226 protein-coding genes, 7 tRNA genes and 6 pseudogenes (2 of these 239 only partly in view) are annotated in these 229,278 nt (G+C 63.0%); 97 read left to right on the top strand and 142 right to left on the bottom strand.

The features are described from left to right. Window positions 1-326, top strand: partial view of an AMP-binding protein gene (locus tag VM621_RS11150; protein ID WP_325469022.1) — the final stretch only. It extends 1,372 nt beyond the left edge of the window; 326 of the gene's 1,698 nt are visible here — the last part of the coding sequence; the start codon falls outside the window, past its left edge; it ends in the stop codon at window positions 324-326. Window positions 327-652: 326 nt separating this feature from the next. Here the strand turns inward: VM621_RS11150 and VM621_RS11145 are convergent, their stop codons facing one another. Both VM621_RS11145 and dinB read right to left on the bottom strand, forming a co-directional pair. After that, entirely contained in the window at window positions 653-1,012 is a 360-nt protein-coding gene (locus tag VM621_RS11145) for a PilZ domain-containing protein (protein ID WP_325469021.1), read from the bottom strand. Between the two features lie 132 nt (window positions 1,013-1,144). After that, on the bottom strand, window positions 1,145-2,332 hold the full coding sequence (gene dinB, locus VM621_RS11140) for a DNA polymerase IV (RefSeq protein WP_325469020.1): 1,188 nt from the start codon (window positions 2,330-2,332) through the stop codon (window positions 1,145-1,147). 392 nt (window positions 2,333-2,724) lie between these two features. On the opposite strand from dinB, the gene VM621_RS11135 reads away from it, so the two are divergent. The 3 genes from VM621_RS11135 to VM621_RS11125 are packed head-to-tail and all read left to right on the top strand — an operon-like array spanning window position 2,725 to window position 6,019. Then, the gene (locus VM621_RS11135) at window positions 2,725-3,528 is read left to right on the top strand and encodes a ScpA family protein (protein WP_325469157.1); all 804 of its coding nucleotides are present in this window, start codon (window positions 2,725-2,727) and stop codon (window positions 3,526-3,528) included. Between the two features lie 41 nt (window positions 3,529-3,569). Continuing rightward, window positions 3,570-4,388 (top strand): SMC-Scp complex subunit ScpB, encoded by an 819-nt coding sequence (gene scpB, locus VM621_RS11130; protein ID WP_325469019.1) that lies wholly within the window; start codon window positions 3,570-3,572, stop codon window positions 4,386-4,388. Beyond that, entirely contained in the window at window positions 4,385-6,019 is a 1,635-nt protein-coding gene (locus VM621_RS11125) for a pseudouridine synthase (RefSeq protein ID WP_325469018.1), read from the top strand. The genes scpB and VM621_RS11125 overlap by 4 nt, the downstream gene beginning before the upstream one ends. 218 nt (window positions 6,020-6,237) lie before the next feature. On the opposite strand, the gene hisIE is transcribed toward VM621_RS11125, so the two are convergent. From hisIE to VM621_RS11080, 9 genes are read right to left on the bottom strand one after another with little or no spacing between them, the layout of a single operon-like run. Beyond that, window positions 6,238-6,843, bottom strand: coding sequence for a bifunctional phosphoribosyl-AMP cyclohydrolase/phosphoribosyl-ATP diphosphatase HisIE (gene hisIE / locus VM621_RS11120; protein WP_325469017.1), 606 nt, complete (start codon window positions 6,841-6,843; stop codon window positions 6,238-6,240). Continuing rightward, window positions 6,840-7,610 (bottom strand): imidazole glycerol phosphate synthase subunit HisF, encoded by a 771-nt coding sequence (gene hisF / locus VM621_RS11115; protein WP_325469016.1) that lies wholly within the window; start codon window positions 7,608-7,610, stop codon window positions 6,840-6,842. The genes hisIE and hisF overlap by 4 nt, the downstream gene beginning before the upstream one ends. Then, on the bottom strand, window positions 7,604-8,356 hold the full coding sequence (gene hisA, locus VM621_RS11110; RefSeq protein ID WP_325469015.1) for a 1-(5-phosphoribosyl)-5-[(5-phosphoribosylamino)methylideneamino]imidazole-4-carboxamide isomerase: 753 nt from the start codon (window positions 8,354-8,356) through the stop codon (window positions 7,604-7,606). Before hisA ends, hisF begins: the two co-directional genes overlap by 7 nt. Beyond that, the gene (gene hisH, locus VM621_RS11105) at window positions 8,353-8,943 is read right to left on the bottom strand and encodes an imidazole glycerol phosphate synthase subunit HisH (RefSeq protein ID WP_325469014.1); all 591 of its coding nucleotides are present in this window, start codon (window positions 8,941-8,943) and stop codon (window positions 8,353-8,355) included. Before hisH ends, hisA begins: the two co-directional genes overlap by 4 nt. Beyond that, window positions 8,943-10,007, bottom strand: coding sequence for a bifunctional histidinol-phosphatase/imidazoleglycerol-phosphate dehydratase HisB (hisB, locus tag VM621_RS11100; RefSeq protein WP_325469013.1), 1,065 nt, complete (start codon window positions 10,005-10,007; stop codon window positions 8,943-8,945). The genes hisH and hisB overlap by 1 nt, the downstream gene beginning before the upstream one ends. Continuing rightward, the gene (gene hisC, locus VM621_RS11095; RefSeq protein ID WP_325469012.1) at window positions 10,004-11,068 is read right to left on the bottom strand and encodes a histidinol-phosphate transaminase; all 1,065 of its coding nucleotides are present in this window, start codon (window positions 11,066-11,068) and stop codon (window positions 10,004-10,006) included. Before hisC ends, hisB begins: the two co-directional genes overlap by 4 nt. Continuing rightward, window positions 11,065-12,372, bottom strand: a complete 1,308-nt coding sequence (hisD, locus tag VM621_RS11090; protein ID WP_325469011.1) for a histidinol dehydrogenase — start codon at window positions 12,370-12,372, stop codon at window positions 11,065-11,067. Before hisD ends, hisC begins: the two co-directional genes overlap by 4 nt. Then, the gene (gene hisG, locus VM621_RS11085; protein ID WP_325469010.1) at window positions 12,369-13,262 is read right to left on the bottom strand and encodes an ATP phosphoribosyltransferase; all 894 of its coding nucleotides are present in this window, start codon (window positions 13,260-13,262) and stop codon (window positions 12,369-12,371) included. Before hisG ends, hisD begins: the two co-directional genes overlap by 4 nt. After that, a complete protein-coding gene (locus VM621_RS11080; protein WP_325469009.1) occupies window positions 13,259-13,576 on the bottom strand; it encodes a YerC/YecD family TrpR-related protein in 318 nt (105 codons plus the stop codon). Before VM621_RS11080 ends, hisG begins: the two co-directional genes overlap by 4 nt. A 149-nt stretch (window positions 13,577-13,725) precedes the next feature. Here VM621_RS11080 and VM621_RS11075 point away from each other — a divergent pair, with 149 nt between their 5' ends. Continuing rightward, the gene (locus VM621_RS11075; protein WP_325469008.1) at window positions 13,726-14,424 is read left to right on the top strand and encodes a response regulator; all 699 of its coding nucleotides are present in this window, start codon (window positions 13,726-13,728) and stop codon (window positions 14,422-14,424) included. 7 nt (window positions 14,425-14,431) lie between these two features. On the opposite strand, the gene VM621_RS11070 is transcribed toward VM621_RS11075, so the two are convergent. Together VM621_RS11070 and hisS are read right to left on the bottom strand one after the other, a co-directional pair. Then, a complete protein-coding gene (locus tag VM621_RS11070) occupies window positions 14,432-16,321 on the bottom strand; it encodes an HAL/PAL/TAL family ammonia-lyase (protein WP_325469007.1) in 1,890 nt (629 codons plus the stop codon). 43 nt (window positions 16,322-16,364) lie between these two features. Continuing rightward, on the bottom strand, window positions 16,365-17,750 hold the full coding sequence (hisS, locus tag VM621_RS11065) for a histidine--tRNA ligase (protein WP_325469006.1): 1,386 nt from the start codon (window positions 17,748-17,750) through the stop codon (window positions 16,365-16,367). 191 nt (window positions 17,751-17,941) lie between these two features. Between hisS and VM621_RS11060 the strand changes: the two genes are divergently transcribed. Beyond that, window positions 17,942-18,018 (top strand) — tRNA-Pro (locus VM621_RS11060). A gap of 304 nt (window positions 18,019-18,322) precedes the next feature. Here the strand turns inward: VM621_RS11060 and VM621_RS11055 are convergent. From VM621_RS11055 to VM621_RS11030, 6 genes are all read right to left on the bottom strand, one after another. Beyond that, window positions 18,323-18,415, bottom strand: a tRNA-Ser gene (locus tag VM621_RS11055). A 76-nt stretch (window positions 18,416-18,491) separates the two neighbouring features. Next, entirely contained in the window at window positions 18,492-18,695 is a 204-nt protein-coding gene (gene csrA, locus VM621_RS11050; protein WP_046966111.1) for a carbon storage regulator CsrA, read from the bottom strand. Between the two features lie 301 nt (window positions 18,696-18,996). Continuing rightward, on the bottom strand, window positions 18,997-21,630 hold the full coding sequence (gene alaS / locus VM621_RS11045; protein WP_325469005.1) for an alanine--tRNA ligase: 2,634 nt from the start codon (window positions 21,628-21,630) through the stop codon (window positions 18,997-18,999). A gap of 71 nt (window positions 21,631-21,701) precedes the next feature. Beyond that, window positions 21,702-22,208, bottom strand: coding sequence for a regulatory protein RecX (locus VM621_RS11040; protein ID WP_325469004.1), 507 nt, complete (start codon window positions 22,206-22,208; stop codon window positions 21,702-21,704). Further along, window positions 22,195-23,235 carry a recombinase RecA gene (recA, locus tag VM621_RS11035; protein WP_325469003.1) on the bottom strand — a complete coding sequence of 347 codons (1,041 nt, stop codon included), beginning with the start codon at window positions 23,233-23,235 and terminating at the stop codon, window positions 22,195-22,197. The genes VM621_RS11040 and recA overlap by 14 nt, the downstream gene beginning before the upstream one ends. 99 nt (window positions 23,236-23,334) lie before the next feature. After that, window positions 23,335-23,844, bottom strand: a complete 510-nt coding sequence (locus VM621_RS11030) for a CinA family protein (RefSeq protein WP_325469002.1) — start codon at window positions 23,842-23,844, stop codon at window positions 23,335-23,337. A gap of 1,088 nt (window positions 23,845-24,932) precedes the next feature. Here VM621_RS11030 and VM621_RS11025 point away from each other — a divergent pair. The 23 genes and pseudogenes from VM621_RS11025 to mutS form a co-directional block, all read left to right on the top strand. Beyond that, a pseudogene (locus VM621_RS11025) lies at window positions 24,933-25,286 on the top strand (hypothetical protein); the annotation flags it as partial. A gap of 172 nt (window positions 25,287-25,458) precedes the next feature. Further along, window positions 25,459-26,550, top strand: a complete 1,092-nt coding sequence (locus VM621_RS11020; RefSeq protein ID WP_325469001.1) for a type IV secretion system protein — start codon at window positions 25,459-25,461, stop codon at window positions 26,548-26,550. Further along, on the top strand, window positions 26,551-27,366 hold the full coding sequence (locus VM621_RS11015) for a TrbG/VirB9 family P-type conjugative transfer protein (RefSeq protein ID WP_325469000.1): 816 nt from the start codon (window positions 26,551-26,553) through the stop codon (window positions 27,364-27,366). It abuts the gene before it with no gap. Next, the gene (locus tag VM621_RS11010) at window positions 27,363-28,658 is read left to right on the top strand and encodes a TrbI/VirB10 family protein (RefSeq protein WP_325468999.1); all 1,296 of its coding nucleotides are present in this window, start codon (window positions 27,363-27,365) and stop codon (window positions 28,656-28,658) included. Before VM621_RS11015 ends, VM621_RS11010 begins: the two co-directional genes overlap by 4 nt. A 7-nt stretch (window positions 28,659-28,665) precedes the next feature. Next, a complete protein-coding gene (gene virB11 / locus VM621_RS11005; protein WP_325468998.1) occupies window positions 28,666-29,706 on the top strand; it encodes a P-type DNA transfer ATPase VirB11 in 1,041 nt (346 codons plus the stop codon). A gap of 40 nt (window positions 29,707-29,746) precedes the next feature. Continuing rightward, a pseudogene (locus VM621_RS11000) lies at window positions 29,747-30,161 on the top strand (lytic transglycosylase domain-containing protein); the annotation flags it as partial. Window positions 30,162-30,959: 798 nt separating this feature from the next. Beyond that, window positions 30,960-31,403, top strand: a complete 444-nt coding sequence (locus VM621_RS10995; RefSeq protein ID WP_325468997.1) for a TrbC/VirB2 family protein — start codon at window positions 30,960-30,962, stop codon at window positions 31,401-31,403. Then, complete coding sequence (locus tag VM621_RS10990) at window positions 31,396-31,710, top strand: VirB3 family type IV secretion system protein (RefSeq protein WP_325468996.1); 315 nt, start codon at window positions 31,396-31,398, stop codon at window positions 31,708-31,710. The genes VM621_RS10995 and VM621_RS10990 overlap by 8 nt, the downstream gene beginning before the upstream one ends. 58 nt (window positions 31,711-31,768) lie before the next feature. Then, on the top strand, window positions 31,769-34,228 hold the full coding sequence (locus VM621_RS10985; RefSeq protein WP_325468995.1) for a VirB4 family type IV secretion/conjugal transfer ATPase: 2,460 nt from the start codon (window positions 31,769-31,771) through the stop codon (window positions 34,226-34,228). 27 nt (window positions 34,229-34,255) lie between these two features. Beyond that, complete coding sequence (locus VM621_RS10980) at window positions 34,256-35,035, top strand: hypothetical protein (protein WP_325468994.1); 780 nt, start codon at window positions 34,256-34,258, stop codon at window positions 35,033-35,035. An 89-nt stretch (window positions 35,036-35,124) separates the two neighbouring features. Then, on the top strand, window positions 35,125-36,180 hold the full coding sequence (locus VM621_RS10975) for a type IV secretion system protein (protein WP_325468993.1): 1,056 nt from the start codon (window positions 35,125-35,127) through the stop codon (window positions 36,178-36,180). A 9-nt stretch (window positions 36,181-36,189) separates the two neighbouring features. Continuing rightward, window positions 36,190-36,681 (top strand): DUF4189 domain-containing protein, encoded by a 492-nt coding sequence (locus VM621_RS19620; protein WP_414674525.1) that lies wholly within the window; start codon window positions 36,190-36,192, stop codon window positions 36,679-36,681. A gap of 402 nt (window positions 36,682-37,083) precedes the next feature. Beyond that, on the top strand, window positions 37,084-37,473 hold the full coding sequence (locus tag VM621_RS10970; RefSeq protein WP_325468992.1) for a hypothetical protein: 390 nt from the start codon (window positions 37,084-37,086) through the stop codon (window positions 37,471-37,473). Window positions 37,474-37,660: 187 nt separating this feature from the next. After that, entirely contained in the window at window positions 37,661-38,170 is a 510-nt protein-coding gene (locus VM621_RS10965; RefSeq protein WP_325468991.1) for a hypothetical protein, read from the top strand. An 84-nt stretch (window positions 38,171-38,254) separates the two neighbouring features. Next, window positions 38,255-38,923 (top strand): hypothetical protein, encoded by a 669-nt coding sequence (locus VM621_RS10960; RefSeq protein ID WP_325468990.1) that lies wholly within the window; start codon window positions 38,255-38,257, stop codon window positions 38,921-38,923. Window positions 38,924-38,940: 17 nt separating this feature from the next. Continuing rightward, on the top strand, window positions 38,941-40,146 hold the full coding sequence (locus VM621_RS10955) for an XVIPCD domain-containing protein (RefSeq protein WP_325468989.1): 1,206 nt from the start codon (window positions 38,941-38,943) through the stop codon (window positions 40,144-40,146). An 86-nt stretch (window positions 40,147-40,232) separates the two neighbouring features. Further along, the gene (locus tag VM621_RS10950; protein WP_325468988.1) at window positions 40,233-41,546 is read left to right on the top strand and encodes an XVIPCD domain-containing protein; all 1,314 of its coding nucleotides are present in this window, start codon (window positions 40,233-40,235) and stop codon (window positions 41,544-41,546) included. A 66-nt stretch (window positions 41,547-41,612) separates the two neighbouring features. Beyond that, entirely contained in the window at window positions 41,613-42,878 is a 1,266-nt protein-coding gene (locus VM621_RS10945) for an XVIPCD domain-containing protein (RefSeq protein WP_325468987.1), read from the top strand. A gap of 32 nt (window positions 42,879-42,910) precedes the next feature. Beyond that, window positions 42,911-43,522, top strand: coding sequence for a hypothetical protein (locus VM621_RS10940; protein WP_325468986.1), 612 nt, complete (start codon window positions 42,911-42,913; stop codon window positions 43,520-43,522). Between the two features lie 188 nt (window positions 43,523-43,710). Beyond that, window positions 43,711-44,232, top strand: coding sequence for a hypothetical protein (locus tag VM621_RS10935; RefSeq protein WP_325468985.1), 522 nt, complete (start codon window positions 43,711-43,713; stop codon window positions 44,230-44,232). Beyond that, on the top strand, window positions 44,229-45,647 hold the full coding sequence (locus tag VM621_RS10930; protein ID WP_325468984.1) for an XVIPCD domain-containing protein: 1,419 nt from the start codon (window positions 44,229-44,231) through the stop codon (window positions 45,645-45,647). Before VM621_RS10935 ends, VM621_RS10930 begins: the two co-directional genes overlap by 4 nt. 30 nt (window positions 45,648-45,677) lie before the next feature. Beyond that, window positions 45,678-47,360 carry a type IV secretory system conjugative DNA transfer family protein gene (locus VM621_RS10925; RefSeq protein WP_325468983.1) on the top strand — a complete coding sequence of 561 codons (1,683 nt, stop codon included), beginning with the start codon at window positions 45,678-45,680 and terminating at the stop codon, window positions 47,358-47,360. 394 nt (window positions 47,361-47,754) lie between these two features. Next, window positions 47,755-50,340: a DNA mismatch repair protein MutS gene (mutS, locus tag VM621_RS10920; protein ID WP_325468982.1), complete on the top strand. Its 2,586-nt coding sequence runs from the start codon at window positions 47,755-47,757 to the stop codon at window positions 50,338-50,340. Between the two features lie 109 nt (window positions 50,341-50,449). Here the strand turns inward: mutS and VM621_RS10915 are convergent, their stop codons facing one another. The 5 genes from VM621_RS10915 to htpX form a co-directional block, all read right to left on the bottom strand. Beyond that, window positions 50,450-51,118, bottom strand: coding sequence for a hypothetical protein (locus VM621_RS10915; RefSeq protein WP_325468981.1), 669 nt, complete (start codon window positions 51,116-51,118; stop codon window positions 50,450-50,452). Between the two features lie 125 nt (window positions 51,119-51,243). Beyond that, window positions 51,244-51,642, bottom strand: a complete 399-nt coding sequence (locus tag VM621_RS10910; RefSeq protein ID WP_325468980.1) for an RNA-binding S4 domain-containing protein — start codon at window positions 51,640-51,642, stop codon at window positions 51,244-51,246. 8 nt (window positions 51,643-51,650) lie between these two features. After that, entirely contained in the window at window positions 51,651-52,556 is a 906-nt protein-coding gene (locus VM621_RS10905) for an AEC family transporter (RefSeq protein ID WP_325468979.1), read from the bottom strand. A 233-nt stretch (window positions 52,557-52,789) separates the two neighbouring features. Continuing rightward, entirely contained in the window at window positions 52,790-54,655 is a 1,866-nt protein-coding gene (gene htpG / locus VM621_RS10900; protein ID WP_325468978.1) for a molecular chaperone HtpG, read from the bottom strand. Window positions 54,656-54,848: 193 nt separating this feature from the next. After that, entirely contained in the window at window positions 54,849-55,739 is an 891-nt protein-coding gene (htpX, locus tag VM621_RS10895) for a protease HtpX (protein ID WP_325468977.1), read from the bottom strand. A gap of 206 nt (window positions 55,740-55,945) precedes the next feature. Here htpX and gluQRS point away from each other — a divergent pair, with 206 nt between their 5' ends. Continuing rightward, the gene (gene gluQRS, locus VM621_RS10890) at window positions 55,946-56,818 is read left to right on the top strand and encodes a tRNA glutamyl-Q(34) synthetase GluQRS (protein WP_325468976.1); all 873 of its coding nucleotides are present in this window, start codon (window positions 55,946-55,948) and stop codon (window positions 56,816-56,818) included. Window positions 56,819-56,878: 60 nt separating this feature from the next. Further along, on the top strand, window positions 56,879-57,619 hold the full coding sequence (gene phbB, locus VM621_RS10885) for an acetoacetyl-CoA reductase (protein ID WP_325469156.1): 741 nt from the start codon (window positions 56,879-56,881) through the stop codon (window positions 57,617-57,619). A gap of 7 nt (window positions 57,620-57,626) precedes the next feature. On the opposite strand, the gene VM621_RS10880 is transcribed toward phbB, so the two are convergent. The 20 genes from VM621_RS10880 to VM621_RS10785 all read right to left on the bottom strand — a co-directional run bounded on the left by VM621_RS10880 (window position 57,627) and on the right by VM621_RS10785 (window position 81,031). Further along, window positions 57,627-58,763, bottom strand: coding sequence for a catalase family protein (locus VM621_RS10880; RefSeq protein ID WP_325468975.1), 1,137 nt, complete (start codon window positions 58,761-58,763; stop codon window positions 57,627-57,629). A gap of 51 nt (window positions 58,764-58,814) precedes the next feature. Next, the gene (locus VM621_RS10875; protein ID WP_325468974.1) at window positions 58,815-60,482 is read right to left on the bottom strand and encodes a ShlB/FhaC/HecB family hemolysin secretion/activation protein; all 1,668 of its coding nucleotides are present in this window, start codon (window positions 60,480-60,482) and stop codon (window positions 58,815-58,817) included. Between the two features lie 80 nt (window positions 60,483-60,562). Next, entirely contained in the window at window positions 60,563-62,074 is a 1,512-nt protein-coding gene (locus VM621_RS10870; protein ID WP_325468973.1) for a collagen-like triple helix repeat-containing protein, read from the bottom strand. A 513-nt stretch (window positions 62,075-62,587) separates the two neighbouring features. After that, window positions 62,588-62,893, bottom strand: coding sequence for an STAS domain-containing protein (locus VM621_RS10865; protein ID WP_325468972.1), 306 nt, complete (start codon window positions 62,891-62,893; stop codon window positions 62,588-62,590). 11 nt (window positions 62,894-62,904) lie between these two features. Next, a complete protein-coding gene (locus tag VM621_RS10860; protein WP_325468971.1) occupies window positions 62,905-64,083 on the bottom strand; it encodes a methyl-accepting chemotaxis protein in 1,179 nt (392 codons plus the stop codon). A gap of 15 nt (window positions 64,084-64,098) precedes the next feature. Next, window positions 64,099-65,199 (bottom strand): chemotaxis response regulator protein-glutamate methylesterase, encoded by a 1,101-nt coding sequence (locus VM621_RS10855; protein ID WP_325468970.1) that lies wholly within the window; start codon window positions 65,197-65,199, stop codon window positions 64,099-64,101. Between the two features lie 58 nt (window positions 65,200-65,257). Further along, window positions 65,258-65,917, bottom strand: coding sequence for a chemoreceptor glutamine deamidase CheD (cheD, locus tag VM621_RS10850; protein WP_046968485.1), 660 nt, complete (start codon window positions 65,915-65,917; stop codon window positions 65,258-65,260). Beyond that, complete coding sequence (locus tag VM621_RS10845) at window positions 65,914-66,789, bottom strand: protein-glutamate O-methyltransferase (RefSeq protein WP_325468969.1); 876 nt, start codon at window positions 66,787-66,789, stop codon at window positions 65,914-65,916. Before VM621_RS10845 ends, cheD begins: the two co-directional genes overlap by 4 nt. A 3-nt stretch (window positions 66,790-66,792) precedes the next feature. Beyond that, on the bottom strand, window positions 66,793-68,508 hold the full coding sequence (locus VM621_RS10840; protein WP_325468968.1) for a methyl-accepting chemotaxis protein: 1,716 nt from the start codon (window positions 68,506-68,508) through the stop codon (window positions 66,793-66,795). 48 nt (window positions 68,509-68,556) lie between these two features. Further along, entirely contained in the window at window positions 68,557-69,072 is a 516-nt protein-coding gene (locus tag VM621_RS10835; RefSeq protein ID WP_325468967.1) for a chemotaxis protein CheW, read from the bottom strand. Window positions 69,073-69,311: 239 nt separating this feature from the next. Continuing rightward, a complete protein-coding gene (locus VM621_RS10830) occupies window positions 69,312-71,297 on the bottom strand; it encodes a chemotaxis protein CheA (protein WP_325468966.1) in 1,986 nt (661 codons plus the stop codon). Window positions 71,298-71,350: 53 nt separating this feature from the next. Further along, on the bottom strand, window positions 71,351-71,713 hold the full coding sequence (locus VM621_RS10825) for a response regulator (RefSeq protein ID WP_046968490.1): 363 nt from the start codon (window positions 71,711-71,713) through the stop codon (window positions 71,351-71,353). Between the two features lie 10 nt (window positions 71,714-71,723). Further along, window positions 71,724-72,041 carry an STAS domain-containing protein gene (locus tag VM621_RS10820; protein WP_325468965.1) on the bottom strand — a complete coding sequence of 106 codons (318 nt, stop codon included), beginning with the start codon at window positions 72,039-72,041 and terminating at the stop codon, window positions 71,724-71,726. A 582-nt stretch (window positions 72,042-72,623) separates the two neighbouring features. After that, window positions 72,624-73,658 carry a tRNA preQ1(34) S-adenosylmethionine ribosyltransferase-isomerase QueA gene (gene queA, locus VM621_RS10815; protein ID WP_325468964.1) on the bottom strand — a complete coding sequence of 345 codons (1,035 nt, stop codon included), beginning with the start codon at window positions 73,656-73,658 and terminating at the stop codon, window positions 72,624-72,626. Window positions 73,659-73,914: 256 nt separating this feature from the next. After that, window positions 73,915-76,233, bottom strand: coding sequence for a hypothetical protein (locus VM621_RS10810; protein ID WP_325468963.1), 2,319 nt, complete (start codon window positions 76,231-76,233; stop codon window positions 73,915-73,917). Further along, window positions 76,230-77,450: a DUF3142 domain-containing protein gene (locus VM621_RS10805; RefSeq protein WP_325468962.1), complete on the bottom strand. Its 1,221-nt coding sequence runs from the start codon at window positions 77,448-77,450 to the stop codon at window positions 76,230-76,232. The genes VM621_RS10810 and VM621_RS10805 overlap by 4 nt, the downstream gene beginning before the upstream one ends. A 55-nt stretch (window positions 77,451-77,505) precedes the next feature. Beyond that, window positions 77,506-78,108 carry a response regulator transcription factor gene (locus VM621_RS10800; RefSeq protein ID WP_325468961.1) on the bottom strand — a complete coding sequence of 201 codons (603 nt, stop codon included), beginning with the start codon at window positions 78,106-78,108 and terminating at the stop codon, window positions 77,506-77,508. Further along, on the bottom strand, window positions 78,105-79,298 hold the full coding sequence (locus tag VM621_RS10795) for a sensor histidine kinase (protein WP_325468960.1): 1,194 nt from the start codon (window positions 79,296-79,298) through the stop codon (window positions 78,105-78,107). Before VM621_RS10795 ends, VM621_RS10800 begins: the two co-directional genes overlap by 4 nt. A gap of 36 nt (window positions 79,299-79,334) precedes the next feature. After that, on the bottom strand, window positions 79,335-80,114 hold the full coding sequence (locus tag VM621_RS10790) for an ABC transporter permease (protein WP_325468959.1): 780 nt from the start codon (window positions 80,112-80,114) through the stop codon (window positions 79,335-79,337). Further along, a complete protein-coding gene (locus tag VM621_RS10785) occupies window positions 80,111-81,031 on the bottom strand; it encodes an ABC transporter ATP-binding protein (protein ID WP_325468958.1) in 921 nt (306 codons plus the stop codon). The genes VM621_RS10790 and VM621_RS10785 overlap by 4 nt, the downstream gene beginning before the upstream one ends. A 215-nt stretch (window positions 81,032-81,246) precedes the next feature. On the opposite strand from VM621_RS10785, the gene VM621_RS10780 reads away from it, so the two are divergent. The 4 genes from VM621_RS10780 to VM621_RS10765 all read left to right on the top strand — a co-directional run bounded on the left by VM621_RS10780 (window position 81,247) and on the right by VM621_RS10765 (window position 86,828). Beyond that, the gene (locus VM621_RS10780; protein WP_325468957.1) at window positions 81,247-82,746 is read left to right on the top strand and encodes an aminotransferase class III-fold pyridoxal phosphate-dependent enzyme; all 1,500 of its coding nucleotides are present in this window, start codon (window positions 81,247-81,249) and stop codon (window positions 82,744-82,746) included. 160 nt (window positions 82,747-82,906) lie between these two features. Further along, window positions 82,907-83,221 carry a PsiF family protein gene (locus VM621_RS10775; RefSeq protein WP_325468956.1) on the top strand — a complete coding sequence of 105 codons (315 nt, stop codon included), beginning with the start codon at window positions 82,907-82,909 and terminating at the stop codon, window positions 83,219-83,221. Window positions 83,222-83,316: 95 nt separating this feature from the next. After that, complete coding sequence (gene upp, locus VM621_RS10770) at window positions 83,317-83,955, top strand: uracil phosphoribosyltransferase (protein WP_325469155.1); 639 nt, start codon at window positions 83,317-83,319, stop codon at window positions 83,953-83,955. Between the two features lie 137 nt (window positions 83,956-84,092). Continuing rightward, the gene (locus VM621_RS10765; RefSeq protein WP_325468955.1) at window positions 84,093-86,828 is read left to right on the top strand and encodes a lamin tail domain-containing protein; all 2,736 of its coding nucleotides are present in this window, start codon (window positions 84,093-84,095) and stop codon (window positions 86,826-86,828) included. Window positions 86,829-87,008: 180 nt separating this feature from the next. Here the strand turns inward: VM621_RS10765 and pip are convergent, their stop codons facing one another. After that, entirely contained in the window at window positions 87,009-87,965 is a 957-nt protein-coding gene (gene pip / locus VM621_RS10760) for a prolyl aminopeptidase (protein ID WP_325468954.1), read from the bottom strand. A 110-nt stretch (window positions 87,966-88,075) separates the two neighbouring features. Continuing rightward, window positions 88,076-89,458, bottom strand: a complete 1,383-nt coding sequence (locus VM621_RS10755; protein WP_325468953.1) for an FAD-binding oxidoreductase — start codon at window positions 89,456-89,458, stop codon at window positions 88,076-88,078. Window positions 89,459-89,581: 123 nt separating this feature from the next. On the opposite strand from VM621_RS10755, the gene serA reads away from it, so the two are divergent. Next, the gene (serA, locus tag VM621_RS10750) at window positions 89,582-90,817 is read left to right on the top strand and encodes a phosphoglycerate dehydrogenase (protein WP_325468952.1); all 1,236 of its coding nucleotides are present in this window, start codon (window positions 89,582-89,584) and stop codon (window positions 90,815-90,817) included. On the opposite strand, the gene VM621_RS10745 is transcribed toward serA, so the two are convergent. The 3 genes from VM621_RS10745 to VM621_RS10735 form a co-directional block, all read right to left on the bottom strand. Then, complete coding sequence (locus VM621_RS10745) at window positions 90,811-91,224, bottom strand: VOC family protein (protein WP_325468951.1); 414 nt, start codon at window positions 91,222-91,224, stop codon at window positions 90,811-90,813. The two genes, serA and VM621_RS10745, sit on opposite strands and share 7 nt — an antisense overlap. Continuing rightward, window positions 91,221-91,649: a helix-turn-helix transcriptional regulator gene (locus VM621_RS10740; RefSeq protein ID WP_325468950.1), complete on the bottom strand. Its 429-nt coding sequence runs from the start codon at window positions 91,647-91,649 to the stop codon at window positions 91,221-91,223. Before VM621_RS10740 ends, VM621_RS10745 begins: the two co-directional genes overlap by 4 nt. A 172-nt stretch (window positions 91,650-91,821) precedes the next feature. Then, the gene (locus VM621_RS10735) at window positions 91,822-92,769 is read right to left on the bottom strand and encodes a sensor domain-containing diguanylate cyclase (RefSeq protein WP_325468949.1); all 948 of its coding nucleotides are present in this window, start codon (window positions 92,767-92,769) and stop codon (window positions 91,822-91,824) included. A 383-nt stretch (window positions 92,770-93,152) separates the two neighbouring features. On the opposite strand from VM621_RS10735, the gene VM621_RS10730 reads away from it, so the two are divergent. Both VM621_RS10730 and VM621_RS10725 read left to right on the top strand, forming a co-directional pair. After that, complete coding sequence (locus VM621_RS10730) at window positions 93,153-96,203, top strand: TonB-dependent receptor (RefSeq protein WP_325469154.1); 3,051 nt, start codon at window positions 93,153-93,155, stop codon at window positions 96,201-96,203. A gap of 380 nt (window positions 96,204-96,583) precedes the next feature. Further along, a complete protein-coding gene (locus tag VM621_RS10725; protein ID WP_325468948.1) occupies window positions 96,584-97,261 on the top strand; it encodes a hypothetical protein in 678 nt (225 codons plus the stop codon). 268 nt (window positions 97,262-97,529) lie between these two features. Here VM621_RS10725 and VM621_RS10720 read toward each other — a convergent pair whose 3' ends face one another. Then, a complete protein-coding gene (locus tag VM621_RS10720) occupies window positions 97,530-97,904 on the bottom strand; it encodes a DoxX family protein (protein ID WP_325468947.1) in 375 nt (124 codons plus the stop codon). An 89-nt stretch (window positions 97,905-97,993) separates the two neighbouring features. Then, window positions 97,994-98,872, bottom strand: a complete 879-nt coding sequence (locus VM621_RS10715) for an NmrA family NAD(P)-binding protein (RefSeq protein ID WP_325468946.1) — start codon at window positions 98,870-98,872, stop codon at window positions 97,994-97,996. A gap of 80 nt (window positions 98,873-98,952) precedes the next feature. Between VM621_RS10715 and VM621_RS10710 the strand changes: the two genes are divergently transcribed. Then, window positions 98,953-99,912, top strand: coding sequence for a LysR family transcriptional regulator (locus VM621_RS10710; RefSeq protein WP_325469153.1), 960 nt, complete (start codon window positions 98,953-98,955; stop codon window positions 99,910-99,912). Between the two features lie 234 nt (window positions 99,913-100,146). On the opposite strand, the gene VM621_RS10705 is transcribed toward VM621_RS10710, so the two are convergent. The 9 genes from VM621_RS10705 to thrS all read right to left on the bottom strand — a co-directional run bounded on the left by VM621_RS10705 (window position 100,147) and on the right by thrS (window position 107,882). Continuing rightward, window positions 100,147-100,223 (bottom strand) — tRNA-Pro (locus tag VM621_RS10705). 46 nt (window positions 100,224-100,269) lie between these two features. Beyond that, window positions 100,270-100,626, bottom strand: a complete 357-nt coding sequence (locus tag VM621_RS10700) for a MerR family transcriptional regulator (protein ID WP_036114913.1) — start codon at window positions 100,624-100,626, stop codon at window positions 100,270-100,272. Beyond that, window positions 100,607-100,906, bottom strand: coding sequence for an integration host factor subunit alpha (gene ihfA / locus VM621_RS10695; protein ID WP_036114917.1), 300 nt, complete (start codon window positions 100,904-100,906; stop codon window positions 100,607-100,609). Before ihfA ends, VM621_RS10700 begins: the two co-directional genes overlap by 20 nt. Window position 100,907: 1 nt before the next feature. Further along, window positions 100,908-103,289 (bottom strand): phenylalanine--tRNA ligase subunit beta, encoded by a 2,382-nt coding sequence (gene pheT / locus VM621_RS10690; RefSeq protein WP_325468945.1) that lies wholly within the window; start codon window positions 103,287-103,289, stop codon window positions 100,908-100,910. A 33-nt stretch (window positions 103,290-103,322) separates the two neighbouring features. After that, complete coding sequence (gene pheS, locus VM621_RS10685) at window positions 103,323-104,315, bottom strand: phenylalanine--tRNA ligase subunit alpha (protein ID WP_325468944.1); 993 nt, start codon at window positions 104,313-104,315, stop codon at window positions 103,323-103,325. 108 nt (window positions 104,316-104,423) lie between these two features. Then, window positions 104,424-104,783: a 50S ribosomal protein L20 gene (gene rplT, locus VM621_RS10680; protein WP_063571988.1), complete on the bottom strand. Its 360-nt coding sequence runs from the start codon at window positions 104,781-104,783 to the stop codon at window positions 104,424-104,426. Window positions 104,784-104,797: 14 nt separating this feature from the next. After that, window positions 104,798-104,995, bottom strand: coding sequence for a 50S ribosomal protein L35 (gene rpmI / locus VM621_RS10675; RefSeq protein ID WP_046966439.1), 198 nt, complete (start codon window positions 104,993-104,995; stop codon window positions 104,798-104,800). 412 nt (window positions 104,996-105,407) lie between these two features. Then, window positions 105,408-105,935, bottom strand: coding sequence for a translation initiation factor IF-3 (gene infC / locus VM621_RS10670; protein WP_414674529.1), 528 nt, complete (start codon window positions 105,933-105,935; stop codon window positions 105,408-105,410). Between the two features lie 45 nt (window positions 105,936-105,980). Then, window positions 105,981-107,882 (bottom strand): threonine--tRNA ligase, encoded by a 1,902-nt coding sequence (thrS, locus tag VM621_RS10665; protein WP_325468943.1) that lies wholly within the window; start codon window positions 107,880-107,882, stop codon window positions 105,981-105,983. 231 nt (window positions 107,883-108,113) lie between these two features. Here thrS and VM621_RS10660 point away from each other — a divergent pair, with 231 nt between their 5' ends. Further along, window positions 108,114-109,124: an NAD-dependent epimerase gene (locus VM621_RS10660; RefSeq protein WP_325468942.1), complete on the top strand. Its 1,011-nt coding sequence runs from the start codon at window positions 108,114-108,116 to the stop codon at window positions 109,122-109,124. 281 nt (window positions 109,125-109,405) lie between these two features. Here VM621_RS10660 and recD read toward each other — a convergent pair whose 3' ends face one another. The 4 genes from recD to VM621_RS10640 all read right to left on the bottom strand — a co-directional run bounded on the left by recD (window position 109,406) and on the right by VM621_RS10640 (window position 118,837). Beyond that, window positions 109,406-111,283: an exodeoxyribonuclease V subunit alpha gene (gene recD / locus VM621_RS10655; protein WP_325468941.1), complete on the bottom strand. Its 1,878-nt coding sequence runs from the start codon at window positions 111,281-111,283 to the stop codon at window positions 109,406-109,408. Next, window positions 111,280-114,927 carry an exodeoxyribonuclease V subunit beta gene (gene recB / locus VM621_RS10650; protein ID WP_325468940.1) on the bottom strand — a complete coding sequence of 1,216 codons (3,648 nt, stop codon included), beginning with the start codon at window positions 114,925-114,927 and terminating at the stop codon, window positions 111,280-111,282. Before recB ends, recD begins: the two co-directional genes overlap by 4 nt. Next, window positions 114,924-118,349, bottom strand: a complete 3,426-nt coding sequence (recC, locus tag VM621_RS10645; RefSeq protein ID WP_325468939.1) for an exodeoxyribonuclease V subunit gamma — start codon at window positions 118,347-118,349, stop codon at window positions 114,924-114,926. The genes recB and recC overlap by 4 nt, the downstream gene beginning before the upstream one ends. 68 nt (window positions 118,350-118,417) lie before the next feature. Continuing rightward, window positions 118,418-118,837 carry a CopD family protein gene (locus VM621_RS10640; RefSeq protein ID WP_325468938.1) on the bottom strand — a complete coding sequence of 140 codons (420 nt, stop codon included), beginning with the start codon at window positions 118,835-118,837 and terminating at the stop codon, window positions 118,418-118,420. Between the two features lie 404 nt (window positions 118,838-119,241). Here VM621_RS10640 and VM621_RS10635 point away from each other — a divergent pair, with 404 nt between their 5' ends. After that, window positions 119,242-119,616, top strand: a complete 375-nt coding sequence (locus VM621_RS10635) for a hypothetical protein (RefSeq protein WP_325468937.1) — start codon at window positions 119,242-119,244, stop codon at window positions 119,614-119,616. A 76-nt stretch (window positions 119,617-119,692) separates the two neighbouring features. On the opposite strand, the gene VM621_RS10630 is transcribed toward VM621_RS10635, so the two are convergent. The 3 genes from VM621_RS10630 to VM621_RS19610 form a co-directional block, all read right to left on the bottom strand. Continuing rightward, window positions 119,693-119,977 carry a hypothetical protein gene (locus VM621_RS10630; protein WP_325468936.1) on the bottom strand — a complete coding sequence of 95 codons (285 nt, stop codon included), beginning with the start codon at window positions 119,975-119,977 and terminating at the stop codon, window positions 119,693-119,695. A gap of 9 nt (window positions 119,978-119,986) precedes the next feature. Next, on the bottom strand, window positions 119,987-120,280 hold the full coding sequence (locus VM621_RS19615; RefSeq protein WP_414674528.1) for a PKD domain-containing protein: 294 nt from the start codon (window positions 120,278-120,280) through the stop codon (window positions 119,987-119,989). A gap of 188 nt (window positions 120,281-120,468) precedes the next feature. Then, a complete protein-coding gene (locus tag VM621_RS19610) occupies window positions 120,469-120,732 on the bottom strand; it encodes a tail fiber domain-containing protein (protein WP_414674527.1) in 264 nt (87 codons plus the stop codon). A gap of 291 nt (window positions 120,733-121,023) precedes the next feature. Between VM621_RS19610 and VM621_RS10625 the strand changes: the two genes are divergently transcribed. Beyond that, window positions 121,024-121,221: a hypothetical protein gene (locus VM621_RS10625; protein WP_325468935.1), complete on the top strand. Its 198-nt coding sequence runs from the start codon at window positions 121,024-121,026 to the stop codon at window positions 121,219-121,221. A gap of 583 nt (window positions 121,222-121,804) precedes the next feature. Here VM621_RS10625 and VM621_RS10620 read toward each other — a convergent pair. From VM621_RS10620 to VM621_RS10435, 41 genes and pseudogenes are all read right to left on the bottom strand, one after another. Beyond that, window positions 121,805-122,152, bottom strand: coding sequence for a hypothetical protein (locus VM621_RS10620; RefSeq protein ID WP_325468934.1), 348 nt, complete (start codon window positions 122,150-122,152; stop codon window positions 121,805-121,807). 231 nt (window positions 122,153-122,383) lie between these two features. Further along, window positions 122,384-123,082 carry a hypothetical protein gene (locus VM621_RS10615; protein WP_325468933.1) on the bottom strand — a complete coding sequence of 233 codons (699 nt, stop codon included), beginning with the start codon at window positions 123,080-123,082 and terminating at the stop codon, window positions 122,384-122,386. 381 nt (window positions 123,083-123,463) lie between these two features. Continuing rightward, window positions 123,464-123,727, bottom strand: coding sequence for a hypothetical protein (locus tag VM621_RS10610; protein ID WP_325468932.1), 264 nt, complete (start codon window positions 123,725-123,727; stop codon window positions 123,464-123,466). After that, window positions 123,724-124,893, bottom strand: a complete 1,170-nt coding sequence (locus VM621_RS10605; protein ID WP_325468931.1) for a hypothetical protein — start codon at window positions 124,891-124,893, stop codon at window positions 123,724-123,726. Before VM621_RS10605 ends, VM621_RS10610 begins: the two co-directional genes overlap by 4 nt. 647 nt (window positions 124,894-125,540) lie before the next feature. Further along, the gene (locus VM621_RS10600; RefSeq protein ID WP_325468930.1) at window positions 125,541-126,089 is read right to left on the bottom strand and encodes a hypothetical protein; all 549 of its coding nucleotides are present in this window, start codon (window positions 126,087-126,089) and stop codon (window positions 125,541-125,543) included. A 418-nt stretch (window positions 126,090-126,507) separates the two neighbouring features. Further along, a complete protein-coding gene (locus tag VM621_RS10595; RefSeq protein ID WP_325468929.1) occupies window positions 126,508-126,750 on the bottom strand; it encodes a hypothetical protein in 243 nt (80 codons plus the stop codon). A gap of 496 nt (window positions 126,751-127,246) precedes the next feature. After that, window positions 127,247-128,068, bottom strand: coding sequence for a hypothetical protein (locus tag VM621_RS10590; protein WP_325468928.1), 822 nt, complete (start codon window positions 128,066-128,068; stop codon window positions 127,247-127,249). Window positions 128,069-128,700: 632 nt separating this feature from the next. Beyond that, entirely contained in the window at window positions 128,701-128,973 is a 273-nt protein-coding gene (locus tag VM621_RS19690) for a phage adaptor protein (protein ID WP_422655586.1), read from the bottom strand. A gap of 159 nt (window positions 128,974-129,132) precedes the next feature. Beyond that, window positions 129,133-129,303 (bottom strand): phage adaptor protein, encoded by a 171-nt coding sequence (locus VM621_RS19685; RefSeq protein ID WP_422655583.1) that lies wholly within the window; start codon window positions 129,301-129,303, stop codon window positions 129,133-129,135. 355 nt (window positions 129,304-129,658) lie between these two features. Further along, window positions 129,659-130,657 (bottom strand): annotated as a pseudogene (locus VM621_RS10585) (SU10 major capsid protein). A 17-nt stretch (window positions 130,658-130,674) separates the two neighbouring features. Further along, entirely contained in the window at window positions 130,675-131,517 is an 843-nt protein-coding gene (locus tag VM621_RS10580) for a hypothetical protein (RefSeq protein ID WP_325468927.1), read from the bottom strand. A gap of 347 nt (window positions 131,518-131,864) precedes the next feature. Continuing rightward, entirely contained in the window at window positions 131,865-132,137 is a 273-nt protein-coding gene (locus VM621_RS10575) for a hypothetical protein (protein WP_325468926.1), read from the bottom strand. Further along, a pseudogene (locus VM621_RS10570) lies at window positions 132,127-134,223 on the bottom strand (portal protein); the annotation flags it as partial. The gene VM621_RS10575 and the pseudogene VM621_RS10570, both read right to left, overlap by 11 nt. Before the next feature lie 15 nt (window positions 134,224-134,238). Continuing rightward, the gene (locus VM621_RS10560) at window positions 134,239-134,376 is read right to left on the bottom strand and encodes a hypothetical protein (protein WP_325468923.1); all 138 of its coding nucleotides are present in this window, start codon (window positions 134,374-134,376) and stop codon (window positions 134,239-134,241) included. Further along, window positions 134,373-134,657, bottom strand: coding sequence for a hypothetical protein (locus tag VM621_RS10555; protein ID WP_325468922.1), 285 nt, complete (start codon window positions 134,655-134,657; stop codon window positions 134,373-134,375). The genes VM621_RS10560 and VM621_RS10555 overlap by 4 nt, the downstream gene beginning before the upstream one ends. A 189-nt stretch (window positions 134,658-134,846) precedes the next feature. Then, a pseudogene (locus tag VM621_RS10550) lies at window positions 134,847-135,629 on the bottom strand (PBSX family phage terminase large subunit). Beyond that, window positions 135,613-135,882, bottom strand: a complete 270-nt coding sequence (locus VM621_RS10545) for a hypothetical protein (protein ID WP_325468921.1) — start codon at window positions 135,880-135,882, stop codon at window positions 135,613-135,615. The pseudogene VM621_RS10550 and the gene VM621_RS10545 overlap by 17 nt, the downstream one beginning before the upstream one ends. A gap of 281 nt (window positions 135,883-136,163) precedes the next feature. After that, a complete protein-coding gene (locus tag VM621_RS10540) occupies window positions 136,164-136,331 on the bottom strand; it encodes a hypothetical protein (protein ID WP_325468920.1) in 168 nt (55 codons plus the stop codon). Then, the gene (locus tag VM621_RS10535) at window positions 136,331-136,570 is read right to left on the bottom strand and encodes a hypothetical protein (protein WP_325468919.1); all 240 of its coding nucleotides are present in this window, start codon (window positions 136,568-136,570) and stop codon (window positions 136,331-136,333) included. The genes VM621_RS10540 and VM621_RS10535 overlap by 1 nt, the downstream gene beginning before the upstream one ends. Further along, window positions 136,567-136,803: a hypothetical protein gene (locus VM621_RS10530; protein WP_325468918.1), complete on the bottom strand. Its 237-nt coding sequence runs from the start codon at window positions 136,801-136,803 to the stop codon at window positions 136,567-136,569. The genes VM621_RS10535 and VM621_RS10530 overlap by 4 nt, the downstream gene beginning before the upstream one ends. 251 nt (window positions 136,804-137,054) lie before the next feature. Further along, entirely contained in the window at window positions 137,055-137,396 is a 342-nt protein-coding gene (locus VM621_RS10525) for a trypsin-like peptidase domain-containing protein (protein ID WP_325468917.1), read from the bottom strand. Window positions 137,397-137,929: 533 nt separating this feature from the next. After that, window positions 137,930-138,346 (bottom strand): annotated as a pseudogene (locus tag VM621_RS19605) (glycoside hydrolase family protein). A gap of 202 nt (window positions 138,347-138,548) precedes the next feature. Further along, on the bottom strand, window positions 138,549-139,055 hold the full coding sequence (locus VM621_RS10520; RefSeq protein ID WP_325468916.1) for a hypothetical protein: 507 nt from the start codon (window positions 139,053-139,055) through the stop codon (window positions 138,549-138,551). A 56-nt stretch (window positions 139,056-139,111) separates the two neighbouring features. Beyond that, window positions 139,112-139,936 carry a metallophosphoesterase gene (locus VM621_RS10515; protein ID WP_325468915.1) on the bottom strand — a complete coding sequence of 275 codons (825 nt, stop codon included), beginning with the start codon at window positions 139,934-139,936 and terminating at the stop codon, window positions 139,112-139,114. Continuing rightward, window positions 139,936-140,373, bottom strand: a complete 438-nt coding sequence (locus tag VM621_RS10510; RefSeq protein WP_325468914.1) for a hypothetical protein — start codon at window positions 140,371-140,373, stop codon at window positions 139,936-139,938. The genes VM621_RS10515 and VM621_RS10510 overlap by 1 nt, the downstream gene beginning before the upstream one ends. Window positions 140,374-140,470: 97 nt before the next feature. Continuing rightward, window positions 140,471-140,812, bottom strand: coding sequence for an HNH endonuclease (locus VM621_RS19600; RefSeq protein WP_414674526.1), 342 nt, complete (start codon window positions 140,810-140,812; stop codon window positions 140,471-140,473). A gap of 58 nt (window positions 140,813-140,870) precedes the next feature. Further along, window positions 140,871-140,954: transfer RNA gene (locus tag VM621_RS10505), tRNA-Ser, on the bottom strand. A gap of 49 nt (window positions 140,955-141,003) precedes the next feature. Beyond that, window positions 141,004-141,082: transfer RNA gene (locus VM621_RS10500), tRNA-Gly, on the bottom strand. Between the two features lie 337 nt (window positions 141,083-141,419). Beyond that, the gene (locus VM621_RS10495; protein WP_325468913.1) at window positions 141,420-141,692 is read right to left on the bottom strand and encodes a hypothetical protein; all 273 of its coding nucleotides are present in this window, start codon (window positions 141,690-141,692) and stop codon (window positions 141,420-141,422) included. Further along, entirely contained in the window at window positions 141,689-142,180 is a 492-nt protein-coding gene (locus VM621_RS10490; RefSeq protein WP_325468912.1) for a hypothetical protein, read from the bottom strand. The genes VM621_RS10495 and VM621_RS10490 overlap by 4 nt, the downstream gene beginning before the upstream one ends. Beyond that, window positions 142,177-142,545: a hypothetical protein gene (locus tag VM621_RS10485; RefSeq protein WP_325468911.1), complete on the bottom strand. Its 369-nt coding sequence runs from the start codon at window positions 142,543-142,545 to the stop codon at window positions 142,177-142,179. Before VM621_RS10485 ends, VM621_RS10490 begins: the two co-directional genes overlap by 4 nt. Continuing rightward, a complete protein-coding gene (locus VM621_RS10480) occupies window positions 142,542-142,940 on the bottom strand; it encodes a hypothetical protein (protein WP_325468910.1) in 399 nt (132 codons plus the stop codon). Before VM621_RS10480 ends, VM621_RS10485 begins: the two co-directional genes overlap by 4 nt. 331 nt (window positions 142,941-143,271) lie before the next feature. Next, window positions 143,272-143,526 carry a hypothetical protein gene (locus tag VM621_RS10475; protein ID WP_325468909.1) on the bottom strand — a complete coding sequence of 85 codons (255 nt, stop codon included), beginning with the start codon at window positions 143,524-143,526 and terminating at the stop codon, window positions 143,272-143,274. After that, window positions 143,520-143,810 carry a DUF1364 domain-containing protein gene (locus tag VM621_RS10470; RefSeq protein ID WP_325468908.1) on the bottom strand — a complete coding sequence of 97 codons (291 nt, stop codon included), beginning with the start codon at window positions 143,808-143,810 and terminating at the stop codon, window positions 143,520-143,522. Before VM621_RS10470 ends, VM621_RS10475 begins: the two co-directional genes overlap by 7 nt. Then, window positions 143,803-144,234, bottom strand: a complete 432-nt coding sequence (locus tag VM621_RS10465; RefSeq protein WP_325468907.1) for a hypothetical protein — start codon at window positions 144,232-144,234, stop codon at window positions 143,803-143,805. Before VM621_RS10465 ends, VM621_RS10470 begins: the two co-directional genes overlap by 8 nt. A gap of 3 nt (window positions 144,235-144,237) precedes the next feature. Next, entirely contained in the window at window positions 144,238-144,444 is a 207-nt protein-coding gene (locus VM621_RS10460; RefSeq protein ID WP_325468906.1) for a hypothetical protein, read from the bottom strand. Next, window positions 144,441-144,710, bottom strand: coding sequence for a hypothetical protein (locus tag VM621_RS10455; RefSeq protein WP_325468905.1), 270 nt, complete (start codon window positions 144,708-144,710; stop codon window positions 144,441-144,443). The genes VM621_RS10460 and VM621_RS10455 overlap by 4 nt, the downstream gene beginning before the upstream one ends. Beyond that, window positions 144,697-146,019, bottom strand: a complete 1,323-nt coding sequence (locus VM621_RS10450) for a replicative DNA helicase (protein WP_325468904.1) — start codon at window positions 146,017-146,019, stop codon at window positions 144,697-144,699. The genes VM621_RS10455 and VM621_RS10450 overlap by 14 nt, the downstream gene beginning before the upstream one ends. Then, window positions 146,016-146,564, bottom strand: a complete 549-nt coding sequence (locus tag VM621_RS10445) for a hypothetical protein (RefSeq protein WP_325468903.1) — start codon at window positions 146,562-146,564, stop codon at window positions 146,016-146,018. Before VM621_RS10445 ends, VM621_RS10450 begins: the two co-directional genes overlap by 4 nt. A 575-nt stretch (window positions 146,565-147,139) precedes the next feature. Next, a complete protein-coding gene (locus tag VM621_RS10440) occupies window positions 147,140-147,325 on the bottom strand; it encodes a hypothetical protein (RefSeq protein WP_325468902.1) in 186 nt (61 codons plus the stop codon). Between the two features lie 42 nt (window positions 147,326-147,367). Beyond that, window positions 147,368-147,568, bottom strand: coding sequence for a hypothetical protein (locus VM621_RS10435; protein WP_325468901.1), 201 nt, complete (start codon window positions 147,566-147,568; stop codon window positions 147,368-147,370). On the opposite strand from VM621_RS10435, the gene VM621_RS10430 reads away from it, so the two are divergent. The 23 genes from VM621_RS10430 (at window position 147,567) to VM621_RS10320 (ending at window position 158,355) form a co-directional block, all read left to right on the top strand. Then, window positions 147,567-148,355, top strand: a complete 789-nt coding sequence (locus VM621_RS10430) for a S24 family peptidase (RefSeq protein ID WP_325468900.1) — start codon at window positions 147,567-147,569, stop codon at window positions 148,353-148,355. The genes VM621_RS10435 and VM621_RS10430 overlap by 2 nt on opposite strands. A gap of 13 nt (window positions 148,356-148,368) precedes the next feature. Continuing rightward, on the top strand, window positions 148,369-148,833 hold the full coding sequence (locus VM621_RS10425) for a CC0125/CC1285 family lipoprotein (protein ID WP_325468899.1): 465 nt from the start codon (window positions 148,369-148,371) through the stop codon (window positions 148,831-148,833). A gap of 406 nt (window positions 148,834-149,239) precedes the next feature. Next, the gene (locus VM621_RS10420; RefSeq protein WP_325468898.1) at window positions 149,240-149,389 is read left to right on the top strand and encodes a hypothetical protein; all 150 of its coding nucleotides are present in this window, start codon (window positions 149,240-149,242) and stop codon (window positions 149,387-149,389) included. A 3-nt stretch (window positions 149,390-149,392) separates the two neighbouring features. After that, on the top strand, window positions 149,393-149,653 hold the full coding sequence (locus VM621_RS10415; protein WP_325468897.1) for a hypothetical protein: 261 nt from the start codon (window positions 149,393-149,395) through the stop codon (window positions 149,651-149,653). Next, window positions 149,650-149,904: a hypothetical protein gene (locus VM621_RS10410; protein ID WP_325468896.1), complete on the top strand. Its 255-nt coding sequence runs from the start codon at window positions 149,650-149,652 to the stop codon at window positions 149,902-149,904. The genes VM621_RS10415 and VM621_RS10410 overlap by 4 nt, the downstream gene beginning before the upstream one ends. Next, the gene (locus tag VM621_RS10405) at window positions 149,901-150,146 is read left to right on the top strand and encodes a hypothetical protein (protein WP_325468895.1); all 246 of its coding nucleotides are present in this window, start codon (window positions 149,901-149,903) and stop codon (window positions 150,144-150,146) included. The genes VM621_RS10410 and VM621_RS10405 overlap by 4 nt, the downstream gene beginning before the upstream one ends. Next, window positions 150,143-150,394, top strand: a complete 252-nt coding sequence (locus VM621_RS10400) for a hypothetical protein (protein ID WP_325468894.1) — start codon at window positions 150,143-150,145, stop codon at window positions 150,392-150,394. The genes VM621_RS10405 and VM621_RS10400 overlap by 4 nt, the downstream gene beginning before the upstream one ends. Before the next feature lie 64 nt (window positions 150,395-150,458). Next, complete coding sequence (locus VM621_RS10395) at window positions 150,459-150,767, top strand: hypothetical protein (protein WP_325468893.1); 309 nt, start codon at window positions 150,459-150,461, stop codon at window positions 150,765-150,767. Then, a complete protein-coding gene (locus VM621_RS10390) occupies window positions 150,764-151,012 on the top strand; it encodes a hypothetical protein (RefSeq protein ID WP_325468892.1) in 249 nt (82 codons plus the stop codon). The genes VM621_RS10395 and VM621_RS10390 overlap by 4 nt, the downstream gene beginning before the upstream one ends. Window positions 151,013-151,026: 14 nt before the next feature. After that, window positions 151,027-151,167, top strand: coding sequence for a hypothetical protein (locus tag VM621_RS10385; RefSeq protein ID WP_325468891.1), 141 nt, complete (start codon window positions 151,027-151,029; stop codon window positions 151,165-151,167). Next, complete coding sequence (locus VM621_RS10380) at window positions 151,164-151,310, top strand: hypothetical protein (protein WP_325468890.1); 147 nt, start codon at window positions 151,164-151,166, stop codon at window positions 151,308-151,310. The genes VM621_RS10385 and VM621_RS10380 overlap by 4 nt, the downstream gene beginning before the upstream one ends. 42 nt (window positions 151,311-151,352) lie before the next feature. Continuing rightward, entirely contained in the window at window positions 151,353-152,213 is an 861-nt protein-coding gene (locus VM621_RS10375) for a DUF7666 domain-containing protein (protein WP_325468889.1), read from the top strand. 277 nt (window positions 152,214-152,490) lie between these two features. Continuing rightward, on the top strand, window positions 152,491-153,339 hold the full coding sequence (locus tag VM621_RS19595) for a recombinase RecT (RefSeq protein ID WP_414674524.1): 849 nt from the start codon (window positions 152,491-152,493) through the stop codon (window positions 153,337-153,339). Further along, on the top strand, window positions 153,336-153,779 hold the full coding sequence (gene ssb, locus VM621_RS10365) for a single-stranded DNA-binding protein (protein WP_325468888.1): 444 nt from the start codon (window positions 153,336-153,338) through the stop codon (window positions 153,777-153,779). The genes VM621_RS19595 and ssb overlap by 4 nt, the downstream gene beginning before the upstream one ends. Before the next feature lie 10 nt (window positions 153,780-153,789). Further along, window positions 153,790-154,062, top strand: a complete 273-nt coding sequence (locus VM621_RS10360) for a hypothetical protein (RefSeq protein ID WP_325468887.1) — start codon at window positions 153,790-153,792, stop codon at window positions 154,060-154,062. A 219-nt stretch (window positions 154,063-154,281) separates the two neighbouring features. Further along, window positions 154,282-154,593 (top strand): hypothetical protein, encoded by a 312-nt coding sequence (locus VM621_RS10355; RefSeq protein WP_325468886.1) that lies wholly within the window; start codon window positions 154,282-154,284, stop codon window positions 154,591-154,593. After that, the gene (locus VM621_RS10350; RefSeq protein WP_325468885.1) at window positions 154,594-154,818 is read left to right on the top strand and encodes a hypothetical protein; all 225 of its coding nucleotides are present in this window, start codon (window positions 154,594-154,596) and stop codon (window positions 154,816-154,818) included. Next, window positions 154,818-155,234, top strand: coding sequence for a hypothetical protein (locus VM621_RS10345; RefSeq protein WP_325468884.1), 417 nt, complete (start codon window positions 154,818-154,820; stop codon window positions 155,232-155,234). Before VM621_RS10350 ends, VM621_RS10345 begins: the two co-directional genes overlap by 1 nt. Further along, window positions 155,231-155,755, top strand: coding sequence for a hypothetical protein (locus VM621_RS10340; RefSeq protein WP_325468883.1), 525 nt, complete (start codon window positions 155,231-155,233; stop codon window positions 155,753-155,755). Before VM621_RS10345 ends, VM621_RS10340 begins: the two co-directional genes overlap by 4 nt. A gap of 124 nt (window positions 155,756-155,879) precedes the next feature. After that, entirely contained in the window at window positions 155,880-156,323 is a 444-nt protein-coding gene (locus tag VM621_RS10335; protein WP_325468882.1) for a hypothetical protein, read from the top strand. 175 nt (window positions 156,324-156,498) lie between these two features. Next, on the top strand, window positions 156,499-156,810 hold the full coding sequence (locus tag VM621_RS10330) for a hypothetical protein (protein WP_325468881.1): 312 nt from the start codon (window positions 156,499-156,501) through the stop codon (window positions 156,808-156,810). Between the two features lie 235 nt (window positions 156,811-157,045). Next, window positions 157,046-157,384, top strand: a complete 339-nt coding sequence (locus tag VM621_RS10325; protein WP_325468880.1) for a helix-turn-helix domain-containing protein — start codon at window positions 157,046-157,048, stop codon at window positions 157,382-157,384. A gap of 149 nt (window positions 157,385-157,533) precedes the next feature. After that, entirely contained in the window at window positions 157,534-158,355 is an 822-nt protein-coding gene (locus VM621_RS10320; RefSeq protein ID WP_325469151.1) for a tyrosine-type recombinase/integrase, read from the top strand. Here the strand turns inward: VM621_RS10320 and VM621_RS10315 are convergent. Both VM621_RS10315 and uvrB read right to left on the bottom strand, forming a co-directional pair. Further along, window positions 158,306-158,380, bottom strand: a tRNA-Val gene (locus VM621_RS10315). The genes VM621_RS10320 and VM621_RS10315 overlap by 50 nt on opposite strands. Window positions 158,381-158,463: 83 nt before the next feature. After that, window positions 158,464-160,485 carry an excinuclease ABC subunit UvrB gene (uvrB, locus tag VM621_RS10310; RefSeq protein ID WP_325468879.1) on the bottom strand — a complete coding sequence of 674 codons (2,022 nt, stop codon included), beginning with the start codon at window positions 160,483-160,485 and terminating at the stop codon, window positions 158,464-158,466. A gap of 128 nt (window positions 160,486-160,613) precedes the next feature. Between uvrB and VM621_RS10305 the strand changes: the two genes are divergently transcribed. After that, complete coding sequence (locus tag VM621_RS10305; RefSeq protein ID WP_325468878.1) at window positions 160,614-161,153, top strand: pilus assembly FimT family protein; 540 nt, start codon at window positions 160,614-160,616, stop codon at window positions 161,151-161,153. A 48-nt stretch (window positions 161,154-161,201) separates the two neighbouring features. After that, window positions 161,202-161,278 (top strand) — tRNA-Asn (locus tag VM621_RS10300). A 59-nt stretch (window positions 161,279-161,337) separates the two neighbouring features. Here VM621_RS10300 and VM621_RS10295 read toward each other — a convergent pair. Both VM621_RS10295 and VM621_RS10290 read right to left on the bottom strand, forming a co-directional pair. Beyond that, window positions 161,338-161,562, bottom strand: a complete 225-nt coding sequence (locus tag VM621_RS10295) for a hypothetical protein (protein WP_159894960.1) — start codon at window positions 161,560-161,562, stop codon at window positions 161,338-161,340. Continuing rightward, window positions 161,562-161,744, bottom strand: a complete 183-nt coding sequence (locus VM621_RS10290) for a DUF3606 domain-containing protein (RefSeq protein WP_325468877.1) — start codon at window positions 161,742-161,744, stop codon at window positions 161,562-161,564. The genes VM621_RS10295 and VM621_RS10290 overlap by 1 nt, the downstream gene beginning before the upstream one ends. Window positions 161,745-161,940: 196 nt before the next feature. Between VM621_RS10290 and VM621_RS10285 the strand changes: the two genes are divergently transcribed. Continuing rightward, entirely contained in the window at window positions 161,941-162,102 is a 162-nt protein-coding gene (locus VM621_RS10285) for a hypothetical protein (protein ID WP_325468876.1), read from the top strand. A gap of 64 nt (window positions 162,103-162,166) precedes the next feature. On the opposite strand, the gene VM621_RS10280 is transcribed toward VM621_RS10285, so the two are convergent. From VM621_RS10280 to grxD, 10 genes are all read right to left on the bottom strand, one after another. Continuing rightward, window positions 162,167-162,439: a DUF2845 domain-containing protein gene (locus VM621_RS10280; RefSeq protein ID WP_325468875.1), complete on the bottom strand. Its 273-nt coding sequence runs from the start codon at window positions 162,437-162,439 to the stop codon at window positions 162,167-162,169. Between the two features lie 86 nt (window positions 162,440-162,525). Beyond that, window positions 162,526-163,131, bottom strand: a complete 606-nt coding sequence (locus tag VM621_RS10275) for a DNA-3-methyladenine glycosylase (RefSeq protein WP_325468874.1) — start codon at window positions 163,129-163,131, stop codon at window positions 162,526-162,528. Then, window positions 163,131-163,265, bottom strand: coding sequence for a hypothetical protein (locus tag VM621_RS10270; RefSeq protein WP_325468873.1), 135 nt, complete (start codon window positions 163,263-163,265; stop codon window positions 163,131-163,133). The genes VM621_RS10275 and VM621_RS10270 overlap by 1 nt, the downstream gene beginning before the upstream one ends. 47 nt (window positions 163,266-163,312) lie before the next feature. Further along, a complete protein-coding gene (locus VM621_RS10265; protein WP_325468872.1) occupies window positions 163,313-163,468 on the bottom strand; it encodes a DUF3309 family protein in 156 nt (51 codons plus the stop codon). 142 nt (window positions 163,469-163,610) lie between these two features. Beyond that, window positions 163,611-165,008, bottom strand: a complete 1,398-nt coding sequence (gene ppnN, locus VM621_RS10260) for a nucleotide 5'-monophosphate nucleosidase PpnN (protein WP_325468871.1) — start codon at window positions 165,006-165,008, stop codon at window positions 163,611-163,613. A gap of 244 nt (window positions 165,009-165,252) precedes the next feature. After that, the gene (locus VM621_RS10255; protein WP_325468870.1) at window positions 165,253-168,519 is read right to left on the bottom strand and encodes a TonB-dependent receptor; all 3,267 of its coding nucleotides are present in this window, start codon (window positions 168,517-168,519) and stop codon (window positions 165,253-165,255) included. A gap of 264 nt (window positions 168,520-168,783) precedes the next feature. Continuing rightward, the gene (locus tag VM621_RS10250; protein ID WP_325468869.1) at window positions 168,784-170,493 is read right to left on the bottom strand and encodes a lysophospholipid acyltransferase family protein; all 1,710 of its coding nucleotides are present in this window, start codon (window positions 170,491-170,493) and stop codon (window positions 168,784-168,786) included. A gap of 187 nt (window positions 170,494-170,680) precedes the next feature. Further along, complete coding sequence (locus tag VM621_RS10245) at window positions 170,681-171,277, bottom strand: YhgN family NAAT transporter (RefSeq protein WP_046966471.1); 597 nt, start codon at window positions 171,275-171,277, stop codon at window positions 170,681-170,683. 60 nt (window positions 171,278-171,337) lie between these two features. Next, on the bottom strand, window positions 171,338-172,111 hold the full coding sequence (locus VM621_RS10240; protein WP_325468868.1) for an SDR family NAD(P)-dependent oxidoreductase: 774 nt from the start codon (window positions 172,109-172,111) through the stop codon (window positions 171,338-171,340). Further along, window positions 172,108-172,431 carry a Grx4 family monothiol glutaredoxin gene (gene grxD, locus VM621_RS10235; RefSeq protein ID WP_325468867.1) on the bottom strand — a complete coding sequence of 108 codons (324 nt, stop codon included), beginning with the start codon at window positions 172,429-172,431 and terminating at the stop codon, window positions 172,108-172,110. The genes VM621_RS10240 and grxD overlap by 4 nt, the downstream gene beginning before the upstream one ends. Window positions 172,432-172,538: 107 nt before the next feature. Between grxD and VM621_RS10230 the strand changes: the two genes are divergently transcribed. Then, on the top strand, window positions 172,539-173,117 hold the full coding sequence (locus VM621_RS10230) for a superoxide dismutase (protein WP_159895232.1): 579 nt from the start codon (window positions 172,539-172,541) through the stop codon (window positions 173,115-173,117). A 370-nt stretch (window positions 173,118-173,487) separates the two neighbouring features. Here VM621_RS10230 and VM621_RS10225 read toward each other — a convergent pair whose 3' ends face one another. Both VM621_RS10225 and purE read right to left on the bottom strand, forming a co-directional pair. Further along, window positions 173,488-174,642 (bottom strand): 5-(carboxyamino)imidazole ribonucleotide synthase, encoded by a 1,155-nt coding sequence (locus VM621_RS10225; protein ID WP_325468866.1) that lies wholly within the window; start codon window positions 174,640-174,642, stop codon window positions 173,488-173,490. Continuing rightward, entirely contained in the window at window positions 174,639-175,154 is a 516-nt protein-coding gene (gene purE, locus VM621_RS10220) for a 5-(carboxyamino)imidazole ribonucleotide mutase (protein WP_325468865.1), read from the bottom strand. Before purE ends, VM621_RS10225 begins: the two co-directional genes overlap by 4 nt. A gap of 76 nt (window positions 175,155-175,230) precedes the next feature. Between purE and VM621_RS10215 the strand changes: the two genes are divergently transcribed. The 4 genes from VM621_RS10215 (at window position 175,231) to VM621_RS10200 (ending at window position 179,247) form a co-directional block, all read left to right on the top strand. Continuing rightward, window positions 175,231-175,521, top strand: coding sequence for a Trm112 family protein (locus VM621_RS10215; RefSeq protein WP_325468864.1), 291 nt, complete (start codon window positions 175,231-175,233; stop codon window positions 175,519-175,521). Between the two features lie 78 nt (window positions 175,522-175,599). Beyond that, window positions 175,600-177,879 carry a DUF1631 domain-containing protein gene (locus VM621_RS10210; protein ID WP_325468863.1) on the top strand — a complete coding sequence of 760 codons (2,280 nt, stop codon included), beginning with the start codon at window positions 175,600-175,602 and terminating at the stop codon, window positions 177,877-177,879. A 62-nt stretch (window positions 177,880-177,941) separates the two neighbouring features. After that, window positions 177,942-178,847, top strand: coding sequence for a carboxylating nicotinate-nucleotide diphosphorylase (gene nadC / locus VM621_RS10205; protein WP_325468862.1), 906 nt, complete (start codon window positions 177,942-177,944; stop codon window positions 178,845-178,847). Between the two features lie 4 nt (window positions 178,848-178,851). After that, a complete protein-coding gene (locus tag VM621_RS10200; RefSeq protein ID WP_325468861.1) occupies window positions 178,852-179,247 on the top strand; it encodes a DUF3301 domain-containing protein in 396 nt (131 codons plus the stop codon). Between the two features lie 323 nt (window positions 179,248-179,570). On the opposite strand, the gene VM621_RS10195 is transcribed toward VM621_RS10200, so the two are convergent. From VM621_RS10195 to petA, 5 genes are all read right to left on the bottom strand, one after another. Continuing rightward, on the bottom strand, window positions 179,571-179,996 hold the full coding sequence (locus tag VM621_RS10195) for a ClpXP protease specificity-enhancing factor (protein ID WP_325468860.1): 426 nt from the start codon (window positions 179,994-179,996) through the stop codon (window positions 179,571-179,573). Window positions 179,997-180,052: 56 nt separating this feature from the next. Further along, window positions 180,053-180,697, bottom strand: coding sequence for a glutathione S-transferase N-terminal domain-containing protein (locus tag VM621_RS10190; protein WP_325468859.1), 645 nt, complete (start codon window positions 180,695-180,697; stop codon window positions 180,053-180,055). Between the two features lie 69 nt (window positions 180,698-180,766). Then, window positions 180,767-181,522: a cytochrome c1 gene (locus VM621_RS10185; protein ID WP_325468858.1), complete on the bottom strand. Its 756-nt coding sequence runs from the start codon at window positions 181,520-181,522 to the stop codon at window positions 180,767-180,769. After that, window positions 181,515-182,804 (bottom strand): cytochrome bc complex cytochrome b subunit, encoded by a 1,290-nt coding sequence (locus VM621_RS10180; RefSeq protein ID WP_325468857.1) that lies wholly within the window; start codon window positions 182,802-182,804, stop codon window positions 181,515-181,517. The genes VM621_RS10185 and VM621_RS10180 overlap by 8 nt, the downstream gene beginning before the upstream one ends. Then, window positions 182,804-183,403: a ubiquinol-cytochrome c reductase iron-sulfur subunit gene (gene petA / locus VM621_RS10175; RefSeq protein ID WP_325468856.1), complete on the bottom strand. Its 600-nt coding sequence runs from the start codon at window positions 183,401-183,403 to the stop codon at window positions 182,804-182,806. The genes VM621_RS10180 and petA overlap by 1 nt, the downstream gene beginning before the upstream one ends. Window positions 183,404-183,598: 195 nt before the next feature. Here petA and VM621_RS10170 point away from each other — a divergent pair, with 195 nt between their 5' ends. Further along, window positions 183,599-184,783 (top strand): S1C family serine protease, encoded by a 1,185-nt coding sequence (locus VM621_RS10170; protein ID WP_325468855.1) that lies wholly within the window; start codon window positions 183,599-183,601, stop codon window positions 184,781-184,783. Between the two features lie 9 nt (window positions 184,784-184,792). Here the strand turns inward: VM621_RS10170 and VM621_RS10165 are convergent, their stop codons facing one another. Then, entirely contained in the window at window positions 184,793-185,974 is a 1,182-nt protein-coding gene (locus tag VM621_RS10165) for a lytic transglycosylase domain-containing protein (protein ID WP_325468854.1), read from the bottom strand. A 254-nt stretch (window positions 185,975-186,228) separates the two neighbouring features. Between VM621_RS10165 and miaB the strand changes: the two genes are divergently transcribed. The 7 genes from miaB to VM621_RS10130 all read left to right on the top strand — a co-directional run bounded on the left by miaB (window position 186,229) and on the right by VM621_RS10130 (window position 193,050). After that, window positions 186,229-187,578 carry a tRNA (N6-isopentenyl adenosine(37)-C2)-methylthiotransferase MiaB gene (gene miaB / locus VM621_RS10160; protein ID WP_325468853.1) on the top strand — a complete coding sequence of 450 codons (1,350 nt, stop codon included), beginning with the start codon at window positions 186,229-186,231 and terminating at the stop codon, window positions 187,576-187,578. Window positions 187,579-187,583: 5 nt separating this feature from the next. Continuing rightward, complete coding sequence (locus VM621_RS10155) at window positions 187,584-188,561, top strand: PhoH family protein (protein ID WP_325468852.1); 978 nt, start codon at window positions 187,584-187,586, stop codon at window positions 188,559-188,561. After that, complete coding sequence (gene ybeY / locus VM621_RS10150; protein WP_325468851.1) at window positions 188,558-189,019, top strand: rRNA maturation RNase YbeY; 462 nt, start codon at window positions 188,558-188,560, stop codon at window positions 189,017-189,019. The genes VM621_RS10155 and ybeY overlap by 4 nt, the downstream gene beginning before the upstream one ends. 219 nt (window positions 189,020-189,238) lie before the next feature. Continuing rightward, the gene (locus tag VM621_RS10145) at window positions 189,239-190,108 is read left to right on the top strand and encodes an HlyC/CorC family transporter (protein ID WP_325468850.1); all 870 of its coding nucleotides are present in this window, start codon (window positions 189,239-189,241) and stop codon (window positions 190,106-190,108) included. Window positions 190,109-190,154: 46 nt separating this feature from the next. Then, entirely contained in the window at window positions 190,155-191,363 is a 1,209-nt protein-coding gene (locus VM621_RS10140; protein WP_325468849.1) for a DUF4105 domain-containing protein, read from the top strand. A 134-nt stretch (window positions 191,364-191,497) separates the two neighbouring features. Beyond that, window positions 191,498-192,523, top strand: coding sequence for a magnesium and cobalt transport protein CorA (locus VM621_RS10135; protein WP_325468848.1), 1,026 nt, complete (start codon window positions 191,498-191,500; stop codon window positions 192,521-192,523). 83 nt (window positions 192,524-192,606) lie between these two features. After that, window positions 192,607-193,050, top strand: coding sequence for an AAA family ATPase (locus tag VM621_RS10130; protein ID WP_325468847.1), 444 nt, complete (start codon window positions 192,607-192,609; stop codon window positions 193,048-193,050). On the opposite strand, the gene VM621_RS10125 is transcribed toward VM621_RS10130, so the two are convergent. The 4 genes from VM621_RS10125 to VM621_RS10110 all read right to left on the bottom strand — a co-directional run bounded on the left by VM621_RS10125 (window position 193,028) and on the right by VM621_RS10110 (window position 202,380). Further along, window positions 193,028-193,582 (bottom strand): hypothetical protein, encoded by a 555-nt coding sequence (locus VM621_RS10125; protein WP_325468846.1) that lies wholly within the window; start codon window positions 193,580-193,582, stop codon window positions 193,028-193,030. The genes VM621_RS10130 and VM621_RS10125 overlap by 23 nt on opposite strands. A 956-nt stretch (window positions 193,583-194,538) precedes the next feature. Then, entirely contained in the window at window positions 194,539-195,162 is a 624-nt protein-coding gene (locus tag VM621_RS10120; protein ID WP_325468845.1) for a hypothetical protein, read from the bottom strand. Next, window positions 195,159-199,577 (bottom strand): RHS repeat-associated core domain-containing protein, encoded by a 4,419-nt coding sequence (locus VM621_RS10115; protein ID WP_325468844.1) that lies wholly within the window; start codon window positions 199,575-199,577, stop codon window positions 195,159-195,161. The genes VM621_RS10120 and VM621_RS10115 overlap by 4 nt, the downstream gene beginning before the upstream one ends. Window positions 199,578-199,632: 55 nt before the next feature. Beyond that, entirely contained in the window at window positions 199,633-202,380 is a 2,748-nt protein-coding gene (locus VM621_RS10110; protein ID WP_325468843.1) for an IPT/TIG domain-containing protein, read from the bottom strand. Between the two features lie 78 nt (window positions 202,381-202,458). Here VM621_RS10110 and VM621_RS19590 point away from each other — a divergent pair, with 78 nt between their 5' ends. Then, window positions 202,459-203,016: an SGNH hydrolase domain-containing protein gene (locus VM621_RS19590; RefSeq protein WP_414674522.1), complete on the top strand. Its 558-nt coding sequence runs from the start codon at window positions 202,459-202,461 to the stop codon at window positions 203,014-203,016. Between the two features lie 36 nt (window positions 203,017-203,052). Here VM621_RS19590 and VM621_RS10105 read toward each other — a convergent pair whose 3' ends face one another. Continuing rightward, window positions 203,053-205,140, bottom strand: coding sequence for a S9 family peptidase (locus tag VM621_RS10105; RefSeq protein ID WP_325468842.1), 2,088 nt, complete (start codon window positions 205,138-205,140; stop codon window positions 203,053-203,055). A gap of 465 nt (window positions 205,141-205,605) precedes the next feature. Here VM621_RS10105 and VM621_RS10100 point away from each other — a divergent pair, with 465 nt between their 5' ends. From VM621_RS10100 to VM621_RS10055, 10 genes are all read left to right on the top strand, one after another. Beyond that, window positions 205,606-206,049 carry a pilin gene (locus tag VM621_RS10100; RefSeq protein ID WP_325468841.1) on the top strand — a complete coding sequence of 148 codons (444 nt, stop codon included), beginning with the start codon at window positions 205,606-205,608 and terminating at the stop codon, window positions 206,047-206,049. Between the two features lie 302 nt (window positions 206,050-206,351). Next, complete coding sequence (locus tag VM621_RS10095) at window positions 206,352-206,807, top strand: pilin (RefSeq protein WP_325468840.1); 456 nt, start codon at window positions 206,352-206,354, stop codon at window positions 206,805-206,807. A gap of 290 nt (window positions 206,808-207,097) precedes the next feature. Then, window positions 207,098-208,834 carry a tetratricopeptide repeat protein gene (locus VM621_RS10090; RefSeq protein ID WP_325468839.1) on the top strand — a complete coding sequence of 579 codons (1,737 nt, stop codon included), beginning with the start codon at window positions 207,098-207,100 and terminating at the stop codon, window positions 208,832-208,834. Next, on the top strand, window positions 208,831-210,777 hold the full coding sequence (locus tag VM621_RS10085; protein ID WP_325468838.1) for a hypothetical protein: 1,947 nt from the start codon (window positions 208,831-208,833) through the stop codon (window positions 210,775-210,777). Before VM621_RS10090 ends, VM621_RS10085 begins: the two co-directional genes overlap by 4 nt. An 88-nt stretch (window positions 210,778-210,865) precedes the next feature. Further along, window positions 210,866-212,095 (top strand): oligosaccharide flippase family protein, encoded by a 1,230-nt coding sequence (locus VM621_RS10080; RefSeq protein WP_325468837.1) that lies wholly within the window; start codon window positions 210,866-210,868, stop codon window positions 212,093-212,095. Next, window positions 212,092-212,823, top strand: a complete 732-nt coding sequence (locus VM621_RS10075; protein ID WP_325468836.1) for a TylF/MycF/NovP-related O-methyltransferase — start codon at window positions 212,092-212,094, stop codon at window positions 212,821-212,823. The genes VM621_RS10080 and VM621_RS10075 overlap by 4 nt, the downstream gene beginning before the upstream one ends. Further along, on the top strand, window positions 212,820-213,848 hold the full coding sequence (locus tag VM621_RS10070) for a hypothetical protein (RefSeq protein ID WP_325468835.1): 1,029 nt from the start codon (window positions 212,820-212,822) through the stop codon (window positions 213,846-213,848). The genes VM621_RS10075 and VM621_RS10070 overlap by 4 nt, the downstream gene beginning before the upstream one ends. Beyond that, the gene (locus VM621_RS10065) at window positions 213,845-214,759 is read left to right on the top strand and encodes a glycosyltransferase family 2 protein (RefSeq protein WP_325468834.1); all 915 of its coding nucleotides are present in this window, start codon (window positions 213,845-213,847) and stop codon (window positions 214,757-214,759) included. Before VM621_RS10070 ends, VM621_RS10065 begins: the two co-directional genes overlap by 4 nt. Window positions 214,760-214,776: 17 nt before the next feature. Then, on the top strand, window positions 214,777-215,862 hold the full coding sequence (gene glf, locus VM621_RS10060; RefSeq protein WP_325468833.1) for a UDP-galactopyranose mutase: 1,086 nt from the start codon (window positions 214,777-214,779) through the stop codon (window positions 215,860-215,862). A gap of 3 nt (window positions 215,863-215,865) precedes the next feature. Then, entirely contained in the window at window positions 215,866-216,972 is a 1,107-nt protein-coding gene (locus tag VM621_RS10055; protein ID WP_325468832.1) for a glycosyltransferase family 4 protein, read from the top strand. Here the strand turns inward: VM621_RS10055 and VM621_RS10050 are convergent. Genes VM621_RS10050 through VM621_RS10035 form a run of 4 tightly spaced genes read right to left on the bottom strand, consistent with a single transcriptional unit; the run spans window position 216,969 to window position 220,768 of the window. Beyond that, a complete protein-coding gene (locus tag VM621_RS10050) occupies window positions 216,969-217,706 on the bottom strand; it encodes a class I SAM-dependent methyltransferase (RefSeq protein WP_325468831.1) in 738 nt (245 codons plus the stop codon). The genes VM621_RS10055 and VM621_RS10050 overlap by 4 nt on opposite strands. 9 nt (window positions 217,707-217,715) lie before the next feature. Beyond that, a complete protein-coding gene (galE, locus tag VM621_RS10045) occupies window positions 217,716-218,678 on the bottom strand; it encodes a UDP-glucose 4-epimerase GalE (protein WP_325469150.1) in 963 nt (320 codons plus the stop codon). A 5-nt stretch (window positions 218,679-218,683) separates the two neighbouring features. Then, window positions 218,684-219,910 carry a glycosyltransferase family 4 protein gene (locus tag VM621_RS10040; protein ID WP_325468830.1) on the bottom strand — a complete coding sequence of 409 codons (1,227 nt, stop codon included), beginning with the start codon at window positions 219,908-219,910 and terminating at the stop codon, window positions 218,684-218,686. Window positions 219,911-219,913: 3 nt separating this feature from the next. Continuing rightward, window positions 219,914-220,768 carry a glycosyltransferase family 2 protein gene (locus tag VM621_RS10035; protein ID WP_325468829.1) on the bottom strand — a complete coding sequence of 285 codons (855 nt, stop codon included), beginning with the start codon at window positions 220,766-220,768 and terminating at the stop codon, window positions 219,914-219,916. A 170-nt stretch (window positions 220,769-220,938) separates the two neighbouring features. Between VM621_RS10035 and pilB the strand changes: the two genes are divergently transcribed. The 4 genes from pilB to coaE all read left to right on the top strand — a co-directional run bounded on the left by pilB (window position 220,939) and on the right by coaE (window position 225,630). Then, complete coding sequence (gene pilB, locus VM621_RS10030; RefSeq protein WP_325468828.1) at window positions 220,939-222,666, top strand: type IV-A pilus assembly ATPase PilB; 1,728 nt, start codon at window positions 220,939-220,941, stop codon at window positions 222,664-222,666. 144 nt (window positions 222,667-222,810) lie between these two features. Continuing rightward, a complete protein-coding gene (locus VM621_RS10025) occupies window positions 222,811-224,076 on the top strand; it encodes a type II secretion system F family protein (RefSeq protein WP_325468827.1) in 1,266 nt (421 codons plus the stop codon). Window positions 224,077-224,158: 82 nt separating this feature from the next. Next, entirely contained in the window at window positions 224,159-225,028 is an 870-nt protein-coding gene (locus VM621_RS10020) for an A24 family peptidase (protein ID WP_325468826.1), read from the top strand. Then, window positions 225,025-225,630: a dephospho-CoA kinase gene (gene coaE, locus VM621_RS10015; protein WP_325468825.1), complete on the top strand. Its 606-nt coding sequence runs from the start codon at window positions 225,025-225,027 to the stop codon at window positions 225,628-225,630. Before VM621_RS10020 ends, coaE begins: the two co-directional genes overlap by 4 nt. Before the next feature lie 112 nt (window positions 225,631-225,742). Here the strand turns inward: coaE and VM621_RS10010 are convergent, their stop codons facing one another. Together VM621_RS10010 and VM621_RS10005 are read right to left on the bottom strand one after the other, a co-directional pair. Then, window positions 225,743-226,996, bottom strand: a complete 1,254-nt coding sequence (locus VM621_RS10010; RefSeq protein ID WP_325468824.1) for a GGDEF domain-containing phosphodiesterase — start codon at window positions 226,994-226,996, stop codon at window positions 225,743-225,745. Further along, window positions 226,993-228,225 (bottom strand): HD-GYP domain-containing protein, encoded by a 1,233-nt coding sequence (locus VM621_RS10005; protein ID WP_325468823.1) that lies wholly within the window; start codon window positions 228,223-228,225, stop codon window positions 226,993-226,995. The genes VM621_RS10010 and VM621_RS10005 overlap by 4 nt, the downstream gene beginning before the upstream one ends. 142 nt (window positions 228,226-228,367) lie before the next feature. Between VM621_RS10005 and msrA the strand changes: the two genes are divergently transcribed. Beyond that, complete coding sequence (gene msrA / locus VM621_RS10000; RefSeq protein WP_325468822.1) at window positions 228,368-229,042, top strand: peptide-methionine (S)-S-oxide reductase MsrA; 675 nt, start codon at window positions 228,368-228,370, stop codon at window positions 229,040-229,042. 207 nt (window positions 229,043-229,249) lie between these two features. On the opposite strand, the gene hutU is transcribed toward msrA, so the two are convergent. Beyond that, window positions 229,250-229,278, bottom strand: the end of a protein-coding gene (gene hutU / locus VM621_RS09995; protein WP_325468821.1) for a urocanate hydratase. The gene runs 1,645 nt beyond the window's last position; 29 of the gene's 1,674 nt are visible here — the last part of the coding sequence; its start codon lies off the right edge, out of view; it ends in the stop codon at window positions 229,250-229,252.

Here is a 229,278-nt window from a genome sequence, read left to right as displayed (position 1 = left end):
AGGACATGATCCTCGTGTCGGGCTTCAACGTGTACCCGAACGAGATCGAGGACATCGTCATGCGCCACCCCGGCGTGGCCGAAGTGGCCGCCGTCGGTGTCGACGACGAGCACTCGGGCGAGGTGGTGAAGATCTTCGTTGTCCGCAAGGATCCGTCGCTGACCGAAGAAGCCCTCCGCGAGTACTGCCGCGAAAACCTCACCGGCTACAAGCGTCCCAAGCAGATCGAGTTCCGCGACACGCTGCCGAAGACCAACGTGGGCAAGATCCTCCGTCGTGAACTGCGTGATGAGGATCGGGCGAAGCGTAAGGCTGCGCAGGCCTGATCCCGACAGAAAAACCCCGCCTTGAGCGGGGTTTTTCTTAGGCCCCCATCGCCGCTGAAGCGGCTCCCACAACCAGCAAATGCGCAGGTCTTGTGTAGGAGCGGCTCCCACAACCAGCAACCGCACAGGTCTTGTGTAGGAGCGGCTCCCCACAACCAGCAACCGCGCAGGTCTTGTGTGGGAGCCGCTTCAGCGGCGATGGGTGCTGGCGATCAGTCGTCCGTCCAGGCTTCCACCGTATCCGCGTATCCGCCAAGCAGCTCCCACGACCAGCAGTTGCGCAGGTCTTGTGTGGGAGCCGCTTCAGCGGCGATGGGTGTTGGCGATCAGTCGTCCGTCCAGGCTTCCAGCGTATCCGCGTATCCGCCAAGCAGCTCCCATAACGGCGCCTGCTTGTCCTCGGGGATCAAGGTATAGGCCATCCCGATCTGCCGCGCCGATACGCGCGCCACCATGGCTTCCATATGAATGTGCAGGTCGTGGCCGAAGACCATGTCGAGGATCCATGTCTGGCCGGGCTCGCCACGCCAGCCGAGTGGTCGGCGCAGCATGGCGCCGGTCGCCGAAATGTCGACCAGGTCGGTGGGGTGCGCTTCGCCGCCGCGGCTCATCAACACCGCGGTCTGCACCTTCATCCGCGCGTGGCGATAGCGCATGTTCGAACTCTCCTTGTCAGACATCTGCATTTCCGTCCATTTCGGTTCCTGCTGGATCTTATACGTCGAGTTCGGCATGACCGCACCCCCGCACGACTTACCTTACGTGTCACAAACGGACACATTAGCGCAGTCGTAGCGTTCGCTTGCCTGGGCCGGCGTTCACTCGCTACCGCGCGTCTTCAGCACGCCCGCGCGAACCAGGGCCCCGGCGCCGAAGCGCTGGTTGATCCGGTCCTGCACGCCATCGGAGCGTTTTTCCGAGACCGGCGCTGCGAACATGTCCTGCTGTTCATCGCCGTGCCGGGCATCGAACCCCGAAAGCGTCACGCCGAGCAGTCGCAGCCTCGGCCGTGGGTGCTGATTCCACCAGATTTGAAGCAAGCGACGTGCCACGGCGTAGATATCCGGCGTAGCGTTGCCGGGAACGGGCAATTGCGCTTGCCGGCTGTGGGTGAGGAAAGGCGGCTCACGCAGTTTCACCGACACCGTGCGGGCATCGACACCACGCGATCTCGCCCGCGCCCCTACCCGTTCGCACTGGCGTAACAGCCACGCTTCGGCGATCGGTAAGGCTTCGACGTCGATGTCGAAGGTCCATTCCGAACCGATCGACACCTCCGGCGCGTCCGTCACCACGGCTCGCCGATCCTCGCCACGGCACAGCAGGCGGAGCTGGGCGGCGTGGCGCTCGCCCACAGCCTTGTTCAGGCGCCAGGCATCGGCGCGGGTCAGATCGCCGATGGTACGGATGCCGACCTTGTGCAGGGCTTCCTCGGCCACCTTGCCCACCGTCCACATGCGGCCGATCGGCAGCGGATCGAGGTAACCCTGCACCTCGTCAGGGCGGATATGCAGGAAACCGTCCGGTTTGGACAGCTCGCTGGCCAGCTTGGCGAGCAGTTTGTTGTGCGCCATGCCGACCGAGGCGTTCAGGCCCGTACGTGCACGGATAGCGTCCTTGACCCGGCGGCCGATGGCCTCGATCGACTCGAACAGGCGCAGGCTCGCGGTGACGTCGAGAAAGGCTTCGTCCAGGGAGAGTCCCTCGATCATCGGGGTGACCTCGCCAAACACCGAAAAGACGATCTCCGAAATTTCCGCGTAGCGGGCGTGCCGCGGGAAGATATAGATACCGTCCGGGCAGCGACGGCGGGCCTCGGCGGTCGGCATGGCCGAACGAACCCCGTACTTGCGGGCTACGTAGTTGCAGGTGGAGACCACGCCGCGGCGGCCCAGGCCCGCCACGATCACGGGCTTGCCGACCAGGCTCGGGTCGTCCAGCTCTTCCACGAACGCATAGAAAGCGTCCATGTCGACGTGGATGATCGCGCGGGGAGCCTGCTGCATGCCGATATTGTGCCGCAACCACGGTGCGCCCGCCGGGCGCACCGCTGGACTTGGGAAGGCGCAGGCGATACCCTGTCGTCAATCGGGTGAACTTATTCGGGCGTCGCGCCCTCACCGGTCCGTATTCGAGGACCGGCAGTGGACCGCTCCCGACGATCTTTCACAGGCGGTGACCCTCCTGGGGTGTCCAGCGGTAGTGCCCTTCGCTCGTCGGCGACGATGCGTGGCACGCCGGGTGAGGTGGCGGTATAGCCGCCGGACGGCATCGATTGTTACGTTCCTGGTCGCACTCGCGACCCTTCTGACGTGTGCCGATGACTAACGAGACAACCGAAGTTCAGGTGGTCGAAAAAGCCCAGGGTGCCTTCGCAGGTGTCCCGCAGCAGCAGGAAATGCCCCTCGCGCTCGTGCGCGGGCAGCCCGTGCTGCAAATGCCGCAGGATCTCTACATCCCGCCGGACGCGCTGGAGGTCATCCTCGAATCGTTCGAAGGGCCGCTCGACCTGCTGCTTTACCTGATCCGCCGGCAGAACCTGGACATCCTCGACATCCCTGTCGCCGAAATCACCCGGCAGTACATGGACTACATCGACATGATGCGCGAGGTGATGCGACTGGAACTCGCGGCGGAATACCTGCTGATGGCCGCGATCCTTGCGGAGATCAAGTCCAGGTTGCTGCTGCCCCGGCCGCCGACCGAGGAAGGCATCGAGGACGACCCGCGCGCGGAGCTGGTTCGCCGCCTGCAGGAGTACGAACGCTTCAAGCGGGCCGCGGCCGATATCGAAGAAATGCCGCGCCTGGAACGCGATACCACCGTGGTGCATGCCTTCGTCGGCGAACACAACGTGGTGCGCGTGCCGCCCCCGCTGGATCTCAAGGAGATGCTGCTCGCACTCAAGGATGTGCTCGGCCGTGCCGACCTGTTCACGCACCATGCGATCCAGCGCGAACCGCTCAGCGTGCGCCAGCGCATGGGCGACCTGCTCGAATCCCTGGGTCGCGGCGGGTTCCACCGATTTGAAACGCTGTTCGATGTGACGGAAGGTCGACTCGGGGTCGTTGTCACCTTCCTCGCTATGCTCGAACTGGCCAAGGAAATGCTCGTCGAGATCGTCCAGGAGGAAGCCCTCGGGCCGATCTACCTGAAGACGAAGGTACTGCGTGATGCCGAGCCCGAAGAGGCGCTCGCCTGACGGCCCTCGAGGGCCCACGATCATCGAACCACCGAAGGCCTATGCAACCCGAACAACTGAAACCCATCGTGGAAGCGGCGCTGCTGGCGTCGACCCAGCCGATGACGATCGCGCAGTTGAAGGCGATCTTCGGCGACGAGGACGAGGTCACCACGGACGATATCGTGGTTGCCCTTGCCTCGCTGACGCACGACTGCGACGGTCGCGGCGTCGAACTGATCGAAGTCGCTTCGGGCTGGCGCTACCAGGTCCGGCGCGACGTCCATGGCTGGGTGTCGCGGATGTGGGCCGAGAAGCCCAGCCGCTACTCCCGCGCGCTGCTCGAGACACTGGCGCTGATTGCCTATCGCCAGCCGATTACCCGCCCGGAAATCGAACAGATCCGCGGCGTGGTGGTTTCCTCGAACATCATCAAGACGCTCGAGGAACGCGAATGGATCCGCGTCGTCGGCCACCGCGATGTTCCCGGCAAGCCGGCCCTGTTCGGCACCACCCGGGGGTTCCTCGACTACTTCAGCCTGAAGTCGCTTGACGCCCTGCCCCCGCTCTCCGAGATCCGCGATCTGGAAGAGATCAATCCGCAGATGCGGTTCGAAGGTGATGGCATCCCCGCGCACGCGCGCGTCGGCGCCACCCTGTCGGTCGACCCGGATAACGAGAGCCCCACGAATATCGAAGCATCCGAAACAACCGCCACCGAGACCCCGTCCGTAGAGGACGACACGGTCGAGGTCGCGAACCAGCTGCCTGCCGGCGACGATGTCGCCGCGGCTTCCGCCACTGCCGAAGAGGCAGAGAACCCCGAAGGCGACGTCGCCAAAGACGACGCCGAAGAAGATACCGAGGAGTCACGCGCATGAGTGCGCCGCAACGTTCCGTTCTATCCCTTAAGCGCGGCGAAAGCCGTCCCGACGATGGCACCGTGCTCGAAGAGCGCCTGCACAAGGTGCTGGCAAACGCCGGCCTCGGCTCGCGCCGCATGCTCGAACAGCGCATCCAGGCGGGCGAAGTCGAAGTCAACGGCACCGCCGCCACCATCGGCGCGAGCGTGCATGCCGGCGACCGCGTGGTCCTCGACGGCAAGCAGTTCGTCGTCGCCACCGACAACCGCAACGACGCCGAAGTCATCGTCTACCACAAGCCGGAAGGCGTGGTGACCACGCGCGAAGACACCGAGGGCCGCCCCACCGTGTTCGAACAGCTGCCGCGCCTGAAGGGTGCGCGCTGGGTCGCCGTGGGTCGCCTGGACATCAACACCACCGGCCTCCTCCTGCTCACCACGGATGGCGAACTCGCCAACGCGCTGATGCATCCCAAGAGCGGCCTGGAGCGTGAGTACCTTTGCCGCGTTCATGGCGAGGTGCCCGACGAGACCATCGAGCGTCTCAAGGCCGGCGTGGAGCTCGAAGACGGCCCCGCCCGCTTCGACGAGATCGCCACGATCAGCCGCGGCGGCAGCCACAGCTGGTTCCGCGTGACCATTCGCGAGGGCCGCAATCGCGAAGTCCGTCGCCTGTGGGATTCGCAGGGTTTCCTGGTCAGCCGCCTCAAGCGCATCCGCTACGGCAGCGTGGAACTTCCGCGCGCCCTGCGTCGCGGCGACAGCGACAACCTCGACGAAACCGCGATCAAGGAACTGCGCGAGCGCGCCGGTCTCGGTGCTCCCGCACCGGTACTCACCCTGAGCGCCGTGGTGCACCAGCGTCGCGCCCCGCGTCATGTCACCGAGTACAAGCCAGACGGCCGCCCCGCGGGCGCCTGGAGCTCGGGCCGTCATGACGAAGCACGTGAGCTGACCGCATTCGATCGCCTGCGCGACGACAACCCGCGTGGCGGCCGTGGTGGCGCCGGCGGTGGTCGTGGTCGTCCCGGTGGTGGCGGTGGCCAGGGCGCTCCGCGTCGCGAAGTGAACGGCAACGTCGCCCGTCCCGAGCGGGGCGGTGGTGGCGCAGGCGGTGGTCAGCGCTCGCGTCGCGTCGCGCCGGGTCAGGAACTGCCGTCCATCCGCACCTGGTTTGCCGGCGACAGCCGCACCGGTGGCGGCAATGCGGCTGGCAATACCGCTGGCAACCGCGGTCCGCGTCCGGGTGGCCGTCCTGGCGGTCCGGGTGCCGGCGGCGGCAATCGCGCCGCGGGTCCCGGCGGTCCGGGCCGTGCCGAAGGCAATCGCACCGGCGGCGGCGCACGCTTCGACGGCGGTGGCGGCGGTAATCGCGGCCCGCGTACGGGCGGCGCACCGGGCGGTGGCGGCAATCGCGCACCGGCCGGCGGTGGCGGCTTCGGCGGCAATCGCGCCGCCGGTGGCGGCGGTGGTGGCAATCGCGCCGGCGGCGGTGCCGCCAACGGCAACCGTGCAGGTGGCGGCGGTAACCGCGCCGGCGGCGGTGGCGCCGGCCCGCGTCCAGGCGGCAACCGTGGCGGTCGTCCCGGCGGCGGCGGCCAGGGTGGCAACCGCAGCGGCGGCGGCGGTAACCGCGGCGGCAACCGCTAAGAGCCATGACGTAACAGCCGGCCACGCCCGTAGAAGCCGGCTATGCCTGTGGGAGCCGGCTATGCCGGCGATTGTGGGAGCCGCTTCAGCGGCGATTGTGGGAGCCGCTTCAGCGGCGATCCCGCGGCAGCGGGCAACCTTGCCGCGAGCACCCAATCGCCGCTGAAGCGGCTCCCACACCAATCGCCGCTGGAGTGGCTCCCAGCGTAAGACCGAAGCTAGCCCGTATGACGCGAGGCTAGCTTTGCTGCCACGGCATCGAAACCGATACCGCGCGCGCGCAGCACCACCATCAAATGAAACACCAGGTCGGCGGCTTCGCCGATCAGGGCGTCGTTGCCTTCGGCAACCGCGGCGAGTGCCGTCTCGACACCCTCCTCTCCCACTTTCTGCGCCATGCGGCGAACACCGCCTTCGAACAGCTTCGTCGTGTAGCTGCCCTCCGGCCGTTCCGCGTGACGGGAGGCGACCAGGGCGTCCAGCTCGGCGAGGAAGCCTAGCGACGGCTTGACGTCGTCACCGAAGCAACTCGACGTGCCGGTGTGGCAGGTCGGCCCGGCGGGAATGGCACGGACGAGAAACGTGTCCGCGTCGCAGTCCAGGCGGATGTCAACCAGCGCCAGTGAATCGCCCGAGGTTTCGCCCTTCGTCCACAGGCGCTGCTTGCTGCGGCTGAAGAAGGTCACCAGGCCACATTCGCGTGTCTTCGCCAACGCCGCGGCGTCCATGTAGCCGAGCATCAGCACTTCGCCCGACTGCGCATGCTGCACGATCGCCGGCAGCAGGCCATCGCCTTTGGCGAAATCGGGAGTCGCGTCGCTCATAACCTCACCTCGATACCCTGCGTACGCAGTTCGCGCTTCAGCGCGGGAATGCCGATGTCGCCGGTGTGAAAGACGCTCGCGGCGAGCGCGGCATCCACATCGGCCTGCCTGAAAACGTCGGTAAAATGCGCGGGAAGGCCGGCGCCGCCCGAGGCGACGAGAGGCACGCGCGTGATCGCCCGCGCCGCCTGCAATTGTTCGATGTCGTAACCGTGACGCACGCCATCGGTGCCCATGCAGTTGAGGACGATCTCGCCGGCGCCCAGCGCCTGCACTTCCTCGATCCATTCGAGCGTGCCCTTGCGCAGCGCCCTCGTGCGCGAGGGATCGCCGGTGTACTGGCGCACACGCCACTGCCCATCCTCGTCACGCAGGCTGTCGACGCCGACGACCACGCACTGCACACCGAAGGCGTCGGCAATTTCGCCGATCAGCGCCGGACGCTCGAGCGCAGGCGAATTGATCGAGATCTTGTCCGCACCCGCGTGCAGCACCTCGCGTGCATCGTCCACGCTGCGAATGCCGCCGGCGACGCAGAACGGTATGTCGATCTCGCGCGCCACTCGCTCCACCCAATCGCGACCCACGCGCCGCCCTTCCGGACTGGCTGTGATGTCGTAGAAAACCAGTTCGTCGGCGCCCTCGTCACGATAACGCAAGGCCAGTTCGACGATCTCGCCGACGACGACGTGATCGCGGAAACGGACACCTTTGACCACCTGCCCATCGCGAACGTCCAGGCAAGGAACGATGCGACGGCTCAACATGTCGCGTTCGCCTTTTCGGCCGTGGCGATGGCCTCGGGCAAGGCGAAGGCGCCCTCGAGCAACGAGCGGCCAAGAATGATTCCCGCCACGCCCTGCACGGCCAGATCGGTCACGTCGTTGAGCGACTTCACGCCGCCCGACGCTTGCACGTCCAGGCCCGGCGCCAGCACGGCGAGGTGACGATAGAGCGCAAGGTTGGGGCCGCTCATGGTCCCATCGCGGTCGATGTCGGTGCACAGCAGGTGGCGCGCACCGGCGGCTTCGTACCAGGGCACCAGGTCGTCGAGCGTGTGCACCTCGTCCGCCGTCCAGCCTGCGCTGGGCAGTTTCCACAGGCCGTCGCGGAAGCGGGTATCCAGCGCGAGCACGATGCGTTCGGCGCCATAGCGGCCGATCCACGCGGCCACGGCTTCCGGATCGCGGATAGCGACGCTCCCGACGACAACGCGCTGCACGCCGGCGTCGAGCAGCCGGCGCACACCCTCCTCGTCGCGGATGCCACCCCCCGCCTGCACACGTAGCCGGCTGCTGGACGCGATACCGGCAAGGGTGGACAGGTTCTCGAACTGGCCGGAACGCGCACCGTCCAGGTCGACGACATGCAGCCATGTCGCGCCCTCGTCGGCGTAGCGTGCCGCCAGCGCCTCCGGCTCGAAAGCAAAGGTGGTCTGTTGTGCGTAGTCGCCCTTGAACAGGCGGACTACCTTGCCGTCGCGCAAGTCGATGGCGGGGATCGGTAAGGTCATAGCGAGAGAAAATTCCGCAGGAGCTGGGCGCCCACCCCGGCCGAACGCTCGGGGTGGAACTGCATGCCCATGAAGTTGCCGGAGGCGACGACGGCCGAGAACGGCGTGCCGTGCTCGCTGGCGGCCAGGGTGTAGTCGCCCGTGGGAACGGCGTAGCTGTGCACGAAGTACGCTGTGTCGCCCTCGCGCAGCCCCGCAGTCAGGCAATGCGGCGCGGTGACGTGCAATGTATTCCAACCCATGTGAGGGATGCGCAGAGCGGGCGCATCGGCGAAACGCTTGACCGTCGCCGGAATGACGCCGAGGCACTCCGTATCGCTCTCTTCCGAGCGCTCGCATAGCAGTTGCATGCCCAGGCATACGCCAAGCACCGGTTGCGTCAGCCCCCGCAACACCTCGACCAGCCCGGCTTCGCGCAGCATGCGCATGCCCGGCGCGGCGGCGCCGACGCCGGGCAGGATGACGTGACTGGCCGCACGGATGCGCGCCGCGTCCGAGGTGAGCTCGGCATCCGTGCCCAGGCGCTGCAGGGCGTAACGCACCGAACCGATATTGGTGCCGCCCGCATCGACGAGAACCACCTTCATCAGAGGCTTCCCTTGGTGCTCGGCAGCTCCGCGCCTTCGCGACGGATCGCCTGACGCAGCGTGCGCGCGACCACCTTGAAGCAACCTTCCACCATGTGGTGCGCATTCTCGCCATGCACGGTGAGGTGCAGGTTGGCACCGAGCGTCTCGCAGAGCGAGCGGAAGAAATGCGGGACCAGCTCGGTCGGAACGTCGCCCACGCGGTCACGCGGGAACGCTCCCTCGAAGACGAAACAGGCTCGGCCCGACAGATCCAGCTCGGCACGCGCCGCGCTTTCGTCCATCGGCAAGGCGAAGCCGTAACGACCGATGCCTCGTTTGTCGCCGAGCGCCTGGCGCAGGGCCTGGCCCAGAGCGAGCGCGGAGTCCTCGATGGTGTGGTGCTCGTCGATATGCGTATCGCCCTCGCAGGTGAGGTGCAACGCGAATCCGCCGTGTTTGCCGATCTGCTCCAGCATATGGTCGAAGAAGCCCAGGCCCGTGCGAATCTCGGGCTCGGCGACGCGGTCGAGGTCCACGTTCACGCGGATCGAGGTTTCCTTTGTCTTGCGCAGGACCTCGGCTGTACGTGGTGCATCGAGCAAGGCGTGAGCTACCTCGGCCCACGTCCGCCCCTCGGCACCCACGCGGAAGCCGCGCACACCGAGGTTGGCGGCGAAGGCCAGATCGGATTCGCGGTCGCCGACCATGGCCGACTGCGCACGGCTCCAGCCATCGTCGGCCAGCCAATGCCGCGCAAGCCCGGTGCCCGGCTTACGCGTGTCGAGGTTCTCGTGCGGAAAACTGCGGTCGATCAGTTGCTCGCGAAAGGTGATTCCCTGCGAGGCGAGGATGCCCAGCAACAAGGTGTGCGGCCCATCGAACGCCGCCTGCGGAAACGAAGGCGTGCCGAGACCATCCTGGTTGGTCACCATCACCAGTTCGTAACCCGCCGCGACGCAGCGCTGCAAGGCCGCGATGACGCCGGGTAGCAAGGCCAGCTTCTCGTAGCTGTCGATCTGCTTGTCGGCCGGCTCCTCGATCAGGCAGCCGTCGCGATCGACGAAGAGGATCTTGCGGCTCATGCGGGCACCCCTGCGCGAAGCACGGCCAACACGCGATCGTTCTCGTTACCGGTACCGATGGTGATGCGCAGGGCATCTTCCAGGCCGGTGTATTTCGACACGTCGCGCACCACGACACCGGCGGCAAGCAGGCGACGGTAGATACCTGCGGCATCGTCGAAGCGAACGGCGAGAAAATTGGCGTGCGAAGGCATGACTTCCCTCACGCCCGGCATCTGGCGCAGGGCGACGACCATGCGCGCACGCTCGTTGAGGATCTCGTGCAGATGGTGGCGCTGCAGCCGGCGACCTTCGTAGGAAAGCGCGCCCATGGCGGCATCCACGCACGGCGAGGGCAAGGGGTACGGCGGGATGATTCGCCGCAGCAGGCCAATGACTTCCGGTCGGGCGATGCAGGCGCCGACACGCGCGCCCGCCAGCGACCAGGCCTTGGACAGTGTGCGCAGGACGGCGACATTGTCGTGGGTGTCGATCAGCGAGGCCGCGCTGGCGAGGCCGCTGTACTCCGCGTAGGCCTCGTCGATGACCAGGAGGGCACGGTTTTCGAGCGCCTTCGCGATGCGTTGGAGGTCGGCGCGGTCGACCAGGTTACCGGTAGGATTGTTCGGCGTGCACACGAAGACGATGCGCGTGGCGGCCGTCACGGCAGCGAGTAGCGCATCGATGTCGAGCACGCCGTCGCGACTGAGCGGCGATTCGATCACCGCGGCGCCCTGGATGCGCGCACACACCGCGTACATGCCGAAGGTCGGCGGTGAAACGAGGACGGCATCTTCGCCCGCGCGGCAGAAGGCGCGCACCAGAAGGTCGATCGATTCGTCGCTGCCACGCGTGACGAGTACGCGGTCGGCCGAGCTGCCGTAGAGTTCGGCGAGCGTCTCCACCAGCCCTCGCGGTTGCGGATCGGGGTAGCGATTCAGCCCTTCCCCACCGGGGATATTCGGCGGCCGCGACGATTCGTTGGCGTTGAGCAATACCGTGCCGCCCTGCGCTTCCATGCGGGCACTGGAATACGGCGCGAGCGCACGGATATCGGCACGTGCGAGGTCGAGGATGCTCATGCGGCAGCGTCCATGGCAGCAAGTCGCAGGGTCACCGCGCGACGGTGGGCTTCGAGCTGTTCCGCTTCGGCGAGGATGGCCGCGCAGGGGCCGATGTTACGCAGGCCGTCGGCGGACAACTCCTGCACGGTCACCTGCTTCTGGAAACTCGCCACCGAAACACCGCTGTAGCTGCGTGCGTAGCCATAGGTAGGCAACACGTGGTTGCTGCCGCTGCAGTAATCGCCGACCGACTCCGGCGTCCACTCGCCGAGGAACACCGAGCCGGCCGATTCGATGGCCTCGAGCAGGCTCCGCGGGCTGGCGGTCTGGATGATGAGATGCTCCGGGGCGTACAGGTTGCTGACTTCGATCGCTTCGTCGAGATCGGCGACGAGGATGAGCCGACTCTCGGCCAGTGCGCTGGCCGCGACGTCGGCGCGCGGAAGTTCGCGGCGCTGCCGCTCCACCTCGGCGGCGACGGCATCGAGCTGCGCCGCCGACGGGCTGACCAGGAGTACCTGCGAGTCCGGACCATGCTCGGCCTGGGAGAGCAGGTCGGCGGCGACGAAGCTCGGATCGGCGTCGGCGTCGGCGATGACGAGGACCTCGGAGGGACCGGCCGGCATGTCGATGGCCGCGCCGGCGGGGTCGCCGGCCACCTGCAGCTTGGCTTCGGTGACCCACGCATTGCCCGGGCCGAAGAGTTTGTCGCAGCGAGGCACAGATTCGGTGCCGTAAGCCATGGCGGCGATGGCCTGCGCGCCACCGAGTTTGAACACCCGGTGCACGCCGGTCGCCTTCGCCGCGAACAGCACGGCGTCGTCGCAGCGGCCGTTGGCCTGCACCGGCGTGCAGAGCACCACCTCGCGACAACCGGCGATCGCCGCGGGCACGCCGAGCATGATCGCCGTCGACGGCAACGGCGCGCCGCCGGCCGGCACGTAAAGCCCGACGCGACGGATCGGCCGAAGCACGCGTTCGACCGTGACGCCCGGCGCCGTCTCCACACTCACCGCGGTGGGTGCGGCCGCGCGATGAAAGCGTTCGATACGCGCGGCCGCTTCGAGCACGGCCGCCTTCAACTCGCGCGGCAGGCGCGCCTCGGCCGCGGCGAATTCCGCCTCGGTGACGGCCAGGCCGTCCAGCGTGCTGCCGTCATACCGCGCGGTCAGCTCGATCAGCGCCGCGTCGCCGCGCCTGCGCACGTCCGCGACGATCGCCTCCACGCCTTCGCGCAGGCTACTCGCCCGCGATTGCATCGGGCGCGCGAGAGCCGCGTCGCGGCCGGCCCCGTCGAGGCCCTTCCAGTCGATTCGTTTCATGCCAGCATCTTCTCCACCGGCAGCACCAGCATGTCGCGGGCGCCGGCGCGTTTCATGTCTTCGAGTTGGCGCCAGCTCACCGAGCCGGCGCATAGGGCCTGCAGCACCACTTGGTCTGGCGAGCCGTCGACCGGCGTCAGCGTGGGGATCGGCAGGCCCGGTAGCAGGCGCGTGATCGCGGCCAGCGCGTCGCGCGGTGCCTGCATCAGGATCAGCCGCGAGTCGCGCACCTGGATGACGCCGTCGAGCCGACGCAGCAGCAGTTCGGCGATCTCGCCGCGTTCGTCCAGCGGCAGCTCGCGACGGCCGGCCAGCACGGCTTCGCTCTCCACCACGACTGCCGCTTCGCGCAACTGATTGGCGACCAGGGTCGCCCCGCTGGAAACCAGGTCGCAGATGGCGTCGGCCGTGCCGAGTCGCGGCGCGATCTCCACCGAGCCGGCGAGCATGACCACCTTCGCGTCGACACCGTTGCTGCGCAGCCACTCGCCGAGCAGGCCAGGGTACGACGTGGCAATGCGCTGGCCATGGAGCTGGGCCGGGCCGTCGTAGGCATCTTCCTGGGGCACGGCGATGGACAGGCGGCAGTGACCGAATCCGAGCGGCCGCAGCTCGTCCATGCCGGCGCCCGTCTCCGGATTGGACAACTGGAACTCGCGCAGCACATTGCGACCGACGATGCCCAGGTCGCAGACGCCTTCGGCGATCAGGCCCGGGATGTCGTCGTCGCGAACGAGCAGGAGGTCGACCGGTTCACCCTCGCCGAAGCAGAAGAGCTTGTCGCGGCTCTGACGGAACTTCAGCCCGCAGCGGGCGAGCAGTTCCTGGGCGGGCTCGGTCAGCCGACCGGACTTCTGCATGGCGATACGGAGGCGGTCGCGCGGCTTCATGCGACACCTGCGAGGTTGCGGCGCGCAGCGGCGGCCATATAGCCGCCGCTGCCCTGGTTGAGATAGCGCGCGACCCGACCGATGGTCGTGATGCTGACCGAGGTGCGCTCGTGGATTTCGCGGTACGACCGCCCTTCCAGAAGGAAAGGAACCACCCGCCAGCGGTCCACCATGACTTCGATCTCTGCCGGGGTGCAGAGATCATGGAGGAACGCCCGCATCTCATCGACGCTTGAGAGCCCAAGCAGGGCCTCGCACAGGCTGGTTTCGGCCGAGTTGGCCGGCATTTCGGGGTCGATCGAGCGACGCTTCATAGTGTACTAACGCGTTAATACGATAACTCATCGTATCGCGACAACTTCGGTGTGGCAAGCGCCAGCGCGCGATTGCGCTTTTCTTCCATATACCGCGCTCGGGCCGGTCGACAAGATGGCCGTATTTCCTCCCTCGCGAGCCCATGCCAATGACGAGCACCGTGATCATTGCCGACGATCATCCGGTCGTCGTCGCGGGTGTCGAGACCATCCTGAAATCGCACCGCTACCAAGTGGTCGCGCGTGCCCACGATACCGACGCCCTCTTCGATGCCCTCACCGACCACCCCTGCGACGTCGTGGTCACCGACTTCTCCATGCCCGAAGGCAGCCAGCCGGACGGCATGCCCATGTTGCGCCGCATCCGCGCACTACGGCCGGACACCGGCATCGTCGTGCTGACCATGCTGTCCAACCCGGCCATCCTGCGCACCCTGCTCGACATGGGCGTGTCGGCCATCTTCGACAAACGGACCAGTCTCCGCGACATCCCCGTCGCCGTGCACGCGGCCGACGTCCGCCGCACCTACCTCAGCCCGGCTATCCGGCGACTATTCCATGCCGCGGATTGCGCCGAAAGCGCCGACGAACTCGCCACACGGCTGTCGCCACGCGAGGTGGAAGTGCTACGTGCCTATGCCCAGGGATACGGGCTGATGGATATCGCCGCCTCGATGGGGCGCAGCCTGAAAACGATCAGCCGGCAGAAGCGCTCGGCCATGGCCAAGCTGGGCCTCATCAACGATGCCCAGCTCTACCAGTATCTGGCCGGCATCCGCGCCGGCACGCTCGACGACTGGTCGCCGGCCATCGAGGCGGCGGCCAGCCTGCGGTTCTTCGCGCTCTGACGCCTGCTCAGGCGACCAGGCGGCCGGAGGCCACCAGTTCGCACACTAGGCGCACGTCGCCATCCATCGCACGGTCACGCTGCATGAAAGCGATATGTTCGCGCAGCGTGGCCAGGGCGGCACGGACGGCAACGCCGCCGTGGAAATCCTCGGCGCGCGCCAGTGCATCCATCAGCGCGCGCACTTCGGTCTCGAAGCGGGCGTAATGCGGGGAGTCGCTGCGCGGCGCGCCGTTGATCTTGGCCGCCAGGGCCTCCCAGTCGCCGCGGTGGGCCAGCGTACGCGCGGCGTTGAGCATGTCCTGGCGGTATTCCAGGGCCTGGGCGGCCGTGTACAGCTCCATCGCCAGCACGTGGCCGAGGTCCTCGGTCATTTCGAGCACATGACGTGCCTCGTTGGCGCCCATGGACACGTGGTCCTCGGCATTGGCACTGGTCGGCACTGAGTAGACCGACGCCGGGTGCGCGCGCGTGGCGAGATCGTTGACCAGGGCGGCCGCGGTGTACTGCACGATCATGAAGCCGGAGTCCGTGGCGTCCTCGTTGCCGATGAGGAAGGCCGGCAGGCCGTCGTTATTGGCCGGGTCGACCAGCTTCGCCGTGCGACGTTCGGAGATCGAGGCGAGCACGGGAATCGCCGCCTTCACGTAGCTCATGGCCAGCGCCAGCGGCATGCCGTGGAAATGGCCAGCCGAGATCACCTGATCCTCGATCACCTGGGCGTTCTCCGCATCGGGGAAGACCAGCGGGTTGTCGGTGACCGCATTCAGTTCGATATCGAACACACGGCAGGCCTGCTCCCAGGCATCGCGAACGGCACCATGCACCTGTGGCGCGCAACGCAGGCAATAAGCATCCTGCGGCTGGTGCTTCTTGCCGCCCTTGAACGGGAGGAAGCGCGAGTAGAACGCTTCCTTGCCATGGCGCTGGGTGGCCGGGACCCAGTCCCAGCTGATGTCGAACCGGTAAGCCTGGTCGGATGGCTCGGACCAGGCGTCGGCCAGCCAGGGCTTGAAGCGCGGCACCATGTGGTAGGCGATATCCGCAAGCGTGGAGCCTTCGAGAAGGCGGCTGATCCGCTTCGCGGTCTCGACCTGCCCCGGGTGCGGACGAAGGGCATGCACCTGTTCGGCGTAGGCGCCCTTGCGACCGGCGAAGGCGTCCAGCGTCATGGCGGCGGCCAGGTCGGCCGTCCGGATCAGCATGTCCATCGTGTCGAGCGCGAGGACGCCCGTGGCGAGCATCTGCGTGGTGCCGTTGTTCAGCGCCAGGCCTTCCTTGAAAGAAAGGCGCACCGGCTCGAGACCGGCCTTCGCCAGCGCCTGAGCGCCAGGCATGCGCACGCCTTCGTAGAACGCTTCGCCACCACCGAGCAGCACGATCGCCAGGTGCGACAGCGGCGCGAGGTCGCCACTGGCACCGACCGACCCCTTCTCCGGGATCACCGGGATGACGTTGCGGTTGAGCAGCTCGGCCAGGGCGCGCAGGGTTTCGACGCGGATGCCCGAATGCCCTTTCATCAAGGTATTCACGCGGATGGCGAGCATCGCACGCACCACGTCCTCGCCAAACGGCTTACCCACGCAAACGGCGTGGGTGATGATCAGGTTGTGCTGCAGTTCTTCCAGCAAGGTACCTTCGCGCGGCTCGGGATTGCCGCCCGGCAATTCGTCACGCACGCGGTGCGCGCCGAGCAGCTTGTCAGCATTGCTGCCGAAGCCCGTGGTCACGCCATAGATCGGCTCGCCACCGCCGACCTTCTCGGCAAGGAAGTCGGCGGCGCGCTTGACCTTGACGAGCTGTGCCTCGTCCAGACGGATGGTGGCGCCCTGGCGAGCGATGGCGGCGACCTGGCCGCGTGTGAGGCTACGCCCGTCGAGAAGGATGCTGCTGGTCATGGTGACTTAGGCCGTGCAAAAAGGGAGGTGGGGAGGGAGCGGCTCAGCGACCGATATCGGCCTGGGCGAGTTCGACGCGCAGTGCCTTCACCAGTTCCGTGCGGGGCACTTCGAACTGGTCCTCGCGGCGAAGGTCCTTCACCGTGACGACACCCTTGGCGATCTCGTCTTCGCCAAGCACGATGACGAAACGGATGCCGGCGCGGTCGGCGTACTTGAACTGCTTGCCCAGCTTGCTGCCTTCGAGGACGACCTCGGTGGCGATGCCGGCGTTACGCAGCTCGGTGGCGAGGGTCAGATAGGCCGGCAACTGGGCGGCGTCCATCTGGGTGACCAGCACGTCGACCGTGCTCTGCGCGGTCGAGATCAGGCCGGCGTCGCGCAGCTGCCAATACAGGCGAGTCAGGCCGATCGAGATACCCACGCCCGGCAGGTGCGACTTGGTGTACTGACCGGCCAGGTTCTCGTAACGACCGCCCGAGCAGATCGAGCCGATACCGGGATGATCGTTGAGCGTCGTCTCGTAGACGGTGCCCGTGTAGTAGTCCAGGCCGCGCGCGATGGAGAGGTTCAGGGCGAAATGCGTCTCCGGAACGTCGAAATCGCGGATCATCGCCAGAACCTCTTTCAGCTCGGCGCGCCCCTGTTCGAAGGTGGCCGAACCGGCGCCCAGGGCGTCGAGCTTGGCGAAGGCGTCATCCACCGATGTGGAGCGCACCTGCACGAAGGCGAGGATCTTGTCCGCCACTTCCGCGGAGAGGCCAAAGGCGTCGCCGGTGAGCGTCTCCCGCACGTAATCGGCGCCGCGCTTGTCGAGCTTGTCGACTTCGCGGAGCACCAGCATCTGCTGCTCGGCATCGCTGACGCCCAGGTTCTCGAAATAGCCGCGCATGAGCTTGCGGTTGTTGAGCTGGATGGTGAACGCGCCGATGTCGAGCTCGCGGAAGACGCTATAGATGACCGCCGGGATCTCGGCGTCATAACGGACCGACAGCGAATCCTTGCCGATCACGTCGATGTCGCACTGGTAAAACTCGCGGAAGCGGCCGCGCTGCGCGCGCTCGCCACGGTACACGCGCTGCATCTGGTAGCGGCGGAACGGGAAGCTGAGATCGTGCTCGTGCTCGGCCACGTAACGGGCCAGCGGCACCGTCAGGTCGAAACGCAGGGCCAGCTCGGGCACCCCACCCTTCTCCGTCGCCGCGCCTAGCGCACCGGTCGACTGGACGAAATACACCTGGCGCTCCGTCTCGCCACCGCTCTTGGTCAGCAGCACGTCGCTGTACTCGATCACGGGCGTTTCGATCGGCAGGAAGCCGAAGCGCTCGTAGTTACGCCGAATGGTGTCCAGCATGCGCTGGAACGCGATCTGGTCGAGCGGAAGGAGCTCGAGGACACCGGGCATGGTGCGGGCCGGGGTGAGTGCCATGCAATTCCTCTTCGGACAGGCTATACGGAGGCCGCCACGCGGCAGCCGCATAGATTAGCAGATGGCCGAGGGCGCCCCGGTGCAGAAGTCGTTCCGCGGGCATGTCGAGGCCGCCCGGCGGCGATTTGTAAAAAAGATGCGACGACCTGTTGCGAATCGGCAGGGTCATGGCTAATATACGCGGCTCCCGTCGGGGTGTAGCTCAGCCTGGTAGAGCGCTACGTTCGGGACGTAGAAGTCGCAGGTTCGAATCCTGTCTCCCCGACCAACGAATTCTGTTCGTTACAAAAACGCCGGCCTAGCGCCGGCGTTTTTGTTTTTGCTTTCCGTGGTCGAAACAGCCGTGGTGTGGTCAAGAAACAAGCCGTGGTCGAAACAAGCTTCACGGGGTGACCGAACAAGCGTCCGTAGAAGCCGATCCATCGGCGATACCTCCCCTGTGGGAGCCGCTTCAGCGGCGATGCCTCACCCTGTGGGAGCCGCTTCAGCGGCGATAGCTCGCTCGCCTCGCCCACCCCGAAAACCCCAATCCCAAAAACGCAAAACGCCCCGAAAGGGGCGTCTTGCGTAACTGGCGGAGAGTGAGGGATTCGAACCCTCGATAAGGCTTTTGACCCTATACTCCCTTAGCAGGGGAGCCCCTTCGGCCACTCGGGCAACTCTCCGTGAACGTTCGTCGTTGAGGAACGTGCCTTAACGAGCGAGCAAGGATACTGGTCCTTGCTTCAGCCGTAAAGAGCTTTACTGGTCCTGGTCGTCCCCGGTGTGGCCGGCAGGATCGTTCTCGTTCTTGATGCGCTGGTAAATCTCTTCGCGGTGGACCGCGACGTTTTTCGGTGCATTGATACCGATGCGCACCTGGTTACCTTTGACACCCAGAACAGTGACGGTCACCTCGTCGCCGATCATCAGGGTTTCACCGACCCGGCGGGTCAGAATCAGCATGATTGATACTCCATAAAATCAGGTATTGGCTTCCCCACCAACGACAACTCACCCCGAGTGCTTGCCGTCAATGGATCGACGTTTCGACCATCGAAGGCCGAACTGCCTTCCCCGGCTCTAGTTGTGTGTGTCGCTGACCAGCTGTCCTGCCATTTCGATCCCGAGGATCGATGCCGAAGAATGCATTCGGCATTCGGATCATACTAGCCGAGCCAAACCAGCGCGCGCAACGCACGGTACCGTGAAAGCCCGAAGCGGAACGCCTTTACGGCATGCCGCCGTTCACGCTGGCCGGTTTCGTTCAGTGCAACCGGGCCTCGACCCAGGCCGGGATGTCCGCAAGGATCTGCGGAAGCGTCGGCGCGTCCACGCCGCCGCCCTGTGCCATGTCCGGGCGACCGCCGCCCTTGCCGTCGATCCGCGAAGCCACCTCGGCCACCAGGTCGCCCGCCTTGACACGCCCGAGCGCCGTGCCGCCGACGCCGGCGACCAGCGAAACCCGACCATCCAGCGCGCCCGCGAGGATGATGGCGCAATCGCCGAGCTGTTGCTTAAGGACGTCGACGCTGTCGCGCAGCGACTTGGCGTCGAGACCTTCAATACGCGCGGCCACGACTTTGATACCGCCGACGTCGACCGCGGCAGTCGCCAGATCCGCCGATGCGGAACTGGCCGCCTTCGCCTTGAACGATTCGATCTCGCGTTCGAGTTTCTTCTGCTTGTCGAACAGCTGGCGAAGCTTTTCGACCACCTCGTCGCCGTTCGCGGCGAGCAGGCCGGACACTTCACCCAGCACGCGCTCTTCCTCGGCGACGCGAGCCAGCGCACCGGCACCCGTCACCGCTTCGATACGACGCACGCCGGCGGCAACGCCGGACTCCGAAACGATCTTGAACAGGCCGATGTCACCGGTACGCGACACATGCGTACCGCCGCAGAGTTCGGTAGAGAAGTCACCCATCTTCAGCACGCGGACTTCGGCGCCGTACTTCTCGCCGAACAGTGCCATCGCACCGAATTCGATCGCCTCATCGTAGCCCATGTTGTGTACTTCGGCCTGGTCGTTATGACGGACTTCGTCGTTGACCATGCGCTCGATCAGGGCGAGTTCTTCGGCCGTGACCGCCTTGAAATGCGAGAAGTCGAAACGCAGGCGTTCCGGTGCAACGAGCGATCCCTTCTGCGAGACGTGGTCGCCCAATACCGTGCGCAACGCGGCATGCAGCAGATGCGTCGCGGAGTGATTGAGCACCGTGGCCTGACGCTGCGATGCATCGACCGCCGCACCGACCACATCGCCCTTGTTGAGCGGCGCCGAGCCCTGCCAGCTGCCGAAGTGAGCGAAGAACGCACCGCCGACCTTCTGCGTGTCCTGCACCGCAAGGGCGCCGGACGGATTGCGGATCATGCCGGTATCGCCGACCTGGCCGCCGGACTCCGCGTAGAACGGCGTGCGATCGAGCAGGAGGAAGGCTTCTTCGCCATCGGCAAGCCGCTCGACGGCCTTGCCGTCACGCACGATGGCGACGACCTTCGCGTCGGCCAGTTCGAGCGAGTCGTAACCGGTAAAGAGGGTCGGCGACACGGCACTGGCGACGTCGGCCGGGAGCTGGGCCTTGCTGCCGAAGTTGCTGGCGGCGCGCGCACGCGCACGCTGCTCGCCCATGGACTGCTCGAAGCCGTCCATGTCGACGCTCATGCCGCGCTCGCGGGCGATATCCGCCGTGAGGTCGACCGGGAAGCCGTAGGTGTCGTACAGACGGAAAGCGTCGGCACCGGGAATGACCTGGCCGGACTTCGCCGCGATATCGTCGAACAGGCGCATGCCGTGCTCGAGCGTCTCGCCGAAGCGGTCTTCCTCGGTCTTCAGCGCCTGCTCCACGAAGGACTGCTTCTTCGCGATCTCCGGGTAGGCCTCGCCCATCTCGGCAACCAGCGGCGCAACCATCTTCCAGAAGAAGTCGCCGCGCACGCCGAGCATCCAGCCGTGGCGAAGCGCGCGCCGGATGATGCGACGGAGCACGTAGCCACGACCCTCGTTCGACGGCAGGACGCCATCGACGATGAGGAACGAACAGGCGCGGATGTGATCGGCGATGACGCGCAGCGACTTGTTCGACAGGTCCGCCGTGTTGGTGAGGCGCGAAGCCTCGGCGATCAGATGGGCGAACAGGTCGATCTCGTAGTTGGAGTGCACGTGCTGCAGGACGGCCGCCAGACGCTCCAGGCCCATGCCCGTGTCGACGCAGGGCGCCGGAAGCGGCGACAGCGTACCGTCCGGCGCGCGGTCGAACTGCATGAAGACGAGGTTCCAGATCTCGATGTAACGGTCACCGTCCTCGTCGGGCGAACCCGGGGGCCCGCCGGCGACGTCGGGGCCATGGTCGAAGAAGATCTCCGTGCACGGACCGCAGGGGCCGGTGTCGGCCATCTGCCAGAAGTTGTCGGAGGCGAAGGGCGCGCCCTTGTTGTCGCCGATGCGGACGATACGGTCCGCCGGGACGCCGACTTCCTTGTTCCAGATGTCGTAGGCCTCGTCGTCCGTGTGGTACACGGTCACCCACAGGCGATCAGCCGGCAGTTTGTAAACGCCGGTGAGCAATTCCCACGCGTAGCGGATGGCATCGCGCTTGAAGTAATCGCCGAAAGACCAGTTGCCCAGCATCTCGAAGAAGGTGTGATGACGGGCCGTGTAGCCCACTGCATCGAGATCGTTGTGCTTGCCGCCGGCGCGCAGGCAGCGCTGGACGTCGGCCGCGCGAACGTAACCCGGCTTCTCGCTGCCCAGGAACACGTTCTTGAAAGGAACCATGCCCGAGTTGGTGAACAACAGGGTGGGGTCGTTCGACGGCACCAGCGATGCCGACGGCACGATGGTATGGTCCTTGGAACGGAAGAAGTCGAGGAAGGTCGAGCGAATTTCGGCGGTTTTCATGAGCGATCGTGGCTTGGGAGCTGCGAGACAGGTCGCGGAGACGCTCCGTCCAGAATCAAGGCTCACTGCCTTCAATCGTCGTCGGTGTCTTCCGCATCGGCGTGGGTTAGAACACGTACTGTGGCGGCGGCGAAGCCTCGACGCAAGAGGAATTGCGCCCTTCGCACCCGTTCCGCGGGATCGGCCGAGGGCCCGCCATAACGTCGACGCAGCTGACCGGCGGCCAGATCCTGCCAATCGACGTCGGCGGACTCGATCAGTTCGCGGATCACGGCGTCCGTGATGCCCTGGCTACGTAGTTCGGCACGGATGCGGGCTGGCCCGTAGCCCTGCCCTATCCGGCTCCGCATGAGCGACGCGGCGAAGCGGTCGTCATCCTGGTAACCCTGGTCGCCGAGGCGGGCGACGGCATCGGTGGCCTCTTCACGAGCAAAACCGCCGCGATCAAGCTTCTGCCTGAGTTCGCGGCGGGAGTGCTCGCGCCGGGCCAGCAGCCCGAGCGCCTTGTCGTACGCGGTGCGGTTCGGACGATCGGCGCTGCCGTCGCCCTTCCCCGCGCCTTTATCAGACTTCCTCAAGCTCGTCGGCTTCCGTCGAGGCTTCGGCCTTCGGACCGGCCTTCACGAGCAGGCGCGAACGCAGTTCGGTGTCCACTTCATTGGCGATGGCCGGGTTGTCACGCAGGAACTGGCGGACGTTTTCCTTGCCTTGGCCGATGCGATCGCCCTTGTAGCTGTACCAGGCGCCCGACTTGTCGATCAGGTTCTCGCGCACGCCCAACTCGATGATCTCGCCTTCGCGCGAGGTACCTTCGCCGTAGAGGATCTCGAACTCGGCCTGACGGAACGGCGGCGCCACCTTGTTCTTCACGACCTTGACGCGGGTCTCCGAACCGATGACTTCGTCGCCCTTCTTGACCGCGCCGATACGGCGGATGTCGAGGCGGACCGAGGCATAGAACTTCAGCGCATTACCACCTGTGGTGGTTTCCGGGCTGCCGAACATCACGCCGATCTTCATGCGGATCTGGTTGATGAAGATGACGAGGCAGTTGGTCTTCTTGATGTTGGCGGTGAGCTTGCGCAGCGCCTGGCTCATGAGGCGGGCGTGCAGGCCGACGTGGGAGTCACCCATTTCGCCTTCGATTTCCGCCTTGGGAGTGAGCGCGGCGACCGAGTCGACCACGACCATGTCCACGGCACCCGAGCGCACGAGCATGTCGGCGATCTCGAGGGCCTGCTCGCCCGTATCCGGCTGGCTGACCAGGAGGTCGGCCACGTTCACGCCGAGCTTTTCGGCGTAGCTCGGGTCCAGCGCGTGCTCGGCATCCACGAAGGCCGCGGTGCCGCCGGCGCGCTGGCAGGACGCGATGGCCTGCAGGGTCAGCGTGGTTTTACCCGAGGATTCCGGACCGTAGATTTCGACGACGCGACCGCGTGGCAGGCCGCCGATACCGAGGGCGATGTCCAGGCCGAGCGACCCCGTCGAGATGGTGTCGATCGCATCGTCGGCACGGTCGCCAAGACGCATGACGGCGCCCTTGCCGAACTGCTTTTCAATCTGGCCGAGGGCACTCGCCAGCGCCTTGCGCTTATTGTCGTCCATCGTGATATCCGGGTCTCTTGTGTAGGTAAGTATCTTGCCCGACCGTGGTCTCAGGGACTGCGATCCGCAATCGCCAAGTGTGCCACAGGGGAACGGGGCTCAGCCTCTGAGCTCGAAGGCCATTCCAGCAAGCGCCTTGGCCACCGTCTGTCGGCGGACGGCCTCGCGGTCGCCCGAAAAATGGAAGAGCTCCGCGCGCGCATACCCACCCCGGCGCTTCCAGCCGATCCATACCGTGCCGACCGGCTTGTCGGGGGTGCCACCGGACGGGCCCGCGATACCCGTGACCGCCACAGCCACCCCCGCCCCGTAGCGAGCCAGCGCACCCGAGACCATCTCCAGCACGGTTTCCTCGCTGACGGCACCGGTCCGCTCCAGGGTTCGCGGATTGACCCCAAGCAGGGATTCCTTGGCGCTATAGCTATATGTAACGACTCCCGCCTCGAACCATGCCGAGCTGCCGGCCAGATCGGTGAGGGTTTTGGCGATCCAGCCGCCGGTGCACGACTCGGCCGTCGCGACCATGACTCGCTTTTCCTGAGCGGCGGCAGCGACGTCCTGGGCCAGCGCCACGAGATCGGCGTCGGAGGGAATGGCGGGCGAATCCATGGGCGGGTCCTGTGGGGAAAGGGAGAGGTTCTACTCCCGGGGGCCGCCTCTGTCGATGCAATAGCAGCCGCACCGCAAGCAATTTGAGAAAAGTTCGATGGGAGCGCGGATTGTCGCGGCGCAAGCCGCCCGCTAACATGACAATCCAATAGTGCGATTGTTTTGCTACTCATGATTGCCATTAGCTGACGGTCGTCACTCCCAGACGCAACATCCGCACGATGGCGGGCACGCGAGCGAGTCCGCGTGGCCGACGAGGCGTGCACCTACCGAGTGTGTTTAGCGAGGGCCACTGATCCGCATGGACCCCGTTCAGTCACTATTTCTTCCAGCAAACCCATCACGCCGAGGAAACGCATCGATGGTCGTCCGCAACACGCTGAAAACAGCGAGGTGTCTCATCCCTGAAACGGAGGAATGACAACTTAAGAGCCGGGAGGTTGAGGCGGAACTGGTTTCAACCGCAACATTCACGAGCCTTACACATTTCCGGCATTTGAGTGCGCGAATGCACACTTGTGCAGTGATGCACGTCGCGCCGCAGCCCGTTTCACGCACGTTACATGCCAAAAATGTGTGACAAAGTCCTCAAAATCACGCACATGCACTACTAGTCAGAAAATTCGTGTTGCGTTATCTTTACGTCGCGGACAGGGATCCGCAAAAGGGGTGGGGAACACCAGCCGGTAAGACGCAACCATAAGTGGGCGACGCTTTTGTCGCTCCCGGTACGCGCGGCCATTCTTCGCTGGCACGTTATGCAAGGGCGCAACTGCGCTCGTACAGGATGTTGTATGGATGATTTGCATGTCGCTCGGGGCCAGTTGGCCCGCCGTTCCAGGAAGTTCCAGGGGTACCGCTCAAGCCGCGCGTCTCACGCGGTGGCGCGCCCACAGATCGCCAGCCGATTCGCTCCCCGGCTGGCGACCCTGCATATTTCGTAGCGCTACACCGCTCCGGCTTCGCCTTCCGGCGACGAGCCGCGGTGTTTGTTGCCTACGTTTTTCTCTTCGTTTTCGACGACTTACGAGCCAAGCGTGAATAGAACCCTGAACCCCCTCGCCCTCGGCCTTGTTTCGGCACTCGCCATGCTTCTTTCCGCCTGCGGCACACCCGCGGCCAAGGACTTCGGTGGCAGCTGGAAGCCGGTCAACAAGTACGACGACAAAGTGGTGGAGATTCCGCTGGCCCTGCCATACACCTACTACGCCGCACCGATGGACGGCACGTTGAAAACGATGCTGACCCGGTGGACGAAAGACACGGGACTGAAGCTCGCCTACCGCCTGCGCTCCGACTTCAGCCTCACGCGCGCCGCGTCGGGCATCCACACCACGGAGCTGCGCGACGCCACGGCCCAGTTGAGCGCGATCTACGGGGCACAAGGCGTCGCTGTCACCGTCAATGGTTCGGAGCTTGTCGTCGAGGAAGTCAGCGCCAGCATCGCGCCCGCACCTGCGCCGAAGCCATCCACGGCAGCGGTCGCTGCACCGGTCACACCCCGTGCCACGACCGCCGTCAGCCCCGAACCCATGCCTGCCTCCGCCCAAGCGACCGACGAACATGTCGCCGCGAACGCGGACGCCAAGTAAGCGACGATAGGACAGGCACCCCATGCTCAAGAAGAAAAGTTCGCCTAAGATCGACCAGGCCGTTGCAGAGAGCGTGAGCTTCGAAGTCACTGTGGCCGACCTGGCCAAGCGCAGCGAAAAACGCGCGTGGATCGTCGCCATCTGCTCGCTCGCCGTTTCGGTGATGCTCGGCGGCACCATCTACTACATGATGCCGATGAAGGAGAAGGTTCCGTACCTCATCCTTGCCGACGCGTACTCGGGAACGAGTTCCCTGTCCCGCCTCAGCGACGACGTGGTGAATCGCCAGATCACGTCGAGCGAGGCGGTCAACCGCAGCAATGTCGCGCACTTCGTGCTTGCTCGCGAAGCCTATGACCTTGCGCTGACCAATCTCCGCGACTGGCCGACCGTCCTGACGATGGCCGCGCCGGATGTCGCGCAGTCGTACATGAATCTGCATGCGGCCAATAACGAGCAGAGCCCTTACAAGATCTACGGGAAGTCTCGCGCGATCCGGGTGAAGATCCTCAGTATCTCGCTGATCGGTGGCGAGAACGGCCAGACGCCGAAGGGCGCGACGGTTCGTTTCCAGCGCAATGTTTTCGACAAGGTCAACGGGTCGACATATCCACTCGACAACAAGATCGCCACGATCTCGTTCACGTACAAGCCCAACCTGCGCATGGACGACCAGAACCGGATCGAGAATCCCTTGGGCTTTCAGGTGACGGGCTATCGCGTAGATAACGACTACGGCTCGCTCCCGCCGGCCGAATCGACCGATCCGAATGCTCCCGTGAACCCCGCCGCAGCCAATCCTGCCGTTGCCGTACCGGTCCAAGGCGCTGTCGGCGCGCCAGCCACGGGTACGCCGACACCCGGCGCACCCGTGCAGCAGACAGTGGCACCCGGTGGATACGCCCCGCAGGCACCGGCTGCCGCGCCAGGCCAGGCCCCGCAGGCCCAGGCCATCCCGCTCCAGCAGTCGGTCGGTATTCCGCCCTCGCCCATTCCGTCCGAAGGGGCGTACGCCACGCAACCACAGGTGGCGGCTCCGGCTGCTCCGTATCCACAGGCCGCTTCGCCCGCGGCCCGTCCCGTGACCCGCGCCGCCAATGGAGGGCGCCGTTAAATGAACCGTTCCAGCAAGCTGAACTTGGCCTGCAGCCTGGGTATCGCTCTTTCGGGGGTACTGACCGCAGCCTATGCGGAAACCGTCCCGACCACGATACCCGTGCCATCCCCCACGGGAACCTCGATCGCCGTGCAACCGTATGAGTACCAGCCCGACCGTATCTACACGGTACGGACGGGTCTCGGCATCACTACGCAGATCGAACTCAGTCCCAATGAAAAAATCCTCGACTACAGCACCGGCTTCAGCAGCGGGTGGGATTTGACCCGTCGCGACAACGTCTTCTACATCAAGCCGAAGAACGTCGACGTCGACACCAACATGATGATCCGCACGGCAACGCACTCCTACATCCTGGAGTTGAAAGTCGTTGCCACGGATTGGAAGACCCTGGACCAGGCCCGTCGCGCCGGCGTGCAATACAAGGTGACCTTCACCTACCCCGCCGACACGAGCTTCATGAGCGAGTCGAAGAAGGTCGAAGAAACGCCCGAGCTCGACACGGACCTGGTAAAGGGCCGTGACTACAACTTCGACTACGACTTCTCCAAGTCGCGCAAGGTGGCTCCCTGGCTGGTACCGATCAACGTCTATGACGATGGCCGCTTTACGTACATCAAGATGCCGGACCTCAAACAGTTTCCGACGGGTAACTTCCCGACGATCTACATGCGCGAAAAAGAACACGGAGAGGACTCGGTAGTGAACACCACCGTGGAAGGCAACACTATCGTTGTCCATGGCACGTACAACTACCTGGTTATTCGTCACGACGACAATGTCGTGGGCCTGCGAAGGAACACAAAGAAGTGAGCCCGAACAATCCCTATCAGCCGGACGACGAGTCGAACGGCGGCAACCATGTTCCGCCACCGGGCGACCATCACGCCGGTGAGCGCGACCCGCTGGCCAGCAATCCGTATTCGAACCAGCAGCGCCAGGCGCAACAGCCCGATCTGGATGGCGCCGCCCCGCAGCTGACGTCGAACGACATGCGGCGCATGAATCGCAGCGCGCTCGGCCTGCTCGCCGGTATCGTCGTGCTGCTCGTTGTCGTCGCGTTCTGGCTGTTCCACAGCTCCGGTTCGAACGATAAACCGACCAACAAGCCGCGCGAAGAAACCGTCTCGGTTCCGGATGCACCGACGAGCCCGTTCACGCCGTCGGTGACGACGCCGGAACCGCGCGCGATCACGCTCGCCCCGCAGCTCCCGCCGCAGACGCCGGAGGCGCCGCCGATCCCGGTCCAGCAAATGCCGGCCGGGCCGCATATTCCTACGCTGCTCGAGCGCCGCATTGCGGCGGCGAACGGCAATGGCGGCGGCCCGCAGAGTGCCACCGATGCCGCCATTCAAGCGGGCTTCTCTCCGGTGCCCAGTGCCGGGGGCCCGGGTGGTGCGGGTCCCGGAGGCGGATTCCCGGGCATGGGTGGTGGTGGCGGCCCGATGAATCCGCTCGCCAACTCCGCCTATTCCGCGAAGGACCTGCCGGAAGTCTCGAGTGCGACGCCCTTGCAGCACCCCGACACCCTCATGCTGCGCGGCACCTTCATCCGCTGCGTCCTCGAGACCCGCATCATCACGGACATTCCCGGTTTCACCTCGTGCGTCGTGACCGAGCCCGTCTACTCGTTCACCGGCAAGCGCCTTCTTCTGCCGAAGGGCTCAAAGGTGATGGGCAAGTACGAGATGGAGCCGAATGGTCCGCGCGTTGCTGTCATCTGGGACCGCATCGTCACGCCGACCGGTATCGATGTGAACATGGCCAGCCCGGGTATCGACACCCTGGGTGGCGCGGGTCACCCGGGCCATTACAACGCGCATTGGGGTAGCCGCATCGGCGCCGCGATGCTGATAAGCCTGCTCAGCGATGCCTTCAAGTACGAAGCAGCCGAGCACGGCCCGCGCCAGACGGAGATCAGCAACGGCGTGGTGACGCAGAGCCCGTTTGAAAGCAACACGGCGGACACCGTGCAGCAACTCGCAAACCAGGCCGTCCAGCGCCAGGCGAACCGCCCGGCAACCGTGACGATCAATCAGGGCACCGTGCTCGCGATCTACGTCGCCAAGGACGTCGATTTCACTGGCGTGGTAGCGAGGTACTGAGACGACTATGGATGACGGCGCACTGGCATCGATAGGCAATGATTTCCTGGACTACCAGTACGAAGTGCTGGGCGTGAAGGACTTTCTTGCCTCCTCGGATGTCACCGAAATCTGCATCAACCGTCCCGGCGAGCTCTATCTGGAGCGCCGGGGTGGCTGGCAGCGCGTCGAAGTGCCGTCGCTAACGTTCGAGCGTGCACGCCAGTTCTGTACCGCTGTCGTCAACGAGAGCAATACAGGCCAGCGCATCACCGATACCGATCCTGTCGTGTCGCTGACCTTTCCGACTGGGCAACGCGCGCAGTTCGTCATACCGCCAGCTTGCGAAGCGGGACGCGTGTCGATCACGATTCGCCTCCCGTCCAAGGAGACGCGCACCCTCGCCCAGTACAGCGAGGACGGGTTCTTCAATGAGATCCTCGAAGGCGCGAACACGATCAGTCAGGCCGACAAGGAACTGCTTGAACTGCGCTCCGAGCGCCGCTACGCGGACTTCTTCCGCCACGCGGTGCTCAACAAGAAGAACATCGTGGTTTCCGGCGCGACCGGCAGTGGCAAGACCACCTTCATGAAGTCGCTGGTGCACCATATTCCCGACAACGAGCGGCTGGTCACGATCGAGGATGCACGCGAACTGTTCATCGACCAGCCGAACGTCGTGCACCTGATCTACTCCAAGGGCGGCCAAAGCGCCGCCAATGTGACGGCAAAGAGCTGCATGGAAGCCTGCCTTCGCATGAAGCCCGACAGGATCATCCTGGCCGAGCTGCGCGGCGATGAGTCGTTCTACTTCATCCGAAATTGCGCATCGGGCCACCCCGGGTCGATCACAAGCTGCCACGCAGGCAGTGTCGAACAGACCTGGGACCAGTTGGCGCTCATGGTGAAGGCATCCACGGAAGGCGCTGGACTGGAGTTCGCGACGATCAAACGCCTGCTGATGTTGACGATCGACATCGTCGTTCACATCAAGGCGCACGCAGGCCGGCGATACATCACCGGCATCGATTTCAACCCGGCTCGCGCATTGGGTGCGGACGGGGGGTAACGCTTACACGTACATCGGTCATCAAACAGGAGCTTCAAAGGTGGTACCAGGAATGGAAATGATGGGCTGTCAGAACCTTGCCGTACCGGCCGAGGTGATGCAGCACGTCGTCAACGTGGAGTCGAGCCGGAACCCATACGCCATCGGCGTGGTGGGCGGCCAGCTCGTGCGCCAGCCGCAGAACCTTCCTGAAGCCGTCGCCACCGTTCGCATGCTCGAGAAGAATGGCTACAACTATTCGCTGGGTGTCGCCCAGGTGAATCGGGCCAATCTCGGTAAGTACGGCCTCGATAGTTATGAAAAGGCATTCGAGTACTGCCCCAACCTCAACGCCGGTGCGCAGATTCTCGCCCAGTGCTACGCCAGTGCCGGCAAGGATTGGGGCAAAGCCTTCAGCTGCTACTACTCCGGCAATTTCACCACCGGCTACCAGGATGGTTACGTCCAGCGCGTCTTCAATTCGATGGCGAAGAGCGGCACGTTCGCCGGTGCGCAGGCCATTCCACTCGAAGCAACGAAGATCCCCGTGCGGGTCGTGAGCGTTGGAAACGGTGTGACCGGCATTACTACGGATGGCCCTGCTTATCGTGTGGCGATGCGTCGCGTCGTCGACGCGGCTGCCGCCTCGGTGATAGGGCCGGCCGTGGCTTCGGCAACGGGCAAGGGCACGATGCTGGCGCAGGCGCAGAGCCTGCCCGTGCAGACGTTGCCAGCCGGTGTGGTCCCGGTCACCAACCCGGCACTCACGCCGACGCCCCAAGCACCGCTTGGGCCGATTCAGACCGATGCCGCCACCGCCGCTGCGATGTCCCAGGTGGGCGCCCGCCTCCCCCAGGTCGACCTGACCAACCAACCGGGACGGATTCGAACCGATCCCAGCACCGCGGCTGTCATGTCGCAGATAGGCGTGTCGGCCAATGCGACCGGCAGCGCTCCCGCGCAGGCCCCGCAACCGACTGGCGATCCCAACATTTTTGTACCCCAGGTACGCGGTCCTCGTGATGCCGCGCCTACCCAGGGCACGGCAACTCCCGTCGTCCAGCCTGGCCCGCGCCAGGATCCGGCCGACCTGCGCAACGGAGGCAGCGATGGCGCCTTCGTGTTCTGACCGCATGCCACCCCTACGCGTGACGGAGTCCCTGCCTCGTCACGTCGGCCTTCGGGCCATTGCAACCCGGGTCCGCGCCGCGGCCCCGGCCTTCGTCCGGCGGCATTTCGCCGTCAATATCCGCACTGTAAAGAGGAACCTCGTGATGGCCCTGCCCTCCCTGTCCAAGGCGTTTGCCACGTCCAAGAAGCCGCTGATGAACGCTATCGGCACGTTCGCCCTTGTGGCCGCCCTGATGATCCCGAGTCTCGCGCTCGCGCAGGTCGGCGAGACCGGTACCAAGGTGTGCGGCTTCTTCCAGGACATCAACTCACTGCTCAATGCCGCGTCCATCGTCGTCGTGACCATCGCTGTCATCTTCTCCGGTTACGGCATCGCCTTCGCGCACAAGCGCATCGCCGATGTGGCTCCGGCCCTGATCGGCGGCGTGATGATCGGCGCAGCGGCGCAGGTCGCCAAGATGGTCGTAGGCGGCAACGGTAGCGGCAGTGGCGCCACGGCCTGCACCCAGAGCAGCGGCGGCAGCGCGACCTCGTTCATGATCGACGCGATCAACGTCGCCATGCACCTCATGCATATCCATGCATAAGAACGCGCTGTTTCGCGGCTGCACCCGACCGCCCATGTTCATGGGCGTGCCCTATATCCCGTTCTTCATGGGTGCGGGCACGGGTCTGTTGTTGGCGATGTACTTCAACTTCTGGTTCCTGCTGCTCATTCCCGTCTCGATCTTCGTGATGCGCCAGATGGCGCGTCGCGACGAAATGATCTTCCGGCTGCTCGCCCTGCGGCTGAGATTCAAGACGCTGGTACGGAATGTGCCTGAGCACGACGGAATGTGGGTGTTCACGCCGAACAACTACCGCGACGCGTCCAAGGAAAAGAAACGCAAGTAAGGACTGCCGCCCTGGCACACCGTGCCAGGGCCTTCCCGTTCAACCGGTATCGACGACCATGTTCACTCCAGACGCTCCGATCTCAACGCACATCGCCCTATCCACCCACGTCTCGCCTTCGGTGGTGAAGACGAGGGGTGGCGACTTTCTGTTGACCTGGCGTCTCGGGGGGCTGCCCTTCGTTGGCCGCGAGGAATGGGAACTGGAGCACCGTCACAACAGTTTCAACCGGATGCTGCAGACGCTCCGCGCGCCCGACTACACCAATGTCGCATTTTGGGTACACGATATCCGTCGCCGCCGCGGCATCCGCAATAAGGCTAAGTTTGGCGAAGCATTCAACCAGACGCTGTCGGACGCGTACTACGAGGCGCTGTCCACGCAGAAACTGATGCAGAACGAGCTTTACCTCACGATGATTTACCGTCCGATCGTGCAAGGAAAGGCGTTTGCCGAGAAGAGCGCCGACGTGAGCCGACTCGAGGCCGAGCAGGCCCAGGCGATCACGCAGGTGCTCGAACTCGCGGGCAACATCGAGGCGGTACTGAAGGACTATGCGCCTACGCGCCTGGGCATGTACGAGGCCGAGAACGGCGTCGTCTTTTCCGAGGTACTCGAGCTCTTCGGTTTTATCCTCAATCGCATCGACGAACCCGTGCCCGTGCTCAAGGCACCGGTCTACGACTATCTTCCCGTCAGTCGCCAACGCTTTTCGGCAAAGACAGGCGACTTCGTGCTAACCACGCCCAACGGCGTCAACCATTTCGGCGCCATCCTCAACCTCAAGGAATACGTGGACGCCACGTATCCGGGCATTCTGAACGGCCTGAAGTTCCTCGATTTCGAGTATGTCGTCACTCATTCGTTCACCCCCATGGGGCGACAGGACGCGCTCAAGGCACTCGATCGCACCAAGGGCATGATGGTCTCCTCCGGCGACAAGGCGGTCAGCCAGATCATCGAACTCGATCACGCCATGGACCAGTTGGCCTCGGGCAACTTCGTTCTGGGCGAGTACCACTTCACCATCGCGATCTATGCGCCGACCCAGGACGCGTTGTCACAGCAAATCGCCACGACACGTGCGGAACTCTCGAATGCCGGTTTCGTCACGGTAAAAGAAGATCTCGCCGTTACCTCGGCTTTCTACGCCCAGTTCCCGGGCAACTGGAAATACCGCACGCGCCTGGCCAACGTCAGCTCGCTCAACTTCCTCGGCCTCTCGCCGCTGCACAACTTCGCAACCGGCAAGAAAGACCAGAACCCCTGGGGCGACTGCGTCACCACCCTGCAGACCACGAACGGTCAGCCGTACTACTTCAACTTCCACGCCACCCACCCTGCGGAGAACTCGCTGGGCGAGAAGGCGATCGCGAATACCATGGTCATCGGCAAGTCCGGTACCGGTAAGACCGCGCTGATCAACTTCCTGCTCAGCCAGGTGCAGAAGCTCAACCCGTCGCCCACCATCTTCTTCTTCGACAAAGATCGCGGCGCAGAGATCTTCGTTCGCGCCTGCGGCGGCAACTATCTCGCCCTGGAGAACGGCAAGCCGACCGGCTTCAACCCATTCCAGTGCGAGCGCACCGAAGAGAACGTGCAGTTCCTCGGCAACCTGATCAAGGTACTCGCCGGCAAGAGCGTCTACAGCTCACGCGAGGAAGAAGACATCTTCCGTGCCGTGGAGAGCATGCTCGATACGCCGATGCACCTGCGCAACATGACCAACTTTCAGAAGAGCCTGCCGAATCTCGGCGACGACGGTATCTTCATCCGCATGCGCAAGTGGACCGCAGGCAACGCGCTTGGCTGGGTATTCGACAATCCGCGTGACACCGTCGACCTCAGCAAGGCCAACATCATCGGCTTTGACTATACGGACATCATCGACAATCCCGAAGTCCGTGCTCCGGTCATCAACTACCTCCTGCACCGGCTGGAGGAACTGATCGACGGCCGCCGGCTGATCTACGTCATGGACGAATTCTGGAAGATCCTCGACGGCAAGGGTGGGCTGAAGGAGTTTGCCAAGAACAAGCAGAAGACCATCCGTAAGCAAAACGGTATGGGCATCTTCGCCACCCAGAGCCCGGAAGATGCGCTGGCCAGCGACATCGCTTCCGCACTGGTGGAGCAGACCGCCACGATGATCCTGCTGCCGAACCCCAACGCCAGTCGCGAAGACTACGTCGAGGGTCTGAAGCTGACCGACGCCGAGTACAACGTGGTCGTCAGCCTTGACGAGCGCTCGCGCTGCTTCCTGGTCAAGCAAGGCCATGGCTCTGCGGTCTGCCAGCTCAACCTGCGCGGCATGGACGATGCCCTGGCAGTCATCTCTGCCTCCACGGACAACATCGAGATCATGCACGAGGTGCTGCAGGCGCGCGCGGAGGCCGAAGGCGTCTCCACCGACGCGCTGCGGCCCGAGCAGTGGCTCGAAATGTTCTACGAACATCGCAAGGGCAGCGGCAAGGGGCCCTCGAACCCCACCCCGAACAAATCGAAGCGGGCCGCCTGACCCATGAACGTGCTTCCGGAGAACCACATGGATATCGACATTTCGAAGAAGCGGCCTTGGCTGCGGCGTGCATTCATTACCACGGTTGCCGTTGGTGCGACGTTGGCAGCGGGCAGCTTCACGACTCCGGTGCATGCGCAGTGGATCGTCAACGACCCACTGGTTGCTGGGAACGATCTCGTTGAATTTGGTAAGGACCTCGAACGCTGGGGTGAAACCTACTCCCATATTCAAGCTACCGTCGCCTTCTGGCAGCAACAGCTGGTTCAGATCCAGAGCCTGCAGTTCAAACTCTTTCAAATGAAGCAACAGTTCCCGAAACTCCCCGATGACTACGGCGTCGCCGCGAATTGCCCCGGAGCATCACTCTTCAGTGGTGACATCACCAGCGCACTGGCGAACTTCGCATCCAGCCAATTGACTGGCGGAGACGTGACGACGCAGCAGCGCGACGTTTGCGTGCTGCTGCAGATGACCAAGAACCAGAAGTACGAAGCGACGCGACTTTATCTGCAGCAACTTGACGCGCAGACGTCGTCACTGGCGCAACTAGCCCTCCTTCGTGTGACTCAGGTCAGTGAGTCGCCGGGCAAGCTGTCGTCATACGCCGCGGACACTGGCAAATACACCGCCGACATGATGCAGGCACGTGAGACATGGCAGTCCAACGAGCAACAGCTCGACGCACAGATCGGAATGCTTGAGCGGCGGCAGCAGGTCCTTTCCCGCCAGGCGATCAATGGCAGCAACGACATCCTGGGCAACCTGGTGAACATGGCTGCCCTCAAAGCGGCTTTCTCGCTGTGAAAATGCCGGCATCCTCCGCCCCGCGTGAGCGGAACGACGTTCACCTTGGTCATCGCATCTCTTCTGCGATGACATGGAACAAGTGACACATGTCTGATATCGCCAGTTACGTCTACTTCCAACTCGTCTACAAGTACCTGCAGACGAAGATCAATACGTTCGGCATGGACCTCATGCACCGGATGATGACCTGGGCTGCCACGATCGCCCTGACTCTCGTCACCCTATGGATCCTGATCCAGGGGTTTCGGATCATGACGGGCCGCTCGCAGGCACCGCTGATGGAAATGGTCATCAACATGGGCCGAATCGTCGTGATCGTGGCTGCCGCGACGACGATGGCGGTCACCAGCACCGACTTGAACGACTTCCTCACCACGCAGATGGACCAGGAAGTCCATTACCTGTTCACGGGTAACAAGAACGAAACGACCGCGAGCGCCATCGACCAGAACCTCGCCTATACCCAGCTCGCGCTCGCTTCCATCGACTCGGTACAAGTGATCGAAACTGACCCGGAAATGATCGCGAAGAAGGAGCGCACGTCGCTCATGGCCACGATCGGCACGGCAAGCCCGCCGATGGCCGCGGGTGCGATGCTGCTGCTCTACCAGTTCGCTATGGCACTGTTCATCGGTCTTGGGCCACTGTTTATCCTGTGCCTCATTTTTGACCAAACCAAAGATCTCTTTCGGCGCTGGCTTATGTACGGTATCGGCACGATTTTCTCCATGGCGCTTCTCAGCGCGGTCGCCAGCATGGTTCTCGACCTCACGCTTCGGATCAGTGGTGCGATGTGGGGCGCGAAGATCGTCAACAACCTGCTCAGCCCCGGCACCGAGGGCCTGAGCAGTACCGCCATTCAGCAAGGCGGCATCGGCTTGCTCTTGAGTCTGCTGATCGTGTCGGTACCGCCGATGGCCGCGATGTTCTTCCAGGGTACGTTGGGCAGTGCGATCACCTATTCCGTGTTCCAGGGTGCTGGTGGCAGACCTGGGCCACAGGGCCAGCCACCGGGGATGGCATATGCGCCGCAGCAGCGTGTCGGGCACGATGCTGGGAACCAAGTAGCGACCAACTACGGTTCGCGACTTTCCGGTCAACAGCAGCCGGTGCAGAACGAAGCCGTCAAGAAGTTGTCCTGAGGACCCATCGTGAAGTACTTCATAACGCTGTGCCTAATCCTTCTCTCGCTTACTGCCGGCCAGGCTCGCGCCGAGGGCGGATGTCCTCCGGGGCAGTACCCGCAGCAGGGGCAAGGGTGGCAGACCTGCGTCCCTATTCCTGGATACAACCAGGGCCAGGATCAAGTCACACCACCACCCCTCTGGCAGTCACGCTGGCAGGCAATATCTACCGACGTCGACAAAGCCGTACTCGGAAAGTCGATAGATACTGCTACACAGAAAGACGCAGAGAAACTTGCACTTCAAGACTGTCAAACGCAGGGTGGAACCAACTGCAAGATAGCAATATCGTACGGAAATGGGTGTGTCGCGCTCGCAGCCGGAGACGTCCTTGTCTCGACAGGATCAGGCGCGTCGAAACCCGAAGCAGAACAGAGAGCCATTGGAAAGTGCGCTACAGGGGCGAAGGACTGCCGCGTGTACTACTCGGCATGTAGCCCGCCAGTTCGCATCCAATAGCGATCTCAGGAGCAATCACATGCCGCTACAGTCATCGGAGGAAGCGACGATCAACGCTCAGAGCGATGAATCCAGGATCAAGCCCGAAAGTCGCTAGGGAGACCCTCGTATCGAACGGTGCTGGCGATACGAAGCTCGACGCGGAACGCGAGGCGTTGTTTTCTGCTTTGCCCCATTGCCACATATGCGGAAGGCGGCTGTCCTTCTGGCCAAGTCCCTCAGCTGGGGCAACGGTGGCAAACCCGCATGCCGATTCCGCGATATGCCCCAGGAGCGGCTTCACCGCACGATGCCGAGGATCCTGGTTCGATCTCCAGCCAGACCTGACTACCACCCCAACTCGACCGCGACGCCATTGGACCTACAACGCAACGAACTTGCGCCTTCACCAAAGGAACTACGATGAAGACTGCCTTTCTATTCGCCTTGCTTTTCGGCCTGAGCGCGGGAATTGCCGCGACCGAATTCATTCCGTACTACGGCAACAATCCGTTTCTGTTCTGCCAGTACGGCGTGCCCGAGGACTGCTGGGTGCCAAAGCACAAAGAAACCGGTGAATATCGAGTCACGAACCGCAAGTGTTTCAAGCGGCCGTCGGCAAATCTCTACTCGCGCGTTTGCAAGCAAGCCTTCCCGAACGGCGCGGTCGACCGTTCGGCACCCGGTGAGGCTAAGCCGGTGAACTCGGGCTCGACGAATCAGTACAGCACCACCGATCCGAACGCCACGGCGAATTTGCCACGTCCCGTCGTTCGCACGGTAGCGCGCGATCCGGCTGACGCGAGCCCCTAACTGGCGCGGCGAGCGAACCTTGGCACGAGACATCGGCAAATTCATGAAGATTGGTCATCCGCTACGCTTGCTCTTGCTCTTGCTCGCTGGCCTGGGCGTCGTTGGCGCCGCGAGCGCGCAAAGTGCCAACCCGTATGCAAGACACCAAACTGCCCCGATTGCCGTCGCGCCGGCCAAAGGAAACGCCATGGACGATCTGACCGCACTTACGACCGGCGGGGCAAAGGTTATCGAGTCGGTAAAAGGCGATCTGACCGGAGACGGCCGCGGCGGTGTGCTTCTGGTGCTCGATTCACCGCTGGCCGGTCAGGAGACGTTGGGCCAGGGCCGGCCTCGGAATGTCGTTCTCCTGGTACGCGACGGAACGGGAACGTTCCGTCGGGTCTCATCGAATGATCGCATCGTGCCTTGCTCCACCTGCGGGGGCTTGGCCGGTGATCCCTACGCCTACTCAAGAATCGGCAAGGGCCAGTTCACGGTCGTTGTCGGCGGCGGGAGCCGCGAGCGCTGGACGGATGAATACACCTTCACGTATCAAGATACCAAGCGCGACTGGTTCATCTCGTCGGTGATGCGCCGGGTTGTCGATACCGAAACGGATAAGGAAAAGCACGTCGACCTGTCTGCAAAGGAACTCGGCACAGTACCCTTCTCCGACTTCGATCCGAGCAAGCTTCCGGAAGTGACGTTGCCCTGATGCAGGGCGTGCAACACCCCCGCCCGGATGGCGGGTTCGGCCAGCAGGAGGCAAAGCCGCCCGATCATCAAACAGGAGTTACACATGACGATTGACCGTTCCAAGCCGGCGTTTGCCGGCATCGTGCCACCGCGCCCGTCGCCCCGGATCAGCGCGCTCGTGCTCGCGGGTGTCATGGCCATTCAGTTGGGCGCCCCTCCCCTTCGTGCGCATGCTTCCGAAGCCTCGCCTGCTGCGACCAGGCAGCCGGCCACTGCGAAGCTACCGAAGGGATTCACCGCATACGGCTCCGCCCCTATCGAGGGCGGCGAGTGCATCGCCGGAAACGTCACCGAGGAAGGTCTGGACGGACGCGCCTTCGTTTACGTCAAGGACGCCAGGACACAGCAACCGCGCTGGGTCGCGGCCATTCCGCTACGGTCGGACTGGTACCAGAATCGCGCCACGCATTGTTTCGCCATGGGCGGATCGCTATTCGTCCTGGTACAGAGCGATACCAGTCAGCGGTCGTCGATCTCGCAGACGCTGCTGAACGTGGTGGAGCTTTCTCCCGCGACCGGGAGGATCCTCGCCAACCAGGATGCGGACGTTCCAGGTGTTGACGCTGGCTACTCGTCGTGGGTCGACAAGGGCAACGAGGGTTTCCATGAGGACAAGGGCCAGATCAAGATATCCGGCCAGTACTTCCTCATGAACGACCCCAATAAGAGGATCCCGTTCACGGCGACCCTCCCCGCCCATGCGTCGAAGTAACCACAAGGACCGTAGCCATGACGACACCACAACAACGATTCATTGCCGACATCTATCCCTCCGTACGCAAGGTCGCCGACGAGACCGGCGTATCTGCGGAACTCCTTCTCGCGCAAGCCGCGGCGGAGACGGGCTGGGGCCAGAAGGTTCTGCACGGTACGAACAATCTCTACAACATCAAGGCCGACCCCAGCTGGCACGGCGAGTCGAAGACATTCGAAGTACCGGAATTCAGAAACCGGCATAAGGTGATGGAAGACGCCAAGTTCCGCGTCTACGACTCCTATGAGGATTCGATCAAGGACCGGATCAAGTTCGTCCAGGAAAACCCCACGTACGCGAAGCACGGGCTGCTCGATCCCGGCGTCAAAGGCAATCTCGTCAAGGAAGCCCAAGCCCTGCAGGCGGCTGGCTATGCCACCGACCCCGACTACGCCAAAAACCTCATCGATATCGCTAACGGACCGACCATGCGCAAAGGCATCGCCCTGGCCGAAGGTCGCGCGGAGCCCGAGCACGTCCAAGGACATGGCAAGCCGCATGCACAAGCTCACGGGCAGGCGCAGTCCCCGGGGGATCACCTCCGCAAGGGAGATGAAGGCGGCCGTATCGCCGAACTCCAGACCTCCCTGCAGAAGCTGGGTTACACCCATCCCAACGGCGCCGCTCTGGGCGCCGACGGCAAGTTCGGTGGCAACACCGAACTCGCACTGAAAGCCTTCCAGCGCGACCACCACCTCAACGAGGATGGCGTCGCCGGCCCGAAGACCTTGGAGGCCTTGCAGGCAGCCCAGCAGAAGGCAGGAGCGACGACGCTTGCCGATCCGAAACACCCAGCCCACGGTATGTACAAACAGGCGGAGGCCGGCGTGCACCGTATCGATCGCGAGCACGGCCGTGAGCCGACGCTGCAGAGCGGGCAGTTGGCGGGCTCGTTGACGGCGTCCGCGGTAATAGCCCAGATGAGCGGCATCGACCATGTGGTACTCAACGACGATGCCAGCAAGCTCTACGCGGTGCAGGGTGATCCGAACGCTCCGTTCAAGTCGTTCGCCGAGGTCGATGTGATGCGTGGTTTGAATACCCCATTGGCGCAGAGCACTCAGATTGCCGATGAGCAGCTCTCCCGTTCCGCGGCGCAGGATCAGGCGCAGCAGGTCGCACCGCTCACCCAGCAGCAGGCACGGCCTCAAGCGCCCCACGTCGCCGGACCGAGTCACTAATCCGTCATGGATGGCTTCCGCCACGGATGGTGGATCAGCCAAGCCAGAGCGCGTGTCATGGCAAGCGGGTCAACCAGGAGCTACACATGGCGATAGATCGCGAAACCCAGGTACTGACCGACGCCACCGCGGCGGGCATGACCAACCCGAGGGAGCTGGCCAACTTCATGGCCCAGGTCACTCATGAATCCAACGGACTCAACCGGCTCGAAGAAAGCTTTCGTTATACGCGGAATATCTCGCAGATCCCCGTGCAAGCCGCGTGGCGCGAAGGCCCCGAGGTTCTGGAGGCCGCGCGCAAGCAGGCCCTGATGGGCAAACCCGAGCAACTCGCGGAGCTGATGTATGGCGGCCGCAATGGCAACGATGAACCCGGTGACGGTTGGAAGTACCATGGCCGCGGCTACATCCAGCTCACCGGCAAGGACAATTATCGCGCTGCCGGGGAGGCGCTCGACCTCGATCTGGTAAAGCATCCCGAGCTCGCCGCGGATCCGCAGAACGCGTCGAAGATTGCGGTCTGGTACTGGGAAAACCGCGTGCCCGAGAATGCCAGGGACGATGTCCGCGCTGCGACCAGGGCCGTCAACGGCAAGTACAACGGGCTGGAAGACCGCGAGAACCGCTTCGCGGATTGGCAGCACCGCCTCACGCCCGACGTGATGCACCGCCTCGCCGAGGGTAACGTCGGGCGGCCACAGCGCGAGCATCCGACACTCGATGCCGGCAAGGCCCCCGCTCCCTTGAAGGAGGGCGCAAACGGGGAGGACGTACGCCTGCTCCAGGGCAACCTCGCCCGGCTCGGCTACACCGCCGGAAACCATGGTGAACTCCACACCGACGGCAAGTTCGGTCCGGGCACGCGCGCCGCAGTCCAAGCATTTCAGCGCGACCATCATCTTCCGGTCGACGGTGTCGCAGGGCCGCGCACGATGGAAGCCATCGCCCAGGCCGAACACCAGGATGCCACACGGCGCGCCGCGCAATCCGGCCGGCTGGATAGCTCCGCTCACCCCGACAACGCCCTCTACGAACAGGCACGCGACGCCGTGCACAACCTGGATGCGCAATACCGGCGCACGCCAGACAAGCAGAGCGACCAGCTTGCCGGCGCGGTGACGGTGGAGGCCAGACGGCAGGGACTGACCAGGATCGATCATGTCATCCTCAGCGACGACGGTAGTCGCGCTTTCGCGGTACAAGGCGACCTCAAGTCGCCGCTCAAACGCACGGCCGAAGTGGACACGGCGAAGGCCGTGAATACGCCGATCGAGCAGAGCGGTGCGGAGATCGCCGCGCTGGCGCCCGCCTCCCCCGCTCCCGTGGAAGAAGCCCGTCGACAGGCGCCGGAGACAGGACCACCGCCGCCCATGCCGGACGGACCCGTTCACGGGCGTTGAGCCCCGAAGACACAGGCCTTTTCGCCTCAAGCCGCGCCACTTGGCGCTCCTCGACGGAGATACCTCATGAGCCGCGACATCTACAACGAAGCCAACGAACACTTCCTCAAATCGGGTCGCCAGTACGAGTATGGCCGTCCCGACATGTCATTGCGCAACCGTGGCGGTGATGGCCACACCGACAGCAGCCGCACCGAGCAGGACAACGATCACGACGGCCGCCTCGGTGTCGATTGTTCATCGTTCGTCTGGCGTGGCATGCATGATGCCGGCTACGGTGTGCCCGCCACGCCGTTCGGTACCCACGACCTGTTCGAGGGCCATACGCCGACGCACTATGCACGCGAACACTTCGATGTCATCTCCGCTGCCGAAGCACACCAGAAGAACGGTTCGCTGCAGCCCGGCGACGTGCTGATGTTCCGCGACAAGCATGGCTCCGGCCAGCACGTCGCCATCTTCAAGGGATACGACGCCGAGGGACATATCCACTTCATCGGCTCGCAGGTCGGCTCGGGGCCGGCCGAAGTGAATGTCACGCCCGGGGGCTATTGGGACGGCAAGAACATGGAGATTGTCGGGGCGCTTCGTGCGAAGCCGGAGTTTCGTGTGCGCGACGCGTTGCACGGGCACGCGCCTGATGCACCTGGCGTCCCGGCTGCTTCGACACAGGCTGTTCCGCGTCACACGGTGACGCACGCCGCAGCCCCGACTCACGAAGCCGCACTCCGCCACGGCGATGAAGGCGCCCCGGTCCGCGACCTGCAGGCCACCCTGAACCGCCTCGGCTACAAGGATGAACACAATCGTGCGATCCAGCCGGATGGCGACTTCGGTGCACACACCAAGGCGGCGGTCGAACGTTTCCAGCGTGCGCACGGCCTTCCGGCGGACGGCGTCGTTGGTCCTGCAACCAGGGAAGCCTTGCACACGGCCACGCCACGACTCGACGCCGCCGGCCACCCCCACCATGCGCTATACCAACAGAGCCGTGATGCCGTGCACCGCCTCGACGCGCAACACCAGCGCACGCCCGACCTCCAGAGCGACCAGATCGCCGGTACCCTCACCACCAAGGCACTCGGCCAGGGCATGACCCGCGTCGATCACGCCGTCCTCAACGAGGATGCCAGCAAGGTCTACGCCGTGCAGGGGGAGCTCAACTCGCCGTTCAAGAAGGTCGCAGAGGCGACGACGCAGGAAGCGGCAAACACGCCTTTGGAAGAAAGCAGCCGTCAGGCGCTACAGGTGGCGGCGCAGCAGGCCCAACAACCGGCAGTGGGTATACCCGTCCAGACTCAGCCACCGCTTGTCCCCAGCCAGAGCGCCTGACGCCCTCGCCTTCCTCGCTTATGGATCTCCAGATGAACAACGCCGCGACCTACTTTCCGCACCACGCTTTCATTCCGCAGAGCCTGTGTGCCGCCATGCTGCTCTTCGCACTCCCGGCATTCGCAGCGAAACCGGATGCGGGCGCGCTGCAGTCCATGCTGAAAGCCTCGTCCAGCGGGTCCAACGTGGCTTGTGCCAAGGACACGTACGGCAACGTGGCCTGCACCGTGGATGGCACCGCGGTCGACGTCAACGATGACTGCACCTCGAACATGGCTTTCGGCGGCGTCACCAGCACCAAGGGTACGACGCTTGCAGACGGCTTCAACGTCGCCTCCGCAAAACCCGTCGCTCATGTGGGCGAGCACCAGTTGCTCTGCATCCAGGCGACACAGCGCAAGGAAGGGACGTTGCTCCGCGCACTGGTCAAGGCCGTGCCGACGAAAACCGTAAAAGGCTGCAAAGGCAACGACATCTGCAAAGGCGCCGATACGCCGATCCAATGGAAGCGTTCGCCCATCGGCACCGCCTGCACACTGAAGACAGATGGTCACTACACCGGCGATTGCGCTACCGGCTGGGTCGACGGCAAGGATATCGAGGAGTATTCGATGGGGTTGAATCCCGAAGACACGGGCGCCTGATGTCTCGGCACGTCAGTGAAGACACATACGCACGGCTTCCGCCTCTGGATCGTCACCCGATCGCAGGCGAGACCTGCGTCCGCATGAGTAGGAGAAGATAAGGCATGCGCACCACATCGAATCGTCCCGCCGCATTACTCACGCTCGTCTCGCTACTCCCTTTCACGTTCTCCGCTTACGGTGCCGCCATGAATAAGCCTGATATCAAGCTCAACCCCCAGCCGCGGATGCGCTATGAAATCACCATCAAGGTGGACAACGCACCCGGCCCGTTCGACCGCATCGAGGGCGTGGTCGACTATCGCGTGAGCAACGAGAACTGCGTGCCGCTCACGCCCGTCACGGGTGCCACGGTCGCCCCCGAGAAGCGGGTGCCTATCGTGCTCACCCATTCGGGCGGCAACATCTACAAAGGCGAGATTTACGCAGACCTCCTGCAGGACGAGGACTATTTCGGCAAGGGCGTCTGCCATTGGTCGGTCGTCGCTGCCAGCGCGAATCTATTCGTCAAGCAGGTGGACTTCAGCGCGCCGCTGTTCCATGACGACCTGCTGAAAGGCAAGCCAGTTACCCGCTACTACTCCAATCGCTCCTATGCGACCACACAGGTGGAGCGAGTGGACACCGGTGAGACCGATCGCGCGCAGTACCAGGATGAAGCAAACGCAACCTTCTCCGTTACCGTCCACGCCGAGGAGAAGCATCCGTGAGTATCTCCTCGACCGACTACGCTTTACTGGCGCAGGATGCCTATCAGGACCCAGTCCTGAATAAGCCCAAGGAACTTGGTGGGGTCACCTACGAGGCGATCGACGTGGAGAACAATCCGCGGACCGGCTTCCAGGCTACGGCGTACAAGCGCATGGACACGGGCGAGATCGTCATCGCCTATCGGGGCACCGAGTTCGATCGCGAACCGGTTCAGGATGGGGGTGTCGACGCGGGCATGGTCCTGGCAGGAGTGAATCTCCAGACGGCCAACTCCGAGGCCTTTACGGAACGTGTGCTCGAGAAGGCCCGGATCGATGCCGACCTCCATCATCGCCCCCTGCAGGTCACGGTGACCGGCCATTCACTCGGCGGGACGTTGGCGGAGATCAATGCCTCGAAATACGGCCTTAAAGGCGAGACCTTCAACGCCTACGGCGCCGCGGGTCTGCGCGAAGGCGTGCCCGAGGGTGGATCCCAGGTCATCGACCATGTGCGCGCCGGTGATGTCGTCAGTGCCGCGAGCCCGCATTTCGGCGAGGTTCGCGTCTACGCTGCACAGAAAGACATCGACACCTTGTCGCATGCCGGCTATCGCGACGACAGTGGCATCCTCAGCCCGCGCAATCCGGTCAAGGCGATCGATTTCGACGCCCACGCGATCGACAACTTCGTTCCGAACAGCAAGCTACTCGGCCAATCGATCATCAATCCCGAAAGCGAGGCGAGGTACAAGGCCCACGAAGGCATGATCGACCGCTACCGCAACGACGTGGCAGACATCCGCATGGGTCTGTCCGCCGCATGGGAAATTCCCAAGGCCATCGGTGAGCTGAAGGACGCCGTCGAACATCGCGCCGTGGAAGCCATCGGCGCAGGGGTTCTCGCCGTCGAGCATGGTATCCAGCAGGTCGGCCACCACATCGCCGACGGTGTCCACGCTGTAGAAGCGAAGGCCCAGAGCGCGTGGAATACCCTCACCCATCCCGGCGCATGGTTCGAGCACGACAAGCCCGGGGTATCGCTCGATCACACCGCGCACCCGGATCACCCGCTCTTCAAGCAGGCGCGCGAGGCAGTCCATGAACTCGACCAGGCCCATGGCCGCGCGCCGGACGGGGTGAGCGAGAATGTTGCCGGCAGCCTCGTCGTGAAGGCGCGGCAGAACGGGCTCGACCGCATCGACAAGGCCGTGCTCAGCGAAGACGCTTCACGTATCTACGCGGTGCAGGGTAACCCCGAATCACCGCTGAAACGGGTGGCCGAGATGCCGACCGAACAAGCCGCCAGCACGTCCCTCGCCGAAAGTAGCGTCCAGTGGCAGCAGGCCGCGCAGCAGGCACAACAACAGGCCCAACTGGCCAGCCAGCAAGCCCAGGTCCAACCGGAAAGAGCACAGCCGTCGCCCGGCCTGTGATCCCAAGCAAAGGAAAAAGGTACATAGCGCATGAGTAAAACAAGGGGATACTGGGCGATCGGACTCTTCGTCGTCGCCCTCGTCGTCGGTGAGTGGCTGTCGGGCTACCTCACGCTGTTGTTTCTCCGTCTCGGGCAGATCCCGGTACGGCTGGCAACCTACTACGAGTATGTGCACGCGCTGGGCCTGCCCCAGGTGCAACCGTTTGGCTGGAAGATCAAAACCGCCGGCGGCCTGGGATTCGGCCTCCCATTGATCGCCTGGTTCGTCGTGCTGTACTTCCTCATGAGGAAGAAGAAGCAGGCCATGCACGGCGACGCCCGCTTCGCCACGGCATCGGATCTTCGCAAGCAGAAAATGCTCACCCCATCCAACAACGGCATCCTCGTCGGCAAGTACAAGGGCGATCTCGTCCGCCTCCCCGGCCAACAGTTCGTGATCCTCGCCGCCCCGACCCGCTCGGGCAAGGGCGTGGGCGTGGTGATCCCGAACCTGCTCGACTACAAGGAGTCGGTGGTCGTCCTCGACATCAAGCAGGAAAACTTCGACCTGACCAGCGGCTGGCGCAAGTCGCAGGGTCAGGAAATCTACCTGTTCAACCCGTTCGCCGAGGACCGGCGCACACATCGTTGGAATCCGCTGAGCTACGTTTCGAAGGACCCCGCGTTCCGTGTGTCCGACCTGATGAGCATCGCCTCGATGCTCTACCCGGACGGCTCGGACGACCAGAAGTTCTGGGTCAGCCAGGCACGCAATGCGTTCATGGCCTTCTCGCTGTACCTCTGCGAGAAGTGGGAAGACGACGAGAAGAGGGGCCGGCCAATCGCCGTACGTAGCAAGCCGACGCTAGGCATGATCTATCGCCTTTCGTCCGGCGACGGCACCGACCTTCGCGAGCTCTATACCGCGCTGTCGAAGGAACCATGCCTCAGCGCGAACGCGCAGTCCGCTTTCGCGAATATGCTCTCGCAGGCCAACGAGACCTTCGCCTCGATCCTCGGCACCTTCAAGGAACCGCTCAACGCCTGGATCAACCCGGTGCTGGACGCCGCGACCAGCGAGGACGATTTCCTCCTGACCGATGTCCGCAAGAAACGCATGACGATCTACATCGGCATCCAGCCGAACAAGCTGGCCGAAAGCCGCCTGATCGTGAACCTGTTCTTCAGCCAGCTGATCAACCTCAACACCAAGGAGCTGCCGCAGAACAATCCGGAGCTCAAGCACCAGTGCCTGCTGCTGATGGACGAGTTCACGTCCATCGGCAAGGTCGAGATCATCGCCTCGGCGGTCTCGTACATGGCCGGCTACAACATCCGCCTGCTACCGATCATCCAGAGCATGGCCCAGCTGGATGCCACGTACGGCAAGGACGTATCGCGCACGGTCATCACCAACCACGCGCTACAGATCGTCTTCGCCCCGCGCGAACAACAGGATGCCAACGACTATTCGGACATGCTCGGCTATACCACGGTGCGCCGCGAGAACATCACCAAGAACAAGAACGGCGACGTTTCGAAGAGCCACTCGGAAGAGAAGCGCGCACTGATGCTCCCGCAGGAGCTCAAGGCGATGGGCACGGACAAGGAAGTGTTCCTCTACGAGGGCATTCCGCATCCGGTGATATGCGAGAAAATCCGGTATTACGAGGATAAGTACTTCACGTCGCGGTTGCTGAAGAAGGCCGATGTTGCGGCACTTTCGATCTGACAACAGAGCAACGTTTCTCACACCAGGCCCATCCGACAATGCACGACGCTGTTCAAGACAACCCCAAATTGTTTTGCCAGGGTCACATCGTTGCCCGCGTCATCGACAAAAACACGTCGCAGGCAACCATCGCTAAACGCGGTGAGAAGCGCGGGCCAAGGGTGCCTTATGAACACCCTGGCCCGCTGACCAAACCAATTTGGTGTTTGGCTGAGGGGCGTGCGGGGTTGCATGGGGTGGAGATGGTGAGATGAATCCCGATCGCCGATGAATCGGCTCCCACAGATGAATCGGCTCTCACAGGAGTACTCCCGGCCAGCCCAGCCCAAGGACGGTATCATTAGCGATCAGCGCGCCAGAGTGGCGCGCCTTCGGCATTGAACCTCGGAAAATCATGGCTTTAGCAGAAGATACCTCGGTGGGCGCCGGGCATACGCCCTTCATGCGCCAGTACCTGACGGCCAAGGCCGAGCATCCGGACATCCTGCTGTTTTTCCGGATGGGCGATTTCTACGAGCTCTTCTACGACGATGCCCGTAAGGCCGCCCGCCTGCTCGATATCACGCTGACGCAGCGCGGCCAGTCGGCTGGCGCGCCGATTCCCATGGCGGGCGTGCCGTACCACGCGGTCGAGAACTACCTGGCGCGGCTGGTGAAGCTGGGCGAGTCCGTGGCCTTGTGCGAGCAGATCGGCGATCCCGCCCTATCCAAGGGGCCGGTGAAGCGCGAGGTCGTGCGCATCGTCACCCCGGGCACGGTCACCGACGCCGCGTTGATGGAGGAGCGCCGCGACAACCTGCTGCTCTCCATCGCGGCGGGTCCGACGGGTTACGGCCTCGCCTGGGTGGACCTCTCCACCGGCCGCTTCCTGCTGACCGAAGTGGCTACCGCCGAAGGCCTCGCCGCCGAACTCGCGCGCCTGCAGCCAGCGGAGACCCTGGTAGGCGAAGACGTCGCCTGGCCGAAACTCGTCTCGACCCTGCCCGGCCTGCGCAAGCGCCAGCCCTGGCATTTCGACGGCGACGCCGCACGGCGCGAACTGTGCCGCTTCTTCAAGACCCGCGACCTGCTCGGCTTCGGCGTCGACGGCATGCCGCTGGCGGTAGCCGCCGCGGGTTGCCTGCTCGGTTATGTCGAGGAGACCCAGAAGGCCGCCCTCCCCCATCTCACCGGCATGGCCGTGGAGAACGCGGGCGAAACGATCGCGATGGATGCCGCCACCCGGCGCAACCTCGAGATCGACACGCACCAGAGCGGTCGCGTCGAGAACACCCTCCTCGGCGTGCTCGACGAGACGGTGACACCGATGGGTGCCCGCCTGCTGCGTCGCTGGCTCAACCGCCCGCTGCGCGATCGTCAGGTGCTGCGCGGCCGTCACCAGGCCATCGGCAGCCTGATCGACGCACGTCGCCATGCCACGCTGCGCGAGCGCCTGCGTGGCATCGGCGATCTGGAACGCATCCTCGCGCGTGTCGCATTGCGCTCGGCACGCCCGCGCGATCTGTCCACACTGCGCGATGGTCTCGCTGCGGCGCCCGCGCTTCGCGAAGATATCGACGGCCTCGACAGCCCGCTCCTGCACAGCCTCGTCGAACGCATCGGCGACCACGCCGAGACCGCCGCCCTGCTCGCCCGCGCCGTGATCGCCCAACCTCCCGTGTTGTTGCGCGACGGCGGCGTGCTGGCCGAAGGCTACGACGACGAGCTCGACGAACTGCGCCAGCTTTCGACCAACGCCGATCAGTTCCTGGTCGACATGGAGGAGCGCGAGAAGGCTGCCAGCGGTATTCCCTCGCTGAAGGTCGGCTACAACCGCGTACACGGCTACTACATCGAGATCACCAAGGCGCATTCCGAAAAGGCGCCGCAGCACTACACGCGTCGCCAGACCACGAAGAACGCCGAGCGCTACATCACCGAAGAGCTCAAGCAGTTCGAAGACAAGGTGCTCTCGGCGAAGGAGCGCTCGCTGATGCGAGAGCGTGCACTCTACGAGTTGCTGCTCGACAAGCTCACCGACCGCCTCGCCGAACTCAAGATCGCCGCCACGGCGATGGCCGAACTCGACGTTCTGGCGAATCTCGCCGAGCGTGCCGAAACCCTGGACTGGGCCGCGCCCGTGCTCACCGACGAACAAGGCATCCGCATCGAACGCGGTCGCCACCCCGTCGTCGAGAAAGTGCGCGACGAGCCGTTCGAGCCGAACGACCTCGTGCTTGAAAAGGGTAGACGCATGCTGGTCATCACCGGTCCGAACATGGGCGGTAAGTCCACCTATATGCGGCAGAACGCGCTGATCGTATTGCTGGCGCATGTCGGCAGCTACGTGCCGGCATCCGCCGCGACGATTGGCCCGATCGATCGCATCTTCACGCGTATCGGCGCCGGCGACGACCTTTCCCGGGGCCAGTCGACCTTCATGGTCGAGATGAGCGAGACGGCGAACATCCTGCACAACGCCACCGAATGCAGCCTCGTGCTGATGGACGAAGTCGGCCGCGGCACCAGCACCTACGACGGCCTCTCGCTCGCACGGGCGGCCGCAGTGCACCTGGCGGCGACGAGCTGCGCCTTCACGCTGTTCGCCACCCACTACTTCGAACTGACCGAGCTGGCGCAGGACTTCCCGACCATCGCCAACGTCCATCTGGACGCCGTCGAGTACGGCGACCAGTTGGTCTTCATGCACACGGTGAAGGATGGCCCGGCGAACCGGAGCTTCGGGCTGCAGGTAGCCGCACTGGCCGGCTTGCCAAAGACGGTGATCGCGGACGCGCGCCGCTATCTGGCCGCTCTGGAGCAAGGTCACGAGGTGACGGTCGCCGTCGCGATGCCGCCTGCCGCGACGCCGCAGATGGGCCTCTTCGCGCCGTCGCTGCCCTCGCCCGTCGAGGAGGCGCTTCGCGCCATGGATCCGGACGAACTCACGCCGCGCGACGCGCTGGACCGGCTCTACAAGCTGAAGAAAATGCTGCGCTGAACCATTGAGACACCCTATCGGCTCGATCTGAACAATCGAATTCCCCTCTGGGGGCCGACTTCCTATAGTGAACCTGCGGTCTGGGCCATCGGCTCACCCGCAACGGGGCTTACGACTCTCCATCTTCCCGCCCCGTCACGCCCCCCGCCTCATCCGCGTCAGCAGCCCGGGTGAGGACTTCCGGGGGGCGGTTTTTATGTGTGAGGCCGTACTGCTGCGCTTCGATCATGGTGCGCATCAGGACGACGAAAAGGTCGGCGCTGAACAGCGACAGCGTGTGCACGCTCCACAGCATGTGGCCATAGGCATCGAACAGCCGCAGCGAGCCGTCCGGACCACCTTCGTCGAGCTTGGCGATATCCGCGATGGCAATGCACTGCCCGTCGACATCGACACCGGTACGACTCAAGCGTAGTGCCGTGGTCCGGCCGAACGCGATGGCACCGGGCGCACGCGCGGCAAGGCGATCCGCGTCGGCGATGGAGTGAAACGTCAGCACCTCGCCGGCTTCGAGCGATCGCAATGCCAATGGGCCGCGCTCGCGCAGCTGACCGCCGATGATCTCGCCGCGCAGGTGGAACGCGTCGCCATGGTCATCGAGCACGTCGATCCACGCATCGTCCGGACTACAACGAAACGCGAGCGCGTCGGCCGGCCCGAACAGCCGGCTGCCCGAGCGATAGAGGTGGAGATCGGCCATCGCCATGAAGGGCACGAAGCTGCTCTTTGGTGGCGTAGCGCGACGCACGACAACGCCGTGTTGGTGCAGGTCGAGCACCGTGTTCGACCGGATCGAGATCCAGGGGAACAACATGTTGACAGCCTGCAGGAGCCGATGGATACGCGTCCGCCCGTGACGACTGAGCAGCCGCCCCGGCACGATATCGGTGGGAACGAGCATGATCAGAGCGTCTTCTTCAGGTCCTGGATCAGGCGACGTGCATGCTTGTCGGGCTTGCCTTCGGGCCGCAACAAGGCGCCGCCCGTCAGGCGACGATCTTCGCGCTGCCGCTCACGCTCCGCGACGCTTTCTTCCGTCTCGGTGTAGAGCTTGCGCGCTTCCGGCGCTGGCCCGCGCTTCTCGGACAGTGCCGCAACCACCGCGACGAAACGCTCCTCGCCGCGCGTGATCTTCAACCGATCGCCGACATGCACCGGCTTCGCCGGCTTGCACGCGGCATCGTTGAGCTCGATCTTTCCACCGACGATCGCTTCCTTGGCCAGCGCGCGCGTCTTGAAGAAGCGCGCGGCCCAAAGCCACACATCGGCGCGTACGCCAGGGGTCGTCAGGAGTTCGTTCATGGCACGCCTCAGCCTGCAGGGAGCAGCAGGTTACCCAGTGGCACGGTGACCAGGCAAAGGAGGATGCCTGCACCGAGGACCGTGTTAGCCAGGCGCGGCTCGAGGTCGTACTGGTCGGCGAGGATAGCCGCCGAAATCATCGGCGCCATCGCCGCCTGCAGGACGCCGACCGTGAGCGTGAGGCCGCCGATGCCGGCAGCGATGCCGATGCCGAACACCACCAGTGGCGCGAACAACAGCTTCCAACCCAGCCCGGTGACGAGCGCACCCAGCTGGTCGCGCTGGAGGTGCAGGCGGAACTGCAGGCCGACCGAGAACAGCGCCAGTGGCGTCAGCGTCGCGCCGATCTGCAGCATCACCTTCTCCACGGCTTCCGGCCAGCCGCCAAGCAGCCCGACGGCCACGCCAACCACCAGCGAGACGAACGCCGGGAAGGTCAGCACGCGACGCACGATCGCAGCCACGCTCGCTCCCCTTCCCGAGTACATGGAAGCGACCACGATGCCGCCCGCGGCGAGCATCGGGAAGCAACCGAGCTGGTCGGCGATGACAGCCACGGAAAGGCCGGCTTTGCCGTGCAAGGCCTCCATCATCGGATAGCCCATGAAGGACGTATTACCGAGGCCACAGACGAGGGTCAGGCAGCCGATGCGCGCCGCCGACCAGGCAAAGATACGTCCGAGGGTGGCGAAGAGCGCCCATGCACCGAAGAAGGTCACGTACATGCCGACCACGGGAAACCACAGGTGCACATCGATCGTCACGTGCGGCACGAGCGCCAGCACCAGCGACGGCAACGCGATGTTGAGCACCCACCAGTTGATCCCGGGGACGATGCCGTCGGGCAGTCTGGCGAAGCGTCGGCAAAGGATGCCGAGGGCCAGGCAGGCGAAGAGGATGAGCAGTGCGGACATGGGGGACGACGATAGCAGCGCGTCCAGCAAGTCGGTAGCGGCATTGCTACATGTGGGGCTCTATGCGGGGCCACATGTGGGGCTCCATGTGGGGCTCCATGTGGGAGCCGCTTCAGCGGCGAAACGCCAACGGAGCGGTGACGCTGCGCTGGCTATTCGCCGCTGAAGCGGCTCCCACACAGAGCCGGCTCAGGCCACACAGAGCCGGCCCGGAAACCGGGCCGGGTACTGTATTAGCCGAGCAACACGCGGTTCATGCGCTGGACGAAGGCTGCCGGGTCGGCCAACTGGGCGCCGGCGGTGATCTCGGCCTGTTCCAGGAGCAGGCCGGCGATGTCACCGGCCTTCGCGTCGTCGGATTCCGCAGCGAGGCGCTTGACCAGCGGGTGCTCGGGATTGAGTTCGAGCACGGCCTTCGATTCCGGTACGTCCTGACCGGCTTCGCGCAGCAGCCGGGCGAGATGCGGCGCGAGGTCGAAGTCGGCCAGTGCGAGGCATGACGGCGAATCGGTGAGGCGTGCAGAGACGCGTACGTCACCGACGCGATCGCCGAGCAGGGCCTTCGTGCGCTCGATCAGCGGAGCGGCTTCGGCACTGGCCGCTTCCTGCTTCGCCTTGTCGGCCTCGTCGAGCGGGAACTCGCCCTTGGCCACGTTGCGCAGGCGCTTGCCGTCGTACTCCGTGAGGTAACCAAGCATCCACTCGTCGACGCGATCGAACATCAACAGCACTTCGATACCCTTGGCCTTCAGCGCTTCCAGCTGCGGGCTGCCGGCGGCGGCCGCGTAGCTATCCGCCGTGACGTACCAGATCGTGTCCTGGCCTTCGCCCATGCGACCGATGTAATCGTCGAACGACACCGTCTTCGCCGGGCCGTCGCCTTTGGTCGAGGCGAAGCGCAGCAGCTTGGCGATGCGATCGCGGTTGGCCGTGTCTTCGACGATACCTTCCTTGAGCGTATTGCCGAAGCCGGCGAGGAAGGTGGCGAATTTCTCCGGCTCGTCGCGCGAGACCTTCTCGAGCAGGTCGAGCACGCGCTTGGTGCACGCGGTCTTGATGCGTTCGAGCTGCCGGTTCTGCTGGAGGATTTCGCGGCTGACATTGAGCGGCAGGTCATCGGCATCGACCACGCCGCGCACGAAGCGCAAATAGTTCGGCAGGAGCTCTTCGGCGGCGTCCATGATGAAGACGCGCTTGATGTAGAGCTTGAGGCCCTTGCGCTCTTCGCGGCCGCCCATCATCAGGTCGAACGGCGGCTGCTCCGGCACGTAGAGCAGCGTGGTGAAACTCTGGCTGCCTTCGACGCGGTTGTGCGTCCAGGCCAGGGCATCGTTGAAATCGTGGCCGAGCGCCTTGTAGAAGTTCTGGTATTCCTCGTCCGTGATCTCGCTCTTCGGACGGCTCCACAGGGCCGAGGCCGAGTTGATCGTCTGCCATTCGGTCGGGTCGGGCTTGCCGTCCTTCTCGACGGGCATGCGGATCGGGAAGGCGACATGATCGGAGTACTTGGTGACCAGCGAGCGCAGCTGCCAGAACTTCAGGAACTCGTCCTCGTCGGCCTTCAGGTGCAGGACGACGGTGGTGCCGCGCTCGGTGACATTCATGTCCTCGAGGGTGTACTCGCCCTTGCCGTCGCTTTCCCAGCGCACGCCAGCCTCGGTGGGCTCGCCTGCGCGACGGGTGATGACGGTGACCTTGTCGGCGACGACGAAGGCGGAATAGAAGCCCACGCCGAACTGACCGATCAGACGCGCGTCGGCCTTCTGCTCGCCCGAAAGGGCTTCGAGGTAGCGACGGGTGCCCGAGCTGGCGATCGTGCCGATATTGGCGACGACTTCGTCCTTGCTCATGCCGATGCCGTTGTCGCGCACGCTCACGGTGCGCGCTTCCGGATCCCAGGTGATCTGGATCCGGAGTTCCGGGTCATCGGATGTCAGGTCGGGGTTGCCCACGGCCTCGAAGCGCAGCTTGTCGCAGGCATCCGAGGCGTTGGAAATGAGCTCGCGAAGGAAGATTTCCTTGTGCGAGTAGAGGGAATGGGTGACCAGGTGCAGGACCTGGGCGACCTCGGCTTCGAACTTACGTGTTTCCTGGCTCACGGCGCCGTTCCTTCAGGGTTGGACAGCCTCGAATTATGGGGGCGGCTGGGCCCTGAAAAAAGGGCGTGCGCCCCTGGGTAGGGGGCGATGCATCGGCCATCCTGGGATAGCGGGTGGGGTTACGGCAAGCACCCTTTCGCCGCTGAAGCGGCTCCTACAGGGCTCCTACGGGCCTAGGGGGCGGGCGCTTGGGTTATCGGGCGGCCTGGAGGGCGGCGATGCGTTCTTCGATCGGCGGATGGCTCATGAACAGGCGTTTGAAGCCCGTGGCCAAGTGGCCGGATATGCCGAAGGCCTGGATGGTCTGGGGCAGGCTGGTGTCGCCGTGGTTGGCGGACAGGCGCTGCAGGGCCGAGATCATCGAAGCCCGGCCGGCCAGGTTGGCGCCCGCCGCGTCCGCACGGAACTCGCGCCAGCGGGAGAACCAGGACACGATGATCGAGGCGAACAGGCCGAAGACGATCTGCAGGACCATCACCACGACGAAGTAGCCGATGCCACCCTCGCCGTCGCGCTCGCGGCCGCCGCTCATCCAGCTGTCGACCACGCGCCCGACCACCCGGGCCAGCACGATCACCAAGGTATTGAGGACGCCCTGGATCAGGGTAAGAGTGACCATGTCGCCGTTGGCGACGTGACCGATTTCATGGCCGAGGACGGCCGACACCTGCTCCCGGTCCATCTGTTGGAGCAGGCCGGTGCTCACCGCCACGAGCGCGTTGTTACGCGTCATGCCGGTCGCGAAGGCGTTCATTTCCGGGGCGTCGTAAACAGCCACCTCGGGCATGCCGATGCCGGCCTTCTCCGCATGACGACGCACGGTCTCGACCAGCCAGCGTTCGGTTTCGTTGGCCGGCTGGGTGATCACCTTGGCGCCGGTGGTCATCTTGGCCATCCACTTGGAGATGGCCAGCGAGATGAAGGCGCCGCCCATGCCGAAGACGGAGGCGAAGACGATCAGCCCGGACAGGCCCATGCCGCGCTGTGCCGCCCATTGGTCGATACCCAGCACGCGACAGACGATGCTGAGGAGGAGGATGACCGCGAGGTTGGTCGCGATGAAAAGGCCGATACGTTTGAACATGTCTTTCTCTCTCAAGGCGGCTGGCGTATGGCGCCGCCGTATGCGGAGTTTTCGGGGCGAACGCCGAATGATTCAATCCCCGCAACCCGCGCCGTTCATGGGATGGCGGCCTGGCGCGCTTTCGCGAGCGACGGCATCGCCTACACTGTTGCCCTCGCGCCCATCGCGTTGTGAGAAACGTCTCAACTCGTGTTCGGTTACACCCTATGAGCTATCGCGGCCGGTTCGCCCCGTCGCCAACCGGCGCCCTCCACTTCGGTTCCTTGGTCGCCGCGGTGGGCAGCTGGCTGGTCGCTCGCCATGCAGGTGGCGAATGGGTGGTCCGCATCGAAGACATCGACCCACCGCGAGAGGTTCCCGGCGCGGCGGCTGCGATCCTCGCCACGCTCGACGCCTTTGGCCTGTCGCCGGACGGCCCGGTGCTGTATCAGTCCGCTCGCGGCGACGCCTACGCAGCGGCCTTCGAACGACTCAAGGCGGATGGCCATGTCTTCGCCTGCTGGTGCAGCCGGGCCGATCTGGCCGTCCACGGTGGCATGCATCGCCACGGCCAGTGCGTCGCCGCGCCGGACGCGGACCGGCCGCCGGCCTGGCGGCTCCGTTCGCCCGACGAAACCATCCACTGGCAGGACGACCTCCAGGGCCCGCAGTCCGAGAACCTGCTGGAGGTGGCCGGCGATTTCGTGCTTCGTCGGGTCGAAGGCCTCTGGGCCTACCAATTGGCTTGCGTGGTCGACGACGGCGAACAACGCATCACGCACGTGGTTCGCGGTGCCGACCTGCTCGAATCGACGGCCCGGCAGATCTACCTGCAACGCCTGCTCGACCTGCCCAGGCCCGGCTACCTGCATCTGCCACTGGTGCTGGATTCGAACGGCCGAAAGCTCTCCAAGTCGGCCGCTGCCCTGCCCGTGGACCCAGCCGATCCGCTGCCCGCCCTCCGGCTGGCGCTCGAGCGCCTCGGTCTGGGCACCCCAACGGGCGCCGACACCCCACGCGCCCTGCTGCGCGCCGCGCTGAACGAATTCAAGCCTGCGTCGCTCCGCCGCAGTAGTCTTGGGCCCGGTGGGGCGCTATAACAATCGTTTGCCCGCGGCGCAGCGGGCCTCTATGGGAAACGGGCGAGGATGAGTCAAGGCATTACGCAACGTACGGCACTGGTGACCGGCGGCACGGGCGGCATCGGTACGGCGATCGTGCGCTACCTTGCGCGCCAGGGTCATCGGGTCGCCACCAACTACCGCGACGAAGCCAAGGCGGCCGCCTGGCGCGAAGACATGATCCGCGACGGCATCGACGTCGTCATGGTCCCGGGCGACGTGGCCGATCCGGTCTCCGCCGCCACCATGGTGCGCAATATCGAGGATCTCGCCGGCCCCATCGAAATCCTGATCAACAACGCCGGCATCACGCGCGACACGACCTTCCACAAGATGGACTTCCAGCAGTGGACGGACGTGGTCAATACCAATCTCAATGCCGTCTTCAACGTCACCCGTCCGGTGATCGAAGGCATGCGCTCGCGCCAATGGGGCCGGATCGTGCAGATCAGCTCGATCAACGGCCAGAAGGGCCAGTACGGCCAGGCCAACTACGCGGCGGCGAAGGCCGGCATGCATGGCTTCACCATCTCGCTGGCCCAGGAAAACGCCCGCTTCGGCATCACCGTCAACACGGTGTCGCCGGGCTACGTCGGCACCGATCTGGTGATGGCGGTCCCCGACGACATCCGCCAGAAGATCATCGCGCAGATTCCGGTGGGACGGCTGGGTCGTCCCGAAGAGATCGCGCACGCCGTCGCTTTCCTGACCAGCGAGGACTCGAGCTGGATCACCGGCTCGAACCTCGCTATCAACGGCGGCCACTACATGGGCTGGTAAGGTCGCCTCAGAGCCGGAGGTCGTCGACCGACGCCGGCTCGTGGATCGCCACGTCGTTGTGATGGGCGCGGAACTTCGCCATCACCTTGTATGCCAGGCGCCGCGCACGCATCACCGAGCCCAGCGGCCGGTGTGCCATGACGCCATGCCACGGACTGAAGGCCAGGCCATCGTCGATGGCGGCGCGGCGCGCTTCGTTCCAGGCCGCCTGCGGCGGTATGACGATGCGCGCCACGTCGATGTAGGGACTCTTTTCTTCCGGCCAGGGTACCGACGCATCCTCGATCGGCATGGTTTCCAGGTCCGTGCAGAACTGCACGCGAAGGTCCCACTCGCCACCCTCGCTGGCGAAGTGTTCGATCATCGCGTCGCGCAGACCGTTCGGCTTGCCGTTGACGTTGAGCTCGGCGTCCGTGAGCGCCGTAAGGTTCGGCGAGCGCGGCGCGATCGATACCTTCACCACGTACTCGCCGAAACGCAGCGGTGCCTGGCTGTAGTAGCTGTCGCCGAGCGGATTCGTCTCCGGCTGACCGCCGAGCGCAAGCAAGGTCGAGCTCTTCCCGCCGAAGGCTTCGACGATGCGTTCGGTGCCACGTAGCACCGCCGACAAGGCCTTCTTCGCGCCTTCCGCGCGATCGGTGGTCGCAGCCACCAGCTTCAGCGTGCCGAGGAACTTCTTCGCGGTCGGCGCGGAGAAGGCCGGCCCGTTGACCAGCACGAAATCCTGCGTCGCCTCGCCTTCGCTGCCCGGCAAGCGATCGCCGTCGACACCGAAGATCTTCACGGCCATGCCGCGTGGCGTGGAAACGCTGTCGTCGAGAATGTCGCCAGGCACCGTCGACAGGCGCATGACCACACCGTAGCGCCCTGCCCTGGCGAAGATCCCCTGCGCGAGTTCGCGCGGGAGGTCGTCGGGGACGATCATCTCGCCGGTAAGCAGCGCATGGCTCTTCGCATGCACCGAACGATAGGCGTGCTTTTCGTGCTCGAGGGTGGTCTGGTTGATGCCGGTGAGGGTTTCGATCAGCTGCTCGGCCGTCTCGGCCTCATCGGGCTCGACGTGCTCGAGGGATTCGTCGAAGCGAATCGGCGGCGGGTTCAGGGAGAGGGGCATGGCGATCTCGGCGTCCGGATGACGCTTCATCGTGCGGCCGGGCTCGTGAAGGCGATGTCCGTCCCCGCTCCCGCCGGGGACTTACATCAGCTTGTAGCTGAACGTCAGGTTCCAGCGAACGCTCCGGTTATGGCTTTCCGGGGGCTTGTCGCCGGTGGGCTGGGCCAGCGCGAAATCCACGGTGTAGTGCTTGTTGTCCGAAAGGCGCACACCGATGGCCGCCGAGTCGAGCTTGTCGATCAGCGGGCGCCCGCCGTTGAGGTAGACGCGGGCGGTCTGATAAGCCACATAGGGAACGATCGACTTGATCCATCGCGTTCCCGAAACAAACCCCCGGTTGACCTCGAGCGACGCCGCCCAGCCACTGTCGCCGGCCGCGTCGCCCGGATCGTACGCATAGGCAAAGCTCGGACCGCCGAAGTTGATCTGCTCGGTCGACGGCAAGGCGTTGTCGCTGTACTGACCGGTCGCACGCACGACCGTGCCAATCTTGTGTGCCCACTGTTCCGACCAGGCAAGGTTCATGGTGTAACGGGTGAACGCCACATCCGGCATCGCGACCGCCAGCGGGCCGCCCAGGTTGGTCGTCGCGCGCGAACTGGCACCGAAGCCGTCGAAACCGTGCGCCACCGCGAAACTGAACTGCTCCGTGCGTTTCTCGGCGGATTTCAGCCAGGACAGTTCCGCATTGAGCACGCGCACGCTCGACCGCAGTGAAATCATCGCGCCCGTGGTCGTGTTGCGGTAACGGTCGTCCTGCGTCGACGCGTAGACGCCCATCGTCAGGTTCAGCCGCTTGCTGTTGGTTAGCACCAGGGGATAGATGGCCGTCAGCGCGAGACGCTCCTGCGAGAGGCGATGATCGAGATACGAAGGCAACTCGTTGTCGGTATCGGGACTACCCCAGTAATGGCTGCCATCGATGCGCCCTTGCCAGCCTCGCGACCCGATCGGTTCCACCCATGCCGCGGAGTAGAGACGCTGCCCGCCGCCATTGGGAAACAGCGTGGAGACGCTGAATTGTTCGCCCAGTGGGGTGGCGCCGTTTTCCAGCGCGGTGAAAACACCTTGCGCACCCGGGTGATTGAGGTCCATGCCGTAGCTGGCGTCGTAACGCTGCCGGGTGATCGTGAGATCGAGCGTCGTCGCGCCGTCCGTCGTCGTCGGTGGCGGCACATTCGCAGCAACCTTGGTACCCGGGAGTTGGCCCAGTAGCTGGGTGTAGCGCTCGAAGGTCGCCTGCCGCAACGGACGCTCGTCGACGATGTGCGCCGCCATGGCGCGAATGCGCCCTTCGAGATTGCCCGGATCGCCGTGCACGGTCAGACCGGAAACATAGCCCTCGACGACAGTGACCCGAACCACGCCATCGGCGAAGGTCTGGCTGGGAATGAAGGCGAACGACAGCGCATAACCCTTCTTCTTGTACATCGCAGTGACGCTGTCGGCGGCAGCGACGAGCTGGCGGACGCTCGTATCCTTGCCGCGCATCGGTGCGAACAAGGCGGCGACATCGGCGAACGGAAGGGAGCGCACGCCAACGACCTCGAAACGCGTCGGCGTAAGGTGACTGGCGAGAAGCGCCTCCAGTGCCTGGTTCGGCGCCTGTACGTTTACCGTGACCGAAGGCGCCTCTTTCGGCGTCTCCGTCCTCGGCAGGGTCTGGAGTGGATTGGCCGGCGCACGTACTTGCGCCTGGGTGGAACACACGACGGTCATGCCTAACAGGCAGCCGAGCCATCGATTCATCGATACCCCCTAAGAACGATGACTTATGTGACGAACAACGAAGCGCGGGCGGTGTCGGTCACCGCCCGCGCCGATCACGATTACAGGCCGTGATTGCCCTTACCGAGATCCTTCAGCCGACCGAGCAGGCTGCTCACCGGGTCCGCCCCGGCGCCAGTGCTGCTGCCCGTACCGGTGGTCGACGTGAGGCCCGTCGCCGTGGCGACGTTATTGACGACGGTGTTGAGCGTGGTCGTCACCGGCGCGATAGCCGGACTGCTGACGACATTGCCCACGCCGGCGCTCACGTTGGTCACCGTGGTCGCCACCGCATTGGTTACCGGGGAGAGACCACTGAGGCCACCGGTACCGACCGAGCCGACGACAGGCGCCACACTGGCCACCGTGTTGACAGCGCCGCCAAGCGTCGTCGTGATCGGCGTGGCACCGGGCGAACCGGCCTTGCCCAGGCCGGTGTCCAGCGTGGTGCTGAGCGCACCGAGCGTGGAACCGGTGTTCACCAGCGCGCTGCCCACAGGCTGCGAGAGCCCGCCAAGCGCGCCGGGTGCCTGCGTTGCGGCCACGCTGTTGCCCAGCGAGGTCACGCCTGCACCAAGGCCTCCGGTGACGCCGCCTGCGGCCACGCCCGTTGCGGCCACCAGGTTGCTCGACGCGACCGGCGAGGCACTGCTGCCGAGCGAGCTGGCCAATGGCGTCACGACGTTGCTGAGCGTCTGTGTCAGCACGTTCGCCTGTGGCGAACCCAGGGCGCCACCGAGCTGCGTGCCGAGTGTCTTCACCCCGCCGCCCGCCGTCTGAACCACGTCCGAGACCACCGCCGTGATCGGCGTGATCGGCGTATTCGCACCGACCGTGCCCAGGCCCGCACCGAGATCCTGTACGGCGCTACCGGTGTCGACGACGACGTTATCCAGACTGCCCGTGGTGACCCCTACCGGGTTGGCGATATTGCCGGTCTGGCCAAGGCCGTTGGTGACGCCGTTGCCGAGCGCCGAGACGGCGCTGCCGAGGTCGCCTACGGTACTGCCGAGGGAGTTGGTCAAGCCCGCGGTGCCGCCGAGCGCGGTGACCGAGGGAAGCTGGGCGCCGATACCGGAGACGGTTCCACCCAGGGAGGAAACGATATTGCCAGCGCCGGTCGCGATCGCGCCCACAGCGTTGCTTGCCGAAGCCGTGCCGGTGCCGCCGCCGGTTCCGCCACCACCGGTTCCACCACCGCCGGTTCCGCCACCGCCGGTTCCGCCACCGCCGGTTCCACCACCGCCGGTGCCGCCACCCGTTCCGCCGCCGGTGCCACCTGTGCCACCACCGCCCGTGCCGCCCGTGCCACCGCCATCGGTACCGCCCGTGCCACCGCCGGTGCCACCGCCATCGGTACCGCCGGTGCCGCCGGTGCCACCGCTATCGCTGCCGCCCGTGCCGGAACCGCCGCTGGCCCCGCCTGCGCCACCCGGATTGACCGTACCCGAGGAACCGCCCCCGGATCGGGTCGAACCGTGTCCGCTGCAGGCCGTGATCGACACGGACGCCGCCAGGATGCAGCTGACCAGAAGCGTACGGGTAAAGACTTTGCTGAACTTGAGTTCGCTCACGACTCACTCCTCGAACGCACCGCGTTCTGGGTAGTGCCCCCTGCCTGTGGGAGCGATACATCGAATGTGACCCGCGTCACAGCCGTGGATCCATCAAAACGCCGCGAACTTCGTATCGGTACGCAAAATTGGCCGTTAGGTAGGAATACGTAAAGCAAATTCGGCCATCTGTTAATGACGGCCGAGCGCTCACTCGCTTGGATCGAGCGAAGTGATAAAAACGTTCTACGGGAGCCGCTTCATCCTGTGGGGGCTGCTTCACCCTGTGGCCCCCTTCATCTTGTGGAACCCCCTTCACCCTGTGGGAGCCGCTTCAGCGGCGATAGCCAGGTTGAGGCACCCTCCCATCGCCGATGAATCGGCTCCCACAAATGAATCGGCTCCCACAGATGAATCGGCTCCCACAAATAAAGCGGCTCCCACACAAAGCGCAGGCGAAAAAAAACGCCCCGGGAATCCGGAGCGTTCTTAACAAGCATCGCAGCGCCTCTGCCCCCAGGGCCCGGCGAACAATCAGTGCACGGTAAACAGCTTGTCGAAGCCGGCGATGCGCAAGGTATTGCGCAGGTCGGCGCTGGCGTTGACGATGCGGATCTCGGCGCGGTCGCCGCCGGCGTGCTCGCGCAGGAGCATGAGCATGCCCAGGGCGGAGCTGTCCATGCCGGTGACCTGTTCCAGGTCGAGCACGTAGCTGCGCGCCGCGGCGACGTCGCCCAGGCAAGCGTCGTGGAAGGCGCGGTGGATGGAGAAGTCGAAGCGCTCGCCCAGGTGAAGGGTCAGGCAGCCGTGCTCGGTGTCGTTGTGGACGTTGATGGACATGGTGGCTTCCCTTAGAACAGGTCGATGTCGCCGGCAGCCATGGACTGCTGGAGGGCGGGGCCACGCGAACGCAGGCGGGCACGCTCACGCTGCTCGGCCAGGCGCGAACGGACACGCTGGGCGCGGGCACCGAGCTCGGCCGGATCGGCCGGAGCGCAGGCGAGTTCTTCGATGTCGCGCGTGCAGTCGGCCGTGATCTCCTGCAGCTCGACCAGGCGCGAACGCGTCTGGTGCAACAGCTGGCTGAGGATGTCTTCGAACTGCAGCGAGCGGATCGTGGTGGAGACGTCGTTGCCGAGACCACGGTTGATCGAGGCCGCTTCGTCGGCAGCGGCGCTGGTGCGCGCATTGGACTCGGTGATGGTGGACATCATGCGGTCGATGTCGCCCTTGGCCGAGAGCGCGACGTTCATATCCTGCGAGGCCATGTGGCCGACCAGCTCACGCAGTTGCTCCATCGCCGTGCGCGAACGCTCGACGTGGGTGCCGATCTTTTCGTTGAACTGGTTGCTGTGCTGCGCGAGGTTGCGAATTTCACCGGCCACCACGGCGAAGCCGCGGCCGGATTCGCCGGCGCGTGCGGCTTCGATCGCAGCGTTGAGGGCCAACAGGTTGGTCTCTTCGGCAATCGTGTTGACGTTCTTCAGCAGCGCGAAGACGGCATCCATTTCCTTCGCCATGCCGTCGATGCGGTAGACGATGCGCAGGCTCTCACGCGAAAGCTGCACGATGAGGCCGACGAAGTGCTCGAGCAGACCGGCGGTACGCGAAGCGAAGTCCTGTACCGAGATACCGTTGCCACCGCTCTCGATGATCTCGCTGAGCAGCTTCTGCTGCTTGCCGGTCTTGTGCGACAAGCCGTTGAAACCGCCGCCGAGTTCGGCAACGGCATCACGCAGCAGGTCGAGTGCCTGATGCAGTTCGCGGCTGGCATGGCCGAGTTCGTCGACGATGGCGCTGCGTACATCTTCCATCGCCTCGCGCACCGAGGTTTCGTCCGAGGACGGCGAATGCAACACCACCTCGACGTCCGGCAGCGCGGCCGGACGCAGGCTGATCGCGATCCAGGTCGCAGTCAGGAGTGCCACGACGACCGGGGCGACCCAGGCCGAGTGGAACACCAGCACGAGGACCAGGGCGATAGCACTGGCGGCAAAGCCGATGCTTCGTTCGTTCTTGGGAATGAGCATGATGACGTCTCGCTATCAGGTGCCGACGCGCGAGGCGACGGCGGAAACGGGTGTATGGGCGAGCGCGAGTAACCGCGCGGCGATCGCATCGAGCGGAAGCATTTCGTCGGCGGCGCCGGCTTTCCAGGCAGCGCCGGGCATGCCCCAGACCACCGAACTGGCTTCATCCTGGACCAGGGTAGGCGCACCGATTTCCTTCAGTTCGCCCAGGCCGCGGGCTCCGTCGTCGCCCATGCCGGTGAGCAGCACGCCGATGGCCGCGGCGCCGACACTGGCGACCATGGAACGGAACAGGACGTCGACAGCGGGCTTGTGGCGGTTCACCGGCGGCCCGTCGTGCAGACGGCAGACGTGCTTCGCGCCGTCCCACATCACCAGCAGGTGCTGGCTGCCAGGGGCGATATAGGCGTGTCCGGCCTGGATGGGCTGGCCGTCGCGGGCTTCCATGACACGCATGGCGGAACAGGAATCCATGCGCGCGGCGAACGGACCGCTGAAAGCCGCGGGAATGTGCTGGGTGATGACGATCGGCGGCGCGGTGGGCGGCATCGCCTCGAGCACCACGCGGATCGCCTCGGTGCCGCCGGTGGAGGCACCGATGGCGATGATGCGGGTGCCACCGCGCGTACCGGCTGTCTGGGCGCGCGGCAGCACGGCGTCGGCGGAGAGGCGCGGAGCGACGTCCAGTTTGCTCACCGAGGCGCGCTCGCGCGGCTTGGCGCCGGCGGCAAGGCGTACCTTCGCGCAGATCTCCGGCGCGTGGTCCATAAAGGTGTTGGCGAGATCGGCGGGCGGCTTGGTGAAGAAATCCACCGCGCCCAGCTCGAGTGCGCGCAGGGTCACGTCGGCGCCCCGCTCGGTCAGCGTCGAGACCATCACCACCGGCATCGGACGCAGGCGCATCAGGTTGTCGAGGAAGGTCAGGCCGTCCATGCGCGGCATCTCGACATCCAGCGTGAGGACATCGGGATTGAGCAGCTTGATCTTATCGCGGGCGATCAGCGGATCCGCGGCCGTGCCGACCACTTCGATGCCCGGATCGGACTCGAGCATGGTCGTCAGCACCTTTCGGACCAGGGCCGAATCGTCGACGATGAGGACGCGTACTTTCTGCATGGGCGCTTGCAACTCGGTTACAGCGAAATTGATGAGGCGGTACCGCTGACGACGGGCGTCAGAACAGTTCCACCTCTCCCTTTATCGGATCGTCGGCCAATCGCTTGAGGTATCGTTTCTCGCGATCGGCCAGATTGTTGTCGTGCGTGGCGCGCAACTGGCGCACGCGCACCTTGCCGCTGACCGGAAAGAACTGCACCTGGCGCGGGTAGATGTCACCCACGTCCGCCGCGCAGAGCTTCAGGTTCTCCGTGGCTATGTAGCGCTGGACGAAGGTGATGTTGCGCTGGCCGATGTCGGTCATCGTCGCCAGCACGCGCCCACCCCCGAAAATCTTCACTTCCAGATCGTCGCGACGGCCACCGGCCTTGAGGATCGCGTTGATCAGCTGTTCCATCGCATCGTTGCCATAGCGCGCCGCGCGGCCGACCGTCGAGGTCCAGCTGTCGCGCTCGCCCGCGGGCTCCGGCAGCATGAAATGGTTCATGCCACCGATGCGCCGGCGCGCGTCGCGCACACAAGCCGAAACGCAGGAACCGAGCACGGTCGAGATCATCTCTTCCTGGGTGCTCACGTAGTACTCGCCCGGAAGGATCTTGACCGTGACCACTTCCTGGGCGGGATCCCAGAAGCGGCGGACGTGCTCGAACCCGGGCAGCACGCTTTTCGGATCGAAGCCGATGAATGTCCTCGGCTGCGCGACGAACGTGTCGCTCATGTGCGTTTCCGGTAGACCGTTCGGCCGATCAGATCGAAGTCCTCGGACAGTCCGTACATGGACTCCGAGTGCCCCAGGAACAGGTAGCCGAGGCTTTCCAGCATGCCGGCGTAACGGGAGAACAGGCGCTGCTTGGTCGGCTTGTCGAAATAGATGACGACATTACGACAGAAGATCGCATCGAACTTGCCTTGCATCGGCCACTCGTGCAGCAGGTTCAACGGCTGGATGGCGACCAGTTCGCGCAGGCGCGGATGCACCTGGACATAGCCGTCGAAGGAGCCTTCGCCGCGCAGGAACCAGCGCTTGCGCCGCGCGTCGCTCACACCGCCCAGACGATCGACCGGATAGACCCCCTTGCGCGCCGCCTCGAGCGCCTGGGGCGAGAGGTCGGTGGCGAGGATCTTCGCGTCGATCTGGATACCGGTGCGCTCGATCGCCTCGGCCAGCACCATCGCGATCGCGTACGGTTCTTCGCCGGTGGAGCAGCCCGCCGACCAGATACGCAGCCGACCACCGCCGCGCTTCTCCGCCAGCCAGCGCGGCAGAAGCTCGTCGACGAGCATGTCGTAATGGTGCATCTCGCGGAAGAACGAGGTGACGTTGGTGCTGATGCAGCTGGCCAGCTCGCCCAGCTCCGCGTCGGGATCGCGGCGTAGCAGATCGCAGTACGCCTCGAAGCCCGGCAGGTTCAGCGCACGCAGGCGGCGTAGCAAGCGGCCCTGGACCAGCTGCCGCTTGTGGTCGCCCAGCGAGATGCCGCACTGCTGCAACACGAACTCACGCAGGAAGGCGAATTCCTTCTCGCCGAGATTCGGTCCGGTCGCGCTCGCCAGCCCGACGGGATCGGCGTTGTTGACGAGCGCATTCATCGATCAGAACTCCTTCCACACACCGGCGTCGGCCGAGGTCTCGACCGGACGCGGGGCGCGCGGTGTCGGGGTGCTGCGCACGGCGGCGAACACGGTTTCCATCTCTTCGCGGGCGGGATCCTTGCGCGGCGCCTTGGCGGCCGGTGCGCTGGACGCCTGGCCGGTGATCTGGAAGAACGAGACCTGGCGGCTGAGCTCGTTGGCCTGCTCGTGCATGGCCCGGGCGGCCGCGGCGGACTCCTCGACCAAGGCGGCGTTCTGCTGGGTCATCTCGTCCATCTGCAGCACGGCGTGGTTGACCTGGTCGATACCGGCCGACTGTTCGGAACTGGCGGCAGCGATCTCGGCGACGATATCGGTCACCTTCTTCACGCTGTCGACGATCTCGGCGAGAGCCTTGCCCGACTGGTCGACCAGCTCGGAACCGGCCTTGACCTTGCTCGCGCTGTCGTTGATCAGGCCCTTGATTTCCTTCGCCGCGCCGGCCGAACGCTGGGCCAGGTTGCGCACCTCGGTGGCGACCACGGCGAAGCCGCGACCCTGCTCACCGGCACGCGCCGCTTCCACTGCCGCGTTGAGCGCGAGCAGGTTGGTCTGGAAAGCGATTTCGTCGATGAGACTGACGATGTCGGAAATCTTCTTGCTGGAGCTGTTGATCTCGCGCATGGCGACGACCGTCTGTGCGACCACGTCGCCACCGCGCTCGGCCTGCTCGCGCGCACCGCGGGCCAGCTGGTTCGCGTGGCTGGCATTCTCGGCGTTCTGCTTCACGGTGGAGGTCATTTCCTCCATCGACGAGGCGGTTTCTTCCAGGCTGGACGCCTGTTCCTGCGTGCGCTGCGAGAGATCGTCGTTGCCGCGCGAGATCTGCTGCGCCGCCGTGCTGACCGAACCCGAACCGTGGCGCACTTCGCTGACGATGGCGCTGAGGCGCTCGTCCATGGCGCGGAACGCTTCCTGCAACTGGCCGAGTTCGTCCGAACGCGTGACCTGGATATCGTGGCCGAGCTTGCCCTCGGCAATCTGGTGCGCGACATATACGGTGTGCGAGAGCGTGCGGATGATCGAGCGGACGACCAGGACGCCGATCAGCAGGCAGATGAAGAGGCCGACAGCCAGCGAACCGATGCTGAGCGAGCGGATCAGCTGATACTGCGAGCTTTCCTTGGCGTAGATCGCCGCGGCTTCGTTACGCTTGGCTTCGATGAGCTTGCCGAGCTGGGTCTGGCGGTCCATCAGCAACGGGCGAACCTGCAGTTCGAGCACGTCGCTGGAGCCTTCGTCCCCCTGGTTGAGCGCGTCGACCATGTCCGACTTGGCCTGGTCGTAATCGGCGTTGGTCGACTGCCACTTGTCGTAAAGCTTCTTGACGTCGGCGGACATCGGCACCTTGACGAAGTCGGCCTTCAGCTTGTTCATCTCGTCCTGGTACTTCTGGAACTCGGCGACCTTCTGCTTCACCGCGTCCTTGTTGCTGACCTTGCTGGCCGCTTCACCGAGAACCACGAACGACATCAGCGAGTCGGTGTTCACGCGGCTCAGGGTCTCCGTGGGAGCGAGCTCCTCCTCGTAGATCTGGCGCATGCCTTCGTTCTGGAAGTGCATCGCACCCAGGCCGACGGCGGCGCCACCCAGAAGCATGAGGGTGAGCAGGCCGAGCACGCCGTAGAGGCGGCCGCGAACGGTCAGGGCGGGTACTTTGAACTTGAACTTCTTCATCACGGTTCCAATCGGCAAAGTGCGGCAAGGACTAACCAGGCGTTACGCTCAGGCGACGGCTTTGACATCCGTGGAGGCCAAGGCGGCTTCCAGCATCTGCGCGTCCTGCGGCTGAAGCAGGCGGTCGACGTCGAGCAGGAGAACCATGCGCTCGGCGACGGACGTGAGTCCCTTCAGGTATTCGGTATCGACGGTGGTACCCATGTCGGGTACCGGGCGGACCTCGCCCGGGGCGACTTCGACCACGTCGGAGACGGCATCGACCACGATGCCGAACTGGCGGCCGTTGACCATCACGATGACCGTGACGGTGGTGGCGGTGTATTCCTCGCGGGCCAGGCCGAAACGCAGGCGCAGGTCCAGCACCGGCACGATGGCGCCGCGCAGGTTGAGCACGCCGAGCACGTAGCCGGGGGCCTGCGGAATGCGGGTAACCGGCGTCCAGCCGCGGATCTCGCGGACGGCGAGGATATCGACACCGTATTCCTCGTTGCCGAGGTTCACGGTGAGGTACTGCGCGGCCTCTTCAGGCGTGGCGGTGGCGGAGCTGGCTTGCTGGTTCATGTCGTTCCCACGGCGGATCGGATCGGCGGTTCGGGACCCCTTCCCTTGGGGTATCGGCCGTCGCGGTGGGTTCTTGAGGGAAAATTGCGTACCCGGAGTGGGGATTTATCCCTGTGGGAGCCGCTTCCGCGGCGATAGGGTGCTTGCAGCAACCTCCCCAGTTCCTGGCCAGCGGGGAATCGCCGATGAATCGGCTCCCACATAGAGCGGGGACCCCCAGAACGGCGGGGCCGTCTGCGTCAGGCGGCCTTGCGGCGGGCCTGCAGGCGGACCAGGCCGGTCACATCGGCGATCAGCGCCACCGAGCCGTCGGCCAGGATGGTCGCGCCGGAGATGCCGGCGACCCGACGGTAGTTGGCTTCGAGCGACTTCACGACGGCCTGCTGCTGGCCGATCAGCTCGTCGACGAACAAGCCGATGCGCGTGCCCTCGCCTTCCACAACGATGACGATGCCCTCGTCCACCGCCCGGCGCTGCCCGGCACACCCGAAGACGTCGAACAGGCGGACGATCGGCAGCCAGTGGTCGCGGAAGCGGAACAGCTCACCGCCGCCGGCCACGCTGCGAACAGTGTCCGGCTTGACCTGCACCGACTCGATGATGGACACGAGCGGCACGATGTAGATTTCGTCGCCCACCGCGGCAGTGAGGCCGTCGATGATGGCCAGCGTCAGCGGCAAGGTGATGGTGAACGTGGTGCCGCTGCCCTGCACGCTGCGGATGGCGACCGTGCCGCCCAGGTCCATGACGTTGCGGCGGACCACGTCCATGCCCACGCCACGGCCGGAGAGATCCGTGGTGGCCGCGGCGGTGGAGAAGCCGGCCTCGAAGATCAGGTCGGCCACGGCCTCGTCGGACATACCCTCGCCCGTGGCGATGATGCCGCGCTGGATGGCCTTGGCCACGATGGCGTCGCGATTGAGGCCGGCGCCGTTGTCGGCCACTTCCACGACGATGCTGCCACCGCGATGGAAGGCTTCCAGGCGCAGCGTGCCGGTATCGCTCTTGCCTGCGGCGAGGCGCTTGTCCGGCATTTCCAGGCCGTGATCGATCGCATTGCGGACCAGATGGACCAGCGGATCGCCGATCTTCTCCAGCACCGTCTTGTCGAGCTCGGTGGTCTCGCCGCGCATGTCGAGCACGACCTTCTTGTCGAGCTTCTGCGCCAGGTCGCGGACCAGGCGCGGGAATCGGTTGAACACCGTGCTGATCGGCAGCATGCGGATGCTCATGACGCTTTCCTGCAGCTCGCGCGTGTGGCGGCCAAGCTGGGCCAGGCCATGGCGGAGCATTTCCAGCTGCGACGCATCCACACCGTCGTTGAACTGGCTGAGCATCGACTGGGTGATGACCAGCTCGCCGACCAGGTTGATCAGGGTGTCGATCTTCTCGATACCGACGCGGACCGAGCTCGACTCGCTGTTGGCGGCGGGATCGCGCACGGCGCGCGGACCGGCGGCGGCCACCGGAGCCGCCATAGCGACCTCGGCGACCGGCGCGGGCGCGGGCGCGGCGATGCGCGGCGTCACGGTCAGGTCGCAATCGCCGTCGACCCAGTCGAACACGCCTTCGACCGCCGCCCGCTTGGCGCCGGCGTCGAGACGGAGCGTCCAGCCGAGGTAGGACGATTCGGCGTCCATGTCGGCAAGCGCGGGAAGTTTGCTGGCATCGCAGCTGACCGCGAGCGGGCCGAGGGCTTCGAGTTCGCGGAACATGCGTGCCGGGTCGTTACCGGACTTCAAAAGATAGTCGAAGGGACGGAAGGCGATATCCCAGCCTTCGATCGCCTCGGCGGGCGCCGCGGCCTTGGCCGCCGCGACCGGCGCTGCCGTGCCGCCGGACACCATCGCCGACAGTTCGGCCAGCAGGGCCTGGCTTTCCGCGGTGGCCGCCGGCTGGCCGGTCATCGACAGGGAAAGCATGTCGCGCACGGTGTCGCCCGAGCGCAGCAGCAGCTCCACCACGGCCTTTTCCATGGGACGGCGGCCGCTACGGACCTCGTCCATCAGGTTCTCGGCGACGTGGGTGAAGGCGGCGACGTCGGTGAAACCGAAGGTGGCCGCACCGCCCTTGATCGAATGGGCGGCGCGGAACACCACGTTGATCAGTTCCGGATCCTCGGCACCCTCGTCCAGGGCGAGCAGGGCCTGCTCCATGGCGTCGAGGCCATCGAGGCTCTCCTCGTAGAACGCCTTGTGGAATTGCGCCAGATCGACTTTGGACATGGGGAGACCCTGGAATTACCGGAACACTGAGGTAGAAACAGACGCGGCTGGGATCAGCCGAGGACGCGGTTGACCGTAGCCAGCAGTTGGTCCGGATCGAACGGCTTGACCAGCCAGCCCGTCGCGCCGGCCGCCTTGCCTTCCATCTTCTTTTCCGGGTTCGACTCGGTGGTGAGCATGAGGATGGGGATGCCGCGGTAGTCCGCACGGGTGCGGATCTCGCGAACCATCGTGATGCCGTCCATCACCGGCATGTTCACGTCGGCCAGGATCAGGTCGAACTTGTGCACGGCCGCGGAATCGAGTGCCGCCTGGCCGTTGTCGGCCTCTTCGACATCGTGACCGGCGCCGCGAAGGGTGAAAGCCACCATGCTGCGCATGGAAGCCGAGTCGTCTACCGCAAGAATCTTAGCCATCGAAGCACCTTCAGTTCACGCCGGCGCGAGCCGGCAGTTCAATCAATGAGTTGAGGCCCAGCACGGCCACGCCGCGCTGAAGGCTGTCGCTGGCACCGGTCCAGGTCACGGGAAGCCCGGCCGCACGTGCATCGCGGGAAAACGCCGCGAGCAGCTGCAGGGCCGCCGTATCCACCTGGGCCACCGCGGCACCGTCGAGTTCGACGGGGTCGCCGGCGGCAAGCGCCTTGAGCAGGGTATCGCGCAAGGCCGGGGCCGCGGCGATACGCAGGTCCGGCTCGAGCGCCAGGGGCGCCCGCATTGCGTCTTTGGAGGATTTCTTCGCCATCGTCCGATACCGGTTCGGCCCTGGGCGCGTGTCGCCCGGGGGTTCGTTCGATGGTCTTATCGGCCTTGGGGGGGAAAGCTTTAGGGGGTAGCCTTGAGCCGGACAGAAGAATCGAGGCGGTCCGGTAGACGACTTATCGTCGAGACTTGCGCCACCCAGCACAGCCTACCGCCCGTTCAGTGCCGATGTCATGGTCAATCTGTGCCTATCGGCAGTCCATTGCATGATGCCCCGCGTTCCTTGCAAATCGCGCGTCAAGCATCCGCGATCTGCTGGAAACTAGATCCGAAACGGCATATCGGTTCAATTCGATCTATCGGCCGCGCGGACCGATGACGGCGCTCACAAGTACCCCCAACACGAACAAGGCACCAAGACCGCGCCATTCGCCCAACTCGCTACGACTGCTAATAAGCGCTGGAACAAATAGAGCGACGGCGGCAGAACCACCACAGAGAAGCAAGGCGATTGCCCTAGATCGAAAAGAAGACGTACCGATGCGCACTACCAAGTCTGACGCCGGCCACGCCTACTTCAATCGGGTTTACCTTCGAGACGTCGCGGAGACGGGTGGTGCGAGCCTCAGCCGGCCTTCGCGGGAACGATCAGCATCGCGTCGCCGTATGAGAAAAAACGGTAGCGCTGCAGTACCGCGTAACGATACGCCTCGAGGATCGCTTCCTTGCCGGCCAGCGCCGAGACCAGCATCAGCAGGGTCGACTGGGGAAGGTGGAAGTTGGTGATCAGGGCATCGACGCTGGTGATCTTGTAGCCGGGGAAGATGAAGATCTGGGTCTCCCCCGCGAAGGGGCGCAACACGCCCTCGACGGTCGCGCTCTCCAGCGCGCGGACGACGGTGGTGCCGACGGCGACGACGCGGCCGCCAGCGGCGCGCGTCTCGCGGATCTTCTCCACCAGGCCGGCGCCGACGTTGAGCCATTCGCGATGCATCACGTGATCGCGGACATCCTCGGCGCGCATCGGCTGAAACGTGCCGGCGCCGACATGCAGGGTGACGTAACCCATCTCGACACCGCGCGCCCGCAGCTTGGCCAGGAGTTCTTCATCGAAGTGGAGGCCCGCCGTCGGCGCGGCGACGGCGCCGGGCTCGCGCGCGAAGACGGTCTGGTAGCGCTCGTTGTCGGCTTCCTCGGCGCCACGCTCGATGTAAGGCGGCAGGGGCATTTCGCCCAGGCGCGACAGCAGACGCTCGAGCGGCTCCTGGCTTTCGAAACGCAGCACGAAGAACTCGCCTTCGCGACCGAGCACGGTGACCATGCTGCCGTCGGCAAGCTCGATCCGGCCGCCTTCCTTCGGCTTCTTGCTCACGCCCAACTGGGCACGTGCCTCGTGCGGGCCGGTAACCCGCTCGATCAGGATCTCGACCGCGCCACCGGACTCCTTGCGGCCATACAGGCGTGCGGGAAGCACCCGGGTATCGTTGAAGATCAGCAGGTCGCCGGGCTGGAGCATCTCGGGCAACTCGTAGAACTTCCGATCCTTCTTCGTGTGCGCGCCGACGTCCACGACGAGCAACCGACTCCCCGAACGCCGGGCCAGCGGCGCCTGGGCGATCAGGTCAGGGGGCAGATCGAAGTCGAAGTCGGCTTTCTTCACGAGAGGGGGGTTCAGGAGGCGGGTTGGGCATTATCGCCCATCCCGGCCCGAGGGGTGCTGAGAGCATCCGGCCGAGGGGTGCTGGCATCCATTCGGCTTTCTGTGGGAGCCGCTTCAGCGGCGATGCGTGCTAGCCCAAAGCGGCCCCGCTAACGCGGAATCGCCGGCATAGCCGGCTCCCACAGGTCTCCGATGCATCCGGCTCCCACAGGGTGCCGATGCATCCCGCTCTAACAGGTCGCCGGTGCGTCGGTTCCTACCCGGCAGCGGCTCGCCGGCGGCGGCGGACGACCAGGAACACGAGGCCGGCGATGGCCAGCACGAAGACCGCGATCTCGACGGGGAGGTATTTGCGGATGACATGCTTGACCGCCCTCACCTGCTGCGCGCGCTTCAGCTTGCGGGCGCTGGCGAAATCGGGTTCCTCGCAGTTCCAGCCGAAGCTGTCGGCCCATTCCACGTACGGCCCCTGCTTGACGTAGCGGGCGTAATACGCCTGGGCGCGGCGCTGGCGTTCGTTCAGCGGCTTGGTCGTGTCGCCATCGCTGGGCTCGTTGTAATCAGGCGGCCCCTGCAACATCCAGCTGGTCGCCATGCACAGGGAGGCGGCAAAGGCCTGCGAGCGAGGCGGCAGCAGGTCGGCCGCCGAAACGGCTCGATCGGCAGCGAGATAGCGGTAGTGGAAGCGGCGATCCGGCTGGGCCGCGCTGTCGTTGAAACGTTGCCGCTCGCCCGCCGTGACCAGATCGCCCTTGAGCGTCTCGATGCTCTGGCCGCTGCCGCCCTGGTAGCCACCGCCGTTGTCGCCAAAGTCCGGCCCCTGCTCGAAGCCGAGCAACTCCATACCGTTCTCACGCGCGATCTTCGCCGCCGCGTAGCGCGCTTCCGCCTTGCCGATGTCGGTCCAGGCGTGGTCGCCGTCGTGGATGTCCCGCGCATACTCCTTCGCCTTGGCACGCAGGTCCACATCGCCGAATCGGATATCGAGGCCGGGTGCGAAGTAGGCCTGGGCGTCGTCGAAGCGGCCGGCACGCATGAGGCGTCGGGCCAGCAGCCAGCGAAGACGATCGTTGAGCGGCAGAGGCTCGGCCGGGTGATCTTTATCGGGTGTTGCCGCCGGTGCCGCCGAAGCGGGTGCATGGGCGTCGATGAAGGCCTTCAGTTCGTCGACCGTCAACACGCGCTCGGCGATATAGTTCATGTCGTTACCGTAACCGGTACCCGACTCTTCCAGCTCGCCGTCGTAGACGTTGCCGTCGCCGCCCACGGCCGTGGACGCCTCGTACATGCGGGTCATCGCCTCGACATATTCGCCGCGCGCCAGCGCGAGCACCCCGCGCTCGCCCATCAGCCGATGCACGCTATCGGACTCCAGGGCGGCCTTGGGGTCGTCGGCACGGGGGAAGGCCTTGGCGGCCTCGGCATACGCGCGGGCGGCGCCTTCACGATCCCCCTTGCGCAGGGCCAGCTTCGCGCGCACCCAGCTGGCCAGCGGGCCGTCCGCCCTGGCGACGAGCTTCTCGGCATCGTCGTAACGACCGAGCTCATAGGCGAGCGAGGCAAGACGATCCGCCGCGCCGACTTTCTCGATGCCGTTCTTCTGGATCGCATCGACCAGCGCGGTAAGCACCGGCTGGGGCTTGCCGTCGGTGGTCTGCGGCGACACCCAGCTCAAGGCGTAGGTCACCAGGAGCCGCTGCGACACCGGGCCGTCGATCAGCGCATCGACCTGCGCCTGGTTAGACAGCACGGCGCTGGCGATCGACGCCAGCGATTGCACGGCGTTGCTCGAGCCATGGCCGGCCTGAGCGGCATACAGCGCAATGGCGTGTTTCAGGTCCGCCGGCGAGAGCGACGAAGCGCAGTCATCGCCGTTGTAGAGATCGACCCAGACGCATGGCCTCGCACCGGCGTACAGGCTCAGACGCGCTTCTTCGCCGAAGCTGGCCACCGCCAGTCCCTGTGCGTCGGAAGCACCGGCGAGTACACGCGCGCGCACTTGCTGGAAGGCCTTTGCCGCCGCGTCACGCTGTGCCGCGAAGGCCGGCGTGCCCGCCGCTTTCGCGGCCCGCAGCGCATGCACCTCGCCGAGCATGTAAGCCGCCCAGGCACCGCGGCGTGTCGACTGGTCCGGCGGCAGGGCCAGCACCTTCTCGAAACTCGCCTGCGCGCTATCCAGGGCGTCGGCATCGAACTCGGCACACGGCGGCTTGCTCAGCGTTTCGCCGTACTGACTGGCCGGCGCATCCGGGCAGTCCTGCGTGGCCTGGGTCCACTCCGCTGCGCCCGCCAAATAGGCGCTCACATCGGCGGGAGGATCCGCCACCTGCCCGCTGGTGAGATCGGGTTTTGCCTTGGGCTCTTCACCGAAACGCCCCGTCTCCACCGCTACCAACCCGTCGCTGGCCGGCAGCAGGTGTTGGGCCTCGAAGGCAAACGTATTCTGCGGAATGGCCTTCAGGGTGGCGGCACGATCGTCCAGCATCTGCGTCGGGAAGTCGGGGCCGCAGGCCCAGGCGACCGCACCGACCACGGCGATCGCGAACCCGATCGCAAGCGTCTTCTGCATCATCATGAAACGGGCATTCCTTGTACGGGTGTCGGTGAAAGGGTAAGCGGCGTGCCTGGCTTGCAGCGGGCCCAACCGATCGCACGGCGCGTGTGCGCGGGGATCGGGCGGGCACGTTCGGCGACCAGTTCGAGCTGGGCGTCGTGACGTTGCAGACGGTAGCCATCGATGCCGTCGGCCAGTTCGCAAGAGGCGGGCAGCGCGACGCGCGATGGTGGCGCGACATCGGTCGCACCGGCATTCTCGAGGATCACATCGGACGGCGCGTCCGCGGAGGGTCCGGGCTGCAACGTCATCACGAGGGGGCGCGTGTCGAGGTGGCCGGTCACGACGCCCCGCCAGGTGGCGAGACTCCACGCACGCGTATCGTCCACGGTCGGCAGGCGGAACCACACCACGCCGACGAGACCGCGCGGGCGATCTTTCGACAGCTGCGCCACGAACGCCATGAGGGCATCGGGCGCCGCATACAGTTCCGCCGAGGTCGCACCGGCCGCCAGGGCGGCTTGCTCGCTTTCCACGGCGAGCAGGCTGCCGTCCTCGTTCCAGCTCACGCGCGAGCCATACGTGGGCAGCGCCACGCGAAACGGCTTGCGGGTATGCGTGGCGAACTCATCCACCCAGCGATCGGCAACCGCGGGATCGAACAACCCCGCTTGCGGCGCCTGCACGGCATGCACCTGCAGCACGGATTCGTCCGGCTGGGCCAGCAACGGGTCGAGGTCGCGCGAGCCGAGCCATGTCGGCAAGGCGGTGATCGAGAGCGACAGCGTACCTAGCCTAGGACGCAGCGCGGCCAGGAAGGCCGTATACGCGGGCAAGCGCGAGGTGGGGCAGTCGTAGTCGATCTCGATACCCGCCAGCTGCGTGGAAGGCCAGCCGGCTGTGAGTGCGGCGATGCGGTCGGCCAGCACCTGGGCGTCGAAGCTCGCCAGTCGCCCGTCGATACGTACGACCAGCACGACGGGACGGCCGCTGCGAGCCAGCGCCTCCCGGTCCGGCGCGAAACGATGAAACACGCCATTGCGGTCGGCTTGGGCGACCAGCACCCGCCAGTCGCGAACCAGGTCGCTGGAGCTGGCGACGGCCTCGCGAAGCGCCGGCGTCCACTGCCGCTGCCAGACATAGGCGTCGTGCGTCAGCGGCACGGGCGCGCGACCGCAAGCGGTAACAAGCACCACCGCGATCGCGACGATCGCCAGACTCCGCAAGACGTGGCCCACTCCGATGGCTTCCCTGGCCGCGCCGAAGGGGCGCGTTACCGCCGCATTGTAGCGGTCAGAGCCAGCCTTTCTGGCGTGCCAGCCGGAAGGCCTCGATGCGGTTCGTCGCGCCCAGCTTGCCGATGGCTTCGGACAGGTAATTCCGGACCGTCCCGTGCGAGAGATTCAACTGCGTGCCGATATCGTTGGCCGATTGCCCTTCCCCCGCCAGGCGCAACACCTGCCGCTCGCGATCGTTCAGGGGGTCGGCCTCGGACCATGCCTCCAGCGCCAGCTGGGGGTCGATGGCGCGGCCACCGCGATGGACCATGCGCAGGGCCTCGGCGAGGTTCTCGGCCGGCGCGTCCTTCAGAAGGTAGCCGCTCACGCCGGCGTCGAGCGCGCGACGAAGAAATCCCGGCCGGGCGAAGGTCGTCACGATGATCACCTTCATCGGCAGTTCGTGACGGTGGATACGCTGGGCGATTTCCAACCCGGTCAGGCCGGGCATCTCGATGTCGGTCACCAGCACGTCAGGCTTCAGTCGCTGCAATTCGCGCCAGGCGCTTTCGCCGTCGGCGGCCGAGCCGAGCACTTCGATATCGGATTCCAGGTTGAGCAGGGCCGACAAGGCGCCGCGCACCATGGCCTGGTCTTCGGCAATCAGGACGCGGATCATGCCGGGCTCCCGTTATCCGTCATTCGCATCGGGAAATCCTGTGGAGTCGTAGTGGCGAGGCGGCGGTCCGCCGCGGTCAGGGGTACGGCGATGCGCACGCGGGTGCCCTTGCCACGCTGCGACTCGAAAGCCAGCGTGCCGCCGAGCGCGCGGACACGTTCGCGCATGCCGCAGATGCCGTTACCCTCGCTGTTCACCCCGCCGGTGCCGTTGTCGGCGATGCACAAGGTGAGTTCGTTCCCCTTGATCTCGACGCGAGCTTCGGCCGACGAGGCACGCGCATGGCGATGAATATTCGTCACCGCCTCGCGCAGGATGAGTGCAAGCCCTGCTTCCAGGCGCTCCGGGAGCTCGGGGAGGTTGCTCACGTAGTCGAACTGAACCATCGAGGCATTCAACAGCAACCGCGCGGAAGCCAGTTCGCCGGCGAGGCCGGTGGCGCGAATCCCCGTCACCGCCGAACGTACTTCGGCAAGCGCGTGGCGGGCCACGGCCTCGGCCTCTTCCATCTCGCGTCGGGCGGCGTCCGTATCGCGATCGATCAGGCGGCGCGACAGCTCCAGCTTGAGCGTGATCAGCGAAAGCGTATGCCCAAGGAGATCGTGAAGGTCTCGCCCGATGCGCTCACGCTCGGCCATCGCCGCCAGCCTGCGCACCTCGTCGTGCGACAGTTTGAGCTCCGCGTCACGCTGCGCATTGAAGCGATAGATGACGTTGATCGAACCCACGGACAGCGCGATGAAGCTGATCGTCGCGAGGATCGATGGCGGCCACGCGTAGATGAAGGTGCCGGCGAGGACAAACCCACCGATCACGGCGGCCATGCCGGTATAGCAACGCTTGGGCGATCCCTCGAAACCCATGATCGCGCACGCGTAGATCATGTAGCACCCGCCACCGCTCGCGTTGATGCCCATGATCGAATACGCCAGCAGGGCAACCGCCGCGGCGAACCACGGCGCCTGGCGAATGGGCCGGATGTAGCTGATCGCGTAAAGAGCCAGGAAGGCCGGAAACGTGGTGAGGGTGGCCAGCCACCAGTGCGGGTTGAGCTTCTCCGCGAAGACGAGGTCGCCGAAGACGTAAACCGTCCATACCAGGTTGAACAGGCTGGCCAGGCGCAACCGTGGCTTCTCGTGGAAGCGGTTCCACAGCGAATCCGGGGCGGGCTGGAACCACGAGCGAGCCATGCGCTTATCCGAGGAAAGACGAAGGTTCATGCTACTTCAACCGTAGCGACGCAGGCGACGCGCGGCGATCAGGAGGAAGGCCGCCGTGAAACCGACCAGCACGAGCACGTGCGGCAGGACACTGCCCGGGTTCAACCCCACGACCGACATGGCGAGCTGATCGAGGTGGTACGCCGGCCAGATCGGCGCGATCGACTGCACGAAGGAGGGCATGATCTGCAACGGGAACCACAGCCCGGACAGGAAGGCCATCGGCAGATAGACGAGGTTGACCACACCGGGCGCGCCCTGCCCCTTGACCAGCGTGCCGATCAGCAGGCCGAGCGCGCAGAACGGCAGGACACCGAGCACTTCGAGCAGGAAGAAGGCGACCAGCCGTGACGCCGGCAGGGTCACGCCCGCCAGGAACACCGCCATGCACAGCAGGATGATCGAAACGACCGCGGCGACCAGCATGGCCATGCACATCTTGCCGAGCAGATAGGCGCCAGGCGGCATTGGCATCGCGCGCTTGAGGGTGAGCAGACCGGTGTCGCGTTCCAGCGCCAGCGATACGCCGAAGCCGAACAGGCCCGGCGCCATCACGCCGAACGTGCCGTAGGACGCCAGCAGGTAACGCGGCGCGTCGGCGCTGTTCGAATGGGCGAGGAAGATGCCGAACATGAGGTAGAACACCGACGGAAACAGCAACGTCGGCAGCAGGAATCCCGGATTGCGCAGGTAGCGCAGGCATTCCGACTTCGCCTCCTGCACATACGCGTTGATCAGTCGGCCCGTGGTCATCACCGGCGTGGCGATGCTGTCGATGGTGTTCATGCGGCCTCCTGGGAAAGATCGGTCGTCTCGCTTTCACGGGTGATTTCGGTAAAGGCCTCGGCCAGACCGGCGCGCTGTACTTCAAGCTCGCTCAGCGCGGCATCGGCGTCGAGCAGGCGTCGGACAATGGTCTCGGCTTCCGCGGTGGCGATCGCGAGACGGCCCTGCACCAGCTCGGCGGAGATCACTTCCGGCCAGGCTGCGACGGTCGCCGCCGGCGTGGCGGTGATGCAACGGATGCGGCGCACCGCGACATGGGCACGCAGGGCATCCACCGTGCCTTCGGAGACCACGCGACCCTTGGCGATCACGCAGACACGATCGGCCAGGGCTTCCGCCTCTTCGAGGTAGTGGGTGGTGAGAACCACCGCGCACCCATCGGCGACCGCCTTGCGAATCGCCGCCCAGAGCGACTGGCGCGCGACGATGTCCATGCCGACCGTGGGTTCGTCCAGGAAGAGGATTTCCGGCCGTCCCGCCAAGGCCATGGCGAATTGCACGCGGCGCTGTTGGCCGCCGGAAAGGCTGGCGTACCGCCGGCCCAGGAGATCGTCGATACCGGCCAGCGCCGCACACTCGGCGACCGACCTCGGCGCGGGGTAATAGCTGGCGGTGAGAGCGATCAGCTCACCGGCCTTCAGCGTCGGCGGCAAGGCGGCCGACTGCAGCATCACGCCGATGCGCCGGCGCGCCTCGATGTCCTGCGGATCGCGCCCGAACAGGCTCACGCTGCCACTATCCGCGCGGTGCAGCCCGAGCAGCAGACCGATGCTGGTGCTCTTGCCGGCGCCGTTGGGGCCCAACAGCGCGAGCAACTCGCCGCGGTGGATTTCCAGGTTGATGCCGTCCAGTGCGACGATGGCGCCGTAGCGCTTGCCGACCTGGTCCAGACGCGCAATACAGGTGTCGTTGATCATGGTGTCCTCCCTTGCGTCGCAACATATTCCGTCGCAACCCCTTGGCGGCAGTCGCTTGCGTCATTGTGCGGATGTGACAAGCGTCACCCGGGGGTTACGCGGCCAAAATCCGCGTGATATGCTGAGGAAATAATCCCTTTACATATAGACACTTAGCGGCGTCTTAAGGGATCGATTCGAACAGTGCCGCGTCATTTGAAGTGAAGGAGTGGGTTATGGACGTCATCGGTCTTCTGCGCGAATTGCGCGACTTTGGCGGTACGCCGCGCACGCGAGGCCTGGCCGACGCCACCGTCGAGCGTTTCGCCGGCATCGACCCCTCCCTGGTCCAGGCCATCGAAGAAGCCGTCGCCTATCACCAGGCACTCCGCGCCGACATGGGCGACTTCCTGCGCATGGACGAAGCCGAGCAGATCAACCACCTGCAGTGCGGCCTGGTGAACTTCTACCCCGACGACGGCGTGAATCCGTACGTGCCGGCCGCCGCGCGCGGCCCGTGGGTGGTGACGCTGAAGGGCGCCGTGATCCACGACAACGGCGGCTACGGCATGCTGGGCTTCGGCCACAACCCACAGCACATCATCGATGCGATGGCGCGCCCGCAAGTCATGGCCAACGTCATGACCGCGAACGTCTCCCAGCTGCGTCTGTGCGACGCGCTCGACAAGGAGCTCGGTCGCCATCGCGGCGGCAGCCCCTACTCGCACTTCCTTTGCCTCAACTCGGGTTCGGAGTCGGTCACGCTGGCCGGCCGCATCGCCGACGTCAATGCGCGCGTGATGACCGATCCGGGTGCGCGGCACGCCGGCCGTACCATCAAGCGTCTCGCGGTAAAGGGCGCCTTCCACGGCCGCACGGAGCGTCCGGCGATCTACTCCGATTCGTCGCGCCGCAACTACCAGCAGCACCTGGCCAGCTTTCGCAACGAAGACACCTTGATCACGGTCGAGCCGTACAACGTGGCCGCGCTGAAAGCCGCGTTCGCCGAGGCCGATCGCCAGGGCTGGTTCATCGAGGCCATGTTCCTCGAGCCGGTGATGGGCGAAGGCGATCCGGGTCGCGCGTTGACGCCGGAGTTCTACGCCGCCGCGCGTGAACTCACGCGTGAACACGGCACCCTGCTCCTGGTCGATTCGATCCAGGCCGGCCTGCGTGCGCACGGCGTGCTGTCCATCATCGACTACCCGGGCTTCGAGTCCCTCGACGCGCCGGACATGGAGACCTTCTCCAAAGCGCTCAACGCCGGCCAGTACCCGCTATCCGTGCTTGCCGTCACCGACCGTGTCGCCGGCCTGTATCGCAAGGGCATCTACGGCAACACGATGACCGCGAATCCGCGTGCCCTCGACGTCGCCGTCGCCACGCTGGCCGAACTGACCGACGAGGTCCGCGCGAACATTCGTGAGAAGGGCCAGGAGTTCCTGCAGAAGCTGGAAGGCCTCAAGAGCGAACTCGGCGGCATGATCACCAAGGTCCAGGGCACCGGCCTGCTGTTCTCCTGCGAACTGGCCAGCGACTACAAGTGCTACGGCGAAGGCTCGACCGAGGAATACATGCGCGAACGCGGCGTCGGCGTGATCCACGGCGGCGCCAACTCCCTACGCTTCACCCCGCACTTCCGGGTGACCAGCGCCGAGGTGGACCTCATCGTCGAAGAAATCCGGCACGCGTTGAAGGAAGGCCCGCGTCGCTCGGCTTCCACCAAGGCGGCCTGACACCCGCTCCCTGTGGGAGCCGCTTCAGCGGCGATAGGCGCGCGAGGAAGCATCGCCGATGAATCGGCTCCCACACAGAACCCCCTTGGGTTTTGTAGGCGATGGCTCAGAGAGGTAAGCTCAGACGCCGGATTCGCCCGGCGTCACGTAGGGGTTTGCCATGTGTATGCAGCTTCGTGTCCTTGCCGTTGCTTCCCTGCTCGCCTTTTCCGCCAGTGCCATAGCCGCCCCGCAGGCGGCCAAGAAAGAACTGACGCCGCAGCAACAGCGCATGTCGACCTGCAATACCCAGGCGACCGGCAAGAAGGGTGACGATCGCAAGACCTTCATGAGCAGCTGCCTGAAGGGCGAGACCGCGGCGCCGGCCAAGCAGACCCAGCAGCAGAAGATGACCTCCTGCAACAAGGACGCCTCGGCGAAGAGTCTGAAGGGCGCCGAACGCAAGACCTTCATGAGCGGCTGCCTGAAGGGCTGAACGACGTTGGGAGCCGGCTCCCACACCCTCCGGCCTTCGGGCCGGAGGGGCCTCGCATGCGACAATCGGGCATCTCCGCCATCGACCGCATGCCCATGAAAATCGTCGAAGTCCGCCACCCCCTCATCCAGCACAAACTCGGCCTGATGCGCCGGGCCGGTATCAGCACGAAGGAGTTCCGCGAACTCGCCTCGGAAGTCGCCGCCCTGCTCACCTACGAAGCCACCGCCGACATGGAAACCGAGTGCAAGACGATCGAGGGCTGGGCGGGTCCGGTCGAGGTGACGCATATCAAGGGCAAGAAGGTCACGATCGTGCCGATTCTGCGTGCCGGCCTGGGCATGCTCAGTGGCGTGCTGGAGATGATTCCGGCGGCCAAGGTGAGCGTCGTCGGCCTGCAACGCGACGAGGAAACCCTCGAGCCGGTCGCCTATTACGAAAAGCTCAGCGGCGGCATGGATGAGCGCACGGCGATCATCGTCGACCCCATGCTGGCGACGGCCGGTACCCTGGTCGCCACCGTCGACATGCTCAAGGCGGCTGGAGCGAAGAAGATCAAGGGCCTGTTCCTTGTCGCGGCGCCCGAGGGGCTCAAGCGCATCGAAGCCGCTCACCCGGATATCGAGATCTACGTCGCTTCCATCGACGACCACCTGAACGAACTGGGCTACATCCTGCCCGGCCTGGGCGATGCCGGCGACAAGATCTTCGGGACCAAGCAAAAACCTTCCTGAGTCGTCGGGTGTGTCACATCCCCCTGTCATAAATTCGCGGCACACTCGGCCCGCGGACTCGACAGGGGGAACGCCACGCAGGGGATTGCGCGGTGCTTCGGGTCGCATACATTTCAACGACTCGAGGGGATATTCGAATGCGTTCGACCACGACACGGCGCGCCACCTGGGCGGCGCTGGCCGGCCTCATGGCCGTTCTACCGCTGCAGGCGGCGGACCTCACCATCACCCAGTTCCGCCTTCGCGGACCCGCCGGCGGCAACGACGAATTCGTCGAAGTGCAGAACACCGGCACCGCGGCACTGGACGTTTCCGGCTACAAGCTCAACGCCTCCAACTCGGCCGGCACGACCGGCACGCGTTTCACCTTTCCGGCGGGGACGTCGGTGGCGCCGGGTTGCTTCCTGCTGCTGGCGAACACGGCGGCTTCCGGTTACTCCGGCAGTGTCACGCCCGACCTGAAGTACTCGACGGGCGTGACGGACGATGGTGGCCTCGCCCTGCTCAACGCCTCGGGCACGGCGATCGACCAGGTCGGCCTGAGCAGCGGCTCGGCCTATAAGCTGGGCACGCCGCTCGCCACGCTCGGCAGCAGCAATACGGACCAGGGCTACGGCCGCAAGACGAACGCCGCCGGCTTCCCGCAGTCCAGCGGCGACAATTCGGCGGACTGGGTCAAGGTCGCGCCGACCGCCCCGCGCGCCAGCACCTCGCCCTGCGTCGCGCAGGGCCCGAGCCTTTCCATCGCCGACGCCACGGTCAGCCTGCGTAACGGCGACGACGTCACGATGCCGTTCACCGTCACGCTCAGCCAGCCGGTCGGCACCGACGTGACCGTGCATGCCACGACGGCGGACGACACGGCCACGGTCGCCGCGGGCGACTACGATGCCGTCGACACCACGCTGACCATCCCGGCCGGCGGCAACAGCAGCACCATCAACGTAACCGTGCACGGCGCGAAGGCGGCCGGCCCCGACAAGGCATTCCGCGTCAACCTGAGCGACGCCACGGGTAACGTCACTATCGCCAAGAGCGCGGCGGTCGGCGCGATCCTCAACGAGATCCCGGTCGCCGCCGAAATCTGGCAGGTCACCGGTACCGGCCAGGTGTCCCCGCTGGTCGGCAAGCGCGTTGCGACCCACGCGAACATCGTCACCGCCGTCGGCCCCGCCGGCTTCACCATGCAGACGCCGGATGACCGCGCCGATGCCGATCCGCTGACCTCGAACGGCATCTACGTGTTCACCAGTACGGCGCCGACGGTGAAGTCCGGCGACGTGGTCGATGTCGAGGCCACCGTGGACAACTACTTCAACCTGCCCGAGCTGAAGAACGCGACGATCACCACGAGCATGCACGGGGCCCACCTGCCGAAGGCCGTGGCCTTTGGCAACAGCATTCCGTCGACGGATCCGAATGCGCTTTCCTGCGGCACGACGAACTACCAGTGCTACGTGGGCATGCGCGTCACGATCGACAACGGCATGATCACCACGGGCAACCTGCGTTTCAGCAACGAGCCCTTCGCCGAGGTCTACATCACCGCGAATGGGACGCGCTCGCTGCGCAAGCCGGGCGTGCGTTACACGGTGCCCGTACCCGATGGCGTGAACCTGCCCAACTGGTCGGGCAACCCCGAAGTGTTCAAGATGAACACGGCCGACTTCGGCGCCGTGCCGGCTGACACGCCGTTCAACGCAGGCACGACCTTCAAGGCAGAAGGCGTCATGTCCTATGCGTTCGGCACGTACACTTTCATCCCGACGAAGATCACGATCAAGAAGGCGGCCACGCTTCCGCGCGCCGTGGATTCGCGTCCGTTCTACGCCGTGCGCGTGGGCGCCCTGAACACCGAGCGCTTCTGCGATTCCGACTTCAATACGACCTTCACCTGCAGTGGCGGCAGCAGCGAGCCGACCCCGGACCAGGTCAAGCTGAAGACACAGCGTCTGTCGGCCTATATCGGCAGTGTGCTGAAGCTGCCGGACATCCTCTCGGTCGAGGAAGTGAAGAGCCTTGCCGTGCTGCAGGGCCTGGCCAAGCAGCTGGGTGACGACTACCCGGCGCAGTACGAGGCGATTCTCCAGCCGGGTCACGATCCGAGCGGCATCAACGTCGGCTTCCTTGTCCGTACCGACCGGGTCCGTGTGCTCGACGTGCGCCAGCTGGGTGCGGACGAAACCTGGGACGACCAGGGCTCCGTCTCGTTCCTGCACGATCATCCACCGCTGCTGCTGACCGCCGAAGTGCCATCCATCCTCGGCCGGATGCGCGTCAACGTGATCTCCGTGCACCCGAAGGCCCGGCAGAACGTGGACAAGACCGGCAGCGCGGCAGATCGCGACCGCCAGAAGCGCTTCCTCCAGGCGAAGTCCCTCGCTACCCAGGTGCAGGCGTTGCAGACCGACCGGAAGAACCTGCTCACGCCGCTGCTCGTCGTCGGCGATTTCAACGCCTACCCGTTCACCGACGGCTTCGCCGACGTGGTCGGCCTGATCGCCGGTCGTTACGACGACAGCCAGAACCTGTTGAAGCTGGGCAAGAACCTGGTCAAGCCGACGCTGTGGAATGCCGTGGATTCGGTGCCCGAGCAGGACCGCTACTCGTTCCTGTTCACCGAGAACTTCGGCAACATCCAGGGACAGGCGCCGCGTCAGGTTCCGACCCATCAGGTGCTCGACAACGCCCTGCTGAACACTGTGGCGCGCGGTCTGTTCCTGAAGATGCAGTACGGCCGCGGCAACCTCGACGCCCCGGTGCAGACACTGGACGATGCGGCCACGGCCACCGATGCGAAGAAGGCGATCGGTTCGTCCGACCACGATGGTTTCGTGGTGGATCTGCTGACGCTGCCGTTGGGGTTGTTCTGATGTGAGAGCGGTTGCCCGGCTGAGGCCGGGCAACCTATCGCCGCTGAAGCGGCTCCCACAAAAAGCCGCATGCTTGCCGTGGATCGGCTTTTTGTGGGAGCCGCTTCAGCGGCGATACCCTGACCTCCCTGTAGAAGCCGCTTCTGGCCTCCCTGTGGGAGCCGCTTCAGCGGCGATACCTCACGAAGCGAAACGATCGGTCGCTTCGACCAGTTCCCGCACGATCCCCGGCTCGAATGCCGAATGCCCCGCGTCCTGCACGATCTTCAGATCGGCTTCCGGGAACGCGCGGTGCAGGTCCCACGCGCTGCGCACGGGGCAGACCACGTCATAGCGCCCCTGCACGATCACCGTCGGGATATGGCGAATCCTGTCGACGTCGCGCAGCAACTGGCCATCGACTTCGAAGAAACCCGCGTTGACGAAGTAATGGCATTCGATCCGCGCAAAGGCGAGCGCAAACTCGTCTTCGCCGCTGGAAGCGATATGGCCCGGGTCCTGGTAGAGGTAGCTCGTCGCACCTTCCCACACCGACCACGCACGCGCGGCGGCGACGCGAACCGCGGGATCGTTGCTGGTCAGCCGGCGGTGGTAAGCACTGATGAGATCGCCGTGTTCGGCCGGCGGAATGGCGGAGAGATAGGTCTCCCACGCATCCGGGTAGAGCATGTCGCAACCACCCTGGTAGAACCATTCCAGCTCGGAACGACGCAGCATGAAGATGCCGCGCAACACCAGCTCGCTCACGCGTGCCGGATGGGTTTCCGCATAGGCCAGGGCGAGGGTCGAACCCCAGGAGCCGCCGAATACCTGCCATGTGTCGATGCCGAGGTGCTCGCGCAGTGTCTCGATGTCGGCGACCAGGTCCCAGGTGGTGTTATCGGTCAGTTCGGCATGCGGCGTGGACTTGCCACAACCACGCTGGTCGAACAGCACGATGCGGTACTTCTTCGGGTCGAAGAAGCGGCGGCAGCGCGGGTTGGTGCCGCCACCGGGACCGCCATGGAGGAAGACCACCGGCTTGCCCTTCGGATTGCCGCTCTCCTCGAAATAGAGGGTGTGCAGCGAGGAAACCTTGAGCGTGCCGCAGTTGTAGGGCTCGATCGAGGGGTAGAGGTCGGGGGAGTCCTGGGCCATGGGGCGGGTCTTCGGTATCGGGGAGGTGACAAGGCTAATGGGGCGGCCGGTGGATTCCAACCGTTCGCCTCGCAAGGATCGCCGCATGCCACTCGGCGGGAGACGCCCGTTTAGAGGAGCTTTCCGGGGTTCATGATGCCGTTGGGATCCCACACCGCCTTGATCCCACGCATCAGGGCGATTTCCGCCTCGCTGCGCACGCTCCCCAGCCAGGGCTTCTTGACCAGGCCGATGCCGTGTTCGGCGGAGATGCTGCCGCCGTGACGTTGCAGGGTGTCGACCAGCAGCGAGGTGACGTGCTCGCACTGCGCGACGAAGATCGCGTTGTCCAGATCGGCCGGCTTCAATACGTTGATATGCAGGTTGCCGTCGCCGATATGGCCGAACCAGACCACGTCGAAGTGCGGGTACTCCGCCGTGAGCAACGCCTGCATCTCGGCCATGAACGCCGGCACGGCGGAGATGCGCACGGAAACATCGTTCTTATAGGGTTTGTGCGGCGCCAGGCTCTCGGTGATGCCTTCGCGCAGGCGCCAGAGGGCCGCGGCCTGCGCCTCGCTGGAACTGATCGCACCATCCACCACCCAGCCTTCGTCGAGGCAGCGTTCGAAGAAGGCAAGCGCCGCCGCCTCGGCCTTCTCGTCCACGGCGTCGTACTCGGTCACGACATAGAACGGATGCGTCTCGCCGAAGGGACGCTGCGCGCCATGGGCAAGGACATGATGCAAGGCACGCTCGGTGAAGAATTCGAAGGCACCGAGCGTCAGGCGATGCCGGGCCTCGGCAAACACCTTCATCAATGCGTCCATCGCCGGCACGGCAAGCAACATGACCTGGGAGGGTCGCGGCGGCGAGGTTAGGCTCAGCGTCGCCTCGACCACGATGCCAAGCGTGCCCTCGGAGCCGATGACCAGATGCCGGAGGTCGTAACCGGACGCGTTCTTGACCAGGCCGCGATTGAGGTCGAGCAGTTCGCCGGTTCCCGTCACCACCTTGAGCCCGGCGATCCACCGGCGTGTATTGCCGTATCGGATGACCCGGATGCCACCGGCGTTCGTCGCGATGTTCCCGCCGATCTGGCAGGAACCGCGGGCCGCGAAGTCCACCGGATACAGCAGGCCCCGCTCCCGCGCCGCGTTGTGCACCGCCTCCAGGGCGATGCCGGGCTGGACGGTCAGCGTGCGATCGATGGGGTCGAAGTCCAGCACCCGGTTCATCCGGTCGAGGCTGACCACGATCTCGCCATGCGCAGCGACCGCCCCGCCCGACAGGCCGGTACGGCCGCCCGACGGAACCACGCCCACGCCCTGCCCGTTCGCCCACCGGACCACACCCTGCACCTCCGCGATCGAGGCCGGATAGGCGATCGCCAGCGGTGCCGGCGTCCAGCGCCGGGTCCAGTCGCGACCATGATGCTCGAGGTCGCCCGGGTCGGTCGACAGCTTCAGATCGGGCAGCAGGCGGGCAAGTTCGGACAGGCGCGGGTCGGTCATGGGGCTCTCGCTCGGGTATCCACGGCAGGGTGCCAGCGCGCGGGCCGGGCGTCCACTGCGCTGCAACATGAACGTCACTCTCTGGCATAGTGAGCGTCTCGCCCACGGATCTGAAGCCCGGCCATGAAGCGCACGTCGTACCCGAAAGAAGACATCAAGGTCCTGCTGCTCGAAGGCGTCAGCCGCAGCGCATTGGAAACCTTCCGCCAGGCCGGCTACTCGCAAATCGAGTTCCATGAGAAGTCGCTTTCCGAAGACGACCTCAAGGAGCGTATCGCCGATGCGCACATCGTCGGCATCCGCTCGCGCACCCACCTCAGCGCCGATGTCCTGGCCGAGGCGCGCCGCCTGATCGCCGTCGGCTGCTTCTGCATCGGTACCAACCAGGTGGACACCGCGGAAGCCGAGCGCCTGGGCGTGCCGGTGTTCAACGCGCCCTACTCCAACACCCGCAGCGTGGCCGAACTGGTCATCGCCGAGACGATCATGCTGGTGCGCCGCATTCCGGAGAAGAACGCCGAGTGCCACCGCGGCGGCTGGTCGAAGTCGGCCGCCGGCAGCTTCGAGGTCCGCGACAAGGTGCTTGGCATCGTCGGCTACGGTCACATCGGCACCCAGGTCGGCGTTCTCGCCGAATCGCTGGGCATGCGCGTGATCTTCCACGACGTGGAAGCCAAGCTTTCGCTGGGCAACGCCCGCCCGGCGGCCAGCCTCGATGACCTGCTCGAGCGCGCCGATGTCGTGACACTGCACGTCCCCGAAACGGCGCAGACCAAGAACATGATCGGTGCGGCCGAAATCGCCCGCATGCGTCCCGGCGCGATGCTGGTCAATGCCTCGCGCGGCACCGTCGTCGACATCGATGCGCTGGCCGCCGCGCTGCGTTCGAAACACCTCGCCGGTGCCGCCATCGACGTGTTCCCGGTCGAGCCCAAGGGCAATACCGACCCCTTCGTCTCACCCCTGGTCGGCATGGACAACGTGATCCTCACGCCGCACGTCGGCGGCAGTACCGCCGAGGCACAGGAGAACATCGGCATCGAGGTGGCCTCGAAACTGGTGCGCTACAGCGACAACGGCAGCACGCTTTCCGCGGTGAATTTCCCCGAGGTCTCGTTGCCCGGGCATCCGACCAGCCGCCGCCTGCTGCATATCCACCGCAACATCCCTGGCGTCCTGTCGCGGGTGAACGAGGTGTTCTCGCGAGCGGCGGTGAACATCGACGGCCAGTATCTGCAGACCTCCGGCCAGGTGGGTTACGTGGTGATCGACGTGACCACGACCGAAGAGCACGCCGCCGCGCTGCGTAACGAACTGGCGGCGATCGACGGCACGCTGAAGGCGCGCGCGCTCTACTGAGCGCGGTGCGACTCGATCATCTTCCAACCGTTGCCCGAGGGGTCGCGGAAGTTCGCGTCCACGTTGCCGTAGCGCTCTTCCGGCGCCTGGGTAAACTCCACGCCACGAGCGCGCATGCGTTCGTAGGTGCCACGGCAGTCGTCCACGTTGAGCACCAGTGGCGGCATCGCGCCCTTCGCCACCACTTCGCTCATGGTCCGCGCGGTGGCCTCGTCGAGCACCGGCGCCTGCGGCTTGAACAGGCCCAGCTGTAGCGAAGGCTGCTCCGGATGCTGCACGGTGAGCCAACGGAAGTCGCCGTTTTGCGCGTCGGTATGCACGCGGAAGCCGAGCTTCTCCACATAAAAATCGAGGGCTTCGTCCTGGTCGCGAACGTACAGCCCTACTACTGCGATACCCTGGCTCATAAACACTCCGGTTTGTTGGGAGCCCCTTTTTTAGCAGCCTGCTCCCGCCGTCGCTTCTCCGAAACTGCGCTTGTCATGCCGGGCCTATAGGCGGCACTGACGAAGCAGTGCGGCACCTCGGTCAAGGCGTGTCGGGCGGCCTGCTCGAAGACGCGCCATGCGCTGGGGCTCTTGCCATTCACATCGCGAAACACGCGACCGAAGGTGCCCAGGCTGTTCCAACCGGTCTGCAAGGCGATCTCGAGGACCGGCAGCTCCGTGTCGCGAAGCAAGGCCTTTGCCCGTTCCATTCGGCGCGTGAGCAGGTAGCGGTGGGGAGGAAGGCCGAAGGCCTGCTTGAACGATCGCGCGAAATGCGCTTCGGACACGTGGCTCACACGTGCCAGCCGTTGGACCGGCCAGGCCTCGTTCGAGGCGGCGTCCATCCGGTCCTTTGCGCGTAGCAGGCGGCGTAATAGCTCCGGGTCCACCGTCTTGCCCTCGTAGGAGCCGCTTCAGCGGCGATTTCATACCGTGTCGCTAGCACCCATCGCCGATGAATCGGCTCCTACCGAGGAAGGAGCCATCCCGTTTCACCGCTCGCGTGGAAGGTCGTGCCTACTCGCCGCCTTCGGCGACCACGCGGGCGCGGCCGCGTTGCTTGGCCAGGTAGAGGCGTCGGTCCGCCACGGCAATGGCCGGCAGAATCTGATCGCCCTCCTTGGGCGCCAGTGTATGCACACCCGCGCTGAGCGTCACGCGCTTGCCCGCACCGAGGCCGGCATGCGGAATCATGGCTTTCTCCACCAGGTCCAGGCAGCGCCAGGCCAGGGCCAGGGCGGTGGCTTCGTCGGTATCCTGCAAGAGCAGCACGAATTCCTCGCCGCCGAAGCGGCAGAGCAGATCCGCCGGGTTGCGCACGATGTTCGACAGCGCCGACGCGACGCGCTTCAGGCACTCGTCGCCTTCGAGGTGTCCGTAGTGGTCGTTGTACTGCTTGAAGAAATCGATATCGAGCACGACCAGCGACAGTGTCTGCCGATTCTGTCGCGCATCCCGCCACGCCGTCTCCATGACCATGTCGAAGCGACGGCGGTTGGCGACCCCGGTGAGGCCGTCCTTGAATGACAGCTCCTCCAGCTCGCGCTGCATGTCCAGCAGCTTTTCCTCGGTGCGCTTACGCTCACTGATATCGAACATGAAACCGACGAGCGCATTCGGCGAGCCGTCCGGATTGCGCACGACATGGACCACATCACGAATCCAGACGTATTCACCGGTCTTGGTCAGCGCGCGATAGTCCGCCTCGTGATCGACACCGGCCTGCGACTGCGACACGCAGAAATCGAAGACCCAGGCGCGATCTTCCGGATGCATGCGATCGGCCCAGTCCTGCACGGTTGCCCAGGACTGCGGCGACCAGCCCAGCAGCGCTTCGATCTGCGGGCCGATATAGGCGAAGCGCAACGTCGCCCACTCGATCTTCCAGGGAATCGCACGCGTGGATTCGAGCAGGGTTCGGTAGACCCCGATGTCTTCCTCGGCAACGACGTCTTCGATACTCATGGCGTGCCCTGTCCCCACTGACGGCTTCGCGAGTGTAGCGGCCAAAGCCTGCAAAGCTTGAGTCGCAGGGCCCCGGAGACGACGCCGGCGCCCCGACGGCGGGGCGCAACTCTCTACGAATATTCGCAAAATGTCATTGACAAGTGCCAGATAGCCCACGTACTTTCGGACACGCCTTGGTACCTGCGACGCGCCACTTCATGGCAGGAACAAGGCGGGAGAAGGATCTTGCGGGGGCAAGTCGTGCGGGGGGAGCGTTCGCTCGGGGGAGTGAACACTGCCGTAGGCCGGCGTCAGGTCACCGCCAGAACCGTTTGGAACGAACGTCCATTCGTTTTGGTGGCCCACCTTTCTGGGCCAATTTCGGGGAGTGACACATGCATCTGCACAGCATCCGTCGACGCGGAGGGCTCAGGCCGACCGCGTTGGCCATAGCGCTTGGCCTTTCCATCGCCGCGATCTCGCCGGTCATGGCGCAGTCCACCACCGGCGCGATCTTTGGCCAGGCTCCTGCCGCCGCCGGCGGAACGGTCAGCGTCACCAACGACACCGGCTTTACGCGCGACGTGCCTGTCGATGCCGACGGCCGTTACCGCGTCAGCAACCTGCCCCTGGGCAACTACACGGTCAGTCTCAAGCGCGATGGCGCCGTGGTCGATACGCGTAAAGACGTGTCGATCAAGGTCGGCGGCAGCACCGACGTGTCCTTCGCGGGCGCGACCTCGGCCGCCTCGGCCCAGTCGCTCGAATCGGTCACCGTCACCGCCAATACCCTTCCGCCCATCGACGCCACCGCCGTCGATGCGCGCACGGTCATCACGTCGGAAACCCTCGCCCGCCTGCCACTCGGCCGTAACGCCGAAGCCATCGCCTTGCTGGCGCCTGGCGCCGTACCGGGGTCGAACAACCTCGGCGCAGGCCGCTATCGTACGGTTTCGTTCGGTGGCTCCGGTGCCTCGGAAAACGCCTACTACATCAACGGATATGCGACGTCCGACCCCTATCGCAACCTGGGTGGCGTTGGCCTGCCGTACGGCGCCATCGACCAGCAGGAAGTCTATACGGGCGGCTACAGCGCCAAGTACGGCCGCTCCGACGGCGGCGTCATCAGCCAGGTCGGCAAGGCCGGTACCAACGATTGGCATTTCGGTGCGCAGGTTCTGTGGGAACCGAGGTTCGCCGCGTCCACGGCCGGAAGCATCTATTACAAGAACACCGCACTGCCCACCGGTTACGGCTACGAAGACGAATCGCGCCCCGGCACGATCTATCGGAACCGCAAGGACAATACCAAGTGGACGACGACGTACAGCGCTTACGTCGGCGGCCCGTTGATCAAGGACAAACTGTTCTTCTTCGTCGCAGCCGAAGCGGAGAAGTCCGAAGGTACGTCGACCGCGGCGATCGACGCCAACCCGGTGGCAAACAACCACTACACGTACAACCTGCCGAAGTACTACGCCAAGATCAACTGGAACATCAACGACTCGAATATCCTCGAGTTCACCGGCATCCACTCCACGGACGAGCAGCGCGGCACGTACTACGACTACAACTACGACACGCGTCGCCAGGGCGCCCCGCTCGGCTCGAACGCGGATACGTCCAAGCTCACGTCCAAGTACGCCATCGCCAAGTACACCAGCTACATCACCGACGACGTGACGCTGACCGCGACCTACGGCAAGAGCTGGACCGACGACTACCTGCAGAACCCGACACCGGGCATCGACCAGCAGCCGTACATCGACCGTCCGTACAACCAGGATCCGAGCATCGTCGGCAACAACCAGGTGACCAACCTGAATACGTCGACGACCTCGCAGGATCCGGGCGCCAATAGCAAGACGCGCGGTCTTCGCCTCGATCTCGAGTGGCAGCTGGGCGATCACCACCTCGCTGGCGGTATCGACAACATGCATTACCAGGGCCACAACGTGGGCACCTCCACCAGCGGCCCGGGTTACTACTGGCGCTATGGCAAGGCGTCGGATCCCACCCTGCCGATCAGCACGGCGCTGGAGGTCGGCCCACCGGGCGGCGACGGCTACTACGTCCAGAAGCGTATTTTCTCGTCGGTGACGAGCATGTCCCTCGACCAGCGCGCCCAGTACCTGGAAGACCGCTGGCAGGCAACCGACCGCGTGCTGCTGAGCATCGGCGTGCGTAACGATCGCTTCAAGAACTACAACGATCAGGGCCGCGCCTATGTGAACAACGCTGCCCAGTGGGCGCCGCGCCTTGGCGCGGCGTGGGACGTCTTCGGCGATTCGACCCTGAAGATCTACGGCAACTTCGGCCGTTACTTCCTCGCGCTGCCGAACAACGTCGCGGTGCGCGGTGCGTCCCCGTCGACGCTCACGCAAGAGTTCTTCGACTATACCGGCATCGATAGCCTGGGCCGCCCGACCGGCCTGACCCCCATCGGTGCCGGCCCCAGGTCTCCCGATGGCGAATACGGCCAGCCGGTCGACCCGGAATCGGTCACCGCGCGTGACCTTCACTCGCAGTACCAGGACGAAGGTATCGTCGGCTTCGACAAGACGCTCGGCAGCGAGTGGGTCACCGGCGCGAAGATCACGGTGCGCAGGCTGCGCACGGCGATCGACGATGTCTGCGACACCGGCAAGATCGCCGACAAGCTCACCGCCGAAGGCCTCGATCCGGACTCGGTGTCGATCCCGGGCTGCGTGATCTTCAACCCGGGCTTCACCAATACCTTCAGCCTTGCCAATGCCAACGGCGTGGGTCGTACCGAAGTGAAGATGAGCGAAGCCGACTGGGGCTTCGATCAGAAGGCGATTCGTCGCTACTACGCGCTCGACCTGTACCTGGAGCATCCGTTCAACGGCAAGTGGCAGGGTCGCATCGACTACACGTTCTCGCGCAGCTACGGCAACACCGAAGGCCAGACCAAGTCCGATATCGGCCAGACCGATATTTCGAAGACGCAGGACTGGGATTCGGCCGAGCTGATGCTTAACGCCAATGGCCTGCTGGCGAATGATCGTAAGCACCAGATCAAGGCGTATGGCGCTTACCAGCTGACTCCGGAATGGCTGGTCTCCGGCAACCTGCGCCTGGCGTCGGGCGCACCGAAGTCGTGCCTGGGTTACGAAGATGCCAACGCGGATCCGGATCCGATCGGCTACGGCTCGTCCTACCACAACTGCAACGGCTTGCCGTCACCTCCGGGGCTGAAGCGCAATCCGTGGTATCGCCAGGTCGATCTGGCGGTGACCTATCGTCCGACCTACTTCGACAGCAAGCTGGCGTTCGGCCTGAGCGTGTTCAACGTCACCAACGAGCGCAAGCCGCTCAACAGCTTCGCGACGTATGAAGCCTCGCCGCAGACCGTGCTCAACAACTACGACCTGGGCCAGTACTACCAGACGCCGCGCTATGCGCGACTGACGGCAACGTACGACTTCTGATCCCGGCGTATATCGATATGACCGACTACTAAGAACAACATCCCAGGGATGGGAACCAACACGCTGATCCCCAGATCGCCGCCTGCTCCCACAGGCGGCTTTTTTTGTCTTCACGGCTTACCGGGGGCGGGCGCTCGGCATGCCGGGCATTCTTTCGGACCGCGCACCGCGCACCTCGCACATGGCTCGCCTTCGCTCTCGCGGGCTCGGCTGCGCCATCGTTCTCCACAGACACTCGCAGAGCGAGTGAGGCGACGCCTTCGCCACCCCCGGCATTCCGCGATGAACGTTTTTTGCTCCCGCGAGGGACCTCACGTATGGCGTCAACCTAAACGCCTGCCCTACGTTGGACACTCATACCCAGGGCCCGGATGAACTCGATGCACCGTTGCTATTCCACCGTGGCCCTGCGTGGCTTTACGATCGCCTGCCTCGTTGCTCTCACCGCCTGCGCCGGTAACGGCATCAGGCTGGCCACCGCACCCGACCATCCGCGCACGTTCGACGGCCACTGGGTCGTCGATGTCTCCCACAGCGAGGATCCCGATGCGGCACCAGGCGGGGCCGGACGCAGCGGCGGCATGGGTGGCGGCCACGGCCACGGCGGCGGCGGGATGGGCGGTGGTGGCCGACATGGCGGTGGTGGCACCAGCGGTGGCGGCGCGAGCGGCGCTCATGGGAAGGCCAACGACGGCGACAACGGCGACATGATGCGCCGCGCCCTCCTCCTGCCCAACACGCTCGATATCGCCATGCAGCCGGGCAGCCTGCTGATCACCCCCGACGGCCATCCGCGTAGTGTCCCGATGGTGACGAGCAAGGACACGCTTGGTGACGCCACACGTGCTGGCTGGGACGGCGACAGCCTCGTCGTGGTCATCCACATCGACGACAAACGCGGGGACATCGTCCAGCACTACGAAGTCGCAGCCGACCACTCGCGCCTCGTCGTCACGACCGAGTTCAAGCAGAAGTCGAAGACGGTTTCGCTGGTGAGGGAATTTACAGCGGCGCCACCTCCGGCAGGCGCCCCAGCCGCACGAACGCCCGACGTCTAACGCGCTGCTGGCAACGTGAGGCTTCCCAGCTGCAAAGGGTCAGCTCTCGGCCGAGTCTGGATACAAAACGCCCTTACGAGCCAATCCGTGTCCAGAGACGGTCGGTACCTTCCCGCCTGTCGACGAACGCTGTGATACGACCCTGCGCGTCGCGCTGGAAGACCTTTCGCAGGTAGACGTCGTCAGGAACGAACAGGACGTCGCTCGCTTCGGCACCCCGTTCCTGGGTCGTTTTTCCCTGCTCTTTCGAGATGATCCGACCCAGCCGCTACTCAGGCGGACCGCCAGCGGGTAACGCTTTTATCTTGCGCCAACTTGTCCTGGCGACGACGAACGCCAACGTCGCCACGATGAGCGGCAGCACGGCATGCGCGTATTCGCCGTGAATGATGACGGTCGCGAGTGCGGCACTCATCACGATGAAGCCGAACACGGCACCTGTCACACGACTCGACTCCCGGAGGAGCATAACGGCAGCCATGGATTCCATCGTTCCGGTGAAAAAGTGGAATCCTGGGGGATATCCCCATCGCAGGTATTCCTCGTAAATCGGTCCAGGCGCGATCATGTTGACCAGTGAACCGACGAGGAGAAATGCGGCAAGCGCGAAGGGTAGAACTTGGTGCCACGAGACTTTAGCCATGGGTCCAACCTCAGACGGTACGTTTGTCGCCGCCGGGATGCGATCTTCGGAGCGGATATCGAAGGCCGCATCGTTGGCGGAGGGAGGACCTAGGGGGCGGTGGCCCGTTGAGCCGCTGCAAAGACATCGCGAGCGGACGTCGTAGCCGGTACGTGCTCCGTCCCCACGACCCCCAGGTCCATCCCTCCGGCATTGACGGCCTCATACATGGTTTCGGCCGGAGCAGACTTACCCTTTGGAATGCCGAACTGCTCGAATGTATTCGGCCAATCGGCCCTTGGGACGGCAACTGCCTTAACGTCGCGCTTCATCACTTCGCCCAGTTGCGCAGCCACTTCATCCGCGCTCACCATGGAGCCGAGTTCGATGATCCGATGCCCCAACCATGCCGACCCGCCCAGGAGCGATGCGATCTCGACGCCGATGTCGTTGGTCGCAACCATGGCCGATTTCCGATGGGTCGGGTCGTTGAAGACGGGCAACGTTCCGCCCTGGGCGACGTGCAAGCCGTAAAGGAAGTTCTCGAAGAATCCGCCGGCGCGCACATACGCGATCGGCATGGTCAGGTCGCGGAAAGCCTGCTCCAGAAGCGACAGCGCCGTGATAAGGCCCATTCCGCGGCCTCTGTTCGCGCCCATCGACGAAAGCGCGACTATCCTGGGCACCGGCGCCTGGGTGAGCGCCTCGACATAGTTCGCGATGATGTCCTGGGCTTCCCCGAAATCCGGAGAAGGGGCCCAGATGGGAGGCAACATGACAAACGCACCGTCGACGCCCCTGAGTGCCCGCTTGATGGAAGCCGCATCGTTCCAGTCGCCGTCAACCAGCTCGACGCCTTGGTCGGCCCAGCGTGCCGCCTTCGCGCGGTCGCGAACCAGCGCCCGCACCTGCCTGCCTTGCGCGAGCAAATGAGTCGCCGCTGCGCCGCCAACTTTTCCCGTGATTCCCATGACTAAGAACATCTGCATTCGCCTTTCCGTTTTGATGGCCCACGGTACCCCGTGCGCTATTATTCGAATATGAGGCATATTCGGAACGGGCCGTGCAGATGAACTTAACAATCGCCCGAACCCATCTGGATGGATTGGTCGTGTTTCTAACCGTGGCGGAACACCGAGGCTTTCGGGCTGCCGCCCGGCATCTCGGCATCACGCCTTCTGCGGTCAGCCAGGCCATACGCAGTCTGGAGGAAAGAATTGGCGCGCCGCTCTTCTCCCGTACGACGCGAAGCGTCAGGCTGACCGAAGCAGGCGAACGCCTGCTTGCCCATGCACGCCCGGCGGTCGACATGCTCACCGCAGGATTGGACGCTGCGAGCGGCTTGGGTGGCGAGATTACCGGCCGACTGCGCATCAACATGCCCAGGCCCATCCTGCCGTTGTTGGTCAATCGCTTGCTTCCGGACTTTCTCGACACTCACCCGAATATTGAACTCGAACTGGTGGGCGACGACCATCCCATCGACATCGTCGAAGAAGGATTCGACGCGGGAATACGACTGGGAAACTTCGTCCAGATCGACATGGTCGCGATGTGGCTAACGCCACCGGAGCGCTTCGTTGTCGTCGGTGCCCCGGCGTTGTTCAGGGAACGTGGCCGGCCGGCATCTCCGTACGACCTGCAGAACTTTCGTTGCATCCTGCTTCGTCAATCCGTGCGAGCTCTCGATCATTGGCAATTTGTCGTCGATGGCAAGCGCATCACGGTGGGCGTAGCCGGGCCTCTTGTGATCAACGATATCGAGGGCTGCATTCGCTCGGCACTCAGAGGCGTTGGGCTCTTCCAACTGCCACACTCGCTCGTGATGTCATATCTGGAACGTGGCGATCTGCAGACCGTGCTCGAACCGTATTGTGAAGAGGTTCCCGGGCTTTCCCTTTACTATCCGAGTCGAAGTCAGTCACTGCCGAAGCTTCGCGCGTTTGTCGATTTCGCCACCGAGCGAATGCGGCGACCGTTCAAGTCGGCCGATTACTTGCCGAATCCCAAAAGAGATACCGACAAATGATGGGTGCCGCCGTGGCTTTCGTCGTGAATTCAATCTGACGATGGCGCAACGTCCAGCGCTACGAGTGCGCAGCCGACCATTCGCGCCTCGTGGTCATGCCCGGGTTCAAACGGAAGTCGAAGACGGTTCGGCGATAGCGTTGCGGCGACCTGGCTGTCGCCGCTGAAGCGGCTCCCACACTTTTGCCTGCAACCAACGAAAAAAGGCGCCCCAACGGGACGCCTTTTCGAATAATGGTCGGGGTGGCGAGATTCGAACTCGCGACCACTACACCCCCAGCGTAGTGCGCTACCAGGCTGCGCTACACCCCGACGAGCAAACGATTGTAGCAGCAACGCCGCGACCTGCGGAAGCAGTTCAGCGACGAAGGAGGGTCAGTACTTCTTCCAGCTCGAGACGCACCTGACGGACGATCTGGTGCGACATGCTCGCTTCCATACGAGCCTGCGGGCCTTCCAGCCGGGCGCGGGCACCCGTGATGGTGAAACCCTCGTCGTAAAGCAAAGAGCGGATCTGGCGGATCATGAGCACGTCGTGGCGCTGGTAGTAGCGGCGGTTGCCGCGACGCTTGACGGGCTTGAGGGCCGGAAACTCCTGCTCCCAGTAGCGAAGGACGTGCGGCTTGACGCCGCAAAGCTCACTGACCTCACCAATGGTGAAGTAGCGCTTCGCCGGGATCGCCGGAAGTTCGGTGTTATTCCCTGGATCCAGCATAGCCCTCGACTCTTACCTTGAGTTTCTGGCCAGGACGGAAGGTAACCACCCGCCGGGCCGAGATCGGAATTTCCTCACCGGTCTTGGGATTACGACCGGGCCGCTGATTCTTCTGCCTGAGATCGAAATTACCGAAGCCGGACAACTTGACCTGCTCACCCCGTTCGAGCGCCTCGCGGACGACTTCGAAATACGCGTCAACGAATTCCTTGGCCTCACGCTTGTTGAGGCCCACGTCGAGGAAAAGCCGCTCGGCCATTTCCGCCTTGGTCAGCGCCATCTTATCCTCGCAGTCTTGCCTTGCATGTCTTCTCCAATGCCCCCACCGCTTCTGCCACGCGAGCGTCGGCATCGTCGTCGGTAAGGGTGCGTGAAGCGTCCTGTAAAATCAAGCCCATAGCGAGACTCTTTCGACCTTCATCGATCCCCTTGCCGGCGTATCGGTCGAACAGGCGGATCTCCCTGAGAACCTCGCCGAGCACACCGCGGACGGCGGCCTCGACGGCAGCCCAGGACACTTCTTCCGGCAGCTCCACGGCGATATCGCGACGAACCGCCGGGAAACGGGCCACGCGTCCCGCACTGGGAAGACGGCGGGCGAGGATCGATTCCAGCGCCAGTTCCATCACATGGACATCGGAGCCCAGGTCGAGGGCCTTGGCCAGCGCCGGATGCAGGGCCCCCAGGAAACCGACGGGCTGGCCGTCGCGCAGCACGCGGGCGCCGCGACCCGGGTGCAACCAGGCCGGCAGGTCGTCGGTATCGACGGACCAGCGCTGGGGCTCACCGGTATGGGCGATCAAGGCATCGAGGTCGCCCTTGAGGTCGAAGAAGTCGACCGGACGGGTCGGCTCGCCCCACTGCTCGGCACGCGCGGCGCCACTGGCGACGAGCGCCACGCGACCGACTTCGTCGGGCGCGCCACCGGTCGCATGGAAGCTGCGCGCCACTTCGAACAGGCGAACACGCTCCTGCTGACGTGCGCGGTTATGCCGCAAGGCTTCGATCAGGCCAGGCAGCAGCGACGTGCGCATGACGGCCAGATCCGCCGAGAGCGGGTTGGCCAGCGGAACCCAGCCCTTGTCGACACCCCAGGTGGCGAGCAGGTCGGCATTGACGAAGGACAGGGTCACCGCCTCGAAATAGCCGCGCGCGGCGATCTGGTCGCGCAAGGCCATTTCACTCAGGCGCGCTTCCGGCTCGGACCGCAGGGCGATCTGCCCGGCGGGGATATGGGTCGGGATGCGGTCGTAGCCATGGATGCGCGCGACCTCTTCGATGAGATCTTCTTCGCGCTCGATATCGAAACGGCTGCTCGGCGGCGTGACTTCCCAACCGTCGACGATCTCGACCACGTGCATGCCGAGGGCGGTGAAGATACGGGTGACTTCGCTGGCGGCGACCTCGATGCCCAGAAGGCGGCGCAGACGGGCGTGACGGAGCAGCACCGGCGGGTGATCGCGCAGGTCCTCCGCTCGCTCTGCCACCGTGACCGGGCCGGCGCTACCACCGGCGATCTCCAGCAGCAGCTCGGTCGCACGCTCCATGGCGCGCTGCGGCAGGGCCGGATCGACACCGCGTTCATAGCGATGCGAGGCATCGGTATGCATGCCGAGCTTGCGTGCGCGCCCCATGATCGCTGCCGGCGCGAAGTGCGCGGCTTCGAGGAATACGTTGCGCGTGACGTCGGTCACGCGCGAGTCGAAACCGCCCATGATGCCGCCGAGGGCTATGGGGTTGGCTTCGTCAGCGATGACGACGAAGGAAGGGTCGAGCTTGACCTCGCGGCCGTCGAGCAGCTTCAGGACTTCGCCCTGCCCTGCATGACGCACGATGACGGCGCCCGAGAGCTTATCGTTGTCGAAGGCATGCATCGGGTGCCCGAGCTCGAGCATCACGTACTGCGTGATGTCGACGATCGCACTGATCGGACGAATACCCGCGCGGCGGAGACGCTCCGCCATCCACAGCGGCGAGGACTTGCTCGCATCCACCCCTTCGATGACACGACCGACGTAGCGCGGCGTGTCGGCGCCGGCTTCGAGGCGGACCTGGCGGCTGGTGCCGACGGTAACCGGCGCACTGGTGGCGCCGATCGCCTTCACGCGGCTGCCGAACAGCGCGGCCACGTCGTGCGCAAGGCCGTTGAGGCCAAGCACGTCCGGCCGGTTCGGGGTGATCTTCAGCTCGATGCTGGCATCCGGCAGACCGAGGTATTCGGCGATCGGCTGGCCGACCGGCGCATCCGCCGGCAGCTCGAGCAAGCCCGAGGCATCGGCATCGATGTCCAGCTCCTTCGCCGAGCAGAGCATGCCGAAGGACTCGACACCGCGCAGCTTCGCCGCCTTGATGTCGATGTCGTTGGGGAGCTTCGCACCGACCTTGGCCAACGGCACGCGGATCCCCACGCGCGCATTCGGCGCGCCGCAGACGATCTGCAGGAACTCGCCCTGCCCCGCGTCCACCTTGCATACCTGCAGGCGGTCGGCTTCGGGATGCTTCACCGCTTCGACGATCTCGGCGACGACGACGCCGTCGAGGTGCTCACCCAGGGGAGTGACCTCTTCGACTTCCAGGCCGGCCATGGTCAGTGCATGAACCAGCGTCGCGCGATCCGCGTCGATGGCAACCAGTTCACGCAGCCAGTTTTCGGAGAATTTCATGGGAGCGACTCGTTAACGTGGGATCGACGGCTATCAGGCGAACTGACGCAGGAAGCGCAGGTCGTTCTCGAAGAAGGCGCGCAGGTCGCCCACGCCATAGCGCAGCATGGCGAACCGCTCCACGCCCAGGCCAAAGGCGAAGCCCGTGTAACGCTCCGGATCGATACCGCAGTTCTTCAGCACGGTCGGGTGGACCATGCCGCAGCCGAGCACTTCGAGCCAGCGCTCGGTACCGTCCTCGGCATCCCAGCGGATGTCGACTTCGGCCGAGGGCTCGGTGAACGGGAAATAGCTCGGACGGAAACGCATCTCGAAATCGCGTTCGAAGAACGCGCGGATGAATTCCGCCAGCGTGCCCTTCAGGTCGGCGAAGCTCGAGGTCTCGTCGACCAACAGGCCTTCGATCTGGTGGAACATCGGCGAATGCGTCTGGTCCGAATCGCTGCGATAGACCTTGCCCGGCGCGATGATGCGGATCGGCGGTTGCCGACCCTGCATCGAGCGGATCTGCACCGGCGAGGTGTGGGTGCGCAGCAGGCGACCGTCACCGAAGTAGAAGGTGTCGTGCATCGCGCGCGCCGGATGGTGCGGCGGGAAGTTCAGCGCCTCGAAGTTGTGCCAGTCGTCCTCGATCTCCGGACCGTCGGCGCGCTGGTAGCCGAGACGACCGAAAATATCGGCGATGCGCTCGAGAGCGCGGGTAATCGGGTGGATGCCGCCGTATTCGCCATCGCGGCCCGGGAGGGTCACGTCGATACGCTCGGAAGCGAGGCGACGATCCAGTTCGGCCTGTTCCAGCGACTGCTTGCGTGCCGCGATGGCGTCGGTCAGGCGTTCCTTGACGCGATTGACCTCCGCGCCGCGCGCCTTGCGCTCGTCGCCGGACAGCTGGCCCAGCGCCTTGAGCGCCGCGGTGACCGCACCGTTCTTGCCCAGCAGGCCGACGCGAACGGCGTCGAGTGCCTCGAGCGAGGGTGCGGCTTCGATGTCGCGCAGGGACGCGTCGATATGCTCGATCGATTCCATCGGGTTTCCTGGTTTTCCCGGCCGGAAAAAAGAATGGGGAGAAGGCCAGGCCTTCTCCCCACGTTATCCATCATCGCGCGGTATCGCTACTGCGCGTGGTAAAGCGGATTACGCAGCCAGATGGGCCTTGGCCTTCTCTGCGATCACGCCAAACGCCTTGATGTCGTGCACGGCGAGGTCAGCGAGGACCTTGCGGTCGACGGCGATCTCAGCCTTGGCCAGACCGTTGATCAGGCGGCTGTAGGACAGACCGAACTGACGGGCGGCGGCATTGATACGGACGATCCACAGGGCGCGGAACTGACGCTTGCGCTGCTTGCGGCCGATGTAGGCGTACTGACCAGCCTTGATGACGGCCTGGTTGGCTACGCGGAAGACCTTGCGACGGGCGTTGTAGTAGCCCTTCGCACGGCCGATGACTTTCTTATGACGACGACGGGCGGTAACGCCACGCTTAACACGAGCCATGGTTCAACCCTCCCTTAAAGATACGGCAGCATGCGAGCCACACTCTTGGTGTCGCAGGCTTTCACGTGGTTGGGAGCGCGCAGGCCGCGCTTACGCTTGGTCGACTTCTTCGTCAGGATATGCGACTTGAAGGCGTGACCAGCCTTGAACTTGCCCGACGCGGTCTTGCGAAAACGCTTCGCTGCCGCCCGGTTGGTCTTGATCTTGGGCATCGGAATGCTCCGTATTCGGGTTGCTGACTGTTCCGGCGGCGAGCCCATGGGGCAACGCACTTTCCTTCCTGCCGGGTACGGTGATACGGCCCATCCATACGGGCCGAGCCGGCGATGATACCGAATCGTGAAGGCCCGCGCCAGAGGGGCAAAGGGGGCAAAGGGGGCCGAAGGGCAAAGAGCGCCGAGGGGCCGAGCGGCACAGAGGGGCCAAGTGGCCGAGTGGCACAAAGGGGCCGAGTGGCCGAGCGGCACAAAGGGGCCGAGTGGCCGAGCGGCACAAAGGGGCGGAGTGGCCGAGCGGCTCTTTGTGGGAGCCGATTCATCGGCGATGGGTGCTCGCCGCATCCTCGCCTCGCTGGCTTCTCGCCGCTGAAGCGGCTCCCACAAGGGGCGCCGCTTCCGGGGTGGATCAGATCTTCTTCTTCGGGCCGATCATCATGACCATCTGGCGGCCTTCAAGACGGGGGAAGGATTCCACCACACCGTCTTCGCCGATATCGCCCTGGACCCGGCGGGCCAGGTTCTGGCCGAGGTCCTGGTGGGACATCTCACGGCCGCGGAAGCGGATCGTGACCTTGACCTTATCGCCTTCCTCAAGGAACTCGCGCATCTTGCGGAGCTTGATCTGGTAGTCGCCTTCGTCGGTGACGGGGCGGAACTTCACTTCCTTGATTTCGACCTGCTTTTGCTTCTTCTTGGCAGCCGAGGCCTTCTTCTGGGCTTCGAACTTGAACTTGCCGTAATCCATGATCTTGCAGACCGGCGGATCGCCGTTCGGCTGGATTTCGACGAGATCCATGCCCAGCTCTTCAGCGGCCTTTATGGCGTCACGGGTCTCCATGATGCCCATCTGCTCGCCTTCGGCGCCCAGCACGCGAACCCGCGGAACGCGGATCTCGAGGTTCTTGCGATTGCCCTTGTTATCGGTCGTAGCGATACCGCTATCCTCCAGAAGATTGAACCAGGTGCCGGACGCGAGCGATCAGCGCTGCGTCTCGGCCTTCAGCTTTTCGACGAACTGGGCCACCGGCATGCTGCCGAGGTCCTCTCCGCCACGGGTACGTACGGAAATGGCTCCCGTTTCCTTCTCGCGGTCGCCGACCACGATGAGATAGGGCACCTTCTGCAACGTATGCTCCCTGATTTTATAACCGACTTTCTCGTTGCGCAAATCAGCCTCGACCCTGAAGCCTTGTCCGACAAGGGTTTGGGTGACTTCACGCACATAATCGGCCTGTGCGTCCGTGATGCTGAACACAACTGCCTGAATGGGGGCAAGCCAGGGCGGAAGCAAGCCCGCGTGGTGCTCGATCAGGATACCGATGAAACGCTCCATCGAGCCGACGATCGCCCGGTGCAGCATGACAGGATGCTGGCGCTGTGAGTTCTCGTCCACATACTCGGCGCCAAGGCGCTCGGGCATCATGAAGTCGACCTGCATCGTACCGACCTGCCAGGCGCGCCCGATCGAGTCCTTCATGTGGTACTCGATCTTCGGGCCGTAGAAGGCACCCTCGCCCGGCAACTCCTCCCACGCGACGCCGGCCGCCGACAGGGCGGCACGCAGGGCATGCTCGGCCTTGTCCCAGACCTCGTCCGCACCGATGCGCTTTTCGGGGCGCAGGGCGATCTTCATGGCGATATCGTCGAAACCGAAGTCGGCGTAGACCTTCATGGCCTGGGCATGGAACGCCGCGACCTCGCCTTCGATCTGCGCCGGGGTGCAGAAGATATGGCCGTCGTCCTGGGTGAACGCGCGCACCCGCATGATGCCGTGCAGGGCACCCGAGGGCTCGTTGCGATGGCAGCCGCCGAACTCGCCGTAACGGATCGGCAGATCCCGGTAGCTGTGCAGGTGGGTGTTGAAGATCTGGATGTGGCCGGGACAGTTCATCGGCTTGAGCGCATAGGTGCGCTTCTCCGACTCGGTGAAGAACATGTTCTCCTGGTAGTTATCCCAGTGACCGGACTTCTTCCACAGGCTCACGTCCATGATCTGCGGACCACGGACCTCCTTGTAGCCGCTGCTGCGGTAGACGCCGCGCACGTATTGCTCCACAGCCTGCCAGATGGCCCAGCCCTTCGGATGCCAGAACACCATGCCCGGCGCTTCTTCCTGCATGTGGAACAGGTCGAGCTGCTTGCCGATGCGGCGGTGATCGCGCTTTTCCGCTTCTTCCAACTGCAGCAGATAGGCCTTGAGATCCTTGTCGTTCAGCCACGAGGTGCCGTAGATGCGGGTGAGCATCTCGTTGTTGGAATCGCCGCGCCAATAGGCACCGGCCACCTTCATGAGCTTGAACGCGCGCAGCTTGCCGGTGTTGGACACGTGCGGACCACGGCAGAGGTCGGTGAACTCGCCCTGCGTGTAGAGCGAGAGTTCCTCGTTGGCCGGAATGCCTTCGATGATCTGCGCCTTGTATTCCTCACCGATGCCACGGAAGAAGGCGATTGCGTCGTCGCGGCTCTTCACCGAGCGGGTGACCGGGATCTGCTCCTTGACGATCTTCTCCATCTCGGCCTCGATCGCGACGAGGTCGTCCGGCGTGAACGGCCGTTCGTAGGCGAAGTCGTAGAAGAACCCGTTGTCGATGACCGGCCCGATGGTGACCTGGGCGCCCGGGAACAGGCGCTGTACGGCCTGGCCGAGCAGGTGCGCGGTCGAGTGGCGCAGGATATCCAGTGCCTCGGGGCTCTTCTCGGTGACGATTTCAAGGGCGGCGTCGTGGTCGATCGTATAGCCGGCGTCGACCAGCTTGCCGTCGACCTTGCCGGCCAGGGTGGCCTTGGCAAGGCCGGCACCGATCGAGGCGGCGACGTCCTGGACGGAAACGGGATGCTCGAACGGGCGCTGGCTGCCGTCGGGTAGCGTGATCTGGATCATGGTTGCAAATTCCGGACAAACAAAAAGGGCGCCATACGCCCTTCGGTGACGACGAAGACGTGGCGTGGGATCAGGTTGGGAGGCGCGTAGTCCGCATGTCGCACTCTCGGCCAGCGTTACCGCGGGCCACCTTGGTCGCGTGGATATCGGGCAAAAACTAGATCAGCTGTGCGGCCGTGTCAAATCGGCGGTCCGCTAGACTAGGCGGATCGCTCCATTGGCAGATCTCTCATGCGTATCCTGGTTACCGGCAGCGCCGGCTTCGTCGGCTCCCACCTCACCGAACGCCTGCTCGCCCGTGGCGACACCGTACTGGGGTTCGACAACCACAACGATTACTACGACCCGGCCCTCAAGGAAGCCCGGGTGGCCCGTTTCGTCGGACACCCGAACTACACGCATGTGCGGGCCGACCTCGCCGACCAGGCGGCCGTGGACGCGGCCTTTGCCGCGTTCCAGCCCGAGCGCGTCGCCCACCTCGCCGCGCAGGCCGGGGTGCGCTATTCGATCACTCACCCGCATGCGTACGTGCAGAGCAACCTGGTCGGCTTCGTGAATACCCTGGAGGCCTGTCGCCAGCACGCCGTCGGGCATCTGGTCTACGCGTCGTCGAGTTCGGTCTACGGGGCGAACCGAAAGATGCCCTTCGCGGTCGAGGACGCCGTGGACCACCCGGTGAGCCTGTACGCGGCCACGAAAAAATCCAACGAGCTGATGGCCCACACCTATAGCCACCTGTTCGGGCTGCCGACCACGGGACTGCGATTCTTCACCGTCTATGGCCCCTGGGGCCGGCCGGACATGTCGCCGATCCTGTTCGCCAACCGCATCGTGAAGGGCGAGGCGATCGACGTGTACAACCACGGCAACCACAGCCGCGACTTTACGTACGTGGACGATGTGGTCGAAGGCGTGGTCCGCACGCTCGACCACCCGGCCCAGGCGGATCCGTCCTATGACCCGGTCGCCCCGAATCCGGGCAGCTCGGCGGCACCGTATCGCGTCTACAACATCGGCAACGACGAGCCGGTGCAGCTACTGGACTTCATCGGACTGCTGGAGAAGCACCTGGGACGCACGGTGGAGAAGCGCCTGCTGCCGATGCAGCCGGGCGATGTACCGGATACATGGGCGGATGTGTCGGCCTTGCGACGGGATGTGGGGTATGCGCCATCGACGTCGATCGACGAGGGGCTGGGGAAGTTTGCTGCTTGGTATAGGGAATATTACGGAGTCGACTGATGCAGGAGCATCGCCGATGAATCGGCTCCCACATGGGGTTGGGGCATCGCCGATGAATCGGCTCCTACATGGGGCTGGAGCATCGTGGTGGCTCTGTGTGGGAGCCGCTTCAGCGGCGATGCTCTGTGTGGGAGCCGCTTCAGCGGCGACGCTCTGTGTGGGAGCCGCTTCAGCGGCGATGCTCTGTGTGGGAGCCGCTTCAGCGGCGACGCTCTGTGTGGGAGCCGCTTCAGCGGCGATGCTCTTCGTAGGAGCCGACTTGCCGGCAATGCGTGCTCGCGTCAGAGCAACCGACGAAGCAGCCCGGACGCCCTTCGCGTCTTCCTCGACACCGCATAGCCAAGGATGTCCGGTGCAGCCAGCAGGGTGAAGTGAGTGCGCGCACGCGTCACGCCCGTATAAACCAGTTCGCGCGTCAGCACCGGCGACGGTTCGGACGGCAAGGCCAGTGCGCCGTGCTCGAACTCGGAACCCTGCGACTTGTGCACCGTCATCGCGTAGACGGTATCCACCGCGGACAGCCGACTGGGCACGACGAAGCGCACCCGCTCGCTACCGTGCTCGTCCATCACCGCGAAAACGACACGCAGCGCCATCCCGCCCTGCCCGTCCGGCACCCACAGGGTCACGCCCACATCGCCATTCATCAGGCCGAGGGCGTAGTCGTTGCGCGTGACCATGACCGGGCGCCCTTCGTACCATCCCGCCACCGCATCGATCAGCCCACGGTCGAGGAGGCCTTGTGCGATGCGTTCGTTCTGCTTGTCCACGCCGGCATCGCCGTGCCGCGTGGCGCAAAGGAGCTGGAAACGGGCGTACGCCGCGAGTGCACCCGCACCCCATCGCTGGAACGCCTCGAAAGGTGCATCGATCGCCGGACGCTCGCGTTCGATCCAGTCCAGGTAATCGCGATGGCCGGGCGCGCCCGCGCGACCGTCGATAGCCAATGTGGCGATCGCCGCGGGTGAAGGCGCGACGAACGCGATGTCGCCGGGCGCGCCGGCAAAGGCGCGCGTCACCGCGGCCGCGTCGCCGGTATTGATCGCCTGCGCCAGTGCACCGATACCGCTGTCTTCGCCAAAGCGCCGGCTGCGGCGCAGCATGACGACACGTTGGTCGAGCGGGCGCGCGTCGAGGGGATCGGTCCACGCCCCCACGTCGACGGCGCACACCGCAGTCAGCCAGTCGTGCGTGGCGAGATCGTAGTGACCGGCATCCGCCCGCGCGCACAGATCGCCGAGTACGGCACCGGCCTCGACCGACGACAACTGGTCCTTGTCGCCGAGCAGGATCAGTCGCGCGTCGTGCGGAAGCGCGTCGAGCGTGGCCGCCATCATCTCCAGGTCGATCATCGACGCCTCGTCGATCACGAGTACGTCCAGGTGCAAGGGGTTGTCGCGATCGTGTCGGAAGGCCCGGGTGTCCGGGCGGCTGCCGAGCAGACGATGCAAGGTGGTGACTTCGGCGGGAATCGCCTGCTTCACGGCATCGTCCACGTCGAGCCGCTCGATCTGCCCGGCGATCGAGGCGTTGAGCCTGGCCGCGGCCTTGCCCGTCGGCGCGGCGAGCCGGATGCGCAGGCGGGGTTCGTTGCGCCTGTGCGCCAGCGTCTGCAGCAGGCCGAGCAAGCGCACTACCGTGGTGGTCTTGCCCGTGCCGGGGCCACCCGTGATCACCGCGAACGACCCGCGCGCCGCCACGGCGCAGGCCACCTTCTGCCAATTGAGGGCATCGGCTTCGGCGGGGAACAGACGATCCAGCTCCTGAGCGAGGTCTTCCGGTGCCACCGAGGGAGCGAGTCGCGAGAGGATAGCCTCGGCGACGCGCGCTTCGTCGCGCCAGAAGCGGCGCAGGTAAAGCAGTCCGCCATCGAGCACGAGCGGCGTGCTCGAATCACTGCCCGACACGCCGACCAGCGGCGACGCCGGTAGCCATGCGTCGGCATCGGCCAGCATGGGCTCGACGGCGGCGAGGGCCTCGATGTCGACACAGATGTGGCCTTCGCCCAGCTCACGGCTGGCCAGCGCCGCCGCCATCAGGACGCGCTCATCGCTGGCCTCGTCCAGCGTCGCGAGGAAGCGGGCGAAGGCGCGATCCACCGAGCGCAGTCTCGCCTCCTGCACGCCACGGTCCAGCCACGCCGTCAGTTGCGCGTTCATGCCACGGCTCCTTCGAAGAGCGCGTCCAGTGCGTCGATCATCGCGCGCGCGGGACGCTCCACATGCACGCCGTGGCCTTGACCATCGACGCCACGCAGGTAGATATAGATGGCACCGCCGACATGCGTGTCGTAGTCGTAGTCATCGCCCAGCCGGGAGCGCAAAAGCCGATGCAGGGCGAGCAGGTACAGGGCGTACTGGAGTTCGTAACGGGAATCGAGGATCGAGTGCCGCATGGCCGCCGCCGTATAGGCCTGCTCATCGACGCCGAGCCAGTTGGATTTGTAATCGGCCACGTACCAACGGCCCTCGTGCTCGACGATGAGATCGATGAATCCCTTCAGCATCCCGTTGACGCGATCCGCGGTGAGCGCCGGACGCGGGGCGCCATCGAGCGTGTGCTCGCGCACGATACGGTCGAGTGCCAGGGTGTCCACACGGCGTGCCTCGAAGAGGAATTCCAGCTCGGCCCGATAGCGCGAAGGCTCGCCCAGCGAGCCCAGGGCAAACGAACCGCCATCCGGGGTCGGGAGCGGCGTGCGCAGCAGCGCCAGCAGCCATTGGGTGAGCAGGTCGATGGAGGCCTCCCAGCCCCGACGTTCGCAGCGCCGGGCCACCGTGTCGCGCAGGCGCGCGGGGTCTGCCGCGATCTGGGCGAAGCCTTCCTCGGCGATCCACTCGAGCAGATCGTGGAGGAAGGTGCCTGCCTCCGCGCCCCGCTCGAAGGCGTGGATCGTTGCGGCATCGACCGACGCCGACAGCACTTCGCCCGCGTACTCGACGATGACATCGTCCGTTGCCGTCTCGGGTGCGGCGGCTTCGCTATCCGCATAGCGCAGGGCGCTGTAGCTGGCGATCCACCATGGCTCCGCCTTCGCAGAGCGAGCCTCGCGGGCAGGCAGCGGCCGTTCGTCGCGCACGGGCGGCTCGTAGCTGCGCTCGTCGGGCGCCGGCATGTAGTCGATGCTGATCGCCGGTTCGTCCCGCGCCATGGCACGCAGCAGGCCTTCGATCGCGCCATTGTCGATGTCCTGGCCGCCGCTGAGGAGGTGGCCGAACGCGGAGCGATGCACCTGGGGCTTCTTCGCCGCGTTGTAGCAAACCGGCGCGACGCCCAGCCAGATCGCATGGCGCGCGCGGGTCATGGCCACGTAGAGCAGCCGCAGATCCTCCTGCAGGGAGGCTCGCTCGGCGGCGTCCCTGGCGTCCCGCACGGAATCACCCGCCGCGTCGTGACTGGACGAGAGTAGCTCGAGCTGCGGCCCGTTCCCGTCATGGTACCGGTAGCCCTGTCCCGGTCGCGTACCGCCACTGGCGCAGACGAAAGGCAGGAATACCAACGGGTATTCCAGGCCCTTGGATTTGTGGATGGTCACGACCTTGACGAGATCGTCGTCGCTTTCCAGGCGAACCACCTGGTCGTCGCCGGTGTGGCTGGCGGTATCCTCGATACGCTCGGCCAGGTGACGAATCAACGCCTGTTCGCCTTCGATCGTCGAGGCGGCCTGCTGGAGAAGCTCGGCAAGATGCAGGAGGTTGGTCAGCGCGCGTTCGCCACCAGCCTGGGCAAACAGGCGGGCCGGCAGGTCGAAGACGTGCAGGAAACGATGCAGCATCGCCAGCACGCCGGCGCGACGCCAGGTCTCGCGCAGCTCGAAGAGTTGCTGGCCGCGACGCTCCCAATGACGCTCATCGACATTCAGCAGCTCGAGCTCGCCGTAACCAAGCGACAACGTACGCGTGGCAAGCGCCGCCCGCATGGCGGTGTCCGAGGTCGGTTCGGCGACGGCACGCAACCAGAGCAGCGTATCGTGCGCCTCGACGCTCTCCAGCACCGAGTCCCGATCGGAGAGGAACACGCTACGCACACGGCGGGCGGACAGCGCGCTACGAATCTCCGACGCCTCGTTGTGGCTGCGCACCAGCACGGCGATATCGGCGGGCTTGAGCGGCATGACCGAATCCTCCGCGGCGAAGCCCGTAGCCCCCTGCTTCGCCGCCTGCAGCAGGCGAACGATTTCCGTCGCGCAGGCCTCGGCCATCTGTTCGCGGTACATGCGCACGCCGACCGGTACTTCGTCGTCCAGCAGCCAGACGCGCAAGGCGGGCTGGTCGGCGCCCTCGACGACGAAGCGTTCGGCACGCCCGCGCGCCTGCACCCGATGGAAGGGCAAGCCACGGTCGGCGAAGTGGAAGGCCCCGGTCGGGTGTTCCTCCGCCCGGGCGAACAGGGTGTTCACGGCGGCGACCATGCCCTGACTCGACCGGTGGTTGGTATCGAGGCTGTAGTGCGGCGACTCGGCCTCGCCGCGCGCGGAAAGATACGTATGGATATCGGCACCGCGGAACGCGTAGATCGCCTGCTTGGGATCGCCGATGAGCAGCAGGCCGACATCCGGGTTGCCCGCGTACACCGCACGAAAGATCCGGTACTGTAGCGGATCCGTGTCCTGGAACTCGTCGATCAGCGCGAGCGGATACTGCCGCCGGATCGTCTCGGCGAGCTCGGCACCCGAGTCCACCGCCAGCGCGCGATCGAGCCTCGCCAGGAGATCGTCGAAACCGATCTGGGCGCGTCGGCGTTTCTGCGCGGCGAAGCGCTCGCGCACGCGTTGCACGGCATCGGCCAGGATCGCAAAGCGGATCGCGGGTTTGCCCGCCTGCCACTCACTCCATTGGTCGACGGCACCGAAGGCGGGATGCTCGGGACGGACGTTGCCCTTGCTCACCGCCCCATCGAGTCGCGCGGACCCGTAGCGCGCGACATCGACCGCACCCGGATCGCCGGTCTCGAGCCAGCGGCGCACGCCGGCGAGATTTCGTTCGAGCGAGGCCGGCTGGTGGATGTTGTTCTTCAGCGCCTTGCTCCGCACGGCATCGCGCAGCAAGGTCTCGATGCGTTCGACGTCGCTCATCCAAGCGTCCCGGACGACGGCCAGTCGACGCGCATCCTCGTCTTCCCACTCGCGCAGTGCGGTGAACAAGGCGCCGACATCCGTCGCGTTCAGTGCCTCGCCGTTTACCCGCAAGGTGGTCTCGCCACCGAAAAGAAGGGGGCGCAACGTGTGTAGCAGGGCATCCGGCGTCTTCCACTCCGCCAGCACCGCGGCCACCTGGCGCGTGTCCAGCGGATAGAACGCCTGGCGCCAGTAGTCGCGCACGCAGTCGGCCAGGAGCTCGCTTTCGTCTGGCTCGAGCGTCTGCACGAAGGCGTGACCGCTACCGAAGGCGTGCTGGGTCAGCATGCGCTGGCTCCAGCCGTGGATCGTGAAGATGGCTGCCTCGTCCATCCATTGGGCGGCCAGCTCCACCCGTCGGGCGCACCCGGCATGAGCGGACGCCGGGTACGCGGCAAGCAAGTCGGCGAGGAAAACGTCGTCCGAGCGGCCGACGCGGAAAGCGCGGGCGGCGTCGACCAGACGTGCACGTACCCGCTCGCGGAGCTCCTGCGTCGCCGCTTCGGTAAACGTCACCACGAGGATGTTCGGCGGCAGCAGGGGCTGGGCCATGCCATGACCGAGCACCGCACGCACGTATAGCGCGGCGATGGTCCAGGTCTTGCCGGTGCCCGCGCTGGCTTCGATCAGACGAATGCCCGACAGGGGCATGACCAGCGGGCGCAACGATTCCATGACGACCGTCATGACACCTCCACGCGCAAGGCGCCGAGGAAGTCACGATACGGGATGAGGCAATCGGCGAAGCCCGCCCGCATCAACGAGGCAAAGTCGGGAAACGCGCGAAGCAGGTAGGGATCGCCGTCGACCTCGCCGTGCGCGCGCTCATGTGTGGCTTCATACGCGGCACGCGCCGCCTGCGGCGCTTCGTCGGGCGAGCGTGCGTTGAGCCATGCGAGCGCGGTCTTCACCGCGACCGGCCTCGGCGTGACCATGCCTTCGCGCCAGGCGCGCAACAGCCTGCTCAACATCGCGATGGCGTCGTCCGTCGCGAGCGGCTCGAGAACGATCGTGGCGTCCGGCCCGATATAGCGCGTGACCACGGCAAGACCCGCCGCCTGCGCGACGAGGTGGTCCACCCAAGGCATCACCAGGCGATGCGCGCGCGGCGCGCCCTCGGCATCCAGCACGTTGGATGGCGACAGCAGGAAGGCGGCGAGTCGACCCTGGTCGTTGCCGCGGAGGTCCGCCAGCCAGTCTTCGATGACGATGCCATCGAGATCGACGTGGATTTCGCGCTTTCCTGCCTCACGCGGCCACGCGCGCCGCTCGACGACGAAGCGTCCGTAAACCGCACCGGCGATGGCTTCGAGGTCGGCACGGACCGGCGCCGCGAAGCCCCCCATCGGCAGGGCACCGCTGCGTTGCAGTCTTGCCGCCGCCTCGTCGATCGCCTCGGTGGCCCTGCCTTCGCTACGCAAGGCGGCGCGGAGCAGCGTATCCGCCATCGCAAAACGACCCAGGCTGTCGACGGCAAACGGCTCCCGCTCGTCGCCGCCGGCATCGCTGGCTTCGAAGCGAACACCCAGGCGCGCCTGGAAGAACTCGCGCACCGGATGGCGCAGGAAACGGCGCAGCACGCCCAGCGAGATCGGGCGATCGACCACGAGGGGGGCCAGCTCGGCATGGACGGTATGGCTGACGTCGTCGTGCGCCTGTCGCCACTCGCTCGCGTACGTGAAAAGCCGGGCATCGTCGGCGCGAAAATACGCACGGCTGAAGGGTTGCAGGGGATGCTCGAGCGTGAGCATGCCGAGGATGTCGGATCCGCCCTGCCCCTGCCAGGCAGCGGCAAGATAGTCGCGCAGCTGACCGACCAGCACCGACGGCGCGCGCTCGGCGTTGTCGCGCGAGCTGCGTCCCACCCAGCCGATGTGCAGTGCGTCGCGCGCCGAAAGCAAGGCTTCGAGGAACAGGTAGCGGTCGTCCTCGCGACGCGAGCGATCGCCCGGTCGCCACGCCCCCTGCCTCGACATCAAGTCGAAATCCATGGGCGGGCGCGCACGCGGGTAATCGCCGTCGTTCATGCCGAGCAGGCAGACCAGCCGGAACGGAATGGCGCGCATCGGCATCAACGTACCGAAGCTCACCGCACCGGCCAGGAACCGCTTGGAAAGACCGCCCTGATCGAACTGGCCGAGCCAGGCTTCGCGAACCACCTCGATGGGGACCGCATCGTCGAAGGCCGCTTCCACGCAAGCACGCTCCCAGGCATCGAGCGCGTCGAGCAGGCGCTCGATGCGCATGCCATCGTCGGCTTCCGCCGGTTCGAAGAAGTCGCGCAAAAGGCGGCGCAGTCGCATGCCCCACTCGGTGGCGGAGGCCGGCTCACGCAGCGCCAGCCAGTGTTCGCCGAGGCGTTCGAGCAGATCGGCCAGGGGGCCGACCAGCCTGGCGTCCAGGCCACCCACTTCCGGGTAGGGTTCGATGTCGCCCCAGGCTTCGCCTGCCCCGACGGCATAACCGAGCAGCATGCGGCGCAGGCCGAACGCCCAGGTGTTCTGTTCGAGCGCCGGGAGATCGAGTGAGGCGCGCTGTGCCGCGTCGAGGCCCCAGCGGACACCGGCGCCTTCCACCCAACGATGCAGCAGCGGCAGGTCGTCGTCGGCGAGCCCGAAGCGTTCGCGCACCGCCGGGACGTCGAGCAGGTCGGCCATCTCGCCGGCACCGAATCGCGACTCCGTCATGCCGAGCAGCACATCGAGCGCCATCACCAGCGGCACCGTACCCCGCGCCGCGCGATCGGCGACGCTGTAGGGGATGAAACGCGGGTCGTCGCGCGGCACCCGGCCGAAGACGGCGTCGATATGCGGGCCGTAGGTTTCGATATCCGGCACCATCACGATGACGTCGCGCGGCAGGATAGGCTCGCCTGCCTGCGCCGAGGCTTCGAATCGCGCGAGCAGTTGATCGTGCAGTATTTCCACTTCGCGCTGCGGGCCATGGGCCACATGGAAGGCGATGGATGTATCGCCGGCTTCGATCGGCCGCGGCGTTGGTGGTAACGGTTCGAGATCGAGAATGGCCGACTGCACTTGCCCCAGCAGGCGATTCGACGCGGGCTCGGCGAACAGGTCGATGCGCTGGTCCCATGCGTGGAACCGCTCGCGATAGCTCTCCGGATGATCGAACTCGTCGAGGAGGCGGATGTAATCGCGCCCCTGCTTTCCCCAGGCGGCAAGCAAGGGATTGGCATGCAGGTGCATGTCGTCGTCGGAAAGTTCCGCCGGCATGCCCGGCTTCGCCGTCTGTCGACGGCGCTCGGCACGCAGCAATTCACGATCGTCGACGATATCCGCCCAGTAGTGCCGGCAGGGATTCATCACCACCAGCACGACCTGAGACCAGCGCGCCAGCGCGGACAGCGCCTCCAGGGTCTGCCGGGGCAACGACGACATGCCGAAGACGACGATGCGGCGTGGCAGGGCCGTGGGCCGCTCGGTCGCCTCGGTCACCGCGCGCAGGAAGCGTGCGTGAACGGCGGCCCGATGGCCGTCCGCCTCGTCGGCGCCGACATCGTCAAGCAGCCGCCGCCACAACGCCGCCTGCCAGCGATCGGCCGGAGCCATCGCGGGGGAGCCGCCGCGTGCGTCGCGAAGCACGTCGCGACCGTCCGCCCAGTCGTCGAGCCAGTCCGCACGGTATACCTGGTACTGGTCGTAGAGATCTGCGAGACGCTCCGCCAGCTGGTGACGCTTGCGCGCGTCGCCATCCGAACCGAGAAACGCAGCGAGCGGTTCGAACGCCGGGTCACGCGCCACCGAAGGCAGGAGGCGCATCAAACGCCAGACCAGACGGGATTTGTCGAAAGGCGATTCGGGAGGCACCGCGTCGCGGCCGAGAACGGCCCGGTAGGCCACCCAAAGGAAGCGCCCCGGCAACTCGACATTGACCGCGGCAGCAATGCCCAGGCCACCGTCGTCGACCGCGCGCGCCAACGCCAGGCGAAACCACTGCGCGATGCCGTTGGACTGAACGAGGATCCACTCGTCCTCGAGCGGCTTCAGCGGCGCCCGTCGCAGCCAGGCAACGAGGACGTCCCGCAGCTCTTCAAGCCGGTTGCCATGCAGCACCATGAGCCCTGGCGCGATGTCCTTCCCGTCGCTCAACCGGCCATTCCCGCAGTCGTGAAGTCAGCGCCGATCATGACCGATCCGGATCGCACGGGGCGAGACTTTCAGAACGGCTTGGCGACGACGAGGAAGACGATGGCCAACAGGACCAGCACGGGCAGTTCGTTGCCGATGCGCAGTGTCTTCGACGAAGGCAGGGCACCGCCCGCCATGCTGCGCTTGAGCAGTCGGCCCGACCAGATGAAATAGGCGAGCATCGCCGCCACCAGGGCGAGCTTCGCATGCAGCCAGCCGCCACTGATATGGAAGTAGAACCAGAGGATCAGCCCGAAGACGAGGGCGACGCCGAACATGGAGTGACCAAACGAGTAGAGCCGGCGGCCCATCAACTCGAGCCGGGCCTTGACTGCAGGCTCGTTGCCCGCTTCAGCGATATTCACCAGGATGCGCGGCAGGTAGAACACCGTCGCCATCCAGGCCATCACGAACACGATGTGCAGGGATTTGATCAGAAGATAGGCCACGCGCGCCGCTCCATCGGGAAAGGCGTGAGTGTAGCCGTTCGGCGATCAGGACGACGCCATCCCTATCCCCTCGGCGAAGGCCTCGGCGATGGAGCCGGCCGGGGCGAGCAGGCCACCGCTGGCGACGCGTTGCGTGCGGGTTGCGTGTTGGAGCCAGGGTATTTGCCCGAGCGCAAGGCAAGAAAAAAGGAGCCATGAAAGGCTCCTTTATCGCTGTCTTCAAGCCACTTTCCGCACGAGGGAAAAGTGGTGGGCGGTACAAGGATCGAACTTGTGACCCCTACCATGTCAAGGTATGGGAAGATGGGCAAAATCAATGAGTAAGACCTTCCCTATCCGTCCTTCCACATCTTTTGGAATCAGATACTTACCGAAAGCAAAAGGTCACTCTGGGGTCACTCAAAATGACTGAAGATCCTCGTTGCATAATCCACGACTTCGACCTTGACTACATTGACCATATAGGCGGCGAGGCGCGGGAAGCCTGGTTTCGAAAGATTGCAGTTGATGCCATGGTATCCAGCCAGACCGTCGTTGACAGAGCCGAGTCTATCGTTCCTTGGTTTGGCCAGCCCGGTATCTACTTCTTGGTGAAGGATGGGAAGGTCGTTTATGTGGGTCAATCGGGCTCGATCAGCTTTCGAATCAAGCAACACCTTGAGACAAAGGGTCGATTCGACGCGATCAGTGTCCTTCTAGGCATACCTAAATGGGCACAAACGGTTATCGAATACGCCTCTACATTAGGGCTTGGCGTCCAGCCTGGAACAAAGATCTAAGGGGCTCTGGAAGTCTCAACTCCTACGATTGGCTGGATGAAATAGCCAGAGGGCTTGACGCCTCGGCAGTCCTGAGTCACTGACCATGACAACCCTCATGCGGCATCCGATGCCTCCCCTTGGCCTTGGCAATCCGCTGGTGATTGGCCTCGGCCCAGCGCTCCACGAACTTCTTCGCCAGGGCCTCGGTGGCTACCCGGGCCCCGAAGCTGTGCTCGTCATCCACCCCATGCGGGAAGATGGCGATACGCCAAGGGTCCACAGGCCACGCCGTCGAGGTCACGTAAGCAAAGGCTACCCCATCCCACTCGGCGAAGTAGGGGGCTCCGGTGACGGACGGGGTCTTCCAGTGGACGGGCATGAGGGCATCTTACGCCCGACTATCGAACACAGTGATGTCCTTAAAGGCCGTGCCAGATGCCGAGTCAGTCACAGTGACACGGTACACAGCGGAGGCCGACGTTCCTTGTGGCGGATTTCCCGTACGGACAAAAGTCGCTGTCGAAGTGGCCGCATTGTTGACCGTGAACGTACTTCCGGATACGAACGTCCAGGCATATGAATACGGGGGCGTTCCGCCAGTCGGGAAGGCAGTCGACGAGCCGAAGGCGACGCCAGCTCCTGGGAAGCTATCACCGCTAACGTTGGCTGCTGTAACCGCCAGAGTCGTTGTCTTGGACGACCCACAGAGCTACGAGAGGCTGATGGGCAGGGCGGTGGGTACGCCGGCATTCGGGCCCGTATTCGACACCCATGCGCCGCCACGTAGGAAGGCTCCCAGTGGCGTCCCAACGGGAGCACCGAACTCGGAGTAAACCTGACTCATGCTGATGGGAGGTGAGGCTGGAAGCGTCACAGCAGCCCAGCCTTCCGCAAGACGCCCTCAAGGAACGCTACGCGCTCTAGGGCTAGACCAGCCTTATCCACGCCGAGAATGCCTTCATGGTCAGCGTGCACGTACTCAGGGGCTTCCTCCTGAACCTCTTGGGCGATAGGGCTAACGGCATACTCGCCTGATGCCTTCCACGTAAATTCAGCCAGCCGGATACCTGATAGGTCGCGTGGTTCGAAGTCGCCGATAATGTCCTTTAGGCGAGCGTCAGAAGTGGCCGTCACGATAGGTGACGATACCGACACGGTAAAGTTTGCATTGCCCGAGGCATCGATGGTGAATCGAGCACCAGCCGAAGTGTCGTATACGAAGAACGATCCATTGGCCGCTGGGCCACCACCAGACGATCCGACTGCGTAGGAATGCGCTCCGCTCGTCAGGTTGCTGAAAAGGTAACTTACCGAGTTAGTCGAACTAGCCGACTGAGTGACAGCGTTGGTATTTGCGGTGAATCCGGTGCAGGTTACCGCTGTGCAGGAGAGTGTTCCGGCAAGGCTGACGGCAGAAAGACCCTCATGGACGATCCGGTTAGCCACGGCACCGAAGTTGGCACCACCCACCTTCAGTTGGTTGTCGTTGTCGAGGCCGAGATTGACGCCAAAGGTGCCCTACCGAATGAAATTGATGTAAGCAGCCTTAGCCGATCCACCGGACACCTCGCTCTGTATCACGAGGCCCTTTACCGGATTGTTACCCGAGGCAGCGATAGTTGAGTCTGACGAGGATACGACGGCCTGAGCTGGGAACGTGACATTGCCAACGGGCCGGGAAATACCCACCTGTGTCCATACGCCGGCACCTTGGCTCCGAAAGGTCAGGATATCGCCTGCTGCGGTGGTGAGGTTCGAGCCGCCCGATAGGACGATAGATGCCGAGTTCGTTATCGTGAGAACGCCGGAAAAGGTGACCTCGCGTTTCAGTCCGGGCACCGACGTGCCAAAACTGGTAATGGTAGCTGTGCCGGTGACCGTGACAGCCTCACCATCGGACGTACCGAGATCGGTCGTCGAGGCAGAGGCGATAGATGCTGAGGACAGGGCGTTAGTGGAGCGTAGAATGGATGCCTAGGCCCGGAGGTAATCATCCAGGCTGTTGCCGATGGCATCGGAACCCGATGGGCTGTTGCTAGCCGCCAGGGTGGACAGATCCTACATCTTAGACGGGACAGGCATTGTGGACCCTCAAAATATCTTTCTGCGATTCTTCATGGGGATGCTCATTGCGCCTGCCATGGCGATCCTGCTTTACGGGACTGCTAGGCTGGTGGCAATGGGCGTAGCGAAGTGGATGCCAGAGTCAGCGTTGAAGCGGCGCCTTCTGACGGACACCGAGAGCGGAAGACTGGCCTACAAGCCCAGAAGCACCCGCCGCGACATCCGCAAGGGCTGACCTCTGCTGGGCAGTCATCTTAGCGATGATGGCCTGCGATTCTGGAGCCTGTGGGTTGGCGATAACGCCAGCCAGCTTGGCCTTGATTGTGTCGTTGGTGCCGAACAGCTTGTACAGCGTGTCGAGAGGCCGCAGGACGGTCCCAAGAAGCCCGCTGTCGGCAAGGCCAGGCAACCCCAGCCCGTTAGCTGCCTCACCCAATAGATTCTGACTGGCGAGGTTCTGGACGGTATTGGAGCCTGCTGACTTGCCCACCGAGTCTGCTACAGCCTGACGGCTAAGGTCGTCGCCAATGGTGCCGAGTAGTCCCTACTGCTGCGGAGAGAGAATCTTAGCTGCCTGCGCACCCTTCTGGCCGGTAACCTTCTGTGCAATCTGGTCAAGTTGTGAGAGTGAATTGTTGAACGTCGTTGGTGCGGCAACTTGATTTCCAAAGGCATCCTTATTGCCCTTCTCGACCTTGGCGAGTAGCCCCTGAAGGATCTGCTACTGGTTGATGGGTCCGCTAGCCGCTTTATAGGCATCCTTGGCAGCGATGTAGTCCGGGGCAATCTTGCCAATCTCACCAATGAGGTCGTTCTGAGTTTTTTGCACAGACGCCTTCGACACATTCTCAAACCCCGGCTTACCTGCCGAGTTAGCGATATTGTCTAGAGCCATTTTTACGTAATGGAGCCCCTGCGTAGAGCTAAGCGCGTCGCCGATATCCTGATCGTTTTCTGCGGCAAGGCCCTTCGCCATATCCACCGCCTTTTGCATGGATGGGCGTTCGGCCAGCTTCAAAAGATCCGGACTAGGCTGGATGGGAGCATCCGTCACTGCCTGCGAGTAAAGCTGGTTCGCCGTTTGGGCGCGTGCCGCCTTAGCCGCTGCGACATCTGCTGGCGTACCCGCAGCGGCATCCAGAAGTCCGATGCGTGCCTGGTTGTTGCCAAGCCTCTGTTCGACGAACTGGTTCGCAATAGCGGGGTCGCTATCGGAGACGGCACGACGAAGCTGTGCAATTCCGGGGTTGCCCGTTTGCTCGGCGAGGTCCGCATTAACCCCCGGAACGGCACTAGGCGTCGCCCGCTTGGCAGCGTCACCACCGAAGCGACTCAGGGTATTGGCTACGATCTGATCCTGTCCACCATCGAAGAATGGGGCCAGCAATCCCTTGCCGGCACGATAGGCAGCACCAACCACGTTAGACGCCGTCTGGCCCAGAAGGCCAGCTCCCGCACCGATGCCCGTATTCAGGGCGCGACTACCTTCACCCTACCCCGTCGCAAGCGGCTGTACGGCACCCATGACTGCGCCTGTGGCCGCTGCGCCGCCGTAGCCTGCCGGTACTACGCTACCAGCCACACCGGCGCCTTTGAGCAGCGTACCGCCGAGTAGGCCGAGGCCGACGTTTCCAGCTATGGCTCCGGCTAGACCAGCCTTGGTATGCATAAGGGGCGCATCTGTGGCGTTCGTATCCGCCTGGTCTGCCTTTAGGCTGTCGTATGCGCTAGAGAATGGCTTTGGAGCCCAGTCAGGAGCGAGGCTGTGTCGCTCCAAAAAGGCAGGTATAGCGATTGCGGCCTATTTTGCGCCACGAATTGTATCAAGGGTTGTTTTCCCAGCCGCTGCTCCGAAGTTCTGAAGGTCTGTCCCAAGTCCGTTAGCTGCCGGTGCTCCGTTATCCGGTGCATTCGCATCGATCAGATGATAGAGGCCAGCCTTTTTGTAAAACTCCGTGGGATCTGCGTCTGGGTAGTATTTCTGGCGGATGGCGGACGCCAGCTTACCATCCGGAACATCGGCATATTGTGGGTACTGCTGTCGAATGTCATCGAGTATCGTCACAGGCCAAGTCCAAGCGGGTCTTTCTGATTGAGGTTGATAGTGCCTCCGCTAACTGCCGGAACAGACGGTGATGCGCCATCACCACCTGAGAACTTGTCAAACAGCTTTTTGGCCCTCGGGTCGATGACCTGAATACTCTTGGAGCCGTAGCCTAGGGCCTGGTCAGCCTGATCCTGTAGAGCCTGTAGACGGCCTAGGACAAGCTTCGCAGCCTCCTGGTGTGCAGCCTTGAGTGCATCATCGCCATTACTGTCGGCGAATATTTGGCGATTGTGTTCACGGTCACCTAATGCGCTATTGCCACCTGCGAAAGTCTTTGCTAGTTCATCACTTACCGCACTGGAAGCTACATCGAACTTAGATAGCTTGGCTTGTCGATCACCACCAATCTTTTGCGCATACACATTCATCGGTCCGTTAACCAGCGAAGAATTAGTGTTTCCTAACTGGTCAATGGTTGTGCCGAACTCGTCAAGATGGTGAGCAAGCGTGTTCAATGACTTGATCTGCTCGCCTATCTTGCCAGAGGTAAAGTTCTGGCGAGCAGCGGCACGTGCCTTGTAGGTTCCGGCGTCAAGCGTCGGGTCTACCTGCTGGGCCACAGAAATAAGTCGCTGCCAATTAGGGTCCATGGCCTGCTTACCGGTGGGGACTGGATAGCGACCGTCAACGATGGCCTGAACACTGGCCTTGTCGGCAGGAGACAGGGAGTCCATTGTGGGAACGGCGCTCGTGTCTGCACCACCAATGCCAAGCGCACGCTTCACATCGTCATCCGTGCCGCCGTACTGCTTGATTAGGGCAACTTTCTGGGCGAAGGCGGACGCAGCCGACTGCTGAGGTGCAAATCGTCCTGCTGTAGCGATGGTCTTGTACGTCCCGTCCGGCTGCAATTCCTGGGTGACCTTGTTGTTACCCACATCGAGTTCACGAGTCGGGGCAATGCTGAGGTCACGCTGACCCTTCTGGATAGCCAATTGCTGGGCTTGGGTCTGAAGCTCGTTCTTATGGAGTTCAAGAGCGGCCTCCGGGTCAATCCCCGCAAGCTCCTGTGCATAGCCAGCCTGGTCGAACACAGGCTTTCCATCAGGTCCCTGTGTGACGTGCTTCAGGGCCAAATCCTGAATCTGCTGGCGACGCTGCATCTGTTGCTGCTGATCCTGCATCTACGCTTGCTGGAACTGCATCTGCTGCTGCTTGAAGCGGTCCTGCACAAGCTGCTGTCCGCCCTACTGGGCTGACTGGATGCCGCCGAGTAGGCCGCCCGAGATCGCCTGAAATGGACTGACGCCCGGCTGAGAGTTTGCCGATAGGATGGAAAGACCAGCATTGAGAAGGCCCCCATTCGCCAGTGAACTCTTGTCGCTGTCGCTAAGTCCGGGCTGATTGCCAGTGAAAATATCCTGCCATGCCATTATCGCATGCTCCCGAGAAGGCCGAGTCGAGTGTTACCGCCGATGTAACCCGATGCCCCTTGCTGGACCTGACCAAGCTGCACGGCACGAGCACGAGCCTGAAGCGGCGACTGGGTTGGCATCGTTCCCTGCGTCGGCTGAGTCGGTCCCATGCTTAGTGGGCTCGATGCCTGCGGTTGCTGACCCGGATATTGAGCCTTTTGAAGTGCCCACTGGCCGATCTTGGAGAAATCGAGTCCCTGCGTAGCGGCAGATTGTGCCTAGCCACCACCGAGTACCTGGCTGTAGTCAGTGGTTGGCTGAAACTGCTGGTACTGTTGCATCGGTGCTGCGGCCTGAGCGTTGGCGTTAGGTCCAGCCAGGCCAGAAAGAAAGTCGAAGGTTCCCATATGTCCGCCTTAGAGGTAGTAACCAGCCGCACCAACGATGCCGCCACCGATTGCGCCAATAGCCGTACCGATACCCGGGACTACGCTTCCGATTGCCGCGCCGGTGGCGGCACCTCCTAGTGCTGAAGTGGCGGCACCACCAACAGTACGGGGCTTATAGGCCGGGTTAGCTCCAGTCGTCGCCGATCCAGCAAAGTTTCCAGAAATCGAGTTAAGCGCGTTGCCGTAGTTCGCAAGCTGTTGCTGACCGTAACCGTAGTTCTTCTGATACCAGTCGTTGTAGTCCTGATTGATACCGCCCTGGTTGTAGTCCTGATAGACCTGTCCAAGGTTTGCTAGCTGGCCGTTGTACTGGGCCTGTAGGGCACTTGCGCCGTTTAGGGCATTGGATGCGCCAAGGATGTTCTGGCTGTTGTTCTGCGATGCCGCTAGCTGGTTCTGGAAGCCCTGCTGCCAGCGATCCGCCTGGTTGTTGTAATCGGTATAGCGCAGGTTGTCCGTGTTCGTTGCAAGGCTCTGTGCGAGCTGCTGCTGGCTGGCCGTAGACGCCTGCTGCATGGCAGACCCACCGAACGCACCGCCCTGTGCGAACTGGGTCGGAAGCTGTACGCCCGCACCCTGAAGGTACGAGTTGGTGATATCCCGGTTGGAGTCACCGACGACCTTGTCAAGGTACTGGTTCGGACCAGCATACGGGCTAGCCTGAGCGGCGACATTCTGACTTCCGCCGACAATATTGTTGAGCGCCGCCTATTGACCGCCATTTCCCAGCGCACCCCAGTAGGAGTTGACGGTGGCAAGTTGCTGCTGATCTGAAGGTGCTGCGTTTAGCTGACCCTGGTAGGACTGGTAAGGAAGTGCGTTCTATGCCTATGTCTGGTTGATGAACTACGTATAGTCCTGGGTCAACCAGGCCGGAAGTTCCGTCTTGGTCGTGGTGGTGGTGTTCTTCGGGGTGCTGCTTCCGCCGCCCATATCAGTTGACCTCGTACCAAGAATGAAGTTTCGTGGCGTAGCGCTCGGGCCAGCCTTCCTGCGGAGTTGCGAATACCAGTCGCTCGAAGCCGGCTGCTTGCTGGACAGCTTTTGAAATCTCGATGCCGTAATGCCCCGTAGTCGGCTCTGTCGTATAGCCGAGCCACAGGTTCAGGGCGGGCATTTTTTCGTATGGGAACATGTGCGGAACGACGATAGAGAAACCGGCATACTCGCCCGACACCTTGTTAACGATATAGGCGGCAGCATGTCCCGATACAAGCGCGTGATAGACATCCTCGGCAATGTAGGGCTCGTGGTTCGTCTCTATGATCTACCGAATGCCAGGCGAAATAATGGGCCATGCGGACCGGATATCGGCCACGTATGCATAGTTCATCATGCCGTCTGAGGTGGTGCCTGCGAGTTGAGGAAGCATTAGTTGCCTGTCAGTGTGCGTACGGGTAGCCAAGTGCCGGGAGTGCCGGCTACGGTGCAGCGCCATCCGTGAACGAGATATTTCGATCCTGCCGTGCCTAGCTCGGAAGGCGCCGAGTTCAGTACGAAGTCACCCACAGCATTCTGTCCCTGCGTTGGGATTGTCGGCTGGGCGTTGTAGACCGCTGCCGCCCTTCCCTCGGTGATCAAATTGACCTACGTGGCCGTTAGCCTATAGAGGTCTGACAGCCGAAGGACGAGCTACTGAAGGTCGCCAGGAAGCGTGGGATTCTGCTGAAGCTTCATTCGGGTGTCGTCGGCATGATTTCAGGCGTATATCCATTGATGACCACCGTACCCGTCCAGTCCATGCGTATGCGGTGCCAGCGAGCATCCCTGTGGAAGTCGAATCGTCCGTTAGTTTGGGGGATCGTTGAGTCCTGAACCGGTGCAACACCGAAGTCGTAGCGGTAGAAGTTAGTGCCTGTAGCGGCAGTCGGGCTGGTTCGATAGCGAGGCGTGACGCGTCTAAGAAGGGAGTAGTTCGTCTCGTCGCCTATATCACCGGTGACGATATAGGATGCACCCGGAACACCTGTCAGGCTGTAGAGCTTATGGTCCGTGCTGATAACCCCCGGAACCGTGTTGTCGGCGATCCAGAACGGCGAGTCATAGGCGATATTTGGCAGGTTGTCGTAGGTGCTATAGAGCGTTCCAAGACCATCGTATGTGACGTTCCCCGACGAGTACTGAATCACCGCCTCGATGGACCGGGCGAACTTCCCCCATTGGTTCGTGCGGATGTTGTAGACCACGCACAGATCACAGATGCCGGTAGATGCCGTGCTAGGGAAGTACCAATACACCAGATCTCGCGTAAGGTCTGCGCCGCCCTTGATATTCGACCGCTGCGACCCGTTTAGGTTGGTGAAGAACCACTCGCGGATCGGGGCACCGATGGACCTTGGGACCGTACCGTCGTAGACGAAGAAGTCATTCGGTCCGACGAAGAAATGGCTCGCGGCCACGACCACGACCGCCTCTTGACCGGAGCAGCCAATCTCGCCGGGAATCCTCTGCCACTGCCATATAACCGGTGGGCCCGCGAACTGGCCTCGGTACATGGATTTCTCCTTGTAAGCCACCACATCAGCGCCGAATTCACGAGCTGCGGTGATTGGGCCCGGAGCATCTACCAAGCGCCCATTGGCCGCCTGAGATCCGACTGTGGGTGTCCAGGCCGTCTAGTCGAACAGGTTTGAGCACCACCATCCGTCGGGCTGATCACCGTAGCTTCCCGTTTGGTCCGACCAGTTAAAGGCCATGACGAAGTTGGATGCTGAGCAGATGATGGCGGCAGCGGGTGCTGTTGGGATGTCGGCGAACACTCCCGAGGGGGCAGCCTACTGAATACGCTGCGCACGGTTGGTCGCCAGGACATTGCTTCCGAACATGGTGAATCGCCACGGAGAAAGCCCTGTATAGGCTCCAGCCACTCGTGTACGGTCCACCCACGCTCCGCCCGATATATCCCAAAGCTTTGCTGTCGTACCAGCTACGATGCGCTTAGTGCCGTCTAGCAACGTGCCAACGTAGGCACCCTTGCAGGCGCTATCCAGTGCGGCAAGGCCAGCGTCAACGAGGCTATTCCCCGCTGCGAATCCTTTGGTCGTCGGGATGATGTTATCGCAATCCACGATAACGCCCGGTGTCTGTGGATCGGTGTCCGGACCAAAGCCAATGAAGGGAGTGGCACTCACGGCGTCTGAATATCCATGCGCTGACGTGGAGACGGTGAGTAACGAACGTAGTCGTCCTGCTTCTGAAGACCCGCAAGTGCCGTCTGATAGCCAACGCCAAATAGCTGCGTGCGGGAGTCGTCACGCATGTATACCGATGCCTCCAAGAGCGTGGCGTATAGGTAGAGGCTCGGGTCGTCCTGAATGAGCCAGTTCTGGGTATTCGTCGTCGATAGCGAAGGTACGCCCGCGAAGTAAACCATGCGGTAGCTATAATCGTCGCTTCCTATGACGTTCAGGGTGTTATTGGTGATGTAGTACCCGGTAGGACATACACGGTTGTCGCCGTTAAGCGACTGCTAAGGTGGGACTGGATCAAGCTCACGCTCGTACCCACCGAAGCTGATGATGAATGCCTGCATCTGCCGAAAGTCGGAGGGCAGCGCTACCTATCCGCCCACGGTGGTTCCCGATAGGACGGTTTGCTGCGGAGCCGTACGAAGGTCTCGATTGATCCTCGTCTCGGCAAGCTGAATGAAGTCAGGGATGCGCGGTGCCAGGTCGGCACGAGCAAGCCAGTTTGTTACGGCAGCCTGCAAGGAGGCATAGTCGTTAATCACTTGTTGCCTACCCGGCCCTGGTACACGCGAAACGGAGCGTTCTGCGGGTCATTCAGAAAGTCGGCCTGAACCTGCGGATCGCGCATGAAGTCACGCCACAATACGCCCTTACGGTTGCACCAGTCTTCGCAGATCCACGCGTCCACATGGGCGAGAACCTTGATGTCCTCATCACCTGTCTAGCCGGCCTCACGCTGCTCACGGCAGGCGTCGGCGAGCTGCTTGATCTGGCTCGTCTGCACGATGGCATAGTCAACCATCGTCTTGTTATCGACTGCTACGAGTTGGCGTTCCATGTGTCTCTCCGTAAAGTGGGGAGAGGCCGAAGCCTCTCCCCGTTGCTAAGCTGACCGTATTAGTTACCGGTCGCCGTCAGATCACGCACCGCGGCCAGGGTCGATTCCTGGCGAACCACGAGCGTGACTTCCGTACGGATCTGCCAGTTCTTGGCATCACCGGTCGTCGCAAGCTGTTCGGATTCGAACGGACGGAGCTGACCTAGGGCCAGCTTGTCGAAGTCGACCAGGTAAGCCGTGTTGATGAGGCCCGCCGAGCCCGCACCCATGACGCGGTTCGGGACAACCTTGCTGACACCGAAGTCGTGACCATAGAACGTGAACGCGGTCTGGACGATGACGTCATTCGGGTTGAGCGACTTGGAGACACCGCCCTACATGGCGACCTCGTTGGTACGCTGGACAGCCGCACCGAAGGTGGAGAACTTCGCCTTGTGGGCCGGGCTGACCAAGAACACCGCCGCGTCGCCACCGTTGCTGTACGCACCGAGGATGACGGCCTTGGCCGAGGCTTCCACGAACGGACGCAGCGTACCCAGGGTCGGGGCCGTGTTCGTCTGCGGGTTGGGAGCCACGCCACCGACGCCGAAGTCGTTGTTGGTCGCTACGAAGCCGTACAGGCCACGCATCTGACCAGCGACACCGGAAGTTCCGGTCACCGAAGCACCGTTGCCGATGGCGGCAGCCTCGATATCGCGCTTGAGTTCGACCATTTTCTTGGTCTTCAGGCGGGCGATTTCCGAGCTACGACCGTACTTGCGAACCGCCTCAGCCGTATTAGACACCGAAAGCGTGTCCTGAATGATCTGGGTGCGGTTGTTGTACTGACCCGGCTGGGCCTACGCGGCGTAGGTCGCATCCGCACCTTCGATGGAGGCATTGGAGGCGTTCGGCGAGCGGTACGTGTCGGCAGTCCACTCGTCGAACACGTTCTCGACCTTGATACGGTCGATAGCCGAGGTCAGCGGGGAGTCCGAAGGACGGAAGTTGTAGATCTTGTCCTCGACGTCTTCCGCAACGCGGATGACACTCGGGGTGATAAGGGTATTTGCGGGCATTTCAGTTTCCTAAGAGGTTAGATGCCGCGCTCAAGGGCGAAACCGGCCAGCGCATCCAGGGAATTAGGATTGCGTCGGTAGTTGTCGGCTGCCTTCATAGCGCCAGCGGATTTCTCGGGCTTTCCAGCCGTGCCAGGTTTGACGGGTTTTGCCGGGATCGCCGGGGGTTTCGTCACTTCCGTGGCTTTGGCCTTCGCAGCCTGTGCTTTGTCCCAGAGAGCCGCCTTGCGGGCGACGATCAGGGCACGTGGGTCAATCAGTTCTTTAAGCTCGTCATGGGTGTAACCCGCGTCTACGAGCGCATTGGCGATATCCGTCGATTCCGCCTTACGCTTGCCGGGGTCTTTCCATTCGGGGAGGCGATCCAGCAACGTTTCCTCCGCCAGTCGAAGCGATTCGGCGCGGGCTTTCGCCTGCTCGTTGATCGCGTACTCCTGCGTGGCCTGTCGGTGGGCCTCAATCTGCCCAAGAAGGGCCTGTCGCTGTGCCATCTGCTCTTTGACACGCAGATAGCCGTGCGGGTCCGTCTCAAGCAATCCTGCAAGCTTCGCCTGATCACCAACGTACTCCTGATAAAGCGCTGCCCCGAGCACATTTAGCGAGTTGACTCGACTTTCGAGTTCCTGCTTGACCTGTGCCCGCTCAGCCTGCGCCGCTCGGGTTAGTTCCGCTGCCTCTTGCGTCTTGCGTGTGTAGTCCTGCTGCCGCTGGTAGCCATTGATGGCCTCTTCGAGGGTGATTTCGTGCTCTTCACCCTGGATGCTCACCTTGACCTTCTTGGCCTTCCAGCTTTCGTCCTCGTTGGTCTTGTCGGTGTCCTTTGCTGAATCGTCTGTGGCCTCGTCAGCGGCTTTCTGCACTTCTTCCGTGTCTGCGTCCGTATCTTCGTGGCCCTCCTGGCTCTGATCGCCTTCTGCGCCCTCCTAGGCGGCCTCGTCCTTCTCGCTCTCGTCCATCATTCCAGCGATATCAAGCAGGCTGTGCTCCGTTTCCGGTTGGCCGCCCTCGTGTGTAAGCTCCGTTTCCGGTTGGCTCATGGGGTAAATCCTCAGTTACTTGGTGACGGTCTGCCCATCGCTCAGGCGGACCTTGAATGTGCCACGCACAACAGGTGCGGAGCCGTAGATGCCGATAAAATAGTCGGGTCCGTCGCAGGGGATAGACACGGCCGTCAGGGAGCGAGGCTTGTATCTGTCCTCAATCGCGTTCAGAAGCCCGTAGCACTCTTTCCAATTCGATGGGCTATCGTCGCCCTGGCAAGCTTCCCGCTCTCCATCACGGATGCCAGGTGCTGTTCCAGACGATCCAGAATCTTGCTCGACAACCACAACTTTTCGCGGCCTTCCGCGTCTCTTGCCGGTGAGTTGCGCCATTGGGTTTCAATCTCCGAGCGTACGGTGTCGAATGCCTCGCGATAGAGAGCATCCTCAAGGATGGCTTTCGCCTGGTGGCCTCGCTGGTCTTCTTTCTCAGGCGTCATTTTCGTGTGCCTCCTGATAGTCCGCATCAGCCGACGCCGTGCTGGCGTCCTTCGCGCCCATAGCTTTAGCTGCGAGGATCTTCGCCTCGGCGTTGATGCGAGCGACTTCGATGGCGGTCTGGTGAGCCAGTTGGGCCTTAGCCATCGCGAGCTGGTACTCAAGGCTGGCCTTCTCTCTTGCAAGGGTCATGTCGCTTTCTGACTGAAGCTGATTGCGCTGGGCCTCAAGCTGCGTCTCCTGCTGAGACTGCTGAGCCTGATACGCCTGCTTCATGCGCTCGACTTCCACATCGCCCTGCTGCTTCTGAGCCTGCAACTGGCCCTGCTGCTGCAACTCGGCCTGCTTGATCTGAGCGTTGGCCTGGATAGCGGCCATCTTGTGGGCATTCGGGTCAGGCGCTTGCGGAGGCGGCTGACTGGGATCGGGGGCTGTGAAGTACCGGCTGACGTCGGTCTTGCCGAGGGCTGCGGTGAGGTCTTCCAGCGTGTTATAGGCGTTCTGCGGGACAGTGAGACCGTATTGACCCGCCTGCTGCTGGATCTGCAAGAGCTGCATGGCCTGGGCCACCTGCACCTGCTTGGACTGCGTGCCGATGCCGACCGATACCACCATGTCGTAGTTGTTGGCCCACTCGCGGGGATCGACGGCGAGCCACTGGCCGTTTACCTTCACCTGTTCCTCGCGATCCTGATATTGCGTGACCATCTTCAGGATGAGGCGATACAGGCGCTTGATGCCGGTCTCGGCGAACACGCGGGCAAGAAGCTTCTGGCGGGTTGCGGCCTGGTCCATGAGCTGGCTAACGCCTTCGGAACCAATGTTCGACTTCGACAGCTCGTTACCCACTAGGCCCTGACTGAATTCCTTCACGCCAGTGCGTCCGTCGCGGACGTTCTTGAAGTACTCGATGCCCTGCATGGCCTGGGCGGCGATGGATGGCACCGTGACCTCGCGCATCATTCCGGACTGCTTGACCCGAATCGCACCGCCCGGAACCGGGTTGAGAAAGTCGTCTAGGTTGACCTGTCCTTCCACGATCTCGGTGCGCGGCGTGTTGGACAGGTAGAAGTTGTCCAGCATCTGGCGGTTGATCGCCGTCATGATCCGCTGGAGGTCTTCCACGAGGTCGTAGAACGACATACCGACCAGCTTGTAGGGCATCAGGATTGGGGTAAACAGGGCGAACGGGTGATCTTCTACAATCTCATTCTCGAAGACGACCATTCCTGCCTTGACGATGCGCCGGTACTCGGCAATCCCATCCTTGTCGAAGTCGACCAGCATGTACGCCTCGGTCAACGTCACCTTGCGCTGGCTCTTGTCGGCAGGATGGTCGTCGTAGCTGTTCACGCCATCGTAGTCGCCGCGTACGGACGCCTCAGAGGAGGAATTCGCACGTTTGTCCTCGTACATGGACTCAACCTTTTCCTCGTCGTAGCCCATGCTCAACAGGTCGGACTTGGTGCGCTCCACGTCGTGGCCGATATAACGGACCTTCTCGATGTCCCGCGAGTCCTTGGAAATGGTGATTTCCTCGGGAGGCACACCACAGACGACGAACTTGTCCTTGCGCTGCTTGACACGAACCGTGACGTCATAGGTAGGCGGAGCGGGCTGAAACTGACCCGGTGCCACCTCTACGGGCTGAGCGTCCGCCTATGGGGCGCTGGCTGCGACTGAGACGACCTCCATCGAGTCATCGCCCTTGATCGCCTCAAGGTCCATGTCCGACTGGTTGGTCAGCTTCTACTCGCGGACATCCCACGAGCGATCACAGTAAGCCTTGACGACGCCCATACGGGTAATCAGAGACGACTTGATGGCGTCGTGCAGGATGGTGAACCCAGGGTTCTTGCGATGCAGGACGTAGCCGCAATACCGCGTGGCGTCCTTGCAGTTCTTTTCCTCGGACGGACCTGAAGGCTCAAAGGCCACGACATCGTCTGTGGAGGCGAACATTTCCATGAGACCAGGCATCGTCCACTCGACGACGTCCATTAGCTCCTTGGAAACGACACGACTGCGACCCTCTACCTCGGGCGGGGCAAGCTCACCTACGGCCTCGCCCTGGTAGTAGGACATCGCACGCTCGCGGTCCGTCTACATCTTGTCATTGAAGCCGATGCCGTTCGTGCGCTCACGGTCGATCAGGGCGCACAGCTCACCATCCGACATCGAGCCGCCAGTGGCTTCGTCGTCCGTGTCACCCAGGATTTCGTCGTACGGGTCAGTTTTCAAGCGGTGCCCATTTTCTTGTAGGTGAGTTTCGTCTTGTCCCAGCTATCGTTAGAAAGCTGCGGGGCGACAACATGCATGTATCGGAAGGCGTCGGCACCGTGGCTGTACTGGTCGTGCAACGGAGCGCCAGGCTCGCCCGTCGATAGCGGCAGGGAGCGCCTGTAACGCTTCAGGCACTCGACCAGCGGGCCAGTCTTCGCCTTGTCGAAGTAAACCTGTGCAAACTGCCTGCGAGCGAGACGGATGCCTTCCTCGACGCCCAGCTTCGGGACAATGATCACGTCCCAACCAAGCTCCTGCATGATCTCCTGCGAGGACTTTCCGGTCTTGAAGTCCCGGTTCTCGCCATCGTGGGGGAGGCATACCTTGCCCCAGTTGTACGGACGGGTTTTGAGTTCCGTCGAGTACCAGTCCAGAGTCTTGTGGTTACCCTCGATGTACTCGATAGCCCTAAGCTGGCTTAGATGCTTCTACACGAGAATAAGCGTCATCTGGTCGTTCCAGCCAAGGTCGAATACCACATGGACCTTCAGGGCTGGATCGTAGGGAACTTCGCAGATGCGGCTAGGTGCAGCTTCCCTGGCGCTTGCTATCTCGTCAGCGTAGATCGCACCGGAGACGGCAGGCAGGCAGATGCCTTCCCATGTGTGGTCGTACTCTGCCTTGGTCAGCATTTCCTTGTCGCGAAGCCGCTCGGCCTCAAGGATGCCGTTGAACCACGGATTGTCTGAGTAGTTCATCTTCACGACAAACGAGTCTTCGGGAGCATTCTCCACGAAGCGTACGAAGGTCGGGTCAGTGTCCAACTCCGGGTTGAACGTAATCCAGACTTCGGAGCCGTCCTTGCGGATGGTCGGTATCAGGATCTTCCAACTCCGCTCCGTGATGGCCTGCGCTTCCTCGCACCAGACGATGTCAACGCCCTCGTAGGACTTCACGGACTCGGCGGTCTATTCGCTCAGTCCGGCAAAGGTGATCTCCGTGCCGTTGATGCCCTTGATGACCGTTGCCTGGACCTCGTAGAACGCACCCAGACCCATTGAGGCTATCTGGTCGCCCAGGAGCTTGTGTACCGAGTCCTTGATGGACTTCTGGATCTCTCGGGTACAGAGGATACGCAATGGCCTCTGAGCGCCCTGCAGGAGCAGCGCGCGGGCGTAACCCCAAGACTTGCCGGAGCCTCGCCCGCCGTATGCCACCTTGTAGCGTGCTGGCTTGAAAAGTCCCTCTAGCTTGTCAGGGAACTCGATCATGCTCAGCCTTGACGAACGAGATAGTCAGCCCCGCCACCAGCGGATTATCCGGGTCGCCTGATACCTGAGTGGGAAGAACCTTCCCGAGAAGCGTCATAAAGGCGCTAGGCGACGACTCAGCCTGCTTCACCAGATAGTCGACGCCACCCTTCTTGTCCAACGCCTCAAGGATCATTTCCTTGAGCGTCGCGGTCGTCTTGTTCGGGACACCCTTCTGGCGTCCACCAGTTTTGGGTGCACCTTTACCAGCCACGTCTGTTCACCTCTAGTTTAGACTTCCGAACCAACTGACTTAGACATTGGGTTCAATCGTCGGCCACCAATCCTCTGTGACCTATTCGCCAGTGTCGGCGTTGATGTAAATGGCGGCGGCTGTTGGATTCGAACCAACGTTGGCAGCGGTTAAGCTGCTGGATGGTTTAGAGCCATCCCCCTTCGGCCCCTCGGGCAAACCGCTCTTGAAAATGCGCTCCCAGTTATCTGAGAACGTCTGTTCGTCCACGCTCAGAGGACGACGGTCATCGCCCTTTCCGCTCATGCAGTCGCGAAGTTGGCGTTGAGGTAATACGCCAGCGCAGCCCAGGTTTCGAAGGCCACGGATTCGCTAGCAGCGCTTGCCGGCGACTGGACGATGGCGTAACCGTTAAACGTCTTCACGATGGTGATGGCTGATCCTGCCAGCCAGGTAGGAATGCCGGTCATCAGCTACGCACCTTGGCGATTTCCTGGCGAAGCCAGTCCACGAGGTTGTGGGCAGAGGCGCCCAGTTCCTCTACGGCCTTCTCGACGCGCTGGAAGAAGGATTCGTCGGCGACACTGGCCGAGGCGTCCGGAACTTGGGCAAAGACGGGATCAGGCGCCACGATGGGTGTGGGCTCGGGGGCAACTTCAGCAGCCACTACAGACTCGGTTACTTCAGGCTGTACGGTTTCGTCGGTCATTTGGATTCCTCGGGTTTGTATTTGACCCAGCCGCAGATAACCTTTCCGGTCTCGTCGTGGGTCAGGATTTGCTTGGCTGTGCCGTCCGTCAGCACATCGTCTTTTGACACGTAGATGGGCTTGGCCCAGTCGCATCCGTCAGTCTGGACGGGACCAGTCGCGCAGCAACTCAGCACTGGCAGAGTCAGAAGGAGCAGTAGCGACAGGAACCGTTGGTGCATCTGGAAGCGCATTGACCTGACCCTCTACGGTGCTTCTAACCTTCTTGTGCTTCTTGATGACCTTCTCGACCTTCTGAGCCTGCGCCTGTCGCTCGCTGGTGGCTCCGTGGTAGTCAGCCCATAGCAGACTGGCTCCCCACAGAAGAACGATGCCTAGGGCTATGTAGACGTATCTCACGAGGTCTCCTTAGTCATCACCAGATCCGAAGTAGGCACGACCTACAACGATGACCACCGACAGCACCAGCCCAAACGCAATAAGGTCAATGAATGGCATAGCCGACATCCCGATATTGCTCAGCCGTGAAGACGATGGGGATAGACCCCATAAGCTTGAACTGGGTGTCCTGGTAGTTAATGACGATGGCGTAACTCGTCACTGCCACTACCTGACCATCCTCGCCGAAAACCCCCGATCCACTGTCCCCATAGAACCCGTTGACATCGTAGATCGTCGTCACCTTGCCTTCCTTCTCGTCGTGCCCGGCCACATGGCCTTCGCGGTACATGAAGTTCAGGAAGGCTGGCTGACCCCAAAGAAACACTACGTCGCCAGGTTTGGCCTCCTTGCCGATATGGGACCACGAGGTGAACGTGGTATCCACGACCAGCATCGTGTGGTCGTTGCCGTCGTCGATCTGCTTCTAGACCTTCGCGGCCCTGTCGTTTACCTTCAGGGACTTCATGCCAACGAAGCAATGAGTCGCTGAGAGAATAAGGTGTGGGCCAATGGCCGTACCGCTACACACCCCATTTCCGTCCATTTCCAGCCGCAAGGCCGTAGCCCTGGTTCGACTCAGCAAATCTTCTCGCGGAGAATGCGTTGCGCACCCTACCGCAGCCAAGACAAGGACGAGGTAGAACGCGATTCGCAATTTCATTTACTGCCTCAAACCGGAGGTGTCCGGCGGCTTCTTTGCTACGGCTGACTCTGCGACATCTGCGGAGCAGTACAGCCCGAGTACCCAGGTGACCGTGCTCGACCACTGGGCGGAATCAATGAGGTGGAAGATCAGCAGGCCAGTTGCGGTAATGAACGCAGCGCAGGCCAGCTAGAACTTGGATTGAAGGAAGCCGCTCATGGCTTGAGACACAACTGGGTTTCGGCCTCTCGGCGTCGGGTGAGTCCGTTTACCACCTAGCCACCTGCCCTATTCCACCTGCGTAACTGGGTACACCACACACTGGGCGGGTAGCCCTCATTGGCAAGACGCTGCAAGGTTGAGGCACATGCGACATCGGGGCCGAGATTGAACACCGCCGATGTCAGGGCCGCAGCCTAATTAACCGTCAGTGGAACCTAGATGCACTGGAGTACGTATCCCGCAGCTACCTACAAGTCCCTCTTGAACCACTTTTCGCACTGGTAGTTGTCGTAGTGCTTGCCCAGTACCACCTCCGGCCCCGTATGCCCCGTGCAGGCAGTCGTAACCCCTACAACGTCCGAGTAGCCCTCGTAGACCGTACCCTCCCATGGCTGGGTGAAGGCTGCGGCTGCGGCAACGACTGCCGCCAGAAATCCGCCAACGATCTTAGAGCTTGGGCGAAATGACACTCTTGCGCTCCAACAATGGTCGAACCCACTTACGCCACAGGAAATCCACGATCATCAGGGCTGAGTAGACGCAGGCGAGAATACTCGCCAAGGTGCCCCACTAGACGCCCACGAGGGTCGAACCTACATATCCCACGGTCGGCGCTACCTTTGCTGCATCGACAAGATGTTCTTGAAGCATCATGGATGCCCTTTCTGTTAGTTAGACGGCGATGGTCCGCACTGGACCGCCCGTATACACGTCGAGTTTCGACGCAATCTTGACTGCCTGGGCAGCGGTGGAACCGGCCAGCATGGCACCCATGGCGAATTCCTCACCCGACCCAATAGCGTATGGTCCCTTGAACTTCATCGGGATCATCGAGGTTGAATCTAGCCTGTAACTAACCTTGGGGCCGACCAGAAGGCCATAAGCGGACGTGTCGTCGCTCGTATCGGCCTCTAGTGACTCCAGCGACCCCGTCTCGATCTGGCAGAGCATTTTCATGACCAGGGAGAGCTTCCCCGCTCCGCCAAATACCCACCCACTAAATGGTCCAGTTCCGACGCGATGGATCTTCACCACATCGAACCGCTTGAACGAGGCCGTACTCTGGCTGTCTGCCGCCACAACTCCATCTTTCACGGCTATGGTCGTAATGACAGCGATCCTCGGTAAAATTCTGTTGGCGAAAATGCAGATTTGTGAAATTTCGTGGATATCTATCATTTTTGATACTTTAAGTAGCTTAAGGTATCATTTTAGATAGATCGACTTGGGCCGGATTACGCCACGCGTGCCAGCGAAAACCTGCTCTCAGCATTCTTGTACTGGCGCTTGAGGTACGAGGCCAAGGAGCGGTTCTCATACTTACGGCAAAGGTAGTCGAGGGTCAGCGGCATTTCGCAGAACGTGCCGTCGCGAACCTCGTTCAGTACCACGATTCCTCGCCAGTGCGAATTAGCCATGCCTTTGTAGGGCTCGTCGTGGAGGTAGCAGCTACCAGCGACGATGCCGTGGCGCATCTGGCCTGTGGCGTACTGCACAGAGCCCTGCTGAAGACCCTGGACGTGGCCCTGCACGAATGTCGTGCCGATCTTGGCTAGCCGGTTGCTGATCGTTCCGCTGATCGGCTTGCCTGTATTCGGATTGGCGAAATAGTGGGCGTAGGTGACGCCATCGATCACTACCGCGCCGGGCGATCCATGGACGTAGTCGATGACCTCCCAACCTAATTTTCGGTCTACGAACTGATGCGAGCCAACGGCACCAGCCCACTTGGGGCTTGCTGAGATAGCTCGCTCAAGCCTCCATTCGTGATTCCCGCGAAGGATAACCTTGCGACCCTTGTAACCAGCCATGGCCTCGTGAAGACGAATCAGGGCCTCGTTACCTGCGTCGAGGTCGTCCTGATACCGAAGTCCCTCAAGGTCGAGCGATCCCGGCGAACTCCACGAGGACAGGCTTTCGAAGTCCCAATGGTCGCCGAGGTGGACAACCACATCAGGCTTGTAGTCCTGAATCGCTCGACCTACCCACTCAAGGTGGTCAGTCGGGGCGCCCGGCTTGATTTGGGTATCTGGAAGAATAAGGTGTCGACGGGGCTTCATCAGTCCTCCCGATCCGCCAAAGGCATGGAGTAACCAGCCACTGGCGTGTGGTCGTGCTCGGCCTTTAGTACCTCGTGAAGCATCCCCGACGCGTTGAACAGGACGGCGCAAAGGTTCTCGACCAAGCCGTCCGGCGTCTCTATACCCTTGCTCTCTTCCCACACGGCGAAGAAATGCCGCCAGAGGGACTTCATGTAGACATCGCGGGCAATGCCCAGGGTCCAGTTGTCCGAGGCCCTTAGAGAGCCATCTGGGAGCTTCCGGTGGGCGTGCATATAGTCGGCGTACTGGCGAAGAACGAGCGGGCTCAGAAATCCATCAAAGTCCAGCTTCCCAGCGTCCGTATCGCGAGTCGCACCTGTTGAGAACTGGCGAATCTCCGCCTCAGTACCGACCAATCGGCTACTGCCATCCTGATTGAAAGTCGCACGAATCATATGACCCCCGATAGGTCGGTTTTAGGGTGCCGGTGCCCTGTATCGGGCAGGGCGGGCTATACGCCTCGACCGGCATAAATGGCGGAAGGTTAAGGAGTTACCTTCCCGTACGAAGATAGTGTTCGCGACGCTTCTGTGGAGTCCAATGTCGAGATTTTGACGCCTTATCCCTTAGAACCCTCTGCTCATGGGTGAACTGCTTAGCTCTACCCTTTCCACCGGCGCTGTAGTTGCATGATTGATGGCTAAACGCGATGTTATTTAGATCGAAAAACAGATCCACCGCATTGCCTGAATCTATCCAGGGCCGGATATGCTCCACGCTGAAAGATTCTCTTGTAAGCTCACCACCACAGCGATAACACAGGTGCCCAGCCGACTTAATGAAAGCAAAAAGCAAGTCCGATCTGAGCCTGTTAGCCGCTGTGCTTACATTCATGCCCAACTGTAGCGAACGCTTATCCATGACTGCCCCCAAGGCGTCTACAGATGAAATGCGGAAGGTTAAGGAGTCGAACCCTTACGGTTTCCCGCAGCACGGTTTTCAAGACCGCTCGCCGGCCAACCCAGCGCAACCTTCCTAAGTGGTGCGGCACGACCGGGAACTCCCAATCCAGATGCCGGGTAAATTGGAGCGGGTCAGGAGAATCGAACTCCGCGTTCTTCAGCTTGGAAGGCTGCTGCGCGCCCTTTGCGCTTGTTAACCCGCATAGGTTTGCTGTCAGTCGTGGCCGTTAAGCCACTAGCGGGTGGTGTGAGGCCCGCATCAGATCCACAGCATGAGATCTACAGCAATGAAAGTTTTCAGGTGTTCGCCGGCCTGAGCACCGGAAGCATCTGACAGCAAACCTATACAGGTCACGGTTACCGTTATCCGTGTCGTCCCGCCAGACGAGGCCCTGCCCTTGCGGCAGTAATCCCGGCCTCTTTCTGGCTGTGCGGCGACTACCGTTCGATGAACGGGCCCGCAGAGGCTTAGCCGGGAATCTCAGGCGTTTAATCCGCCCTCGTGTGGATTTGACCATGCGAAAATTCGATGGTCACAGTCAGGGCGTTGATTGAAACTCGTCTACGATGTGTAGCTGAAAGCCTCCCCATCCCTCACTCAAGTTGTATTTCCCTGGGTCCTCGCTGGCCAATAGGGCCAGAAGAGCCTCCGGCTCGCCGTAATTGAATTCTGGATAGGGGTGGCTGTAGCCTGGTACTTTCTCACCTACGTAACTGCGCAGCATGTCCATGACAGCGTCCCGATTAGTTGTAGCCTTAACGTCCTCAGCGCCATACTCGTCATAGTTGCTTAGAATGTAGATCCGGCTCATGCGACAGCCCTCGTTGCTCGCAGTACGTGGTGGTACTGGTAGTGAAGCTCGACGGTGTAGTTCTTTAGGCCCTCTGACATCATCGTGGTCAGTTCGCCTCGGATCTTCAGGTAGGTGGCGTGGTGGATGCCAAGGCGGCGTTCAACCTCGCGGGCAAACTCAGCGTGGCGACCGAAGACGATGAACTCCAGGGCATCCACGCCGGCTTGCGAAACCCAATCGTTCCTACGCCCCCTAGGAGCCACTACAGCCTGTCCGTTAGTCTTCCGGGTACGAGTGTGCTGCCTAGCCATGCCGATAGCCCACGAGGCTAGCTGGCGGTCGTATACGGTGTCGCCACGAACCACTCGGCTGTAGAGTTGCCAGCCGGGGTAATGGGGATCAAACAACTTCGCCGTCCGGTTCGCCGCATCAATGCAAGCGTCCGAAAGTTCAGGCATCGCGAATGCCTCGTCCGTATCGCGGCCAATGATGTCGTGGGTGGTCATTTAGCCACCTTCGGTACGCTGACCTTTGGCAACGTGACCGGTTCGCCCCAGGTCTGGAAATACTTCGCTCCGATCTTTACAAAATCGACCTTATTCACCGGCTGACCACCCGATGCTGCATGGGCCTGCTCGCATGTGTGGAAGTATTTAGGCGGACCGGGGACTTTCTTTTTATATGCCGTGTTACCCAGGCTGAAGATTCCATCCCTTAGCTTCGGTGGTATATAGTCCGGGTTGTCGATTTCTGGGTAGGTCCTATAGAGACTAGTGAGTGATGCCTTTCCAACTACCTCGACGATCTTCTCAACCTCGACGATCTTATCAACGATTTTCTCAACCTCTACAACCCTCGTAAAAAAACTCACGCCGCCTCCTTCATCTTCGTGTAGTTGATGGCTTTCTGAATCGACGCCCACGCACATTCTGGGTCGATGCCTAAATGCCACAGGATGTTTCTCTTCTCGCCGCTTGGCAGTTCGATCATGCCGTGGATAGCCGTATCGCCAGCGGGGATATCCGCAGCATCGTATTGCCTGCCACTTAGGCCAATGCCGAAGTAGTCATAGACGGCCCGCGAGTAGATCGCCCACAGGAATTCGTGTTCCTTCGTCCGCCACTCGGATGACAGGTGCGGAGCTGGTCGCATCGTGACAACGCCGTGGTTCACATGCATATCCTGCTTCCGCTCGTGGGCCGGTGAGGTCGACGCGATGTGATACAGGTCAATCCGGAGTGTCTTGCATAGCTGGCGGCTGTTCATGAGACGTCGATTACCCTCTGGCTATATACACGGCGATTTCCGACCTTCTTGCTAGTCCATCCATGCACCTGAAGCGTCCACCCGGCCTCACGGCAAGCCTGCAATGCCGCAGCGTGGTCTTCGTCACTGATCTTCTTAACGCGGGCTGACACGCCGGTCGTCGTGGTCTGCACTGCGATGGTTCCGAGCGGACCAACTCCCAGGATGTCCCACATGCCGAACAGATCCACGCGGCGCTTAGTGAAACTGTTCCAAGTCTCGACAATCCAGCACACGTAACCCTGAGCGCGCAGTGAGGCGAGGCTAAGCTGCGTTGGCGATTGGCCTGCCATTAGTGCCTCGTCACGGTCGAAGAGGCCCAACCTTGGGCCCTTGCCCCAATCAGCCGGCTATAAGCCTGCCGAGAGTCTTCAAGCTGCACGTTGGTGCGGTGGAGTTCCAGTTCGTAGTCGATCCGGTCCTCTTGCTCGTTCTCGTAAAGCTCCCTGTAGTTCTCACACTTTTCTCGGTAGTACCTGACCTTGAAGTCCATGCGGATGTAGATACCTGCCGCGACGAGGGCGGCAATAACAATTAGCGTCACCATTTAAGTACCCTCTCGTTGGCAAGTAGAGCGATCGTTCTCAGAACGCCCTCGTAGAACCACCGCTTAACGTCTTCGGTGGCAAGGAAAGTTGTGCGACGGTCGCATTCGGCGTGGCAGTCGCTGCATCCGTATGCGCCCAAGATGTCCGGAGCCTTCTGCCCTGCCCCAGTGATCCCGGCGAGTCGTACGTGACAGAGAACGACCGTCTCAGGGTTGTGGTTGCAGATGGTCGGCAGGCGTATTAGGCATTCACGGCCACGAGCCTGTTTGCGAAGGTCAGTCATGGCCAACCTCCAGATAAACGCCACGCTTGGCAAAGTCGGCCTGTACCGCGTCGGCATAGGCGGACAGTTGTTTCTTGGTCATCAGGGACGTGACCGGCCAGAAGCGCATGACGGCAAGCTTGTCTTCGTAGCTCAGCGGCTTAATGGCCTGGTCATAGGCGGCACGGAAGTCCTCGTCCTCGGCACGCAGTATCGCCACGCCGTGATGTAGCTTGCAGTAGCATTTCCATGCGAGCGCGTCGTCTTCCCGAAGCTCTCGGGCCATCTGCCCGTACCATGCGTGCGAAAACGCGTTCTGCTGGCTGCTACGAGCCTTCCCGGGCTTCAAGACAAGGCGGAGAAACTTGCTCTCCGCCCATGCCTCGCGGACCTTGCCCAGCGCATCGCTAAGCGTCTCCGCCGAATTGATGGTCAAGGTCTGCATGACTTAGTGGGCCACCTCGTAGGTCACCGAATGAACCTTGGCGATCCGCTCACCCTTCTGCGGGTTAGCAAACTCACGAGCCCACTTACGGGTGTTTGCGAAGGTGATGACTGTGCCCTCATGGGCGTCGATTACTGCCCATCCCGGTACATCCTTGCCGACTGCATCCACGTATGTCCCGGTGCGGATATGGTTGCCGTGCTGATTCATTTGCGCCTCTTGTTCATCATGGTTGAGGTACGTTCAAACTGGTCGTGCATCTGAACTAATCGGTCGCCGTCCAGGCTTTGCGAGCTATCCGGCTTCTTCCCTATAGATCGTCCGTTTTCTTCTGCGTAGATCGGTTTCGGCTTGAACTCGGCGAACAAGACAAGGGCTTCTGCCATTGCAGTGAAGTTTTTCCGGTTCTCCGCCGCCTCGACTTCTCTGGCGGCCATTCGTTTCCGGATGAGGGCCTGTACGTCATCGGTTGTCATAAGCCATGTCCGTAAAGCGCATTGTCTCGGCCAGCCATGCGGCACGAACGACTCCGGTCGGGCCGTGGCGGTTCTTCTCGACGCTAAGAATTGCCTCTGCCTGATCCGCCGAGTCGTCATGTACGCCCGGGCGATACAGGGTGATGATCTGGTCCGCTTCCTTCTCTATCTCGGATGAATCGGAGATATCGCCCATGCCAGGCTGCTTGTCCTCTCGGGTATCGACGTGACGCCCAACCTGAGCCAAGGCGATGACAGGGATGTCCAGATCGCGGGCTAGGTTCTTGAGACCGCGCACCACTTCGCCCACCCGTTCATGCTTCGGTGTGCGCTTGTCGGCGTTACTGGCCTCGATGCGCTGAACGTAATCGACCAGAAGAATCTTGATGCCGTTCTGTTGCTTCCACTTCCGGGCCATGCGGGACACGTCGGCGATGGACGGGGCGCTCCGGTCGTAGATCAGACAGGTACGCTCGATCAGGCGCCCTACGGACAGGTCAAGCTTCCGAAGGTCGTCCGTGTCAAAGCTTCCGTTACGCATCCGCTCGGCGGGAACGTGGGAGTCGATGGACATCAGGCGGGCAGCCATCTGCTGCGCGGGCTGCTCAGCGGAAATGAGTCCGCACGGCACGCCAGCGGACAGGGCGAAGTTGAGCAGCAGGGCCGTCTTGCCCATCGCAGGGCGAGCACCGACGACCACAAGATCCGAGTCGTGCCAGCCACCCAGAACCTTGTCCAGGCGAGCGAGGCCAGTGGAGATTCCCGGCACCTTGCCGCCGAGCGCCTTCGCCCGTTCGGCCTCCTGATACGCGAGGGTCATCGCCTGCCGCAAAGTGAACTCTGCGCGTGCCTCGACCTTCTGCATCGACATCAGCCCTGCGATAGCCCCGTCAAGCAGCGCAGGAGCCTCGCTGTCGGACGTGTAGGCATCGGTTGATAGGGACGTAGCCAGATCAATCAAGGATCGCCGTACGGCCTTCTCACGGACGATCTGAGAATAGGCGGCTAGGTTGGCCGACGACGGGGTGTTGTTCGCCAGATCGTAGAGGTACGACGAGCCGCCCATCATTTCGGCGAAACCGTTCGTGTCCATCCAGTCGCCGAGCGTCACGGCATCGCACGGCTGACCACGACCGGAAAGTTCCAGCATGGCCCGGTAGATCATTTGGTGATCGCGGCGGTAGAAGTCCGCCTGCGTCAGCCGCTCGGCTACCGTCTCGATCTTCTCGGGCGAAAGCATCAGGCCGCCAAGCACGGCCTGTTCGGCTTCGACAGAATTTGGAGGCACCAGAAGGAAACGGTCGGTCATACGCCGAGTTCCTTTCGCGTCTTTTGAGGCCCTGAAAAGGCAGGTTGCTGTCCGTTCTGAGCGGCGGGAGCGAACAGTCCCGTCCATCCACGCTCAATGGAGCGTTCGATGATCGTCTTCGGGCTATGCCCCTGGCCGTGAAGTTCCGTCAGGGTTTTCAGGGAAAGCTCTTTCGCCTTTGCCGTCCAACCTTTCCGAGAGTTTCGGTAAGTGTGCCAGTCCGCCCAAAGTTCAGCGGGTAGCCAGTCGGGCAACGAAATGGGGAGGGACTTTTCCGACCCTTCTTTTTCTTCTCTACTCTTCTCTTCTCTATGCGTTACCGTAACGTCTCGCGTTACGTTACTTTCTGTAACGTTTTCGACCTTCTTTTTATCCCTGTATCGACGCTGACGTTCCGCGTTTGCCGAAGCACTCCCGGTGGCCGGATCAACATTGTATTCATTGAAAAATCCTGGGAATACGATACCGTCCGTAGTCTGCTTAACCCACCCAGACGACGCCATTGCCTCGCCAAATCCTGGCAGGTCGGCGATGTCGTCAAGCACGTAAATGTCCACGCCACGGCAGATCAAATCAGCGTTTTCGCGATCACCTCGCGTACGCATAACGCCCCATACAGAAACGAGTGCGCCTACCGTTACGTTACGCATAACGTTACGCGTTACGGTCATGTCACGATGACAGTTATGCGAAACGAACGAGGCTAGTTCGCCATCCGGAGATATTAGGGCGTCAGCGATCACCGATACCTTGGGGTCTCGGTATAGGTCGCTTCGGATCTTGATCCAGTCTGCTGCCATGCTTCATTCGCTCTTGGCGTTACGTTGACGTTCGGCGTGGTTCGATTACGGACGCTAGGAAAAATGCGTGCCGTGGATTAGCCCGTAGGCTTCGGCGGTCCTCGCAATTGCCTATTGAGGGCCTGTAGGGGGATCACGTTGTTGCGTATCTCCGGAAGCTTGTAGCGAGACGCTATGGCCGTCTCAGCGGCATGAGCAGCGAATTCCTCGATAGACATCCCTGCCCTACTTGCAGCCTCGGTAAGCACCGAAAGCTGTTGGTCCGTTAGGTCGCACGTAATTACGGGCATGTGGCCCTCCCCAGGGACTCCCTAGACACTTCAAGCCGCACGCGCTTCGTCGTTACTCTTTGCCAGCAGTTCCACACCAGCCATCAACAGTTCGCGAGCGAACGCGGCAGGCTGGCGTTTGTTGATTCGTGCAAGGGCCTCGATGACCGCGTATTCCTCATCGTTGAGGCGGACCTTGATCGGGTTATCCCTTACATGCGTCGGATCGGCGTACATCGTTCGTTCCTTTGGAGGTCTCGTATGGGTAGGACTAAGGGGTTACCTGGACTTGTTGGCCCGAAGGTTGCCGTTCTCGTCGAACGCTTCGGGACGAAGCTCGTAGCGGATGCGCAGAAAGTGATTGGCCGGAATCCGGTCATGGGGCCACTGGTAGATCGCCTGGCGGTTCTTGAGGCCAAGTGCAGCCCGGAGCTTTTCGACAGTTCCGAACAATTCGATGGCTTGGGCTTTCGTTATCATGGCTGACATTCTCACTCCGCTTACCACTAATGTCAATGGGCTGACACTAAATAAAAGTAAGCTGCATTACATGACACTTACAGAGCGGGCGCGCTACGCCAGAAAGCGGGTAGGAATGACTCAGGTCGAGGCCGCGAAGGCGATCGGCTGTAGCCGGGGCACGGTCGCCATGTGGGAAAGCGGTGGAAGCGCCAGCATTGAGCAATACCTTTTGCCGGCCGCTAAGGTGTACAAGGTCAATCCAGATTGGCTCGATTCTGGCAAGGGAAGCGATGACTACCCATGGACAGGTCGAGTAGTCCCGGTGCGTGCCTTCGAGGTGGAGGCCGTTGAGTCAGACGAAGATTTCGACCCTAGCCGAGAGGTTTGGGTCGAGGGGGTGGAGGTGGAAGTAAGCGGGGGGAGCGGGCGCATCGTGCCCGAGTTCGTGCCGACTGAATATCGGCAGCGGTACACCCTTAAGTGGTTTCAAGAAACAGGGGCAATTCCGGCAAATGTAAAGGTGATGCGCGTCAGAGGGTCCAGCATGGAGCGGACGCTGTTCGACGGGGATAAGGTTGCCGTAGACACCGGGAATGTACGGCTTCAGAGCAACCATGTGTATGTCGTTGTGATGGGTGACGAGGTACGTGTAAAGCGGCTGTTCCGGACGGCAGATGGGAGGGTCCGCATCGTGTCCGACAATGCCGACAAGGCGCTCTATCCTGATGAATTCGTGGAAGACGATGCGTCCTCGTTCATGATTATCGGCCGCGTCATCGACCGGAGTGGTCGTGGCGGCCTCTAGCCTGGGGAATGCTATGCGGAACGTCGTAATTTTGGCGGCTGGAGTCGCTTTATTGGCAGGCTGTTCGACCGGCTACAAGACAAAGGGATGGACTGGCGGCTTCAGCGAGACGCAATTGACTGCCGATTCCTTTATGGTGAATTTCGCAGCCAACGCCTACACATCGCCGGAACAGGCGTCAGACTTCGCCATCCTACGAGCTGCGGACAAGTCCGAGGCCCTAGGATGCGACCACTTCACCATCCTCAACGGATCGGAGTCGGCGGTCACCGGGGCGGTCACGGTTAACACGGCCGCCTACGGGCAGAACACCGCTATTTCTACTGGTGGGGTGTTCCCCATGGTCAAGCCGAACAGCAAGCTCATGGTGAAGTGCTACCGGGGCCAGCCGGAGGGCATCCAGGCGTTCGACGTGGCATTCATCCAGTCGAGCATCCGGGGCAAGTACAAGCTGAAACAGTATGCGGTGGCAAAATGAAGACGATCGCATTCGTCGCTTGCATCGCCACGGCTGGATGCAGCACTACACACCAAATCCGAGGCGCTGCGGGCGAACCTATCGTAATGATCCATTGCGGTTCATCGACTTCGTTCACCGTTTGCTACGACAGGGCTGCAAAGGAATGTCCTGGTGGCTATCGGACGGTCTCCGAGGAACCTGGCTTCAACAGAAAAACCTTAAAGGTCATCTGCCAATAGCTATCGAGCCCGCCCAGAGCGGGCTTTTTTACGCCCACCAATGTCAATAGTCACCATGAATTGTCAGTAGATGTCAGCATAGAAACAATTTATGGTCATTGTGCTTGCATTCCACTGTCAGTGGGCTTACATTAGTCCTCAAGCCGCCCATCCCGCCATCCCGGCGAAGCGGCTAGGAGACTCAGATGAACTTCCTCTACTCGATCATCGACGGCAGCGCAAAGGCTCAGGAAGAAGGCACCGAGTTCGTGTGCCGCCTTGAGGCCCGCAACCAGGCAGAGGCAAATCGCCTCGCACGTCGCTACGGCGATTGCTGCTACGCCGTGGAGCTTTGAGCCATGGAAATCAAAATCCGCAACCAGAACTTCGGGTACGCCGATGTCAGCGTTGTCGAGGGGTCTACCTCGATCGATATTGGCTGCCTGAGCGAGAAAGAGCGCGGCACCTTAGCCAGCCAGCTTCGCCGTGCTGCTTATGAGCTTGACGGCATCGACACGGTCACCAAGGAATCTGCCGAAAAGGCCATCCGCTATTTCGAAGACGAAGGCAACTCGGACGATATCGACGAGGCCGCCCTTCTTTTGGAGGAAACGGAATGAACATCGCCCACTCCTACCCCATCCTCGTTTCCAGCCGCGACGTGAAGTTCGCCGTAGCTGAGGAAGACGCGGTCGCTACGGCCCGCAAGGGTGTGAATGCCATCGCCAAGAACAACGCCGTGCATCGCCTTCTCGATACGGCACAGGTGATCCTCGATTCGATGTCCGTAGCAGACCAGCCGTCGCTCCATGCGCGTCTGCGTAGCGACATTGCGGCCCTCAAAAGCTTCTCTCCGGAGGCATCGGCATGAGCACCGAGACGCAGAATGTGGATGTGCTGGCGGTGATGGACCGTATCACTCGGGAAGTCCCGATGGGCTGTGGTCACATCGTAAATATGCGGGATGCTCGCGACGCCGTAGCCGAACTGATCGATGCATCAGACAGGTTGCAACGTAAGGCGATTCGAAAGTCGAAGCTCACATCGTCCGTGTTCACCTCGGATGTCGATAAGACCCGCGCCGCCCTCGCCCGCGTCGGCGGTGCCGCATGAGCAAGAACAATGGTGGTCCGGCGTTTCCAGAGGTATCAACCAACGTCAGCTATAGCCAAGACTCCGACTATCGCTACGCAGACGTACAGAGCTTTGGTGGGATGACCCTTCGCCAGTACTACGCCGGAAAGGCTCTTCAGGGCCTTCTAGCTGATGGCTCCAGCGGACTCAAGGGCCAGATCGATGCCACAGCGGATTTCGCATGGTCATTGGCGGCGGCGATGATCGATAGGGAGCCTTCCCCATGACAACCCTCCGCACCATCGCCGCCTTCCTTTTCATCGGTGCCTTGGGGCACGTATTGGGGCTGATATGAATCACGAAGAAACACGCTTTGCTGCAAAGGTGATGTCTGCTTGGGCTGACGGGAAAACCGTGCAGGCCCGCGACAAGCACTCGAATAACTCGTGGTTTGATTGCCCATCAACGGAAAATGATTCGATGTCGTGGAGTTGGCGGGATATGGAATACCGCTTCAAGCCTGAGCCGCGCGTCGCATACCTAACGGTTTACGAGCGCGAGGGTAATCCGTATGGGGGCGCCTATCGGAGCGAAGTCGAGGGAGAGTGCAATTGTGGTGCCGGCGGAGAAGTCCGCAAGTTCGTCGAGGTTCTCCCATGAGCGCCCAGCACATCACCAAAGACACCCGCTTTGAGTGCGCGCAGATAGCTATCGGTCGTCGTATGGCCGACTCCTTGTGGATGAATGAGGCATGGGGCACACAAGTTGATTGCGATGCCGTGAGTAGGCAGATGTGCGAGGCCATGGCTGACGGCGATGACGCCCAAGCCATCGCCATCCTTCGAAACGCATTGAGTGCCGTCGCCGAGCGCGAGGCATCAGCGATATACGGGGTGTTTCTATGAACAGGAATCCACAGATGTTCCGCTGCAAGCTCGCCAAGATGGTGAACGGCGCCATGGTCACGGTGACGTACATCGGCCCCTACGACCGCATCCCGTCTGGCTGGTCGATGTTCATGCGCCGCATCGTTGGTCCGAGCTGTGGAATGGCCGCATGAACGACTACGACGACTACATGGCGCACATCCGCGCTAGTGCCAGGGCGCGCAAGCCGCTGACCCGCGCCGAATGGCAGTGCATCGGCGCCTATTTCGGCCTTGTCGCCATCGCTGTGCTGATCGCGCTCTGGACTGGGCACTAATTCCATAACTGTTTGTAATCCGAATTTTCTAAGGGGTATCGCATGGCTAAGAAAAAGGAAACTCCGTCACAGACCATCGTCTCCTACAAGGGATTCGATGAGAACTTTCAGTGCCGTGGATATCAGTACGAGATCGGCAAGGAGTACCTGCACGAAGGTAGCGTTGAGGTTTGCGCCAATGGCTTTCATACCTGCGAGTATCCGCTTCATGTGCTTCGGTACTACAAGCCTTGCACATCGCGTTTCGCCATTGTCGAGCAAGGCGGCGAACTGTCTCGCCACGGCGATGACACCAAGGTAGCTAGTTCCAAGATCACCGTCAAAGCCGAAATCAATCTAGCCGGCCTCATCAAGGCGGCGATTGAGTACACGACCAGCAGGGCAAAGCCTGCTACTGGTAGCTCGTCCAAGGCTAAGAATGGGTCGGCCAGTAACTCTGGCAACTACGGTGCAGCGACGGCCTCTGGCTACTCCGGTGCAGCGACGGCCTCTGGCTACTCCGGTGCAGCGACGGCCTCTGGCAACTACGGTGCAGCGACGGCCTCTGGCAACTACGGTGCAGCGACGGCCTCTGGCAACTACGGTGCAGCGACGGCCTCTGGCTACTACGGTGCAGCGACGGCCTCTGGCTACTCCGGTGCAGCGACGGCCTCTGGCTACTCCGGTGCAGCGACGGCCTCTGGCGACTACGGTGCAGCGACGGCCTCTGGCGACTACGGTGCAGCGACGGCCTCTGGCAACTCCGGAAAGGTCCGGGGCAAAGAAGGCTGCGCCCTGTTCCTGGCTGAGCGCAATGACAACCGAGTCATTGTCGCCGTCTGGGCAGGCATTGCAGGACACGATGGCATCAAGCCGGACACATGGTATCGGCTGACGAACGGCAAACCCGTCGAAGTGAACTAACGCCACGGTAGCTGGTGCCGCACTCCTGGGTTCCCGCGCGTTTTCTTACACCAGCAACGCGCAACTAATTCGATTTACCGAGTACCGATGTGAGGCATAGCGGCACAGATGCAGGTTGCTGCATCGCCCCTTCAGTGGCGTGAACTGGTGATGTTTGGGCTCTGCGACGGCAACCCGGCTACATCCAATGATCGTTAGGGGCTTATCCGGGGAAGCACCGGAGTACTCGACCACATTCCAACACGGAGCAGGCCCGTCAGTCCTGCGGAGATTTGAAATGTCACAGGTAGCAACCACCGAGAACAGCGGCGTTGGCGTCCTCGCCTCGCTTGCCAGCCACTACGGCATGGACAAGACCGCGTTCATCCAGACCATTAAGGCAACCGTGATGAACGGTGCAAACGTTAGCAACGAGCAGTTGGCTGCGTTCTGCCTGGTCGCGAAGGAACACAAGCTCAACCCGTTCACGAAGGAGATTTTCGCCTTCCCAAGCCGTGGCGGCATCGTCCCGGTTGTGAGCGTGGACGGCTGGATGAAGCTGATCAACAGCCACCCGGACTTCGACGGCATGGAGTTCAACGATGCACTGGACGCTGAAGGCAAGCTCCTGGCGATTACCTGCAAGATTTTCCGCAAGGATCGCTCGCATCCCATCGAAGTCACCGAGTACATGAGCGAGTGCCGTCGCAGCACCGACGTGTGGAAGCAGTGGCCGGCTCGGATGCTCCGGCATAAGGCGACGATCCAGGCAGCTCGATATGCCTTCGGTTTCGCCGGGATTCTTGAGCAGGACGAGGCTGAGCGGATTGCAGACGTAACAGTTACCCAGCGTGACGACAACCCGGTTCCGTCCCTCACCATCGAAGACAACCGCAAGCAGCAGTGCGACGAAGCCTACGAGCAGTACGGACCGTCTGTGGATCTCATCAAGGAGACGATCCGCGAGTGGGATGAAACGGCTAACGACGATTGCCTCTACACCGTAGCCGAGACCTGGGGCGGTATCCCGCAGGCCGCACAGATGGCCTTGTGGCTCGCCCCGAAAAAGGGCGGCGTGTTTACCACCCATGAACGTTCGGTCATCAAAGACAAGCTCCCACGTGATTCTCAGGAGGCAGCAGCATGAAAGGCGTCAACAAGGTAATCGTCCTCGGCAACATCGGAAAAGATCCTGAGACGCGCTACACCGCATCGGGTACAGCCATCACGTCGCTATCCATCGCCACCTCCGAAGCGTGGAAGGACAAGACGACTGGCGAGAAGCAAGAACGCACCGAGTGGCACCGCGTGAAACTGTTCGGCAAGCTCGCCGAAATCGCCGGCGAGTACCTCAAGAAGGGTCGCCAGGTCTACGTCGAAGGCTCGCTACGCACCGACAAGTACACCGACAAGGATGGCGTGGAGCGCTACAGCACGGACATCATCGCCAGCGAAATGCAGATGATCGGTGGCAATCCGGAAGTTGGCAGTAAGCCTGCTCCAGTCCCTCGACAGGAACGCGCTGCGCCTCATCGTGCGCAGGCTCCGGTCAATGACGGTTTCGACGATGACAATATACCATTCTGAGGATTCGACAATGACCAAACTGAATGGCTGGACGGGTGGAGCATGGAGGTTGTTTCACTCTGACGATGGTCACGCATGGATCGCGGACAAGAATCTCAACAATGTGTGTTGGGTACGGATCGAAGAAAATGCCCGCCTCATAGCCGCCGCGCCTGATCTGTACGAGGCGCTTGCTGATGCGCCGGACATCATGGCAATGCAGCCCGAAGAATTCTACATCGCGTACACAGCATGGCTATCCAAAGCCCGCGCCGCCTTGTCAGCCGCAGAGGGTGGGGTATGAGCCACATCGCAAAGCGTATATGCCACGGCAAATATGACTATCGCGGAGTTCGCATAGTTGCTGCATGGAGCCGTCGTGAGGAAAGCAGGGTTTGGAAATTCAGGTTTCATAAGAGTGGTCTGCTCCAAACCGTAGACAGACTCAAAGATGCAAAGTCGAGAATCGACCAGTACATAGCAATACAAGATGCCTTCGACGAGCGTGCCAAAGGAGAACGTGATGGGTGCGAGTGATGGAGTTGTCTGGTTCAGTGCGTCCTACGGTCGCATCAATACGGTGGTCGTTTTGTCCGAAACGGAAAAGACCGTGACGGTTCTTCACGCCGGGGAGAAGAAAGCGCGTCGGCAAGCCAAGCGTTCGGAATTCTCTAACTACTTCCCTACCTTCGAAGAAGCTAAGTCGTTTCTCATTGAAGTGGCCGAGCGGAACGTTGCATCCATCCGACTTCAGCTTGAACGCGCAAACGGTGCTCTTGGGAACGCCAAAGGGCTACGTGATCCGACATTGATCGCCGCCAGGGAGACGAAGTGAATGAGCACAAACACGCAGCCCGACTTCCGATGCGTGATCGACAAAGACGCCCGCATTGCCGAACTCACCGCTGATTTGAAAGTAGCTGATCGGGCGGCATTAGAACTCGCTGCTGAGGTGGCGAGGCTTCGCGAAGATATCGAGAGAATCGAAATTGCTGCGTCTCACGGAGGCACTCAGGTTGTCCGCGACATAGCCCGTAACGCGCTGAAGGAGGGGTTGTGATGACCAACGAATCGAAAGTGGCTAGGTACACGCCCGAGGTAGTCCATAAGTCCGTCGCTACTGGCGTCTCCTATGGCGTTGCAGAAATGCGCGAACGTGACCACGGAACCTACGTCACCTACGCCGACTACAGGGCGCTTGAGGAAGACAGGAATGAATGGAAGAAACTCGCCCGAACCATGGAGGCGAGCCTAACCGCTAAAGAGGAAGAACTCGCCGCGATGCTCCGCCAAGCGGCCGATGACTGCGAGGACGCGGATCGCTATCGGTGGCTTCGCAACGAATCGAAGCCCGGTGATGGTCCGTCGCCAGCCTTGCGATGCCAGGATGGCCCCTACTTCAACTCGCCGATATCAGGCGAACGTCTCGACATGGCAGTAGACACCGCCCGCACCCCCAAGGAGCAGACGAAATGACCGAACTATCCCTAGAGCGCCGGTTGCGCGCGTGCATCGCGGAGAAGTACGAACGGTTCGTCCTTGACAGGGGCGAGCAGATTCGGGTGTTGGCATTGCTTGAGAGGGAAACCCCGGTGAGTGCGGGGGAGCCTGTGGCTTATCGATATCGTCATGCAGATGAGCTGGGAAAGTGGATGGTCTTCCAGAGTCGTGCGAGGGCCGAAGCGCTGGCAGAGAGCGGCCTAGTCGTTGAACCCATCTACGCCACCCCACCCCCGCCCGCCGGATTCAGGGTGGCGCCGGAGTCGGCTGTTCGCAATGCCTTCAACGACGGCGTGCTTCTCGCTTTGCAGGTACTGAATGCCGCCGGCAATGGCGGAGACGCTCACTACATGGAGCTTCTCAAGTGCGTCGATCACCGCGAGTTGCTGCAACGCGCCCGCGACGAGGAAATGCTCGACCTTACGGACATAGAAAAATGGATCGCTTATGGTATTGAAACGAGAAGGCTCGCAGCCCATGACGCGGGTGGTGTGTGATGGAAATCATCGCCGGGGTCATATTCTCATTGGCCTGGATATTTATCGGGATACGGGTCTACATGCGTGAAAGGTATCGAGAGAAATACTGGGAAGGCTATCGAAAAAACTTGAAGAACAAGCCATGACCAACCCACCGACCGATGAGAGGCGTGCGGCGTTTGAGGCTTGGGCTCGTGCGCATGGATACGACACGAACACCGTTAACCAAATCGCTGGATCACCTTACTACTCGCCGAGTACGTCTCGTGCATGGAAGGCTTGGACGGGGGCCCTTTCCCACCAGGGCGACGAGTCCGACGCCTCCGCAGACCGCAACTTTATCGCCGGAGCGCAATGGGGATTCGCACGAGGCTTGGAGAACGACAATGCATCGCTGGCTGAGGCTATCGAAGCACGCCATCGCGACATCGCCGAATCGAAAAAGTGCGACGTGGTGAAAGTTAGTGATCTTCAGGAACTCGTCAACGAGTGGGAACGAGAGTGCTACGAACTTGACGGCCACCCAGCGTACGCCGGATGTGCAATCGACCTAACCGCCCTCATTTCAAAGGCAGAGAAGGTATGAGCCTGAAGGCAGCAATTCCTCCCATGGGCAGAGGTAACCCGCCTCCCAATGTCGTCTCGTACGTGTCCCATCCCGAAGGGACCTACGTCAAGTGGCAAACGAATGCCAACGGCTGGGCAATTGGTTACGAGGTCGTAGCCATATCTGGATGGAACGCCCGCCAGGAGAAAGAGGCATGAGCTTGCGAGAGGATTTGGAAGAATGCATGCGCGACTTAGCTTCCGGAGAATACTCGGATAAGCGAGCCTATGCGCTTATCCGCGACCACGGCCAGGCGCTGCTTGAGGCGCTTGTGGATGCTGAGAGGTATCGGTATCTCGACGACAAAGTTTTCTACGCACCTGACCGTTTCCGCTGCGTTCAACTTGAACAGCTTGCTGTACATCTCAGGGGAAAGGAAGGCCAATCAGGTGGCGACCTTCTAACTGAATGCGTAGACGCGGCCATAGCCGCCCGCAGCAAGACCGTGGATGGGGGTGGGGTGTGAGGCTGAGAACTGAAATGACCTCTCACGGCCCAGTGAACGAGGATAGGACTTGCACGACGTTTCAGGCTCTAGAGCATGACGCCGCCTATGCCCACGCGCTGGTGAGGGCGCTTGGCGAGCTTGGCGTGACACTCGATGGGATATTCGCCGAGTGCTGCCAAGCTAGCGACACGAGGCAGTTCGTTTTCGAACGGGCTGACGAGCTGATGGCCGAATGGGGTAACACGGAGGACTGATGGGCGCAGCCGAAAAACTACCGCAACTCCATTCCGAAGCCGAGGCGGCTGAATACCTCGGCGTGACCGAACTGACCCTCTACCGATGGCGTAAGCGCGGACTCATCGCCTGCATCATGGTGGGGAAATCGCCCCGCTACACCGACCAGCACATCACCGACTATCTCAAGGCCCGCGAATGCCAAGCTTCAAACTCGGACCCTACTCCATTGAACGGCGCAAGGGCACCGCGAACTGGCAGCGGGCATGGCTCGACGACCGAGGGGTCAAGCAACGCGCTTCTCTTGGCACATCAGATTTTGAAGAAGCGAAGGGAAGACTCGCAGAGTGGTTCGTAGAGCACGGCCGCATAAGGAACCAGGCTCCGGCAGATACGCCTATCGCCTTGGTACTGGAGCGATACCTTGCTCGCCACGGACGCAGCATACCTAGCCGAGACACAGCGAAGCGCGCGGTGGCAATCTGGGTGGAGTTTTGGGGCGACAGGATGGTGACGGGCTTAACCGTCGACGCGCAGGAAGAATTCCTCGCGTGGCTTCGGGCGAAGGGCTACTCCGAAGGATACGTGCGTCGGGTACTCGGTGTCGGCCAAGCCGCCCTCAACCGCGCATGGAAGCGCCAGGAGGTCACCGAGGTTCCGTGGGTGGAGTTGCCGCCCATTGGCGAGCCCTACCCGCACACGGCCAGCCGCGAGCAGCTCGTGGCGTTCCTCAATGCGATTCCGGCCAACTCGCACCTGTGGGTCTACTGCCTGATCCGGATGGCTACCGGTTGCCGTGGCGATGCTGCGCTAGATCTTCAGCCGTTCCAGATCGACTGGGCGGCGAACCTCATTCGACTCAACCCAGAGGGCCGTCAGCAGACGAAGAAGTACCGCCCTGTCGTTCCCCTGACATCACGCCTTCGACGCGAACTGGAGTCGATTGACGCGGCCTACTACGTGAACTGGCACGGCAGGAAGATCGCTTCCATCAAGAAGGCTTGGGCAAAGGTCAGGATCGCGGCCAAGCTGCCCGTATGGTTCGCACCCAAGGTGCTCAGGCACACGGTCGCCACGGAGCTACGCCGTCGAGGTGTTCCGCATTGGGAGGTGTCTGGTCAGATCGGGCACAAGAAGGCCGGGACCAGCGAGATCTACGCGAAGTTCGATCCCGATTATCTGGGAGCTGCGCGTACTGCACTTGACGCATGGCTTGATGATCTTGCCCAGAGTGTCCCGAGATTACGGGGTCACTCTGGGGTCAGTCACATGCGAAAAGTGGTGGGCGGTACAAGGATCGAACTTGTGACCCCTACCATGTCAAGGTAGTGCTCTACCGCTGAGCTAACCGCCCGAAGAGCTGCGCAGTTTACCGGCGCCGGACGGGGTCTGCAAGAGGCCGCGGCAGATTTTTTTCCGCCACGGCCCGCCATGGGCCTAGCGCAGGGCCCGCTCCCGCAAACGATGGATCTCGTCGCGGATCTTTCCCGCTTCCTCGAATTCGAGGTTCTGGGCGTGTTTGTACATCCTGGTTTCGAGCTTCTTGATGGTCGAGCCGACCTGCTCCGGCGTGAGCGAGCCGTAGTCCGCGGCCTCCTCCGCCACCTTCTTCGCCTCCTTGCCCCGCTTGCCCTTGCCACGCGAACCGAAGTCCGAGCGAGCGCCTTCCATGATGTCGGCGATGCGGCGGACCACGGTCGTCGGCGTGATGCCGTTGGCCGCGTTGTACTCGATCTGCTTCTCGCGACGGCGCGCCGTCTCTTCCATGGCTACCTTCATCGATCCGGTGATCTCGTCCGCGTAGAGAATGGCCTTGCCACGAACGTTACGGGCGGCGCGGCCGATCGTCTGGATCAGCGAGCGATTCGAGCGCAGGAACCCTTCCTTGTCCGCATCCAGAATCGCAACCAGGGAGACCTCGGGCATGTCGAGGCCCTCGCGCAGCAGGTTGATGCCCACCAACACGTCGAACTCGCCGAGGCGAAGATCGCGGATGATTTCCGTGCGCTCGACCGTGTCGATATCCGAATGGAGATAGCGCACTTTGACGTCGTGCTCGGAAAGGTAGTCCGTCAGGTTCTCGGACATCCGCTTGGTCAGCGTGGTCACGAGCACGCGATCGCCCATGGCCACGCGCAGGCGGATCTCGCCGAGCAGGTCATCCACCTGGGTACGAACCGGCCGCACTTCGACTTCCGGATCGATCAGGCCGGTCGGCCGGACGACGAGCTCCACCACGTTGTCGTCGGCGCGCTCCAGCTCGTACTTCGCCGGCGTGGCCGAGACGTAGATGGCACGAGGTGCGCGACGCTCCCACTCCTCGAAACGCAGTGGTCGGTTGTCCATCGCCGAGGGCAGGCGGAAGCCGAACTCGACCAGCGTCTCCTTGCGCGAGCGGTCGCCCTTGTACATGGCGCCGAGCTGCGGAACGGTCACGTGCGATTCGTCCACCACCATCAGCGCATCGGGCGGCAGGTAGTCGAACAGGGTCGGCGGCGGTTCGCCCGGGCCACGCCGCGTCATGTGCCGCGAGTAGTTCTCGATACCCTGGCAGAAGCCCACTTCGGCCATCATCTCGAGGTCGAAGCGCGTGCGCTGCTCGAGACGCTGCGCCTCGACCAGCTTGTTGTCGCGGTACAGCTGCTCGAGACGTTCGGAGAGTTCGACCTTGATCGTTTCCATGGCGTTGAGCACACTCTGCCGCGTGCTGGCGTAATGCGTCTTCGGGTACACGGTGTAGCGGGGCACCTTGCGCAGTACCTCGCCCGTGAGCGGGTCGAAGATCGAGAGATTCTCCACATCGCCGTCGAACAGCTCGATGCGCAAGGCCTCGGCTTCGGACTCCGCGGGAAACACATCGACGATCTCGCCGCGCACGCGGTAGGTGCCGCGGCGCAACTCCATTTCGTTGCGCACGTACTGCAATTCGGTGAGCTGCTTGATCAGGGCGCGCTGCTCGATGTGCTCGCCACGCGAGAGGATCAGGCGGAGGCTCATGTAGTCCTCTGGATCGCCCAGGCCGTAGATCGCCGATACCGTCGCCACGATCAACGAATCGCGCCTGGACAGCAGCGCCTTGGTCGCGGCCAGTCGCATCTGCTCGATGTGGTCGTTGATGCTCGAATCCTTCTCGATGAAGGTGTCCGAGGCGACCACGTACGCTTCCGGCTGGTAGTAGTCGTAGTAGCTGACGAAGTACTCCACCGCGTTGTGCGGGAAGAATTCCTTGAACTCGCCATACAGCTGCGCCGCCAGCGTCTTGTTCGGCGCCAGCACGATGGTCGGTTTCTGGATCTTCTCGATCACGTTGGCGATCGTGAAGGTCTTGCCAGAGCCGGTCACGCCCAGCAGGGTCTGCGCGGCCAGGCCGGCTTCGAAACCCTCGGTGAGGCGGCGGATGGCCTCGGGCTGGTCGCCGGAGGGCTGGTACGGGGAGACGAGCTGAAAGCGATCGGTCATGGCTGACGATATGCTGGTTCGGACCCCGAGTTTAAAGCGCCGGCGCCTACACGATGTGAGGCATCTGCCCACAGACGCGCTCGCGACGCCAGAGCCACGATCTGCGGCTCCGTCCCGGAACGCCGTCCATGCCCCACCTGCCCTCCCGCGGTTTCACCTGGCTCGAAGTGGTGATGGTACTGGCCATCATGGCCTTCCTCGCCGCCGTCGCCCTTCCGTCGCTGTCGGACGCCCTCGCCCGCCACAGGCTTCGAGCTGCCGCGACCGCCCTGCTGGATACCCTCCGGCAAAGCCGCGAAGCGGCGCTGCACCGGCCGAAAGGGACACGGGTCTGTCCCAGCGAAAACGGACGTACATGTTCCGGACGCACCGACTGGGGCGTGGGCTGGATCAGCCGGGACGGCGACACCAACGCCATCCTCGCTGTCGAAGACGCGCTGGACGCACGCCTCACGGCGGCTTCGACGGGTGTCCGTACCGACGTCGTCTTCCCGCATCCTGCCGACGAGATGGCCGAGCCGTCCAACCAGACCCTCGCGCTATGCGTGCGCGGCAAGCCCGAGACCACCCTGACCGTCGTCGTCGCCAAGAACGGCCACAGCCATGCCGAACCCGCCGCGCCCGAGGTCGCACGCGCCTGCGCCGCACATCATTCACGAATTCGTTAAGACCCGCTTGACAGCCCCACCCCACATCAAGACAATACGCAGCTCCCCGCCCGAATAGCTCAGCCGGTTAGAGCACTTGACTGTTAATCAGGGGGTCGTTGGTTCGAGTCCAACTTCGGGCGCCAGGTTTTGAAAGGCCGTGCAGCGATGCACGGCCTTTTTCTTTATGCCTGGTCGGTACGCGTCAGAACGGCACGAGCACCCAGCCACCGGAGACGCGCTCACGCAAGACTTCCACGGCGCGGCCCTTCCCCTTCATGGCCGATGCGCGAGTCAGCGCGAATTCCACCGCAGTGCCCTCGGTCTGGAAGACGTGTTTCGTCGCACCGGGAAGCAACACCGTCCACGTACGAAGATTCATCGACGGATAGAAAACGAACACGCGCAACGGGCGAACGACACCGTCCATCAGCGACGACGTCGCAGTTCGGCACGCACGTCGGAAGACTGGCGGCCCACGCGGAGCACGGCATCGCGCAGGGACGCCTCGGACACGCCAAGCACGCGTGTCCAGTAGTTCATATCGGTGCGCAGCTCAAGGTCGATCTTGGTGGCGTCGGCCGGACCGACCACCTGCTTCTGTGTTTCCATGACGTGCCCTCGCTGTCAGACCACATGTGCCACGTGGCGGGTTACGTCGGTGTTACGGCTGTCGTGCTGCCGGGCCCGCCACGTTACACCCATCTAACAACTGAAAGCGCATGTTGGATGACCCGGGCTTCGTTTGGCCGGATCACTCCCCGGCACCTGCGGCCGGGGCTCGTCCCGCCCAACTCAGACGATGGTCATGCCCCCGAAGAAACCAGTCACCCAGTCCGTGGAAACGCCGCCGCCGGACCGCTCGTCCGCCGCATTCATTTCCTACGTGTACTCGCACAACCGCCGCGCGCCTCTGCCCGAGACGCCGCGCAGCACGCCCCTGAAGGGGCCGAAGAAGACCGCAAGCTGATGCCTCGCGACGGGCTGGTGGCCCTGTATCGCCAGGACCACCAGCCCGCTCGCCATGAAGGCAATCAGCTGTCGATCTGGGTGATCGAGCGCACGCGCCCGTTGACCACCTCGACCTGCACCGATTTACCCTTCTGGAAATACTCCAGGCGGTAGCCTTCCAGGCCGCCGCCACGGGCCTCGATGGGTGTTTCGCGATCCGGCTTGCCGGCGACCTGACGAAGCCGGCCTTCGCTATCTCCCGTACTGACGACCTGTGATCCCACGCGGAACGTATCCGCGGCGGCAGCGCCACAGGACAGAACAGTGGCAAAAATGGCGGCGGCGATGCGCTTCATGGCGGAACTCCCTGTCGATGTTTCCACGCAGGCTAGCGCCGGGCGATAGCGAAGCCAAGCGCCGGACGTCGCTTTCGTACCGGCGCTCAGGGCCGGGAAATGTGGGGATTCCCTGCCACCAGCCAGCGCCAGAGCAGGTCCGTTCCTTCGCGAATGCCGATCCGTGCCGAGCCGGCCAGGTTATCAGGCGCCACCGTTCCGTCGTCGAGGACGGTGTAGCCATCACGGGCACGCACCAGATCGATGCCATTCTGCTCGCCCGTGATGCCCATGGCCTGCGCCAACCGCGCCGGGCCGCTGCACAGTTCGCGATCGCGCTTGGCCCGCGGACGCGCCTCGCGCATCCGCTCGATGCCGGCGATCGGTTCGAGCGCACGGATGAGCACGCCATTCCCTTCCCCTACGTCGCCACAAACCACGTTGGCGCACCAGTGCATGCCGTAGGTGAAGTAGACATACATGTGGCCCGGTGGCCCGAACATCACGGCATTGCGTGCCGTCTTGCCGCGAAAGGTGTGCGCAGCGGGATCAATGGCACCCACGTAAGCCTCGACCTCGACAATGCGCCCTGCCCTTCCATCGGCACAGGCCAGGACCTTGTTGAGGAGGGCCGGAGCGACCTCACGCGCGTCGCGATGAAAGAACGGACGCCCCAGGATCTTGCCCGGCCAGCGCGGGCGACGGACTGCCATCAGGTATCCAGCGGCTCGCCGTCGGTATCAGGGTCGGGCCCGGGACGCTCGACCGGCTCGTGGTCGTAAGGCGGTGGCGAAGTGCCGGGAAGGGTCTTGTCCGTGTCGGGCACGGGGCGAAGCGGTCGAGGCATGCGTTCCTCCAGCGGCGTCGGGGCGTGGCCGCCCCGACGCCGGGGAATCAGAAGACGCCGAGCAACCAGCAGACCAGGATGATCGCGAGAATAACGCCGATGCCGCCGCTGGGACCATAGCCCCAGGAGCGCGAATAACCCCAGGTGGGCAGGCCGCCGACAAGGGCGAGAATGAGGATGACGAGCAGGACGGTAACGAGCATGAGATATCTCCGGCAGTGGATTCGGAGTGCATCGTTGCGCAGAGGGTCGTCTAGGAGGTGTGACGCGCACAGCGCCCTCCGCCGTCCCGTTCAGAAATGAGAAAGACGGCGCCGCGCAGACGCGCGGCGCCGCTAAGTAGTTTTACGTACGTACCACGTAGCACGGCTCGTACGCCGTGCCGCCCGGCAATTTCATGCGGTGCTGTTCGACGAACGCCTTCAACAGGTCGTCAAGCGCACGCATGATCTCCGGCTCGCCGTCGATGACGAACGGGCCGAACTGCTCGATGGCCCGCACGCCCTCTTCCTTGACGTTACCGGCCACGATGCCCGAGAACGCACGGCGCAGATCCGCCGCAAGCTCGTGACGCGGGCGGTCGCGATGCAGGGCGAGGCCGGCCATTGCTTCATGGTTTGGACGGAACGGTTGCTGGAACGGCAGCGGGATATCCAGCGCCCAGTTGAAGAAGAACGCGTCCTTGTTGTCCAGGCGGTGGTTACGCACCTTGTCGATGCCGGTAACCATGGCATGCGCCACGGCGGCCGGATCGTCGATGATGATCTTGTAGTGCGTGGCGATCTCGTCGCCGAGGGCCAGGCGCAGGAAGCGATCGATCTGCTCGAAGTACGAGGCGGAATTTTTCGGCCCGGTGAAAATGAGCGGGAACGGAATCCCCTTGTTTTTCGGCATCAACAAGATGCCGAGCATGTAGAGGATTTCCTCGGCCGTACCGACGCCACCGGGGAAAACGATGATGCCGTGGCCAAGGCGGACGAAGGCCTCGAGGCGTTTCTCGATGTCCGGCATGATCACGAGGTTGTTGACGATCGGGTTCGGCGATTCGGCCGCGATGATGCCCGGCTCGGTCACGCCGATATACCGATTGCCCTTGCGACGCTGCTTGGCGTGCGCGATGGTCGCGCCTTTCATCGGGCCCTTCATCGCACCCGGGCCGCAACCCGTGCAGATATCCATGGCACGCAGGCCAAGCTGGTAACCGACACGCTTGGTGTATTCGTACTCGTCGCGCGAGATCGAATGGCCGCCCCAGCAGACGACGAGATTCGGATCGATCTGCGGACGCAGGATGCGCGAGTTGCGCAGGATCTCGAACACGGCGTGCGTGATGCCGACACTGTCGTCCAGGTCGAACGCGCCCGCTTCCAGCTGCGTCGACACATAGACGATGTCGCGCACGACGGCGACGAGCAGTTCGTTGATGCCGCGGATGATACGGCCGTCGACAAAGGCCTGTTCCGGGGCATTCTTCAGTTCGATCTTGATGCCGCGGTCTTCCTGCAGCACCTGGATGTCGAAGTCGGGGTACTTCCCGAACATGGTGCCCGGATCGTCCGAAAGGTTGCCCGATGTCAGTACCGCCAGCGCGCAACCGCGCAGCAGCTGGTGCAACCCGGACCCGCTGGCGTCGCGCAGGCGCGCGACCTCGTTGCGGGAAAGGATATCGAGGCCGCCGGCCGGCGAAACGCGGGCACTGACCGTCTTGCCGGATACCGGCTCCCCGAACTGAATGGCATTCATGGTGTGACTCGTCCTTCTGACCGCGAATTAGCGGCGAACCCCGCTCCGGATCGGGAGCGGACCGCCTAGGATCACGCGGGGTGGGCTTGGGGGTCAAGAGCGGGGCTCGAGGCCGCAAAAAAAAGCCGGCGCCCTTGCGGGTGCCGGCTTTCGATGTGGGGCGGTCCGTCGCCCCGTGCGCTATCGCCGACGAATCGGCTCCTACCGAACAACGGTCCGGAGCGGCGATACCGCCCTTCCGGGCTTAGAACGCGTACTTCACCGTCAGCTGGACCGACCAGCGCTGGGCGAGGTCGTCGTTGTTGTTGACGTAGGTCGGGATCGCCAGCGGCTGATAGGTATTGCCGTTGGAGTAGTTCTTGCCCGTGATGTTGTAGATGTACTTGTTCGTCGCGGTATCGATGCCGGCGTAGTCGGCCAGACCGCGACCGCCCGGGAAGTTCACGCGCTTCTCGATACCCCAATGCTTGTTCAGCATATTGGTGAAGTTGTAGAAGTCGAGCTTGATGATGCCCTTGTTGCCCTTGAAGATGCCCGGGATTTCCTGCTGGAAGCTCAGGTCGATCTGGTTGATCCAGCCCGCACGGTCACCGTTACGCTGCGCCGTCTTGCCCTGCTCGTGCTTCAGGTAATCGTTGTGCTGGATGTAGTCATAGAACGACTGCTGCAGCGCGGCGCTGGTACCCGGCGTGAATTCGACCTGACCCTGCTTCGGAACGAAGGCCACGTCGTTGACGATGCCGTCGCCGTTGGCGTCGTTGCCGAAGGCCCAGGTGTACGGGGCGGCCGAGTGGCCGTCGTAGAACACGCTGGCGGTGGTGTTGTAGTCGCCGAAGAACGCGTGCTGCCAGGTCAGGGCGGCGATCACGCGACGCGGAGTCGAGTAGTTCGACGTGCTGGCCTTGTCTTCGTTCGAGTTCAGCACGAAGTTGTTGTTGTAGTTCGAGCTGGCGACGCTGGACGTGCCCGGGTTGACTTCCGTCGAACGGCTCCAGGTGAAACCGACCATGCCGGACCAGTCGTTGGAGAAGTTCTTCTTCAGCGACATCGCCAGGCTGTCAGCCTCGCCCTTGCTCGTGTTGCCCAGCTCGATGGTGCTGCCGGAGAACTTCGAGTTGGCATTCGCACGCGAACGCTGGCCGGTCGAGTTCGTCGCACCTGTGGTCAAGAAGAAGTTGTCGCGGCCATCCGGCGCGACGCGGACCGGAGCGCCCAGGTTGAGGTTCTTGAAGTAGATCGCGTCACGCTGGTCGATGTGCTCGTAGTCGACCGTCGCGACCAGGCCCCACCACGGCAGCTCCTTGTCGAAGCCGAGGCTGAGTTTCCAGGCCGTCGGGATGTTCCAGTCCTTGGTAACGGTGTTGACCGTCATCGAGCCACCCGCACGGCCGTCGTTCTGCGCGTTGGGATTCGGGCTGAAGGCCGGGAGGTTGGCACCCGTGCAAGGCGCCACGCCGCCGCTGTTCGGACCGCAGACGAACTGCGTCTGGGTCACGCCCGAGTTCGAGAAGATGTTGCCCAGCCAGACAGCCGGCTGGTTGGTCACGAACAGGCCGGCGCCGCCACGCAGCTGCGTCATGTGCTCGGTATTGAACTGGTAGTTGAACGACATGCGCGGCTGGAAGACGCGGTGGCCGTCGATGTTGTACTGGTTGGTCTGGCCGTACGCATTGGCATACGTGGCGTTGTACAGCGGCTTGTCGTTCATCAGCGGGATGTCGACGCGGAAGCCGTACTGGACCGACAGGTTCTGCGTTGCCTGCCAGGTGTCCTGCAGGAACACGCCCCACTGCTGCAGGCTGTACTTGGCGGCCACGTCCGACAGGCCCAGGCCATTGGCCGGACGGTTGTACGAGTACTTCCAGTACTTGCCGTTGGCGAAGTTGGCGAGACCGTTGTTGGCACCCTGGCCAGCCGGCAGTTCTTCGAAGGTGTAGCTACCGAAGGCACCCTGCAGGAACAGGTTGTAGTAATCGTCCTTCTCGTAGTCGAAGCCACCCTTGACGGTGTGGTCGCCGAGATACAGCGAACCGGCCCAAGCGGCGTTCCAGGACTTCACGCTCAGCACGTTGGCCTGGCTCGAGAACTCCGAACCGAACTCGACCGCACCGCCGTTGGCGAACGTCGTCGGATACACCGTGATGTCCGGCATGTCCGGACCATTGGGTACGCGGTTCTGGTCGAACTTGGAGTACGAAACGGTCGTGTCGCTCGAGAAGATGTCCGACCAGTCGTCGTAGAAGTGCAGCGCGTACGACTTGTTATCCGCCGTGGTGTTGTACCAACCGCTGGACAGCACGAGCTTGGTCGTCGAGCCCGTGATGATGGGCTTCTCTTCCTTGGTCTCGTTGTAGGTGAAGCTGGCGCGATGGTTGTCGGTGATGTTCCAGTCCAGCTTGCCGAGGTAGCGCTTGTCCTGCAGGTTCTGGTTACCGCCGCCGACCGTACCGATGTCGCCGAGGCCGAGGTTCTGGGCGATGCTGCGGATCGAGTTCAGCTGGGCCGTGGTCAGGTTGGCGACCGGAATCGCCGCGCCGGAATCGGACGGACCGTACGGGCTGCCCGAACCGATCTGCTTGCTCTTTTCGTACAGGCCGAAGAAGAACAGCTTGTCCTTGATGATCGGGCCGCCGACGGTACCGCCTGCGGTGAACTGGCGATCGAAGCCGGCATACGGCTTGTCGAGTTCGTTGTCGCCGATCATGTTCTGGTTCTGGAATACGTAGTACACCGAACCGTGGAAGTCGTTCGTACCGCTCTTGGTGACGGCATTGATGTTGGCGCCGACGCCGCGACGCGTCGCCACGTCGTAGTTCGCGGTGGAGATGTTGTATTCCTGGATCGCATCCTGCGAAATCGGCGTACCGAGGGTCGGCAGACCGTTGGCGTTCAGGCCGAACGGATCGTTGGCCGACACGGAGTCGACCGTGATGTTGTTGTAGCGGCTGTTCTGGCCGACGGCGGAGATTTCGCCGCGGGCGCGATCGGAGACCACGATGCGCGGGTCGAGACGGACGACGTTCTGGATCGAGCGACCCGGGGTCGGGATCGTCTCGAGTTCCTTGTTCGAGATGTTCGTCGAAAGGCCCTTGTTGTCCGGCGAGAACGTCTGCGACAGCGAGTTGGCCGACACCGTCACGCCTTCGAGCGCCTGGGCATTCGCACCGGCAGCCTGCTCGGCGGTCAGGTTCACGGCATTGGTCTGTGCCAGCTGCAGGAACACGTTGCCCTGCTCGGCGACGGTGTGGCCGTCCTTGGTCGCGGTGACATCGAAGGGACCGCCGACGCGAAGGCCCTGGGCGGAATAGCGGCCCTCGGCATCGGTCTGGACGATCTTCGTGGTGCCCGACGGCTCATGGACGAGCTTGACTTCGGCATTGGCGACCGGCTGGCCGGCGGCATCCAGCACGCGGCCGCTGATCGCGGACGAGGTGTCCTGCGCAAAGGCAGGTGCCGCGAGCAGCGAAGCGATCGCGAGCGGCAGAAGTTTGGCGCGGATACGGCTATTCATTCAAAAGTGCCCTGTGGCTTTCAACGAAAATTTGGCCGAACGAAAGACCACCTGGCCGTGAGGCCGGGTTGGCGCAGTCGTCGAGCTTTCCCCAATTTTTAAGCGCCGGCCTTTGTGATCCCGGTCACGCAACTGATCCGGGCGGCGACACTTGTTAAGCGAACTTTAACGGGATTCTATGACAGATTCGTAACATTTTCACGCTAAATAGATAAATACCACTTTTTCCTAGAGGCACGCCTTACCGGCGTACCTCTATGAAATTCAAGCGTTTTTACCTAGGTAGCGGGACCGCTTCGCAGGTTTCAGGGAAGCCAGATCCAACATGACGAGGCCATCGACGCATCCGGAGAAGTCCGGATCCTCGCCGAACGCAAGAAACTGGACGCCCGCGGGCTCGACCAGATCCACGTACTGACGGTAGAGCACCGGCAAGGTCGCGCCGAGCGCGTCCAGGCGATTCTTGAGCATCCCCAGGCCGGCGACCGGGTCCAGGCCTTCCAGTTCGGCACGGATCGTATGGACGGTCGCATCGGGAACGACGAAGGGCTGACGCGCGGCAGCAAGCCCTTGAACACCAAAGAAATGCTGGTGGGCCACGGCGATCCACTCGCGTGCTTCGCGCGGCATGCTCACCGACATGCTCACCGGCCCGAACACGTAGCGCAGGTCGGGATGGCGCTGCAGGTAGAGCCCAATGCCCTGCCACAGCTGGTCGAGGGCGCGGGAACGCCAGTAAGCCGGGGCGATGAAGCTGCGACCGAGCTCAAGACCTTGCGCCAGACGGGATTCGAGCGCCGGCGAATAATCGAAAAGACTTGAGGTATAGAGCGACGACATGCCGCGCTCGGCGATCAGCCGACCGCCATGGCCGAACCGATACGAGCCGACGATACGCAGGGCCTTGGGATCCCACAGCACGAGGTGCTCGTAGTGCGCGTCGTACGCATCGAGGTCGCGGCGCTTGCCCGTGCCTTCGCCGACGCGACGGAACGTCAGCTCGCGCAGGCGACCGATCTCGCGCAACGCGGCACTATCCTGCGACCCCTGCAGCAACAGGGCGCGCTTGCCGTCCGGCAGGTCCGCAAGGAATTCGGCCTTTTCCAGCTCCGCCACCACTCGCTCGATGGGTTCCGGATGCGCCAGCGGCGTCTGGCCGCCGAAGACGAGGTCGCGGCCACGGCCCACGCGATAGACGTGGCGGCGCATGAGCTTGGCGGCCTGCTCCGGCGAGCCGCCGCTGAGCTGCTTGAGTTCCGCGGCGTCGACGAGCTTGCCGATGCGGAAGCCCACACGCTGTTTGCCCGACGTCGCCTCACGCGGAAGCATCGCGGTGCTCAGCGGCTTGGCCAGCATGGACACGCCATAGAACATGGCCGAATTACGCGCCGCGATATGCACCGGCAACACGGGCACGCCCGTGCGCATGGCGATACGCGCGAAGCCGTCGGACCACTTGCCGTCCCGCACGCCGCCGGGCCCCATGCGGGATACCTCGCCCGCCGGGAAGATCACCAAGACCTCGCCGGCTTCGATGCTGCGGAAGATGCCGCGCATCTTCGACGCCCCGCCCTTGCCGAAGACGTCGACCGGCAGCAGCAAGGGACCGAGCTGCGGCACCGCCGCCAGCACGTCGTTACCGAGGATGCGCACATCGCGACGTACCGTGCCGATCATCTGCAACAGGGCGATCGCATCGACCATGCCCAGCGGATGATTGGCGACGACGAGCAGCGGCCCCTCCACGGGAATGTTTTCGCGCTCACGCTCGGTGATGCGGCAGCTGACGCCGAGATAATCCAGCGTGCGCTCGCAGAAATCGAAACCCAGCGCCGTGCCGGCGTGGTCGAGCGTCTGGTTGAAGCGGCTTTCGTGGGCCAGCTTCTCCAGCATGTTGACGATGGGTTTGCGGATGAGCGGGTGCTGGGCGAGCCACGGAAGGCGTTCGGCCAGGGTCTGATCGATGCTCAGCATGACTTGGGCTCCCAATGACGTCGGACGGAGGAAACCGTGCGGGGCCGGGGCGGAGTCGTGTTTTTCATACCTTCGAACGTCCTCAGTGCCCCTTGTGGGGGCTTCGACCCATGCTCGGAGGTAGACGGCGCCTACCCCCGGACATGCTCGCGGGGAATTATGACAGCAACCCTACTGCCTCGTATGTTCATACGGCAATGTGCAGATAGGCAGACAAGCCGGTCAGGAACATCTGCACCGACAAGGCGATCAGCAGCATGCCCATCAGGCGCTCCAGTGCCGTGAGGACGCTCTCGCCCAACCATTTGAACAGGAAGGTCGAGCTGAGCAGGATGACCGCCGTGGCGAGCCAGGCAAGGAACAGGGCGATGCCCCACTCCGCCGTGCGGCCGGGCTGGGAGTTGGTCAGGAGCAGGAGAGCGGCCATCGCCGAGGGACCGGCCACACCGGGAATCGCCATAGGCACGATGAAGGGCTCGCCCTCGCCCTGCTTGCCGAACACGCCACCCTCGACCGGCGGGAACACCATGCGGATGCCGATCAGGAACAGCACGATGCCACCGCCGATGCTGACCGACTCCTGGCGCAACTGCAGCACCTTGAGGATGTACTGGCCACCGAGCAGGAAGCCGATGAGCACGGCGAGCGCGATCAGCAGCTCGCGCACCATGACCTTGCGGCGGCGTTGCGGCGGCACGTCCTTGAGCAGGGCGAGGAACAACGGGATGTTGCCCAGCGGGTCCATGATCAGGAACAGCAGGATGCCCGCGGACAACGTCGTCATCTGCGCTTCCATGAAAAACTCCTTTGCGTCGCGCCCTTATCGCCAGGGCGGCGCGGTACGTCAGTGGGTGTGGCGAATATCGAGTACGGCGCCACGCGCATCCGCGCCGGCACCGGAGAGCAGGTAAACGATGGCCTCGGCCGACGCTGTCGGCAACGGGCGATCGAGCGTGTTTTCGCCGTAGTACGCGGCACGGCGCAGGGCCGTACGCATCGGCGCGGGGAGCAAGGCGTGCACACGCATGCTGCCCTTGCCATTCTCGGCGTGAAGCACGGCGGCCATGCGTTCCACGGCCGCCTTGGATACGCCGTAGCCGCCCCAGTGCGCACGCGACACCAGGTCGGCATCGTCGAACACGAAGACGACGGCGCTGTCTTCGGCCTTGGTGAGCAGGGGCATGCAGGCCTGGGTGAGCGCGAACGGCGCGGACACGTTCACCTGCATCGCACGCAGCCAGTCGTCCGGCTTGTGCATGGCGATGGGCGTGAGTTCGTTGAAATGCGCGGCCGCATGGACAACACCGTCGAGGCGACCGAATTCCTTCTCGAGGCCTTCGGCGAGCGCGGCGTAATCGTTCGGGGTGGCGCTTTCCAGGTCCAGCGGGTGGATGACCGGCTCGGCACCACCGAGGGCGACCAGTTCGTCGTAGAGCTTCTCCAGGGCGCGCACCTTGCGACCGGTGATGACGGCGGTGGCGCCGGCACGCACGACGGCCTTCGCGGTTTCACTCCCGAGGCCACCCGTGGCACCGGTGACGACGACGACGCGCCCGGCCAGCGAGCCGGCAACCGGCGTCCACCCTTCGGGCAGGGCTACGGAGGTCCATGCGCTCACGAATCGGCCCCGGCGACTTCCACCGCCATGCGCTTGAGCTCCCCCGCCGCGTGCAGATCTTCGACGATATCGCAGCCGCCGATGAATTCCCCCAGCAGGAACAGCTGCGGGAACGTCGGCCAGTTCGAATAATGCGGCAGCCCCGCGCGCACGCGCGGATCGGCCAGGACGTTGACCGAGAAGAAGGTCGCACCCGCCGCTTCGAGCGCCTTGACCGCGCGATCGGAGAAGCCGCAGGTGGGAAATTCCGGCGTGCCCTTCATGAAAAGCACGATCGGATGCGCCGCTACGGTGGCCTTGATCTCGTCTACGACGTCCATAGGTCGGGTTTCATCATTAGAATGCTGATAGTTGCGTAGTGTAGCAGTGCCGCACCCCCGCCCTGCTTTGCCTTTTTTCCCCCAGCCAACGCTAAGGAGTCCCGCACATGGCGATCGAACTTCCCCCGCTTCCTTACGAGAAGAACGCCCTGGAGCCGCACATCTCCGCTGAAACCCTCGAGTTTCATTACGGGAAGCACCACCAGACCTACGTCACGAACCTCAATAACCTGATCAAGGGCACGGAGTTCGAGGGCAAGGATCTGGTCGACATCGTAAAGTCCTCCTCGGGCGGCATCTTCAACAACGCCGCGCAGGTCTGGAACCACACCTTCTACTGGAACTCGATGCGCGCCCCGGGCGGCGCCGAGCCGCCGGCCAAGCTCGCCGACGCCCTGACCAAGGCCTTTGGTGGCGTGGACAAGTTCAAGGAAGAGTTCGCCAAGAGCGCCGCCGGCAACTTCGGCTCGGGCTGGACCTGGCTGGTACAGCGCCCGGACGGCTCCCTGGCCATCGTCAACACGTCCAACGCCGCCACGCCGATCACCGGCAGCGACAAGCCGCTGTTCACCGCGGACGTGTGGGAGCACGCGTATTACATCGACTACCGCAACGCGCGTCCGAAGTACCTGGAAGCGTTCTGGAACATCGTCAATTGGGACTTTGCGGCGAAGAACCTCGCCTGATTTCCTCGATGTGGACGTGAAAAGGCCGGGTCGCGAGACCCGGCTTTTTTTTGTCGGGAGGCGCCTGGGGGAGGGACTGCCCCTCGACGTTACGAGGCCGATGTTGTGGGAGCCGATGTTGTGGGAACCGATGTTGTGGGAGCCGATTCATCGGCGATCCCGCGGTAGCGGGCCAGGGTGAGGCAAGCACCCATCGCCGCTGAAGCGGCTCCCACAGTAAAGGCGTCCTAGGTCGGAAAAGGCGCCCTAGGTCGGAGCCCGACCCGGCCCGTAGGGCAATCGATACACGGCCGCGGCACGCGGCCCTCCCCTCGCGGATCGCCGAAGCGGGCCCCCGAGGGTGGCACCCGCCGGCTCTTGCGACGCACGGCTACCCGAGCAGATCGACCGCCGGAGCTACCTGATCGTTGCGGTCGAGGGCGAGCCCGACGTCAGCCAGCTTCATGCGAAGGCTGCCGACATCCGGGGCGCAGAGTGTCGCGTGACCGACCTTTCGGCCGGGGCGTGCCTCCTTGCCGTAGTCGTGCCAGTGACCGTCGACCACCGAAAGGACCGGAGTGGGGTCGGGCATGTCGCCGATCCAGTTGAGCATGGCGCTGGCGCCACGGACGCCGGTGTCTCCGAGCGGCAGGCCGAGGACGGCGCGGACGTGATTCTCGAACTGGCTGGTGTGCGCGCCCTCGATGGTCCAGTGGCCCGAATTGTGGACACGGGGCGCCATCTCGTTGCCGAGCAGCTCGCCGCCACAGACGAACAACTCCAGGGCGAAGACGCCCACGTAGTCGAGCGTCTCCGCGATGCGGCGCGCGTGCTCGATGGCGGCCTGCTCCAGCTCGTCCGAGGTATCGGGGGCCGGGGCCAGGCTGAGCGAGAGGACTCCGTCGACGTGCCAGTTGCGGGTCAGCGGCCAGGTGCGGAACGCGCCGTCGCGACCGCGAACGGCGACAACCGACAGTTCGCGATCGAAGGGCACGAAGGCTTCCAGGATCAGGCCCACGGAGGCGGCGGCCTCGCCCAGCGCCGCCCAGGCGGCATCGATGTCGTCCGCGGTCTTCAGGCGGAATTGACCCTTGCCGTCGTAGCCCAGGCGCCGGGTCTTGAGAATGGCCGGTGCCCCGATCCGCGCCACGGCGCGAACCAGGTCGTCGCGGTTGTCGACGGGCTCGAAATCGGGGGTGTTCAGGCCCGAGGCCCGGAACAGGGTCTTCTCGGCAAGGCGGTCCTGGGCGACGGACAGCGCGCCCGGATTCGGGAAGACGTTGGTAAGGCCGGCGAGGCGCTCGGCGGTGACGGCGGGCACGTTCTCGAAGTCGAAGGTGACCACGTCGACGCGGGCGGCGAAGGCCTCCAGCGCCTCGTCGTCGGTCCAGTCGGCGACGACCAGCTCGCTGACCTGGCCGGCGCAGGCATCGGCGGAGCCGTCGACCACGAGGGTGCGCACACCCAACGGCGCGGCGGCCAGCGAAAGCATACGGGCCAGCTGGCCGCCACCGAGGATGCCAACCGTGGGGAGCCTACGGGTCACGTGCGCGGGTCCGGATTGTCGAGAACGGTGCGGGTCTGCTCGGCGCGGAAGGCATCCAGAGCGGCCGCGACGGCGGCGTCGTGCAGGGCAAGAACCGAAGCGGCCAGGAGCGCCGCATTGGTCGCGCCGGCCCGGCCGATGGCCAGGGTACCCACCGGAATGCCGGCCGGCATCTGGGCGATCGACAGCAAGGAGTCCATGCCGTTGAGCGCCTTGGACTGCACCGGCACGCCGAAGACCGGCAGGGCCGTCTTCGCCGCGATCATGCCGGGAAGGTGCGCGGCGCCACCGGCCCCCGCGATGATCACCTGGATGCCACGGCCGCGGGCGGCATCGGCGTAGTCGAACAGGAGGTCCGGGGTGCGGTGGGCGGAGACCACGCGAACCTCGTGCACGATGCCCATGCGGGTCAGCGTGGCCGAGGCGTGCTCCATCGTTTCCCAGTCCGAACGCGAGCCCATCACCACGCCAACGCGCGGTGCGTTCGCCTCGTTCACCTCGTTGGAAGTCATGGCCGGAGCACCCAAAAGTCGTTATTGTAAGGGCATTCCCGATCTACATACAGGTTGGCCCTTTGCGGCCGCTCCCATGGACAAGCGTCTTATCGACATCCTCTGCTGCCCCGTCAGCAAGCGCCCGCTGCGCCCGCTCACCGCGACCGAGCGCGACAACCTCAATGGCGCCATCCGCGCCGGCAACCTCGACACCGTCGCCGGGGAAAAGGTGACCGAGGCGATCGCCGAAGGCCTCATCACGACGGACGGCAAGCTGGTCTATCGGGTCGAGGACGGCATCCCCGTCATGCTCCCCGAGGCCGGCATCGGCACCACCCAGCTGCAGGGGTTTGCGGCCGAATCCGGTCTCGCGCAAAATCCGTGATGCGGGTCACACTTTAAAGCATCCGTTCCCGCACAATGGCCCCTCGGGCGGGGGCCAGTAAGAATCCAGAGAAGCGTGATGACCAACGCGAGCGAGCCGTCCAACGTCGTTGACCTGAGCCAGCGCCTAGATCCGCGCAGCGAGCGTGTGGGCGCGCTTCTGGTCACGGTTCGCGGCCTCGCCACCAAGCGCCTGCACGCGCTTGCGACCAACATGTTCGAGAACATCGACGACGCGCTGTTCGACCTGGCCGAGAAGGCCGAGAACAACGCCGCGCAGACCCAGTTCTTCGACGGCATGCGCGAAGTCCGAAAGAAGCGCGCGATCGTCGAGCGAACCTTCCTCGGCCAGGTCGCCCGCGACCTGGCCGATTTTTCTGCCGGCCGTACCCGCGCACCCAACGCCGACGGCGCGGCCCGCCCGCTCGCCAACATCGAGTTGAGCCTGGTCGGCGAGAACGAGCTGGAAGAGTCGCTCGCCATCACCAGCATGATCGGCAAGAACGAGCAGCGCCTCGCGCGCGCCCTCTTCGCGGTCAACCAGCGCCTGTCGGTGATCTGCGGCGGCACCAAGATGGACGACGCGTCCAACCCGGTCGGCCCCTCCGCCCTGGCCGCGGCGTTCCGCCAGGCCATGCGCGAGCTGGTGGTCGAAGTCCGCGTGAAGCTGATCATCTACAAGCTGTTCGATCGCTACGTGCTCGCCGGCATCGACGAGCTCTACGACGACATCAACAACGAACTGGCCGCGGCGGGTGTGCTGCCGCAGCTTCGCCACGAGATTTCCACCCGTCGCAGCGACGCGCCCGCGCCCATCGGTCCGGCCACCACGGCCGTCGCCCCGCAGGTCGCCGCCAGCGCCCCGGTGACGGACGTTGCCGCCGCCGAATTCATGCAGTCCTTGCACGCCCTGTTCTCGGCACGCCGGGACAGCGCTTCCATGGTCATGGGCGCCGCGGCCGCGCCGGTGCAGACTGGTCCGTTGCCGAGCGCCGCCGAATTGCTCGGCGCCCTCACGCTGCTGCAGAGCCAGATCGCCAGCCTGCCCTCGCACGCGACGCCGCTGGCCACGCAGGCCGACGTCACGCGTGACGTCGCCCACCTGAAGGAACAGCTGCTCGCGCAGATCGGCCAGCTGCGCGGTCAGCAGACCTCGCACGTGTCCGGCGTGGACGAAGACACGATCGACCTGGTGGGCATGCTCTTCGAGTTCATTCTCGAGGACCACAACCTGCCGGCCGAGATGCAGGTGTTGCTTGCGCGCCTGCAGATTCCTTACCTCAAGGTGGCCCTGCTCGACCGCCGCATGTTTGCGCACAAGTCGCATCCGGCGCGCCAGCTGCTCGACGCTCTCGCCGATGCCGCCAAGGGCTGGTCCTCGGAAGCCGATCGCGACGGCAGGCTGTTCGACAAAGTCAAGTCGATCGTCGAGCGCCTGCTGCACGACTTCGACGACGACGTCGCCATCTTTACGCGCCTCGCCGGCGAGTTGCAGGAATTCCTGGACGTCAGCCGCAAGCGGGCCGAGCTCGCCGAACAGCGCGTCGCCGAGTCGACCCGGGGTCGCGAGAAGCTCGAGCAGGCGCGCCGTCGCGCCGCGTCGGAAATCGTCACCCGCATCGGCGGCGCCGCATTGCCGCCGCTGATCTATGGCGTGCTCACCCGCGCCTGGGCCAACTACATCGTGCTCACCCTGCTTCGCCAGGGCGACGAGTCCCCCGAGTTCCGCGAGTCGCTACGCTTCATCGACGACTTCATCGCCAGTGCGCGCCCGGTGTACGACCTCAACGGCCGTCGCGATCTCCGCTCGCTGTTGCCGGGTATCGAACGCTCGCTGCGCCGCGGCCTCGCCTCGGTCGCCTTCCAGGAAGGCGATACCGAGCAGCTGCTTGGCCAACTGCACGCGTTCTATCGCCAGCAGCTCGGCGAGTCCACGCCGGAAACGGAATCGGGCACCCTCGTCTCCAGCGTCATGCCGTTGCCTGAAGCTATCCAGGCGATCGAGGAACCCACCCTCGAACCGGAACCGGAAGACGAGAGCGAAACCCTACTGGACGAAGCCTTCGACGAGCGCAACCTCGCCCAGGCCCGCGACCTCAAGGTCGGCCAGTGGCTGGAGTTCACCGCGGAAGACGGCACGACGGACCGCGCCAAGCTGTCGTGGGTCAGTCCCATCAGCGGACGTTTCCTGTTCGTCAATCGCCGCGGCCTCAAGGTGGCCGATCACAGCCTGGCCGGCCTTGCCCAGGCCTTCGCCAACGGCACGGCACGCCTGCTCGATTCGACCCTGCTTTTCGACCGGGCGATGGACGCCATCGTCGAGCGGCTGCGCCAGCCGGACGCTGCGCCCGCTGCCTGACCTCCCCAGCGACGGACGGCCGCGCTAAGGTAGCGGCCTTCCTCCACGGACAGCACGACACGATGAGCTCTCCCGATCCGCGCCACCTGGCCGACGCCCTGCCGCCGGCCAGTGAGATTCTCGCCGACGTGCAGCGCGCGTTCGCCGAAGACATCGGCCCCGGCGATGCGACAGCCGACCTGCTCGATCCCGACGCCACAGCCACGGCCGTCCTGACCTGTCGCGAGGATGCCGTGCTCTGCGGCACGGCGTGGTTCGACGTCTGTTTCCGCCAGCTCGATCCGGACGTGCGCATCGAATGGCTCGTGCACGACGGCGACCGCGTGCCGGCCGGATCGACGGTCTGCCGCCTCGCTGGCAAGGCCCGCGCACTGGTGACCGCCGAGCGGTCCGCGCTCAACTTCCTGCAATTGCTGTCGGCGACGGCGACGGTGACATCCCGTTACGTCGATGCCATCGAAGGGACGCGTACACGCGTGCTGGATACGCGCAAGACCCTGCCGGGCCTGCGCCGTGCGCAGAAATATGCCGTGCTCTGCGGCGGTGGCACCAACCACCGCATCGGCCTTTTCGACGCGATGATGCTGAAGGAGAATCACATCATCGCCACGGGGGGGATTCCGGCCGCAGTCGAGGCCGCGCGACGTATTCACCCGACGCTTCCCCTCATCGTCGAGGTAGAGACCCTCGACGAACTGGCCCAGGCGCTCGATGCCCGCGCCGACCGCGCCCTGCTAGACAACTTCACCCCGGCGATGCTCGCCGAGGCTGTGGCGTTCACGGCGGGGCGCATGCCGCTGGAGGTCTCAGGCAATGTGGAGATCGACACGATCCGGGCCATCGCGGAGACGGGGGTGGATTTCATCTCCAGTGGGGCACTGACGAAGAACGTGAGGGCGATCGATCTGTCGTTGCGGCTGGATGTGCAGCACGGGGCTTGTGGTCCCGCCGCAGCGGCCACACACTGACCCCATGGCTTCCTTTACCGACCTGTTCTGGCTCATGGCCCTGGCTGCTGGTATCGCCAGCTGGTATCGGCTGACCCGCGCCCGCGAGGTCGCCGTCCGAGCGGCGGCATCGTTGTGCAAGCGGCACGGGTTGCAGTTGCTGGACCAGAGCGTCGGACTGCGCTCCATCCGCCTGCAAGGCGTCGACGGGGTGCGGCGCCTTGAGCGCTGCTACGTGTTCGAAGTGAGCGAAGATGGTCAGTCGCGCGAATTGGCCCGCTTGTGGATGGCCGGCAACGACGTGGTGAGCTTCTCGCTGCCGATGAGCGGCGGCCCGGCCCTGGAGACGGTGGTGGCTACGGATTCGATCGTGCATGGAGCGAATGTCATTTCGCTGGCCGACCGGCGGCGTCTGCACTGAGGGATAGTTGCCTCGAGGAGCCGGCTTTTTTGTGGGAGCCTGGCTTTCTTGTGAGAGCCTGGCTTTCTGTGGATGCCCGGCTTTTTGTGGGAGCCGGCTACGCCGGCGATGGGGTCTGCGGCAAACTGGCTATCGCCGCTGAAGCGGCTCCCACACAATGCTTTGTGGGAACTCGGCTTTTTGTGGGAACCCGGCTTTCTGTCTGTGGGAACCCGGCTTTTTGTGGGAGCCGGCTGCGCCGGCGATGGGGTCCGCGGCAAACTGGCTATCGCCGCTGAAGCGGCTCCCACATAAAGCAAAAAACCGCCTTTCGGCGGTTTTTTTTATTTGACCACGCGCAGGTGCGGGGCGCCTCGCTTGGGGCGGTCGTCGTCGCCGCCGGCGGAGGGTGCCGGCGTTTCGTCCGCCGCTTCGATGCCGTCGGTGGGCAGGGCTTCGTTCTCGTCGGCGGGGAACATCATGCCCTGGCCGTTCTCCTGCGCGTACAGCGCAAGCACGGCGTGCATCGGGATCACGATGGACTGGCTGACACCGGAAAAACGCGCCTCGAAGGCGATGCGATCGTTACCGAGGTCGAGGTGTGCGACCGCGCGCATGGCGAGGTTGAGGACCACCTGGCCGTTCTTCACGACATGGGCCGGTACCTTCACGCCCGGTTGTGCGGCGTCCACGAGTACGTACGGGGTCAGGCCGTTGTCGCTGATCCAGTCGTAGATGGCGCGGAGCAGGTAGGGGCGATTGGAGGTCATGCCCGTGCTTTCGTTCGTATCCATGCGCACAGTTTACGGGATACGCGGTATCGAGGCTAACCGGGAGCGAAATTGAAGTCGGGGCGCATGTTGCGCTCTTCGGGCGTGAGACTGCGGGCGAACCCCTGGCTGTGAAACAGCCGCTCGCCGTAGTCGACGACCGGCTTGCCTTCCTTGCCAAGGTCGACACCCAGGTGCGGCAGGCGCCAGACCACGGGGGCGACCAGGCAGTCGATCAGGCTCATCTCCGGATTCAGGAAGAAGCGAGAGGCCCGGAACAGAGGCACCGAAAGAAGCAGGTGCTCGCGAAGCCGGCGGCGACCACCTTCCGCGGTCTTGCCACCCTCCCCGATCGCCTCGATTTCGGGTAGCCAGTCGTTCTCGATGCGCCACGTAGCCAGGCGCAGGCGGGCCCGGGAGAGCGGATCGATCGGCATGAGGGGCGGGTGTGGATAGCGCTCGTCGAGGTACTCGACGACGACCATCGGGTCGTAAACGGTCAGGTCGCGGTCGACCAGGGTCGGCAGGGTGCCGTAGGGATTGAGCTCGAGCAGGTCGGCGGTAGGTTCGTCGGCCTTCACGATGATCCGGTCGTACGCCACGCCCTTGGCCGCCAGCACCAGCCGCGTGCGGTGGCAATGGATGTCGTCGGCGCTGGTGTACAGCGTCAAAGCCGTTCGCGAACGAGCGTTCTGGACCATGCGTGCGAGCCCTCTCCCTGCCGCCGATAAAAACGAGGCGGCCGGTCAGGCCACCCCGAGGGACATCAATTAGTGGTTCTCGTGCACATCCTTCCAATACTCATGCTTCACCAGGTACAGCAGGAAGGTGAGCAGGGCAAGGAACAGGACCACCCACACGCCGACCGACTGCCGCTCGAGCGCGGCCGGTTCGGCCGTGTATTCGAGGAACGTCGCGAGGTCGCGCGTGGCGCCCTTGAACTCTTCCGGAGTCATGCGGCCCGGCTGGGAGAGTTCGAGCTTCTCCACCACCGAATCCTGGCCCGGCTTGGCTTCGGAATGCACGCCCACCTGCAGGCCCTGCAGTTCCCATAGCGGGTTCGGCATCGAGGCATTCGGGAAGATCGTGTTGTTCCAGCCGACCGGACGGCTCGGGTCGAGGTAGAACGAGTTCAGGTAATTGAAGATGAAGTCGACGCCCTTGGCGCGCGCTTCGAGCGAGAGATCCGGCGGTTCCTTGCCGAACCAGGTCTTCGCCGAATCGGCCGGCATGTGCGAAATCACCGGTTCGCCGAACTTCGCCCCGGTGAAGTTGAGGTTGGACATCACCTCGTCTTCGCTCAGGCCGAGATCGCTGGCCAGGCGCGAGTAACGCACGTACTTCAGCGAGTGGCAGCCGACGCAGTAGTTGAAGAACAGCTTGGCGCCGCGCTGCAGCGACGCCCGGTCGTTCACGTTCGTCCCGGCCGAGGGCAAGCCCTCACCGCCTTCGGCGGCGAAGGCGGGAGCGGTGGCGACGAACAGGCCCAGCGCCAGGGCCATGGCGGATAGATAGCGCTTAATCATGCATCGTCACCCGTTCCGGAACCGGCTTGGTCTTCTCGAAGCCAAAGTGCGTGTAGACCCAGAGGAATACGAAGAACCCGAAATAGCCCAGCGTCATGAGGCGGCCAAAGGCATTTTCCACGGTGGTCACGTCCGCCCCCGGAAACCATTCGGGAATCAGCTCGGCGGTGACGCCGGCGCCGACCGCGCCAAGGGACAGGAACGAGATCACCAGCACCGCCAGGGCGATACGGTAGCCCATGCCACGGAAGCGGACGGAGCGCACTTCGCCACGATCGATCCACGGCAACAAGGCCAGCAGCAGGATCGAGCCGAACATGCCGATCACGCCCCAGATGGCCGTGCCGAAGAACGACGGGATCATGCGCAGGATCGCGTAGAACGGCGTGAAGTACCACGACGGCTTGATGTGGCTCGGCGTCACCAGGTTGTTGGCCGGGGTGAAGTTGTCGTGCTCGAGGAACCAGCCACCGAAGGTGGGCGCGAAGAAGATGATGAATGCCGCGATCAGCAGGAAGAAGCCGACGCCGACCAGGTCTTTCACCGTGTAGTACGGGTGGAACGGAATGGCGTCGATGGGCTTGCTGGCATCCCAGCGATTGCCCTTCGGACCGTGCTTGACGTCCACGCCGTCCGGATTGTTCGAACCCACTTCGTGCAGCGCGGCCAGATGCAACACGACCAGGAGCAGAAGCACCAGGGGCAGCGCGATCACGTGCAGCGCGAAGAAGCGGTTGAGCGTGGCATCGGCGGGCAGGAAGTCGCCCATGATCCACTCCACCAGGCCGGGGCCGATGTAGGGGATGGTGCCAAACAGGGAAATGATGACTTTCGCGCCCCAGAAGGACATGTTGCCCCAGGGCAGCACATAGCCCATGAAGGCCTCGGCCATCAGGACCAGGAAGATCAGCATGCCGAGGATCCACACCAGCTCGCGCGGACGCTTGAACGAGCCGTACATGATCCCGCGGAACATGTGCAGGAACACCACCACGAAGAACAGCGACGCGCCGGTGGAGTGCATGTAGCGGATCAGCCAGCCCCACTCCACGTCACGCATGATGTACTCGACGGAGTTGAACGCTTCCAGCGCACTCGTCTTGTAGTTCATGGTGAGGAAGATGCCGGTCACGATCTGGTTGACCAGAACCAGGATCGCCAGCGAGCCGAAGTAGTACCAAAGATTGAAGTTCTTCGGTGCGTAGTACTCGGTCATGTGCTTGCGGAACGTGGGCGCCAGGTTCGGCGCGCGTTCGTTGACCCAGTCAAATAGGTTTGCCATCAGCCGGCCTCCTTCGGATCGACACCGATCTGGATGTGCGAGTCGTCCACGAAGTGGTACGGCGGCACGGGGAGGTTCTTCGGTGCGGGCACGCCGCTGAACACGCGGCCGGAGAGGTCGTAACGCGACTTATGGCAGGGGCAATAGAAGCCGCCCTTCCAGTTGGCGTCGAACGGCTCGGGCTTGATGTCCGGAACGAAGTCGGGAACGCAACCCAGGTGGGTGCACAGGCCGATGACGACCAGCCACTCGGGCTTGATGGAACGGGTTTCGTTGGTCGCGTACTTCGGCTGCTGTTCGCTGTTGGACGACTGCGGGTCCAGCAGGCGGGGCTCGAGGCCCTTCAGCTGGGCCAGCTGGTCCTTGGTGCGATTGACCACGAAAACCGGAAGGCTGCGCCATGCGAAGGTGACCTTCTGGCCCGCATCGATGGCACTGATATCGACCGTGACGGGCGCTCCTGCCGCCTTTGCCCTTGCACTTGGTTCCCACGACTTTATGAAGGGCACGACCGCCGCGACCACTCCCACACCACCTACGACTGCTGTCGTAACGGTAAGGAAGCGACGGCGCCCGTGATCGACGACTTCGTTCGCCATCAGGCTCTCCGGAACTTTGCCATTGAGGTTGCGGACCCCTATCGCCGGTTCGTTCGGAAATCGGCTTCCGCAAATCGCGTCAGTGTAACGTCAGCACTAGCCACGTACAATAAACTGGACGCCACCCTATCCCATAAGGGGCAAGGGCTGCCATGGGCACGGCGATGCGACGACGACAGGATCCCTCGTTCTTAGATGAAACACGCCGCCCGCACGCTCGCTTTCATTGCCCGCTTCGTCGTGCTCGGCCTTGCCGTGGCCTTCATCGTCGGGCTGTTCTGGCCGGGTAGCGGGGCATTCCTGCGCCAGCGCTTCACCGCGCCGGCCGGTATCACGGCGACGACCACGGGCGATTCGCCCTCCTCCGGCCCGGCCTCCTACGCGGACGCCGTGGCCAAGGCCGCGCCCTCGGTGGTCAACATCTACGCCAACAAGATGGTCACCGAGCAGCCACGCCAGTTGTACTCGGACCCCGTGCTGCAGCGCATCTTCAGCGTGCCCACCGGTCCGGCACGTACCCGGCGCCAGCAGAACCTGGGCTCGGGCGTGATCGTCAGCGAAGATGGTTACGTACTGACCAACAACCACGTCATCGCCAACGCCGACGACATCCAGCTGCTGCTCTACGACGGCCGCGTGGCCAAGGCGCAGGTGGTCGGCTCCGATGACGAGACCGACCTGGCCGTGCTCAAGGTGGACGCCGGCAACCTGCCGGCCATCCACATGACCGACGCCGATCGCCGCCCACGCGTGGGCGACGTGGTCCTCGCCATCGGCAATCCCTTCGGGATCGGTCAGACCGTGACCATGGGTATCGTCAGCGCCATCGGGCGCCAGCTCAACCTGTCCAGCCTGGAGAACTTCATCCAGACGGACGCAGCGATCAATTTCGGTAATTCCGGCGGCGCGCTGGTGAACGCCCATGGCGACCTGGTCGGCATCAACACCTCGCTGATCGGCCAGGCCGTCGGTGCCGAGGGCATCGGCTTCGCCATTCCCGTGGCCAGTGCGCGCAACGTGCTCGACCAGATCGTCCAGACCGGCCACGTGGTCCGCGGCTGGATCGGCGCGGACTACGGCGCGGTGCCGATCTCGGCCGATAGTGGCCTGCCTTCGGCGGCCCGCGGCGTCGTGGTCAACGATGTCTCGCCCGGCGGCCCCGCCGCCATGGCCGGCATCCAGCAGCGCGACGTCCTCCTGAAGATCGGCGGGGAAGACATCCTGGATCCATCCGACCTGCGCCGGCACGAGGCCGCGCTCAAGCCCGGCACCGCCATCGACGTTTCCGGGTTGCGCAACGGCGCGCCCTTCACCAGCAGCGTCACGCCGAGCCAAAGGCCGCCGACGGCACCGATGCAGGCCCTGCAAGGCGCGAAGTAACCGTAGCGATCAGGTACCGCGGGAGGCCAACGGCACGTTGGTGCCCGGATGTTCCTTCAGCATCTGGCCATAGCGCTTGCGCAGCGTGCCTACGCGCTCGACGTAGACCTGCGTCTCGTCATAAGGCGGTACACCGTTGTACTTCTGCACCGCGCCCGGGCCTGCGTTATACGCGGCCGCCGCGAGCCGCTCGTTACCGTTGAAGTTCCTCAGCAGCAGCGCGAGGTAGCGCGCGCCACCGCGAATATTCTGATTCGCGTCGAAGGCGTCCAGCACACCCATGTCACGGGCGGTCCCGGGAATCAGCTGCATCAGGCCCTGGGCGCCCGCCACCGAGAGGGCGCGCGGATTGAACGCGCTCTCCGCATGGATGATCGCGCGCAGCAAGGCCTCGTCCACGCCGAACTCCGTGCTCGCCGCCGAGATGGCGTCGCCGTACGAGGTGATGTTGAGCGCGACGCTGTTCCAGTCGATCTTCGAATGCACGTCGCACGCGGCGCAGGTCGCTATGTAGGTGAAGAGCATCTTGATGCTCTGCCCTTTCTGGCCGGCGCCGGACTGCGGAATGTTGGTGTACTCGACGCCGCCGTCCGCGCGCGTGATCCGATAGACCGCACCGCGGAGAACGCGCGAGCCCTTGGGTTGCTCGGGGGCCGGCAGCGAAGCGAGATCGGTCGAGGCGGACTCGTGGTAGTCCCAGGTGCCCTTCGGGGCCTTCACCGTGGGGGCCGCAGCAGGCGACCGGTTGGCCGAAGCCGCGACCGCGTCGGCTGCCGTGACTGGATTGGCGGCTGTCACGCGAGCAGGGCCGAGGGCTCTCGCCGTCGTCGTGACCGAGCTTTCGACGGTCAGGCCGGCGACGGCGGGGTTCCCCGTCGGCAGCTGACCGGCCAGGAGGCCGTCCGCCGGCACCGGAGCCGTCGACGGGCCGTCGTTGTGGCCAGGAGCCAGGACGACACTACCGATGACGCCTTTCAGCGAGGGGGTTGCCTCGACGGGCTGGAAGACCGAGGCCGCCGGAGTCATCGGAACGACCGGCCGGGCCGGACGAGCTGGCGCCATATTGGCCAGCCGCTTGCAGTCCTTGTAGCCGGCAGTCGTCCCGGCGAATACGGTTTCGCCCGTGCTGCCGATACATCTATAGAGGGCACTCGCCGAAGCGGGCCCGGCCAGCAGCCCCAGAAGCAGCACGCAGGCGCCCGCGGCCCTTCGCAGGGCCGTCCGGGAGAGCAGAAAACGGCTGGCGGGATGGCCGGCGCATTCCCCTGGCGTCGCGTCGTGGACCATGGGCGCGAGTGTGCCCGAGCACCCCCGGCCTGCCAAGAGCCGATAACGTGATGTCCTTCACGTAAGCCATTGATCCGCCGAACCCTGTGGCAAGGTGGGTGGTGGCGGCGTAAACTGCGCGGTTCGGTAACTCCCCACGAATCACGGTATCCCGGCCCATGAGCGGCAAGCTTTTCATCAAGACCCACGGCTGCCAGATGAACGAGTACGACTCGGCCAAGATGGCCGACGTCCTGCGCGCATCGCACGGTCTCGAGCTGACCCAGGACGAAGCGGAAGCTGACGTCATCCTGGTCAACACCTGTTCGATCCGCGAAAAGGCCCAGGAAAAAGTCTTCAGCCAACTCGGCCGCTGGAAGGCACACAAGGCCGGCGGCAAGCCGGTGCTCATCGGCGTGGGCGGCTGCGTCGCCTCGCAGGAAGGCGACGCCATCCTCAAGCGCGCGCCCTATGTGGACCTGGTGTTCGGTCCACAGACCCTGCACCGCTTGCCGGAAATGATCGAAGCCCAGCGTGCCAGCGGCAAATCGCAGGTGGATATCAGCTTCCCGGAAATCGAGAAGTTCGACAGCCTGCCCGAGCCACGCGCCGAAGGCCCCACCGCCTTCGTCTCGATCATGGAAGGCTGCTCCAAGTATTGCTCGTACTGTGTCGTGCCCTACACCCGCGGCGAGGAAATCAGCCGTCCGTTCGACGACGTCATCGTCGAGGTGGCCCAGCTCGCCGAGCAAGGCGTGCGCGAAGTGAACCTGCTCGGCCAGAACGTCAACGCCTACCGCGGCCCCATGCACGAGGGCGGTACCGCCGACCTCTCCGTGCTGATCCACGCCATCGCGCAGATCGAAGGCATCGGCCGCATCCGCTTCACCACCTCGCATCCGCTGGAGTTCTCGGACTCGCTGATCGAGGCGTATGCCAACGTGCCGCAGCTGGCCAACTACCTGCACCTTCCCGTGCAGGCGGGTTCGGACCGCATCCTCTCGGCCATGAAGCGCGGCTACACCGCGATCGAATTCAAGCAGAAGATCCGCAAGCTGCGCGCCGTACGCCCGGACATCTGCGTGTCGTCGGACTTCATCGTCGGCTTCCCCGGCGAGACGGACGAGGACTTCGAAAAGACCATGAAGCTGATCCACGACATCGGCTTCGACCAGAGCTTCTCCTTCATCTTCTCGTCCCGCCCCGGCACGCCGGCCGCCAACCTCGCCGACGACACACCGGCGGAGGTCAAGCACGCGCGCCTGACGCGCCTGCAGGCGGCGATCAACGAGAACGCGCGCAAGATCAACGAGGCCATGGTCGGCAGCGTGCAGCGCGTGTTGGTCGAGAAACCCAGCCGCAAGAACGCCAACGAAATGACCGGACGCACCGAGAACATGCGCTACGTGAATTTCCCGGGCCACGCCCGGATGATCGGCCAGTTCGTCGACGTGGTGATCACCGAGGCGATGTCCAACTCCCTGCGCGGCCGTGTCCGTCTGGACGAAGAGGTCGCGCTCGCCTCGTGAATGCCATGAGCCAGCTTATCCAGCGCGACTTTTCCCTCGAGCCCGAAGACAACGTACGCCTCGCCAACCTGTGTGGACCGCTCGACGAGCACATCCGCCAGATCGAGCTACGCCTGGGTGTCGAGATCGACCATCGCGGCGCCACCTTCCGCGTGATCGGCGACGAGCTTACGGCGCGTGCCGGCGAGAAGGTGCTCCGTGCCCTGTACGCGGCGGCCGAGAACGAAACGCTCAACGGCGCGGTGATCAACCTGCACCTGGCCGAATCCGGCATCGACGCGCTGGCCGACCAGGCGGCCGAGTCGGCGCAGGAGGTGGTGATCAAGGTGAAGCGCGGCGTGATCAAGGGCCGCGGCCCGAACCAGGCCCGTTATCTGCACGCGATCACCAGCCACGACATCAACTTCGGTGTCGGTCCGGCCGGTACCGGCAAGACCTACCTCGCCGTGGCCAGCGCCATCGAGGCGCTGGAGAACAACCGCGTGCAGCGCGTGCTGCTGGTGCGTCCGGCCGTCGAGGCCGGCGAAAAGCTCGGCTTCCTGCCCGGCGATCTCAGCCAGAAGATCGACCCCTACCTGCGGCCGCTCTACGACGCGCTGTACGAGATGGTCGGCTTCGAGAAGGTAGCCAAGCTGATCGAGCGCAACGTGATCGAGATCGCGCCGCTCGCCTACATGCGTGGCCGCACGCTCAACGATTCCTACGTGATCCTCGACGAAGCCCAGAACACCACCGTCGAACAGATGAAGATGTTCCTGACCCGCATCGGCTTCGGCTCGGTCGCGGTGATCACCGGCGACGTCTCCCAGGTCGACCTGCCGCGCAACATCCGTTCCGGTCTGCGCCACGCGATCGAAGTGCTGCGCGGGGTGGACGGCATCAGCTTCACCTTCTTCACCTCGCGCGACGTGGTCCGCCACCCGCTCGTGGCCAAGATCGTCCGCGCCTACGAGGCCTTCGAGCAGAAGGACGAAGCACGTTGAGCAAGCTGGACGTCGCCGTGGGCTATGCCGCGCCGCGTAAAGGCGTGCCGGCATCGGCCAGCTTCCGCCGCTGGATCGAGGCCGCGCTCAAGGGCGCGAAGCGCCGCAAGGCCACCGAGGTCTCGGTGCGGATCGTGGATGCCGCGGAAGGCCAGGCGCTGAACCTGCAGTACCGCGGCCGCGACTATGCGACCAACGTGCTCTCCTTCCCCGTGGAGCTGCCGCCCGGCGTCGACCTGCCGCTGATCGGCGACCTGGTCATCTGCGCCCCGGTGGTCGCCAAGGAGGCCGCCGAGCAAGGCAAGAAGCCGGCCGACCACTGGGCCCACCTGACCGTCCACGGCACCCTGCACCTGCTGGGCTACGACCACATCGACGAGGCCGACGCCGAGACGATGGAAGCTTTGGAGACCAAGGTTCTGGCTGGTTTGGGCATTTCGGATCCTTATATCAGCTGATTCCTGTGGCTCTTTGTGGGAGCCGCTTCAGCGGCGATCCCGCGGCAGCGGGCCAGGTTATCGCGAGTACCCAATCGCCGATGAATCGGCTCCCACAAGGTCTCGCCTTCTCCTGTGGGAGCCGCTTCAGCGGCGATGCCCCTGCCCGATCCTCTGAACCGTCACGGAAATTCCGTTAGACTCCCTATTCCGCCCATTCGGGCCGAATATCAAAGAGTAATGAACGAGGACCCTGGCAGTACGAACGGCCCGACTCACCGATCCTGGTGGGACCGTCTGGGCCACATGTTTTCCGGCGAGCCACGCAACCGCGACGAACTGATCGAGGAACTGCGCACCGCCCAGGCCAACGGCCTGCTCTCCAACGACACCCTGACCATGGTCGAGGGTGCGATCAAAGTCACCGAACTAAGCGTCGACGACGTCATGGTCCCCCGGGCCCAGATCGTCAGCCTGCCCGTCGATGCGCCGCTGCCGGACATCCTGGCCGCCGTCGTCGAATCCGGTCACTCCCGCTTCCCCGTGCACGGCGAAGACAAGGACGAAGTCCTTGGCATCCTGCTGGCCAAAGACCTGCTCAAGTACTTCGGCCTGAGCGAGGGCGGCGACGTGCGCGCCCTGCTCCGCCCGGCCGTGCTGATTCCCGAATCCATGCGCCTGAACGTGCTGCTGGCGGAGTTCCGTCTCACGCGCAACCACATGGCCCTGGTGGTGGACGAATACGGCGGCGTCGCCGGCCTGATCACCATCGAAGATGTGCTCGAGCAGATCGTCGGCGAGATCGACGACGAACACGACGACGAGGAAGAGCCGGTCCTCGCCACCCAGCTCGACGATGGCGTGTTCGCGGTGAGCGCTCTGACCCCGATCGCCGACTTCAACGAGGTGGCCGGCGCCCATTTCTCCGACGAGGAATTCGACACCATCGGCGGCATGATCACGTCCGAGTTCGGCCACCTGCCGAGCGTGGGCGAGGAGATCACCATGGGCGACTTCGTCTTCCGTGTCACCGAAGCCGACGATCGTCGCGTGCTGCACTTCCATGTCACCCGTGTAAGCAGCAACGGCAACGGTAACAACGGGACCTGATCCCTTTCCTTCAAGCCATGCCTGCGGGCAAGGACTACGCCCCACGATGCGCTACGCCCTGCTGTTGTTGATCGCCCTGTGTTTCGTTCCCGTTGCCCGCGCTGGCATCGTCGACGCCCCGGCCGCCAACCTCGAGATCTCGCTGATGACGTACGGGCCGGGCGATATCTACTGGGAGCGCTTCGGCCACGACGCGCTGGAAGTGCGCGACACCGTGAGCGGCGAAGCCATCGCCTTCAACTACGGCGTGTTCGACTTCGACCAGAAGGGCTTCATCGTCAATTTCGCGCGCGGCATCATGGCCTACCGCATGGACGCGGAGACCACGCAGTCGGACGTGGACTTCTATTCGGGCGAAGGCCGTTACGTCCGTCGCCAGCGGCTCGCGCTGGACAACGAGCAGAAAGACAGCCTGCGCCGCTTCCTGCTGTGGAACGTGCAGCCGGCCAATGCCGGCTACAACTACGACTACTACGCCGATAACTGCACCACGCGCGTGCGCGATGCGCTGGATGGTGCATTGGGTGGCGCACTCAGTCGCCAGCTGCGCACGCGCGCCGGTGGCATGACCTACCGCGAGCAGACGGCCCGGCTGATGAGCAACCAGGCCTGGTTGATGCTGGGCATGGACCTCGGTCTCGGCCCCTATGCCGACCAGCCGATGACCGCGTGGAAGGAAGCCTTCCTGCCGATGGTGCTGGAAGAAGAACTCCGTCACGTACGCGTTGGTGACGGCGCCGACGCGCGGCCGCTGGTCGATCAGGAAGACACGCTCGCGCAGAACAAGCTCGATCCGCCGCCGGAACAGGCGCCGGACCTGCGCTGGCCGTTGTTGATCATGGGGCTGATCTGGGCGGTTCCCCTCGCCCTGCCCGCCTTCACCCGAAACCGCCTGGCCCGTGGCGTCTTCGTCGCCGCCGGTACGCTGTACGCCGTCTTCGCCGGCCTGGCAGGCCTGTTCATGCTCGGCCTGTGGACGCTGACCCTGCACCGTTCCGCCTGGGGCAACTTCAACCTGCTGGCCTTCCAGCCGTTCGCCTTGCTGCTGATCCCCGGCATCTGGCGGCTGCGCGTGGCCGGTCGGCAGATCGGCCGGCTCGCACCGCGCGTGACCGCGCTTTCGTTCGCGGCTTGTGTCATCGCCCTCCTGCTGCACCTCTGGCCGGCGTTTCCACAGCGGAACCTCCCGTGGTTGCTGCTCGCCCTGCCGTGCTGGGCGGCGTTGTTCGCCACGTTCTGCCGTAGGCACGACTGAGGGCGGTAGAGGCAGCTCGGTAGCGGGAAGGCCAGGCTTTCACGATACGCCGACACTCCCGGCGCCCATTCGGCCACGGCGAATGTTGAATCCGCGATTGCCCCGTCACACGAGCGGCGGCATGATGCCGGCCTATGGCCTCCGTATCGATCCTCCCCGAACCCGTCGCTCCGCCCGTCAACAACGGCGGCATGGTCGTCAATTGCGTTGCCTACCGCATGGATGGCAGCCGCATCGGCGATATCACCATCGATGCGATCAGCGACGTCCTCAAGGAACCCGACACCTTCGTCTGGGTCGGCCTGCACGAGCCGGACGAGCCCCTGCTGCTGAAGCTGCAGGAAGAGTTCAACCTGCACGATCTGGCCATCGAGGACGCCCAGCTCGCCCACCAGCGCACCAAGATCGAAACCTACGGCGACTCCCTCTTCATCGTCGCGCAGACCGCCCAGCTGGTCGGCGGCAATATCGCCTTCGGTGAAACGCAGATCTTCGTCGGCCAGCGCTACTTCGTCACCGTGCGCCACGGCGCGTCGCTGTCGTATGCGCCGGCGCGTCGCACCTGCGAGCAGACGCCCGAGCTGCTCGCCATGGGGCCGAGCTACGCGCTCTACTCCGTGCTCGACTTCATCGTCGACAATTTCCTGCCGATCGTCCGCGACTTCCGGCAGGAACTGCACGAGCTCGAGAACGACATCTTCGCCGAGACGTACAACCGACAGACCATCAAGCGGCTATACGACATGCAGCGTGAGTTGATGACGCTACGCCTGGCCGTGGTGCCGCTGCAGGACATCGTGGCGCAGTTAACGCGGTTGCATCCGCATTTGATTCACGATGAACTGCGGGCGTATTTCCGCGATATCTACGATCACGTATTTCGTGTGAACGAGTCGATTTCCGCGATGCGGGAAATGCTTGGGGCGGCGATCAGTGTGAACCTTGCTCTCGTCACCTTCGGGCAGAACGAGGTGATGAAGAAGCTCGCTGGCTGGGCGGCCATGTTGGCTGCGCCTACGTTGATTACAAGCTGGTATGGGATGAACTTCGTGCATATGCCGGAGTTGAATCAGCCCTGGGCGTATCCGGCCATCACCTGCCTGGTCGCCTGCGTCGTCGGCATCATCTTTATCGCCCTGAAACGCAATCGCTGGTTCTGAGACGCCGGACCACCAAAGTCGCATAGGCTTCGTGTGGGAGCCGATTCATCGGCGATAAGGTCGAGCGACAAGGAAGCTACCGCATGAACTCACTGGATGCAGAACACTACCTGCTCGACGTAAAACTGCGCCGCGAGCGCGTGCCGTCGTTTGAGACGTATCCGTTCTCGCTTCCGGCTGTGAAAGAGCTTGGCACGCTGAGGCTGCATCCCAAGGTCACTTTTATCGTTGGGGAGAACGGTAGCGGGAAGTCGACGTTGCTGGAGGCGATCGCTACCGCGTGGGGATTCAATCCCGAGGGTGGGACGAAGAACTTCAACTTTGGGACGCGGCGTTCGCACTCGGATTTGCATGAGGCTTTGACGCTGGTCAAAGGCATCAAGCGAGCCAAGGATGGATTCTTCCTTCGGGCCGAAAGCTTCTTTAATGTGGCCGACGTACCTGCGCCAGTCACCCGGTCAACGACAGGCTTTCCGCCGCGGGGTTCGAACGTATCTTGCATACTCATTTGCGTGTCACTCCCTTGATGTCTAGAAACGCTTTTCGACAATACAAACCGCATAGGCCGAACAAGATTCCGGGCATCGCGAAGCCAAGCCAACCGAACAGAATGAGCTGTTCGAAGTGAGTCCCGATCCGCAGGAAAGGAAGATCGGATCCACTTTTCCCCAGCAGGATGAGGATCCCCACGAATGCCAGCACCGGTATCGCAATAATGGTGCGAAGTGCGTCCAGGACGCCGCGGCCATTTGAGAATGCTGCGGGAAGTGGAAATGCGAAACGGGCTATTACCCAAGCGGTAGCTAGCGGCAAGACCGGCCAGGTGAAGAAGTAATAGATGGCTGCCTCATCTGCGTATGACGCGTGCAGGGCCCATCTCCTTGCCGGGATGAAGTAAGCGATTTGCAGGATGTTTCGCGCCCAGGATCGCCCGAGAGCGTTGTCGTGGCAGAAAATCGCCGCGACCGCCGCTATGGCGATGAAAGACAGTGCGGCAATGCGTATCCAGCGCTCTACGGGCAGCGCACGTGCGGAGCGCCGGGAAAGATCACCTCTCATGAAGTGACTCCGAAAGGTGGACCTTTACCGGCTCCAGCAAGTACTCGAGCACCGTCCTTTTTCCGGTCATCACATCGAGGCTCACGGCCATGCCGGGCGTAACGCTGATGCTCGTGCCATCGATGAACATTGACTGGCGGGCTACCGCGTGGGGATTCAATCCCGAGGGTGGGACGAAGAACTTCAGCTTTGGGACGCGGCAGGGACGTCGGTCCAATACCATACACAATGCTTTATCACCTAGATTCTCGAACTTTCGTCAACTTTCTCTCAAGAAGCTGCGCTGCGTCGTCCACCGAACTGAGATATCCGGAGATTGCGACTCGCCTTCTTGAAGTCTTGATAACTAAAAATCTCTTGCCACTACTGCTAGTGCTCATCTCAGCAGAAACAATGTCCTTGTAGTCGATGCTAGAGCTTACGAAAGCCCCGTAGCAAAGATGATCGTCCCAAAACTTCAGGACGAACCTGTCTGCATATACACAGCCTGCGAATCCAAGAATCGCGAATCCACCAAAGCCTATCCAATCTACCGTTCTTATTGGCGCATCCGACCAAGTGAGGACGATGGGCCCCACCGTAACCGCAAAGACGCCAACCCAACAGAAGATTCGCAGGCCCTTGGAAAAGCGAAACTCGGGATACTCTTCGTCAGACGGTCCTTTTGATCTCGAAACGACCCGCTGCAGGAGCAGGCATGACACAGACAGTAAAATAGGAAATAGAAACGCCCTTAGCATTTTCGAACTCGATGATTGGTGTAGCGTGCTCTCAAAATCATGAAATTTTGATTCATCTGGATGAGTTGCGCCTCGCCTGCGGCCGCCTGGTTTTCAAGGGTCAGCATAACTCGGAGGCTAGACTAGCGTGCCTTTCGTTGCCCCTCCGGAAGACTACTCAGTTTGCTTTCAAGAAGCATCGCCGCGCTAGGGAAAGTCAATCTGTGTCGTCTTCCCTCAGTACGACTCGATCCTTGAAACCTCATACTTAGAAAGAAAGCCGTTCTCAAAGTCAGCATTGATGTTCACAAGAACCTCCAACCGATAAGCCTTCTCCTCCGGCCATGCCTTCTTGAGAACAATCAATTCCTCCGCATTGGGAGAGCGACTAGTTTGAGCTCGGTAAATCAACTTGTCTCCGACGCTCGTGAACCTGACAGAGAACTTACTTAAAAACTCCTGATACGACTGACCAATTTTCACCCCGTTGCCCGACGACATGACCTCCGCCGGCGATCGCAATGAACCGCAGCTTTGTGATGGAGCCTGCCGAGAGATGCTAAATCGCGTGATTCTGCTGAACCCGCCCATCGACCCCGCCTCAAAGAGTACGTAGAACCGCACATTAGGCGATTCCGCCAGATAGCATATCTGTACAGGTGACTCGTCTACCTTTCTAGATCTGAAGGAAACCGTCTTGCCCAGTATTTCCTGCGCTTCAGCAATTGTTGTGACGCCGATCTTGATCCTACCGAGAGCAAAAACGTCGCTTGACAACGTACGTGAATGCGCATCGGCCATGACGTTCACGCACCCGACCAGCATTGCGATGGCGATGGAAAGCTGGATGAGAACTTTCATCTGACCACCCTCAATGTCTCACCTGCAGGAACCGAGTTCCTGCAGTTCGGGGGAGCAACGATACAACCGTTCGAGGCGTCGTGGCGCGGATTGTCACCATGCATTAGCATGCCATCGCGCCCGTGCATGTCGGTTCCAGGAAGAGGAGTCAGACGGCGAGTGTTTGGACCAGCATGTGCGTGCGTAAACGCCGGCCCCACCGTGTAGTCTCCTCGTGGGAGTGGTCCGACATTGGACTGACCATCCATATCTGGATTGTTTCGGCCATCACCTGTTCCGGCATACCCGCCGCAGCTCAGATACTCAGCCCCGGTCCTGTCATCCGTACAGCGAAGGCTACCTGTACCTTGACTGTAGACACAAAGGCGACCGTCCGGATCCATGAAGATCAAAGGCGAACCATTTGCATAGATGTATGTATTGCCTCCTCCGTCCAGTCCGATGGGGTCGCTTTGTATGTACCGACCGGAGGCTGCTTCATAGTCACGATTGATGTTGTAAGCGAGCTCCGATTCCACGTCGAAGTACTGACCCGGAAATCGAGATCGATTCGTGAACTGGCCAAGCCCCGACGGATTCTCATCAGGCAGCGATGTGCCGAAGGGCTCGCCTCCCCAGAGCCAGACAGGGCGACCATTGGAGTCTGTGATTTCCCTTACGGTCCCCAATTGATCCGTAAGGGTTGCATAGATCATCGGGCTCGAGCTACCGACCTTCTTTAGGAGGGCCACCGGAAGGTCGCCCACATAGATGGTCTCATCGCTCGCCTCGGACGGCTGGGAGTACGCCCCCAACATCCGATAACCATCGGTGTAAGCGTAAGACAACGTCGAGGAACCGTCGCTTGTCACGACACGTCGCCCGAGACCATCAACCTCATATTGCAGCGGTGACATAACTGCAGAGCGCCGCAAGACCCCGCGGGCGTCGTAATCAAACTGGTCGGATCCGCGGGTGAGCGTGTTGCCCCGAAGGTCATACGAATACGCGTCAGTCGCACCCGTGCTATCCGTCACTGCAACGAGCTTGTTCGAGGCTATATCGTACCGATACGCAGATGTGACACCGTTCTGTGAGAACGAGAGACGATTTCCGTTCGGATCGTAAAGGTAAGCATAGGTGTTTGCACCTGATGCCTTGGTAAGGCGTCCATTGAGGTCGTACTCATAGGCAAAGGCGCCGTTCTGACCCGAGCCATTCGCATCCAGGGTGGCGGATACGACCTGGCCGTTCAGGTCGCGCTTGCGAGTGACGACACGGCCGCCAAGCGATGTATAGGACTCCAGTGCACCCGTTGGCGTGGAGGTCGCATTGCCAACAACGGACGTACCACCTGCGGTGACGGCAAGAATGTTGCCATCACCATCGTACTGATAAGCAACGATGAGGCCGCTCGGGTAAGTGAGCGAGGCCAAGTGCCCGCCAAGGTACGTATAGGAGGTCGTTCGGGCCGGCAGTGAGGCACTGGTCTGGGACTCGACAGCGACCCGCCCGAGTGCGTCGTACCCGAAGTGAACGACTGATGTTGGCGTACGGGATGTCGTCAGATGCCCGATCCCGGCACTCCCTTCGTCGTAAACATACTCGACCAGAAGCTCATCCGCGCTTCCCACACCAAATCGAGAGGAAGTGAGGCGCCCCAATGGGTCGTAAACGTACGTCGTGTGTACCCCACGCGCGTCGTTCGTTCCGCTGACGTTGCCTGCAGGATCATACTCGTACGTTGTCAGGCCAGTATCCGGGCTACTCAACGACACGCGATTGCCCAAACCGTCGTATGTGTAGTTGGTGACGTGGCCGAGCGGATCAACAACTGCAACCACGTGATCTCGGGAGTCGTAACTCGTCAGCGTCTTCCCACCGTCCGGCGCAGTCTGACTGATGACGCGATCCGCCGCGTCATACTGGACCTGAGTCAACGAGCCTAGCGGAGTGATGGACGAAACCTGATTTCCGTTCGAATCGTAGACGTAGTTGGTGCGATTCCCATAGCCGTCGATGGTTCCGATCGCCCGACCAAGCGGATCCAGGACACTTCGACTGCGTGAGCGCAGAGTGCCATCCTTGTCGAAGGTATCTTGTCCGATGATATTACCGTTCGCGTCACGAACGGTGACGATCCTTGAGCCGCTGGGCGAGGCCACCGACACGAGCCTGCCCAGACCGTCGTAACCATAAGTAGCCTTGGCCCCGTCGGGCGCGGTCGAGGTGGCGATCCTTCCCGCCAGGTCGTACGCATAGCCAGCGGTTTCCGCGGCGGGGAGACCAAAGGCGCTAGTCGTTGCTATGAGGCGACCTCGCACATCGTAGACATTTTTCTGGGTGATGCCGTTGGGGTCTTTCTCTTCAGTCAAGCGACCGTTGGCGTCATAGGCGACATAAGTGGTGACGTGCCCCAGCGCATCCGTCACAGAGGCCTGTTGACCGCGGCATCCCGTGCACGCGTCATCATTGGGAAAATACGTGACGGAAGTGAGGTCCTGCACGTCCGTACGGGGACCATCCACTAGGACCAGCCGTCCCTGGGCATCGTACTGATAGGACGTCGACCGCGATTGCGCTCCGGAGGACAGCGTGCTCTTGAGGATGTTGCCGTTCGCGTCATAGACAAACGACTCAGTCCAGTCAGGCTCTCCCGCCGCACTGTGCGTGACAGTCGCTGGCTTGCGCCGCACCGTATCCCACACTGTGGAAACCGATCGCATTGCGGTCGTTGCCGTGCCATCGCTCTTGAGTGCCTCAGTCCGGGAAGTCTCCAGATTCGTAGCGAGATCGAACGTGTAGCTAGTCAGATTTCCATTCGCGTCTCGTGATGAGACGCGATTGCCGTTGCTATCGAAGGCCGTCGCAGTAGCCGGGGTATTCGTGCAGCCTGCGCACGAGGTCGCCGAAGCCGTTGGCCGATTGACGCCGCCGCTGACAGCGAAGGTTATTGTCTCCGTCTTGCCGAGCGCGTCCGTATACGCCGTCGTTCCTGCACCATAGGCGTAGCTCTCGACAAAGCTCCCGCCGTTGCGACTATTCTTGGTTGCCCTACCGTTACTATCGTATGAGAAAACGCTTTCGGCACCCATCTCATCGACAAGACCCGTCATGAGGAAACGGTACGTACCATCCTCATACTTATAGGTGCGCGATGCGCCATCGGGATACGTGACGGAGGTCAACCGACCGGACGCATCGTAGCCGTACGCAATGACCTTTCCATCAGGCGTCGTTGCAGATGAAAGAAGCTCGCCGGTGTACGAGAACAGAATCTGCCGACCATACGGGTCCTCAACTAGTCCGAGTTTTCCGTTGCCATCGTAGGCCACGATGGTCTGAAGGCCGTTCTGATCCACTAGAGCCGTCACGCGGCCTGCCGCGTTGAACACCTTCCGACCGCCCGCCGCCAGGACTAGCGTCCAGCTTCCATCGGTCTCATGCCGCAAACGGTCCGCAGCGCCGCCGTAGTTCTGGAGGGGAGCCCCGGTCGTGTCGAACGACGTAATACTCCCATCCGGACTCACGACTGTAGCAAGAGCCGCACTACCGCTTGCCTCTGGATAAAGTCGGATGTCGTAGCTGTTTCGCCAGAAGTCATCCACGCCGGCGACGTCGGACGCGCCGCGGATAACAGGCCGGAAGAATCCGAAGGAATAGTAGTAACGGGTAAGCTGTAAGCCGCGCGGGTCGCCGAATCGGTAGTCTTCTTCGCGCTGAACGCGGGCGCCATTCGCAACTTGCACCGGATCGCCAAGCTTCTTGCAGCACGGCGGGTCAACAATACAATCAATATCGCCATCGGCCCGATTGCGGGTGCTGTACCCGAGTGGGCACTTGACTGCTCTGTCACGTCGAACGACGACCGTATAGTCCCAAGGGGTCCCGCAGGTCCCGTCAGCTGCTTTCACGTGGCCGGAATAGGTTCTTTCTCGCCGATCCGAGACGTTGATGCCATTGATGGAAGTGGGATTGAACGGCCAGCAACCAGGATCGTGCTCTGGCTGCTTACCCCACCCTGAGTCGACCACGTTGGTCTTGTCGCAGGTCGGATTGCCCACCTTCTTGTCTGGAATCGTGTAAGTGAGGGACTCTTCATCGACCGATTGCCCCATACCTCCTAGCACGTGTTCCGGCAAATTGTCACAGCCAGCTCCACCATCGGGACCAGTGCCTGGCGTTCCGCCGGCAGCAATACACCACTTCACGTCATTGCTGGTATAGAGGCTCCCATCGCACATGCCATAGGTGTAGCCCTCTGGGTTGTCGCCCTGAGTCGGCTTTTGAATTTCTACCTGGGTGCAGATCGCCGTGCCGCCGTCCCGCGGACAGTCCTGGGTTCGACAGGAAGCGTCCAGACCGGGCCCTCCCTCCCAGCGGCACTGACCTCCAGAAGCCTCGGCGTGATGACTGAACACCGCGACGAAGGCCAAGAAAAGTAAGCATCCCAATGCTTTCACAAGACTACCTCGGCTTCCGGTTACCGACTTAATGAACAGGCGTCAGGGTGACAGTGGCGCTGCCTACGGCAGCACGCGTCCCGTCTCCCGATACGTAGAAGTAAATGTCACGCGTCGAGTCAGCTGCGAGCGGCCCGATCGTTCCGGTGTAGCCGTTTGAGACGTCGCAGTAGTAGTTGTTGGCGAATGCACAGGCACCATCCGCGCCCCGGCCACTGATTCCTGCCCGGCCGCCACCCGCGCCGAGCACTTGGCCATCGACGCCCAACGTGAACGAATCACCGGCCTTGCCGGATACCGTGACCTTGACGAGGTTTCCTGGCCTGGTGACGGATAGCGCGAGCGGCACGCCTGGCATGAGCGCTCCGCCGTCGACGATCTCGCTCTTCCACAAAGTCGTCGAGAACGTGTTTCCATACCCATTCATGGAGGCGGCCTCGATGGTCCAGGCGCCCGCACTTGCCTCGAGAACCGACATCGAGCATCCGCCGCTGTAGCCGCAATAGAAGTTGCGGGCTAGGGAGCCATCGGGCGCATACAGGTTGATGAGGAGCCCATCGGTGTTCGTGGGCAGCACGTCGGTGGCAGCAAGAGTGAAGCTTTCGCCATCCGCGACATGAAGGACCCCACGTGCTGTCTGGCCCTGAAAGTCTGCGGCAACAGGGGTCGACCACTCGCCTGGAGACGTCGGTATGGCTTTCGTGTCCGATAGCGTGATCGAAGCTGTGCCGTAGGAAGCCTGATCACCATTGCTTGAGACATAAGCCAGAAGCTCGTAGTTTCCTGTCATGCGAAGCGGCTGCATGTCATACAAGCCATGCGACGAAGTGCCGAAGTTGCAGTAGTAGTTGTTGTCAAAGATGCACTGACCCGAGGGATTCTTGCCGGTCAGGTTCATCTGCTGTCCGCTCGGTCCAGGGTGCACGTTGTCCAGCCAGAGATGGAGCCGCTGTCCCTCCGATGCCGGCACGGTATAGCGGACAACCTGCCCCGGCAGAGTGCTCGACACGTTGACCGTCGAATTGATCGACAGCTGACCTCCCTCGGCAAAAGGCACGCGCCAGACACGAGCGCTGAAGCTCCTGGTGCGCGTGTCGGCCTCTTTCAACAACAAATAGTATGAGCCTGGGGCAGCACCTTCGAGTGTCGTAAAGCAGCTGCCCCAGCCGGTGCCGCAATAGATCGATGTCACGAGGGATCCGTCGGGCCTGTAAAGATCCCCTTCGATGTAGAACGGACTCGGCTGGCTATTGATGTCGGTCAGGGCAACACTGACGTCTTCACCTTCTTTCACGAGGATGGGAACGCGAACCTGCTGACCATTCACCGTCGAAGTCACATCGACATGATCCGCCCCCGAAGGCATGGTCGTATCCACGGTGTCCGACAACGTCATCGTCAACGCACCCGTGGGGGCAGCCGCACCAAGACTCTTCAGGTAGTAGAAAAGCGTGTATACGCCGTCGTACCGCAACGGGGCGAAGTCATAAGGAGCCGTCGGAGCGCTGATGTTGCAGTAGTAGTTGTTGTCGAAGATGCAATCGCCGGCGGGACTCTTTCCGGTGATGATGTCGTACCAGGTCCCCGGTCCGAGGGCCCGGTCCGTGGTGATCAATCGAAGCATCTGGCCTGTGTGGCCATGGAAGGTGTATCGGACTACCTGTCCGGGCTTTTCGATGACGGTACGTACCGTCGAATTAGGCTCGAAGGCGCCCCCATCGACATAGTTTGTCAGCCAGAACTTCGTGTCGATCGTCGACGTACGACTGTCGTACGGCTGAAGGATGGCAGCATATGTACCCGCTGGCCTGTAAACGATCTGGCCCTGGCAGTCTCCGTAGCCCGGGTACCCGCACGCATATGACCCGGCAGACTCACCCGACGGTCCGTTGAAGCTCATGACCAGCGCACCGCCCGCAGGCATGGTAACGATGTCCGACGAGGCGACACCGAGAGCCCCACCATCGGGGACGTCGAATAGGATGCGCTTGGTGTGAAACGGTAGCGACGTCACCAGATGGATCGGCGAATCGTCGGGTGAGACCTTTCCGTCAAGTTGAGCGGCAAGTTGACAATTCCATGCATTTGGCGCGCTGACAAGCAAAGTGTAGGTTCCCGCCACAGCCGCAGCTGGCAATGGCAAGGTTGGCGAGTTCTGAGTCAGCTCACCGCTGGCGAGCGTATCGCCGGCGGGACTGTATAACTTGTAGCTAAGACCAGCCGAGTTCAGCCCCGAACATAGATCCCAGTTCAAATCCACTGAAACGTAACTGCCTGACGCTGCGGAGTAGCTCAGCGCGTAGCTGCGCCCCGCCAGCGAACTGTAGGGATGAAACACACCATCGATTGGGAGGGTCGCTCGTCCGACAATACCGCTCAGATCAGTACCGGGAGGAAAGATAACGAAATCCGTAGCGGACTGAGCCCGTTTTCCGCCTGCAACCACAGCGATGGGGCCGGTGACCGCAGAGGCAGGCACCTTTGCGGTAAGAAGGTCCGGGCGTGCGCTGTCGACTACGGCCGCGACGCCGCCGAATGACAGCTGATTGTTCGACGCGACTGGATCAAAGCCCTGGCCCTGGATAGACACGGACACTCCGCCAGATCCGTACGCCGGGGCAAATCCGGTAATTGCGACGCCGCTCACCGCTGGGCCTTGGGCGATGAGCCGCCCATCTGCGTCGTATGTGTAGTGGACTTCCTGAGCGGAAGCAGGCTCGGCGAGCGAGAGGAGGAGCGCAAACGCCACGAATCGAGCTCGATACCAAGCTGACATTCCATTGCCCCTGATTACGACGTTGGCGCGTACACGCGCCCGGACCAAAGTCCAGCCTATTTACGCGCGTGTCCCCATTTGGCGCGGAGAGAACCGCGCCCGGCAAGATACTGCGACGTTTGCCGTCGCACTTTTGCTACCTGCGTCACACAATTACGAATCTCGCAAGATGCATTGATTGCGCTCGCTGTCGTAGCTATACCTGGAGACATTCCCGTACCCGCGCGTGCAGCACTCGTTCTCCGGCCTTGCTTCTCGTCAACGGCACATGGCGCTGCCGACCTTACCGCAACGGTCAATCAGCTATCTTCCCACGTGCGGCGTGTTGTCGTCATCGGTGCGACGCCAGATTTACGCGCCTGCGTTCCCGATTGCCTGAGCCGGAACTCGCTCAAGTCATGCGAAGTGACTCGTCGAGAATGCATCGCGCAGTCGGCTGCCATCCGGACGCTCCTATCGTCCCTACTCGCGAAGTATCCCAACGTCACATATGTGGAGCCCATCGACTTCTTCTGCACTCAAGAGTCCTGCCCGGGCGTGCGAAATGGCATGGCGCTTTACTGGGACAGCAATCACGTCTCCGCTTCTGCCGCCGCCGTCTTCGGACGAGAGTTTGTGGCGGGTCATACCAAATAAAAAACGGCGACCCGAAGGTCGCCGCCCTTATCTTCCTTACTTGGCGTCAGAAGCCGTCCACTCCTTCAACCACGCATTGACAGTCTCATGCCACTGCACGCTGTTCTGCGGCTTGAGCACCCAATGGTTCTCATCCGGGAAGTGCAATAGCTTGCTCGGAATGCCACGACGCTGTAGCGCGGTGAATGCGCCGATGCCCTGCGTGTCCGGAATACGGAAGTCCTTGCCGCTGTGGATAACCAGCATCGGCACACGCCACTCCTTCACGTGGTTGATCGGGTTGAAGCGCTCGTAGTTTTCCGGATGGTCGTATTGCGTGCCGCCATTTTCCTTCTCCTCGAACCAGAGCTCTTCAGTGTCGTAGTACATGGCGCGAGCATCGAAGACGCCGTCGTGATCGACGAGGCACTTCCACGGCTGGTTCCACACGCCGGCGATCCAGTAGACCATGTAGCCGCCATAGCTTGCGCCGAGGGCACAGGCGCGGTCGCCGTCGAGGAACTTGTACTTCGAAAGGGCAGCACTCCAGCCGGCCTTGAGGTCTTCCAGCGGTTTGCCACCCCAGTCACCCGAAATGGCGTCGGTGAACTTCTGGCCATAACCGGTGGAACCATGGAAGTTCACCGTGACGACGGCAAAGCCCTGCCCCGCATATGTCTGGGCGTTCCAGCGATAGCTCCAGCTGTTGGTCATCGCACCCTGCGGGCCACCATGGATGACGAAGGCCACCGGATAGGTCTTGCCCTTCTTATAGCCCGCCGGCTTGACCACATAACCCTGGACCGTGTCGCCGTTCGCACCCTTGAAGGTATAGAACTCGAAGTCACCGGTCTGTGCGCTCTTGATGCGCTTTGCGTTGAAGTGCGAGACCTGCTTGAGGCCCTTGCCCTTGACGTCCGCCGTGTATAGATCGGCCGGGCGCTTTAGGTCGTCGCGGGTCAGCAGCAGCTTGTTGCCACTGATCGAGAAGCCACTGACGGAACCGTCGGTGACGAGCGTAGTGACCTTGCCGGTCGGCACGTCGATCGCGAACAGCGGATGCTGGCCGTTATCGTCGGTGGTCGTGTAGAGGGTCTTGCCGTCTGCGGAAACCGTGAGTGGTCCGGCAGAGCGGTCCCAAGACGGATCGACTTCGTGCTTAGAGCCCGAAGCGAGGTCCAGAGCCCAGATGCCGAAACGATCCGCTTCCGAGCCCGGCTCCTTCATGGCGGTGTAGAAGAGCGTCTTGCCGTCCGGCGAAGCGACGGGGTTCGCATCCCAGGCCTGGTTGTCGGCCGTCAGGTTGGTCGGCGCGGCCGAGCCGTCCGAGGGAACGCTGAAGACATCGAAGTTGGTCGACCACGGCTCGCTCTTGCCGGCAATGCGCGCGTCGAAATAGACGGTCTTGCCATCCGGCGAGAAGGAGAACTCGTCTTCGCCACCGAAAGGCTTGCTCGGCACATCGCCGTCGATCCCCTTGCTCAGCAGCACCGGCTGCGAGGTGTTGTTGGCATCGGCGATATAGAGTTGGTTGCGACGACCGTCGGCCCAGACATCCCAGTGACGGACGAAGAGCTTGTCGTAGACCGTGCCGGTGGACTTGTCCTTCTCGCGACCGTCCAGTCGCTCCTTCGTGCAGGCCAGGTCGGCACAGTCGGTAAAGACCTCATAGCTCAACAGCAGCTTCGAGCCGTCCGGCGATAGCTTGAACGAGCCGACGTCCAGTGGCGCGGTGGTCACGGCATCGCCGGTACGCACGGTCAGGGCCAGACCCTTGCCATTATCGGCATCGAAGGCGCGATGCCAGACCTGGGCCACCCCGTCCCTCGGGGCCGTATAGAAGATGGACTTGCCATCCGGGGCCCAGCGCGGCGATGAACCCTTGTCCACCACCTTGACCGGCTCGGGCGGCTTATTGAGGTCCATCACATAGACGGAAGTGACACCCTTGTTCGCCGCATAGTCGGTGGCGCGCACGGTAAACAGCGCATAGTGGCCATCCGGTGAGAGCTGCGGATCACCGACGCGGTCCATCATGACTAGGTCGCGGATCGAGAAAGGATGCGGGGCGACGCTGTCGGCGTCCGCGGCCAAGACAGGGCCGGACGCCAGCGCGAGGGCCAGCGCGGCGAAAAGTGGTTTCATGGAGGCTCCCTTGGGGTTGTGCTCGGGGAGGACGGTACGGGGCGGGGTCCCCGCTTGCAAGCACGGCTGCGTTCGCCCGACAAAATGCCGCTTGCGCATCCTCGCCAACTTGAGGCGGCCCGCTTTCGTAGAGGCGGATTAGGAGCACATGCGCCTATTCAAGCTGCGTATCAGCTAGCCATGAACGGCGACGAGGATAGCCATCGAAGCGATCGACAGCGAAATCGCCACGTTTCCCAGAAAGGCAGCGCGGCGGGGCTGTCGAAGCTCGCGAGCAGAATGAGTCGCTCGCCGGATGCCTACGTGGACCACATTCGAGCAAGCCCACCCATCTTTGGCGCCGGGATAGACGTATGGGGAGTCTCGTTCCCGAGACCAATGTCACACTTCAACCATGCTGGCCACACATGGCAATTGATTGGTACGGACCGTGCTAGTGGCCGGGAGTCAACCAGGGGCCTTCACATGTCTTTCTCCAAGCGAGCTTCGGAGGGCTTCACGCTCATCGAAATGATGATTGTCGTGACCATCATCGCCATTCTGGCGGCTATCGCCATCCCACAGTACAAGGACTACCTGGTGCGGACCCAGGCGTCCGAAGGACTCGTGGCCGCATCCGGCGCGAAAGCGGCGGTCTGGGAATATATGCACAACACCGGGCGATTCCCGCCTTCGAACGTCTCCGCGGGCCTCCCGGCGGACACATCGATTAGCGGCAAGTACGTATCTTCGGTAGCCCTGCAACAGACCGGCGTCATCCTGATCTCGTACCAGACAGCGGACGCGAGTGATGTTCTGAAGCCTGAAACCATGTCCCTGTCACCCATCGACAATTCGGGCAGCATTGGTTGGACCTGCAAATCGACGCTCGCCAACCGATATTTGCCAACCACGTGTCGCGCGAACTGACGAAAAGCGTCACATGCTGACCTAATGCGTCACTGTCGAATGTGTCGCAATTCCCTGAATCGGCAAAATATTCCAGTTGATCCACAAGCGTGACCCGATGCACAATCCCGGCACCGGCAAGTGTGAGGAAATATGCCGGTCGCGGGAGTCGTGGCATGGACAATGCAGGCTTTGCGGCGAGCTTCCTGGTCGTTCCTGACCAAAGGCAAGTGAGGGAGCGTCTGACCCCGGTTACGGGTGAGGTGCTAGGGCTCAGGGGGCGTCACTTAATTTCGGTTAGTCAACACCAACGAGGAAATTTCATGAAGAACGTCCAGAAGGGCTTCACCCTCATCGAACTGATGATCGTTGTCGCCATTATCGCGATCCTGGCTGCTATCGCCATCCCGCAGTACCAGAACTACATCATCCGCACCCAGGTGTCGGAAGGCATGAACCTCGCTGACGGCGCCAAGACCGCCGTGGCGGAGTTCTACAACAATAAGGGTCACTTCCCTGCCAGCAACGTGTCGGCTGGCCTCCCGTCGACTGCTGCTTCCAACTCCGGCAAGTATGTTTCGACGCTCGTGGTCACCTCGGGCCTCATTACGGCTACCTTCTCCGGCACCTCGCCGCAGGAAGCCAACTCGAAGATCAACAGCAAGGTCATCACCCTGTCGCCCACCGACAACGGTGGCTCAATCTCCTGGAACTGCAAATCCAAGGGCAACAGCAGCTACGTCCCTGATGCGTACCTTCCTACGGCTTGCCGCACCTAATAGCGCGGGCTAAAACTTCGCGCAATGGAAAAGGGCCGTTATGCGGCCCTTTTTCTTGGAATATACCTTTGCTCCCGAACGCATCGCCGAAACATCGTACCGGACTATCGTTGCTCGTAGCGACGGGTGCATTTCTGCTGGTGGCCTGCTACCTGCCAGGCCTCCATGGGAACTTTCTGTTCGACGATGCAGCGAACCTCCCGAGTCTGGGCGCTTATGGCCCTGTGGACAACGGAACTACATTCCTACGCTACATAACTTCGGGCCGGGCAGATCCTACCGGACGCCCGGTGTCGCTGCTTTCGTTCTTGATAGATGCGAGGGACTGGCCGGCTGATCCGTTCGCTTTTAAACGAACCAATCTGATCCTTCACGGCGTCAATGCCGTGCTCCTGGGCATCGTGCTCGCGTGGCTAGGGCGACTTCACGGACTCTCGCGTGCACGCGCCGACGTCGCGTCTGTCCTGGCTACTGCTACATGGGCACTCCACCCGTTCTTTGTGTCAACCGTGCTTTATGTCGTGCAGCGGGAAGCCATGCTGCCGGCGACGTTCACCCTGCTCGGCCTGCTGTGCTGGCTTCGAGCCCGCGAGTGCAGCCCAGCAAAGCCCGCCATCAGCCTGATATGGCTGATCATCGGGGTCGGCGGTTGCACAGTGCTCGCCGCCTTGTCCAAGGCAAATGGCCTGCTCCTGCCACTCATGGTTTTGGCTTGCGAGGCCACTCTCCCAGCCTCCGCACCGACGTTTCGTACACAGCTCCGGTGGACATTGTGCCCGCCTGCCGTTGCCATCGTCGCCTATGTAATCTGGACAGCCATCGCCGCGATCGGCCACGGCCCCATCCCGATTCGCGGGTGGTCCGTCTGGCAGAGGCTGATGACAGAGCCGTTCATTTTGCTCGACTACCTAGCACAACTATGGCTGATTAAGCCCACGGACAGCAGCCTTCTCCATGACGGCATCCAGCCGGCGGCATCGCTGTGGTCTCCCTGGTACACCCTTCCATCGATCATCGTCTGCAGCTCACTCATTGTCACAGGCTGGATGATCCGTCGCCGTAACCCCTTCCTCTCGCTGGCGATCCTCTTTTTCTTCGCCGGACACGTCATGGAATCGAGCTCCCTGGCGCTTGAGCTCTACTTCGATCACCGGAACTATCTGCCGGCCATGCCAATGTTCTGGGCCCTGGCCGTCGCTGTCACCGGCCTACGCTCGCGACTGCTTGCCGGACTGAGCGCGACATCGGCGATTCTCGCGATCTCGGCACTGACATTTTCGACCACAACAGTCTGGGGCCACCCCCTGGCTCAGGCGATCGAATGGGCGGAGAGGCATCCGGAATCCGCGCGCGCACAGGCTTATGCCGTGCAGATGGACATGGACTCGGGTCGAGCGGTCCAGGCACGCGAACGAATAGACGCTGCCAGCCGCCGGTTCGCTGGCGAACCTCAGATCGCATTGAACCTGATCGACATCCACTGCGCCACGGGCGGACTGGTAGCTGGCGATATCGAGTACACACGACGTACCTTCCGTGAAACGCAACGCGAACCGGGTTCTCTGCTGCTCAACTGGTTCGTTCGGGTCGTCGATGCCCGCGATCGCGCCGCCTGCGACGGCCTGTCGGACCAAGCACTTGGAGACATCCTCGACGGTGCCGCGGAGAACCCCCGAATCGCGGCCATTGCGGGCCGAAGACAGGATATCGACCATGCGCGGGGCCTTATCCTGCTGGCAGACCGGAATCCCGACGCCGCCCTGGCCTGGTTCAATCGCGCCCTTGCCGAGCAGCCGAACCCCGCCACAGCGCTTGAACAGGCTGCGCTGCTCGGATCAGCCGGGAAGCCCGCCCTGGGCCTCGCTCATCTGGGATACTTCTCGCATCTGCCGGCACCCGCCCGGCATGGGATTACTGACGGCATGCCCTGGCTCCACGATTACGTTCTGGAAAAACAGCATTATTGGGATGGCGAGATAGCCCATCTGGCCACAGCCCTCAGACATGACGCCGGTGCCCAGCAGTGACGCGCATCTCTCATGATTCCGTTCCGGGCTGGCTCGTATTCATCGTTCTGGCAATCGTGGCAACCGCCATATATGCGCTTGGGATTCACGGCGGGTTTCTTTTCGACGACTACCCCAACATCGTCGACAACCATGGCGTCCAACCCGCAGACGCCACGGTTAGATCACTGATTCGCAGCGCGCTTTCCTCGCCTTCGAGCGAGTTCAAACGGCCACTGGCTTCCCTTACATTTGCAGCAAACTTCTTGGCTTCCGGGTTGGACCCGGTTGCGATGAAGATTACGAACGTCGCCATTCACCTTGCGAATGGCGTACTGGCCTTTCTACTTTGCCGGATGATTCTCAAAGTCATCGGCGACGAGACCGCAGACGACCGTAATTCAGGGATCACGGCAGCCATAGTTGCCGGCTGCTGGCTACTGCTACCGATCAACCTGACCGCTGTTTTATACGTCGTGCAGCGCATGGAGAGCCTAGCCAACCTGTTCGTGCTGATAGGCCTCCTGGGGTACGTGCGATCACGCATACGCATGCAGCACTCGGCCAGCGCGACCGGGTTCTGGGCTGCGGCAACCTCTATCGTTTTCCCGACCATACTCGGTCTTCTGGCGAAAGAGACGGCGGTGATGCTTCCGCTTTACGCCTTGGTAATCGAGTTCATCGTGTTCCGCGGGCTAAGCCTACGACCATCATCAACGGGCGACGCGGTCGTCCGGGACAAGCGGATTATCGGAGCCTACGTCCTTGTACTTGCGCTGCCAATCGCGGCTGGCCTAGCCTGGATACTCCCAGGACTCCTTCGTCCGTCAGGATGGTCGACCCGAAACTTCACACTCGGCACTCGGCTACTGACCGAAGCGAGGGTCGTCATCGACTACGTCGCGTGGACTATCGTCCCGACACCCGGAGCCCTGTCGTTCTACCACGATGATTTTGCGATCTCGTCGGGGTTTTTTGCTCCATGGACCACTGCGGCCTCGATCCTAGCGCTCGGCGCCACTGTGGTTCTTGCATTCGCCACCCACAGAAAGGCTCCGACCGTCAGCTTGGGCTTGCTGCTCTATCTCGCATGCCATCTGCTAACGGCAACAATCCTGCCTCTCGAACTCGTCTACGAACACCGCAACTACTTTGCGAGCTTGGGGCTGATGCTCGCCGTCGTGCCGCTTCTTGCCCCATGGTCAGGTTACGGTAAATCGGCGGGCATCCTTGTTCGTCGCACCCTGCTAGCCGCACTCGTTGTTCAGTTCGCAGCGCAGCTCGCGATCCTTTCGCACGCGTGGAACAGTCCCCTTGACCTTGCGCAGGCATTGGCAGAACGCGCACCTAAGTCGCCCCGCGCACAGTACGAACTAGGGCGCACATACATCGTCCTGTCTCATTACGACGAGCAATCACCATTCACACCGCTGGCGTATGCCCCGCTAGAAAGGGGTGCAGCGCTGAAGGGATCGACCATCCTTCCCGAGCAGGCACTGATCTTTCTCAATTCTCGCCTTGGTCGACCGCTCAAGGATGCCTGGTGGGATTCGATCACAAGCAAGCTTCGCGAAAACAAGGTCGGAGTGCAGGATGAAAGCGCGCTTGGCGCCCTGAGCGACTGCATGCGACAGGGTCTTTGCCATCTGCCAGTAGGCCGAATGATGGACGCTTATCTCGCCGCCTTGTCTCACGAAAGTAAAAGCGCTCGCTTGCTTGCCATGTATTCTGATTTCGCGTGGAATCAGCTAAACGACCACGAGCTCTCCGTCCGGGTCGCGAGAGAGGTTGTCGAAGTGGACGGACGGGAGCCGGCATATCGCATCAGCCTTATCAACAAGCTCATCAATCTGAGCCGCTTCGACGAGGCACGCACGCAGCGCGACACACTGGTCACGATGAATGTTGGCGGCGCCTACGATGACGACATTGCCCGTATCGATACGGCGTTGGCAAAACCCTGATGCACCCGCGACTGGCTAACGGAGGCACAAGATTCGTTTCCGTCCATATCGAAGTTGCGGCCGCTAACGCGACCGTTGGGGCCTGACGATGTCGCGTAGGCATATTGCAACTAACGTAATTGCGCTTTACGCCGTTCAAGGCATGCAGTACGTCTTTCCGCTAATGGTCCTTCCGATCATTACGAGATCGATCGGGCCAGACCGATATGGCTTGCTTTCCTTCTGGCAAGCGCTGGCGGCACTCCTCAGCCTCGTCGTGGATTACGGCTTTAACTACACGTCGATACGAGCACTGAATCAGACCGATTCGGTCGAATGCAGATCGGCCATCTTCTGGTCGACCGCCTGGGCAAAGCTGGTACTCCTATTTCCTGCAAGCATCATCTTGGTCATCGCCTCCGTCTCAGTGCCAAACGAGGCCCCACCGTTTCTCGTTTTTGCTGCTTGGCTATCCGTGCTTGGCGCTGCCATTTCGCCTGCCTGGTTCTTCATCGCAACGCGTCAGAACGTCGCCGCCGCAGTGATAAGCGCCGGAGCTTCACTCGTTTCGCTACTAGCCATGTGGCTTTTCGTAAGTATCCCGTCCGACTTCAATCGGGCCGCCTTGATCCAGCTCGGCATGCCCTTGGTAGCAGCAATTGCGCTGTCCATGTACCGGTGGGCGAAGCTGAATGCCGGCACGCCGCGGTTCGACGCAAAGGACGTTGCCCTCCGTCTTCGCGAGGGCTTCCCTCTCTTCGTCATGACGCTTGGTGCCGGCGCCTATTCCTCGTTTAACCCGTTTCTCCTCGGTCTGGTCAGCACCTCGCCTCAGATCGCCGACTACGCGCTCGGTGAACGCCTCGTTCGTGCCGCAAAGAATACCGTTCAACCCATCCTCGTCGCGATGTACCCCTACGCTGCTGAGGGCGATAGAGGCTCCAACACTCTTCGTACCAATCTGCGTCGAGCCGGAGTCGCAACGCTCGCCTTGAGCGTCGTTGTATCCTTGGTATTGGCCGTTCTTTCCCCATTTGCAATCTGGGTGGTGAGCGGGACGGCGTTCGTCGGAGCGATCTCGACGACCCGAATCCTTTCCGCCAACGTCGCGGTGATTACGGCTGGCCATTTGATCGGCGTGCAATACTTAGTAGCCAGGGGTAGAGAACGGCTTGTCACTATCATTACCGTGGTGGCGGTTCCGATCCACGTAGTCACGTTCATGGTCGCCGGGCATCGCTTCGGCGCGGTCGGCGGGGCCATCGCTTACGTGGGAGTAGAGTGCCTGGTAACCATAGCCTTCGGCGTTGTAGCCATTAATTTGAGGAAAAGTAATTGAAGATTCCGTTTCTACAACGCTTCTACCGCGGTGTCGCCCGGCATACGGCGCATCATGTCGCCCAGAAGGATGCCTTCGATCTAAGGCATGTCCTGCAACGCAGGGCGGCCGAGGACAGCGCCGGTTATATCGAGACTCACGCAATGGGCGCCCGGTCGCTCGATGGGGCCGACGCCGTATTGACCGATTCCGTCGAGCGGGCACTTGGCGTCACTGGCTGCTTCTGCGAGTTTGGCGTATATCAAGGACGGACCCTCAAGCGAATCGCAGCCCTTGCGCCAGCGCGTGCTCTGCACGGTTTCGACTCCTTCGAAGGCCTTCCTGAGGACTGGCGCGATGGATTCAAGCAAGGCGCCTTCCAGACAGACGCACCCAAAATAGGTGCGCGCAACGTGCAACTGCATACCGGCTGGTTCGACGCGACCGTTCCACCCTTTTCGGCAAACCTGCCTGAACCGATCGCGTTCGCCCACATCGATTGCGATCTATATTCATCGACCAAGACGGTCCTTGACTCCATCACACAGCATCTCGTGATCGGCTCTGTATTGCTGTTTGATGAATACTTCAACTACCCGGGGTGGCGTCAGCACGAGCACCGTGCGTTACAGGAGACAGTCGGGCGCGGTGAACTTAGCGTGGAAACGATTTCCTACAATGCCCAAGGTGAGCAGCTGGCCGTGGTCGTCACGGGTGGCTCTAAGATTGCGACAACACATCAGCCATGAGTCGTACGAAGCTCACTTCGAAGCTGCGACGCAGCGTTGCGACGTACGGCTTGGCCGGGTCGCTATCGCGCGCCGCACGCGAATTCATCGAAGCGATGGCAAAATTCCTGCGCGATTGGCGCGATCACCACGGCACCTATCGCCTCGAAGGCGAGCCCAAGGGACTGGACGTCGGCGTTGTCGTCCTCGCGGGCTATAAGCCATCGCTCTGGCCGTTAACGCTGGCTCGTATCCGCAAGTTCGTACCATCGTGCGCAGAGGTCTGCGTTACGACTGCTGGCAAGCGCGTTCCCGAGCTCGCCGAACTGTGTAAGGCCAACGGATGGACGTACTTGACGACGTCGGCCAACAAGACCGGCCTCGCGCTAAACAAAGTCATCGATACTCATCCATCTGCCACCCGCTGGTTCAAACTGGATGAAGATGTTTTTGTCGCCGCGGGATTCTTTGATGGCCTCATGCAGGGCTACGAAGCAATTGTAAACCAGGGTTCTTACCGGCCTGGATTTTGTGCACCTATGCTCAACGTCAACGGAATTTCCTATGCAGGCTTCCTTGAACGCATAGACGCCGCGGATGACTACAAGGCGATCTTCGGAGACCTGCGGCAGGCATGTGATGGGATACCCGCGCACTACGATCCGAGAGCCGCAGAATGGCTATGGCGCCGGACCTTGCCGCTGGATGAAGTCGCTGCGCGAATGACTTCCGGCATCGCTGAACCTCTCGCGCACGCAAGACTTATCGGCACCCGTTTCAGCATCGGTGCAATACTTTTCGAACGTGAGTTCTGGAAGGCATTCGGCGGGTTCACGTCGACCTGGCGACAAGGAATCCTCGGCGTCGATGAAACGGGGATCTGCACTGCCTGCATGCTCGCATCCAGGCCTATGTACTACATGACGAATATCCTCGCCGGACACTTCTCTTTCTACCCGCAAGAGCGCGCCATGATGGATCTCCTCCCTGAATTCGCGAAGATAGATCCCGCTAGCTTCGGGACCGAAGCAGGTCGACATTCATGAGTGCTTGCGCCGTGATCGTGACATTCAACCGGTCCGTCCTTCTCGAGCGATGCGTGGCGGCCATGCTCGCACAGACAATCGCACCGGATCGCATCCTTGTCATCGACAACGCGTCCACTGATGACACCCAGTCACGCATGACAGAACGTTCGGCGAACGCGCCTCACCTCGAGTACCACCGCCTCGAAACGAACACGGGCGGCGCCGGTGGGTTCTCCGAGGGCATCCGCCTAGCTACTGAAGCCGGCTACGACTGGGCGTGGGTTATGGACGACGATGCTGAACCGCACCCAGATGCACTTGAGATACTGATAAGGCATGCCCATGATCCTTCCCAGATCTACGGCTCGGTCGCAGTCCGCGGAAATGAAACCTCCTGGATACTCACCGTTGTCGATGAAGAGCCGCCTCGGGACATCTACTATACGAATGACCTTCGCGATATAGCACCGGTCAGATTCCTGCCTTTCCTGGGATTGTTGATCCATCGCGATCTTGTCTCTCGGATCGGCCTTCCCGACTCAGGCTATTTCATCGCTGCCGACGACGTCGAATACTGCATGAGAGCGCAGCGAGCCGGCGCAAGCGTACTTGCCATAGGCGGGAGCAGAATCGAACATCCGCGTGCCGAGATCTACCACGCGTGGGCACCTGGGCGGCGTCTCGCATGTCTTCGACTCGCACCTTGGAAGCGTTACTACGACACGCGCAACCGACTTTTGATCGCCCGGGAATACTACGGAAGCCGACTCTACACTGAGACGGTGCCGGGCACCCTGATGCGTTGGTTTGCATGCATGGTTCACGAAAAACAGCGTTTGCGGCAGACTTGGGCATTCCTCGCGGGCACTTGGGACGGACTTCGTGGACGCAAGGGACTTCGCCATACCCTTTGGAATATCAACCCGTGAGCCGGAAAAGACCATCCATGAAATTCCTGATCGCGGGCGCTGGCTTTGCTGGGTCCGTTGTTGCACGTGAGCTGGCCGATGCCGGCCATATTGTTCACGTCATAGATCGCCGTTCGCACGTGGCGGGAAACGCATACGATGAGTACGACGAGAACGGCGTACTCATCCACAGGTACGGACCACATATCTTTCATACCAACGGTGCGCGCATTGCGGAATACTTATCGCGTTTCACTGACTGGCGACCGTACGAACATCGTGTACTCGGAGTCGTTGACGGCGTGAGCTACCCCTTCCCGATCAATCGCGATACCCTCAACAAACTCTACGGCTTAGAGCTGGACGAAGCTGGCGCGGCCGCGTTCTTCGAGCGAGTCCGGGAGCCACGCGAGCCCGTGTCGACAAGCGAAGACGTCGTCCTGAACAGCGTCGGGCGTGACCTGTACGAAAAGTTCTTCCTGAACTACACGCGCAAGCAGTGGGGAATGGATCCGTCAGAACTGAAGGCAGGTGTCGCAGCGCGCATTCCCTTTCGTACAAATAGCGACGACCGATACTTCACCGACACCTTCCAGGCCATGCCTGCCGAAGGATACACACGCATGTTCCAACGCATGCTCGACCACCCATCCATCTCCGTAGAACTGGGCGTGGAGTTTGCCGAGGTCAGAGAGTGCGTCACGGTTGACCATGTAATCTATACCGGTCCGATCGACGCCTATTTCGACTTCCGTTTTGGCCGTCTTCCTTATCGGTCACTTCGGTTCGAGCATGAATTTCTTCCTGGCGTCACGAAATTTCAGTCGGTCGGCACGGTCAATTATCCCAATGACCACGCGTATACGCGCATCACGGAGTTCAAGCACCTGACAGGCCAGCAGCACGAGGGGACGTCGATCGTTCGCGAGTATCCGGAGGCCGAGGGCGACCCGTACTACCCGGTGCCAAGCGCCGAGAATGAGGCTCTGTTTAAAAGGTACGAGACGCTTGCAAAAGACGAACCGGGCGTGTCCTTTGTTGGCCGCCTGGCTCAGTATCGCTACTACAACATGGATCAGGTCGTAGGGGCTGCGCTTGCGGCTGCCCGGCAGTGGATCGACTGATTCATGCGTATAGCCTTTCTTTGCAAACGCCGCTATATGGGCAAGGACGTCATCAACGACCGCTATGCCCGGCTGTATGAGTTCCCCAGGCAGCTAGCGGAAATAGGGCACGACGTGTTGGTTGCGTGCGTTGGATATCAAGGTCAGGAAGACGGCTCCTGGGAACACAAAACCAAACGTGGCCGCCTGCGCTTTGTCGCGAAAGGTATTCGTGCACCCTGGGTCCCCGCTATGGTCGCCTATCCTGCGCAGATGCTGGCGAGGCTCAGGGAGTTCAGTCCTGACATCGTCATTGGCGCTTCCGATATCCCGAACATCGTGATGGCAGCTTGGGCCGCCAAGAAGTTGAAGCGTCCTCTCGCCGTCGACCTCTACGACAACTTCGAGGCATTCGGCCAAGCGAAACTTCCGGGAATGGTCCGCGCACTGAGGCGCGCCACGAACAAGGCAGCCATCGTCACGACGACGAGCGAGGCGCTCGCCCGATACGTCCGTGAAACGTATGACGTCGCAGGCGAAGTGGTCGCCATGCCGAGTACGGTGGACGCTCGGGTGTTCCGCCCTCGCGACAAGGCGGAGTCGCGCCGGGAGCTTAATCTGCCGGATGATGCGCTCCTCATCGGCACGGCCGGAGGGCTTCATCGCGCCAAGGGGATCGGCGAACTCTATGCGGCATGGAACCTACTGAAAGCCGACGTACGCATCCATCTCGTTCTTGCCGGCCCCCTAGACGGAAGCATTCAGATTCCGCAAGATCCGCGCGTTCACTACTTGGGCGAGCTGCCTCACGAGAGGATCGCGACCCTGTTCTCCGCCCTGGATGTTGCGACGGTGTGCGTGCTGGACACACCGTTCGGTCGCTACTGCTTTCCCCAGAAGGCGTACGAAATTCTCGCGACCGGCACCGCCGTCGTTGCCTCAGATCTGGGCGCGATGCGCGACGTACTTGCGGACTACCCTACGCTGCGATACCGACCCGGAGATGCGTCCTCACTGGCGGACCGTATCCGCCGCCAGCTGGCCGCTCCGGTGCGGGCCCGAGTCCCGATTATGGATTGGGCCGAACTCGTCACCATAATCGAACCGCACCTTCGCAAGGCGGCGCGCTAGGCACGCGTCCCCCAAGCGACAAGGCCGTCGCCAAGGTCGAATCGGTAGAACAGGCGCTGTATCCAGGTAAAAGGCACGAATGCATTCCCACTTGCAACCTTCAACACCTTGTTGATTACCGCTGGTTTGGCCTGTGCGCTACGAATGCTTCGTTCGGCCGCTGACAAACCATCGAAGCCTTCCTGCGTGACCCCGATCAGGCGATTGGAAACACGCCGCGTCAGTTCGGTTAATGGCCACCCATAGTTCACCATCTGGATATCGGTAAAACCTGCGGCACCGAGAACCTGGTGCAGGTTAGCTCGCTCATAGCGCCTAACGTGTCCCACCATGGCATCCGAAGCACCGAACTTGCGCTGATGGGCAGGGACCGAAACGAGAATACGACCGTTCGGACGTAATTTCCTCGCCCAGCTTGAAAGCATATCGACATCGTTCTCGATGTGCTCAAGAACCTCGAATGCTAGCAAGTAATCAAACGTACCATCGGCCAGCTGATCGATATCGTCGACCACCTTCATACGTGAGGGAGAATCTTGGAATCGATCCCGCATCAACGAGCGGCTCGATTCGCCCAGGTCGTGACTGACTCCGGTGAAGCCGCGCGCGAGGAAAAGCGATGACATGTGCCCGGTTCCTGCGCCGGCCTCAAAGAACCGGCCAACAGGCCAGCTCCTGGTGACATCCGCGATACAGGCCTCGCGCAAGACGAGCTTTGGCTGTTTCCCCGACATCATTTTACCTCAATAGCGGCGCTGTTTGTGCCAACGGGCGGCAGTCCTTACGATGGTGTCCAGGTCGCTCATGCCGGGGGTCCAACCGAGCTCGCGAGACGCGAGTGCATGACTGGCGACGAGACGACCCGGATCACCCTCGCGTCGCGCCTCGACATCGTAAGGCACAGCGCGTCCGGTGACGCGTTCGACAGCCTCGATGACCTCTTTGACAGAGTATCCAAATCCACTGCCCAAGTTGAAGCGGAATGCACCGTCGTTTCGTTGCAAGTAGTCGCACGCCAGCAAATGAGCCGAAACCAGATCGTTCACGTGCACAAAGTCACGGACGCAGGTTCCGTCCGGCGTTGAATAATCGGTGCCAAACACCCGCAGGCGTGTCTCGCCCGAAGCAGCGCGAAGCACGTTCGGTATCAGGTGTGTCTCTGGTTGATGCGACTCCCCGATGTCGCCTTCGGCGTCCGCCCCTGCCGCGTTGAAGTACCTAAGCGAAACCGACCGAAGCCCATACGCCCGCCACGCTTCCGCGAGCATCGCCTCGACTATCATCTTCGTGGTGCCATAAGGATTGATAGGACGGAGATCATGCGACTCATCAAGAAACGCAGATGCGGGTGTGCCGTAAACGGCGGCAGTGGACGAGAAGACCAGCCTCTTGACAGCATGCCGCTGAAGAGCTTCGAGCAGGCATAGCGTCCCGGTGACGTTGTTTCGGTGATAACGGAGCGGATCCAAAACGGACTCGCCTACGAGCGAGAGCGCAGCAAAATGGAAGACCACATCGGGGCGAAATTCCTTTACTACGGCATCCAGCTGGGCGCCATCCAGCAGACTCAATTGCTTGAGCGGCTCGTTGCCGACCGCCTCGCGATGTCCTGTGGACAGATCGTCGACCACTAGAATGTCGTGCCCCGCACGACTCAGCCCCCGCACCATGTGCGAGCCAATATATCCTGCACCGCCACAAACCATGGCCCTCATTGGCGACGACCCTCGATGCAGGTGGCAAGCAAACTGCCGTACCGTTCCGCGACGACGCTCCATTCAATGCGGGCGAGTGCACGCGATCTCACTCGCTCGGCATCATCGCGAGCGGCGACAGGATCGGACAGCCGAGCAAGAACCGCGTCTGCGAGCGCGGCGGTATCCCGCGGGTTTACGCGAAAGGGCGAGGATGCTCCGATCAAGTCGTCCAGACCGGGAACATCGCCGACGACGAACGGGCAACCTGTAGCTACCGCTTCCATCAAAGCCACCGGCAATCCTTCCTGGTCACCGGAGGGATCGCGTACGAAAGGGGCAATGAACACAGCGGCATTGCGGTAATACGAAGGCAGATCCGTCGGCGGGACAGCCCCGACGAAAAGCACGCGATCCGAAACCTGTAGCTTCTTCGACAACGCCTCAAGAGCGAGTCGCTCCGGCCCAAAGCCGACGATATGCAACGTAACGTCCGGACGGCTCGAGAGTATTGCCGGTAGTGCCTCAATCAGGTGATTCAATCCCTTCTTTGCCACGAGGCGGCCAACGAACAAGAGTTCTGTCGAGGATCGAATCGAGTTATCCGGAGCAAACCTGACCGTCATATCGACACCCATGGGAATCGTCTGCAGGCTTTCAACGGGTAACGCGACTCGGCGCACCTCGTCGGCCATGGCTTCGCTGACCACGGTCATCGCTGCCGCGCGAGCAGCGACCCATCGTTTCAAACCCACGAGCGCAGGCTGGCGGAATCCAAACAGATCCCCCCCGTGCGAAGTGACTACGTATGGCAAGTCCTTGTTGGAGAGAATGCGGGCGACGACGCCAGGGGAAATCAACCAGTGCGCGTGGATAATCGACACACCGTTCCGCGCGATAGCGCGCCTTGCAGCAAGCCATTGGCCGAGAATGAATCCGGGCACGAGTAGCCACTTCCACGGCGCTCGGCGCAGGTTCGACGCAATCCCGCCGTCGTTTACAAGGGTCTGAAGTGAGCGCGGCGCATAGCGATACCGGGTCACGCTTACCCCATCCAAAACGTCCGAATGATCGGCCCCCGGGGCATCCGGCGTCACGACGATAACATCGTAGCGATCGACGAGGCGTCGGCAAAGCTCATGGACAAAGCCAGGCTCGTGATCGTTGGCCCACCGTGGATACGTCGTGGCAAGCACTAGGATTGTGGGCTTAGAGGCGGTTTCGCCTGTTCTCGTCGATGGCATATCTCAATCGGTATGTCGATAGGTCAAGGCCGTGATCTGCTCCGAAATGAGGCCGATCAAGAACACGATAACGGCAGCACTCCACATCAACGTGCTCCCGTTAGTCAGCCGCCCATAGCTGAAGAAGGTGTACGCGTAGTTCGCGAAGCCCAACAAGAAGAAGACAAAGCTCACCGGAACGAACAGCTTCAATGGCGAGTAAAGCGTGGCGATCTTAAAGATGATCAGGAGAAAGCGAATCCCGTCCTTAAATGGCTTGATGTGGCTCTTGCCAACACGCTGCGCCGCTTTGATCGGCTCGTACGCAACGCCATAGGCACTGCGGAAGAATGCCATCGTGCTCGTTGTAGGGTAGGAAAAACCGTTGGGCAGCAGATGGATGAACTCGCGAAAGCGTTCGGCGCGGGCGGCGCGAAAGCCGGAGGTCAGATCGGCAACGGCATGCCCCGTCATCCGACTGGCCAGCCAGTTGTATAGGGTATTGGCCAATCCACGCCCGACCCCGGCCTGGCTTTCCCAGTCCCGCGCACCGACGACCATGTCGAACCCCTGATCAAGGCGTGCGATCAGCCTGGCCACGTCAGCCGGCTCGTGTTGCCCATCGCCGTCCATGAAGACCAGGATCTCGCCATTGGCCGCTCGTGCGCCACGCTTGATCGCGGCCCCGTTGCCCATGGAATAGGGCGAGGAAAGGCAAATGACCCCGCACGCGGCGCATACGTCACGAGTGTCGTCGGTTGATCCGTCGTCCACGACAATGACCTCGGCTCCCGGCTGGGCAGCGGTCAGGCGGGGCAAAAGGTCTCGCAGTGCGGCCGCCTCGTTCTTGGCGGGCAGGATAATGCTGATACGGCTCAAGATGTGTCCCCGATGGTCGTTGAATCATAAGGGATATCCCCCGCCGGAAACGAGACGCCGACGGCGGAGTTCACAGATCGATGACATGAACTCCTTCACGCGTCGACGCGTGACCAAACCCACAATCTAGAGTAGATTCAGGCGCGTATCTCGGGGAAACGGGACCCAACATGGCTTCACAAATGCAGGCGCCGATGCTGGCGGGTCTGACGGGTATGGCGCGTCGGTTGGTCACCGAGGGCGTCCTGCCCGAGGCGGACGTGCGCAAGGCGGTCCAGGATGCGGCGGAGAAGCGGGTTTCGCTGTCTGCCTGGCTCGTGGACCACAACCTCGTCGACAGCGCCAGGCTGTCCCAGGTCGCGTCATCCGAGTTCGGCATGCCCCTGATGGACATCGGAAACATGGTCTCGGCCAGCATGCCGCTGGATCTGGTCACCGAGGCCCTGATCACCAAACACCAGGCCCTGCCCCTGTTCAAGCGCGGCAAGCGCCTCTTCGTCGGCATCGCCGACCCCATGCAGTCGCACGCGCTGGACGAGATCAAGTTCCATTCGAACCACATGGTCGAGCCGGTCCTGGTCGAGCGCAGCCAACTGAAGCGCATCATCGATACCGCCCTCGCTTCGATGAATGCCCAGGTAGCTGGCTATGAGGATGGCTCACTCGATGAGCTGTCCCTGGAAGGCAGCGACGGCGACGACGAGCCGACAACCGGCATCGACGCCACGGCCGGCGACGACGCCCCGATCGTCAAGTTCGTCAACAAGATCCTGGTGGACGCGATCAAGCGCGGCGCCTCGGATATCCACTTCGAGCCGTTCGAAACGGTCTACCGCGTGCGCCTGCGCATGGACGGCATCCTGCGTATCGTCGCCACCGCGCCGATCAAGCTGGGTAACCGCTTCGCCTCTCGCCTGAAGGTGATGAGCGGCCTGGACATCGCCGAACGCCGCGTCCCGCAGGACGGCCGCATCAAGCTCAACCTGACCAAGACCCGCGCCATCGACTTTCGCGTCAGCACGCTGCCGACCCTGTTCGGCGAGAAGATCGTGCTGCGTATCCTCGACGGCTCCTCGGCCAAGCTGGGCATCGACAAGCTCGGCTACGAGGAGGTCCAGAAGAACCTCTACCTCGACGCCATCGAAAAACCTTACGGCATGGTCCTGGTTACCGGCCCCACCGGCTCGGGTAAGACAGTGTCGCTGTACACGGCGCTGAACATTCTCAACACCGAGGGGCGCAATATCTCCACGGTGGAAGACCCGGTCGAAATCCGCGTCGAGGGCATCAACCAAGTCCAGCAGAACGTGAAGCGCGGCATGACCTTCGCCGCCGCCCTGCGCTCGTTCCTGCGCCAGGATCCGGACGTGATCATGGTCGGCGAAATCCGCGACCTCGAGACGGCAGAGATCGCGGTGAAGGCCGCTCAGACCGGCCATATGGTCCTGTCCACCCTGCATACCAACGACGCGCCGCAGACCATCGCCCGCCTGATGAACATGGGTATCGCGCCGTACAACATCATCTCGTCGGTGACCCTGATCATCGCCCAGCGCCTGGCCCGTCGCCTGCATGACTGCAAGCGGCCCATCGAGCTGCCGGCAAAGGCCTTGCTGGCCGAGGGTTTTACCCAGGAAGAAATCGACGCCGGTTTCACGGTGTACGAGGCTGTAGGCTGCGACAGCTGCAACGAGGGCTACAAGGGCCGCGTCGGCATCTACCAGGTGATGCCCCTGGTCGAGGACATCCAGAAGATCATTCTCGAAGGTGGCAACGCCATGCAGATCGGCGAGGTGGCCCGTAAGAATGGCATCAATGACCTGCGTGCGTCGGCCCTGCTGAAGGTGCGCAACGGCATGACCAGCCTTGCCGAGATCAACCGCGTCACCAAGGACTGACGGCGATCCGAGCCCTACGGCGCACTGAAGATGTGCGCCAGATGGCAGAATCGTCGGCGACTAAAGCTTCACACTAGAATAAGAACAGGGGCCGACCGATAGGGGGCGGTCCCCTGAAGCATCAATCCGGGGGAACACCGCGTCATGGCCACTGCCACCGCCACCAAGAATGCGCGCGCCATAGGCGCCGCTCGCGCCGAAACAAGCAAGCTTATTCCATACGACTGGACTGCCCTGGACAAGCGCGGCAAGCGCATGAAGGGCGACATGCAGGCTAAGAACGCTGCAATGGTCAAGGCCGAGCTGCGCCGGCAGGGCATGAACCCCCAGACGGTGCGCGAGAAATCCAAGCCGCTGTTCGGCAGCACCGGCAAGAAGGTCAAACCCCGCGACGTCGCGATTTTCAGCCGCCAGATCGCCGCCATGATGGCCGCAGGCGTCCCCATGGTGCAGGCCTTCGAGATCATCGCGAACGGCCAGAAGAACGCCCGTTTCAAGAACATGCTTGTCGAGATTCGTCAGAGCATCGAAGGTGGTTCCTCACTGCATGAAGCCTTGGGCCTCTACCCCGTCGAGTTCGACGAGCTCTATCGCAACCTGGTTCACGCCGGCGAATCCGCGGGCGTGCTCGACACAGTGCTGGACACCGTGGCGACATACAAAGAGCGGATGGAGACCATCAAGTCCAAGATCAAGAAGGCCTTGTTCTATCCGATCATGGTAATGGTCGTCGCTTTTCTGGTGACGATGATCCTACTGCTCTTCGTAGTGCCTGTATTCCAGCAAACTTTTGCCGAGGCCAAGGTGGAGTTGCCGGCACCCACGCAAATGATCGTCAGCGCATCTGCGTTTATGCAGTCGTACTGGTGGGTGGTTATCGGCAGCATCGTCGGCTCGATTTTCGCCATAATCTTTTTCAAGAAGCGTTCGCTGAAGTTCGCGCACTTCCTCGACCGGGTATCCCTGAAGATCCCGGTCCTAGGTGACATCCTGAACAAGTCGGCCATCGCCCGCTTCGCGCGTACACTTGGTGTGACCTTCCACGCTGGCGTGCCATTGGTCGAGGCGCTGGAGGCTGTGTCTGGAGCCACCGGCAGCGTCGTCTACGGCGACGCCGTGAGACAGATGCGCGACGACATCGCCGTCGGCCATCAGCTCCAGTTGGCCATGCGCCAGACCAACCTGTTCCCGAACATGGTCGTCCAGATGACCGCCATCGGCGAAGAAGCCGGATCGCTCGATCACATGCTATTCAAGGTGGCGGAGTTCTACGAGGAAGAAGTTGAAACCGCCGTTGACACGCTTGCCAGCCTGCTCGAACCGATCATGATGGTGGTGCTCGGTGTCCTTGTCGGTGGCATGGTTATCGCCCTTTACCTGCCCATCTTCAAGCTGGCAGGGACGATCTGACCCTCGCACGCCCGCGCCATGCACAATAGGAACCCTCCGCCCTCACCGGCGGAGGGTTTTTTTCTTGGATCACGGATTGCCCATGCTCGAATTGCCCCTCGCCCTCTGGATCGGTATCGCCGGCGTCTTCGGCCTGTTGGTCGGCAGCTTCCTCAACGTGGTGATCCTGCGGGTGCCCGAGCGCATGCAGGCGGACTGGCGCAAGCAGGCGCGCGAGGTGCTCGAGATCGAGGCATCCGATGAGCCGCGGCCGCCTGGCATCGTGGTCGAAGGGTCGCATTGCCCCAACTGCAAGCACGCGCTCGCCGTCCGCGACAACATTCCACTGTTCGGCTGGCTGATGCTGCGCGGCCGGTGCCGCTATTGCCGTGAGCCCATCTCGGCGCAGTACCCGCTGGTGGAGCTGCTCACCGGCCTTGCCAGTGCCGCGGTGATATGGCGCTTCGGCCCGACCATCGGGGCCCTCGCCGGCCTGGTCATCACGTACTTCCTGATCGCCCTCTCGGGCATCGATGCCCGCACCCAGTTCCTGCCGGACGAACTCAACTACCCCCTGCTCTGGATCGGCCTGGGTCTCGCCCTGGTCCCGGGCTGGCAGGCCCTGCCCGTTACGCCCTCGGCCGCCATCCTCGGCGCCCTGATCGGTTACCTCAGCCTGTGGAGCGTCTACTGGCTGTTCAAACTGCTCACCGGCAAGGAAGGCATGGGTCACGGCGACTTCAAGCTGCTGGCGGCGCTCGGCGCCTGGCTGGGGCCCGTGGCCCTGCTGCCGATCATCATGCTGTCCTCGCTGATCGGGGCGCTGGTTGGCGGCGCCCTGATGCTGTTCCGCAAGCACCAGCGCGACGTGCCGATTCCGTTCGGGCCGTACATCGCGGCGGCCGGCTGGGTCTGGCTGCTGTTCGGCGACTCGCTGCTCGCCAGCTACATGCACCTGGCCGGCATGCGATGAGCGCTTTCGTCGTCGCGCTGACCGGTGGCGTCGCGTCGGGCAAGAGCTCGGTGGAGCGCTGTTTCGAGGCCCTGGGCGTGCATGCCTACGATGCGGACGTGGCGGCGCGGGCGGTAGTCGGACCGGGCTCCGAGGCGCTTGCGGAGATCGTTCGGGCGTTCGGCACCGACGCCCTGGACGGCAAAGGCCGCCTGGACCGGGCGGCAATGCGCAAGCGCGTCTTCGACAACCTGCTCGCACGGACGACACTGGAAGGCATCCTTCACCCACGCATCCGAACCTGGCTGCACGAGGCGGTCGACGCCGACAACGGCCCCTACTGCATCCTGTCGATTCCGTTGCTGGTGGAGAACCTCGCCAACTACGAATGGGTCGACCGGGTGCTGGTGGTCGATGTGCCGGAGGCCGTGCAGATCGAGCGGTTGACCCGACGCGATGGCGTGGATGAAGCGCTGGCGCGGAAGATGATCGCGGCGCAGGCCTCGCGGGAAAGGCGCCTGGCGATCGCGGACGATGTGATCGTCAACGAAGGCTCGGAGGCCGAACTGACCGCCAAAGTAGCCGAGATGCACCAGAGGTACCTCGAACTCGCCACTCGGTAGGAACGGTGTTTTGTGTGGGAGCCGCTTCAGCGGCGATAGCCACTTTACCCCAAGCACCCATCGCCGCTGAAGCGGCTCCCACAGGAGGAGCATCCCCGTGGGGGCGGCGGGATTACACCGTCGAAGCGGCGGCGATGCGCTCGGCAACGAAGGCTTCGGCCAGCATCGGGCGGCCGATGTGATAGCCCTGTACGAGGTCGCAGTCCATCTCGACCAGCCGGCGCAGGGTCTCTTCGTTCTCGACACCTTCGGCCACGGCCTCGAGCCCAAGGCGGTGGGCGACGTCGACCATGGCCTGGACGAGCAGTTCGGTGCGGCGGTCGCCGATCATCGCGTCGACGAAGCTGCGATCGATCTTCAGCTCGGTGGCCGGGAAGTGACGCAGGTAGGCGAACGAGGCGTAACCCGTACCGAAGTCGTCGATGGCCACGCGCACGCCATGGTCGCGCAGGCGACGCAGCACGCGCACGCTCATGTCGAGGTCGGTGAGCAACGCGGTCTCGGTGATCTCGATGATCGCGGACTCCGGCGGCACGCCCCAGATCTCCAGCGCACCGAGCATCTGCTCCGCGAAGCCCTGTTCGATGAAAACCCGGGGCGATAGGTTGATCGCCACGTCGAGTGGGCAGCCGCCGCGATGCAGGGCGGCCGTGTGACGTAGCGAGGCGTTGAGGCTCCAGCGCGTCAGCGGCAGGATGAGGTCGCTGCGCTCGGCGAAGGGCACGAAGTCGGCCGGGGCCACTTCCACGCCCGAACGGGTGTTCCACCGCGCCAGCGATTCGACCCGGACCACTTCGCCGGTGCGCAGGTCGCACAAGGGCTGGAAGGCGACATGCAGGCGATTGGCGTCGATATCCTGGCGCAGTTCGCCGTAGAGGATTTCGATCGGCGTGACGTCCTGCTGGTACACCGCGAAGGGCTCGCCGATGCGCAGCGCCTCGTCGTGCGCGAGCTCGGAGCGACGGTAGAGCAGCTCCGCCTTGGTGCCGTGCTCGGAGTAGAGCGTCACACCGATGATGGCGCGGCCATGCCAGGGACGTTCGCCGCGCAACAGCGGGGCGTCGAAGGCACCGCAGATACGCGTGGAGGCGAGCAGCGCGTGCGTGCGATTGCGGATGGCCGGCAGCACCGCGACGAAGGTGTCGTCGCCGGCGACGAAGATCTTGTCCACATGGCGCACGGCGTCGACGATGCGCTCGCGTGCGGCCAGCATGATCTCGCTGCCGAAATCGAAGCCGAAGCGCAGCTGGGCCTCGCGCATGCCTTGCAGGCGGATGACCAGCACCGCGCACAGGCCCTCGGCGTTGGCATGACGATCCAGGATGCCCTGGACCGCCGGGAGGATATGCGACCGCTCGCTGGTCATGGCAGGAAATACTCCCTCGGGTCGATACCAAAACTGCCGGCAGCCAATGTGCGCAGGATCTCTCGTCGTACGCCATCGGTCTGGCGCATCAGATCCACGATAAGGAATTCATCGAGGTGGGTCTTGTCCGTGCCGGTAAGAATCGCCACGCGCGGCTGCAGGCGGCGCGCCTGGTTCTGCACCATGACGATGGCGACCTCGCCGGTGTTGAGTTCGACCAGCGAACCGGTCGGGTACACGCCCAGGCAGGCCTGGAATTGTTCCACCAACTCGCCCTGGAATTCACGGTCGCGACCGGCATAGATCTGCCGGATCGCGAGATGCTGGGAGACCGCCGGGCGGTAAGGCCGCGGCGTGGACATCGCATGGTAGGTGTCGATGATCGCGGCCATACGTCCGGCCAACGGGATGGCCGTGCCGGCCAGGCCCTGCGGGTAGCCGCTGCCGTCGAAGCGCTCGTGATGGGTCAGCACCATGTCACGGACCTCCTCGTCGACGACGCCGGAATGGTCGAGGATCGCCACGCCTTCGTTCACATGCTGGCGGGCGAGCCCCCACTCGGCGTCGTTGAGCGGGCCGCCCCGCTCGAGCAACTCCTCGGGCAGCTGCGACTTGCCCACGTCCATCAGCAGGCCGCCCGCCGCGAGGCTGACGATGGCGTCGCCGGTGAAGCCCATGTGCCGCCCGAAAGCGGCCGCCAGCGTGCTGCAGCCGACGGCATGCTGGTAGGTGTAGCTGTCGCGCTGACGCAGGCTCTGCATCCAGAAGAAGGCGTCGCCGCTGCGCAGCACGCTTTCCACCATGGGCCGTACGGCGGTCTCCACGGCGTCCGGATCGATCGGGAGGCCCGCCTGGAGGTCATGGACGATCTTCTCGGCGAAGCCGGCCACGGTGTCGAATGCCTCACGGGCGCGCGGCATCTCATCGTCGAAGGAGACGGTGTCGTTGTAGCTGTGCCGGGTGACCAGTCGCGTGTTCAGGACCGGACGCGGCATGGGCGCGCGCGTGGGCGCCACAGCGGAGACACGTGCAGGGGTGACGCGACGGTGCAGGTCGACGAAAACGTACTTGCAAAACCGCCGCAAGGACTCGATGTCCTCACGAGAGGTGATCGGCACCCCCTGCAACGGAAAGGGCGTGTCCGACCAATCACAATCGAGACGGCTGACATACATGCCGATCTCCAGATCGGTCACGAAGACGCGTCTCTCCACCAGGTCGTACGCCACGTTTCCCCTGCCTCCCTTTGGATCGATTTACGCTCGTCTGATCGTTATCGGCCGCGAGCCTGCTAACTGTAACGGGGACGGGTGTCAGATTCCTGCGAAGAACCCGGTCTTGTCAGGCAGGCCCCCTCCATCGGAGATCCGCATGAACCGCCGTTCCCTGCTCGTCCCGCTCCTGATCGCCCTTACGGCCTGCTCCGCGGCCTCCGCGCGCGACGAGGGGGTTCGCCTGCCCGCCCCCACCGTCGACGCGGCCACGCTGCCGGGTGAGGCGACCGCCGTCTTCGCCGGCGGCTGCTTCTGGGGCGTCGAGGGCGTTTTCCAGCACGTTCGCGGCGTGAAGAGCGTCCGCAATGGCTATGCCGGCGGCGACGCCGCCCACGCGAACTACGACGACGTGAGCGAGGGCGACACCGGCCACGCCGAGTCGGTGCGCGTGGTCTACGACCCGACCCAGGTCACCTATGGCCAGCTGTTGCAGGTGTTCTTCTCCGTGGCGCAGGACCCGACCCTGTTGAATCGCCAAGGGCCGGACTCGGGTACGCAGTACCGCTCGGCCGTGTTCTACGCCACGCCGGAGCAGAAAAGGGTGGCCGAGGCTTATGTGGCCCAGTTGACCGCGGCACACGCGTTCCCGGCGCCGATCGTGACCCAGGTGACGCCGCTGAAGGCCTTCTATCCGGCCGAGGACTATCACCAGGACTACATGCGGCTGAATCCGGAAGCGATGTACATCGCAGTGAACGACCGCCCGAAGGTGCTGGCGCTGGAGCGGATTTACCCGGAGCGGTATACCGCTGCCTGGGCTAATGGGAGGTGAGGCAAGCACCCGATCGCCGATGAATCGGCTCCCACATGAAGCTCGGCTCCCACATGAAGCGATGCCTCGCTCTGTGTGGGAGCACCCGATCGCCGATGAATCGGCTCCCACATGAAGCGGTGCCTCGCTCTGTGTGGGAGCCGATTTATCGGCGATGCTCTTGGCTCTTGGCTCTTGGCTCTTGGCTCTTGGCTCCTGGCTCCTGCCCTACCCCACCATCGGCAAATTCAGCCCCT

Origin of the sequence: Luteibacter sp. (assembly GCF_035539195.1) — a bacterium.
Classification (GTDB): Bacteria; Pseudomonadota; Gammaproteobacteria; order Xanthomonadales; family Rhodanobacteraceae; genus Luteibacter.
This window is presented reverse-complemented; position numbering and strand designations above follow the sequence as displayed.

Coding starts and splice junctions, on each gene's coding strand:
- VM621_RS10295 (WP_159894960.1), bottom strand. CDS start 161,562: ATGGACGGTGTCGTTCGCCCGTTGCGCGTGTTCGTTTTCTATCCGTCG.
- VM621_RS10195 (WP_325468860.1), bottom strand. CDS start 179,996: ATGACCTCCAATCGCCCCTACCTGCTCCGCGCCATCTACGACTGGATC.
- cheD (WP_046968485.1), bottom strand. CDS start 65,917: ATGAGCGACACGTTCGTCGCGCAGCCGAGGACATTCATCGGCTTCGAT.
- VM621_RS10745 (WP_325468951.1), bottom strand. CDS start 91,224: ATGAGCCAGGGTATCGCAGTAGTAGGGCTGTACGTTCGCGACCAGGAC.
- VM621_RS10455 (WP_325468905.1), bottom strand. CDS start 144,710: ATGACAACCGATGACGTACAGGCCCTCATCCGGAAACGAATGGCCGCC.
- VM621_RS10515 (WP_325468915.1), bottom strand. CDS start 139,936: ATGAAGCCCCGTCGACACCTTATTCTTCCAGATACCCAAATCAAGCCG.
- VM621_RS10830 (WP_325468966.1), bottom strand. CDS start 71,297: ATGTCCAAAGTCGATCTGGCGCAATTCCACAAGGCGTTCTACGAGGAG.
- VM621_RS10440 (WP_325468902.1), bottom strand. CDS start 147,325: ATGTACGCCGATCCGACGCATGTAAGGGATAACCCGATCAAGGTCCGC.
- VM621_RS10280 (WP_325468875.1), bottom strand. CDS start 162,439: ATGAAGCGCATCGCCGCCGCCATTTTTGCCACTGTTCTGTCCTGTGGC.
- recA (WP_325469003.1), bottom strand. CDS start 23,235: ATGGACGACAATAAGCGCAAGGCGCTGGCGAGTGCCCTCGGCCAGATT.
- VM621_RS10990 (WP_325468996.1), top strand. CDS start 31,396: ATGCATAAGAACGCGCTGTTTCGCGGCTGCACCCGACCGCCCATGTTC.
- VM621_RS10270 (WP_325468873.1), bottom strand. CDS start 163,265: ATGCCTCGACCGCTTCGCCCCGTGCCCGACACGGACAAGACCCTTCCC.
- hisS (WP_325469006.1), bottom strand. CDS start 17,750: ATGGCACTCACCCCGGCCCGCACCATGCCCGGTGTCCTCGAGCTCCTT.
- VM621_RS10140 (WP_325468849.1), top strand. CDS start 190,155: ATGCGCTACGCCCTGCTGTTGTTGATCGCCCTGTGTTTCGTTCCCGTT.
- VM621_RS10065 (WP_325468834.1), top strand. CDS start 213,845: ATGAGTGCTTGCGCCGTGATCGTGACATTCAACCGGTCCGTCCTTCTC.
- pheS (WP_325468944.1), bottom strand. CDS start 104,315: ATGGAATCGATCGAGCATATCGACGCGTCCCTGCGCGACATCGAAGCC.
- hisC (WP_325469012.1), bottom strand. CDS start 11,068: ATGAGCATCCTCGACCTCGCACGTGCCGATATCCGTGCGCTCGCGCCG.
- VM621_RS10375 (WP_325468889.1), top strand. CDS start 151,353: ATGGCTAAGAAAAAGGAAACTCCGTCACAGACCATCGTCTCCTACAAG.
- VM621_RS10475 (WP_325468909.1), bottom strand. CDS start 143,526: ATGGTGACGCTAATTGTTATTGCCGCCCTCGTCGCGGCAGGTATCTAC.
- VM621_RS10970 (WP_325468992.1), top strand. CDS start 37,084: ATGAAGACTGCCTTTCTATTCGCCTTGCTTTTCGGCCTGAGCGCGGGA.
- VM621_RS10880 (WP_325468975.1), bottom strand. CDS start 58,763: ATGAAGCGTCATCCGGACGCCGAGATCGCCATGCCCCTCTCCCTGAAC.
- VM621_RS10835 (WP_325468967.1), bottom strand. CDS start 69,072: ATGAACCAGCAAGCCAGCTCCGCCACCGCCACGCCTGAAGAGGCCGCG.
- VM621_RS10285 (WP_325468876.1), top strand. CDS start 161,941: ATGCCCCCGAAGAAACCAGTCACCCAGTCCGTGGAAACGCCGCCGCCG.
- VM621_RS10740 (WP_325468950.1), bottom strand. CDS start 91,649: ATGGACGCCGCCTCGAACGAGGCCTGGCCGGTCCAACGGCTGGCACGT.
- hisG (WP_325469010.1), bottom strand. CDS start 13,262: ATGAAGCCGCGCGACCGCCTCCGTATCGCCATGCAGAAGTCCGGTCGG.
- VM621_RS10910 (WP_325468980.1), bottom strand. CDS start 51,642: ATGAACGAACTCCTGACGACCCCTGGCGTACGCGCCGATGTGTGGCTT.
- VM621_RS10390 (WP_325468892.1), top strand. CDS start 150,764: ATGAGCGCCCAGCACATCACCAAAGACACCCGCTTTGAGTGCGCGCAG.
- VM621_RS10950 (WP_325468988.1), top strand. CDS start 40,233: ATGGCGATAGATCGCGAAACCCAGGTACTGACCGACGCCACCGCGGCG.
- VM621_RS10725 (WP_325468948.1), top strand. CDS start 96,584: ATGCACCGTTGCTATTCCACCGTGGCCCTGCGTGGCTTTACGATCGCC.
- VM621_RS10630 (WP_325468936.1), bottom strand. CDS start 119,977: ATGCCCGTCCACTGGAAGACCCCGTCCGTCACCGGAGCCCCCTACTTC.
- VM621_RS10145 (WP_325468850.1), top strand. CDS start 189,239: ATGAACGAGGACCCTGGCAGTACGAACGGCCCGACTCACCGATCCTGG.
- coaE (WP_325468825.1), top strand. CDS start 225,025: ATGAGCGCTTTCGTCGTCGCGCTGACCGGTGGCGTCGCGTCGGGCAAG.
- VM621_RS10825 (WP_046968490.1), bottom strand. CDS start 71,713: ATGGCTAAGATTCTTGCGGTAGACGACTCGGCTTCCATGCGCAGCATG.
- VM621_RS10855 (WP_325468970.1), bottom strand. CDS start 65,199: ATGCAGAAAGTACGCGTCCTCATCGTCGACGATTCGGCCCTGGTCCGA.
- VM621_RS11135 (WP_325469157.1), top strand. CDS start 2,725: ATGCCCCTCGCGCTCGTGCGCGGGCAGCCCGTGCTGCAAATGCCGCAG.
- dinB (WP_325469020.1), bottom strand. CDS start 2,332: ATGCAGCAGGCTCCCCGCGCGATCATCCACGTCGACATGGACGCTTTC.
- VM621_RS10865 (WP_325468972.1), bottom strand. CDS start 62,893: ATGTCCATCAACGTCCACAACGACACCGAGCACGGCTGCCTGACCCTT.
- VM621_RS11015 (WP_325469000.1), top strand. CDS start 26,551: ATGAACCGTTCCAGCAAGCTGAACTTGGCCTGCAGCCTGGGTATCGCT.
- VM621_RS10875 (WP_325468974.1), bottom strand. CDS start 60,482: ATGAATCGATGGCTCGGCTGCCTGTTAGGCATGACCGTCGTGTGTTCC.
- VM621_RS10290 (WP_325468877.1), bottom strand. CDS start 161,744: ATGGAAACACAGAAGCAGGTGGTCGGTCCGGCCGACGCCACCAAGATC.
- VM621_RS10185 (WP_325468858.1), bottom strand. CDS start 181,522: ATGATTAAGCGCTATCTATCCGCCATGGCCCTGGCGCTGGGCCTGTTC.
- VM621_RS10340 (WP_325468883.1), top strand. CDS start 155,231: ATGACCGAACTATCCCTAGAGCGCCGGTTGCGCGCGTGCATCGCGGAG.
- VM621_RS10480 (WP_325468910.1), bottom strand. CDS start 142,940: ATGAACAGCCGCCAGCTATGCAAGACACTCCGGATTGACCTGTATCAC.
- htpX (WP_325468977.1), bottom strand. CDS start 55,739: ATGTTCAAACGTATCGGCCTTTTCATCGCGACCAACCTCGCGGTCATC.
- VM621_RS10605 (WP_325468931.1), bottom strand. CDS start 124,893: ATGCAGGATCAGCAGCAACAGATGCAGCGTCGCCAGCAGATTCAGGAT.
- VM621_RS10360 (WP_325468887.1), top strand. CDS start 153,790: ATGACCAAACTGAATGGCTGGACGGGTGGAGCATGGAGGTTGTTTCAC.
- VM621_RS11145 (WP_325469021.1), bottom strand. CDS start 1,012: ATGCAGATGTCTGACAAGGAGAGTTCGAACATGCGCTATCGCCACGCG.
- VM621_RS10840 (WP_325468968.1), bottom strand. CDS start 68,508: ATGAAGAAGTTCAAGTTCAAAGTACCCGCCCTGACCGTTCGCGGCCGC.
- VM621_RS10510 (WP_325468914.1), bottom strand. CDS start 140,373: ATGATTCGTGCGACTTTCAATCAGGATGGCAGTAGCCGATTGGTCGGT.
- VM621_RS10210 (WP_325468863.1), top strand. CDS start 175,600: ATGACCAACGCGAGCGAGCCGTCCAACGTCGTTGACCTGAGCCAGCGC.
- VM621_RS10330 (WP_325468881.1), top strand. CDS start 156,499: ATGAGCTTGCGAGAGGATTTGGAAGAATGCATGCGCGACTTAGCTTCC.
- VM621_RS10130 (WP_325468847.1), top strand. CDS start 192,607: ATGAACTCACTGGATGCAGAACACTACCTGCTCGACGTAAAACTGCGC.
- csrA (WP_046966111.1), bottom strand. CDS start 18,695: ATGCTGATTCTGACCCGCCGGGTCGGTGAAACCCTGATGATCGGCGAC.
- ppnN (WP_325468871.1), bottom strand. CDS start 165,008: ATGAATGCCATTCAGTTCGGGGAGCCGGTATCCGGCAAGACGGTCAGT.
- VM621_RS10355 (WP_325468886.1), top strand. CDS start 154,282: ATGGGTGCGAGTGATGGAGTTGTCTGGTTCAGTGCGTCCTACGGTCGC.
- VM621_RS10230 (WP_159895232.1), top strand. CDS start 172,539: ATGGCGATCGAACTTCCCCCGCTTCCTTACGAGAAGAACGCCCTGGAG.
- VM621_RS10925 (WP_325468983.1), top strand. CDS start 45,678: ATGAGTAAAACAAGGGGATACTGGGCGATCGGACTCTTCGTCGTCGCC.
- VM621_RS10710 (WP_325469153.1), top strand. CDS start 98,953: ATGAACTTAACAATCGCCCGAACCCATCTGGATGGATTGGTCGTGTTT.
- hisA (WP_325469015.1), bottom strand. CDS start 8,356: ATGACCTTACCGATCCCCGCCATCGACTTGCGCGACGGCAAGGTAGTC.
- ssb (WP_325468888.1), top strand. CDS start 153,336: ATGAAAGGCGTCAACAAGGTAATCGTCCTCGGCAACATCGGAAAAGAT.
- VM621_RS10080 (WP_325468837.1), top strand. CDS start 210,866: ATGTCGCGTAGGCATATTGCAACTAACGTAATTGCGCTTTACGCCGTT.
- ihfA (WP_036114917.1), bottom strand. CDS start 100,906: ATGGCGCTGACCAAGGCGGAAATGGCCGAGCGGCTTTTCCTCGACGTG.
- petA (WP_325468856.1), bottom strand. CDS start 183,403: ATGGCGAACGAAGTCGTCGATCACGGGCGCCGTCGCTTCCTTACCGTT.
- VM621_RS11070 (WP_325469007.1), bottom strand. CDS start 16,321: ATGACCAGCAGCATCCTTCTCGACGGGCGTAGCCTCACACGCGGCCAG.
- rpmI (WP_046966439.1), bottom strand. CDS start 104,995: ATGCCCAAGATCAAGACCAACCGGGCGGCAGCGAAGCGTTTTCGCAAG.
- gluQRS (WP_325468976.1), top strand. CDS start 55,946: ATGAGCTATCGCGGCCGGTTCGCCCCGTCGCCAACCGGCGCCCTCCAC.
- VM621_RS10190 (WP_325468859.1), bottom strand. CDS start 180,697: ATGGTCCAGAACGCTCGTTCGCGAACGGCTTTGACGCTGTACACCAGC.
- VM621_RS10435 (WP_325468901.1), bottom strand. CDS start 147,568: ATGATAACGAAAGCCCAAGCCATCGAATTGTTCGGAACTGTCGAAAAG.
- VM621_RS10245 (WP_046966471.1), bottom strand. CDS start 171,277: ATGACGACGTTGTCCGCGGGCATCCTGCTGTTCCTGATCATGGACCCG.
- purE (WP_325468865.1), bottom strand. CDS start 175,154: ATGACTTCCAACGAGGTGAACGAGGCGAACGCACCGCGCGTTGGCGTG.
- VM621_RS10820 (WP_325468965.1), bottom strand. CDS start 72,041: ATGGCGAAGAAATCCTCCAAAGACGCAATGCGGGCGCCCCTGGCGCTC.
- VM621_RS10050 (WP_325468831.1), bottom strand. CDS start 217,706: ATGTCGGGGAAACAGCCAAAGCTCGTCTTGCGCGAGGCCTGTATCGCG.
- VM621_RS19595 (WP_414674524.1), top strand. CDS start 152,491: ATGTCACAGGTAGCAACCACCGAGAACAGCGGCGTTGGCGTCCTCGCC.
- VM621_RS10790 (WP_325468959.1), bottom strand. CDS start 80,114: ATGAACACCATCGACAGCATCGCCACGCCGGTGATGACCACGGGCCGA.
- VM621_RS10590 (WP_325468928.1), bottom strand. CDS start 128,068: ATGTACCGAGGCCAGTTCGCGGGCCCACCGGTTATATGGCAGTGGCAG.
- VM621_RS10385 (WP_325468891.1), top strand. CDS start 151,027: ATGTTCCGCTGCAAGCTCGCCAAGATGGTGAACGGCGCCATGGTCACG.
- VM621_RS10540 (WP_325468920.1), bottom strand. CDS start 136,331: ATGACCGGCATTCCTACCTGGCTGGCAGGATCAGCCATCACCATCGTG.
- VM621_RS10120 (WP_325468845.1), bottom strand. CDS start 195,162: ATGAAAGTTCTCATCCAGCTTTCCATCGCCATCGCAATGCTGGTCGGG.
- VM621_RS10530 (WP_325468918.1), bottom strand. CDS start 136,803: ATGCGCTTCCAGATGCACCAACGGTTCCTGTCGCTACTGCTCCTTCTG.
- VM621_RS10070 (WP_325468835.1), top strand. CDS start 212,820: ATGAGTCGTACGAAGCTCACTTCGAAGCTGCGACGCAGCGTTGCGACG.
- recD (WP_325468941.1), bottom strand. CDS start 111,283: ATGAACGCGCAACTGACGGCGTGGCTGGACCGTGGCGTGCAGGAGGCG.
- alaS (WP_325469005.1), bottom strand. CDS start 21,630: ATGAAAACCGCCGAAATTCGCTCGACCTTCCTCGACTTCTTCCGTTCC.
- nadC (WP_325468862.1), top strand. CDS start 177,942: ATGAGCTCTCCCGATCCGCGCCACCTGGCCGACGCCCTGCCGCCGGCC.
- VM621_RS10800 (WP_325468961.1), bottom strand. CDS start 78,108: ATGATCCGCGTCCTGATTGCCGAAGACCAGGCCATGGTGCGCGGCGCC.
- VM621_RS10945 (WP_325468987.1), top strand. CDS start 41,613: ATGAGCCGCGACATCTACAACGAAGCCAACGAACACTTCCTCAAATCG.
- VM621_RS10250 (WP_325468869.1), bottom strand. CDS start 170,493: ATGCTGAGCATCGATCAGACCCTGGCCGAACGCCTTCCGTGGCTCGCC.
- VM621_RS10345 (WP_325468884.1), top strand. CDS start 154,818: ATGACCAACGAATCGAAAGTGGCTAGGTACACGCCCGAGGTAGTCCAT.
- VM621_RS10180 (WP_325468857.1), bottom strand. CDS start 182,804: ATGGCAAACCTATTTGACTGGGTCAACGAACGCGCGCCGAACCTGGCG.
- VM621_RS10785 (WP_325468958.1), bottom strand. CDS start 81,031: ATGATCAACGACACCTGTATTGCGCGTCTGGACCAGGTCGGCAAGCGC.
- VM621_RS10380 (WP_325468890.1), top strand. CDS start 151,164: ATGAACGACTACGACGACTACATGGCGCACATCCGCGCTAGTGCCAGG.
- VM621_RS11080 (WP_325469009.1), bottom strand. CDS start 13,576: ATGAAGCGTCGCTCGATCGACCCCGAAATGCCGGCCAACTCGGCCGAA.
- VM621_RS10495 (WP_325468913.1), bottom strand. CDS start 141,692: ATGAGCCGGATCTACATTCTAAGCAACTATGACGAGTATGGCGCTGAG.
- thrS (WP_325468943.1), bottom strand. CDS start 107,882: ATGATCCAGATCACGCTACCCGACGGCAGCCAGCGCCCGTTCGAGCAT.
- VM621_RS10410 (WP_325468896.1), top strand. CDS start 149,650: ATGAACATCGCCCACTCCTACCCCATCCTCGTTTCCAGCCGCGACGTG.
- VM621_RS10755 (WP_325468953.1), bottom strand. CDS start 89,458: ATGACCGACCCGCGCCTGTCCGAACTTGCCCGCCTGCTGCCCGATCTG.
- VM621_RS10215 (WP_325468864.1), top strand. CDS start 175,231: ATGGACAAGCGTCTTATCGACATCCTCTGCTGCCCCGTCAGCAAGCGC.
- VM621_RS10600 (WP_325468930.1), bottom strand. CDS start 126,089: ATGCAGCAGGCGTCTACGGCCAGCCAGCAGCAGCTCGCACAGAGCCTT.
- VM621_RS10795 (WP_325468960.1), bottom strand. CDS start 79,298: ATGGCTCGCTCGTGGTTCCAGCCCGCCCCGGATTCGCTGTGGAACCGC.
- VM621_RS10535 (WP_325468919.1), bottom strand. CDS start 136,570: ATGACCGACGAAACCGTACAGCCTGAAGTAACCGAGTCTGTAGTGGCT.
- VM621_RS10735 (WP_325468949.1), bottom strand. CDS start 92,769: ATGAGTATCGAAGACGTCGTTGCCGAGGAAGACATCGGGGTCTACCGA.
- VM621_RS10100 (WP_325468841.1), top strand. CDS start 205,606: ATGTCTTTCTCCAAGCGAGCTTCGGAGGGCTTCACGCTCATCGAAATG.
- VM621_RS10660 (WP_325468942.1), top strand. CDS start 108,114: ATGCGTATCCTGGTTACCGGCAGCGCCGGCTTCGTCGGCTCCCACCTC.
- VM621_RS10415 (WP_325468897.1), top strand. CDS start 149,393: ATGGAAATCAAAATCCGCAACCAGAACTTCGGGTACGCCGATGTCAGC.
- hisF (WP_325469016.1), bottom strand. CDS start 7,610: ATGTTGAGCCGTCGCATCGTTCCTTGCCTGGACGTTCGCGATGGGCAG.
- virB11 (WP_325468998.1), top strand. CDS start 28,666: ATGGATGACGGCGCACTGGCATCGATAGGCAATGATTTCCTGGACTAC.
- VM621_RS10960 (WP_325468990.1), top strand. CDS start 38,255: ATGACGATTGACCGTTCCAAGCCGGCGTTTGCCGGCATCGTGCCACCG.
- VM621_RS10700 (WP_036114913.1), bottom strand. CDS start 100,626: ATGCTGGATCCAGGGAATAACACCGAACTTCCGGCGATCCCGGCGAAG.
- serA (WP_325468952.1), top strand. CDS start 89,582: ATGAAGCGCACGTCGTACCCGAAAGAAGACATCAAGGTCCTGCTGCTC.
- VM621_RS10965 (WP_325468991.1), top strand. CDS start 37,661: ATGGACGATCTGACCGCACTTACGACCGGCGGGGCAAAGGTTATCGAG.
- VM621_RS10575 (WP_325468926.1), bottom strand. CDS start 132,137: ATGACGCCTGAGAAAGAAGACCAGCGAGGCCACCAGGCGAAAGCCATC.
- glf (WP_325468833.1), top strand. CDS start 214,777: ATGAAATTCCTGATCGCGGGCGCTGGCTTTGCTGGGTCCGTTGTTGCA.
- VM621_RS10025 (WP_325468827.1), top strand. CDS start 222,811: ATGGCCACTGCCACCGCCACCAAGAATGCGCGCGCCATAGGCGCCGCT.
- pip (WP_325468954.1), bottom strand. CDS start 87,965: ATGGCCCAGGACTCCCCCGACCTCTACCCCTCGATCGAGCCCTACAAC.
- VM621_RS10325 (WP_325468880.1), top strand. CDS start 157,046: ATGGGCGCAGCCGAAAAACTACCGCAACTCCATTCCGAAGCCGAGGCG.
- VM621_RS10940 (WP_325468986.1), top strand. CDS start 42,911: ATGAACAACGCCGCGACCTACTTTCCGCACCACGCTTTCATTCCGCAG.
- miaB (WP_325468853.1), top strand. CDS start 186,229: ATGAGCGGCAAGCTTTTCATCAAGACCCACGGCTGCCAGATGAACGAG.
- upp (WP_325469155.1), top strand. CDS start 83,317: ATGAAAATCGTCGAAGTCCGCCACCCCCTCATCCAGCACAAACTCGGC.
- galE (WP_325469150.1), bottom strand. CDS start 218,678: ATGGTTTGTGGCGGTGCAGGATATATTGGCTCGCACATGGTGCGGGGG.
- VM621_RS10275 (WP_325468874.1), bottom strand. CDS start 163,131: ATGGCAGTCCGTCGCCCGCGCTGGCCGGGCAAGATCCTGGGGCGTCCG.
- VM621_RS10395 (WP_325468893.1), top strand. CDS start 150,459: ATGAATCACGAAGAAACACGCTTTGCTGCAAAGGTGATGTCTGCTTGG.
- VM621_RS10105 (WP_325468842.1), bottom strand. CDS start 205,140: ATGAAACCACTTTTCGCCGCGCTGGCCCTCGCGCTGGCGTCCGGCCCT.
- VM621_RS10980 (WP_325468994.1), top strand. CDS start 34,256: ATGGATATCGACATTTCGAAGAAGCGGCCTTGGCTGCGGCGTGCATTC.
- VM621_RS10720 (WP_325468947.1), bottom strand. CDS start 97,904: ATGGCTAAAGTCTCGTGGCACCAAGTTCTACCCTTCGCGCTTGCCGCA.
- VM621_RS10305 (WP_325468878.1), top strand. CDS start 160,614: ATGCCCCACCTGCCCTCCCGCGGTTTCACCTGGCTCGAAGTGGTGATG.
- recB (WP_325468940.1), bottom strand. CDS start 114,927: ATGACGGTCGTCATGGAATCGTTGCGCCCGCTGGTCATGCCCCTGTCG.
- VM621_RS10635 (WP_325468937.1), top strand. CDS start 119,242: ATGACTGAAGATCCTCGTTGCATAATCCACGACTTCGACCTTGACTAC.
- VM621_RS10470 (WP_325468908.1), bottom strand. CDS start 143,810: ATGACTGACCTTCGCAAACAGGCTCGTGGCCGTGAATGCCTAATACGC.
- VM621_RS10425 (WP_325468899.1), top strand. CDS start 148,369: ATGCGGAACGTCGTAATTTTGGCGGCTGGAGTCGCTTTATTGGCAGGC.
- pilB (WP_325468828.1), top strand. CDS start 220,939: ATGGCTTCACAAATGCAGGCGCCGATGCTGGCGGGTCTGACGGGTATG.
- scpB (WP_325469019.1), top strand. CDS start 3,570: ATGCAACCCGAACAACTGAAACCCATCGTGGAAGCGGCGCTGCTGGCG.
- VM621_RS10170 (WP_325468855.1), top strand. CDS start 183,599: ATGAAACACGCCGCCCGCACGCTCGCTTTCATTGCCCGCTTCGTCGTG.
- VM621_RS11075 (WP_325469008.1), top strand. CDS start 13,726: ATGACGAGCACCGTGATCATTGCCGACGATCATCCGGTCGTCGTCGCG.
- VM621_RS10780 (WP_325468957.1), top strand. CDS start 81,247: ATGGACGTCATCGGTCTTCTGCGCGAATTGCGCGACTTTGGCGGTACG.
- hisH (WP_325469014.1), bottom strand. CDS start 8,943: ATGAAGGTGGTTCTCGTCGATGCGGGCGGCACCAATATCGGTTCGGTG.
- hisIE (WP_325469017.1), bottom strand. CDS start 6,843: ATGAGCGACGCGACTCCCGATTTCGCCAAAGGCGATGGCCTGCTGCCG.
- hisD (WP_325469011.1), bottom strand. CDS start 12,372: ATGAAACGAATCGACTGGAAGGGCCTCGACGGGGCCGGCCGCGACGCG.
- VM621_RS10335 (WP_325468882.1), top strand. CDS start 155,880: ATGACCAACCCACCGACCGATGAGAGGCGTGCGGCGTTTGAGGCTTGG.
- VM621_RS10420 (WP_325468898.1), top strand. CDS start 149,240: ATGAACTTCCTCTACTCGATCATCGACGGCAGCGCAAAGGCTCAGGAA.
- VM621_RS10460 (WP_325468906.1), bottom strand. CDS start 144,444: ATGAATCAGCACGGCAACCATATCCGCACCGGGACATACGTGGATGCA.
- VM621_RS10935 (WP_325468985.1), top strand. CDS start 43,711: ATGAATAAGCCTGATATCAAGCTCAACCCCCAGCCGCGGATGCGCTAT.
- VM621_RS10320 (WP_325469151.1), top strand. CDS start 157,534: ATGGTGACGGGCTTAACCGTCGACGCGCAGGAAGAATTCCTCGCGTGG.
- VM621_RS10490 (WP_325468912.1), bottom strand. CDS start 142,180: ATGACCACCCACGACATCATTGGCCGCGATACGGACGAGGCATTCGCG.
- VM621_RS10095 (WP_325468840.1), top strand. CDS start 206,352: ATGAAGAACGTCCAGAAGGGCTTCACCCTCATCGAACTGATGATCGTT.
- VM621_RS10625 (WP_325468935.1), top strand. CDS start 121,024: ATGGACGATCCGGTTAGCCACGGCACCGAAGTTGGCACCACCCACCTT.
- pheT (WP_325468945.1), bottom strand. CDS start 103,289: ATGAAATTCTCCGAAAACTGGCTGCGTGAACTGGTTGCCATCGACGCG.
- VM621_RS10905 (WP_325468979.1), bottom strand. CDS start 52,556: ATGTCCGCACTGCTCATCCTCTTCGCCTGCCTGGCCCTCGGCATCCTT.
- VM621_RS11125 (WP_325469018.1), top strand. CDS start 4,385: ATGAGTGCGCCGCAACGTTCCGTTCTATCCCTTAAGCGCGGCGAAAGC.
- VM621_RS10975 (WP_325468993.1), top strand. CDS start 35,125: ATGTCTGATATCGCCAGTTACGTCTACTTCCAACTCGTCTACAAGTAC.
- VM621_RS10860 (WP_325468971.1), bottom strand. CDS start 64,083: ATGCTCATTCCCAAGAACGAACGAAGCATCGGCTTTGCCGCCAGTGCT.
- VM621_RS10020 (WP_325468826.1), top strand. CDS start 224,159: ATGCTCGAATTGCCCCTCGCCCTCTGGATCGGTATCGCCGGCGTCTTC.
- VM621_RS19600 (WP_414674526.1), bottom strand. CDS start 140,812: ATGAATGTAAGCACAGCGGCTAACAGGCTCAGATCGGACTTGCTTTTT.
- VM621_RS10775 (WP_325468956.1), top strand. CDS start 82,907: ATGTGTATGCAGCTTCGTGTCCTTGCCGTTGCTTCCCTGCTCGCCTTT.
- VM621_RS10265 (WP_325468872.1), bottom strand. CDS start 163,468: ATGCTCGTTACCGTCCTGCTCGTCATCCTCATTCTCGCCCTTGTCGGC.
- VM621_RS10125 (WP_325468846.1), bottom strand. CDS start 193,582: ATGAGAGGTGATCTTTCCCGGCGCTCCGCACGTGCGCTGCCCGTAGAG.
- hisB (WP_325469013.1), bottom strand. CDS start 10,007: ATGAGCCGCAAGATCCTCTTCGTCGATCGCGACGGCTGCCTGATCGAG.
- VM621_RS10450 (WP_325468904.1), bottom strand. CDS start 146,019: ATGACCGACCGTTTCCTTCTGGTGCCTCCAAATTCTGTCGAAGCCGAA.
- VM621_RS10040 (WP_325468830.1), bottom strand. CDS start 219,910: ATGCCATCGACGAGAACAGGCGAAACCGCCTCTAAGCCCACAATCCTA.
- VM621_RS10430 (WP_325468900.1), top strand. CDS start 147,567: ATGGCTGACATTCTCACTCCGCTTACCACTAATGTCAATGGGCTGACA.
- VM621_RS11030 (WP_325469002.1), bottom strand. CDS start 23,844: ATGGATTCGCCCGCCATTCCCTCCGACGCCGATCTCGTGGCGCTGGCC.
- VM621_RS10055 (WP_325468832.1), top strand. CDS start 215,866: ATGCGTATAGCCTTTCTTTGCAAACGCCGCTATATGGGCAAGGACGTC.
- VM621_RS10810 (WP_325468963.1), bottom strand. CDS start 76,233: ATGATGATGCAGAAGACGCTTGCGATCGGGTTCGCGATCGCCGTGGTC.
- VM621_RS10465 (WP_325468907.1), bottom strand. CDS start 144,234: ATGCAGACCTTGACCATCAATTCGGCGGAGACGCTTAGCGATGCGCTG.
- VM621_RS10135 (WP_325468848.1), top strand. CDS start 191,498: ATGGCCTCCGTATCGATCCTCCCCGAACCCGTCGCTCCGCCCGTCAAC.
- VM621_RS10010 (WP_325468824.1), bottom strand. CDS start 226,996: ATGACCAGCGAGCGGTCGCATATCCTCCCGGCGGTCCAGGGCATCCTG.
- VM621_RS10255 (WP_325468870.1), bottom strand. CDS start 168,519: ATGAATAGCCGTATCCGCGCCAAACTTCTGCCGCTCGCGATCGCTTCG.
- VM621_RS10985 (WP_325468995.1), top strand. CDS start 31,769: ATGTTCACTCCAGACGCTCCGATCTCAACGCACATCGCCCTATCCACC.
- uvrB (WP_325468879.1), bottom strand. CDS start 160,485: ATGACCGATCGCTTTCAGCTCGTCTCCCCGTACCAGCCCTCCGGCGAC.
- VM621_RS10845 (WP_325468969.1), bottom strand. CDS start 66,789: ATGAATGCGCTCGTCAACAACGCCGATCCCGTCGGGCTGGCGAGCGCG.
- VM621_RS10350 (WP_325468885.1), top strand. CDS start 154,594: ATGAGCACAAACACGCAGCCCGACTTCCGATGCGTGATCGACAAAGAC.
- VM621_RS10765 (WP_325468955.1), top strand. CDS start 84,093: ATGCGTTCGACCACGACACGGCGCGCCACCTGGGCGGCGCTGGCCGGC.
- rplT (WP_063571988.1), bottom strand. CDS start 104,783: ATGGCTCGTGTTAAGCGTGGCGTTACCGCCCGTCGTCGTCATAAGAAA.
- VM621_RS10715 (WP_325468946.1), bottom strand. CDS start 98,872: ATGCAGATGTTCTTAGTCATGGGAATCACGGGAAAAGTTGGCGGCGCA.
- VM621_RS10405 (WP_325468895.1), top strand. CDS start 149,901: ATGAGCACCGAGACGCAGAATGTGGATGTGCTGGCGGTGATGGACCGT.
- VM621_RS10155 (WP_325468852.1), top strand. CDS start 187,584: ATGAGCCAGCTTATCCAGCGCGACTTTTCCCTCGAGCCCGAAGACAAC.
- VM621_RS10400 (WP_325468894.1), top strand. CDS start 150,143: ATGAGCAAGAACAATGGTGGTCCGGCGTTTCCAGAGGTATCAACCAAC.
- VM621_RS10955 (WP_325468989.1), top strand. CDS start 38,941: ATGACGACACCACAACAACGATTCATTGCCGACATCTATCCCTCCGTA.
- VM621_RS10520 (WP_325468916.1), bottom strand. CDS start 139,055: ATGATAGATATCCACGAAATTTCACAAATCTGCATTTTCGCCAACAGA.
- VM621_RS11020 (WP_325469001.1), top strand. CDS start 25,459: ATGCTCAAGAAGAAAAGTTCGCCTAAGATCGACCAGGCCGTTGCAGAG.
- msrA (WP_325468822.1), top strand. CDS start 228,368: ATGAACCGCCGTTCCCTGCTCGTCCCGCTCCTGATCGCCCTTACGGCC.
- grxD (WP_325468867.1), bottom strand. CDS start 172,431: ATGGACGTCGTAGACGAGATCAAGGCCACCGTAGCGGCGCATCCGATC.
- VM621_RS10995 (WP_325468997.1), top strand. CDS start 30,960: ATGGCCCTGCCCTCCCTGTCCAAGGCGTTTGCCACGTCCAAGAAGCCG.
- mutS (WP_325468982.1), top strand. CDS start 47,755: ATGGCTTTAGCAGAAGATACCTCGGTGGGCGCCGGGCATACGCCCTTC.
- VM621_RS10110 (WP_325468843.1), bottom strand. CDS start 202,380: ATGTCAGCTTGGTATCGAGCTCGATTCGTGGCGTTTGCGCTCCTCCTC.
- VM621_RS10200 (WP_325468861.1), top strand. CDS start 178,852: ATGGCTTCCTTTACCGACCTGTTCTGGCTCATGGCCCTGGCTGCTGGT.